At 42.1% G+C, this 230686-nt stretch carries 219 protein-coding genes and 4 tRNA genes (1 of these 223 cut by a window edge); 120 read left to right on the forward strand and 103 right to left on the reverse strand.

Annotated features, from left to right (window positions below):
* From VIM89_RS10490 to VIM89_RS10505, 4 genes are all read left to right on the forward strand, one after another.
* The coding region (locus tag VIM89_RS10490; RefSeq protein WP_488156100.1) for a DNA polymerase III subunit at window positions 1-715 on the forward strand (715 nt) is incomplete at its 5' end.
* A 3-nt stretch (window positions 716-718) separates the two neighbouring features.
* Complete coding sequence (locus VIM89_RS10495) at window positions 719-2038, forward strand: PSP1 domain-containing protein (protein ID WP_488156101.1); 1320 nt, start codon at window positions 719-721, stop codon at window positions 2036-2038.
* Window positions 2022-2501: a gliding motility lipoprotein GldH gene (locus VIM89_RS10500; protein WP_488156102.1), complete on the forward strand. Its 480-nt coding sequence runs from the start codon at window positions 2022-2024 to the stop codon at window positions 2499-2501. Before VIM89_RS10495 ends, VIM89_RS10500 begins: the two co-directional genes overlap by 17 nt.
* A 52-nt stretch (window positions 2502-2553) precedes the next feature.
* Window positions 2554-2814 (forward strand): hypothetical protein, encoded by a 261-nt coding sequence (locus VIM89_RS10505; RefSeq protein WP_488156103.1) that lies wholly within the window; start codon window positions 2554-2556, stop codon window positions 2812-2814.
* 58 nt (window positions 2815-2872) lie between these two features.
* Here VIM89_RS10505 and VIM89_RS10510 read toward each other — a convergent pair whose 3' ends face one another.
* The 4 genes from VIM89_RS10510 to nadA form a co-directional block, all read right to left on the reverse strand.
* On the reverse strand, window positions 2873-4333 hold the full coding sequence (locus VIM89_RS10510; RefSeq protein ID WP_488156104.1) for a hypothetical protein: 1461 nt from the start codon (window positions 4331-4333) through the stop codon (window positions 2873-2875).
* 139 nt (window positions 4334-4472) lie between these two features.
* Window positions 4473-5327, reverse strand: a complete 855-nt coding sequence (locus VIM89_RS10515) for a hypothetical protein (RefSeq protein ID WP_488156105.1) — start codon at window positions 5325-5327, stop codon at window positions 4473-4475.
* 46 nt (window positions 5328-5373) lie between these two features.
* Window positions 5374-6414 carry a thiamine-phosphate kinase gene (gene thiL / locus VIM89_RS10520; protein ID WP_488156106.1) on the reverse strand — a complete coding sequence of 347 codons (1041 nt, stop codon included), beginning with the start codon at window positions 6412-6414 and terminating at the stop codon, window positions 5374-5376.
* A gap of 52 nt (window positions 6415-6466) precedes the next feature.
* Complete coding sequence (nadA, locus tag VIM89_RS10525) at window positions 6467-7459, reverse strand: quinolinate synthase NadA (protein WP_488156107.1); 993 nt, start codon at window positions 7457-7459, stop codon at window positions 6467-6469.
* A 408-nt stretch (window positions 7460-7867) separates the two neighbouring features.
* On the opposite strand from nadA, the gene nadB reads away from it, so the two are divergent.
* The 3 genes from nadB to VIM89_RS10540 are packed head-to-tail and all read left to right on the forward strand — an operon-like array spanning window position 7868 to window position 10548.
* Window positions 7868-9460: an L-aspartate oxidase gene (gene nadB, locus VIM89_RS10530; RefSeq protein ID WP_488156108.1), complete on the forward strand. Its 1593-nt coding sequence runs from the start codon at window positions 7868-7870 to the stop codon at window positions 9458-9460.
* Window positions 9461-9518: 58 nt separating this feature from the next.
* Window positions 9519-10010: a hypothetical protein gene (locus VIM89_RS10535; RefSeq protein ID WP_488156109.1), complete on the forward strand. Its 492-nt coding sequence runs from the start codon at window positions 9519-9521 to the stop codon at window positions 10008-10010.
* A 58-nt stretch (window positions 10011-10068) separates the two neighbouring features.
* On the forward strand, window positions 10069-10548 hold the full coding sequence (locus VIM89_RS10540; RefSeq protein WP_488156110.1) for a hypothetical protein: 480 nt from the start codon (window positions 10069-10071) through the stop codon (window positions 10546-10548).
* A 6-nt stretch (window positions 10549-10554) separates the two neighbouring features.
* On the opposite strand, the gene VIM89_RS10545 is transcribed toward VIM89_RS10540, so the two are convergent.
* A tRNA-Gly gene (locus VIM89_RS10545) sits at window positions 10555-10627 on the reverse strand.
* 87 nt (window positions 10628-10714) lie between these two features.
* Between VIM89_RS10545 and VIM89_RS10550 the strand changes: the two genes are divergently transcribed.
* Window positions 10715-11239 carry a gamma carbonic anhydrase family protein gene (locus VIM89_RS10550; RefSeq protein ID WP_488156111.1) on the forward strand — a complete coding sequence of 175 codons (525 nt, stop codon included), beginning with the start codon at window positions 10715-10717 and terminating at the stop codon, window positions 11237-11239.
* On the opposite strand, the gene VIM89_RS10555 is transcribed toward VIM89_RS10550, so the two are convergent.
* The 5 genes from VIM89_RS10555 to VIM89_RS10575 form a co-directional block, all read right to left on the reverse strand.
* The gene (locus VIM89_RS10555; protein ID WP_488156112.1) at window positions 11217-12860 is read right to left on the reverse strand and encodes an Ig-like domain-containing domain; all 1644 of its coding nucleotides are present in this window, start codon (window positions 12858-12860) and stop codon (window positions 11217-11219) included. The genes VIM89_RS10550 and VIM89_RS10555 overlap by 23 nt on opposite strands.
* A gap of 121 nt (window positions 12861-12981) precedes the next feature.
* A complete protein-coding gene (mnmG, locus tag VIM89_RS10560) occupies window positions 12982-14844 on the reverse strand; it encodes a tRNA uridine-5-carboxymethylaminomethyl(34) synthesis enzyme MnmG (protein WP_488156113.1) in 1863 nt (620 codons plus the stop codon).
* 39 nt (window positions 14845-14883) lie between these two features.
* On the reverse strand, window positions 14884-15132 hold the full coding sequence (locus tag VIM89_RS10565; protein ID WP_488156114.1) for a CBU_0592 family membrane protein: 249 nt from the start codon (window positions 15130-15132) through the stop codon (window positions 14884-14886).
* 1 nt (window position 15133) lies between these two features.
* Window positions 15134-16999: an ABC-F family ATP-binding cassette domain-containing protein gene (locus VIM89_RS10570; protein ID WP_488156115.1), complete on the reverse strand. Its 1866-nt coding sequence runs from the start codon at window positions 16997-16999 to the stop codon at window positions 15134-15136.
* On the reverse strand, window positions 16996-17601 hold the full coding sequence (locus VIM89_RS10575) for a Rossmann-fold NAD(P)-binding domain-containing protein (RefSeq protein ID WP_488156116.1): 606 nt from the start codon (window positions 17599-17601) through the stop codon (window positions 16996-16998). The genes VIM89_RS10570 and VIM89_RS10575 overlap by 4 nt, the downstream gene beginning before the upstream one ends.
* A 146-nt stretch (window positions 17602-17747) precedes the next feature.
* Here VIM89_RS10575 and VIM89_RS10580 point away from each other — a divergent pair, with 146 nt between their 5' ends.
* The 4 genes from VIM89_RS10580 (at window position 17748) to VIM89_RS10595 (ending at window position 20899) form a co-directional block, all read left to right on the forward strand.
* Entirely contained in the window at window positions 17748-18458 is a 711-nt protein-coding gene (locus tag VIM89_RS10580) for a pirin family protein (RefSeq protein WP_488156117.1), read from the forward strand.
* Between the two features lie 83 nt (window positions 18459-18541).
* Window positions 18542-19315: an MlaE family ABC transporter permease gene (locus VIM89_RS10585; RefSeq protein ID WP_488156118.1), complete on the forward strand. Its 774-nt coding sequence runs from the start codon at window positions 18542-18544 to the stop codon at window positions 19313-19315.
* Window position 19316: 1 nt separating this feature from the next.
* Complete coding sequence (locus VIM89_RS10590; protein WP_488156119.1) at window positions 19317-20108, forward strand: ABC transporter ATP-binding protein; 792 nt, start codon at window positions 19317-19319, stop codon at window positions 20106-20108.
* Window positions 20105-20899: an MlaD family protein gene (locus VIM89_RS10595; protein WP_488156120.1), complete on the forward strand. Its 795-nt coding sequence runs from the start codon at window positions 20105-20107 to the stop codon at window positions 20897-20899. The genes VIM89_RS10590 and VIM89_RS10595 overlap by 4 nt, the downstream gene beginning before the upstream one ends.
* 54 nt (window positions 20900-20953) lie before the next feature.
* Here the strand turns inward: VIM89_RS10595 and VIM89_RS10600 are convergent, their stop codons facing one another.
* On the reverse strand, window positions 20954-21463 hold the full coding sequence (locus VIM89_RS10600; RefSeq protein WP_488156121.1) for a glutathione peroxidase: 510 nt from the start codon (window positions 21461-21463) through the stop codon (window positions 20954-20956).
* A gap of 197 nt (window positions 21464-21660) precedes the next feature.
* Between VIM89_RS10600 and VIM89_RS10605 the strand changes: the two genes are divergently transcribed.
* The gene (locus tag VIM89_RS10605) at window positions 21661-22143 is read left to right on the forward strand and encodes a hypothetical protein (RefSeq protein WP_488156122.1); all 483 of its coding nucleotides are present in this window, start codon (window positions 21661-21663) and stop codon (window positions 22141-22143) included.
* On the opposite strand, the gene ybeY is transcribed toward VIM89_RS10605, so the two are convergent.
* From ybeY to VIM89_RS10620, 3 genes are read right to left on the reverse strand one after another with little or no spacing between them, the layout of a single operon-like run.
* The gene (ybeY, locus tag VIM89_RS10610) at window positions 22140-22577 is read right to left on the reverse strand and encodes an rRNA maturation RNase YbeY (protein ID WP_488156123.1); all 438 of its coding nucleotides are present in this window, start codon (window positions 22575-22577) and stop codon (window positions 22140-22142) included. The genes VIM89_RS10605 and ybeY overlap by 4 nt on opposite strands.
* The gene (locus tag VIM89_RS10615; protein WP_488156124.1) at window positions 22577-22999 is read right to left on the reverse strand and encodes an ATP-binding protein; all 423 of its coding nucleotides are present in this window, start codon (window positions 22997-22999) and stop codon (window positions 22577-22579) included. Before VIM89_RS10615 ends, ybeY begins: the two co-directional genes overlap by 1 nt.
* A gap of 1 nt (window position 23000) precedes the next feature.
* Entirely contained in the window at window positions 23001-26330 is a 3330-nt protein-coding gene (locus VIM89_RS10620; protein ID WP_488156125.1) for a DUF4175 family protein, read from the reverse strand.
* 149 nt (window positions 26331-26479) lie between these two features.
* Here VIM89_RS10620 and VIM89_RS10625 point away from each other — a divergent pair, with 149 nt between their 5' ends.
* The 3 genes from VIM89_RS10625 (at window position 26480) to VIM89_RS10635 (ending at window position 29581) form a co-directional block, all read left to right on the forward strand.
* A complete protein-coding gene (locus VIM89_RS10625) occupies window positions 26480-26917 on the forward strand; it encodes a MarR family winged helix-turn-helix transcriptional regulator (RefSeq protein WP_488156126.1) in 438 nt (145 codons plus the stop codon).
* 37 nt (window positions 26918-26954) lie between these two features.
* Window positions 26955-28214, forward strand: a complete 1260-nt coding sequence (locus tag VIM89_RS10630; RefSeq protein WP_488156127.1) for an MFS transporter — start codon at window positions 26955-26957, stop codon at window positions 28212-28214.
* A 176-nt stretch (window positions 28215-28390) separates the two neighbouring features.
* Window positions 28391-29581, forward strand: coding sequence for an alpha-hydroxy acid oxidase (locus tag VIM89_RS10635; protein ID WP_488156128.1), 1191 nt, complete (start codon window positions 28391-28393; stop codon window positions 29579-29581).
* Here VIM89_RS10635 and VIM89_RS10640 read toward each other — a convergent pair.
* Window positions 29578-30231, reverse strand: coding sequence for a PAS domain S-box protein (locus tag VIM89_RS10640; protein ID WP_488156129.1), 654 nt, complete (start codon window positions 30229-30231; stop codon window positions 29578-29580). The two genes, VIM89_RS10635 and VIM89_RS10640, sit on opposite strands and share 4 nt — an antisense overlap.
* 404 nt (window positions 30232-30635) lie before the next feature.
* Between VIM89_RS10640 and VIM89_RS10645 the strand changes: the two genes are divergently transcribed.
* The 3 genes from VIM89_RS10645 to VIM89_RS10655 all read left to right on the forward strand — a co-directional run bounded on the left by VIM89_RS10645 (window position 30636) and on the right by VIM89_RS10655 (window position 39406).
* Complete coding sequence (locus VIM89_RS10645) at window positions 30636-34349, forward strand: RHS repeat domain-containing protein (protein WP_488156130.1); 3714 nt, start codon at window positions 30636-30638, stop codon at window positions 34347-34349.
* A 67-nt stretch (window positions 34350-34416) separates the two neighbouring features.
* On the forward strand, window positions 34417-39072 hold the full coding sequence (locus VIM89_RS10650; RefSeq protein ID WP_488156131.1) for a DUF6443 domain-containing protein: 4656 nt from the start codon (window positions 34417-34419) through the stop codon (window positions 39070-39072).
* The gene (locus VIM89_RS10655) at window positions 39062-39406 is read left to right on the forward strand and encodes an immunity protein Imm33 domain-containing protein (RefSeq protein WP_488156132.1); all 345 of its coding nucleotides are present in this window, start codon (window positions 39062-39064) and stop codon (window positions 39404-39406) included. The genes VIM89_RS10650 and VIM89_RS10655 overlap by 11 nt, the downstream gene beginning before the upstream one ends.
* Window positions 39407-39443: 37 nt before the next feature.
* Here the strand turns inward: VIM89_RS10655 and VIM89_RS10660 are convergent, their stop codons facing one another.
* Window positions 39444-39815 (reverse strand): helix-turn-helix domain-containing protein, encoded by a 372-nt coding sequence (locus VIM89_RS10660; RefSeq protein ID WP_488156133.1) that lies wholly within the window; start codon window positions 39813-39815, stop codon window positions 39444-39446.
* A 304-nt stretch (window positions 39816-40119) separates the two neighbouring features.
* Here VIM89_RS10660 and VIM89_RS10665 point away from each other — a divergent pair, with 304 nt between their 5' ends.
* The 10 genes from VIM89_RS10665 to VIM89_RS10710 all read left to right on the forward strand — a co-directional run bounded on the left by VIM89_RS10665 (window position 40120) and on the right by VIM89_RS10710 (window position 49092).
* Window positions 40120-42081 carry an RHS repeat-associated core domain-containing protein gene (locus tag VIM89_RS10665; protein WP_488156134.1) on the forward strand — a complete coding sequence of 654 codons (1962 nt, stop codon included), beginning with the start codon at window positions 40120-40122 and terminating at the stop codon, window positions 42079-42081.
* A gap of 155 nt (window positions 42082-42236) precedes the next feature.
* On the forward strand, window positions 42237-42755 hold the full coding sequence (locus VIM89_RS10670; protein ID WP_488156135.1) for a hypothetical protein: 519 nt from the start codon (window positions 42237-42239) through the stop codon (window positions 42753-42755).
* A gap of 7 nt (window positions 42756-42762) precedes the next feature.
* The gene (locus VIM89_RS10675; protein WP_488156136.1) at window positions 42763-43185 is read left to right on the forward strand and encodes a hypothetical protein; all 423 of its coding nucleotides are present in this window, start codon (window positions 42763-42765) and stop codon (window positions 43183-43185) included.
* 120 nt (window positions 43186-43305) lie between these two features.
* On the forward strand, window positions 43306-43587 hold the full coding sequence (locus VIM89_RS10680) for a transposase (protein WP_488156137.1): 282 nt from the start codon (window positions 43306-43308) through the stop codon (window positions 43585-43587).
* 4 nt (window positions 43588-43591) lie between these two features.
* Window positions 43592-43966 (forward strand): hypothetical protein, encoded by a 375-nt coding sequence (locus VIM89_RS10685; protein WP_488156138.1) that lies wholly within the window; start codon window positions 43592-43594, stop codon window positions 43964-43966.
* Between the two features lie 3 nt (window positions 43967-43969).
* A complete protein-coding gene (locus VIM89_RS10690) occupies window positions 43970-44665 on the forward strand; it encodes a suppressor of fused domain protein (protein WP_488156139.1) in 696 nt (231 codons plus the stop codon).
* A gap of 142 nt (window positions 44666-44807) precedes the next feature.
* Complete coding sequence (locus VIM89_RS10695; RefSeq protein ID WP_488156140.1) at window positions 44808-45368, forward strand: REP-associated tyrosine transposase; 561 nt, start codon at window positions 44808-44810, stop codon at window positions 45366-45368.
* A 457-nt stretch (window positions 45369-45825) separates the two neighbouring features.
* Window positions 45826-45899: transfer RNA gene (locus VIM89_RS10700), tRNA-Pro, on the forward strand.
* Window positions 45900-46195: 296 nt separating this feature from the next.
* Window positions 46196-47614 (forward strand): DNA/RNA non-specific endonuclease, encoded by a 1419-nt coding sequence (locus VIM89_RS10705; RefSeq protein ID WP_488156141.1) that lies wholly within the window; start codon window positions 46196-46198, stop codon window positions 47612-47614.
* Window positions 47615-47964: 350 nt separating this feature from the next.
* Entirely contained in the window at window positions 47965-49092 is a 1128-nt protein-coding gene (locus VIM89_RS10710; protein WP_488156142.1) for an alpha-hydroxy acid oxidase, read from the forward strand.
* Here the strand turns inward: VIM89_RS10710 and VIM89_RS10715 are convergent, their stop codons facing one another.
* Entirely contained in the window at window positions 49093-50001 is a 909-nt protein-coding gene (locus VIM89_RS10715; protein WP_488156143.1) for a metallophosphoesterase family protein, read from the reverse strand. It abuts the gene before it with no gap.
* A gap of 99 nt (window positions 50002-50100) precedes the next feature.
* Here VIM89_RS10715 and VIM89_RS10720 point away from each other — a divergent pair, with 99 nt between their 5' ends.
* Window positions 50101-52188, forward strand: coding sequence for a hypothetical protein (locus VIM89_RS10720; RefSeq protein ID WP_488156144.1), 2088 nt, complete (start codon window positions 50101-50103; stop codon window positions 52186-52188).
* A 5-nt stretch (window positions 52189-52193) separates the two neighbouring features.
* Here VIM89_RS10720 and VIM89_RS10725 read toward each other — a convergent pair whose 3' ends face one another.
* Window positions 52194-52724 carry a DinB family protein gene (locus VIM89_RS10725; protein ID WP_488156145.1) on the reverse strand — a complete coding sequence of 177 codons (531 nt, stop codon included), beginning with the start codon at window positions 52722-52724 and terminating at the stop codon, window positions 52194-52196.
* Between the two features lie 223 nt (window positions 52725-52947).
* Between VIM89_RS10725 and VIM89_RS10730 the strand changes: the two genes are divergently transcribed.
* A complete protein-coding gene (locus VIM89_RS10730; protein ID WP_488156146.1) occupies window positions 52948-54432 on the forward strand; it encodes a TonB-dependent receptor in 1485 nt (494 codons plus the stop codon).
* A 93-nt stretch (window positions 54433-54525) separates the two neighbouring features.
* On the forward strand, window positions 54526-55374 hold the full coding sequence (locus VIM89_RS10735; RefSeq protein WP_488156147.1) for a 3-keto-disaccharide hydrolase: 849 nt from the start codon (window positions 54526-54528) through the stop codon (window positions 55372-55374).
* Window positions 55375-55442: 68 nt separating this feature from the next.
* Here the strand turns inward: VIM89_RS10735 and apaG are convergent, their stop codons facing one another.
* Together apaG and dusB are read right to left on the reverse strand one after the other, a co-directional pair.
* Window positions 55443-55829 (reverse strand): Co2+/Mg2+ efflux protein ApaG, encoded by a 387-nt coding sequence (gene apaG, locus VIM89_RS10740; RefSeq protein ID WP_488156148.1) that lies wholly within the window; start codon window positions 55827-55829, stop codon window positions 55443-55445.
* Between the two features lie 47 nt (window positions 55830-55876).
* Window positions 55877-56869 (reverse strand): tRNA dihydrouridine synthase DusB, encoded by a 993-nt coding sequence (gene dusB / locus VIM89_RS10745; protein ID WP_488156149.1) that lies wholly within the window; start codon window positions 56867-56869, stop codon window positions 55877-55879.
* 44 nt (window positions 56870-56913) lie between these two features.
* Here dusB and VIM89_RS10750 point away from each other — a divergent pair, with 44 nt between their 5' ends.
* From VIM89_RS10750 to VIM89_RS10765, 4 genes are read left to right on the forward strand one after another with little or no spacing between them, the layout of a single operon-like run.
* A complete protein-coding gene (locus VIM89_RS10750; protein WP_488156150.1) occupies window positions 56914-57867 on the forward strand; it encodes a CPBP family intramembrane glutamic endopeptidase in 954 nt (317 codons plus the stop codon).
* A complete protein-coding gene (locus VIM89_RS10755) occupies window positions 57848-58060 on the forward strand; it encodes a putative signal transducing protein (RefSeq protein ID WP_488156151.1) in 213 nt (70 codons plus the stop codon). The genes VIM89_RS10750 and VIM89_RS10755 overlap by 20 nt, the downstream gene beginning before the upstream one ends.
* Entirely contained in the window at window positions 58057-58866 is an 810-nt protein-coding gene (locus VIM89_RS10760; protein WP_488156152.1) for a phosphatidate cytidylyltransferase, read from the forward strand. Before VIM89_RS10755 ends, VIM89_RS10760 begins: the two co-directional genes overlap by 4 nt.
* 21 nt (window positions 58867-58887) lie before the next feature.
* On the forward strand, window positions 58888-59628 hold the full coding sequence (locus VIM89_RS10765; RefSeq protein ID WP_488156153.1) for a phosphatidylserine decarboxylase family protein: 741 nt from the start codon (window positions 58888-58890) through the stop codon (window positions 59626-59628).
* Between the two features lie 206 nt (window positions 59629-59834).
* Here the strand turns inward: VIM89_RS10765 and rplS are convergent, their stop codons facing one another.
* From rplS to VIM89_RS10795, 6 genes are all read right to left on the reverse strand, one after another.
* Window positions 59835-60182, reverse strand: a complete 348-nt coding sequence (gene rplS / locus VIM89_RS10770) for a 50S ribosomal protein L19 (RefSeq protein WP_302902842.1) — start codon at window positions 60180-60182, stop codon at window positions 59835-59837.
* Window positions 60183-60344: 162 nt separating this feature from the next.
* Entirely contained in the window at window positions 60345-61019 is a 675-nt protein-coding gene (gene trmD, locus VIM89_RS10775; protein WP_488156154.1) for a tRNA (guanosine(37)-N1)-methyltransferase TrmD, read from the reverse strand.
* Window positions 61020-61083: 64 nt separating this feature from the next.
* Window positions 61084-62271, reverse strand: a complete 1188-nt coding sequence (locus VIM89_RS10780; protein ID WP_488156155.1) for a VOC family protein — start codon at window positions 62269-62271, stop codon at window positions 61084-61086.
* 54 nt (window positions 62272-62325) lie between these two features.
* Window positions 62326-62526 carry a helix-turn-helix transcriptional regulator gene (locus VIM89_RS10785; protein WP_488156156.1) on the reverse strand — a complete coding sequence of 67 codons (201 nt, stop codon included), beginning with the start codon at window positions 62524-62526 and terminating at the stop codon, window positions 62326-62328.
* 3 nt (window positions 62527-62529) lie between these two features.
* The gene (locus VIM89_RS10790) at window positions 62530-62964 is read right to left on the reverse strand and encodes a hypothetical protein (RefSeq protein ID WP_488156157.1); all 435 of its coding nucleotides are present in this window, start codon (window positions 62962-62964) and stop codon (window positions 62530-62532) included.
* 423 nt (window positions 62965-63387) lie between these two features.
* The gene (locus VIM89_RS10795) at window positions 63388-64020 is read right to left on the reverse strand and encodes a hypothetical protein (RefSeq protein WP_488156158.1); all 633 of its coding nucleotides are present in this window, start codon (window positions 64018-64020) and stop codon (window positions 63388-63390) included.
* Window positions 64021-64439: 419 nt separating this feature from the next.
* On the opposite strand from VIM89_RS10795, the gene VIM89_RS10800 reads away from it, so the two are divergent.
* Both VIM89_RS10800 and VIM89_RS10805 read left to right on the forward strand, forming a co-directional pair.
* Window positions 64440-64994, forward strand: a complete 555-nt coding sequence (locus tag VIM89_RS10800; protein ID WP_488156159.1) for a YceI family protein — start codon at window positions 64440-64442, stop codon at window positions 64992-64994.
* Window positions 64995-65007: 13 nt separating this feature from the next.
* Window positions 65008-65925, forward strand: coding sequence for a DUF5777 family beta-barrel protein (locus tag VIM89_RS10805; RefSeq protein ID WP_488156160.1), 918 nt, complete (start codon window positions 65008-65010; stop codon window positions 65923-65925).
* A gap of 7 nt (window positions 65926-65932) precedes the next feature.
* On the opposite strand, the gene VIM89_RS10810 is transcribed toward VIM89_RS10805, so the two are convergent.
* On the reverse strand, window positions 65933-66754 hold the full coding sequence (locus VIM89_RS10810) for a PAS domain S-box protein (protein ID WP_488156161.1): 822 nt from the start codon (window positions 66752-66754) through the stop codon (window positions 65933-65935).
* Window positions 66755-67015: 261 nt separating this feature from the next.
* Here VIM89_RS10810 and VIM89_RS10815 point away from each other — a divergent pair, with 261 nt between their 5' ends.
* Complete coding sequence (locus tag VIM89_RS10815; RefSeq protein ID WP_488156162.1) at window positions 67016-68095, forward strand: NHL repeat-containing protein; 1080 nt, start codon at window positions 67016-67018, stop codon at window positions 68093-68095.
* 61 nt (window positions 68096-68156) lie between these two features.
* Here the strand turns inward: VIM89_RS10815 and rimM are convergent, their stop codons facing one another.
* Entirely contained in the window at window positions 68157-68672 is a 516-nt protein-coding gene (gene rimM, locus VIM89_RS10820) for a ribosome maturation factor RimM (RefSeq protein ID WP_488156163.1), read from the reverse strand.
* A gap of 226 nt (window positions 68673-68898) precedes the next feature.
* Window positions 68899-69456 (reverse strand): 30S ribosomal protein S16, encoded by a 558-nt coding sequence (locus tag VIM89_RS10825; protein WP_488156164.1) that lies wholly within the window; start codon window positions 69454-69456, stop codon window positions 68899-68901.
* Window positions 69457-69606: 150 nt separating this feature from the next.
* On the opposite strand from VIM89_RS10825, the gene VIM89_RS10830 reads away from it, so the two are divergent.
* Together VIM89_RS10830 and VIM89_RS10835 are read left to right on the forward strand one after the other, a co-directional pair.
* A complete protein-coding gene (locus tag VIM89_RS10830; protein ID WP_488156165.1) occupies window positions 69607-70137 on the forward strand; it encodes a 5' nucleotidase, NT5C type in 531 nt (176 codons plus the stop codon).
* 63 nt (window positions 70138-70200) lie between these two features.
* Window positions 70201-72312 (forward strand): PAS domain-containing protein, encoded by a 2112-nt coding sequence (locus VIM89_RS10835; RefSeq protein WP_488156166.1) that lies wholly within the window; start codon window positions 70201-70203, stop codon window positions 72310-72312.
* Here VIM89_RS10835 and pfkA read toward each other — a convergent pair.
* From pfkA to VIM89_RS10855, 4 genes are all read right to left on the reverse strand, one after another.
* Entirely contained in the window at window positions 72307-73287 is a 981-nt protein-coding gene (gene pfkA, locus VIM89_RS10840) for a 6-phosphofructokinase (protein WP_488156167.1), read from the reverse strand. The genes VIM89_RS10835 and pfkA overlap by 6 nt on opposite strands.
* Before the next feature lie 130 nt (window positions 73288-73417).
* Window positions 73418-75148, reverse strand: a complete 1731-nt coding sequence (locus tag VIM89_RS10845) for a protein-disulfide reductase DsbD family protein (RefSeq protein WP_488156354.1) — start codon at window positions 75146-75148, stop codon at window positions 73418-73420.
* Between the two features lie 14 nt (window positions 75149-75162).
* Window positions 75163-75612, reverse strand: coding sequence for a protein-disulfide reductase DsbD N-terminal domain-containing protein (locus tag VIM89_RS10850; RefSeq protein WP_488156168.1), 450 nt, complete (start codon window positions 75610-75612; stop codon window positions 75163-75165).
* 57 nt (window positions 75613-75669) lie between these two features.
* On the reverse strand, window positions 75670-76440 hold the full coding sequence (locus tag VIM89_RS10855; RefSeq protein WP_488156169.1) for a biotin--[acetyl-CoA-carboxylase] ligase: 771 nt from the start codon (window positions 76438-76440) through the stop codon (window positions 75670-75672).
* Between the two features lie 44 nt (window positions 76441-76484).
* Here VIM89_RS10855 and rsfS point away from each other — a divergent pair, with 44 nt between their 5' ends.
* The 8 genes from rsfS to VIM89_RS10895 all read left to right on the forward strand — a co-directional run bounded on the left by rsfS (window position 76485) and on the right by VIM89_RS10895 (window position 83476).
* Window positions 76485-76859: a ribosome silencing factor gene (gene rsfS / locus VIM89_RS10860; RefSeq protein ID WP_488156170.1), complete on the forward strand. Its 375-nt coding sequence runs from the start codon at window positions 76485-76487 to the stop codon at window positions 76857-76859.
* 98 nt (window positions 76860-76957) lie between these two features.
* A complete protein-coding gene (gene ftsH / locus VIM89_RS10865; RefSeq protein WP_488156171.1) occupies window positions 76958-79072 on the forward strand; it encodes an ATP-dependent zinc metalloprotease FtsH in 2115 nt (704 codons plus the stop codon).
* Window positions 79073-79164: 92 nt separating this feature from the next.
* The gene (locus tag VIM89_RS10870; RefSeq protein ID WP_488156172.1) at window positions 79165-79803 is read left to right on the forward strand and encodes a LutC/YkgG family protein; all 639 of its coding nucleotides are present in this window, start codon (window positions 79165-79167) and stop codon (window positions 79801-79803) included.
* A 150-nt stretch (window positions 79804-79953) separates the two neighbouring features.
* The gene (locus VIM89_RS10875; RefSeq protein ID WP_488156173.1) at window positions 79954-80283 is read left to right on the forward strand and encodes a hypothetical protein; all 330 of its coding nucleotides are present in this window, start codon (window positions 79954-79956) and stop codon (window positions 80281-80283) included.
* 341 nt (window positions 80284-80624) lie between these two features.
* Complete coding sequence (locus VIM89_RS10880; protein ID WP_488156174.1) at window positions 80625-80951, forward strand: hypothetical protein; 327 nt, start codon at window positions 80625-80627, stop codon at window positions 80949-80951.
* A complete protein-coding gene (locus VIM89_RS10885; protein ID WP_488156175.1) occupies window positions 80944-81738 on the forward strand; it encodes a sensor histidine kinase in 795 nt (264 codons plus the stop codon). Before VIM89_RS10880 ends, VIM89_RS10885 begins: the two co-directional genes overlap by 8 nt.
* Complete coding sequence (locus VIM89_RS10890; RefSeq protein WP_488156176.1) at window positions 81738-82376, forward strand: response regulator; 639 nt, start codon at window positions 81738-81740, stop codon at window positions 82374-82376. The genes VIM89_RS10885 and VIM89_RS10890 overlap by 1 nt, the downstream gene beginning before the upstream one ends.
* A gap of 29 nt (window positions 82377-82405) precedes the next feature.
* The gene (locus VIM89_RS10895; RefSeq protein ID WP_488156177.1) at window positions 82406-83476 is read left to right on the forward strand and encodes a PA0069 family radical SAM protein; all 1071 of its coding nucleotides are present in this window, start codon (window positions 82406-82408) and stop codon (window positions 83474-83476) included.
* A gap of 127 nt (window positions 83477-83603) precedes the next feature.
* Here VIM89_RS10895 and VIM89_RS10900 read toward each other — a convergent pair whose 3' ends face one another.
* The 8 genes from VIM89_RS10900 to VIM89_RS10935 form a co-directional block, all read right to left on the reverse strand.
* Window positions 83604-83981, reverse strand: a complete 378-nt coding sequence (locus VIM89_RS10900; protein ID WP_488156178.1) for a ribosomal maturation YjgA family protein — start codon at window positions 83979-83981, stop codon at window positions 83604-83606.
* A 124-nt stretch (window positions 83982-84105) separates the two neighbouring features.
* Window positions 84106-84849: a zinc ribbon domain-containing protein gene (locus VIM89_RS10905; RefSeq protein ID WP_488156179.1), complete on the reverse strand. Its 744-nt coding sequence runs from the start codon at window positions 84847-84849 to the stop codon at window positions 84106-84108.
* The gene (locus VIM89_RS10910) at window positions 84849-85946 is read right to left on the reverse strand and encodes a Nif3-like dinuclear metal center hexameric protein (RefSeq protein WP_488156180.1); all 1098 of its coding nucleotides are present in this window, start codon (window positions 85944-85946) and stop codon (window positions 84849-84851) included. Before VIM89_RS10910 ends, VIM89_RS10905 begins: the two co-directional genes overlap by 1 nt.
* A gap of 104 nt (window positions 85947-86050) precedes the next feature.
* Entirely contained in the window at window positions 86051-86995 is a 945-nt protein-coding gene (locus VIM89_RS10915) for a nitrilase family protein (RefSeq protein ID WP_488156181.1), read from the reverse strand.
* A 19-nt stretch (window positions 86996-87014) separates the two neighbouring features.
* Window positions 87015-87239 (reverse strand): DUF2905 domain-containing protein, encoded by a 225-nt coding sequence (locus VIM89_RS10920; protein ID WP_488156182.1) that lies wholly within the window; start codon window positions 87237-87239, stop codon window positions 87015-87017.
* Window positions 87240-87244: 5 nt separating this feature from the next.
* Window positions 87245-87610, reverse strand: a complete 366-nt coding sequence (locus VIM89_RS10925) for a TM2 domain-containing protein (RefSeq protein WP_488156183.1) — start codon at window positions 87608-87610, stop codon at window positions 87245-87247.
* A gap of 100 nt (window positions 87611-87710) precedes the next feature.
* A complete protein-coding gene (locus tag VIM89_RS10930) occupies window positions 87711-88019 on the reverse strand; it encodes a DUF2752 domain-containing protein (protein WP_488156184.1) in 309 nt (102 codons plus the stop codon).
* Window positions 88012-88425: a DUF4199 domain-containing protein gene (locus tag VIM89_RS10935; RefSeq protein WP_488156185.1), complete on the reverse strand. Its 414-nt coding sequence runs from the start codon at window positions 88423-88425 to the stop codon at window positions 88012-88014. The genes VIM89_RS10930 and VIM89_RS10935 overlap by 8 nt, the downstream gene beginning before the upstream one ends.
* 225 nt (window positions 88426-88650) lie before the next feature.
* On the opposite strand from VIM89_RS10935, the gene mfd reads away from it, so the two are divergent.
* On the forward strand, window positions 88651-92004 hold the full coding sequence (gene mfd, locus VIM89_RS10940; protein WP_488156186.1) for a transcription-repair coupling factor: 3354 nt from the start codon (window positions 88651-88653) through the stop codon (window positions 92002-92004).
* Between the two features lie 26 nt (window positions 92005-92030).
* On the opposite strand, the gene VIM89_RS10945 is transcribed toward mfd, so the two are convergent.
* The 7 genes from VIM89_RS10945 to VIM89_RS10975 all read right to left on the reverse strand — a co-directional run bounded on the left by VIM89_RS10945 (window position 92031) and on the right by VIM89_RS10975 (window position 96545).
* On the reverse strand, window positions 92031-93188 hold the full coding sequence (locus VIM89_RS10945; RefSeq protein ID WP_488156187.1) for a glycerate kinase family protein: 1158 nt from the start codon (window positions 93186-93188) through the stop codon (window positions 92031-92033).
* Window position 93189: 1 nt separating this feature from the next.
* On the reverse strand, window positions 93190-94515 hold the full coding sequence (locus VIM89_RS10950) for a GntP family permease (protein WP_488156188.1): 1326 nt from the start codon (window positions 94513-94515) through the stop codon (window positions 93190-93192).
* Window positions 94516-94573: 58 nt separating this feature from the next.
* The gene (locus tag VIM89_RS10955; protein WP_488156189.1) at window positions 94574-94981 is read right to left on the reverse strand and encodes a type II toxin-antitoxin system VapC family toxin; all 408 of its coding nucleotides are present in this window, start codon (window positions 94979-94981) and stop codon (window positions 94574-94576) included.
* Window positions 94981-95193 (reverse strand): DUF2281 domain-containing protein, encoded by a 213-nt coding sequence (locus VIM89_RS10960; RefSeq protein ID WP_488156190.1) that lies wholly within the window; start codon window positions 95191-95193, stop codon window positions 94981-94983. Before VIM89_RS10960 ends, VIM89_RS10955 begins: the two co-directional genes overlap by 1 nt.
* A 42-nt stretch (window positions 95194-95235) precedes the next feature.
* A complete protein-coding gene (gene hpt, locus VIM89_RS10965; RefSeq protein WP_488156191.1) occupies window positions 95236-95772 on the reverse strand; it encodes a hypoxanthine phosphoribosyltransferase in 537 nt (178 codons plus the stop codon).
* A 90-nt stretch (window positions 95773-95862) separates the two neighbouring features.
* Window positions 95863-96312, reverse strand: coding sequence for a PIN domain-containing protein (locus VIM89_RS10970; protein ID WP_488156192.1), 450 nt, complete (start codon window positions 96310-96312; stop codon window positions 95863-95865).
* Complete coding sequence (locus VIM89_RS10975; protein WP_488156193.1) at window positions 96309-96545, reverse strand: hypothetical protein; 237 nt, start codon at window positions 96543-96545, stop codon at window positions 96309-96311. Before VIM89_RS10975 ends, VIM89_RS10970 begins: the two co-directional genes overlap by 4 nt.
* Window positions 96546-96622: 77 nt before the next feature.
* Between VIM89_RS10975 and VIM89_RS10980 the strand changes: the two genes are divergently transcribed.
* A complete protein-coding gene (locus VIM89_RS10980) occupies window positions 96623-97849 on the forward strand; it encodes a M16 family metallopeptidase (protein ID WP_488156355.1) in 1227 nt (408 codons plus the stop codon).
* A 17-nt stretch (window positions 97850-97866) separates the two neighbouring features.
* A complete protein-coding gene (gene def, locus VIM89_RS10985; RefSeq protein ID WP_488156194.1) occupies window positions 97867-98439 on the forward strand; it encodes a peptide deformylase in 573 nt (190 codons plus the stop codon).
* 78 nt (window positions 98440-98517) lie between these two features.
* Here the strand turns inward: def and VIM89_RS10990 are convergent, their stop codons facing one another.
* The 3 genes from VIM89_RS10990 to VIM89_RS11000 form a co-directional block, all read right to left on the reverse strand.
* Window positions 98518-99156: a hypothetical protein gene (locus tag VIM89_RS10990; protein ID WP_488156195.1), complete on the reverse strand. Its 639-nt coding sequence runs from the start codon at window positions 99154-99156 to the stop codon at window positions 98518-98520.
* A 114-nt stretch (window positions 99157-99270) separates the two neighbouring features.
* The gene (locus VIM89_RS10995; RefSeq protein ID WP_302902803.1) at window positions 99271-99549 is read right to left on the reverse strand and encodes a NifU family protein; all 279 of its coding nucleotides are present in this window, start codon (window positions 99547-99549) and stop codon (window positions 99271-99273) included.
* A gap of 30 nt (window positions 99550-99579) precedes the next feature.
* Complete coding sequence (locus VIM89_RS11000; protein WP_488156196.1) at window positions 99580-100665, reverse strand: Mrp/NBP35 family ATP-binding protein; 1086 nt, start codon at window positions 100663-100665, stop codon at window positions 99580-99582.
* A 176-nt stretch (window positions 100666-100841) separates the two neighbouring features.
* Between VIM89_RS11000 and VIM89_RS11005 the strand changes: the two genes are divergently transcribed.
* The 6 genes from VIM89_RS11005 (at window position 100842) to VIM89_RS11030 (ending at window position 107361) form a co-directional block, all read left to right on the forward strand.
* Window positions 100842-103031: a transglycosylase domain-containing protein gene (locus VIM89_RS11005; protein WP_488156197.1), complete on the forward strand. Its 2190-nt coding sequence runs from the start codon at window positions 100842-100844 to the stop codon at window positions 103029-103031.
* Between the two features lie 72 nt (window positions 103032-103103).
* Window positions 103104-103733: a nitroreductase family protein gene (locus tag VIM89_RS11010; RefSeq protein WP_488156198.1), complete on the forward strand. Its 630-nt coding sequence runs from the start codon at window positions 103104-103106 to the stop codon at window positions 103731-103733.
* Window positions 103734-104003: 270 nt separating this feature from the next.
* Entirely contained in the window at window positions 104004-104486 is a 483-nt protein-coding gene (locus tag VIM89_RS11015; protein ID WP_488156199.1) for a hypothetical protein, read from the forward strand.
* A 1-nt stretch (window position 104487) separates the two neighbouring features.
* Window positions 104488-104946 carry an RrF2 family transcriptional regulator gene (locus VIM89_RS11020; protein ID WP_488156200.1) on the forward strand — a complete coding sequence of 153 codons (459 nt, stop codon included), beginning with the start codon at window positions 104488-104490 and terminating at the stop codon, window positions 104944-104946.
* A gap of 210 nt (window positions 104947-105156) precedes the next feature.
* Window positions 105157-106401 carry a zinc dependent phospholipase C family protein gene (locus tag VIM89_RS11025; RefSeq protein WP_488156201.1) on the forward strand — a complete coding sequence of 415 codons (1245 nt, stop codon included), beginning with the start codon at window positions 105157-105159 and terminating at the stop codon, window positions 106399-106401.
* A 63-nt stretch (window positions 106402-106464) separates the two neighbouring features.
* A complete protein-coding gene (locus VIM89_RS11030) occupies window positions 106465-107361 on the forward strand; it encodes a hypothetical protein (RefSeq protein WP_488156202.1) in 897 nt (298 codons plus the stop codon).
* Here VIM89_RS11030 and VIM89_RS11035 read toward each other — a convergent pair.
* The 4 genes from VIM89_RS11035 to VIM89_RS11050 form a co-directional block, all read right to left on the reverse strand.
* Entirely contained in the window at window positions 107358-109112 is a 1755-nt protein-coding gene (locus VIM89_RS11035) for an ATP-binding protein (RefSeq protein ID WP_488156203.1), read from the reverse strand. The two genes, VIM89_RS11030 and VIM89_RS11035, sit on opposite strands and share 4 nt — an antisense overlap.
* A gap of 176 nt (window positions 109113-109288) precedes the next feature.
* The gene (locus tag VIM89_RS11040) at window positions 109289-110101 is read right to left on the reverse strand and encodes a class I SAM-dependent methyltransferase (protein ID WP_488156204.1); all 813 of its coding nucleotides are present in this window, start codon (window positions 110099-110101) and stop codon (window positions 109289-109291) included.
* Between the two features lie 99 nt (window positions 110102-110200).
* Window positions 110201-110683, reverse strand: a complete 483-nt coding sequence (locus VIM89_RS11045) for a hypothetical protein (protein ID WP_488156205.1) — start codon at window positions 110681-110683, stop codon at window positions 110201-110203.
* 86 nt (window positions 110684-110769) lie between these two features.
* Window positions 110770-111987, reverse strand: coding sequence for an aminotransferase class V-fold PLP-dependent enzyme (locus VIM89_RS11050; RefSeq protein WP_488156206.1), 1218 nt, complete (start codon window positions 111985-111987; stop codon window positions 110770-110772).
* 95 nt (window positions 111988-112082) lie between these two features.
* Between VIM89_RS11050 and VIM89_RS11055 the strand changes: the two genes are divergently transcribed.
* The gene (locus VIM89_RS11055; protein ID WP_488156207.1) at window positions 112083-113534 is read left to right on the forward strand and encodes an aminotransferase-like domain-containing protein; all 1452 of its coding nucleotides are present in this window, start codon (window positions 112083-112085) and stop codon (window positions 113532-113534) included.
* On the opposite strand, the gene VIM89_RS11060 is transcribed toward VIM89_RS11055, so the two are convergent.
* Window positions 113535-113771 carry a hypothetical protein gene (locus VIM89_RS11060; protein WP_488156208.1) on the reverse strand — a complete coding sequence of 79 codons (237 nt, stop codon included), beginning with the start codon at window positions 113769-113771 and terminating at the stop codon, window positions 113535-113537.
* A 126-nt stretch (window positions 113772-113897) separates the two neighbouring features.
* Window positions 113898-114617, reverse strand: coding sequence for a zinc metallopeptidase (locus VIM89_RS11065; RefSeq protein WP_488156209.1), 720 nt, complete (start codon window positions 114615-114617; stop codon window positions 113898-113900).
* Between the two features lie 61 nt (window positions 114618-114678).
* Between VIM89_RS11065 and VIM89_RS11070 the strand changes: the two genes are divergently transcribed.
* On the forward strand, window positions 114679-115818 hold the full coding sequence (locus VIM89_RS11070) for an NAD(P)/FAD-dependent oxidoreductase (protein ID WP_488156210.1): 1140 nt from the start codon (window positions 114679-114681) through the stop codon (window positions 115816-115818).
* Between the two features lie 109 nt (window positions 115819-115927).
* On the opposite strand, the gene VIM89_RS11075 is transcribed toward VIM89_RS11070, so the two are convergent.
* The 3 genes from VIM89_RS11075 to recQ form a co-directional block, all read right to left on the reverse strand.
* Window positions 115928-116275: an MmcQ/YjbR family DNA-binding protein gene (locus VIM89_RS11075; RefSeq protein ID WP_488156211.1), complete on the reverse strand. Its 348-nt coding sequence runs from the start codon at window positions 116273-116275 to the stop codon at window positions 115928-115930.
* A 4-nt stretch (window positions 116276-116279) separates the two neighbouring features.
* Window positions 116280-117602, reverse strand: coding sequence for a UDP-N-acetylmuramoyl-tripeptide--D-alanyl-D-alanine ligase (locus tag VIM89_RS11080; protein ID WP_488156212.1), 1323 nt, complete (start codon window positions 117600-117602; stop codon window positions 116280-116282).
* 107 nt (window positions 117603-117709) lie between these two features.
* Window positions 117710-119881 (reverse strand): DNA helicase RecQ, encoded by a 2172-nt coding sequence (recQ, locus tag VIM89_RS11085; RefSeq protein WP_488156213.1) that lies wholly within the window; start codon window positions 119879-119881, stop codon window positions 117710-117712.
* Window positions 119882-119998: 117 nt separating this feature from the next.
* Here recQ and VIM89_RS11090 point away from each other — a divergent pair, with 117 nt between their 5' ends.
* Window positions 119999-122500, forward strand: coding sequence for a M14 family metallopeptidase (locus tag VIM89_RS11090; protein ID WP_488156214.1), 2502 nt, complete (start codon window positions 119999-120001; stop codon window positions 122498-122500).
* 186 nt (window positions 122501-122686) lie between these two features.
* Here VIM89_RS11090 and VIM89_RS11095 read toward each other — a convergent pair whose 3' ends face one another.
* The 4 genes from VIM89_RS11095 to VIM89_RS11110 all read right to left on the reverse strand — a co-directional run bounded on the left by VIM89_RS11095 (window position 122687) and on the right by VIM89_RS11110 (window position 127757).
* On the reverse strand, window positions 122687-125137 hold the full coding sequence (locus tag VIM89_RS11095; protein WP_488156215.1) for a TonB-dependent receptor domain-containing protein: 2451 nt from the start codon (window positions 125135-125137) through the stop codon (window positions 122687-122689).
* A 378-nt stretch (window positions 125138-125515) separates the two neighbouring features.
* A complete protein-coding gene (locus VIM89_RS11100; RefSeq protein WP_488156216.1) occupies window positions 125516-125743 on the reverse strand; it encodes a hypothetical protein in 228 nt (75 codons plus the stop codon).
* Window positions 125740-127401 carry a PspC domain-containing protein gene (locus VIM89_RS11105; RefSeq protein ID WP_488156217.1) on the reverse strand — a complete coding sequence of 554 codons (1662 nt, stop codon included), beginning with the start codon at window positions 127399-127401 and terminating at the stop codon, window positions 125740-125742. The genes VIM89_RS11100 and VIM89_RS11105 overlap by 4 nt, the downstream gene beginning before the upstream one ends.
* 17 nt (window positions 127402-127418) lie before the next feature.
* Window positions 127419-127757 (reverse strand): PadR family transcriptional regulator, encoded by a 339-nt coding sequence (locus tag VIM89_RS11110; RefSeq protein ID WP_488156218.1) that lies wholly within the window; start codon window positions 127755-127757, stop codon window positions 127419-127421.
* Between the two features lie 184 nt (window positions 127758-127941).
* Here VIM89_RS11110 and VIM89_RS11115 point away from each other — a divergent pair, with 184 nt between their 5' ends.
* The 4 genes from VIM89_RS11115 (at window position 127942) to VIM89_RS11130 (ending at window position 134777) form a co-directional block, all read left to right on the forward strand.
* A complete protein-coding gene (locus VIM89_RS11115; RefSeq protein ID WP_488156219.1) occupies window positions 127942-131202 on the forward strand; it encodes a SusC/RagA family TonB-linked outer membrane protein in 3261 nt (1086 codons plus the stop codon).
* A gap of 18 nt (window positions 131203-131220) precedes the next feature.
* A complete protein-coding gene (locus tag VIM89_RS11120) occupies window positions 131221-132732 on the forward strand; it encodes a SusD/RagB family nutrient-binding outer membrane lipoprotein (RefSeq protein ID WP_488156220.1) in 1512 nt (503 codons plus the stop codon).
* Between the two features lie 18 nt (window positions 132733-132750).
* A complete protein-coding gene (locus tag VIM89_RS11125) occupies window positions 132751-133662 on the forward strand; it encodes a BT_3987 domain-containing protein (protein ID WP_488156221.1) in 912 nt (303 codons plus the stop codon).
* A gap of 158 nt (window positions 133663-133820) precedes the next feature.
* A complete protein-coding gene (locus VIM89_RS11130; protein WP_488156222.1) occupies window positions 133821-134777 on the forward strand; it encodes a carboxypeptidase-like regulatory domain-containing protein in 957 nt (318 codons plus the stop codon).
* A 61-nt stretch (window positions 134778-134838) separates the two neighbouring features.
* On the opposite strand, the gene VIM89_RS11135 is transcribed toward VIM89_RS11130, so the two are convergent.
* Both VIM89_RS11135 and VIM89_RS11140 read right to left on the reverse strand, forming a co-directional pair.
* Entirely contained in the window at window positions 134839-135243 is a 405-nt protein-coding gene (locus tag VIM89_RS11135) for a DoxX family protein (RefSeq protein WP_488156223.1), read from the reverse strand.
* A 94-nt stretch (window positions 135244-135337) separates the two neighbouring features.
* Entirely contained in the window at window positions 135338-136288 is a 951-nt protein-coding gene (locus tag VIM89_RS11140) for a S66 peptidase family protein (protein WP_488156224.1), read from the reverse strand.
* A gap of 138 nt (window positions 136289-136426) precedes the next feature.
* Here VIM89_RS11140 and metG point away from each other — a divergent pair, with 138 nt between their 5' ends.
* From metG to VIM89_RS11220, 16 genes are all read left to right on the forward strand, one after another.
* Entirely contained in the window at window positions 136427-138499 is a 2073-nt protein-coding gene (gene metG, locus VIM89_RS11145; protein ID WP_488156225.1) for a methionine--tRNA ligase, read from the forward strand.
* Window positions 138500-138581: 82 nt separating this feature from the next.
* A tRNA-Arg gene (locus VIM89_RS11150) sits at window positions 138582-138653 on the forward strand.
* 112 nt (window positions 138654-138765) lie between these two features.
* Complete coding sequence (locus tag VIM89_RS11155; RefSeq protein ID WP_488156226.1) at window positions 138766-139107, forward strand: TfoX/Sxy family protein; 342 nt, start codon at window positions 138766-138768, stop codon at window positions 139105-139107.
* A 155-nt stretch (window positions 139108-139262) separates the two neighbouring features.
* A complete protein-coding gene (gene map / locus VIM89_RS11160) occupies window positions 139263-140027 on the forward strand; it encodes a type I methionyl aminopeptidase (protein ID WP_488156227.1) in 765 nt (254 codons plus the stop codon).
* Between the two features lie 88 nt (window positions 140028-140115).
* A complete protein-coding gene (locus VIM89_RS11165; RefSeq protein WP_488156228.1) occupies window positions 140116-140709 on the forward strand; it encodes an RNA polymerase sigma factor in 594 nt (197 codons plus the stop codon).
* 74 nt (window positions 140710-140783) lie between these two features.
* The gene (locus VIM89_RS11170; protein ID WP_488156229.1) at window positions 140784-141719 is read left to right on the forward strand and encodes a FecR family protein; all 936 of its coding nucleotides are present in this window, start codon (window positions 140784-140786) and stop codon (window positions 141717-141719) included.
* A 160-nt stretch (window positions 141720-141879) separates the two neighbouring features.
* Window positions 141880-145203: a SusC/RagA family TonB-linked outer membrane protein gene (locus tag VIM89_RS11175; RefSeq protein WP_488156230.1), complete on the forward strand. Its 3324-nt coding sequence runs from the start codon at window positions 141880-141882 to the stop codon at window positions 145201-145203.
* 23 nt (window positions 145204-145226) lie between these two features.
* A complete protein-coding gene (locus VIM89_RS11180) occupies window positions 145227-146789 on the forward strand; it encodes a RagB/SusD family nutrient uptake outer membrane protein (protein ID WP_488156231.1) in 1563 nt (520 codons plus the stop codon).
* 68 nt (window positions 146790-146857) lie between these two features.
* Complete coding sequence (locus tag VIM89_RS11185) at window positions 146858-147910, forward strand: metallophosphoesterase (protein WP_488156232.1); 1053 nt, start codon at window positions 146858-146860, stop codon at window positions 147908-147910.
* Between the two features lie 179 nt (window positions 147911-148089).
* Window positions 148090-148683 (forward strand): DUF308 domain-containing protein, encoded by a 594-nt coding sequence (locus VIM89_RS11190; protein WP_488156233.1) that lies wholly within the window; start codon window positions 148090-148092, stop codon window positions 148681-148683.
* A 35-nt stretch (window positions 148684-148718) separates the two neighbouring features.
* Window positions 148719-149306, forward strand: coding sequence for a Crp/Fnr family transcriptional regulator (locus VIM89_RS11195; protein ID WP_488156234.1), 588 nt, complete (start codon window positions 148719-148721; stop codon window positions 149304-149306).
* A 64-nt stretch (window positions 149307-149370) separates the two neighbouring features.
* Window positions 149371-149745, forward strand: coding sequence for a VOC family protein (locus VIM89_RS11200; RefSeq protein ID WP_488156235.1), 375 nt, complete (start codon window positions 149371-149373; stop codon window positions 149743-149745).
* 229 nt (window positions 149746-149974) lie between these two features.
* Entirely contained in the window at window positions 149975-150343 is a 369-nt protein-coding gene (locus VIM89_RS11205; protein WP_488156236.1) for a response regulator, read from the forward strand.
* Window positions 150344-150413: 70 nt separating this feature from the next.
* Window positions 150414-151262 carry an NAD(P)-dependent oxidoreductase gene (locus VIM89_RS11210; protein ID WP_488156237.1) on the forward strand — a complete coding sequence of 283 codons (849 nt, stop codon included), beginning with the start codon at window positions 150414-150416 and terminating at the stop codon, window positions 151260-151262.
* Window positions 151263-151482: 220 nt separating this feature from the next.
* A complete protein-coding gene (locus VIM89_RS11215; protein ID WP_488156238.1) occupies window positions 151483-152016 on the forward strand; it encodes an MFS transporter in 534 nt (177 codons plus the stop codon).
* Window positions 151932-152753, forward strand: coding sequence for an MFS transporter (locus tag VIM89_RS11220; protein WP_488156239.1), 822 nt, complete (start codon window positions 151932-151934; stop codon window positions 152751-152753). The genes VIM89_RS11215 and VIM89_RS11220 overlap by 85 nt, the downstream gene beginning before the upstream one ends.
* A gap of 3 nt (window positions 152754-152756) precedes the next feature.
* On the opposite strand, the gene VIM89_RS11225 is transcribed toward VIM89_RS11220, so the two are convergent.
* Window positions 152757-153839 (reverse strand): acyltransferase family protein, encoded by a 1083-nt coding sequence (locus tag VIM89_RS11225; protein ID WP_488156240.1) that lies wholly within the window; start codon window positions 153837-153839, stop codon window positions 152757-152759.
* Window positions 153840-154068: 229 nt separating this feature from the next.
* Between VIM89_RS11225 and VIM89_RS11230 the strand changes: the two genes are divergently transcribed.
* The 3 genes from VIM89_RS11230 to VIM89_RS11240 all read left to right on the forward strand — a co-directional run bounded on the left by VIM89_RS11230 (window position 154069) and on the right by VIM89_RS11240 (window position 155629).
* Window positions 154069-154347 carry a hypothetical protein gene (locus VIM89_RS11230; RefSeq protein WP_488156241.1) on the forward strand — a complete coding sequence of 93 codons (279 nt, stop codon included), beginning with the start codon at window positions 154069-154071 and terminating at the stop codon, window positions 154345-154347.
* A complete protein-coding gene (locus VIM89_RS11235) occupies window positions 154308-154994 on the forward strand; it encodes a class I SAM-dependent methyltransferase (protein ID WP_488156242.1) in 687 nt (228 codons plus the stop codon). Before VIM89_RS11230 ends, VIM89_RS11235 begins: the two co-directional genes overlap by 40 nt.
* 206 nt (window positions 154995-155200) lie before the next feature.
* Window positions 155201-155629, forward strand: coding sequence for a hypothetical protein (locus VIM89_RS11240; protein WP_488156243.1), 429 nt, complete (start codon window positions 155201-155203; stop codon window positions 155627-155629).
* A gap of 10 nt (window positions 155630-155639) precedes the next feature.
* Here VIM89_RS11240 and VIM89_RS11245 read toward each other — a convergent pair whose 3' ends face one another.
* From VIM89_RS11245 to VIM89_RS11260, 4 genes are all read right to left on the reverse strand, one after another.
* Complete coding sequence (locus VIM89_RS11245; RefSeq protein ID WP_488156244.1) at window positions 155640-155873, reverse strand: KTSC domain-containing protein; 234 nt, start codon at window positions 155871-155873, stop codon at window positions 155640-155642.
* Window positions 155851-156027 (reverse strand): DUF2188 domain-containing protein, encoded by a 177-nt coding sequence (locus VIM89_RS11250; protein ID WP_488156245.1) that lies wholly within the window; start codon window positions 156025-156027, stop codon window positions 155851-155853. The genes VIM89_RS11245 and VIM89_RS11250 overlap by 23 nt, the downstream gene beginning before the upstream one ends.
* Before the next feature lie 2 nt (window positions 156028-156029).
* Window positions 156030-156206: a DUF3606 domain-containing protein gene (locus VIM89_RS11255; RefSeq protein WP_488156246.1), complete on the reverse strand. Its 177-nt coding sequence runs from the start codon at window positions 156204-156206 to the stop codon at window positions 156030-156032.
* A gap of 151 nt (window positions 156207-156357) precedes the next feature.
* Entirely contained in the window at window positions 156358-156768 is a 411-nt protein-coding gene (locus VIM89_RS11260) for a hypothetical protein (protein WP_488156247.1), read from the reverse strand.
* Between the two features lie 217 nt (window positions 156769-156985).
* On the opposite strand from VIM89_RS11260, the gene VIM89_RS11265 reads away from it, so the two are divergent.
* Complete coding sequence (locus tag VIM89_RS11265; RefSeq protein ID WP_488156248.1) at window positions 156986-158587, forward strand: IPT/TIG domain-containing protein; 1602 nt, start codon at window positions 156986-156988, stop codon at window positions 158585-158587.
* A 387-nt stretch (window positions 158588-158974) separates the two neighbouring features.
* On the opposite strand, the gene VIM89_RS11270 is transcribed toward VIM89_RS11265, so the two are convergent.
* The 3 genes from VIM89_RS11270 to VIM89_RS11280 form a co-directional block, all read right to left on the reverse strand.
* Window positions 158975-159721 (reverse strand): hypothetical protein, encoded by a 747-nt coding sequence (locus tag VIM89_RS11270; protein WP_488156249.1) that lies wholly within the window; start codon window positions 159719-159721, stop codon window positions 158975-158977.
* A gap of 256 nt (window positions 159722-159977) precedes the next feature.
* Window positions 159978-160679, reverse strand: coding sequence for a PspA/IM30 family protein (locus VIM89_RS11275; protein ID WP_488156250.1), 702 nt, complete (start codon window positions 160677-160679; stop codon window positions 159978-159980).
* A gap of 45 nt (window positions 160680-160724) precedes the next feature.
* The gene (locus VIM89_RS11280) at window positions 160725-161465 is read right to left on the reverse strand and encodes a hypothetical protein (RefSeq protein WP_488156251.1); all 741 of its coding nucleotides are present in this window, start codon (window positions 161463-161465) and stop codon (window positions 160725-160727) included.
* A 453-nt stretch (window positions 161466-161918) separates the two neighbouring features.
* Here VIM89_RS11280 and VIM89_RS11285 point away from each other — a divergent pair, with 453 nt between their 5' ends.
* The 4 genes from VIM89_RS11285 to VIM89_RS11300 all read left to right on the forward strand — a co-directional run bounded on the left by VIM89_RS11285 (window position 161919) and on the right by VIM89_RS11300 (window position 164562).
* A complete protein-coding gene (locus VIM89_RS11285; protein WP_488156252.1) occupies window positions 161919-162761 on the forward strand; it encodes a hypothetical protein in 843 nt (280 codons plus the stop codon).
* A 210-nt stretch (window positions 162762-162971) separates the two neighbouring features.
* Complete coding sequence (locus tag VIM89_RS11290; RefSeq protein WP_488156253.1) at window positions 162972-163931, forward strand: hypothetical protein; 960 nt, start codon at window positions 162972-162974, stop codon at window positions 163929-163931.
* A gap of 167 nt (window positions 163932-164098) precedes the next feature.
* Window positions 164099-164374 carry a nuclear transport factor 2 family protein gene (locus VIM89_RS11295; protein WP_488156254.1) on the forward strand — a complete coding sequence of 92 codons (276 nt, stop codon included), beginning with the start codon at window positions 164099-164101 and terminating at the stop codon, window positions 164372-164374.
* Entirely contained in the window at window positions 164374-164562 is a 189-nt protein-coding gene (locus VIM89_RS11300) for a hypothetical protein (protein ID WP_488156255.1), read from the forward strand. The genes VIM89_RS11295 and VIM89_RS11300 overlap by 1 nt, the downstream gene beginning before the upstream one ends.
* Window positions 164563-164648: 86 nt before the next feature.
* Here the strand turns inward: VIM89_RS11300 and VIM89_RS11305 are convergent, their stop codons facing one another.
* Window positions 164649-165428, reverse strand: a complete 780-nt coding sequence (locus VIM89_RS11305) for a DoxX family protein (protein ID WP_488156256.1) — start codon at window positions 165426-165428, stop codon at window positions 164649-164651.
* 295 nt (window positions 165429-165723) lie between these two features.
* Complete coding sequence (locus VIM89_RS11310) at window positions 165724-167268, reverse strand: lipase maturation factor family protein (protein WP_488156257.1); 1545 nt, start codon at window positions 167266-167268, stop codon at window positions 165724-165726.
* Window positions 167269-167509: 241 nt separating this feature from the next.
* Between VIM89_RS11310 and VIM89_RS11315 the strand changes: the two genes are divergently transcribed.
* From VIM89_RS11315 to VIM89_RS11340, 6 genes are all read left to right on the forward strand, one after another.
* Window positions 167510-167839, forward strand: a complete 330-nt coding sequence (locus VIM89_RS11315) for a hypothetical protein (RefSeq protein WP_488156258.1) — start codon at window positions 167510-167512, stop codon at window positions 167837-167839.
* A gap of 54 nt (window positions 167840-167893) precedes the next feature.
* On the forward strand, window positions 167894-168268 hold the full coding sequence (locus VIM89_RS11320) for a hypothetical protein (RefSeq protein WP_488156259.1): 375 nt from the start codon (window positions 167894-167896) through the stop codon (window positions 168266-168268).
* A gap of 36 nt (window positions 168269-168304) precedes the next feature.
* The gene (locus VIM89_RS11325) at window positions 168305-169276 is read left to right on the forward strand and encodes a 3-keto-disaccharide hydrolase (RefSeq protein ID WP_488156260.1); all 972 of its coding nucleotides are present in this window, start codon (window positions 168305-168307) and stop codon (window positions 169274-169276) included.
* A 241-nt stretch (window positions 169277-169517) separates the two neighbouring features.
* Complete coding sequence (locus VIM89_RS11330; RefSeq protein WP_488156261.1) at window positions 169518-169958, forward strand: Hsp20/alpha crystallin family protein; 441 nt, start codon at window positions 169518-169520, stop codon at window positions 169956-169958.
* Window positions 169959-170018: 60 nt separating this feature from the next.
* Complete coding sequence (locus VIM89_RS11335; protein ID WP_488156262.1) at window positions 170019-170315, forward strand: hypothetical protein; 297 nt, start codon at window positions 170019-170021, stop codon at window positions 170313-170315.
* Between the two features lie 114 nt (window positions 170316-170429).
* Window positions 170430-170939, forward strand: a complete 510-nt coding sequence (locus tag VIM89_RS11340; RefSeq protein ID WP_488156263.1) for a DinB family protein — start codon at window positions 170430-170432, stop codon at window positions 170937-170939.
* A 4-nt stretch (window positions 170940-170943) separates the two neighbouring features.
* On the opposite strand, the gene VIM89_RS11345 is transcribed toward VIM89_RS11340, so the two are convergent.
* A complete protein-coding gene (locus VIM89_RS11345; protein ID WP_488156264.1) occupies window positions 170944-171315 on the reverse strand; it encodes a response regulator in 372 nt (123 codons plus the stop codon).
* A 223-nt stretch (window positions 171316-171538) separates the two neighbouring features.
* Between VIM89_RS11345 and VIM89_RS11350 the strand changes: the two genes are divergently transcribed.
* Entirely contained in the window at window positions 171539-171955 is a 417-nt protein-coding gene (locus tag VIM89_RS11350; RefSeq protein ID WP_488156265.1) for a hypothetical protein, read from the forward strand.
* A 167-nt stretch (window positions 171956-172122) separates the two neighbouring features.
* Here the strand turns inward: VIM89_RS11350 and xth are convergent, their stop codons facing one another.
* Both xth and VIM89_RS11360 read right to left on the reverse strand, forming a co-directional pair.
* Window positions 172123-172893 carry an exodeoxyribonuclease III gene (gene xth / locus VIM89_RS11355; RefSeq protein ID WP_488156266.1) on the reverse strand — a complete coding sequence of 257 codons (771 nt, stop codon included), beginning with the start codon at window positions 172891-172893 and terminating at the stop codon, window positions 172123-172125.
* 57 nt (window positions 172894-172950) lie between these two features.
* Window positions 172951-173634: a GNAT family N-acetyltransferase gene (locus tag VIM89_RS11360; RefSeq protein ID WP_488156267.1), complete on the reverse strand. Its 684-nt coding sequence runs from the start codon at window positions 173632-173634 to the stop codon at window positions 172951-172953.
* 301 nt (window positions 173635-173935) lie between these two features.
* Here VIM89_RS11360 and VIM89_RS11365 point away from each other — a divergent pair, with 301 nt between their 5' ends.
* Window positions 173936-174994, forward strand: coding sequence for a sensor histidine kinase (locus VIM89_RS11365; protein WP_488156268.1), 1059 nt, complete (start codon window positions 173936-173938; stop codon window positions 174992-174994).
* Window positions 174987-175697, forward strand: a complete 711-nt coding sequence (locus VIM89_RS11370) for a LytR/AlgR family response regulator transcription factor (protein ID WP_488156269.1) — start codon at window positions 174987-174989, stop codon at window positions 175695-175697. The genes VIM89_RS11365 and VIM89_RS11370 overlap by 8 nt, the downstream gene beginning before the upstream one ends.
* 2 nt (window positions 175698-175699) lie before the next feature.
* Here the strand turns inward: VIM89_RS11370 and VIM89_RS11375 are convergent, their stop codons facing one another.
* Entirely contained in the window at window positions 175700-176602 is a 903-nt protein-coding gene (locus VIM89_RS11375; protein ID WP_488156270.1) for a metallophosphoesterase family protein, read from the reverse strand.
* A gap of 142 nt (window positions 176603-176744) precedes the next feature.
* Between VIM89_RS11375 and VIM89_RS11380 the strand changes: the two genes are divergently transcribed.
* Window positions 176745-177314, forward strand: a complete 570-nt coding sequence (locus VIM89_RS11380) for a hypothetical protein (RefSeq protein ID WP_488156271.1) — start codon at window positions 176745-176747, stop codon at window positions 177312-177314.
* Between the two features lie 379 nt (window positions 177315-177693).
* On the opposite strand, the gene VIM89_RS11385 is transcribed toward VIM89_RS11380, so the two are convergent.
* Both VIM89_RS11385 and VIM89_RS11390 read right to left on the reverse strand, forming a co-directional pair.
* Window positions 177694-178776: a hypothetical protein gene (locus VIM89_RS11385; protein ID WP_488156272.1), complete on the reverse strand. Its 1083-nt coding sequence runs from the start codon at window positions 178774-178776 to the stop codon at window positions 177694-177696.
* 114 nt (window positions 178777-178890) lie between these two features.
* Window positions 178891-180282 (reverse strand): PAS domain S-box protein, encoded by a 1392-nt coding sequence (locus VIM89_RS11390; protein ID WP_488156273.1) that lies wholly within the window; start codon window positions 180280-180282, stop codon window positions 178891-178893.
* 192 nt (window positions 180283-180474) lie between these two features.
* Between VIM89_RS11390 and VIM89_RS11395 the strand changes: the two genes are divergently transcribed.
* The 11 genes from VIM89_RS11395 (at window position 180475) to VIM89_RS11445 (ending at window position 187719) form a co-directional block, all read left to right on the forward strand.
* Entirely contained in the window at window positions 180475-181347 is an 873-nt protein-coding gene (locus tag VIM89_RS11395; RefSeq protein ID WP_488156274.1) for a glycoside hydrolase family 25 protein, read from the forward strand.
* Between the two features lie 384 nt (window positions 181348-181731).
* Window positions 181732-182070, forward strand: a complete 339-nt coding sequence (locus VIM89_RS11400) for an ArsR/SmtB family transcription factor (protein WP_488156275.1) — start codon at window positions 181732-181734, stop codon at window positions 182068-182070.
* A complete protein-coding gene (locus tag VIM89_RS11405) occupies window positions 182054-182551 on the forward strand; it encodes an SRPBCC family protein (protein WP_488156276.1) in 498 nt (165 codons plus the stop codon). Before VIM89_RS11400 ends, VIM89_RS11405 begins: the two co-directional genes overlap by 17 nt.
* A gap of 63 nt (window positions 182552-182614) precedes the next feature.
* The gene (locus VIM89_RS11410) at window positions 182615-182986 is read left to right on the forward strand and encodes a DoxX family protein (protein ID WP_488156277.1); all 372 of its coding nucleotides are present in this window, start codon (window positions 182615-182617) and stop codon (window positions 182984-182986) included.
* Window positions 182983-183210 (forward strand): hypothetical protein, encoded by a 228-nt coding sequence (locus VIM89_RS11415; RefSeq protein WP_488156278.1) that lies wholly within the window; start codon window positions 182983-182985, stop codon window positions 183208-183210. The genes VIM89_RS11410 and VIM89_RS11415 overlap by 4 nt, the downstream gene beginning before the upstream one ends.
* Before the next feature lie 158 nt (window positions 183211-183368).
* Complete coding sequence (locus tag VIM89_RS11420; protein WP_488156279.1) at window positions 183369-184154, forward strand: alpha/beta fold hydrolase; 786 nt, start codon at window positions 183369-183371, stop codon at window positions 184152-184154.
* Between the two features lie 89 nt (window positions 184155-184243).
* Complete coding sequence (locus tag VIM89_RS11425; protein WP_488156280.1) at window positions 184244-184936, forward strand: TapB family protein; 693 nt, start codon at window positions 184244-184246, stop codon at window positions 184934-184936.
* Between the two features lie 97 nt (window positions 184937-185033).
* Window positions 185034-185405 (forward strand): response regulator, encoded by a 372-nt coding sequence (locus VIM89_RS11430; RefSeq protein ID WP_488156281.1) that lies wholly within the window; start codon window positions 185034-185036, stop codon window positions 185403-185405.
* Window positions 185406-185663: 258 nt separating this feature from the next.
* Window positions 185664-186614 carry an ATP-grasp domain-containing protein gene (locus VIM89_RS11435; protein ID WP_488156282.1) on the forward strand — a complete coding sequence of 317 codons (951 nt, stop codon included), beginning with the start codon at window positions 185664-185666 and terminating at the stop codon, window positions 186612-186614.
* A 129-nt stretch (window positions 186615-186743) separates the two neighbouring features.
* Window positions 186744-187073 (forward strand): hypothetical protein, encoded by a 330-nt coding sequence (locus VIM89_RS11440; RefSeq protein ID WP_488156283.1) that lies wholly within the window; start codon window positions 186744-186746, stop codon window positions 187071-187073.
* Between the two features lie 115 nt (window positions 187074-187188).
* Window positions 187189-187719, forward strand: a complete 531-nt coding sequence (locus tag VIM89_RS11445) for an OmpA family protein (RefSeq protein WP_488156284.1) — start codon at window positions 187189-187191, stop codon at window positions 187717-187719.
* Window positions 187720-187805: 86 nt separating this feature from the next.
* Here VIM89_RS11445 and VIM89_RS11450 read toward each other — a convergent pair whose 3' ends face one another.
* Window positions 187806-188582 (reverse strand): hypothetical protein, encoded by a 777-nt coding sequence (locus VIM89_RS11450; protein WP_488156285.1) that lies wholly within the window; start codon window positions 188580-188582, stop codon window positions 187806-187808.
* Window positions 188583-189186: 604 nt separating this feature from the next.
* On the opposite strand from VIM89_RS11450, the gene VIM89_RS11455 reads away from it, so the two are divergent.
* The 3 genes from VIM89_RS11455 (at window position 189187) to VIM89_RS11465 (ending at window position 190528) form a co-directional block, all read left to right on the forward strand.
* Window positions 189187-189582, forward strand: coding sequence for a (R)-mandelonitrile lyase (locus VIM89_RS11455; RefSeq protein WP_488156286.1), 396 nt, complete (start codon window positions 189187-189189; stop codon window positions 189580-189582).
* 73 nt (window positions 189583-189655) lie between these two features.
* Window positions 189656-190018 carry a putative quinol monooxygenase gene (locus tag VIM89_RS11460; protein WP_488156287.1) on the forward strand — a complete coding sequence of 121 codons (363 nt, stop codon included), beginning with the start codon at window positions 189656-189658 and terminating at the stop codon, window positions 190016-190018.
* 66 nt (window positions 190019-190084) lie between these two features.
* On the forward strand, window positions 190085-190528 hold the full coding sequence (locus tag VIM89_RS11465) for a response regulator (RefSeq protein ID WP_488156288.1): 444 nt from the start codon (window positions 190085-190087) through the stop codon (window positions 190526-190528).
* Here the strand turns inward: VIM89_RS11465 and VIM89_RS11470 are convergent, their stop codons facing one another.
* The 6 genes from VIM89_RS11470 to VIM89_RS11495 form a co-directional block, all read right to left on the reverse strand.
* Complete coding sequence (locus VIM89_RS11470; protein ID WP_488156289.1) at window positions 190529-190948, reverse strand: response regulator; 420 nt, start codon at window positions 190946-190948, stop codon at window positions 190529-190531.
* Window position 190949: 1 nt separating this feature from the next.
* Window positions 190950-192035, reverse strand: a complete 1086-nt coding sequence (locus tag VIM89_RS11475; protein ID WP_488156290.1) for a hybrid sensor histidine kinase/response regulator — start codon at window positions 192033-192035, stop codon at window positions 190950-190952.
* Between the two features lie 13 nt (window positions 192036-192048).
* A complete protein-coding gene (locus tag VIM89_RS11480) occupies window positions 192049-194175 on the reverse strand; it encodes a sensor histidine kinase (protein ID WP_488156291.1) in 2127 nt (708 codons plus the stop codon).
* A gap of 45 nt (window positions 194176-194220) precedes the next feature.
* On the reverse strand, window positions 194221-196524 hold the full coding sequence (locus VIM89_RS11485) for an Rv1355c family protein (RefSeq protein WP_488156292.1): 2304 nt from the start codon (window positions 196522-196524) through the stop codon (window positions 194221-194223).
* Window positions 196525-196587: 63 nt separating this feature from the next.
* Window positions 196588-197397 carry a hypothetical protein gene (locus VIM89_RS11490; RefSeq protein ID WP_488156293.1) on the reverse strand — a complete coding sequence of 270 codons (810 nt, stop codon included), beginning with the start codon at window positions 197395-197397 and terminating at the stop codon, window positions 196588-196590.
* Between the two features lie 399 nt (window positions 197398-197796).
* The gene (locus VIM89_RS11495) at window positions 197797-198186 is read right to left on the reverse strand and encodes a hypothetical protein (RefSeq protein ID WP_488156294.1); all 390 of its coding nucleotides are present in this window, start codon (window positions 198184-198186) and stop codon (window positions 197797-197799) included.
* A gap of 110 nt (window positions 198187-198296) precedes the next feature.
* Here VIM89_RS11495 and VIM89_RS11500 point away from each other — a divergent pair, with 110 nt between their 5' ends.
* Window positions 198297-198893, forward strand: a complete 597-nt coding sequence (locus VIM89_RS11500; RefSeq protein WP_488156295.1) for a TMEM175 family protein — start codon at window positions 198297-198299, stop codon at window positions 198891-198893.
* A gap of 11 nt (window positions 198894-198904) precedes the next feature.
* On the opposite strand, the gene VIM89_RS11505 is transcribed toward VIM89_RS11500, so the two are convergent.
* Entirely contained in the window at window positions 198905-199558 is a 654-nt protein-coding gene (locus VIM89_RS11505) for a hypothetical protein (RefSeq protein ID WP_488156296.1), read from the reverse strand.
* Window positions 199559-199637: 79 nt separating this feature from the next.
* Window positions 199638-200675 (reverse strand): LacI family DNA-binding transcriptional regulator, encoded by a 1038-nt coding sequence (locus tag VIM89_RS11510; protein ID WP_488156297.1) that lies wholly within the window; start codon window positions 200673-200675, stop codon window positions 199638-199640.
* Window positions 200676-201015: 340 nt separating this feature from the next.
* Between VIM89_RS11510 and VIM89_RS11515 the strand changes: the two genes are divergently transcribed.
* Window positions 201016-201882, forward strand: a complete 867-nt coding sequence (locus tag VIM89_RS11515) for an inositol oxygenase family protein (protein ID WP_488156298.1) — start codon at window positions 201016-201018, stop codon at window positions 201880-201882.
* Between the two features lie 79 nt (window positions 201883-201961).
* On the opposite strand, the gene VIM89_RS11520 is transcribed toward VIM89_RS11515, so the two are convergent.
* Window positions 201962-203329 (reverse strand): glycoside hydrolase family 27 protein, encoded by a 1368-nt coding sequence (locus tag VIM89_RS11520; RefSeq protein ID WP_488156299.1) that lies wholly within the window; start codon window positions 203327-203329, stop codon window positions 201962-201964.
* A gap of 154 nt (window positions 203330-203483) precedes the next feature.
* Here VIM89_RS11520 and VIM89_RS11525 point away from each other — a divergent pair, with 154 nt between their 5' ends.
* Window positions 203484-205034, forward strand: a complete 1551-nt coding sequence (locus VIM89_RS11525) for an alpha-N-arabinofuranosidase (protein WP_488156300.1) — start codon at window positions 203484-203486, stop codon at window positions 205032-205034.
* A 25-nt stretch (window positions 205035-205059) separates the two neighbouring features.
* Here VIM89_RS11525 and VIM89_RS11530 read toward each other — a convergent pair whose 3' ends face one another.
* From VIM89_RS11530 to VIM89_RS11560, 7 genes are all read right to left on the reverse strand, one after another.
* Window positions 205060-206220: a galactokinase gene (locus VIM89_RS11530; RefSeq protein ID WP_488156301.1), complete on the reverse strand. Its 1161-nt coding sequence runs from the start codon at window positions 206218-206220 to the stop codon at window positions 205060-205062.
* Window positions 206221-206238: 18 nt separating this feature from the next.
* Window positions 206239-208059, reverse strand: a complete 1821-nt coding sequence (locus VIM89_RS11535; RefSeq protein ID WP_488156302.1) for a glycoside hydrolase family 35 protein — start codon at window positions 208057-208059, stop codon at window positions 206239-206241.
* Window positions 208060-208086: 27 nt separating this feature from the next.
* Window positions 208087-210519 carry a glycoside hydrolase family 2 TIM barrel-domain containing protein gene (locus VIM89_RS11540; RefSeq protein WP_488156303.1) on the reverse strand — a complete coding sequence of 811 codons (2433 nt, stop codon included), beginning with the start codon at window positions 210517-210519 and terminating at the stop codon, window positions 208087-208089.
* 33 nt (window positions 210520-210552) lie between these two features.
* On the reverse strand, window positions 210553-212076 hold the full coding sequence (locus VIM89_RS11545; protein ID WP_488156304.1) for an RICIN domain-containing protein: 1524 nt from the start codon (window positions 212074-212076) through the stop codon (window positions 210553-210555).
* Between the two features lie 93 nt (window positions 212077-212169).
* Window positions 212170-213855 (reverse strand): RagB/SusD family nutrient uptake outer membrane protein, encoded by a 1686-nt coding sequence (locus tag VIM89_RS11550; RefSeq protein ID WP_488156305.1) that lies wholly within the window; start codon window positions 213853-213855, stop codon window positions 212170-212172.
* A 7-nt stretch (window positions 213856-213862) separates the two neighbouring features.
* Window positions 213863-217090: a SusC/RagA family TonB-linked outer membrane protein gene (locus VIM89_RS11555; protein ID WP_488156306.1), complete on the reverse strand. Its 3228-nt coding sequence runs from the start codon at window positions 217088-217090 to the stop codon at window positions 213863-213865.
* Between the two features lie 215 nt (window positions 217091-217305).
* Complete coding sequence (locus tag VIM89_RS11560; protein WP_488156307.1) at window positions 217306-221352, reverse strand: hybrid sensor histidine kinase/response regulator transcription factor; 4047 nt, start codon at window positions 221350-221352, stop codon at window positions 217306-217308.
* Between the two features lie 290 nt (window positions 221353-221642).
* On the opposite strand from VIM89_RS11560, the gene VIM89_RS11565 reads away from it, so the two are divergent.
* Window positions 221643-222530: a dienelactone hydrolase family protein gene (locus VIM89_RS11565; protein ID WP_488156308.1), complete on the forward strand. Its 888-nt coding sequence runs from the start codon at window positions 221643-221645 to the stop codon at window positions 222528-222530.
* A gap of 92 nt (window positions 222531-222622) precedes the next feature.
* On the opposite strand, the gene VIM89_RS11570 is transcribed toward VIM89_RS11565, so the two are convergent.
* Both VIM89_RS11570 and ppk1 read right to left on the reverse strand, forming a co-directional pair.
* A complete protein-coding gene (locus tag VIM89_RS11570; RefSeq protein WP_488156309.1) occupies window positions 222623-222973 on the reverse strand; it encodes a hypothetical protein in 351 nt (116 codons plus the stop codon).
* Between the two features lie 263 nt (window positions 222974-223236).
* Window positions 223237-225291, reverse strand: a complete 2055-nt coding sequence (gene ppk1 / locus VIM89_RS11575; RefSeq protein WP_488156310.1) for a polyphosphate kinase 1 — start codon at window positions 225289-225291, stop codon at window positions 223237-223239.
* Window positions 225292-225542: 251 nt separating this feature from the next.
* Between ppk1 and VIM89_RS11580 the strand changes: the two genes are divergently transcribed.
* Window positions 225543-225836 carry a hypothetical protein gene (locus VIM89_RS11580; protein WP_488156311.1) on the forward strand — a complete coding sequence of 98 codons (294 nt, stop codon included), beginning with the start codon at window positions 225543-225545 and terminating at the stop codon, window positions 225834-225836.
* Window positions 225837-226154: 318 nt separating this feature from the next.
* Window positions 226155-228725 carry a glycosyl hydrolase gene (locus tag VIM89_RS11585; protein ID WP_488156312.1) on the forward strand — a complete coding sequence of 857 codons (2571 nt, stop codon included), beginning with the start codon at window positions 226155-226157 and terminating at the stop codon, window positions 228723-228725.
* A gap of 197 nt (window positions 228726-228922) precedes the next feature.
* Here the strand turns inward: VIM89_RS11585 and VIM89_RS11590 are convergent, their stop codons facing one another.
* Window positions 228923-229213 (reverse strand): hypothetical protein, encoded by a 291-nt coding sequence (locus VIM89_RS11590; RefSeq protein ID WP_488156313.1) that lies wholly within the window; start codon window positions 229211-229213, stop codon window positions 228923-228925.
* 399 nt (window positions 229214-229612) lie between these two features.
* Window positions 229613-229685 (reverse strand) — tRNA-Met (locus VIM89_RS11595).
* A gap of 153 nt (window positions 229686-229838) precedes the next feature.
* Here VIM89_RS11595 and era point away from each other — a divergent pair.
* Window positions 229839-230686, forward strand: partial view of a GTPase Era gene (era, locus tag VIM89_RS11600; RefSeq protein ID WP_488156314.1) — the 5' portion only. 31 nt of this gene lie beyond the right edge of the window; the window shows 848 of its 879 coding nt (coding positions 1-848); it begins with the start codon at window positions 229839-229841; its stop codon lies beyond the right edge, outside the window.

Consider the following 230686-nt stretch of genomic DNA (forward strand, 5'->3'; position numbering starts at 1 on the left):
GTTCGAATCAGCTTATAAGATCCTGATCCTTTGGTTGCCGGAGTATCTGGATAAAACGGGCAATGCGTTGCTTAAGATCATCGAGGAACCACAGCCTAACACGCTGTTCCTGCTGGTGGCGCAAAACCAGGATCAGATACTGAATACCATTTTATCGCGTACGCAACTGGTTAAAATTCCTGCTTTGACTCATGACGAGATCAAAGAGGAACTGATGCAAAATCATCATCAGACCGAGTTCGCGGCAGCGGAAATTGCCTATTTAAGCAATGGTAACCTGACCGAAGCGCTTTCGATGCTGCAGCAGGAAAACAAAAGTTACCATACTTTATTTGTACAATGGCTGCGTTTGTGTTTCGGCAATAAAGGATCGGAAGTAATGGATTTTGTAGATCAGGCGTCGAAAATGGGACGTGAGAACCAGAAGAACTTTTTGCGATACGGCATCAGCTTTATTCGCGAATGCTGTTTGCTGATGGCAGGTGCAGGAAATCTTGTCCATTTACCGGCAAACGAATTGGAAACTGCACAAAAGATGACAAACGTGATGAATACCGCCATGGCCCAGGCCATCAGCACCGAGCTGGAAAAGGCACATTATCATGTAGAGCGAAATGCTAATCCGAAAATCTTATTTTTAGATGTATCTTTACAAATTATTAAAATTTTAAATTTTAAAACGCTCCCTGCGGGGACTCACTATATACCAAACTAAACTATGGGATGTGGAAGTTGCTCATCAGGCGGATGTACCCCCGCCGGCTGTAAAAGTAATGGCGCGTGCCTTACTAACGGCTGCAGCAAATTAGATGTTTACGACTGGCTGTCTAACATGGACATGCCGGCAAATTATAGGCCTTTTTCTATTATCGAAGTGAAATTTAAAGGTTCGCGCAAGGACTTTTATGTTAATACCGATAATATTTATCTTGAGGCGGGTGAGCTGGTGGTGGTTGAAACACCAACCGGCGGGTTCGACGTGGGCCACGTTTCGGTAACCGGCGAATTAGTCCGCATGCAGATGGTAAAACACCGCGTTAACGAGGCTGATATCACCAAAAAAATCTACCGTAAAGCCACTCCGGCTGATGTGGACAAATGGAAAGCCGCCAAGGAACTGGAATGGGAAACCATGCACAAAACGCGTAAGCTGGCTTTAGAGCTTGGCTTGTCGATGAAGATAAGTGATGTGGATTACCAGGGCGATAAAACCAAAGCAACATTTTATTATACGGCCGAAGGCCGCGTCGATTTTCGCGAGCTGATCAAAAAGATGGCCGAGGCCTTCAGGATCAGGATCGAGATGCGGCAGATCGGGATGCGGCAGGAAGCTAGTCGTTTGGGTGGCATTGGTTCGTGCGGGCGCGAACTTTGCTGTTCAACCTGGCTGACGGATTTCAAAACAGTTTCGACCTCTGCTGCACGCTATCAGAATCTTTCGCTAAATACTTTAAAGCTGGCCGGACAGTGTGGTAAATTAAAATGCTGTCTCAATTATGAGCTGGACACTTATATGGATGCGCTGAAATATATTCCGGATAATGTGAATATATTAAAGACCGAAAAAGGCGACGCGCGTTTACAAAAAACCGATATCTTTAAACGGTTGATGTGGTTCAGCTATCCGATGGAAGATAGCTGGATACCTCTGGAAATTGACCGGGTTAAAGAGATACAACAACAAAACAGGGACGGCATTATACCTCCGGACCTTGGCGAAATTGTTGAAATAGAGAGCAAACCGGCTAAAGTTCTGGATTACGAGAATGTGGTTGGGCAGGATAGCCTTACCCGCCTGGATGAGCGTAACCGCAACAAGAAAAAAAATAAGAACAAGAATAAAAACAAAGCCCAGGACAACAGGCAGCCGCAAAACGCAGCTGTTCAGCAGCCACAACAACAGCCAAAAGAGCAGAAACCGCCAGCAGAAGCTAACAAAAACAATGGCCAGAATAACAAGAACCGTAACAACCGCCGTTTTAAACCGAACAGGAATAACCGGAACGACCAGAATAAAGGGAATGAAAGCGGCTCGTAACTTATTTTTTGCTGCATTGCCTGTTTTGGCCATGCTTTTTCTGAATAGCTGTACTGACCCGGGCATGGTCATTGATAACAACACGCCCATTGATAACCATAACTGGTCATACGCAAATACTGTAAAGAACGAGGTTAAAATCGATGACCCTTCTATACCTTATAATATCTACATTAACCTACGGGTAACCGGCGAATATAAATACTCCAACATATTTGTGCTGTTGCATAAAAGCGGCCCGAAACTGAAAGGTACCACCCGTTTCGAAATAAAACTGGCTGACCTGGATGGCGAATGGTTAGGGCAGGGATCAGGCAATTTGTATAGCTACCAGGTGCCCATCATGACCAACTTTAAATTCCCCGAAAAAGGCACTTATACTTTCAGCATTGAACAAAACATGCGCGATAACCCATTGCACGAAGTGAATGATGTGGGCATGCGCGTGGAAAAGACCAAATAAATCCCAGATCATTTATTAAAAACCATACCTGATAACCGCTGTTCTATTTATAATGGGAAAGTGGCTTTTGAGGTTTGGCTTGTTTATTTTAATCGCGGCAATGGCCTGCGTCAGGGGGCCTGATAATGCCGAAAGCGATTCTTCCTCGGCCGATGCAAAACTAGGTGGTGGCTCGCTGCATATTGATAGCTTTAGAGCAACAAGCGCCGGCGTTACCGGAAGCACAGCTTCTAAATACAGTACGGTAGATACGCCTAAAAACAATCTCTCATCACCCTATATTGCTGATTCGTTGAACAAGAAAAAGCAGTGATGATAAAATAATTTCTCAATCGCTATTCTGAAATGTGAATTGATCTAACTTTCAATATTTAATTTTCAGGGTCTTTATAAAGTGGCAGCTCATTCAAAAGGTTTGAAATATTTTCATCTTGAATCAAAATGCCTCTTATTCCTGCTTCTTGATTAATTTTTTTACTTTCAATTTCTATGTCAGCTAAAGGAATAGCTTTGGCTCGCTTCTCTAGCGGAGGATTGAGTTTTTCAGATCTTTCAAACTCGACAACTGATTTAAGAATATCTGGTTGTAAATCAGCTTCGCATTTGTAAGCTAATTCAATGAATTGTTTAGCAAAAAAACTATCAACCTGTATTCGCCTTTTCGATAAATGAGCGAATCGTCCTAATATTCTACAAATGCTCTCTCTATCTTCTGGGCTTAATTGGTCTGCAAATTCATACTCTTCTATTTTCTTTAAACTTAAAATAACCGGTTCAAGGGCATCATTAGAAATTATGTATACATTATGATCACCGTGACGATAGACAAATGTTGATATATAATCTAAAGTGTTAGATGGTACCACAAAAAAAATGTCCGTCTTTACATCAGCTTGCTTTGCATACTTTTTCGCTTTTTCAGCTTGATCTTTAAGATAGTTAGAAAAGTTTCCTAATACATCACTACCGGGGCTTTTTGCATCAAATACTACATACTCATCGCATATTAATAATGTATTATCTGGATCTCCTTTGAACGGGACCGTGTCTAAATATTCTATTGTGTGCCTTTGACAAATAGTCTTTATTATGCTTTTCGCATTATCTTCATGTTTTTTCCAAGTTTCCTTAAGATTCTTTATCCTTTCAATTTCCTCGTTATTTCTATCCTCTATTTCTTTGGATCTTTCCGCTTGGATTTGGTTTTGAATTTTTTCCAAAGATGACACTGAATTGGAATGCTCTTGTTTCCTAAAATCTTCTTCTTTAATTAATTGAGCATTTAGTTTATTTTTTTCATTCAATTCATTTTGGGTCATTTGGAGCTCTTTCTTTACTTCCGCTAAACTATTTTCCAATTCCGCTTTTCTATTAGTCAAAGAAGAAATAGTTTCAATATTTGTTGCGGCGTCCTCCGCAAGCTTTTTATTTTGCGCAGTTAAATTTGTATTCCGATCTGAAAACAGCCTATTGTCTCCTGTCAAGGTTCCAATTTGGTTTCTTTGAGCATCTATAGTTGCAAGATATCCTGAGTTATCCCCGGTTAGCTTTTCTATTCTTGAATTATTTTCTTTTATAGATATCTCTAAATTTTTTATTATACCATCATATCTAACAACAGTCTCATTAGATATTTTTAGGTCTTTTGCTAAAGAAGTATTTTCGTTTTCTAAAGTAGCTATAGCTTCCTTTTGAAACTCTACATTGGAATTTAACCTTTGCAACTCGCCTACAGAATCTATGAGTAGATTTTTTACTCGGTTCCAATAAAATAATCTGCCAAAAAAACCTATTGTCTTAATATAGTCGAAGAGACGATTTAAATTTTCCATATCGCTTTTAAAAAAACAAATGCAAGTTAATCATTATAGCAATTAAAATACTAAAAAAATTGGCAAAATATAAATTAGTAGATAAAACAAAAGGGTAGCGTAATACACTGACCCCTTCAGAAATCGTTTTTCAGCAGCCCTAATTTATCACACAATCATACTTCGAAGTAGCCACCGCTGTGCCGTCGACATTTATCTTAGGTGAAGTTACCTTAAGTTTTATATTGACTGTACCTACTTTTGATATCGGGAAGCTGTCCTTTATACTGTAAACCATATTACCGGTACCTGTGCCGCTCATAACAGCTGAAACTTTTCCGATTTGCAGATTCATGTTGAAGTTTGGTATCATATCAAAGTAGGCTTTACCATCTGCGATTCTTGTCAGTTTGTAGGTTATTCCCATGTCAACTTTTACACTGTTGCCTTCTTTGCCGACAGGTATATTCATTGGTCCGCCCTGGGTAAAAGAATCGCCCGGCTTCAGTGGTTTATCCGGAAACTGTATCTGTTTCTGCATCATATTCATCATTTGCTCCATTTTCTGTTGCGCACTGTCAGCTACAGCTTTGCCGTCTGCAGAATCAATTTTTATCTTCCAGTCCTGTGTTACATGACCAGACATTTTAATGTCTTTTTCAGTAGCCTTTGGTGGAATAGGCACCTGGTTGCCATTTGCGGAAACCGAAAGATTGGTGATCTTATAATCCATATTTATCGGGACCGACTGATCTGCGCCAAGCGCCCCTGTTTTCATTACCCCTACCAGGGCAATCGACACATTAGCATTCACAGGTTGAGTTATACCTTGCTCTTTCAATTTATTGATTATCAACGAGTCGCCGGTTACAGTTGCCGTTGCCTTCATCTCCATGCTCACGTTGGTTTGATAATTGTGATTGGGCAGGTACTTTAACTTAAATACAACTCCCTGCTGGGCCCAAAGCTGTGTGAAGCCCAGGCACATACATGCAAGCAAAAAAATCTTTTTCATAAGGTTGGTTTTTACTGTTTTTATATTATTAAATATTTAAAAATAATCAACTTTTAAAAGCATTCCACCCCTGGGCGGTTATGGTGTGAACTAATCCGGATTTCGTAACCAGGTTACATCCAGCGGAAGGCTCAGTAATATGACCGATCACCGAAATATCCATCATTAGCTTTATTTTCTCATAATCCGCTTGTTTTATGGTGAATAATAATTCGTAATCTTCTCCTCCGCTTAATGCACAAACTGTCGGATCTAAATTAAATTCCCGGGCAGTTTCATAAGTCATCGGATCAAGCGGAATTTTATCTTCATAAATATTACAGCCCTTATTACTCTGCTTACAAATATGTAATACTTCCGATGCCAAACCGTCTGAAATGTCGATCATTGCCGTCGGTTTTATATTCAGGTCCTTCAGTAATTCAACAATATCTTTTCGAGCCTCTGGCTTAAGCTGACGTTCTATGATATAATCTTTCCCCTCCAGATCAGGCTGAATATTTGGATTCTCGATATAAACCAGTTTTTCACGTTCCAGTAATTGCAGACCGACGTATGCTCCTCCCAAATCTCCGGAAACACAGATCAAATCCCCTTCGCGGGCGGTATTTCTGTAAGCTATATCTTGCTCATCTGCATAACCAATTGAAGTAACGCTGATCACCAAACCTTGTCTTGATGAAGTTGTATCTCCACCTACCAGATCCACATTGTATTTTTCGCAGGCCAGGTAAATCCCTTCGTAAAGTTCTTCAATCGCTTCGAGAGGAAATTTGCTCGAAATTCCTATTGAAACCGTAACCTGTGTCGCGGTCCCATTCATCGCATAAATATCACTCAGGTTTACCTGGATAGATTTATAGCCCAAATGCTTTAACGGCGTATAAGCTAAATCGAAATGAATCCCTTCAAGCAACATGTCGGTTGATATCAATGCCTTTTTACCTTCAAAATCTATTACCGCTGCATCATCACCGATACCTTTTTTTGTGCCGGGCTGCTTGATTTTGATCATATTGGTCAAATGCTCGATCAACCCAAATTCGCCCAAAGACTCTATACTTGTTCTTTCGCTATTTTCGAACATAATTTTTTCTTCTCTGCTATATACCGCCGAAGGCGGAAAAAATTTTTGATTTTTACAGACCTAACTGAGCTGATATGTCCAGCATCCTTTCAATCGGTTTTACAGCTCTTTTTATAATTTCTGCCGGAACAGTTACCTCTGGCATTTCATTTTTCATACACAGATACAACTTTTCCAGTGTATTTCTTTTCATGTGCGGGCAATCGTTACAAGCACAATTGTTATTTGGCGGCGCCGGAATAAATACTTTATCCGGGTTTTCCTTTTGCATCTGATGTATAATGCCCGATTCTGTTGCTACTATAAATTCCTTTTCAGGACTTTTGGTAGCATATTTCAACAAACCAGTTGTCGAACCTATATAATCGGCCATTTTCAATATCACATCCTCACATTCCGGATGCGCCAGCAATTTTGCATTCGGGTGGCGTTCTTTTAGTTTGGTGATCTTCTCTCTCGAGAATATCTCGTGTACCATACAGGCACCGTTCCACAACACCAGGTCACGTCCTGTTTTTTTCGCCACATAAGCTCCCAGGTTCTTATCCGGTCCGAAAATGATCTTCTGATCTTTCGGCAAGCTTTCCACTATCGCCACTGCATTGCTCGATGTACAAACTATATCGCTCAATGCTTTCAGTTCAGCTGTACAATTCACGTAAGTGATCACCAAATGATCAGGATAATTTTCCTTAAACTTCCTGAACAAATGCGGCGGACAACTGTCTGCTAATGAACAACCTGCCTTCAAGTCGGGTAAAAGGACCTTCTTCTGCGGCGATAATATTTTAGCGGTTTCGGCCATGAAGTGCACACCGGCAAATACAATGATATCGGCGTCTGTTTTAGCGGCCTGCTGAGATAATCCCAGGCTGTCGCCAATGTAGTCAGCAATATCCTGTATGTCGGGCTCCTGGTAATAGTGGGCCAAAACAACTGCATTCTTTTGTTTTTTTAATTTTTCGATTTCTTCAAAAAGGTCAAGCGTCGGATCGATCTGTTCCTCCACAAATCCTTTCAGGTTTATTTCTGCTAAGGTATCCATTTCAACAATTCAAATAATAACAACACTTTTTAATTAAAGAAAAAAGCTATTGTTATTGGTGTGTTAATTCTGTTTAAAAGTAATGATACAACGTATATGAATAGTAAGTTTTACATTTTTATTAACAAAAAAACTATGTCTTTTGCATGATATACTTTTGATTTTAAGACGTGTATATTTCGCTTAATTTTATTTTAAAACATATTTGTTAATAAGTTAACGGGGTGTAAAATGTTGATTAATGACTTTATTAGTCTCAAAATTACTGTAAAGAATATTTAGAATTGGACCGAAAAATGTCATTATCCACCGCTTAATAATTTATTATTTTTTTACTTACACAAAATTAACATGTTTTAAAGGGCTTTCTAACAGAAGCACTATTTTTGCACAATATTATACATCTATATGACTAGAAAGGCAGATTTTTTGGTGATTGGTTCGGGTATTGCCGGATTGAGTTTTGCACTAAAAGCGGCAAAGCATGGTAAAGTTCTGATAGTTACAAAATCAAATGAAGATGAGTCTAACACTAAGTACGCCCAGGGAGGTGTTGCGGTGGTTGTGGATAAAAAAGATGATTCTTTTGAAAAACACATTGAAGACACTTTGATTGCAGGTGATGGACTTTGTGATAAGGAAACAGTAGAAATAGTTGTTGAAGAAGGTCCGGAGAGAATTCGTGAAATTATTGACTACGGAACCAACTTTGATAAGACTAACGAGGGTATGTATGACCTGGCAAAAGAGGGTGGTCACTCCGAATTTAGGGTTTTACACTATAAGGATATTACGGGTTGGGAAATAGAAAGAGCTTTGTTAGACCAGATCCATCAAAACCCTAATATTACCATTTTGACCCATTATTTCGCTGTCGATCTGATCACGCAACACCATTTAGGAAAGTTTGTAGATAAATCAAGTGATGACATAACTTGTTATGGCGTATATGTATTAAATACGCTGAATGGCCATGTGGAGAAGATATTATCTAAGGTAACTGTAATGGCATCTGGTGGCGCGGGACATATATATTCTATTACTACTAATCCAACTATAGCTACCGGTGATGGTGTTGCTATGGTTTATCGTGCTAAAGGCAAAGTAAGGAATATGGAGTTTATTCAGTTCCATCCAACAGCTCTTTATAATCCGGGTGAATATCCTTCATTTTTGATATCTGAAGCTGTACGTGGTTTCGGCGGAATATTAAAACGTACCAATGGCCAGGAATTTATGCAGGAATATGATGAACGTAAATCATTGGCTCCCAGGGATATTGTAGCAAGAGCAATAGATGCTGAAATAAAGAAATCAGGTGAAGATTATGTTTACCTGGATATACGTCACAGAAGCAAACAAGATATACTGGCGCATTTTCCAAATATTTATGCCAAATGTTTAGACATAGGTATTGATATGACTAAAGATATGATCCCAGTAGCACCGGCTTGTCATTATATGTGCGGTGGTATTATGGTTGATCATATCGGCAGATCATCAATATTGAATTTATATGCCTGCGGTGAATGTTCATCAACAGGGCTTCATGGTGCTAACCGTCTGGCTTCCAATTCATTATTAGAGGCTTTGGTATTTGCAGACCGTATTTATAAAGATGCTGTTGAACAATTCAATAGAAGTATAATACCTGAAGGTATTCCTGATTGGAATGAACATGGTGTTCAATTATCTAACGAAGATATCCTGGTAACTCATAATATCCGCGAAATGCAGAAAATGATGAGCGATTATGTGGGTATTGTAAGATCTGATTTCAGGTTAGAAAGAGCTATGCGCCGATTGCATTTATTATATGAAGAAACAGAAGAGTTTTATAAAAAGACAAAACTGTCAGTAAAGCTTTGTGAGCTGCGTAACCTGATACAAGTTTCTTATATTGTGATTAAATCGGCCATGTTGAGAAAAGAAAGCAGGGGATTGCATTATACTACAGATTATGCTGTTCATGCAGAACCGGTTCATGATACGGTATTTTAATAAATTTATTCACGCCGGGTCTTATAATTGCGTCTAGTAAAGGAACTATAAGTATTTAATGACATTTTTTTCACGTTTTAAAAAGAAGCCTGAACCTGAAGTTATCCCAACTGATAGTGTTAAAGCAATTGTTGACGGTGTATTATTTGAAGACGCATTTTTCATAAAGTGGGGCTCAGATATTGAAAGTGATAAGAAATATACTAAGAAAGAATATCGTGCAGACCGGGTAATCTATCACTGGGGTGAGCGCTCAATACTGAATGGTTTAATCTTATATTTTAAAACCATTTGCTGGAATCATAAGCAACATGGGGATACTAAGTCATTTGAGTCTATAGATTTTGTATCAGAGGAGAATGATGCTGAAGAAATTTTTAAACGAACTGAAAAATACTTGATCGGAATTTTCGGGGAACCGAAGTTAGAGGAAGATGTTAAGCAAGGTGATATTGCTCTAGAATGGAAGGTAAAAGCTATTAAAATCTCTCTAAATCTTTTTTATAAGGACCGGAAGAAGGTGCATTTGGAGATTGGGTGGTGGCTGTGAAGTTCTAATATCAGGTTTTTATCGTATTATTAAGCAGTTTTACCTTTAACCTTAATTCATGGGAACTTTAAAACAAGATATTAAGCATCATTCAGACTGGCTCGTAAAGGCATTTAGAGAAGATCGTATAAATCTTGATTATAGTATAAAAAGTCTGATAGAGATAGATCGATTTTTTAATAAACATGCTGTAAAAGGACAGGCCGTAAAGGGCGGTCGACTGTCTAAAAATCTTGGGCCGGTTTTGTTTTCGATTGCTTCTTATGCTGGCGATTGTTTAATAAAAGCTGTTCCGGGTTCAGATTGGGTCACTGATGATAAAGATCCTGAGGGTGAGATTAATATTTCTGTGGTATTTCCGAACGGTGGCACAGTTTGGCCTATGCAAAGGGTTATGAAAAGGTTTAAATTGGGAAATGAGGAATCAATATATGTATATGGGCATATGTTGACAAAGGAATTTACAGAAGACGAATTTGATAGCAGTTATTGGGAATTGAAAGAGGAGTCGGGAAAGTGGTGGAAGTTTTGGAAATAATAAAAGAGCGGAAAACGGGATTCGAACCCGCGGCCTTCAGTTTGGGAAACTGATGCTCTACCGACTGAGCTATTTCCGCTAAATTTGTATCCAAACATAAATAAAAATATTACCCTATCCAATAATCACTCATTCACTCAATCGCTAATTCACTAATTAAATAAATATGCCTGTTATATTGCCTGTAAAAGACAAAAACCCAACCTGGGGAAACAATTGTTTTATTGCTGAGAACGCCACTATTGTTGGTGACGTTACCATGGGCGATCACTGCTCTGTTTGGTTCAATGCAGTGATCAGGGGAGATGTGCATTATATCAAAATTGGTAACAATACCAATATCCAGGATGGTGCTGTAATCCATGCTACGTATCTGAAAGCTTACACTGAGATAGGTAATAATGTATCAATCGGACACAATGCATTGGTGCATGGTTGTATATTAAAAGATAATGTATTGGTAGGCATGGGGGCTATTGTGATGGATCATGCGGTTGTTGAAGAATTTGTGATCATAGGAGCAGGCTCAGTAGTATTAGAAAAAACAGTTTGCGAGTCAGGATATCTTTATGCCGGCACACCTGCCAAAAAGATAAAGCCGCTCACCCAGGAACAAAAAGATATGCTGCGGCAATTACCGCATAACTATATTATGTATTCCGGTTGGTTTAATGGGTCGACGGCTCTTTAGGAATATCGATTGGTTCTTCAGCTTCCCAATTTGAGCGTAATGTAATTTGCTTTGAGTAGATCCATACATTTTCCGGCTGGATGCGTTTCTTTATGTTCCCGCTATCCCATTTGCCGTTTTTGTTGTCATCATAAATCACCCTGACATAATATTTACCAATAGGATAATTCTTGTAAACCACATTGCCGTTCTTAGTTATCGGATCCCGATGAACAACATTTTTTTGGTTGTCCATTAACTCGATCACATAGCCTTTTGATGTATCGGGTACAGTTACTTTCAATGTCAGAGGGCCGTAGTTATCCGGCTTGTCCAGCTGGAATTGTTTTAAGAATTTCTTGTTTCTGTCCCCATATATGTTCGTTAATGCGCCCTCATTAAATATCAGGTCATAATGACTGTTCGGCTTCCATTTGTAATTAAACGTGAGTCTTCTCATTGTTGCCGTGTCCTTGGTTATCGTATAATTAGCAACATTGATTGAATCCTCATTTAATGTTACCAGGGAGTTATCAATAGCTTGGATCGGGGTGCTGGTAGTTACTATAAGGGTGGTACCAGCCTTAATCTTATTATCGCTGGTGGTATTATATTGTAAAACGATATTATGGTCAAAAGCTTCTTTGCGGCCTTTGCGTAAAGCGATAGTATCTATCGGAATTTTGTTTTGTATGAACTCAACCTTGATAGAGTCGAAATCCATATTTTTCATGAAGACATAAGCTGTATCCCTGGTTTTATTAAAATCGACTATTTTCTCTTTGTCGAAGCCTGGGGGATAGAGGATTCGGGCTGATGGATTTTCTACAGGTTTATTAAATGCAAAAAACATTTTGCCATCAGCATCGAAACGCTTTTCTACCCTGAATTTCTCAGGTTCCTGTTTGAATAAATTCAGGTGAATATTTGCGGTGTCTTTTTTCAGATGGATAGGAGCGGTCAGGAAGGCGACTAACTCATCATCTTTATCGTAAATTCTGTTTGGCGATTTTTCCTTAAGTGCATAAATACGGTAATCGCCGTCATGAAGATTATTTAAGGTGAAGTTCCCCGATGTATCTGTAGTTGCAAAAATGGTTGGTTTCTTCTTTGCCCAAAGCGTGTCTTTATTCAAGGGGAACAACATTACGGTTACTTGTTTTTCCTTTTCCTGAGTCATCAAGTTTTGCACGTTCCCGGCAACACTTAAAGAGTCGATATGCGGACCGGTAGAAAAAACATACGTGAAATTGTCGAGCACGTTTCCTTCGTTCAAATCAGCAATTGATTTTCCGAAGTTGATGACGTAAGTTGTATTTTTTAAAAGGGTGTCCTTCTTAAAATCAATTACGATCGATTTTTGAACTACCTTGATGTTAGGCGTTCTGTCCAATGCCGGGCTTATAGTAATTTCCTGGGCTTGATTGTTCAGTTTAAAATATTCGTCAAAATCCATTCGGATTTGCGTGGCCGAAAAATTCCGGGTCATGTTTGGCGGAGTTGCCTTTAACAATTTCGGTGGTGTGCGATCTTTTGGGCCTCCCTGCGGCTTTTGCATGCTGGCGCAGCCAAACAGTACCAATGCAGTAATAAAAACAAGTAGTTTTCCAGGTAAAAAAGCACTCCTTTTGTTTAGCCTCATTTTTAAGCCTTATAAACGATTTTTATGTTTTCATGAAGATTACCATTCGGAACTTAAAATAATCGTTTGTAAGCCCTCTAATAACTTCAGTTTAAATAATTGATTTTCAGTTATTTAACACTTATCTTGAGATGTGTACCATCAAGACTGAAATATCCGATGGTGATACCCCCGAAATGCGTGATGCCTGTCCCAAAGTACGCGGTTTTATTTTCATCAGCTTTTCACGAGCCTCCTTCGACAAAGAGACAAGACTGTGATAGTTGAATTCAGGATTGATCTCCTTGTCTTCCATCTTCCGCATCTTTTCTACGATGTCCAGTTCCTTCTCAAAATAACTCTCATATTTGATTTTTATTTCAGCTTGCTCAATAGTTTCTTTATCGTATTTTGAAAGTAACTCGTCAATCGATTGGTTTGCCTTTCTCAGGTCGTCGAACGAAATTTGCGGACGACTTAACAAATTGAAAAATCTCACATTTTGAGAAAGAGGAGCAGTGCCCAATTCTTCCAACAATGGGTTAATCGACGCTGCCTCGACAGATACATTTTTTGTATACGCTACAATATCATCTGAGTCTTTCACTTTGTTATTTACCTTGTTCATCCGGTCATCACTGATCAGACCCAACTCATAACCGATAGGGGTAAGCCTGATGTCGGCGTTGTCCTGACGTAATAACAGGCGGTGTTCAGCGCGTGAAGTGAACATACGATAAGGTTCTTCAGTTCCCTTGGTTACCAGGTCATCGATCAATACCCCGATGTATGATTCAGAACGCTTCATGATCAGCTCATGTTTATCCTTCACTTTTTGATGTGCATTGATGCCGGCAATGAATCCCTGAGATGCTGCTTCTTCATAACCAGTAGTTCCATTGATCTGTCCTGCGAAGAAAAGATTCTTTACTAGTTTGGTTTCCAATGTAAGGTCTAACTGGGTAGGCGGGAAGTAATCATATTCGATAGCGTAACCAGGCCTGAACATTTTGGCTTTTTCAAAACCTGGTATTTGGGTGAGCGCTTTATATTGTACATCTTCCGGGAGAGATGTTGAGAATCCATTTACGTAGATCTCAACTGTGTTGAATCCTTCCGGTTCGACGAATATCTGATGACGCTCACGTTCTGCAAAGCGGTTGATCTTATCTTCAATGGAAGGACAGTATCGTGGGCCAAGACCTTTGATGCGACCGGTAAACATTGGAGATTTTTCAAAGCCTTCCTTTAGTGTCTCATGTACACTAGTATTGGTATAGGTGATCCAGCAGCAACGTTGTTCGGTCGGTCGTTCCACATCTGTGAAGGAAAAACGGCCGGCATTTTCGTCGCCCCATTGTTCTTCCATCACGCTATAATTTAATGTACGGCCGTCTACACGGGGTGGGGTACCTGTTTTCATTCTGCCCGACTCGAAACCTAATTCAACCAATTGCTCGGTTAATCCTGTGGCTGCTTTTTCTGCTGTGCGGCCACCACCAAATTTCTTTTCGCCAATATGAATTACACCATTCAGGAAGGTGCCATTGGTTAATACTACCGCATCACATTCTATCTCTACACCCAATGATGTACGGACACCTTTGACAGTATTTCCTTTTACAATTAAGGAGTTTGCCATGTCTTGCCACATATCAACGTTCGGTGTTCTTTCCAAAGCCAAACGCCATTCTTCAGCAAAACGCATGCGATCATTTTGTGTACGCGGGCTCCACATCGCGGGACCTTTAGAAAGGTTCAGCATGCGGAATTGTATAGTTGTTTTATCAGCTATTATACCAGAGTATCCACCCATAGCATCTATCTCACGCACTATTTGTCCTTTGGCCACGCCACCCATTGCAGGATTGCAACTCATCTGTGCTATTGTTCCCATATTCATAGTGATCAATAAAACAGAGGAGCCAAGGTTAGCCGCCGCGGCAGCCGCCTCACATCCGGAATGGCCGGCACCCACAACTATTACATCATACTTCTTAAACATTTTACCTCCATGTTCCACGTGGAACGTACAAAATTACATTCAATTACCCGATGTTCCACGTGGAACTTTAAATAATGATACTAATGCAACAAAGCCCCATACTCCTTCAAGTATCACAAAAGGGTAGAAGCTAACCATCCACGAAGCAAAGCAGCAGATGCCTGCACCGATTAAGTTCAATAAGCTGTATGTTTTGCTTTCCGCAGAGAGCTTTTTATATAGATTCAATAGGAAAGCAATCAATAAAATGATAACCCCAATAGATGCTATGATATCTGAAAGCTTCATATTATACTTCGTTTAGTTCAGTTAATTCCATCCAGCGCAGGCTTTTCTCGTCCACCTGATTAGTTAAAATCTGTATTTGTTGAGCCAGGTTGCTTAGCTTTTCATGGTCTGCTATGCCCGAATTCATTTCTTCAGACAGTGATTTGATCTTGTTTTCAGTGTCTGCAATTTCTTTTTCCAAGACCACCAACTCCTTTTGTTCTTTAAAGCTAAGCTTGCTCTTTTTAGGTTGACTCTTTACTTCGGCCTTTTCTATAATAGCAGCTTTGGCTTGCTGTTTTGAGATCTCCAGCTCATATCTGTAGGATGAATAATTCCCATTAAATATCCTCACATTCCCATCGCCTTCCATAATGAATAGCTGATCGGTGAGCTTGTCCAATAAGTAACGGTCGTGCGATACCAACATCAATATCCCTGTATAATTGGTCAGAAATTCCTCCAATACATTTAAGGTGTCAATGTCCAGATCGTTAGTGGGCTCATCAAGTATCAGGAAGTTCGGATTCTTCATCAATATTTGGAGTAGCTGCAAACGCTTTTTCTCGCCACCACTTAGGTTGGATATAAACCCATGCTGTTTTTTAGGTGGGAATAAGAATAGCGTCAATAGGGCTGAAGCAGAAATCGTCTTTCCATCAGCCATCGTTATGAACTCAGCAACGTTCTTTACCACATCAATTACCCGGTCATCTTCTTTAAAGCTCATCCCCGATTGATGGAAATAGCCCATCACTGTAGTTTCACCCAGGACGATCTCACCTTTATCCGGCTGCAAATTGCCCGTGATCATATTTAATAAGGTCGACTTACCACTGCCATTCTTGCCAGCAAGACCAATCCGATCACCTTTTTTAAATACATAGTTAAAATCAGCGATCAACTGATGATTGTTAAACGCCTTATATAAATGATGAAGCTCTAAAATCTTATTCCCCTGGCGGAAAGTTTTCACGCTCAACTCGACCTTAGCTTTTGAGCCTGCATTCTTAGTCTTTTCTTCTAAATCATAGTAGGCATCTATACGAGCCTTTGATTTAGTGCCACGAGCTTGGGGTTGCCTGCGCATCCATTCTAGCTCTTTGCGAAGTAAGTTCGAGTTCTTTTGAAACTGTGCTTCTGATTCTGCTTCACGCTCTGCTTTCTTTTCCAGGTAATGGGCATAGTTGCCATTGTATGGGATCACCTTGCTATTATCAAGCTCCAGTATCTCGTTACACACATTATCCAGGAAATATCGGTCGTGTGTTACCATTACAATAGTGTTGGCACCTTCGGTCAATAGCTTTTCCAGCCACTCAATGGTATCAATGTCCAAATGGTTAGTGGGCTCGTCCAGCAAGTATACATCTGGTTCTTCTATCAGTAAACGCGCTAAAGCAAGACGCTTACGCTGACCACCTGATAAGGTGTCTATTTTTTGGTTGAGGTGATGAATATCCAATCTACCTAAAATGGTCTTGATCTTATATTCATATTCCCATGCATTGCTATTACTGATCTCTTCGGTGACCTTATCTATAGCTTTAGTATTATTTGGATCATTCTCCAGCAGGTTCTCATACTCCCGGATGAGTTGTTGCTGCTTGTTGTCCGAATGAAAGATATAGTCGCTGATGGTATATGCCTTATCAAAAGTAGGGTCCTGTTCCAGGTAGCCCATACGCAAGTCACGGGCTTGTACAACTTTTCCTTCAACCGGCAAAAACTGTCCGGCCAGTAATTTCAATAGGGTAGACTTTCCCGCACCATTCACACCCACCAGCGCTACCCTTCGTCCACGGTTGATGCCGATGGTCAGGTTTTTAAACAGCCAGTGGTCATGAAATGAATGACCTAAATTTTCAGCAGATAGATATGTACTCACGCTAATAACTTTATTTTGTCGGAAGCATGCACAAATACACCTTCCTGTTTCTTTATCGATTCATTGAACATTGCCCTGGCGACGGTACCGGCGGAGATGCTCCTGTATTTCTTCAAGCCTCCGACTAACAATGGATCAACCACTTTCATCAATCCGATGATAAACCGCTCCATAGGTCGGGATTCTTTCCTGCCGCCTGTCAGCACCGATGGCTGATAGATATGCAAACAATTCAGACCAACCTTTTCAATGGCTTCTTCAACCTCGCCTTTCATCTTCGTATAAAAGTTAGATGATTGGCTATTTGCCCCAATTGATGATACCAAATGGTATTGTTCAACGTCATTTTGCCGGGCTAATTGTGCCAGTATCAACGGATAATCATGGTCGATCTTGCGATATACTGCCAGATCCGGTGTCTTTTTAACCGTCGAACCTAAACAGCAGAATACAGCATGACCAGTAATCGCAGCAGCATGATCATCCAGCTTATCAAAATCAATCACCAGTTGGACCAGCTTTTTATGGCTGACCGGCAATTCCTTTCGCACTAAAATCAGAACTTCATCATAGTAAGACTCGTTCAGCAGTATATTCAGCAATTACTGCCAATTAGTCCGCTTGCGCCTGCTATGACCGCCTTGTTTGACATAAGAAGTTCATAATTTTATGCAAAAATAAGCAATCTGAAATTGTGGAATAAATATTGTGTGTTTAAACATATAATTTGAAGGAAATTATTAAAATCATGAAGAAAACAATTCACCCTGCTAACGAACGCGGGCATAACGACATCGGTTGGTTAAAAGCTAATTTCTCATTCAGCTTTGGCCCTTATTACAATCCTGCTAAAGTGCATTTCGGTGCATTACGTGTATTAAACGACGATATCATTGCAGGAGGCACCGGTTTCGGCACGCACCCGCATGATAACATGGAGATCATCACTATCCCTATTTCCGGCGCTTTGGAGCACCGCGACAGTATGGGCAATACCGGTGTGATCACCGCAGGAGAAGTGCAGGTAATGTCGGCAGGAACCGGTATACAGCACTCGGAATATAATCATTCAAAAACTGAAGATGCCAATACCCTGCAAATATGGCTTTTCCCAAAGGAAATGAACATAAAGCCAAGATATGATCAGAAAAGCTTTATCGAAGACTTAAAGCCTAACCAGTTTACTACGTTGGTCTCTCCGGTAAAGGGTGGCGAGGCTTTATGGATCAACCAGGATGCTATATTTTCTATGGGTGATTTTGAGCCGGGACAGAAAATAAAATACGACATCCAGATACCCGGAAACGGCGCTTATATCTTCCTGATGGAGGGCCAAATAGCTGTGGAAGGCACCGAATTAAACAAAAGGGACGCTTTAGGTGTTGAAGATGTAAGTTCATTTACCATTGAAACCCTAAAACAGTCACGCATTTTAATCATGGAAGTTCCTATGAGATAAAATAGGCCTGACCGGGCCAAAGGTTTTTGAACTGCCCGAAACGATTTGAAATGCAATCGTTTACGACAATAAACCAATTACCTATGGCAGAACAGGCATTACCAGGATGGAAAAAGTGGCTTGAAGGAAGCGGCGACCAGGTCATATTTTTAAAAGGATTTTTTAGAAATATGTTTCGCGGTGGTTTCGAATGGTCGGAATTTGTGCGTCAATGCTACGAAATTGGGTATAAGTCGTTTACCCTGGTAAGTATAACAGCATTTATAATGGGGTTGGTTTTAGCGTTACAGCTGAGGCCAACCCTTGTTAGTTTTGGGGCCGAGAGTATGCTACCGCGAACGCTTGCGATAGCCATTATACGGGAGATAGGTCCCGTAATAACCGCCCTGATCTGCGCAGGCAAGATCGCATCAGGCATAGGCGCCGAGCTCGGCAGTATGAAGGTGACCGAACAGATAGACGCCATGGATGTATCCGGGGCCAACCCTATGCAGTATCTGGTAGTAACGCGCATACTGGCCACTACTTTGATGGTGCCTTTACTTACCTTATTGGGCGATGTTATAGGTCTGATCGGTGGTTTCCTGGCTATCAATATCTCGAGCAAAGTTACTATGACGCTTTATTTCAACAAGTGTCTCGATTCTATCAATTTTTCCGATCTGCTGCCGGCATTTATCAAGACGATCTTCTTTGGCTTTGTAATAGGCTTTATAGGTTGTTACAAAGGCTACAATTCAAATAAAGGCACCGAGAGTGTTGGTTTATCGGCAAATTCAGCTGTAGTGGCTGCATCGCTCTGGATATTTGTTATAGACGCTATTGTGGTACAGATCAGCAACATCATTATCTATTGATATGGAAGACAAGGAAACGATAGAAGAGCAAAAGCACTCATCTTCCAAAAAGAAAGAGCTGGTGATCCACATCAAAGGGTTAAAGAAGTCATTTGGTGATCATCATGTTCTAAAACACGTTGATTTGGATGTGCATCGCGGCGAGAATGTGGTTATCCTAGGTAAATCAGGCACGGGTAAATCGGTTACAATCGAATGTATTGTTGGTATGCTAATACCTGATGAAGGCGAAGTTAAAGTGTTTGGAGACGATGTCCCTGAAATGAACGAAAAGCAACTAAAAGAATTACGTACTAAGATTGGTTTCCTGTTTCAAAGCGGGGCATTATATGATTCGATGACGGTACGAGAAAACCTTGAATTTCCGCTTACAAGAGTGCTGAAGATAAGGGATCAGGCTGAAATAGATCAGCGGGTGGAAGAAGCGTTAGAAGGTGTGGGTTTGGCGGATGCAATCGATAAAATGCCTTCAGAGCTCTCCGGAGGTATGCGAAAACGGTTGGGCTTGGCTCGAACACTGATCGTTAAGCCGGAGATCATGCTTTATGATGAACCGACAACCGGGCTAGATCCGATCACCTCGCGGGAGATAAGTCAGCTGATACTGAAAATGCAGAAAAAATATAAAACCACCTCGATCATTATCACACATGATATGGAATGTGCTGAAATTACAGCCGACCGCGTGGTAGTGATGAACGATGGCGAATATGTGGCAGAAGGCTCGTTTGATGATATCAAAAAATCAAAGGACGAGTTTGTATGCTCGTTTTTTTTAAAACCTATGCTATGAAAACAACATCCGGACAGAAAATAAAAATAGGAGGCTTTGTGCTCGCCGGGCTGGCGGTGCTGATTGCCGGTATATTCCTTATAGGGAATAAGAAAGGACTGTTTACAAAAACGTTCAACGTACATGGTATGTTTAAGAATGTCAATGGGTTGCAGGTTGGTAATAATGCCCGTTTTGCGGGGATAAATGTTGGCGTTGTGAAGGATATCGTGATTGTTAACGATACGACTGTAAAAGTGATTCTTACCCTGAATGAAGATGTCCGAAAATTTATTAAAAAGGACGCTAAACTAAGTATCAGTAGCGATGGGCTGATGGGCGATAAGCTGATCGTAATATCATCAGGAGGGACGAATAGTAACCAGGGAGTTGTAAATGGCGATGAATTAACGGGGGTAAACCCTTTTGATGTAGACAGGCTCGTTAATAAGTTTAGCAAGATAGCCGACGATGCCGATGAACTTGTGGGCGGACTTGCAGAAATTATAGATAAAGTAAACCATGGTAAGGGAAGTATAGGCCGATTACTTAACAACGATAAAATGGCCAAAGATCTGGAAGGGACAGTGAATCAGGCTAAAAGCACCATTGCCAATGTCCACAAAACAACAGGTACTTTAAATGAGGACCTGAAAGCTGCACAAAGCAATTTCTTACTGCGAGGCTTCTTTAAAAAGAAGAAAAAATTGGAAAAAGCACGCCAGGATTCTATAAAGAAAGCGCAGGAACAGCAAAATGATCAGCAAAAGAAGGACGATCAACAGAAAAAAGATGATCAGCCCAAGCCATAAAAAAGGCCCCCCGATATAATCGGGGAGCCTGGTAGAATATCCCGGTGGAATTTGTTATAAATACTTAGTCAGTTCAGGAGAAAGCGGAGTAACCTGTGAGCGGAAACGGTGGATTAATTTACCATTTTCGTCGATCAGGAATTTTTCAAAGTTCCATTTGATCTCTCCGGTAAAATCGGGGTTTGGTGCTTCTGTCAGATATTTGAACAATGGATCGATGTCATCACCTTTAACACTTATTTTTTGGCTTAAAGGGAAGGTAACGCCATAGTTTTTCTGGCAGAAAGATTTGATCTCTAACGCATTTCCTGGCTCCTGTTGCCCGAAGTTGTTTGCAGGGAAGCCTACAACAACTACTTTGTCTTTATACTGATCAGCTAGTTTTTGCAACTCAGCATATTGTGGGGTAAAACCGCATTTTGAAGCTGTATTAACGATCAGTACTTTTTTGCCTTTGTATTTGGCTAATGAGAAAGCTTCACCATCAATGTTTTTTAGTTTAAAATCATAGACAGAAGCAGGAGCAACGAATAAAAGCGTTAGGAAGATTGCTAATATTTTCATGTTATTGAATTTTGGTTTCGTTTTAAAGTGCTGAGTAAAATTACACTAATAAAACCGCAATTACCTGAAAATATAAATCGGAATTATGTAAAATTTTGTAGCCGGTTACTGAGGATAAAACCCAAGCTACAATAAAAAAGCAAAGTATTATTAACTTCACTGTAAATACTAACTCTTATCACGTAGATAATTCTTATATGGCGCATTCATTTATATATGTCAAAAATAACAGAAACACGGAAAGAACAGTCGGAGTTTGGGATTCAGTGCTTCGAACTTTTATGATTTTTTTTAATGATATTTCAAAGCGAAACGCTACACCCAATGGTATCGAAACTGAAATTTGCGGACATTATCATATGGAATTACTTGAATGGCATACTTCCTTCATGGAAGCGATGCTTCAGGAAGTGTACGATGACTCCGAATTGAAGTCGTGGTATTTATCAATACTTTTGCTAATGGAGTCCAAGCTTGACGATTTAAATGAATATATTGATAATAATTATTTAAATCAATTGATTCAATCTCAAGGACTCGACGATAATTACCCTCAGCCTGTAAAAGTTTTTTTTATAAAAACCCTTATATATGACATCTATTGGGTATTGGCTGAAAGAGAAACTCCTTCCAACTACTACAAATGGTTTGAAGATAATATTCCTAATGAATCGGATTAATTACTTTTATCGGAAGTTCTCTTAGCCAAGTAATAATCCTCTTTACCTGTCATTACCTTCTTTTTTTCTGCCGTTTTGTCTTGATAACCAAGTAAATGCAGAACGCCGTGGATGATTACCCTATGTAATTCATTCACCTCTCCTGAGTTGAATTTTAAGGCGTTTTCGCGGATGCGGTCAATAGAAATAAAAATATCACCTTCAATAACGCTCTCTTTTTCAGAGTTATCAAAGGTGACAATGTCAGTATAAGTGTCATGATCTAAATACTGCTGATTGATCTTCAGCAGGTATTCGTCTGAGCAGAAAATATAGTTGAGTTCTTTTAGCTTGTAACCCTCGGCTTCAATGGTGGCTTTTACCCATTGTTTTACCGCTGTTTTATTCTTTAGTTTAAAGCTGATATCCTCTTCAAAGAAATTTATTGAGGGCATTATATTTTAAAATGAAGTTCAACTTCATTTCCTTTTTGGTTGAATATGCATTGATCTGCCAGCTGTTTTACGATGAAAACACCGCGTCCGGTTAAGGCCTCAAGGTTTTCTTCGGCAGTTGGGTCAGGCAGGTGATCGTAGTCAAAACCTTCGCCTTCGTCAGTTACTGTCCAAACAACACGCTTAGAATCAACTTCTGCGTTGATGATCACCTTCTTATTCTCATCCAGTTTATTGCCATGTACAATCGCATTTATAGCAATCTCATTCAGGCAAGTCATCATATTAGCAAAGGTATCTTCGCTAACCTGGTGTTTGTCTGCTATTTGCTCTATCAAAAGCTCCAGCTGCGTTATGCTTTCCGGTTTGGAAGGGAGCTGTAAAGTATAAAGCTCGCTGGTTTGTACATTCGCTTCTTGCATGTTATTTGGCATTAAGTTGATCAAAGTAAGATTTTATTTTTTGTTTATAGTACAAATTAAGTGCCGGAGATACTGTCTTAATTTGTTCGGTCTGTTTTTCTTTCGATTTTTGGTAGTCCTGCAACGCCTTAATGTATCCTGGAGGCATATCCTTTCCCGCATTACTTTCCCGCTTCTGATCCTGATCCCTTTGTTGCTGAGCTTTTTCTGCTTCAAGCATCCGGGTTTGGATCTGCTGCTGCCTCTTTAGCACTTCATCAGTTATTCGCCTGTTTACGATATCGTTTTCAGTTTGTTCCATTTCTTTTGAAATTTTATCCAAATTGCCGATACCTCCGGTGCCGTTTTTGTTCTCGTCTTTATTAATTTCCTGCAGCGCCTGCCTTATCATTTCCTGCTGCCTGACCATTTTTGCCAGTTGCTCGCTCATGCCCGCGCGCTGACTTTGTGACATATTTCCACCCTGTTTTTGCAACTGATCGCGCATCTGCTGCATGTTCTGGTTCAACTGCTGCTGCATCTTGTTCAGCTGCGATAGCGAGGGCTGTTTGCCTTTTCCACTGCCACTTTTGCCGTTCTTCATCGAGTTCTGCAACTGCTCCAGCGCCTCATTCAGCATCAGTGCCAGGTTGTTCATTGATGTCATGGCATATTGTTGATTTCTTGAAGCTTCTGCCGTGCGGCGATCGCCCAGATTTTCCAACGACTCATCAATGTGACTATTTATGCTTGCTATCTCCTGGTTTACAGTTGTTTGTATCTGCGGAACCCGTCGACTTAAGGCATATAGGCTGTCTTCTGCCGTTTTTAAGTTGTCTTTTATGTCCTTTTGTTTTTGTGCTAATATAGCATAATTTGGATCAGTTGGATTAGTATTTTTCAACGTTTCCATAACTTTTTCCTGATCGAATGAGCTATTAACGAGATTTTTTAACAATTCGCGTAGCTGTGCCGCATCAACATTGTTTTGCGTATCCTCGCCCTCCTGGTTTTTGTCCTCCATTTGCTTAGCCATCTGCTGCATTTGCTTGGCTGCATTTTGCTGTGACTGAGCGGCTTTCTGCTTGTCATTCTTCTGCAATTGATCAGAACTTTGACTCATTTGCTGATCAATTTTTTGTTCGTCACTTTTCGGATTTTCGAAATTGTTTTTTTGTTCAGCACTGTCGTTTTGCTTTTGCAGGTCATCCAGCGAGTTCTTGACATCCTGGAAATCCTGTTTAAGTTTTTCCTGTTCCTGCTGCAATTGTTTGGCATCTGAACCCTGCTGTTTTGTCTGTTCAGAAAGTTTTTGTTGCTTGTCTGCCAGTTGGTTAAGCGTATTGATATTCTGGTTCAATTTCTGGTCAAATTCCAGTTTTTTATACAGCTGCAGTATACGGTCAAGCTCTTTTCTTAGTGATTTGTTGTCCATCTGCATTTTGGATAACTGGTCGCGTGTCATGTCCTTTTGCTCCTGATCCATTAGTGCCTGAAGTTTCTTCAACAGATCCTGAGTTTTAGGGTCGAGCACATTATTAAACAGGTTTTCAATCTCCTTCTGCTTTTCTAAAATTTCCTTATTCTGCTGTTCGTTTTCCTGGCGGTTAACCATGTTCTTTTTGTTCTCGGCCTGTATGTCTTTCACCAAGTTGTCCAGGTCTTTTTTCTTTTGCAGCAGATCGTCTATCTCTTTCTTTTCATCAAAAGATAAGGTGTTTTTATCCAGTAACTTTTGATTCAGCTTTTGAGCGTCGCGCTCTATCTGGCTGGCCAATTTAATGGCCGACTGCATTTTGTCCTTCACCGCCTGCGTGCCTTTTTCCAGTTCTTCATTCAGCTGTTTCTGGTCTGGTACATTCAGTGTACGCTGAGGCGAGCGCACTTTTTTAGGACCGCTAACGCCATCATTATCTGCAACTTCAAAATAATAAATTACCTGGTCACCGGGTTTGGCTCCCAATTGCTTCATATCCCAGAAGTAAAAGAAATCAGCCTGGGTTTTGCTCAGATCAGCCTTGACGGAACGGGTAATAGTATGTTCAGAGTTCTTATCGCCAGGAGCTCCGATCTTATAGTTAAAAGTCAAAGACGAAAAACCATGATCATCCTGAATTTTACCATTAAAATAAAGCGCCTTACTGCTGATCGAATCTGATTTTTCCTCAACGGTTATGGCCGGCATTTCATCAGCGATTACATTAATTCGATAGGCTGCTGAATCACCGCGGTTTACATTTTCATTCTGCGGACTGATCTTATAGAATGAATTTTTATAAACCCTTTCAGTATGCTCAAAAGCATCATCACCCGACTTAACCGCATTGGTGCGATTATTATTTATATCGAATTGAATGCCTGTAGCATTTTGCGTATGGAACTGCCATTTTACGGTTGTTCCGGCAGGAAGAGTAAGATCGCCGGCGTTGAGTAACTGTTCCGGTTTTTTATTCAGATAGGTAGGATAATTCAGCTGAACATCAAAATGTAGTAAAGACGGTTTCAGGTTTACTTTAATCTCGTATGGTAGAGATGTAAACCCGTTGGCCGTTAACCTGAAAGTGGTATTCTTTTGCAGATTTCTGAACTGATAATGAAAATGGCTGATGTTATCTTTATCCAGTTTAAAAGTATTGTTAGCGGTTTCTATATAAACATCCGATGGCAGTTTGTCACCATTCAGCTTTAGATTCAATTTCAGATCATCGCCTTGAACAACAGATAATGATTGGTTTAAAACCACAAATTTAAAAGGAGCAACAGGTGCAAAATATTCATTATGCCTGATGATCCTTTTGGTGCTTTCTGTCAGGATAGATGGCGCCGCCAGTGCAATGATGCAGATGACAGCTGCGGGGAATACTACCCATTTCAGGTATTTGGTATTCTCTTTTATATTGATCGCTGATGGAAAACTAACCGGCTTTAGTGTCTCAATTTTTTGGTCGATACTGGCTTCTATCAGTTCGCGTTGCTGCTGGTTGCCGTCGGCCAGTTTTTTAAGCTGAAGCGTGTTCAGTAGCTTGTCGCTTACATCGGTAAAATGTTTACCAATGATCTCGGCCGCCTGGTCGTGCGTAATGGTTTTGCCAAGTCTAAGCCATGCTAAAAATGAGGGAAGGATGAGCCAGGCGATCAGTCCTAAATTCAGCAGGATAAAAAAGTAAAAAAGGAAGGTCCGGAAGCCGGAATTAAAGTTGCCGTAGTACTCGCTGACGGTGATAATGATGTAGGCTGAAAATATTCCTGCGCCAAGAAATATCAATCCCCGCAGCAAATTGTTGAAATAATACTTGCGGATGAAAGTATCGATCTTGCTGATTAACAACTCGTAGTTTTCCGATGACCGCATAATCTATTTCAGACAAATACGCTAATTATAGTTTTAACGCAACATAAATATCAAAATTATAACTTTTAAATGATAATCGTGCATTTCAAAAAAGGGATAGTCGCCGTATATTTGTAAGGCAAACTGATAAGTTTAACTAACTAATTTTTATGACTCAACATTCCGACCTGGAACTGGCATCTGAACTAAGAACATTGTTCACCCGTTTGATCAAAAAACTGCGTAAAGAATCAGTTACGGGGCAACATTTGTCGCTTACTGAGCGATCGACCATGTCGCTGCTGTATCAGAATAAGCAACTATTACCGAGTGAGCTGGCTGCCTCTGAAAAGATCACCAATCAATCCATGTCGCAGATATTGAACCATCTGTTAGAGTTGGGATATATTAACCGGACAGCGTCAGATATCGATAAGCGCAAGGTGCTGATCTCTCTGACTAAAACGGGAGAAGAAACACTTTTAAGAGTTCGTGCTGAGCGGGATGAATGGTTGGCAAAGGCGATCAGTGGCAGCTGTAATGAAGAGGAAATAAGCCTGCTGAAAAAAATGATGGGTCCGCTGAATAGGATCATCGATCACGAATAAAGGCAGAAAATAAAAACACAATCTACCAAACGAATAAATGAATATTACCACTTTTAAAGCATTCGGAAGCCGCAATTACCGGCTATATTTTACAGGGCAATCCGTTTCTCTTATCGGGACATGGATGCAGAAAACCGCAGTAAGCTGGGTGATCTACTCGCTTACGCATTCCACTTTTATGCTAGGGTTGACCTTGTTTGCAAGCCAGTTCCCATCCTTTTTATTTTCATTGTTAGGTGGTGTAATTTCCGACAGGTATGACCGCTTTAAGGTATTGTTAGTTACCCAGGTCGCATCTATGGTACAGGCTGCTATCCTGGCCATATTGATCTTAATGGGTCATTATGAAGTTTGGGAGATACTGGCGCTCAGCGTAATGCTGGGAATTATCAACGCTTTTGACGTACCGGCGCGGCAGGCATTGGTGTATGAGATGATCGATGATAAAAAAGATTTGCCTAATGCATTGGCACTCAATTCATCTATGGTTAATTTGTCAAGATTGATAGGGCCGGCTATTGCAGGTTTCATACTTGAGAAACTGGGCGATGGGACCTGTTTCGCACTGAATGCCTTAAGCTTCCTGGCAGTTATCGGCTCATTATTGCTTATGCGCCTGCCAAAATATATTAAACAGGTGCATACCAAAAATGCCTTCGGCGAGATGAAGGAAGGATTCGAGTACCTGAAACAAACACCATCAATTGCTTTTATTATTATCATGCTGGCGCTGATCAGTTTGTTGGTGATGCCATTCAGCACCCTATTGCCTGTATATGCAAGGGATATTTTTAAGGGAACCGCGTCAACATTCGGCATTATAGATAGCGTGATAGGCTTAGGAGCATTCAGCTGTGCCATATTCCTGGCATCATTAAAGCCAGGCACGAACTTGAAAAGAATATTGGCTGTTAATACGCTGATATTCGGCGCCGGATTGATACTGTTTTCGCATGAAGATAATTACCCGTTGGCGCTGGTGTTTTCAGCAGTTACCGGTTTTGGTATGATGTCGCAGGTTACGGTGAGTAATACATTGATACAAACTACTGTCGACGCCAATATGCGCGGCCGTGTGATCAGCTTTTATGCGATGGCGGTTTTCGGTATGCAACCATTGGGCGGCCTGGTGATCGGTTCTGTATCCAAATGGATCGGAACGCCAAATACCCTACTTGGCGAGGGCATAATAGCCGGACTAATAGGTTTGCTGCACATGCGTTTCTTAAGGAAAGAAAAGCTCAAAAAACAACAGCCTATGCCTGCTTTGGGGCAACAAACCGTGCAAACGGTTTAAGAAAGCACAGATTTGCGTGATTCTTAGATAATATTATATTTGTATCTGATAGGTTTGTGTTAATAATCAATTACTAACATACCTGACCTTTCACTCTGCTTAATTAATTTTCGCTAAACAATAGTCGAGCCTGCTTGTATTTAACCTTAAAGAAACCAACAAAGTGCCCTGAATTTATGAGCAACGTATACAAGTATCCCTCGGTAGATGATCTTATAAAAAAAGCAAAATCCAGAATTCCCAATTTCGTATTTGAATATCTAAGCGGCGGCTGTAATGATAATATTGCCGTTGACAGGAATACGCGCGATATCAGAAATATTGAATTGAGACCGTATTATATTACAGACCATAAAGAAGCAGATTTAAAAACAGAACTATTTGGTCATACTTATGACCTGCCGTTCGGTATTTCTCCAGTGGGACTGCAGGGATTGATGTGGCCGAATTCTCCCGAGATATTAGCCAGGGCATCGTTAAAGCATAATATCCCGTTTGTAATAAGTACGTTGACAACAAGTACCATCGAAAGACTATCGGAGCTTACGGAGGGTCGTGCCTGGTTTCAGTTATATCACCCCAAAGAAACCGATCTGCGCGATAAAATTTTAAAACGGGTTGAAGACGCAGGTTGCCCGGTACTTGTATTAATAAGCGACATGCCAACCAATGCTTACAGGCCTTGCGATATGCGTAACGGCCTGGGCCTACCGCTCAAAATGAGCCTTAAAAATATACTCCAAATTTTGGCCAGACCAGAGTGGCTGCTTAAGACCTTGAAATATGGCCAGCCAAAATTTGCTATTATGGAGCCTTATCTGAAGAGTTTAAATAACCATCTCAACTTTGATAATCAATTGACCGGGGAAAAAATAGCGGCCATAAGGGATAGATGGAAAGGGAAATTGGTCATCAAAGGAATAGCTTCGGAAGAAGATGCAGAGGCGGCTATCCGGCTGGGTGCAGACGGCATTATTGTTTCTAATCATGGCGGACGACAACTGGATGCGGGCCCATCATCGATAAAAACGCTTGGTCCTATCGTAGAAAATTATCATGACCAAATCAAGATCATGATGGATAGCGGATTGCGGAGCGGACCGGACATTGCAAGGACCCTGGCCACCGGTGCGGAGTTCACTTTTATGGGCCGGAATTTTATGTATGCGGTTGCAGCACTTGGGGATGAAGGCGCTGATCATATCATCGAATGCCTGAAAATTCAGTTGAAACAGGTAATGGAACAGATTTCCTGCACTTCAGTAGGTGATTTGAAGAATCATTTAATGAAACCTGTTTATCAACCGGTGCAACATGCTGTTAGGCAGATTCAGTCAGAGCTGGTCATAAATGACCTTTCCGCTTAAGCAAAATGCGGGATCGGAGTATTTTTGATCTCAGACTTTATATTTTCCGGTTCGGGCTGCTTTTCTTTTAGTGCCAATTCTGCTTTCACCTTTTCATCAATATTGATGATCATTGCTTGTTTGGCAGGCTTCCTGTTAAACACGGTATCGCAAGTGTAAACACAAACATAAAACGAGTTGCCAAACTTATCCTCGTGCAGCCAGCAGGCAGATTGAAAATTTTTTGTTGTGAATTGCTCATTAACATCATGCAGTGATTTTAATTCACCCTTTACACGCATATTGGCAGGAGTAAGCGCCAGGAATTCCTCTTTGGTATAACCATATTGCAATTCGGCAGCCTTATTGGTCGCCAGGAATTTGAAAGTGTCAGCATCATATATAAACATGGGCGCAGGAATGTTCTCAAAAAGCCGCCCATAGTGTTCACCTGCAGCCTTTAAGCGTTTTCGCTGCTTTCTGATAAGCATATACATTGTTGTGAATACAAGTGTTACTACAAGACTGCTATTTAGTATGCGAAACAGATTGATGTGTTCCGGTTCAAAATCGTCTGCAAGAGAGTTGATTGTACGGTTAGCAAGTATAGCCCAGCCAAAGGCTGCGATAAGAATCAGCCCGGTTATTATAATAGTATTATTACGGTTCATTTAAGAAAAAGCGTGCAATTTTAATTATTAAACAATCAAAAAGGCAAATTGTTTTACTCAATGATAAATATTGTTAATTAGAATGATGTATAATCGTTTAAAAAGCAATTTCTCTGATTCGAAATAAACTCATTAACGTAGAGTTAAATTTTATTTGGAAGATAAATTATAATCTCTCACCTTTGGTTCTTTAATCCTTACCAAAACTAAATCACAAATATGAACCAACAAAACGACCCTGTAGACGGTCTTCACACAATTTTTAAAAATATCAGCAATTAGATATTCGACTACGTTGAGGCAGAATAGTACTGACCTGAATATAACGTAGATATCTGGCTTTTATACTAGAGAAAACATTTCGTTTCACGACGATATTACATCACCCAATTTTACCTTATCACATGTATATACGTAAAATCTACATCTTATTATTTGTACTTTTTTCCGCCCGACTCTTTGCACAAACAGTTGAAAAAAGTGCCCAAACCGCCCAGGCATCACAACCAGGTTCACCATTGCCTGATGAAGGGACAGTTATTTCTAATCCCGCTCCGGCATCTCCCGATGCCGCCTCATTGGGTAAATATGGCAATATACCGGTCAGTCTTTATACCGGTGTGCCAAATATATCTATTCCATTATATACGATTAAAAGTGGCGATTTGAATATGCCCGTTTCCTTAAGTTATCATTCCGGGGGTAATAAGGTCGAGGAAATGGCTTCTTCAGTAGGACTTGGATGGTCTTTGAATGCAGGCGGTGTTATTACACGAACAATCAGAGGAAAGCCAGATGAAGAACTCAATGGTTTTTTGAACCAACCCAGTGCTACACAGATTAATAGCATGATTGGTCACTGGACAACGTTAAGCAGTACACAACAGGGCCAATTAGATTATTATTTGAATGCGACTGCCGACGGGACACTGGACTCTGAACCTGATATCTATAATTTTAATTTTTGTGGCTACTCCGGGCAGTTTGTTATGAATTCTTCGGGACAGATCACAATGCTTCCGTTGCAAAATATCACTTTCACTTTCTATGTTTTCGGCGGACAAACCACCTATATACAATCTTTCACAGCAAAAACACCAGATGGTGTCACCTATTATTTCGGCACCGACAATGCGATCGAATTCTCGAATTCTTCAGGCAGCAATGTCCGTCATGCCATTTCCTGGTACTTGTACAAGATCGTTAGTCCTTCGATGCATGAGATCGATTTGACCTATACGCCAGAATCTTACAATTTCTCAACTTCCGCGCAGCAAACACTTTATTATTTTACTGCAGCAACGGGAGGTACCGGCGATGGATCCAATACCCCATCTAATGTTCCGGTAGACAATACAACGCCATCGGTGACCAATGTATTCACATCTGTAAAATTGAATAAAATTAGTTTTGAAAACGGAAGCTTACAGATTTTTGCAAACAACTTCCGCTATGATATCAATGGGTTTGACAAGTCAAACGGCGCCAAAACCATTGACACTGTTGCTATTACCTCAGGTAATTTTTCAAAGCTATACAAATTCTATTACCTGAACACGACGAATAAACGTTTGCGATTGGATTCATTGGTAGGGCAGCTTGACCCGATCGACGGGACCGGTAGCTATAGGAAAGAGAAGTATAGTTTTTCTTATTTGGCAGATTCCTGGTCACCTAATGTATCAACCTTGTATGCACAGGATTGGTGGGGATATTACAATGGTAAAACCAATTCGGTATTGGTACCGGCCTCCAGCCTGGGAGATGGTACGAGTGCAATATCATTGCCCGGGGCTAACAGGACGCCGGACGAGAGCTCAATTCTGGCAGGTATGCTTAAAAGTATAACTTATCCTACCGGAGGTTCAACAACGTTTACATTTGAAGCTAATACGGAAAGTAATAAAAACCTCGGCGCGACTTCTAATCGCTATCCAAAAACTCACTATATGTATGGTATCTCTAATGATCCCGTGAGTTCTTACTATAATGGTACAGGTAATTATATTGACAAGCCTGCTCTGGCATTCTCGATTAGCAATGTCGACAATACGCCTGTGGCAGTTAACGTAGCTGCTTATGGCCTCGGATCAGCTAATCCGCCAGCCTCGCCGCCAAGTCCGGTTGATAAGATAGAGGCAATGATTTGTGATTCGGTAAATAATTTTACGCATGTTATTTACTCTTTTCCTACCCCTGGTGCAGTAATTAGTCTTCCTCCTGGATTTTATGTTATCCGGGTAAATGATAACACGGATCAAGGGAATCCCAATAACGGTCCAAATTATATCAAATATCAAGTATCGGTGACTTACGATGGTTATACCCCTGCCGAAATCCAGGCAATGAAAAACAATTATATAGCGAGCGGCGTACGCATCCGGGAGATTGACGATTACGACGGAATCAATACGAATCCGGTCAATGTTAAAACCTACCAGTATTTTCAGCCGGGGACTACTTATTCCAGCGGATGGTTAACTTACCAGCCGGTTTACAGCTATAACCTGGACATTGAGTCGCAGGAGAATGGGACGATCGGCCCGATAGGATCATGGATCGATTCATATTTTACACGGACCAGCACCTCTAATTATCCGCTGACCACAACGAAAGGGTCGGTTGTCGGTTACTCTCACGTCGAGGAGTTTTTAGGTGCAAATGGCGAAAACGGGAAAAATGAATATTTTTATACGAATGCCCAATCCTATCCGGACTCAGGCGGAGATGGGGTGTTCCCTTTTGCACCTCCGGAAGACTATGATGCTTACAGGGGCCTGTTACTTAAACAAACTACATGGAAAAACACCGGTTCGGGTAATTTTGCAAAAGTCACCGAAAAGGTAAATGATTACTCATTTATTAAGTTTAACATCAGCAACTTCGGTATAAAGGTTGGCTTTAATCCCAAGCCTTATAGTTATAGTGCCTACAATTCCTATTTTACTAATCCGGGGGCATTAGAATTGGGCAGGGCTCTGGAAACTACTTATTACGTTAATACGGGTTATAATTATGTATCAACGGATACTACACGGGTATATGATCAGAACGACCAGAGTAAATATTTGCAGACTATCAATAATTACCAGATCGATTCCTCGACTTACCAAATTACCCAAATCCAGTCTACCAACAGTAAGAACGAGAAGATTATTCAAACAGTGACTTATCCATACCAGTATAATCCATTCGGAAGTACCGGGGTAGCTAACCTGATCACAGCCGGGATAACCACCTATCCAATAGAAGAAGTTACTCAGAAATCGAACCCGGATGGCTCGAACCTCAGGACAGTTAAAGCTGTTTATTCCACTTACAAGTTAAACGGACCATATCGCGACTCGGTCTATGAGATGAGGTCCGTGACAGGAATTCCGAATTTTCGTATGAGCACGACTGGTCCTATCGATAGTCATTATCAACCAGTGGTATCGTTTGATAAGTATGATTCATATGGTAATATTATCCAGGAGAAAAAGATAGGGGATGCCGTGCATACGTATATATGGGGCTATAATAACTTAAATGCGCCGTACAACTATACGTATCCGATAGCTGAGGTGATCAATGCGGATAGCGTTAGTGTAGCCTATACTAATTTTGAACAGTTGCGCAACTCGGGCGCAAGCTGGGGCAACTGGACATTCAATTATGCGGGAATTACCACCGATGCGACAGCGCCTATGGGTGCATCATGCTATTCTATTTCGGGGACCAACACTTTAACAAGAAGCGGGTTGAGCTCATCGAATAAGTACGTGGTTTCTTTCTGGTCTAAATCAGGAGCGGCCATTACAGTGACTGGCGGAACAGTTACTAACGTGGCGACGGGAAATGCTAAAAACGGATGGATATATCATGAATACAGCGTTACAGGCGCAAGTTCGGTTACAATTGGCGGTACAGGATCGATAGATGAAGTAAGACTGTACCCTTCAACCGCACAGATGAGCACCTATACCTACATTCCGCTTGTTGGTATGGCGAGTAAGTGCGATACGAAGAATGATATCACATATTATGTGTATGATAATGTTGGCAGATTGATCCAGGTGCTTGATCAGAATCAGAATGTGGTGAAGCAATATCAGTATAACTATACCAATACCAGGTAGTGATGTGATGGCTATGGCCGGATTAAGGAATCAATTACCTGGTACAAAACATTTAAACCTTAACATAATGAAAAGACAATACAGGAACTACCTGTTATCACTTATACTATTACTTGCGGCGATAAAAGGTTACGCCCAGGTCCCTGGTATTAGTTATACAAACACGCAGACAATAGTAGCGGGAACCACGATCACACCAATCGCTCCAACAAATTCCGGCGGGGCAGTTGCAGTAAATGGGCAAACTGCCTTGCTCGCTGGTTCGGTGGGACTTGCAGGCTCACAGGATGGTTCTGGCGGCACAGCCAGATTCAGCAACCCGATAGGCATGGCGGTGGATTCGGTTGGTAATATCTACGTTACCGATGAAGGAAACTATAAAATCAGGAAGATCACCCCGGCGGGTGTTGTAACAACTTTTGCCGGTACAGGTGGGGCCGGGGCTAATAACGGCCTTGCGGCTCAGGCAACTTTCAACGGACCCTTTGGGCTTTGTTTTGATAGAGCAGGGAACATGTATGTGGCGGATTATTTTAATAATATGATCCGTAAAATAACACCGTCCGGAATAGTGAGCACGTTAGCAGGGAGTGGTACAAAGGGTTATGTAAACGGCCCATCCGGTACGGCACAATTCAACAATCCTACAGGAGTAGCGGCAGATGCCTTAGGGAATGTGTATGTAGCCGATTATGGTAACCGGATGATCAGAAAGATCACCCCTGATGGCACGGTTTCGCTTGTTGCGGGGCAGACAACGGCCGGTTATAACGATGCCCAGGGAGCATTAGCACAATTTAACGGGCCGCAGACCCTGGCTTTTGATCCGCAGGGGAATCTTATTGTAGTGGATAAGGCAAATAATATGATCCGCAAGATCACGCCGAATGCCACAGTTTCAACCCTGGCGGGCCAGCTTACAGCAGGGTATAGCAATGGTACAGGAGGTGCAGCTCAGTTTAGCTATCCTGCTGGAATCGCGATTGATCCAGCGGGTAATATTTATGTTCCTGACTATAATAATAACTGCATCCGTGTAATCTCGCCTTTGGGTGTCGTAACTACATTGTCGGGAACCACCGTAGCCGGATCAAATAATGCAGCAGGTAGTACCACTACATTCAACAATCCATACGGTATTGCAATTGACAAATCAGGCAGTCTGTACGTAAGTGATTTCACCAATGAGACCATTCGTAAGGTATTAAGCACCCCATATACAATCAGCCCGGCTTTACCTGTAGGATTGAATTTCAATACTACAACGGGTGTGATCAGCGGAGCGGCTATTTCATCTTCTCCGTCAACTACCTATACTATCACAGCCTATAACCTGAGTGGAAGCGGTACTGCTACGTTGACCTTTGCGGTCAATGCCGCTTCAGTTGCCCCAAGCCAGAACATGAACTATATCATGACGTATGTGCCGCGCGTGTCGGGATTAACAACTTCAACTGCAGTCGTGAATGCCAGCACCGACAAAACCCGGGTACAGGCATCGATACAGTATTTGGATGGGCTGGACAGACCCCTACAAACTGTACAGGTAAAAGGCTCGCCTAATGGAAGGGATGTGGTTCAGCCCTTTATATATGACAGCCAGGGAAGGGACTCGGTAAAATATTTGCCTTATGCGGTAACAGGTTCAGCCGGCAGTGATGGCAGTTATAAAACCGATGCGCTGACAGCCGGTACAGGCGTGTTTAGCTTTTATAATCCGACAGGAACAGGCACAAGCGGTAACCAGCAAAATAATGGGATTGTTGTGAACCCTAATCCTTACTCGCAAACCATATTTGAGCCATCATCCCTTAACCGGGTGACAGAGCAGGGTGCGCCGGGAACCCCATGGCAGCCTGTACCCAACAGTACTACCGGGCATACGGTGAAAATGGTATACACACTAAATAACTCCTACGCTTTTTCGGCTGACTCAGTTAACGGCCGGCAGGTAGCCTGGTATAATGCGACTATCAATGCCGACGGCAGCCGCAGCTTAGTTGCTAACGGATTTTATCCGGCAAATACCATCACGGTTACTGTAACAGAAGATGAAAACTGGACAAGCAAACGTGCCGGTACCACAGAAGAGTATAAAGATATTGAAGGGCATGTTTTATTAAAGAGGCAATATAATTATACCACTTCGTTGCAGGTATTGTCTACTTATTATGTGTATGATGACTTCGATAAACTGGCATTTGTGTTACCGCCGATGTCTGGAGCAGATGCTGGAACAACCATCAGCCAAACTACACTGAATAACCTGTGTTACCAGTACCGTTATGACGAACGGGGACGACTGACGCAAAAGAAACTGCCGGGCAAAGGCTGGGAATATACGGTGTATAACTACATCGATCAGCCGGTGGCGACACAGGATAGTTTGCAGCGCGCAGCAAATAACTGGATAATTACTAAATATGATGGTATAGGCAGGGCGATAGAAACGGGAATATGGAATGCATCGCTCAGCCGTTCGTCATTGCAGGGTACGCTGACTGGTATAATCACCAACCTTTGGGAGTCGCCGGTAGCAACAGGTAATGGCTATACCAATGTGGCCTGGCCAACCACCGCTTTGGCGGCAACACTGGACCTGAACTATTATGACAGCTATGCGAATATTCCCGGTTTACCTGCAACTTACAGTTCGCCTACCGGAGCCAGCGTGCAAACCAGAGGTCTTGCTGTAGCAAAAAAGACAGCAGTATTAAACACCCCAACCGACCAACTTTGGAGTGTAACCTACTACGATGACCTGGGCAGGGCGATAAAAAGCTACGCGCAGCATTATTTGGGCGGAACAGCCAACACCGGCAATTATGATGCTATCAGCACCAGTTACAACTTCACCAATGTGGCAACAGCAACTACCCGCCAGCACTTTACCACGGGAAGTACGACGGTACCATTGCTGACTGCAACCAATACCTATATGTATGATCATATGGGCAGAAAGGTAAAAACCTGGGAGCAGCTAACCTATGGCAGCTATCTGCCTACAGGCAACACCTTAATAAGCCAGGCGGATTATAATGAAATAGGCCAGGTAATGACCAAGCACCTGCACAGCACAGATAGCGTGAGCTTTTTGCAAAACATATCCTATAGCTATAATGAGCGGGGCTGGATGCTGGGTAGTATTTCGCCATTGTTTGCCATGTCGTTATACTACAATACCAGTGCAGGCAATAAAATGTGGAACGGCAACATCATGTACCAGTACTGGGGTACGCAGGGCAACCAGAATTCACATTATGCTTATGCCTATGACAAGCTGAACAGGCTGATTGCGGGCAGTTCCACAGCCAATAACAATGAATACCCGGCATATGACCAGCATGGTAACATCATAGCATTGAACAGGGGAACAGGCACAACGTATGCAGCTTTTGACCAGCTGACCTACAATTACACCCTAAGCGGCAACCCGACCAACCAGGTGCAAAGCATAGCAGATGCTAATACTAGCAACACAGGTTTAGTGAGCGGTACCACCAGCTATACCTATGACGGTAATGGCAATATGCTGATCCAAAATAACGGTACCAATAATCAGCAGAACAAAACGTTTACCTATAACCTGCTAAACCTGCCACAGACGGTAGTGGCCCATACAGGCATTACCACAACCAGTACGTTAACCTATACCTATGACGCTGCAGGAAATAAACTAAGACGAACCAGCACCGGCCTGAGCAATACGACTGATTACATTACAGGTATACAATATGACGGAACAACCACGCCAGCCCTTAATTTTATACAGACCGAGGAAGGCAAAGCAGTATACCAGGCTTCAACAGGCGGCTTTGAATATGAATACTATTTAGGCGACAACCTGGGCAACACCCGTGTAACCTTCGGCACCAAGACCGGAACAGCGGCCGTGTACCAAACAGACGACTATTACCCGTTTGGGATGGAGGTGAACAGCTACACCAATTATCCCAAGAATGAATACCTTTACAATAAAAAAGAGCTGCAGGAGGAGCTTGGGCAATACGATTACGGCGCAAGGTTTTATGATCCGGTGATAGGGAGATGGAATGTAGTGGATGCTTATGCAGAGCATCCAGATCAGATTGACCTTTCGCCTTATGCATATGTTGGGAATAATCCGATAACCAGAACAGACCCTGATGGCAATTGCCCGCCTTGTGAAGTTCCAGATGAAGAGAATGATTTTCTACGATATTCTAACCAGGCTGATAAGAATCAAGATTATACAAAAGCTATAATCCACGATGCGAGTGTCGGTATTTTGGATGTTATTGGCGTAAGAGACCTTGTTCGTGCGGTTGAACATCTTGGAGATAAAAACGTTTCCACCACGCAGAAAGTAACGCGCGTTGTAGTTGCTGCTGTAAATGTAATGCCAATTGATGGTGAAGGAGAAAGGACAGGGCAGGGGCCAAAAATAAAACTAGAAGAGCCTAAAATAGATGTTGCTTACAAAAGACCAAACAATGCCACCACTCCTGAACAAAGAGCTTCTGTACAAGATAAGCCCTGTGCAACTTGTGGAGCAACAGGAGGGAAAAGAATAGCAGATCATAAAAAGCCACTCGTTCAGGAGCATTACGAAACAGGTAAGATAGACAAGAAAAAGATGCATGACGTAAATTCTGTGCAACCTCAATGTCCTACCTGCTCAGCTAAACAAGGCGCTGAAATGAGCAAATATTCTAAGAAACAAAAGAGAGCAAATGGATTATAGTAAAGAACAGAAAATAGTATGTGAGCAATATGGCTCACCGTTTTATGAGTCACCAGCATTTATGAAAGTAGGCGTGTCTAGGAACGTTAAAGATGGAGTTTGGCCAATAAATGGTTTGAGGCATCCACTAGAAGGCGATACAACGGGTTGGTATATATGGGCCGGAGAGTATTCATCCGATCCTGATTTCTTTGTGCCGCTACACGTCGAACATCTTAACGAATGGTGCCCAGAAATTTTAAAGTATCTAGCGTTGGCACCTGGATGGAGATTCCTTATCGCGCCGAATTATGAGGACGTTTGGAAGGATGCTTCCTTACTTGATGTTGATTAATTAATCACAATACCAAGCCCAGTCCAAAGCTGGACTTTTACTTTTTATAAGCCTGTCTGGTCTTAGCATGTTGGATAAGGCCATCTATAGAGTATAGGATGTGCTCACGATCTTCTTCAGGAAGTTGTTGGATGGTGAGGAGTTTGTCCAATAAAGCGTGATCCACAGTCGGATCGGACTTACCAAGTACGAGATAGTCCAATGACACTTTTAAAGCTTCAGCCAGCTTGCCTGCGATCTCAATTGAGGGCGTAGCTTCCCCTAACTCTGGCGCAAGAATGAGGGGCAGGGCAGTGTGTGAAAAGCTTCTTGTGCTTATTTTGCAGCAACGATTTTTTGCTGTACTTTGATGCGGCATGAGCAGGAAATATGGTAATGTATCAAAGTTGTTGTTGATTAGATAAAACATTGATAATCAGAACCAATTAAAAACAGCTAAATAAAGATAAGAACGAAGTGGATGGTACTAAGATATCATCCGCTTATTTTTTGTAGTTTAAACATCATCTAAATGCCTGAACCTTTATGCCGTGTATCAAAGTTGTTGTTGTTGCAAATGCAAAAACCCGCACCAGGGATTGAAATGGATACAGGCTCGCGCCTAATGCCTTGCAGGCGTATGAATGTAAAGCCCGCCCGGGTGCCCAAAAAGTAAACAAAAGCTTCTCTAAATTCATTATACCACTTCGCTGCAGGTATTATCTACCTATTATGTGTATGACGACTTCGATAAGCTGGCATTTGTGTTGCCGCCGATGTCTGGAGCAGATGCTGGAACGACCATCAGCCAAACCACACTGAATAACCTGTGCTACCAGTACCGTTATGACGAACGGGGACGACTGACGCAAAAGAAACTGCCGGGCAAAGGCTGGGAATATATCGTTTACAATAAGCTGGACCAGCCCGTACTGACACGGGACTCAGTCCAACGGGCAAATAATCAGTGGTCCGTCACCAAATACGATGCCTTCGGCCGGGTAACAATGACGGGCTTGTTAAACAGCAGTGCAACGGCTGATATACAGAAGACGAATGTTTATACCTACAGCCAGTGGGATATACGGGATTATACCAATACGAGTACAGGGTACCTGATGAACAGTTACCCGGGGCCCAGTACGGTACTGACCATCAACTACTATGATGATTACAACTTTAGTAATGTAACAGGAGCACCAACAAATTATACCGCACCAGGTAATTCCAGCACGATGACCAAAGGACTTCTGACAGGTAAGAAAACAGCGGTACTCAATACCCCGGCAGACATGCTTTGGGAGGTCAATTATTATGACGAGTTAGGCAGAACTGTAAAAAGCTATGCAGAGCATTACGGTGGTACCGCTAACGTGAACAATTACGACGCCGTAACTACGACTTATAACTTCACCAATGCGCCAACAAGTGTAACACGCCAGCACTTTACCACCGGCAGCGCAGCCATTCCTATGCTGATAGCAACGAACACTTATATTTATGATCACATGGGAAGAAAGCTAAAAACCTGGGAACAACTGACCTATAGCGGTAATCTGCCTACGGGCAATACACTGGTAAGCCAGATAGATTATAACGAAGTAGGGCAGATACTGACCAAACACCTGCATAGCACCGACAGCCTGAACTTTTTGCAGAACATCGCTTATACCTATAACGAAAGGGGCTGGCTGCTGAGCAGCAGCGCACCGCTGTTCGCCATGAACCTGTATTATAACACGAGTACAGGCAACAAAGCATGGAATGGCAACATCATGTATCAGTACTGGGGCACTCCGGGTAGCCTGAACTCGCATTATGCATACGCCTATGACGGGCTGAACCGGTTGATTGCAGGGAGTTCGACAAGCAACAATAATGAATATCCGATATACGACCTAAATGGCAACATAACGGCGTTCAATAGGGGTGTAGGGCCGACGACGTATGTCAATACAGATCAACTGGTCTATAGCTACCTTGATGCGAACAGCAACTATACCAACCAGGTGCAGAGTATTAACGAGTTGAATACAACCAGTACAGTGGGTATGCTTGGAGGGCTTACCAAATACACTTATGATGGTAACGGCAATATGCTCACGCAGGCCAATACCAATACTGCGAATAATCTACGGGACAAAACGTATAACTACAACCTGCTGAACCTTCCACAAACGGTAGTGGCCCATACAGGCATCACCACAACCAGTACGCTAACCTATACCTATGACGCAGCCGGAAACAAACTAAGACGGATAAGCACCGGCTTAAGCAACACGACCGACTACATAACCGGTATACAATATGACGGAGCGACCACACCGGCCTTAAACTTTATACAGACCGAAGAAGGTAAAGCAGTATACCAGGCCTCAACAGGTGGTTTTGAATACGAATACTATTTAGGCGACAACCTGGGTAATACCCGTGTAACCTTTGGCACCAAAACCGGAACAGCAGTTACCTACCAAACAGACGACTATTACCCGTTTGGCATGGAGATCAACAGCCTCACCAATTATCCGAAGAATGAATACCTTTACAATAAAAAAGAGCTGCAGGAGGAGCTCGGGGAATACGATTATGGCGCAAGGTTCTATGATCCGGTGATAGGGAGGTGGAATGTGGTGGATGCCTATGCCGAGCATCCTGACATCCTGATCAGATTGATCTTTCGCCTTATGCATATGTAGGCAATAACCCTATTACAAGAACAGACCCTGACGGCAACTGCCCACCTTGCGATGTTCCAGATGATGATGAGAATGATTTCCTACGATATTCTAATCAGGCCGATAGGAATCAAGACTATACGAAAGCTTTAATTCACGACGCAGCTGTCAGTATTTTGGATGGAATTGGTGTAAGAGACCTTGTTCGTTCGATTGAGCATCTTGGAGATAAGAATGTATCTACGACTCAGAAAGTAACCCGCGTTGTCGTGGCTACTGTCAACTTAGCACCAATTGATGGTGAAGGAGAAAGGGAGCCTAGCTCAGGTATGAAAGAGCCAACTTTAAAAGAGCCTGAGCCGATACTTGATAACAGCACTCACAAAAACTCTAATGATTATACTGGTCATCAAGGAGTGTATGATATTAAGGTCGACGGTGAACTTTACAAATATGGGAAAGCTGATATGACTAAAACAAGCAAGACCACCGGCGAACCCAAACGATTACAATCGCAACTAAATAAACTACAAAAGGAAAACCCTCTCGCTGATATTCAAGGTAAAATATTACATCAGGATAAAAATATTACTACTAAAGAAATAAAGAAGGTTGAAACACAGAAGATCCAAGAGTATAAAAATAAGAATGGCAAGAACCCTCCTGGGAATCAGAATCATCCAGGGATTAATTAGATAATAAATGGTATTAGCAATAGGAAGTTGGTTCAATGAACCTGGCATCGAATTTAGAGTGTCCTTTAAGGTACGTAAATTAATCAGACAAATTATGGTCGAAGACATTATGATGCCTTTTGGGCTAGAAGAAAGAGACCCTTATACGTTCATGAGACTCGTTATATCTACTTCAATTGGTACTAGCAAATTGGAGGTAAGAGGGCCAGAATATGACAAGAGAAACAAGACAATAAACTATGGATTATGGTTGCCTTATAAGAAAATAAACGAATCAAGTAGTTATTTGAATGAATATTTAAATAACCTTTTTGATGCTTTAGTGATTCTGTTTAAAAAATATGACGTTCCAGAGGATCCAGTTCGTTCCGTTCAAAAAAAGGTAGAGAAGGAAGTTTTAAACAATGCTGAGTATGAATATAACGAATAGATAAGCCCCAACTCTGGCGCAAGTATGAAGAAGGGGCAAGCGGGCAAAAGCTACTTGTGCCCATCTTAGTACCCAAATGTTGTTTTGGACTAATGATTTTTTGCTGTACTTTGATGCGGCATGAGCTGGAAATATAAATTCGGGGATCAGGACAAGCTTTACTTTGTAAGCTTTGCTGTTATTAACTGGATAGACCTTTTCATCAGGAATGAATACAAGCAAATCATGCTGGATAGCTGGAAACATTGCCAGCTAAACAAAGGCTTAGAAGTATATGGCTGGTGTATAATGACCAGCCATATTCATATGATAATCGGAAGCAACCAAAATAAGCTGGAGGATATTATGCGTGATATGAAAAGGCATACTTCCGAAAAGTTAAAAGAAGCTATAAAACCCTGATGGAATGCAGTGTGATGGCTGTAGAACAGCAGAGGCAATTGCTGGTGGAGGACTGGTAGCCGGAGGATATATGATAGCTGCTGCAGCCCCAACGGGTGTCGGTGAGATTTTTGCAATCCCGGCGGCAGCGGCAACCGTTGTTGCTACAACTACAGCGGCAGGTACAGTCCTATTGTATCATGCAATCTTTGGTAGTCATGGTAGTGATAAGCCGCTTGAACCATATGATAGAAAAAAGCATTACGGGAACACGCCAACTAAAGCTGACAGAAAGCAGTTGGAAGCCAAGCCCGGTGAAGTGGTAGATCATGATCCTGAATTAGTTAAAAGATATTATGAAGGCGATAAAAAACTGGTGAAAAGCCTGGTTATCAAATGACAGATGAGGAAAGAAGGGCAAGCGCCAAAGATCGATCTAGACACCGAAAACAAACAAAAAAAGAATCCGATTCACAAGGAGGAAAAGCGTCTCAATACTCAAAGGAGCAAAAGAAAAAACATGGCTTATAATAAGAACCAACTTTACAAAGATTTACTGATAAAACATTACTCAAATATCTGGGGCAAGAAGTTTAGGGAAAGAACTTGGGATAGAGGTCCAATGAAGGGTTTATCTAGCGACTTTTCAATTCTAGAATTTGAACCAAGTTTAAATAGAAACATGTGGACATATAGCACATGTGGTATGTCTACATTTACCCATATTCGCCCTATTGAATTACACGTTTTTTCATCCATACAAGATGATAGTATCTTAGAATTATTAACATCGGTAAGTTATTATCACAACGTTGATGATAATCTTGATTTGGGGCATACAGTCAATTTTGGTCGGTCTTGGCAAGATTCTTCAACATGCTCGTATGGTTTGATATCTTTACCATATCTAGATGGCCCAGATTTAGAAATATTTAATCCCAGTAAAGAAGGGTTGAAGATAGTCCATTGTTACTGGCTTATTCCGATAACAGAAGCCGAGTTAGAATTTAAAAAGCAATTTGGATTGGAAACATTGGAAGAGAGATTTGATGAAACTCAATTCAATTACGTTAACCCGCAAAGAGAAAGTGTTGTTTAATAGATCAATGTTGATAGTGTATTACCCCCCCCAACCTGGCGCAAGTATGAGGCATAGGCAGGCGGGCAAACGCTACTTGTGCCTATCTTAATACCCAAATTTGGTTTTGCAGCAATGATTTTTTGCTGTACTTTGATGCGGCATGAGCAGGAAATATAAATTCGGGGATCAGGACAAGCTTTATTTTGTAAGCTTTGCTGTTATTAACTGGATAGACCTTTTTATCAGGAACGAGTACAAGCAGATCATGCTAGATAGCTGGAAACATTGCCAGCTAAACAAAGGCTTAGAAGTATATGGCTGGTGTATAATGACCAGCCATATTCATATGATAATTGGAAGCAACCAAAATAAGCTGGAAGATATTATGCGCGATATGAAAAGACATACTTCTGAAAGATTAAAAGAAGCTATAAAGTCAAACCCTCAAGAAAGCCGCAGAGAATGGTTGCTTTGGATGATGGAGCGGGCTGGGCGAAAAAACAGCAATAACCAAAGTTTTCAATTATGGCAACAGGATAATCATCCGATAGCGCTTTATGACAATAAAGTATTACACCAAAAACTGGATTATATTCATTCTAATCCGGTAGAGGCTGGTTTTGTCGAGAAACCTGAAGATTATTTGTATAGCAATGCACGGGATTATTACGGGTTGTCGGGGTTCATAGATATATTATTGGTTGATCCTCTGGTAGCTTGAAACTTACCGGTCCGAAAGGAGAGGCACAAGTACCCTAACCCGCTTTTCCAGCCCGGATACTTGCGCCAGGATTTGGGGAGTATACATTAAATCACGAAGCGACGGCACTAACCTTCCATCGGGTATTAAAATGTAAAATTCTGATTGACAGGTGTTCGTATGGATGTGAACGCATAGGACCGGGCAGAGGCACTTCTTTACATCTTATCCTTTACGTTTAATAGCCGATACATTATATTTGTAACCCCACGGGATGTAGCGTAGCCCGGTATCGCGTCCCGACAGATGTCGGGAAGGTCGGAGAACGGGTTAAGAAACTACATAGGTGATGTGTTTGTAATTTTGAAAAATTACGGGATGTAGCGTAGCCCGGTATCGCGTCCCGACTTGGTCGGGAAGGTCGAGGAGTAGGGTTAGAAAACTACATGAGTGATATATTTGTAGTTCTGAAAAAGTTCGGGATGTAGCGTAGCCCGGTATCGCGCCAGCATGGGGTGCTGGAGGTCGTGGGTTCGAATCCCGCCATCCCGACATTTTTTAGAAAGTCTTTAATCGAAAGGTTGAAGACTTTTTTTGTGGAATCGCGTCCCGATAGGATCGGGAAGGTCGTGGGTTCGAATCCCGCCATCCCGACTCGTTAGAAAGTCTTTGATCGAAAGGTTAAGGACTTTTTTTATGATATCGTGTCCCGATAGGATCACCTCAAAATCATGCTAGGCCGAGAACAGCGGTTATGTAACAAACTTATAGAATTAGGTAAAGAAATATTTTCTTAACAGTTAATTTACATCTGAGCCGTCTATTCGCCCGGTTAAATAACTTAATTCATGAATAAATTAAAACTAAAACACGTATTAGTGGGCCTGACTATTCTATTGGCCGCATGTTCAAAAAAAGATGACAGTCCTATAGTGCCTGCCGGTGGCGGTACGACACCAGGAAAAACACCAACACAAGACAGCCTCTATCAAGTTACAGAAGACTTTGAGAAGGGCACCAAAGGTGCTTATGCCATTGCAAACGTCGCCCTTAAAACCGGAAGCTGGTCCCTGGATGACGCACTGATCGGCAACACCGGTTCTGACACCCGTATCGACACATGGTCTATTCGCCTTCGCACGGGTAACATCACTACCAATTTTAAAGTGAACGGGTTAACAATGGTATACGTTTCTTCTGCTACTTATGGAAACGATGGCGCGTCTACCTGGCAATTTCAAACCAGTACCGACGGAACAACTTTTACTACAGTTGGCAGTCCGGTTACGGATAACTCCAAAACTTTCCGTGTTGATTCTTTTGCTGTAAAGTCGGCAGTACCGGTGGCTATCCGCATTGTTAAAACAGGCACTACCCGTATTAACCTTGACAATATAGTTTTTAAAGGCACAGGAAATTCAGGTATCAAGATTGATACTACAACTTCAACCGGTACCGGCAGCACTGGTACCGGCAGTACCGGCGATAATAGCAGCCGTAACGTAACAGTAGGTACCGATGCTCCCCCCTCAAGCGGAGACAACTCGAACCTGTTATTGGGCAATCCATCAAACGCGACAACTGATGTGAGCAACAAGGATAATTACCTTATCGATCAGCATTATTATATAGAATCATACTCATCAACGCGCGGCACACCAAACTGGACGGCATGGCACCTTGATCAGTCAAACCTGGGCAATACAGACAGGCTGGATAATTTTGCTGAATGGGCCGGTATGCCTGCAGGCTGGTTCCAGGTAAGCTCCGGCGCCTTCAGCGGCACTGAATATAACCGTGGCCATAACTGCCCGAGCGCCGACCGTACCAGCAGTACCGATGCCAACAGCTCAACTTTTCTGATGACAAATATGATCCCGCAAACATCAGCTAATAACGGTGGTACATGGGGCGCTTTTGAGGAGTATGTACGCAGCTTTGTGCAAAACAACAACATGGAAGCTTACATTATAATGGGCAGCTACGGCAACAAGGAAACTATCGATGGCGGCCACGTAACCGTGCCTACCAATGTTTGGAAGGTGGTGGTATTATTACCGGTTGGCGATAATGATATTAGCCGCATCACCTCATCCACCCGCGTTATCGCGATCAATACACCGAACACAGATGATGTATCACCGGACTGGACCAAATACATCACCACAGTAAAAGACATTGAAACAGCCACCGGCTATAATTTGCTTACAGCTTTGAACAGCCAATTGCGAAGCACATTGGAAAGCGAAAAAGATGCCGGACAGTAAGCCGCATAACAGTTTAGCAATCAAAGCAAACTGTAGGTAAACTTTCAAATCCGATAAAAATGTTTTGGAAAACGGTCATTTAAGCAGGCAAAAGAACAAGCCCTTAGTATTAAAACTGAGGGCTTGTTCTTTTGTTAAATCTATGAATTAAGGACCAAGGAAAACAGCAATTTATATGTTTAAACAAAAATTCAGAAAAAATCCAAAATCTTTGGGTTAGTACCTTGGTTTTTATATTTTTATAACGTGGTCATATCTACCTGGTTGACTAAGGATTACTTTTCGGTTTCCCCTGCATCCGATCATACATCTATTTTTCAAATCACGCAACGTAACGCCAAAATAATAGTATGAAGACATCTTACAAAAACGATTACATTCCTACGGAAGAGCTCAGGAAACGGGCAAAATCTAAAATACCTAAATTCATCTTTGAATACCTGGAAGGCGGCTGCAATGAAAATATCAACCTGTATAAAAACTCAAAAGATGTTCGTGACGTAGAATTAAAACCAATTTATATCACAGAACATAAGGAAGCGGATTTAAAAACCGAGCTATTTGGTCACACGTACAATGCGCCGTTTGGTATTGCACCGATGGGTTTACAGGGATTTATGTGGCCCAATGCACCTGAAATAATGGCCAGGGCTGCTGGAGAGCACAATATTCCTTTTTTGATCAGCACGTTAACAACAGCAACGGTTGAGCGGTTGAATGAGTTGGCAGGCGGGGCATGGTTTCAGTTATACCATCCCAAGGGGGCCGAGTTACGCGATAAACTGATAAAAAAAGTTGACGCTGCCGGGTGCCCGGTTTTGGTATTGATAATAGATATGCCGACTAAAGCATATAAGTCATGGGATATACGTAATGGTTTTGATATGCCGCCCGAAATGTCGGTCAGAAATATCCTTCAGATGATGGCTAGGCCAGAGTGGGTACTTAGAACCCTGTATCACGGCAAACCATCATTTTCCATTATGAAGCCCTTTGAAGACCCTGCCAACCGGCAGTTTCATTTTGATCATAAGCTGGATGAAAGAAAAATATCTGAAATAAGGGATATGTGGAAGGGCAAATTGGTTATTAAAGGAGTTTCATGTGAGGAAGATACCGAGACCGCCATTAAACTGGGAGCTGATGGCATTATTGTTTCCAATCACGGGGGCAGACAATTGGATGCCGGCCAGTCATCTATCGCCACGCTGGGACCGATCGTAAAGAAATACGAGGGTAAGATCAAGATCATGATGGATAGCGGGCTGAGAAGCGGTCCGGATATAGCCCGGACGCTGGCTTCGGGAGCAGAGTTTACTTTTTTAGGCCGGAATTTTATGTATGCCGTAGCAGCACTCGGAGCTGAAGGCGCGAACCATATGATCCGCAGCCTGACGATCCAGTTAAAGCAGGTAATGGAACAAATTGCCTGTGTAAAGGTGAGCGATTTAAAAAATCACCTGGTAAAAAAGGATTGATCACTTTTGCCGTACCACAAAAGAGACACCGTTTTCAAACCCCGAAAAATCGGTCTTCAACCTGCGGGATACCACTTGCAAACTATCATTAAACCGCCGGATGACCAGGTAATGAAATGCAGGCTTGTAGGTGGCAGCAAGATCGTGGCTGAGTTCTTTGGTATAAAGCGGTTGATGAAGACCACCGCCTCCGCCAATAACCAGGAAGTGTTTGCCGTTCTCTACAAAATGCTCGTAATTATGTGAATGCCCTGAGATAAAAAGCACGCATTTTTTAGAGTTGATAAAGGCAGGAAGAAAGTTCTGCCGGACTGCCATAGATGGCTTTACGATCTTGCTGTTTGTATAGGGCGAATGGTGACAACCGACAATGATAAACTTAACGGAATCGTCTTTGTCCAGTTTCTTGATCATCTTATTATACCAATTATCCTGTGCTAGTATCTCGGCAGCGGTCATTTTGTTGAAGTTTGAATTTAGCAAAATGATCGCTGTGGAGTCAATAATCTCCGTGTATCCCGATGCTTTATACATCGGGAACCTGGTTTGAAAGTTTTTGACGCCTCTTTTCGGCCTGAACAATACTTCATGGTTGCCGAGTGTGGCATAAACCGGTATAGTGTCGTGCGAAAACTCCTTCAGGTATTCATCAATCGCGGTCCATTTGCTAACCCGGTAACCTACGGAAACCACATCACCTAAAATGAAAAATCCGGAAGGATGCAGGCTCAGCACATCCTTAAAGATCATTTTGGTCGCCTGCTGATTATGATTTGACTTGAGCAAGATCTTTTCCACCCACATTGGTTCCTGCGTGTCGCTTGTAAATGCAATTACCGGGCGCTTTTCCTGTGAGAAAGCCGCGCAGGCCAGGAGGCTAAGAATGAGTGCGCAAATAATTTTACTCATGTTGATCAATAACGCGGATAACATAAATTATGTTCATGGTTTATAAGCTAAAGAATTAAATATCGTATTAGTATATTCCACATCAAATAATCACGTCACATGCTTCGCCAATTTATTACGTTAATTATTGCCTTTTTTTATTCGGCTTTTATTTATGGCCAGGTACCGCCAATAAAACTAAAATTTGAAAAAGGGCATGTAACCGCCAGGTTTTTAGTCCAAAATCAGGAAAGGAGATTTACGCTGGACTCAAATTTACCATCAACGGCCACAAATGATACAACCGCACTTGTCTCTGCGGATAGTGGGAGAATAGTCACAAAAAAGAAAATCACCTACTTCGATCATCAATGCGTTATAACCAGCGAAATAAAAAAGACCGGTTACGGACTGCTGTGGGATACCTATATAGAAGGATTAGATAGTGATTTTACCATACCGATCGAAACAGCGTTGCAATGGGATAATCCTGCGCCGTTACAATTTTGGACAACATGGTCGGATAATCACTTAAATATAAAATCCAATGATTGGCAGGACCCTTTTATACCTGCTTCATTCCAGGATTTGAAACTTGTTTATGGCGGCGAGAGCCATACCTCGCGTGATGCTTTTGTTATTCCGATTGCCAGCAGCTTTTTTAAGGACGGTAATGTTGGTGTAAGTTTTATTGAATCATTAAATGATACCATATTAAACCTTAATATTAATACTACGGCTGATGGAAGAATAGCCTATCAGCATATTAATCACAGGATCGGGAAAGGCCGTAAAATTCACATCAGGCATCAAATTGTTTTTCATGAAGCAGATTGGAGGGCGGGGATATCCTGGCTGAAAGATAACTACAAGGATTATTTTGTGCCTGAAGCGCCGGAAGTAAATAGTATTGCAGGCTGTGGCGCCTACTCCTCATTCGAAGGCGAATTAGATACGGCTAAGTATCATAATATGGGCTTTAGCATTAATTGGAAAGCATCTCTTGATTTTCCTTATATGGGTCTTTTTATACCTCCGGTAAAAAACGATGATGAAAAGTGGACGAAATATAAACAAGGGGGAGTAATTGTGGGGGATGGGTATGCTTCCATAAGCCGGCTCAATGAATATTCCAAACACTTGAACAAAATGGGCTTTTATACGCTAAGCTATTTCAATGTATATGAATTTGGCAATGCTATAGTATATCCATATAAAATATCACAAACAGTAAACAGCAATGATTGGGAAAACCCCAACGATTTTCTTTATAAAAAGCTTAAAAGCGCAATGCTGAAACCGGCTGGTCAGTTACCTGATTGGGAGGACAGGCCGCTATACTCAAATTGGGAGGGCAGTGTGGTTTTAGACCCGGCAGTTCCATCTTATCATACATTGTTGTTAAACCAAGCTGAACTTCATATTGAAAAAATATCCGCTTCGTCCGGAATTTGTATTGATCGGCTTGACTGGACACGGTATTACAATGGTAATGGAGATGATAGCATAAGTATGATCGGGCAACAAAAAACACGTTCAATGCTGACATCCTGGAAAAGTATTATTACACCCGTAGCCCAAATGATGCATGCAGCACACAAGGCAATATTTTGCAACCCTTTAAATCGCAGAATTGATCTTCTGCAGCATATCGATGGCATTTATGATGAATTTGGCTATTTACCCTACAGCCTTAATTTGTGTTCGCAAATGGCTTTTTTTAAACCAATAATAGCCTGGACGTTTTCTAAAGAGAACCTGCAGCCAGACCCGGATGCTTATTTTCAGCATCATATCTATATGGGGGCTTTTCTCACTGTGCCCTTTCCTGGTAATGATCATTGCATCACGCCAGATAAGTGGGCTGATAAATATTATGCTGATTATGGCATGCTTCTTAGGGCATTGAAAGGGCGTGAGTGGATACTATCACCTCACGTAGTGGAAGTAGAAAATAATGCGGCCAAAGCCAATGTTTTTAAAACGAACGCAGGGGTTATTGTACCCGTAGTACTTGGAGGAAAAACTCAAAAGGCTTCGGTGCTGCTAAGGTTGCCTTATTCTGTTTTAGAGAAAAAAGACCTTGAAATAAAAGTATTGTATCCGGGTGAAAAGACCTGGAAAGTATTGAAAAAAGTAAAGTTCAGCAAAGTGATTAAAACCGAGGTGCAGCTGGAAAGAGGCTGCGCTTTACTTTGCATCAGCTAATGCTACTACTTTTGAAAACAGGCCTTATCGATCCTGTCTTTTTGCCTTAAATGATGCCGCAGATGCATTTCAGCAAACTGGAGCCAGTCTAAAGTATTGAAATAAAGTAAGCCGGGATGCCGGGTTTTTCCGATAGCTTTTGATGGATCAAATGATGCATACAGATTATTTACAGCTGTTTTTATAGCTAATAATTTTTGTTTTACTTCATCCTTGCTTTCAGGTTGTTTTATGTAGATCCCGGTGGCTGGCCCCTGGATCATCATATCAGGAAAGCTATTATTCCGGAGCATTATGCGTGCATTTTCATGCATTTCTTTTTCGCTGTCTGCATTAGTTTGTATAGCAGCAGCCATTTGTTCCGCAAACCAGGCGGTGTCATCAGTAATATGGGTATACACCTGTCCCAGCGACCAGGAATTATCATCAGGTTTTTGGCAAAGCATTTCTAAAGTGTAGTCATCCAGAAAATCGATCCATTTTTGGATGGTTTCGTTAAATGAATTGAGCAATGTTATTTCCCTTTGATTTTCCATGGTGCAGTACCGAAGATAGCTAAAAGTAGCAAAGTGTTCATAGCGTTCATGAGCGTTCACGGGCGTGTGAACGTGAACACCTTCATTAAAGATAACTGTTGTATACAGTTGTGAAGATTTACTTTCTCAACTTTCTGGTTAGTCATTCCATTTAATTCAGTAATTTTGCAGTGTCTTACCAGATCATAACAATGCTATTACTAAAAAGCAAGCAACTCCCTGTATGACTGCCACTTACAATAAGGATTTAGGAACAAAACAAAAGGCCCTGGCTATTAACCTGGACCCCAAAATATATGGCTCATTTGCCGAAATAGGCGCCGGACAAGATGTTGCGGCCAACTTTTTCAAAGCTGGCGGCTCTTCCGGAACGATAGCCAAAACTATGTCGGCTTATGACATGACCTTTTCTGACGCCATTTATGGCGTTCAGCAAGTAAAGCGTTATGTAAGCGAAGCCCGGTTGATTTCCATGCTGGAGCATGAGTATGGTCTGCTGATCGAGCGTTTGGCTGCTCAGCGTGGCGATACAACAACCTTCTTTGCGTTTTCGGATACCATGTCGGCCCTAAATTTCCATAAGACCAACGAAGGTCATGGATGGATGGGCGTACGGTTCCAACTAGAACCTAATGGTGCATATAATGATGTGATCCTTCACGTAAAGCTGCTGGATAACGATAACAATCTGCAACAGCAGGCGGTAGGTATATTGGGTGTAAACCTGATGTATGCCTGCTTTTATTATCATGAAGTTGCGCCGGTTTTCCTGCTGTCGTTGATGGACGATCTTTCAAAAGACCGTATCCAGATCGATATGATCCGTTTTGAAGGACCGAATTTCACCAATGTAGATAACAGGCTGATGAGCTTGCTCCTGGTAAAATACGGGTTTTCGGATGCCGCGGTGTTTGGTCCGGATGGCAAGAATCAGCAGCCTTCGGAAGTATTGTACAAAAAGCACATTGTTGTAGTGAGGGGCCGTTTCCGCCCGGTGATCAACGTTCATATGGATATGCTGCATACCGGTGTAAAACAGTTTTTGCAGGAGCCCGATGTAGACCATTCACAAGTTGTGGTAATCACTGAGCTCACTTTAACGGCGTTGAAGGAAAGAAATGCTGATGATAGTTCAGAGATTGATGAAAAGGATTTTCTTGATCGTGTGGACATTCTATGTTCACTTGGACAAACGGTATTGATATCAAATTTCCATGAATATTATAAATTGGTGTCCTACCTGTCAAAGATCACCAAACTGAAAATGGGCGTTGTATTAGGTTATCCTAACCTGGAATACATTTTCTCTGAAGAGCACTATAAAGATCTGCCAGGAGGTATCCTCGAGTCGTTTGCTACACTTTTCAGTCGCAAGGTAAAACTGTTTATCTATCCAACCCTGCGCGATGGCATGATCATGAACTGCCTGCGTTTTTATCCGCCTCCACATCTTATCGATTTGTATCGCTATCTGATAGCCAACAACAAAATTGAAGACATCAGGAACTATAATGAAAGTAATCTTAACGTGCAGACTGATAATGTTTTGGAGCTTATCAAATCAGGCGCCGATGGATGGGAAGAACTTGTACCCGCCGAGGTAGCAGCAGTAATAAAAGACCGCTGTCTTTTCGGTTACCCGTGTAAAACTGAAACCGCAAAAGAGGAAGTTAAGGCTGACGAACCATCGGAGCATACCGGAGTGTAAATCGGCGGCCAAAGGCTCTTTAGATTTATTGTCTTAAAGATTTTACGGGACTGAAAAAACATAATTCATAACTTAGCTATAAGCCAAAGAATTATGAAACCTGTAAAACTAATCCTGTGGATGCTGCTTTGCGTAGTTGCCGTTGCATTTGCTCCTTTTTTACCCAAAGAACATTGGAAGTTCTTATTTAACGGAAAAGACCTTTCCGGATGGGATACCTATATCGGACCGGATTTAGACGATAACGGCAAACCAATCACCAGCACGCCTATAGGGCTAAATAATGATCCGCGCCATGTGTTTACTGTTGTGCAGGATAATGGCGAAAATGTTATCCGCGTATCGGGCCAAAATTGGGGTGCGATCATTACAAAAAGTGAATTCGAAAATTATCATTTGCAACTGCAATTCAAATGGGGCGACCTTTCCTGGGGACAGAAGAAAGGTAAGAAAAAAGACAGCGGTTTGCTGTACCATTCTGTAGGGAAATATGGAGCAGATTATGGTGCCTGGATGCGCGCACAGGAATTCCAGATAGAAGAGGGGAATACCGGGGATTATTGGGGCTGTGCAGGCGGCGAGGCGGATATACCTGCTGACAAGAAATCAGAAACCGATTATGTATATGATCCACGTGGAACATTGCTGCGGTTTAGCCAGCAAAGCAAACAAAGCCGTCATTGCATCAAGCAAGGTGATGCGGAAAATCCTTCAGGTCAATGGAATACACTTGATTTGTATTGCCATGGTGATACCAGCATTCATGTAGTAAATGGAAAGGTAATGATGGTGTTGTATCATAACCAGCAATCAGAAAACGGCCAGGATTTAACGTTGACTAAAGGCCGGATTCAATTGCAATCGGAAGGGGCAGAGTTATTTTATAGAAATATAAGGATACAGTCCATCAATATCCTGCCCCAAGAGTTGATTAAGCAATAAGGAATGTGACATAAACTAAAAAGGCCCCGTTCGGAGCCCTTTTAATATGTTATAGTAAGATTTTTCTATTAATTCATCCGGTAAGGCGCGATCAGATAAAACTCAGGAATTTGTACGTTAAAGGTGCCATTATCCACCATACGCACCATCTGGTATTCACCTTTCATACTGCCCATGTCTGTTTTCAGGTTGCAGCCCGATACATACTCATGAGTGCTTCCTGGTTCAATAACAGGCTGCTGGCCAACCACACCTTCGCCTTCTACTTCACGTTTTGCCCCATTTGAGTCGAAAATTTCCCAATGCCTGCGTAATAATTGCACAGAACTATGTCCTACATTTTCGATGCTTATTTTATAAGCAAACATATAATGATCATTTGCCGGATTAGAATATTCTGGCTGGTAAATAGTCTCTACTGAAACTTTAACACCGTCGGTAATGGTTGTGATCATGAGCTTATCGTGAATGAATTTCAAATATATGTTTATCAAAACAAATATTACGCCATTTCTTCAGAGTAACGTTCGGCCACCTCAAATAATATTTCCAGCACCTCTTCCACACTGGCTGCAGTGACTAATTTCATGCGGAACTCTTTAAAATGATCAACTCCCTTAAAATAATTGGAATAGTGTCTGCGCATCTCAAAAAGGCCTGTTTTCGGTCCTTTCCATTCAATCGATTTCTCTAAGTGAGTCTTGCAAACCGCTATGCGTTCGGCAATTGTGGGTTTGTCAAGATATTGTCCTGTTTTAAAAAAATGTTTTATTTCGCGGAAGATCCAGGGGTATCCAATGGCTGCACGACCGATCATCATGCCATCAACTTCATATTCTAAGCGCCAATCGGCAGCTTTTAGCGGTGAGTCGATATCGCCGTTTCCGAAAATGGGGATTTTTATCCTCGGATTTTTCTTTATATCGCGGATTAACGCCCAATCGGCTTCTCCCTTATACATCTGCGAACGGGTGCGACCGTGAATAGTGAGGGCTTGTATGCCCACATCCTGCAAACGCTCGGCAACTTCGTACACATTTTTAGTATTGTCATCCCAACCCAGGCGGGTTTTCACAGTTACCGGCAAGTGAGTAGCTTCTACAACGGCTTTGGTCATCGCCACCATTTTGGGAATGTCCTGCAATAAACTTGCACCGGCGCCACGACAGGCCACTTGCTTTACAGGGCAGCCATAATTAATGTCCATCAGATCGGGATTAACCTCAGTAGCGATCTCGGTTGCTTCGCGCATGTGCTCGATGTCACTGCCAAATATTTGTATCCCTATCGGGCGTTCGTATTCAAAAATGTCGAGCTTCTGTCTGCTTTTTGCTGCATCACGTATCAATCCTTCCGATGAAATGAACTCGGTATACATCATATCCGCACCGTTCTGCTTGCAGACGTAACGGAAGGGCGGATCGCTCACATCCTCCATCGGCGCCAGCAGCAGCGGAAATTCCCCGAGATCAATATTTCCAATTTTTACAGACATCTTTATCTTTATCCGCTGCAAAAATACGAATTTAGCGCCAAAATATGTCAGACGTTCCTCACAACCCCATCCCGCATAGGCACATACACCCAGGTTACCAGTTTCTGGCCGTTGTTGGTTTATTATTATTGGCGCTTATCGTCGGCAGTTTTATCGGGATGATCTTTATAGCGGCGAAGTATGGATCTCAAACACTGACAGATATTTTACAGGCAAATCTTACAGCCCCGAATGTGTCTGTATCGCTATGGATACTACAGTTTTCAGGAACAACCTTGCCAATATTGGCAACGCCGCTTATATTTTCCTACTTTATTGTGCAGGAACCGGATGCGTACCTGAAAACTAACTTCCACTTTCCGTGGTTGCTCATCGCCATTGTTTTTGTGACGATGATGCTTTCCAATCCGCTCATTGAATTCCTGAGTAACCTGAACGAGAAAATGGTGTTACCAAAGTTCCTGAAAGGTGTACAAGATTGGATGCGAGAAAGCGAGGACCAGACCAAAAAGCTATCAGATGCCATGATGGCAATGAATTCATTCTCTGCAATGATATTCAACTTGTTGTTTATTGGTTTGCTGACGGCTATTGTTGAGGAAGTATTATTCCGCGGATGCCTGCAAACCATATTCGTCCGGTGGACAAAGAGTAAACATGCTGCCGTTTGGATCGTGGCCATATTATTCAGCGCTTTCCACATGGAGTTCTTTGGATTTTTACCAAGACTGTTTTTGGGGGTACTTTTTGGATATTTTACCGCCTGGAGCGGCAGCGTTTGGCCATCCGTTTGGGCGCATTTTGTAAATAACGGAACCATTGTGGTGATCACCTACCTGGCAAGTCAAAAAATGGTAAATGTGGATGTGAATGACGAGCATATGTTTAGTAATGTCATTTATGCAGTGAGCCTCGTGATAACGATCGCATTGCTGTATTTTTATCATTATATTGCAGTAAAAAGGAAGATTTCAGATCATGGAGAAGAACTGGGTTAGAATTTTTACAACCTTTAATTATTACCAGGCCGAAATTGTGAAGCAGGTGCTTACTGAAAATGAAATCGATACCGTTTTATTAAACAAACAAGACTCTTCCCATCGTACCTTTGGTGACATCGAAGTATATATTCATCAGCAGGATTTTAGTAATGCCATCGAAATTATGATCCTGAACCAAATCAATTTATGAAAACACGCGCCATAACCGGCTTTTTCTTTGTTATTGTAATGCTTGGCTCCATGTTATTGGGGCAATATGTGTTCGGCGTATTTTATTTGTTGCTGAGCGCTTTTGCCTTGTACGAGTTTTATGGATTGGTAAAGCAAAGCGGCATTCAACCAAATATCCTAAGTGGGATATTAAATGGCGTATTGATCTATACTGCATTTTCACTCGTTCACACACTGCTGCCTGATGCGTTTAAATATGTATTCATACTTGCGCTTACTTTGAGTTTGATCTTCTTCCAGGAATTATATAAAAAGTCAGAAACACCATTCACCAATATCGCCTATACCATAATGGGCATTGTTTACGCGATCATCCCTTTTACATTTTTCCATGCTTTAGGATTTTTGGGGACTTCGTTCAATTTTCATGTTCCGCTGACATTTCTCGTTATGCTTTGGGCTAATGATACCGGCGCTTACCTGAGCGGTTATTTTTTCGGGCGCACAAAGCTGTTCGAGCGTCATTCGCCTAAAAAAACATGGGAAGGATTTATTGGTGGTGTATTGGTCGCAGCTGTTGCGGGATATATTTTAAGTAATTTCTATCATGAATTCTCCTGGGACAAATGGGTGATCATGGCTGTACTAATAGGTTGCTTCGGTACGCTGGGTGACCTGGTGGAATCGATGTTTAAGCGCAGTATCAATATTAAAGACTCAGGCGGCATATTACCAGGGCATGGCGGACTGCTTGACAGGTTCGACGGCCTTTTACTTTCGGCACCAATTGTTTATGCGTACCTCTACTTAATTTCAAATTCTTAATTTTGCAGAAAATCTGATAAAATGACTATCCACAAAGAAGGTTATACCTCCATTGCGCTGTGTGTGCTGTTTATATTCGTAGTAAACGCCGTCATCCAGTTTTACTACCCTGACGCACATACACTGAGATGGATCGTATATATATTATCGTTCGCATTGTTTATCATCATCCTGCAGTTTTTCCGCAGCCCACATTTTCATATCAACTTGGATGAAACACAGGTGCTTTGTCCTGCAGATGGTAAAGTAGTGGTGATTGAAGAAACTGAAGAATCAGAGGTATTAAAGGACCGTCGTATACAGATATCGGTATTTATGTCACCTATCAATGTGCATGTAAACCGTAATCCAATAGCAGGTGTGGTAAAATACTTCAAATATCACCCGGGCAAATATTTGGTAGCCTGGCACCCGAAATCATCCACTGAAAACGAGCGTACAACCATTGTGATCGAAAACAGCAAAGGCGTATCAGTTCTGTTCAGGCAAATTGCCGGTGCAATGGCCCGACGCATTGTATGGTATGTAAAAGAAGGTGATAAAGTAGACCAGGGCGCACAGTTCGGATTTATTAAATTTGGTTCGAGAGTGGATGTTTTCCTGCCTTTGGGAACCAAGATCAATGTAGGTTTAGGCGAAGTAGTAAAAGGCGGTCGTACCGTGTTGGCTACGTTGGCAGAACCAGTGAAAGTAAAGGAAGAATCAGTGGCTGTGGAAGAGGTTGCAGCCCCCAAAGCTAAGACAACCAAGAAAAAAGTATAAACCCGTCTTTGCGAGGAACGAAGCAATCTCTACATAGGACATTCAATGGAACGTAATTTTGTAATTGAACGTTCATTAAGAGATTCTTGCTCCCTGATTTGCATAGTATAGAGATTGCTTCGTTCCTCGCAAAGACGTTAAAAGATATCACGAAAAAAGCCCCGATGAATTTCATCGGGGCTTTAATATTTTCAGTACACTTAAGATTATACTCTTTTTGATTTGATACGGGCTGCTTTACCGGTCAGATCGCGCAGGTAGAACAATTTAGCACGACGAACTTTACCGTAGCTGTTAACCTCAACCTTGTCAATATTTGGCGAGTTGATTGGGAAAATACGTTCAACACCGATACCGTTTGAAACTTTACGTACAGTAAAAGTTTCGTTGTTACCTACGCTGTTGCGTTGGATAACCACACCCTGGTAAACCTGAATACGTTCTTTGTTACCTTCTCTGATTTTATAGTGTACGCTAACAGTATCACCCGCTTTGAACGCAGGAAGTTGCTTTTTTTCTACTGATTGCTCTTCAACAAATTTTACTAAATCCATGATTTTAAGCTCTTAAAAGCGATTTTTAGCCCGTAAAAATCGGATTGCAATAATAGGGATTTTATTTCTAAATAAAAAACGGAATTGAAAAATTTCCACAAATCGTTTTTCTATCCACAATTTACGGAAAAGAGGGATGGTCCCAAACACGTATCTGACGATTTACTTTAATAAATCCGGTCTTCTCGTTTTGGTCCGCTCCACAGCCTGTTCAAAACGCCATTTTTCTATTTCGGGAGTATTGCCGCTTAAAAGGATATCTGGCACCTTATGACCATTCCAATCGGCGGGGCGGGTGTAAACCGGGGCATCTAACAGATCATCCTGAAAAGAATCAGACAGGGCAGAAGTTTCATCAGACAATACACCCGGTATCAGCCTAATTACTGCATCCACCAAAACAGCTGCAGGCAATTCACCACCGGAGAGAACATAATCACCAATAGAAATCTCACGGGTTACGAAAATATCGCGGATGCGCTGGTCGATGCCTTTATAATGGCCACAAAGAATAATGACGTTCTTTTTTATGGATAATTGATTGGCGATCTGCTGGTTCAGCGTTTCTCCATCCGGCGACATGAAAATGATCTCGTCGTATTCTCTCTCAGACCTAAGTTGTTCGATGCACCGGGCAAATGGCTCGATGGTCATGACCATGCCACTACCGCCGCCATAAGGGTAATCGTCAACACTTTTTTGCTTGTTAGTGGCATAGTCGCGCAGGTTGTGCACATGTATTTCGGCAATGCCTTTTTTCTGCGCCCGCTGCAAAATAGAATGAGCAAAAGGGCTTTCGAGTAAAGAAGGCAATACCGTGATCAGATCAAAGCGCATGGCGCAAAGATAATGTGCAGATGTGCGGATTTCAAATGTGCAGATTATCTATATAATCTAATCTTTAAGCGGGTTCTTGATATAAGCCAAACACATTCCCAAACGGATCGCTGAAACGGGCAGTAATCTCAGGTGCATCCATACCGATAGGTTGAACGATTTTTCCGCCATTGGCAATTACTGCGTCTATGGTTTCTTCTACGCTATCCATCATTACATAAACCATTAAGCCCGGTTCGGTAGAGGGTTTATATTGATTGGTCCACATGCCGCTTACTACGCCCACACCGTCATCAAAGGCTGCATTTCCATGATTATCGCTGCGGATTGGCCAACCGAATACAGCTTCGTAAAAGTTAGCTGACTTTGGAATATCATCAGCCGGGATCTCGACATAACATATTTTGCCATTGCCTCCGCCGGGATGCTGATATAAACCAAGCAAATTCCCGAAAGGATCATTAAACCAGGCGATGACCTCGTGTTCAGTCAGATTCATCTGTTTGATGATGAGGCAGCCGCGGTCAGTGATCTTTTTCACTGTATCGGCTACATCATCTACCATAATGGAAACAATAAACCCGGCTTCGCTATGCTTTTTGCGACCGGTTACCCAGGTGCCGCTCACTTCATTAATACCGTCATCAAAAGCGAGGTGGCCGTCTCCGCGTTTACGGGTTTTCCATCCGAATACTTTGCTATAAAATGCGGCTGATTTTGCAATATCATCGGCAGGAATTTCTACATAGCATATTTTACCGTTGCCCAAGGTTGGGCCATTTTCATTTTCCATATTTTCAGGTTGAATTTTAGCAGCAAGATCAATACTTACACCTTGCACGAGTTCGATGCAATTCTGAGCCGCCAGTCCGCGTGCCAGCTCAGAGGTTTGCGGCGGATAAAGCCATATGACTTTTGCATTTAATGGCAGGACATGATTTTCTATAATGCCGGGCAATTCCGCTTCAGGACGATAAATGTGAACAATATCTACTTTTTCGGGCGAATCATCTAATTTTTCGAATGAAACATAAGCCTCATCATTAACCGGTAAAATGCTCAGCCCTTTGGTATTATTCGGCTCCTCCGTCAAAAGGATAGCCTCAGAATATCCATCAGGACTGTAGCTAAATACAATAAACCCTGTCTTCAGCAAAACATAGGGCAGATCAATATTTGGCCAATCGATCAAAAGAATGCTTTTTGATTCACTGAGCAATTGTTGTGCTTTGGTATTTTGTGACTCTGCCATATGCTTTAATTAAAACTTAGTAAAATCCTGATTCTTGGCTCTTGATTCTTGCGTCTAATCCCCTTCTTCTAAAATAAAGATTTCTTCCAGCGGTTTGTTGAACACTTTTGCAATTTTTAGCGCCAGCACTGTTGAGGGCACGTATTTGTTGCTTTCAATAGTATTAATGGTTTGTCGCGATACACCCACAGCCTCGGCCAGATCGGCTTGTGTCATGTCTTTTATGGCGCGTTCTATACGTATGGTATTTTTCATAGCCTATCCCTCGTTGCTTAATGAACGGTTGAGCCGCCAGATCATCCACCGGAACCGTACTATGAAAAATAACAAAGGCACCCAGAAGTCGAGTTCAAGGATATGTCCTATATCTTCAATGAATACCAGGCTGGCGATCAGTATGATATAATTGATAAAGATGGCCCAGCGCAATGAGTCGAGCCGGATATGCCATATCTGTTCGTCCTCGATCTTCTCTTTCGCAAAAGCTACCAAAAACAGCCCCGAAGACATTACCAGGGTGGTACAAATAAAAAACAGGTGTTCGCCGGAAAAAGGGCCACCGTTGGTTGGTTGCGCATCCATAATATTGACCATGCCATGCGACTTGCCAAGCATGCTAAGCGGCACATGCAGTATAACAAGTCCCCAGCCTAAGTAGCGGCACCAGTATGGAAAAAGGAAACGGGATTTCATTTTTGTAAAGTTTGATTTACCAAATGTAAAACAAATTGGACAAATGTCCAGTGTGTTTGACAAAATATTTTATATACTTAATAGGAGTTACTATTGAGGTAATAACATACAGGGATAAAAGAATAATTGTAACCGAAAAGAGAAATACTATGAAAGAGTAAGCCTTACAAAAGGACTTGAGTAGATAATTAGGATCGCCAAGAAAAAGATAGGAATAACTCAATTGGTTAGCCAAAAAATTACCCTATACTGGTGAGTATAGGGCAAATATCACATTGATGATAAAAATCATCAATTTTAATATACTATAAACTCTTTACTTTAAAGAATTTACTATTTAACTATAATATCCATGTTTATAGGGAGTTATGGTGCAAATATAAAATTAAATTTAACAGAAATTGTTTTTTTAATTTGAACTTATTATTGATCTACTGATATAATTTCTTCTATTTTGAACGTATTTCCACTCAGAAAGTTGCCTTTCTTGATTTCATTAATATGTTTATATGACTTGGTTCTGACGACCGAAAAACCAGTCAATGAATGCTTTGCTATTACCTCGAATGTAATAAACTTTTTATCGCTTATATGATGTTTTAAATTATCAAAGGTTGAAAACTGCGCAGCATAATCAGTACGACTATTAAGTCTTTCTTCTTTTATAAATATATCTTGCCATAAATGCTTTAAATTCAATTTGTGCAAGACCCATTGATAATTTTTGCGCAAGGTGACTTCTTCATGGGTAATATCTTCTCCATTTTGTGAAGATACATTCTCACACATGAATACTCTGACCTGTACATCATATATTCTATATACCCAAGATCTGTTAATTATTTTAAATGAGTATAACTGTTTATTTATCCCATTTACCTTACTATAAGTACATGCGATTTTATCAGCAATCTTAATACTTGGTTTAAACCTGCTTATAATTAGCAAAAAAAGTGCCGATGCAATAACTCCGATTATTAATGCAATTAAAGAGTTTTCTAATGAAATAGCAGTCAATTTTAATTGAATTGGTTTTAAGGTTGCGGCAATATACAAACATTATTAAAATAAAAATACCGTGAAAACACCCAATTTTCAAAGAACTAAATATTATAATTAGACGCGTTTCGCGATGATGTGTTACAAACCTAAGGCTAAAATTAACCAATAAGAAACATCAAGTTACTTACACTTGTTAGAAAATCAATAAGATATTCAAATATACGAAGCAGTACGGATAATCGTGATGACACCATTATGTCAGTCCAGCTAAAAATTCTTATCCATTTATTAGATAGTGTCCAATGTATTGACCAAATATTTTGGTAACAGAAAAAATACGCCCACTACCCAATTGCGCGGCTTATCCCTTATATTAGTAGAGTAATTTGCTTACTGGCTCTACCTTAAGCAAATACCCTTTATAGCCGTACCGACAGACATTTATTTATTCAGCCACATCAGATGCTTCATAAATGATAAGATATATCGGCATTATTTTATTAACCTTATTCAATATCACTAAACCTGATCAGGAGCTTTATACTTCTAAAAACGTACATATAACCCTCTTTTCCAAGGCCCTTATAGAAGATATAAAAGCCGTAACACAGTCAGGTGTATCCGTATTCAACGCCACCACGGGCGAACTGGATTTTAGCGTAAACATATCCACCTTTCAATTCGAGAAGGCTTTTATGCAGCAGCATTTTAACTCGGATTATATGGAGAGCGACAAGTATCCGAGGGCCATTTTCAAAGGAAAAATACAGGAGCATATTGATGTGGCAAGGGAAGGCACCTACCCGGTAAATGTCACCGGCGACTTAACTGTGCACGGAATCACTCAAAAAAGAACCATCCAGGGCAACGTGACCATAAAAAATGGCATTGTAAGCATGGCATCAGAATTTATGGTGAAATGCGCCGATCATAACATCGATATACCCCAGATTTTATTTTATCATATTGCCGAGAGTATTAAAGTGACGGTTTCGGCTACTTACAATCCTTATAAAAACATTCCATAAATAGATTTGACAGATGAAGAGCTTATTTACATTATTATTCTTTCTAACGATCAGTACCGGGTTGATGGCACAGGTCACCACTACCGACTCTCTTTTCAACTCCATGAGCAGTGATAAACAGCATGGGCCGGTTACCATTTTTGAATCGCCGAGACTTATTTTGACGCAGTCGACTGAAGTGCTCAAAAAGAAAAACTTAAGCGGGGTGTTTGTACACCGCTTTGGTGATATTGCAGGTGATTTGGGTGGTGGCAGAACACTATTCGGGCTCGATGCCATAGCCGATGTCTATATTGGACTTGACTATGGACTAACCAATGACCTGAATGTTGGCTTTGGACGAAGCACGATACCCAACGGCGGCGGTTTGGTAAGTGCAGAATTAAAATATGCCTTGCTGCGCCAGACAGCTGATGATAGCTCGCCGCTGGCCATATCGGTGTTAGGCCAGGCAGGCGTTAGACCGTACAATTCTTATAATTCTTTGGGCGACCGGATGTCCTATTTTGCGCAGGCGCTCTTTGCACGTAAGTTTTCGCATTCCTTTTCCTTCCAACTAGCGCCATCCATTTTGTATGAAAATCAGCCGGAACCTAATGTGCCCGGGAATGAGAATACGATCTTCTCGGTTTCGGCCACAGCAAAATTAAAAGTGACCAAGCTGATGAGCGTCGTGGTTGATTATGTCCATCCGTTTTCTTCTTTCAGGAATAATAATGTCGGCTATAGTGATCCTTTGGGTGTCGGTATACAGTTGGTGACCGGCGGACACGTATTTACGGTTAACGTATCAAATGCCAGGGCAATCAGCGAGATGAATTATTTAACCAATTCGGGATCAGATTTTGCAAGGGGGCAATATCGCTTAGGTTTTACGATTACCAGGACGTTTGATTTCAATCACAAGGAAAAGTATAACCCGAAGCGATAGTAAAACTTTATGCAGATTGCTCGATTACGCCGATTTCATCGACTTTTTCGTTGTTTTGTCTTAGAACCATATCCAGCTCAACGGAGGATATTTCCAGCAGGCGCAGGAATTCTTCTCTTTCGCTGTCACTGGCTTCTTTAAGTAAGGATACCAGGCCCATGATAGAACACAGTGGTTTGCGAAGCTCGTGAGAGTTTGACCAGGCAATCTGCATCAACGCTTCGTTGGATGTTTTGATGCGCTGATATGCTTCCTGCAGTTTTCTTTCTTTTTCGATCAGCTCGGTAATGTCCGTTGCCATTACCAGGTTGCAGTTTTGATCCTGGAACAATACCGGGTACGAAACGATGGATACCATAAAGGTCTCACCGTTCGACTTCACATGCTCTTTTATACTGGACAAGCGTGCTTCGCTTTGAAAATCTTTTAAATATTCGCTAAGTATGTTATCACCTTCAACAGAATGGATCTTATCAGCAGTAATTTTCAGAAATTTTTTACGGCTGTATCCATACTTCTCAATGGCAGCGTCATTTACTTTAACAAATTCCAGCTTCTCATTATATATCCAAAGAGGGTTGGGGTTTGACTCAAATAACTGACGGTATTCTTCTTCCGATTTAGTCAACTTCAACTGCTGCTTTTTGATCTTCACATATAACACGTAACACATGATAATTACGAAGATCAGGTCATTCAAGCTCCGATACGAATCCTGTACATGTGGCGCAAGATGGCGGTAAAATAAGGTAATGATAGGGTTGCTAAATAAAGCCCAGCAGATACCGATCACCAAAAAGGACAAAGGAATACGTGCTGATTTGAGCATTTTTAGTATGAATTATAAAATTTTTATAAACCATTTTACGCAGATCATTTTATTTGGTTTAGTTTTTTATTTATTACGATAATAACCGCCAACCTACAGAATGACAATTGATTAAATTGTGTATTTTTAGGCAAAACCTTAAACCATAAAAAAGCTATTATTGCCTTCTTGTTAGCGGTAACATCCAATGTTTATTCTATAAAAAAATGTAACTTTGAGAAGCTAACTAACCCTTATGTTATACCTAAATCTTAAATTCCAATGAGATCCGTTAAGCACTTAATTTCTGCTTTTTTTATCATTACTCTTGCTGTAAACTTTTCTGGCTGTAAAAAAGATAGTAAAGTAAAGTCACCAAAAATCGACACGATAACAACTTATACAGTTACAACATTTGCGGGTAACGGAACGGAGGGATTTGTTAATGGGCCTGCAGGTTCGGCAAGTTTCAATCTTGCAAATGATGTGGCAGTAGATAAAAGTGGGAATGTATACGTTGCGGACGTAGGCAATTTTGTGGTAAGAAAGATTTCTACTGACAGCATAGTCAGCACATTCGCCGGTAGCGGTCAAACAGGTTATAATGATGTTCAGGCGGGTTCCGCGCATTTCGATGGTCCTTCAGGCTTAACAATTGACAACGCGGGCAATATTTACGTGGCAGACGCTGTCGGCGGTACGATAAGAAAGATAACACCGGATGGATATGTTTCTACTATAGCCGGCGGGGATGGTATTTACATTTTTTATATTCCCAAGAGCCTTACTGTAACAGCCACCGGGGATATTTATGTTGCGGATACTTTTCATCATCTTATTCAAAAAGTTAGTCCGGGCGGTTCGGTAACTGTATTTGCCGGTTCCGGAAATCCCGGTTCGGCAGACGGTTTAAAAACGGCGGCTAGTTTTAACTATCCAAGCGCCATCGTAAGCGATAAGGATCAAAATTTATATGTTGCTGATGCCGGTAATAATACCATAAGAAAAATCACCCCTGATGGTATGGTAACAACATTAGCAGGAAATGGAATCGCGGGTTTTGCTGATGGAAAAGGTTCGGCCGCGCTTTTCAAATACCCGCAGGGTATAACAATTGATGGGGATAATAATTTGTATGTTGCAGATGGTCAAAATAATATGATAAGAAAGGTTGATCTGAATGGTAATGTAACAACGATCGCTGGTTCAGGAAGCCCGGGGCATCAGGACGGTGTGGGAAGACAAGCAACATTTAATTACCCTCTTGGACTTTCGACTGATGCGTCCGGAAATATCTATGTTGCAGATGATAATGGCAGGATCCGCAAAATAACTGTCACCAAAAAGGTTGTTGTAAACTAATAAAGAGGTTTTATTTATAAATCAGATGATCTGACCGGTCTTTGTTGATATGAATTGCCAACTAACTCAGGTAAATATCAAGCAACCCTTCCGGCAGATCAACATAAACCTCACCGCCTTCCAGGTCGATGCCTTTGATGATAGTCTCATTTAGCGGGAACAGTACTTCTTTATTTTGATAGTGAACAGTAGCGATATATTGATGCGGCAATTCCTGCACCTTGAGTATTTCGCCCAGTTCGCCTTCGTTCTCATCAATTGCTATAAAACCTTTCAGATCTTTTAGGGTAAACTCGTTCTTTTTCTTTTTTGGCTTGAGTTTGTTGGACAGGTAAACGTCTTTTTTTACCAGTTTGGATGCTTTTTCAATGGTATCCACATCTTCCAGGAAAAGCCAGGCGGTGTTTTTCTGGTATTTAACCGATTGTATAAAATAAGGCACCAGTTTACCGGCTATGTCAAAAAACACAGCGGTGAAGTTGATATCCTGCAGGTGCTCAAAGTCGACAAATAGTTGCAGTTCGCCTTTTAACCCCCGGGTTTTAATGATGGTCCCTATTTTGAAATGGTCTTTCATATGTGTAATTTCTTACTCTTGTCGCTCGTATATTGACTCACCCGATCATTGCTTCGCTCGACCACCCTCTCTTTGCTGCGCAAAAAGAGGGAATTATTATTTGGCTCCCCTCTTTGCGCCGTAGGCGGAGAGAGGGGCAGGGGTGAGTCAACTCTACGCCATGCTAACAAACAAAAATAGCGAAGCGTTTTTGACCACTTCGCTATTCGTTAAGCTTTTTATAAGATTACTCTGCGCTTTCAGCTTCTGCTGATGCATCAGCTTCGGTTTCAGCAGCAGGTGCCTCAACTTCTTCTTCTGCAGGAGCTTCAACTTCCTCAACAGGAGGAGCGTTTTTAGCAGCAATTGCAGCAGCTTTTTCTTCTTTCTTTTTAGCTTCAGCAGCAAGTGCAGCTTTACGTGCGTCTTGTTTTGCTGTAGACAGGCTTTCTTTTTTACCGGTGATCTTGCCTTCTTTCTGATCAAGCCATGCCTGGAATTTAGACTCAACTTGCTCTTCGGTCAAAGCACCTTTTTTAAGGCCGCCCTGTAAGTGTTTTTTGTACAAAACGCCTTTGTATGAAAGGATAGCACGGCAGGTGTCGGTAGGCTGAGCACCATTGTTTACCCAATCAAGAGTTTTGTCAAAATTAATGTCAATTGTAGCAGGGTTGGTGTTTGGGTTGTATGAACCTAAACGCTCAATGAAGCGGCCATCTCTTGGAGCACGCGCATCTGCCACTACGATATAGTAAAAAGGTTTTCCTTTTTTACCATGTCTTTGCAGTCTGATTTTAGTTGCCATTTTAAAGTTTTATGTGTTCAACATTATCCCCGGAGTCTCCTTCTGCGGGGATGCAAAGGTAGAAAAATTTATTTTAATTCCTAAATCTTATAATCAATTAAATAATAGGCGGTTTTCTAAAAAAATTTATCAATTTGTGGGCATATAATTATGACAAACAAAATACGCATCGCCATAGATATGGACGAGGTGATAGCCGATACCATCGACAAGTTCATTGAGTTGTATAAACTTCGCCACGATACGGTTATCCGCCTCGATGAGATGGATGGAAAAGAGTTTAACGAAGTACTGCCCGAAGACATAAAGGCAACCCTTAAAGCCTACATCCATGAGCCAGGTTTCTTCCGCGACCTGAAGGTAATGCCTGGTGCCCGTGAGGTGGTGAAAGAATTGTGCGATAAGTATGATGTTTATATCGTTTCAGCCGCTATGGAGTTTCCTAACTCGCTGATCGACAAATACAACTGGCTGGCCGAGCATTTTCCTTTCATCAGCTGGAAGAATATTATTTTCTGCGGAAATAAGATCGTTGATACACAGATTATGATCGATGACCGTATCCGCAATTTTGTTGGATTTAAAGGGCGCACTTTATTGTTTTCATCGCCGCATAATCATTTTGTCACCGAATACGAGCGGGTAAATACCTGGAAAGAAGTTGCTGATAAATTATTATGAGATTGATAGCCAGACAAAAAATAGATACCTTTATAAAGCTGCCAAAACATTGTAACAATACATATGCTGAATAGTATTCTTGCGGCGTTGAACGATTGCGTTTGGGCTTTTGATGCAGACACACAGAAATACCTGTTCATTAGTCCGAGTATTTATACTGTTACAGGTTACCAGGCAAAAGATTTTCAGAAAAACATAAACCTCTGGGACGAGATTATCGATCCCCGCGACCACGACGACCTATCGGCGCCAAGCCGGAAAATGGACAGCAAAGAACTGACCGAGCGCACTTACCGCATCATTGATAAAGGCGGAAAGGTAAAATGGATTCAGCACAGAAAGCAGCACATTACCGATGAGCAAACCAATCACCAGGTTATCCTCAGTGTAATAGTTGACGTTTCCTATCAAAAACAGATCAGCTTTAACCTGAAGGAATCACTGGGCGATTTTAGCATGTTGTTCCACAACAACCCCACTCCCATGTGGATTTACGAGCTGCCCACGCTTCGTATTTTGAAGGTGAATGATGCTGCGCTAAAGCATTATGGATATAGTGAAGAAGAATTTTTGTCGATGACTATACGCGATGTCCGTCCGCGCTTTGATCTGGCTAAGTTTAATAATTACCTGTATCAAAAAGCCATTCCCGAAAGCAGTTTGCACGGATTTAATAACGCAGGTGTTTGGCGGCATGTGAATAAAAAAGGCGAGATTGTTTATGCTGAAATAACGGGCCACGAGATAAAATATGATAATCACAGCTGCCGTATCATTATTGCTACCGATGTGACTGAGAAGGTATTGCAGCAGGAGGCTTTGAAGCGCCGTGAGCAGTTCCTGACTTCACTGGTTGATTCGCAAACTAATTTCCTGGTGCGTATTGATGCGGATTACAATTTCACCTTTGCCAATAGATGGTTTTTCAAAACACTGGGATATAAGGAAAAAGAAATTATCGGCGCTCCTTTTTCAAAAACGGTTTTGCCGGATGAATATGAACTGTGTGAACAGGCGTTCAAAGCTTGTATCAAAAATCCGGGCAAGGTGATCAGCCTGAAACATAGAAAGATCGATACAGAAGGCAACAGCCATTGGATGAAGTGGGAGTTTATTGCCATCCTGGATGAAAACGGCGAAGTATCCGAACTGCAGGGCGTGGGACAGGATGTGACGCAAAATGTTGAGATTGAAAAAGAGGTGAAGAAAGCATCCGAAAAACTTAACAGCTTTGTCGAGAGCATTACCGATGCATTTTTTATAGTAAACAACGACTGGAAGTTTATACGTGTAAATACTGCTTTTGAGAAAATAACCGGTAAGTCTCGCGAGGAAATACTGGGTTCAGTAATATGGGATATTTTCCCGGACATCATTGCTACCGAATTTGAAGATGCTTACCGCAAAGCGATGAACGGGGAGATAAGCGTTCAGTTTACAGAATATTTTAAGCCGCTGAGCAAATGGTTTAATACGACGGTATACCCTGCAAGCGAGGGCCTCACTGTGTTTATGCGTGACATCACTTATGAAATGCATGTGCAGGAAGAAATCCTTTGGACTAAAAATAACCTGGAGGCGCTGATCAACAATACTGAAGATCTTACCTGGTCCATAGACCGTGAAGGCAAGTATGTTTATATGAACAGCGCTTATCGAAAACGGATAATGGATGCTATTGGCGTAGTTCCGGAAGACGGTGATAATGCTTACCTGCATTCTGGACCTACTGATGAGATCAATTCCGAATGGCGGTCATATTACCAACGGGCTTTCGATGGCGAAAGATATGTGATCAGGCATGAAAGCATCAACCCTAAAACCCAGGAGACCGAGCATTTCGAAGTAAGCTTTAACCCGATTTATAAAGGCAAAAAGGATAAAATTATAGGTGTTGGCTGTTTTGCACGTAATATTACCGAAAGGCTGAAGACCGAAGAAGCCCTGATAGATCAGAACGAGCGCCTGAAAAATATTGCCTCGCTAAGCTCTCATGAATTGCGCAGACCAGTTGCCAGTATGATAGGACTACTGAATATTCTGGATAGGGAAAACTTCAGTAACCCGGAGAACAAACAGATCATGGATCACCTGCATACGGTAACGCAGGAAATAGATGAAGTGATACGCGTGATCGTCAATAAAACTTTTATCGATTCGCGCTTTAACTTATAAGGATAGCATTTCTACTATTCTTATCACATTAGGATCGATATCTGTGTGGTGTTTTATAGCGTGTTCAAACGGCGTGAACATGACCTCGTTATTGATCAATCCAACCATTTCTCCCCGATAACCCATTTTTAATGCTTCAACAGCAGCAACGCCTGTGCGGCTTGCCAATACCCTGTCCATGCAGGTTGGTTTACCTCCGCGCTGAATGTGACCAAGGATAGAAACACGTGTATCTAAATGAGGAAATTTCTCTTTTACCTTGCGGCCGATCTCAAAAGCACCGCCTTCTTCGTTCTCACCTTCGGCAACTATAACAATACGCGAAGTTTTGTCTTTACGGCCATTTTCCAACCTGTCGAACAGACTGGCAAGGCCGGCTTTTCTTTCGGGGATCAAAATATGTTCAGCGCCTGATGCGATACCGGTGCGAAGAGCGATCATGCCGGAATCGCGGCCCATTACTTCAACAATAAAGAGGCGGTCGTGCGATTCAGCAGTATCTCTGATCTTGTCTACTGCGTTAATAACCGTATTGATAGCCGTATCATAACCGATGGTAAAATCGGTGCCGGTCATGTCATTATCGATGGTGCCCGGTAAACCGATGATCGGAATATCAAATTCTTCACCAAATACAGTGGCCCCTCTGAAAGTACCATCACCGCCGATGCCTATCAAAGCATCCACACCGAAACTTTTTAAATTTTCATAAGCAGTTTGGCGGCCTTCTTTGGTGCGAAATTGCTCGCTGCGGGCAGTTTTAAGAATAGTACCACCCTTTTGAATAATATTTGAAACCGATCTGCGGTCCATCGGGAACAGATCGCCTGTGATCATTCCTTCATAACCCCTGCGGATGCCGGTAACTTTAATGTTGTAGAATAAAGCTGTACGTACAACTGCCCGTATGGCAGCATTCATGCCCGGCGCATCACCGCCCGAAGTATAAAGCCCGATATTTGTTATGTCAGCCATTTTTGGTAGTATGGCGGATTAGAGCCCGCCCTGCAAATAGTAAACGCAAAAAATCTCATCGAAATATGATTCGTGTTACAATGACACTATCATTTTTCAGCGCGAATTTACATTTATTTTTGGCTCTGCGCTATTTTTTGTAAGCATTGATGCCGCTTTCAAGGAATTTTATGTAGCTGGGGATGACATAATCTGCCGGCGAAGGCTGTATATCATTACCCTGATTATCCTTCAGCAGGTTACCATTACTATCCAGCATTACATACAATGGTTGAGCGTTTGCGTTAAATCTTGACAATTCTAAATCAGTCCACTTACCACCCATCGTTGTAATTTTTTTGCCGCTGTAACTTGATACAAACTGTTCTTTAGGGTCTAAATCACTTTTGTCATCAACCACTAATTGCAATAACACAAAGTCATCACGTAAGTGCTTAAACACAACAGGATCTGTCCACACTGTATTTTCCATTTTACGGCAATTCACACAAGCAAAACCTGTGAAATCGATCAAAATAGGTTTATGTAACTCTTTAGACACCTGGAGTGCCTGATCATAATCATACCAGGCATCAAGCCCTTTCACTCTTAACCGTGTATAACGGTCTGCGTATTTTCTTTCTTTGATGGTTGTTGCCTGGGTAGAAGAAGGTGCACTGCCAACGTCAGGAGTTCGTGATAAATCAAAATCCTGAGTAGCCGGTGGTGGTAAGAAAGCGCTTATTGATTTTAATGGTGCTCCCCATAAGCCGGGTATCATATAGATGACGAAAGCGAAAACTACGATGCCCATAAACAAACGAGGTATCGATAGATAAGGAGTGTCGCTGTCATGCGCAAATCGGATTTTGCCAATAAGATAAAGCCCCATCAAAAATCCGATCGCAATCCACAATGACAAAAAGACTTCACGATCAAGCCAATTCCAATGATATGCGAGGTCAACATTTGAAAGGAATTTTAGCGCAAATGCGAGTTCAAGAAATCCTAAAATAACTTTTACGCTGTTCAGCCATCCGCCAGATTTAGGGAGGCCTTGCATTATTGAAGGGAATAGGGCCGAAACGGCAAATGGTAACCCCAATGCTGTCGAGAACCCAAGAAGGCTTACCATCGGCGCCAGTCGATCTCCATCGCGAAATGCACTTGCTAAGTCTCCGGCTACAACACCTGCTGTACATGAAAACGATACAACAACCAACGTGAGAGCCATAAAAAATATTCCGATGATGCCGCCTTTATCAGACAGGGTATCAACCTTATTTACAAGAGAACTTGGTAATACAATTTCAAATGCACCGAGAAATGATATACCAAATACGACCAGCAATGTAAATATGATGATATTAAATGCGCCGTTCGTTGCAATATTATTTAAAGTATCGGGGCCGAAAATGATGCTGAGCACCATTCCAAGTGATACATAAATTATTATGATCGAAAGCATATAAAACAATGCAAACCCTGCTGCCTTTAGTCGGGTGCCACCTATTTTTAGAAAGAAACTTACCGTTAAAGGCAATAGCGGATAAATGCAAGGCATAAGAAAAGCTGCAAATCCTAGGGCTAATCCAATCAAAAACGTCTGCCAAAGTGTTTTGGGGGGCTCAGGCTTTGCAACAGCCTTATTTTGTGTAGCAGGCTTTGCCTTTGCTGCCTCAGCAGCAGCTTTTTTTCGCATGGCAATACTGTCTGCCGCAGTGGGAATATCCGTAAACTGCACATCACTGGTAGAAACTGTGTCAGCCTGCTTTTTTTGAAAGGCATGTACCTGGTTAGTTCCAGCAAACGATAAAACAATTACCGCAACAAGGGCTAACCATATGGTTTTTATATAGCTTTTTGAGATCGAAGATGTCATTTTCAATAAGGCTTTTATTTACCTAATGGAATTGAAAAGTCTACATCTTCCGGTGGAAGGCATTTTTTGTCGTTACAGGTCATGTATTCCAGCTGACCTTTTATTGCTGACACATTGCCTTTTAATTTTATTTTTTGCTGAAATGTAACCGTTTTTTCAAAATAGGTTACATTCATTTTGAAGGCTTCTTCGTATTTTTTTATGGGAGTGGGTTCAGAAACTGTTCCCGCTAGAGCGTATTCTTTCGATGGGGTAAATTTAAATGACGTTTTTATCGGACCGCCATCGCCAACATTTAATGAATAAATGTGCCAGCCGTCCTGTATAGTGGCTCGTAAAAACACTACGGCTTCCTTGTCATTCAGTTTCTTTGCCGCATATGACCATTTCACCGGCGACTCTATTTGTGCATATGAGGCCGCACTGATCAGCAATACGGTCATCAAAAGCAATAGTTTTTTCATTTCTTGTTTAGTTTATTAGTTCACTTGTTCATTAGTTCATTGGTGATCGAACTAAATTTATTTGTTTAAAAATTCAATTTCTTTCTGGGTGTATTTTGAAGTGCCTGAGCTGCTGTTCACCAAAAGAACGCCATCGTCCCTCACATTCTCAATTATTCCTTTAAATATCTGTCCATCGGCTTTGAACATTTTCTGCTCATTTAGCCAATATAGTCGGGCAAGATAATCTTTCCTTACAACATCAAAATGACCCGCCTTAAGTTTAAGATAGACCACTTCAATATTTTTGCAAATGTCCGACAATATTAACTTTAATTCGTAATCCCTGAGTAAGATTTGTTTTAACGACACTGCATTAGGTACTTCTAACGGAAATTTCTCCTGGTTAATATTCAGGCCGATACCAATTACAGAATTTTTAATTTTTCCGCCCTGCACCATATTTTCTATTAGTATACCACCAAGTTTGCCATCAGCATAATAAATATCATTTGGCCATTTTATTTTCAGCTGATCGCCCAAAAGCGGTGATAATGCATTAATAACACCTAAACTTACAGCACGGGTCAGATCAAATTGCTGGCTGAGAGGTAGAAAAACCGGGTTGAGCAAGATACTAAAAGTCAGGTTTTTACCGTCTTCACTATGCCACCGGTTCTGCTGCTGACCTCTTCCCGCATACTGGCTTTCTGCCATAATGACCGTTCCTTCGGTAAATGGCTTGGAATTTGACAGTGAATTCTTAAGGAAATTGTTGGTTGAATCAATTTGTTTAATTGTGATTAAATTTTGTCCAACAAATAATCCCGAAAATATGTTATTTTGCAATGTATTATAATATAAACTAGATTGTTCAAAACTAATTCTTTTTGATGGTAAAAAACAAAGTGCTAAGTGAGTCCGCTTATCTTTCTGAACTGGCTATATACGGTATACAGGAAAAAAAGGGAAATGATATTGTTAGGTTAGACCTTCGAAATATATTTAGTTCGGTATCTGATTACTTTGTGATTTGCCATGCCGATTCGTCCACACAAGTAAAAGCTATAGCTAACAGCGTAGAAGAAGAAATTTTTAAAGCAACACAACAGGAGCCGTGGCGCAAAGAAGGCCTTGAGTACGGAGAGTGGATACTGCTGGATTATATAGATGTAGTAGTACACATTTTCAGAACCGACAAGCGCGAATTTTATGGCGTAGAGGACCTGTGGGGCGACGCTGAAATCAATTTTTATAAAAGCGCCTGAAAAAACTCAGTCACAGAATGGTAAAGACATGCGTCTTGTACCCGGTTCCCCTAACAATTTTTAAATTAATGATCGTAAGTTTGATCTAATAAATAGAGATGAAAGATAATAAATCAGAGAGTCCGAAACCTATTCGGAAGATACCTAATAAAAAAATGGCCCCCAAGCCACCAAAATTTAATATTATGTGGCTTTACGCCATAGTTATTTTGGTGCTGCTGGGTGTTGGATATTTGTCAAGCAACCCTGTTATAAAAACTATAAGCTATCAGCAGTTTGAATCACAGATACTTAAAAATCATGATGCCGAAAAACTGGTTGCCTATAAAAACGGCGACCTGGTTATTGTAGAAGTTTATATTAAGAAAGAAGCGCTTAATAAACCCCAGTATAATGATGTGCGCGATCAAAAGTCGTTCACAGGCAGCCCAAGTAATGGTCCGCAGTACCAGTTTACCGATGCTTCATACGAAAGCTTAAAGCAAACGGTAGCTGCTGCTGAAAAAGACCTTCCGGACGCGCAAAAAACACCTATCGAGTTTACTCAGCACGAAAGCCTTTTAGGGAACTGGTTGGTGCAGGGTATTATTATGGTGGTATTATTTGCAGCCGTATGGATATTTATTATGCGCCGTATGTCGGGTGGTAGCGGAGGCGGTCCGGGTGGCCAGATATTTAATATCGGTAAATCAAAAGCTACCCTGTTTGATAAAGAAGCTCAAGTATCCGTTACTTTTAACGATGTAGCCGGTTTGGAAGAAGCTAAACAGGAGGTAATGGAAATTGTCGATTTCCTTAAAAATCCTAAAAAATACACTAACCTGGGTGGTAAAATACCTAAAGGTGCATTGCTGATAGGTTCGCCGGGTACAGGTAAAACATTGCTGGCAAAAGCAGTAGCCGGAGAAGCACAAGTGCCTTTCTTCTCGCTATCGGGTTCCGATTTCGTGGAAATGTTTGTGGGTGTTGGTGCATCACGTGTGCGCGATTTGTTCCGCCAGGCAAAAGATAAAGCGCCATGTATCATATTTATCGATGAAATTGATGCTATTGGTCGTGCCCGGGGTAAAAACAATATCGTAGGCGGTAACGACGAACGCGAAAATACACTGAACCAATTGCTGGTTGAGATGGATGGTTTCGGTACCGATTCGGGTATTATCATCCTGGCAGCAACTAACCGTCCTGATGTATTGGATTCGGCTTTATTGCGCCCGGGTCGCTTCGACAGACAGGTATCTATCGATAAACCCGACCTGCTTGGCCGCGAACAGATATTTAAAGTGCACTTGAAGCCGGTTAAACTAGCCGAAGGTGTTGACGCCAAAAAATTATCTGCTCAAACACCAGGTTTTGCAGGCGCGGAAATTGCCAACGTTTGTAACGAGGCTGCCCTGATAGCTGCCCGTAAAAATAAAGAGGCCGTTGATATGCAGGATTTCCAGGATGCTATCGACCGTGTGATTGGTGGTTTGGAGAAAAAGAACAAGATCATATCACCTGAGGAAAAACGTATCGTTGCTTATCACGAGGCTGGTCACGCTATTGCAGGCTGGTTCCTAGAGCATGCTGATCCACTGGTTAAAGTTTCTATTGTTCCGCGTGGTGTAGCTGCCTTGGGTTATGCCCAGTATCTGCCTAAAGAACAATTCTTATATACTACCGAGCAATTGGAAGACGGCATGTGTATGACATTGGGCGGAAGAGTGGCCGAAGATATTACATTTGGCAAGATCTCAACCGGTGCACAGAATGACCTTGAAAGGATCACAAAATTGGCTTATGCCATGGTGACCATTTATGGTATGAACGACAAGGTGGGAAATATATCCTTTAACGATACACAAGGAGAATATCAGTTTAACAAGCCATATTCAGAAAAGACTTCTGAGCTGATTGATGCCGAGGTACGTAACCAGATCACGCTGATGTACGATCGTACCAAAAAGCTGCTTACCGATAAGCACGAAGGCCTTGAAAAACTGGCAAACAAGCTGTTGGAAAAAGAAATTCTATTCCAATCGGATTTAGAAGAAATATTAGGCAAGCGCCCATTCGACCATCGTACTACTTATGACGAATTTGTAAATGGTCCGGAAGGTGGCAACCAGGATGCTGCCGCAGGAAACCTGGTACACGAAGGCGTCGCCGATCATTCAGGAACATTCAACAGAAATCCTGAAGAAAAGGAAGCGAAAAGCGATAAAGCGTAATTTTAGTTCTAAGTCGAAAGTCTTAAGTCAAATTGTCTTTTTGAGGGGATAATTGACTTAAGACTTTTAACTTTAGACTCCAGACTTCAAAAATGAGGGATAGCACATCATCAAAGGAAAAGCTGCTGAAAAAGATCCGCAAGGCTTTGCTGGAGAAACGGGATAACCCTTACCCTAGCCTGGAAGACCTTCCACATTATCCTCCCACAGATGAGTTACTCGAAGTGGTTTTTGCAAAAGAATTTACTGCTGTATCAGGTCAGTTTGTTTTTTGTGAAGACGAAGTACAACTGATCGAAAACCTGCTCAATCTGGCCGATCAGCATAAATGGCATAAAATATATTGCTGGGAACAGGCTTTACAGGATATATTGACCCGCTTTGACTTTCCATATTTTGAAACAGATAAAGATTTTGAACAAGCTGAAGTAGGTATTACTTTGTGCGAAGCATTAGTAGCGCGTAATGGCAGTATCATGCTCTCAAACTCAGGTGTGGCGGGCCGTAGGTTGAGTATTTATCCTCCTGTACATATTGTATTAGCTTATTCATCACAATTGGTTACAGATTTGAAAGACGGCTTTAAGCTGATCAAAGAAAAATATAAAAATCAAATACCCTCGATGATCACTACAGTTACAGGCCCAAGCCGTACTGCTGATATCGAAAAGACTTTGGTATTAGGTGCCCATGGCCCTAAAGAACTTTTTGTGTTCTTGCTTGATGGTTAAGCGATTAACCATCAATTATTCTTTTATGTAGGGTTTTTCCACATGACTTTTCTTGGTTTTCAACATAAAATACCGTGAAAACACGGTGTATCTTTTTGTCGCAATGCTCGTATATTGTGGCAGGTAATAATTAACCCTAACTTAAACACTATGGCATCAACTTCTGACATTCAAAGCCTGATCGCGGAATACAGGCAACAAAACACAGCAGAAGGAGGACCCGGATTAAAGACTCCGGATGGATCTTTCCTTAATGGTTTTTACATCGACCGAAAAACCATAAATGACATTCTTGATAGTGATCCTAATATCTCAGGTATTAGTGTTCAAATAGCCAAGGACCCTTCGGCTACCGGAAAACCAGACAACATTTTTACAATTTTCTTAATTGGCGCGATAGGTGATCAGCCTCCATTTACTGCTAACGATGGTGGTCCAATAGGCGCCCCCCCTCCATGCCCGCCATGGTGCACTAAATAAGTCTTATATTATAAATGAATATCCAGGAAATAATAAGTTTCTTACTACTATTTATAGTTCTATGTATTGGAGTGGTTTGCTATTCAAAGCTGACCACTCCTTTCAGGCTTTTGGCCCTTTCCATTCCAGCAACTCTAATACTAGACTCGCTATCAAAAGTTTCAGCCCATCTATACAAAACCAACGCCTGGGTTTTGCACCTGGAATGTTTGGTTTTGTATGTGTTTTACTCGTCTGTATATTACCATCTTTTTCAGCGTCGGACAACGAAGAAGGTTGTTTTGGTATTAACACTCGCTGTCGTTGTTTTTGCTATTGTAAATGCGCTATTTTTACAGCCAGTGGAAAAAAAGACATTCCCTTCGTACTTGTACCTGGTTACTAATACGATGCTGGTTATATATTCATTGCTTTTATTTAAGCAAATGCTGCTTTACCCGGTTAGTATAAGAATCACCAGCCAGGGTGTTTTTTGGTTTAATACCTCCATGCTGTTCTTTTCAACAACAATGTTCCTAAATTTGGGGCTTATTAACTATTACGCCAAACTTACAAAAGGCGACGACGCTATTTATTATTTTTGGTACGGTAGTTATTATATATTATATATTTTAACAGGAATAGCCATCCTGTGCAATTACAAAGAAAAAGGATCCAAGTATGCCTGATGAAAACGTGCGAATAGTTGTATTTTCAAGTGCAGCCCTGTTCGCGTTTATTGCTTTTTTCATTATATACTTTGTGATATTATACCGCAACAGGCAGCTAAAAAATAAAAAAGAACAAGAAAGACTGCAGGCCACTTTTAAACAGGAGTTGCTTAAAACGCAACTGGAAGTACAAGAACAAACATTAAATTATATCAGTACTGAGATACATGATAATATAACACAAGTACTTTCATTCGTTAAACTGACGCTTGGGAATATAGCTGGGGGCGTTGAGGAAGAAAAGAAGGGCAAGGTACTTGAAACACGCGAACTGGTTGCTCAAAGTATTACCGACCTGCGCGATCTTTCTAAAAGCTTAAGTTTTGAGCACATTGCTTCACAGGGACTGATAAGGACGATTGAAAAAGAAGCAGAACGTATAAATAAAAGTGGTCTTATTGAAGTCGCGCTGGGACAGGAGGGTAACTCTTATTCGCTGGGCGAACAACGGGAGTTAGTGCTTTTCAGAATATTCCAGGAATCGCTGAATAATACGCTTAAGTATGCAGAAGCGAAGCATTTGAAAATCATGTTGCAATACGATGCTGATTTGTTTACTTTAACGCTCGAAGACGATGGTTCTGGTTTCTCAACCGAAACTCTTGAGAATAAAAGTGGTTCGGGATTGAGAAACATTGAAAACAGGGCGGCCATGATAGGCGGTGCTGCGACTATTAACAGTTCGCCAGGTAATGGCTGTAAAATAAAAGTTATCCTAAATCCTTTAAAACAACAATTATACTGATGGAGGAACCCATCCGCATCGCACTCGTAGATGATCACCGCTTGTTCAGAAGCGGCATAGCCTCTCTTGTCGAGGATTTCGACAGGTATACCATCATATTTGAAGCTGGTGACGGCGAGGAAATGATACGCAAGATCAATCCTAAAAAGAAGCCGAATATCATCCTGCTGGATATCAGTATGCCTAAAATGAACGGCATAGTTACCGCTAAATGGCTTAGGGATAATCACCCTGATATCAATATCATCGTTTTATCCATGTTTGAAGACGCCGAAAAGGTATTGACCATGGTAAGGATGGGTGTTAAAGGGTATTTATTAAAAGATTCGGAGCCGCATGAATTTGAAGATGCGCTTACCAGGGTTTCGCGCAGTGAAGTTTATTATCCCGAATTTGTAACCCGTCATTTAGTTGACAGCATTAATATTGATTATAACCTGATCAAGCTAAACAGTCGTGAAGTGGAATTTCTAAAACTTGCTGCCACCGAACTCACCTACAAAGAAATCGCCGACCACATGTGCATCAGCTCGCGCACAGTGGATGGTTACCGCGACCAGCTTTTTGAAAAACTTCAGATAAAAAGCCGAATAGGCCTGGTACTTTACGCAATAAAACATAAGCTGATAGACTTGTAATTTGCTAAAAATATTAGCAAATTTGCTCTATGTCACACGAGGAGAATGAAGAGTTTTTTAAGGGCAGGGGCGCACAGGTTAACACCCACAACAAGTTTCTGAAAAACAAATATGTGCTGGAGCATATCGAGGGATTGGATGAACAATTCCTTGAAAATACAGCCACGCAGATATTTGAAGAAACACCGAAAAAGATCGTAAGCGAATCTAATAGCCCCGATCTGAGCCATATGTTTTCAATCAATCCCTACCAGGGTTGTGAGCATGGCTGTATTTACTGTTACGCACGGAACACGCATGAGTATTTTGGTTTCAGCGCCGGGTTGGATTTTGAGCGTAAGATCATCGTCAAACGTAACGCGGCAGAATTGCTGGAACAGTACTTTAATAAAAAAAATTATCAACCTGTATGCATGCTTCTGTCAGGCAATACGGACTGTTATCAGCCTCTTGAACGAAAATTGAAGATTACACGCTCACTTCTCCGGGTATTTTTGCAATACCGTAACCCGGTAAGTATTATTACCAAAAACAATGTTATCCTTCGAGACCTCGATATTCTGGGAGAATTGGGTAAAATGAACCTGGTGCATGTGAATATATCCATCACTTCACTAAATGAGCAGCTGAGGCAAAAGCTGGAACCCAGAACCGTTACCGCAAGCGGAAGGTTAGGGGTAATCCAGAAACTGACGGAAATTGGCATACCCGTACGTGTAATGGCCGCACCGATCATCCCTGGATTAAACAGCAGCGAGATACCCGCCATTATTAAAGCAGCGGCTGATCGTGGTGCGTTAGCAGCGGGCTTCACCATAGTAAGGCTGAACGGCAGCATTGCCGAGATATTTTCCGACTGGATACACAAAGCATTTCCGGACAGTGCCGAAAAGGTATTGAATATGATAAAAGCCTGCCACGATGGTAAGTTAAATGACAGCGATTTTGGAAGGCGAATGAGTGGTGATGGTAATATTGCGCAATCCATTCACCAGATGTTCCGTATGTCTGTAAATCGCTTCATGGGCGACAGGGTAATGCCGGAATTTGATTATACTTTGTTTGTGCCGAAGGGTGGGAGGCAAACCAGCCTCTTCTAAGCAATAATAAAAAGGATGTCATGCTGAGCTGAGTCGAAGCATGGTGGGGAGGTCTCACGCGCCGCACTTCGACAGGTTCAGTGTGACGCCCAACGCAAAATATTCCCGGATAAGACTTGCGAAGTTTTTAAAACTTCGTAAGTCGCTTTTCCATTATTAACTTTTCAATAAGTATTCCAAGACCTATCCCAACAGTGTAGCATAAAAGATCGCTCCACAAAAATGTGTCACCCAATACTAATCTGCCAAATAATGTATGCCGCAAATTATTAATCCATGGCGCTTTATAAAGCTGGCTAAACTCGATACCAAAGCAAAATAGCAAACTGATCAGCACAACGAATTTTGTCTTTTTACCAATAAATAGAAATCGAACTATGAAATAAACCATCGTAGCCCACAAAATATCGCCGATAAATAGAGGGATAAAAGTAAAATGCCGGGAGAGAAGGCCTATGATTATTGTGATAATGATTAAGATAAAGTAGGTTAATCTCTTATGCATTTCCTATCAAAATAAATCTGCGCGATTACTAATCAAATCACGCAATCAACCCAATCAGTCCACATCAACGGCACATAAAAAAAGCGCCTTTAAGGCGCTTTCTCATTCGTATATCGTATTGCAATCAGGCAGTTTCTGCTTCCAGTGCCATTTGCTCGTCAACCAAAATACGGCCGCAGTGTTCGCAAACAATGATCTTTTTGCGCTGGCGGATGTCCGACTGGCGTTGAGGCGGGATCTGGTTAAAGCATCCTGAACATGAATCACGTTGAATAGTTACTACAGCTAAACCATTCTTAGCGTTTCCGCGAAGACGGCTGTAAGCAATCAGTAAACGCTCTTCGATATTTTTTGAAGCTTTTTCAGCTTCAGCGTTCAGTTCGTTTTCTTCTTTTTCTGTTTCAGCAGTAATAGTGCCTAATTCTGCTTTTTTAGCATCCAGGTCAGCACGACGGCCTTCCAGGTCAGCTAATGCTTTTTCGTAGATCTGGGTTTTGGTAGTGATCTCGTAACCATATTCCTTGATCTTCTTTTCGCTCACTTGTATATCCAGGCCCTGTATTTCAACCTCTTTAGAGATGGCTTCATACTCGCGGTTGTTTTTTACTTCGTTAAGCTGCCCTTCGTATTTTTTGATATTGGCCTGTGCTTCCTTGATCAGGTTTTTGCGGGTTACAATATCATCTTCCAGGTCGTCCAGCTCGTTTTTTATTTTCTGAATACGGGTTTCCAATCCTTCAACATCATCTTCCAGATCAGCAACTTCCATAGGCAGTTCACCTCTTACCTGGCGTATCTTATCAATCTTGGTGTGGATGGTTTGTAGTTCGTATAAAGCTTTCAGCTTTTGTTCTACGGTTTGTTCCATTAAATAAAATATTTGACGGGGTTTGTATTAATTTCTGTTAAACGGACGGCAAAGTTAGCAAATTTTTTTCTAATTATTTCATACAATAATTGTTGCGTAAATTGCTCACTCTCAAAATGTCCGATATCTGCAATTACCAGCTTTCCTTCAGCATCAAAAAACTCGTGATATTTATAGTCGGCAGTTACAAAAAAATCCGCTCCGGCGGCAATGGCATGTTTCAATAAAAAGCTTCCTGATCCACCACAAACAGCTACTGTTTTAACGTTTTTTCCGGTCAATGTAGTATGCCGGATCACATGGGCATGCATTTTTTCCTTTAATTCGAACAGAAATTCCTCTTCATCCAATGGCTCATCAAACTCCCCTATCATCCCCGAACCTACTTCCTGGTGCTGATTTGTCAAATGGTATAGATCATAAGCGACTTCCTCATAAGGATGCGCCAGGAACAATGCCATCAGCAATTTACTTTCAAGTGTAGCCGGATAAATAGTCTCAATTCTTACTTCATTTTCATGATGACGAACGCCCGGCTCACCAACATATGGGTTTGTATCATCTCCGCCTTTGAATGTGCCGGTTCCTTCAGCGTTAAAGCTGCATTCGCTATAATTGCCAATATTACCTGCCCCGGCATGGAATAATGCATTTCGAACTTGCTCGGCTTTGTCTTCCGGTACATAAGTCACCAGCTTTTTAAGCAGGCCATTTTTAGGAGATAATATCCTGAGATTCTTCAATCCCAAAGTTTCACAAATGCGTTCATTCACGCCATTCATCACATTATCCAGGTTGGTATGTATGGCATAAATGGCAATATGATTGCGAATGGCTTTTTCTACCACACGCTCCACGTAAGTCTTACCATTCAATTTCTTTAATCCACGGAAAACAATAGGGTGATGCGATATGATCACCTGGCAGCCTTTGGCAATGGCTTCATCAACAATAGCCTCAGTACAATCCAGTGATATCAGCGCCTGCGACACCTCCTGGTCTGGATGACCGACGATTAAGCCTGAATTATCATAATCTTCCTGGTAAGCCAGCGGAGCGAGACTTTCGAGGTAAGAAGTAAGGATGGATAATTTCATAATAATAAACACTAATTACACGAATTGGAACGAATTGAATAAACACGAATTACTCGAATTTAATTAGTGCAATTCGCATTCGTTCGTGAAATTAGTGCATATTCTTATTTCATCCAAACCACTTTCTGCTCCGATTCATGCTGCTGCGCGATAATATCACCATATAAGTCAGGCCTGCGGGCTTTAATGTAACGGTAGCCTCCTGCATCAGTTAATTTATCCGGCGTTATTGTTGCAATTACGATTTCGTTATCAAAGCTTCGGCATTCCGCAATCACATCACCAAACGGATCAATGATCATCGAGCAGCCGTTTTTCAGCTGGTCATCATCCATGCCGATCGGGTTGGAGAATATAGCATAAAGGGCATTGTCATAAGCACGTGCCGGCAGCCATTTCATCAACCATGCGCGGCCTTTTAGTCCGTCAAATTCTTGACGTAATGTAGTTGGATCGGCTTCCCTATTCTCCCATAATTTCGGATCAACAAAACCTGCTCCCGGTCTTGTAGACGGCGTGCACATGGTGACATGCGGCATAAACACAATGTCGGCCCCAAGAAGCTTCACCGCTCTAACGTTCTCGATAATGTTATTATCATAGCAGATCAGGATGCTGCATTTCCAGCCAAACAGATCGAAGATCACATACCGGTCACCGGGTGTAAGGTGCGGATTGATGAACGGGTGCAGTTTATGGTAATTTGCGATCAATCCGTTTTTATCAACGCATACCTGTGTTTTATAAAGTTTGTCATCGGCATCTTTTTCAAAAAGCCCGGCCAGGATCACTATATCATATTCTTTGGCAATGGCTATTAGTTGCGTTACGCTTGGTCCGTCAGGAACAAACTCGGCAAGATCCAGCATTTGCTCTTTTGAAAGATGCCTGGCAAAGCTGTACCCGTTGATAGAGCATTCGTGAAAAGCAACCACATCGGCACCCTTGTGTGCGGCCTGAGCAGTAAGCTGCCGTATCATCTCCAGGTTATAGGATTTATCACCGCTGCGGTTCTCAAATTGGGCGGTGGCAATTTTTATGTTTTTCATTTGATTTTGGTTGAGCCCGTTAGTGTAGCCATTGGACAATTTTGATGATCAAATATATAACGAGGTTGATCAGAATTAGTGTAGTGACCGGGAAATAAAATCGAAAATTATCCCGCTCTATGCGGATATCGCCGGGCAAGTGCCCGAACCATTTAAGGCTTCCTCCAAAAAAATAAATAAAAACACCTGATACCAATATGACCGCGCCTATCAGTATCAGGTATTTGCCCAACTGGTTGTCCATTGTTACTATTGTGCACCCATCTTAGCCATCTGGTGGCTTTCATATGCCATTTTGCGGTTGTAATCTAATGCCATGTCTTTATGGTTTACCAGGTCTACAATTGTTCCTACCAAACACAGGCCGCCGGTGAAAAGATAAAGAAGACCCATACCAATTTGACCCAATAAAAACCTTTGTATGCCTGCAACGCAAAAGAACCCCAAAATTGTAAAAAGTAAAACATCCTGCGGGCTTTTTCTTTTAGTTGCATATGACATGTAAAAATATTTCTGCTGATTTTCATTCAGATCAGCAGTAGCTTGCTGAATGTAAGCCAGCTCTTCGGTTGTCATTCCTGATAGCCCCATATATGGGCTTTGATTCATATCCATGGTGATTTGTTTTTAAGTTCAGTCAAAACTAATATAGAACTAAAAGTTTTGAAACACAAAATTGGCAGGGAGTACAGCCTCGTCGGTAAATGGCGGAATCTTATCGGTATATCGGGTATGATTTATAATGAATAATTCTTTGATTAAAAAGCGTATATATCCTGTAAAGAATGATGCCCAGCGCGGGTATCCCAAACCAATGTGCATGCCATGATTTACTGATATTACCGCGAAACAGCCATGATATAGAATGTCCCAAACCACAACCGGGACACCACGTGAAGCCTAAAGCTTTAAACGGGCAAAGGCTGAAATGTGCCGGTCCGGAAGGTTCAGTAAATGCCAAAGCTGTGAGTGCAGCAATCCAGAATATAAGTTCGAAATATCTTGAAAAAAGGAGCTTAACCAACTTTTTTTGATTTGCTTATCAATAACAAAGTTACTGCAAGTGAAGATAAAACACCTATAAGCAAGGCTGCAAAAATACGTCCGGAAAAGTCACTCCAGTTAGATTTTTGCGCATTAGATACCCAGTTGATGTAAACGATACCTATAAAAACGACGAAGATGCCTGCTACGATCAATATCTTAAAAGCTTGTATTAATCCCTCAAGAAAATTCATCTTTCCCCCGAGGTCATTATCCCGGTGTCGCTTTACGCCAATGTACAAACCAACAATAGGAATTAAAACAGAAACAAACTCAATTGGGTTGACTTTGTCGTTCGAGAATTGAAGACCCATCTTAAGCATAATAAACAACCACAGTCCGCTCAATACTCCAATAATTAATCCGGGAAACAAAGCATTTTTCATAATAGTTGTGTTTAAAAGGTCATGGCATCGGGTTAACAAGTTTATTAAAGCGGTGCGATCGATTAGGTGATTTAATGGTTATATAAATATACGTGATATAAAAGTATTTTCAACTTTACTTAAAAAGTAATTTTCATGTCAATTGTTTTTAACTGCTACCGGTTTTCAGCATAAAAAGTTGTCTGTGTGCAACAAAAAATACCTTTTTGTTATATTTGCGCCAGTTTGAACATCCGTGATATTTTAGAGCTTTATAAGACTGATGAGCGGGTTGAAGCGTTGGCGAAAGCGCTGAACGCTGGCAAAGACACCCGGATTCAGTTGCGTGGTTTGGTCGGATCAGGAGATGCGACCGTGGCGGTAGCTTTGTATTTTTTGCAGCACCCCAATATGATATTTGTGCTGCCCGACCGCGAGGAAGCCGCTTATTTCCAGGCCGATCTGGAAAACCTGACCGGGAAAGATGTACTGCTTTTCCCATCATCCTATCGTAAAGCATTTGAATTTACACAACCCGACAGCAGCAATGTGCTTGCCCGCGCCGAGGTATTAAATGAGCTTAACCATTCTTCAGAGTTTGGCCGACTGATAGTTACTTACCCGGAAGCTCTGGCTGAAAAGGTAATAGATCGCGACTCGCTAGCTAAAAATACACTGGAGATAGCCGTAAATAATAAGCTTAGCATTGATTTTATTAACGAATTCCTGATCGAATATGATTTTGAACGCGTTGATTTTGTGTACGAACCGGGACAATTCTCTATTCGTGGTGGTATTGTCGATATCTTTTCTTTCTCGCATGACCTACCTTACCGGGTAGAATTCTTCGGTGATTTTATTGAGTCCATCCGCACCTTTGAAGTAGAAAGTCAACTATCGGTTGAGCAGGTAAAAACTATCACTATCGTTCCGAATGTGCAATCCAAATTCCTTACAGAGCATAATATCTCCCTTCTGGAATATGTAGACACAGGCTCGCAACTTTGGATAAAGGATATTCAGCTCACATTGGATGTGATCAAATCAGGCTATAAGAAAGCCATTGAGCTTTGGAAAGCCTTATCATCCGACGAAAAGGAGAAAAACCCGGAGTGGATCGACCCGAAATTTGGCTTTACAGATGAAAAGCTAATCGGCGATCAACTGCATGATTTCCCGGTTGTAGAGTTTGGCAAACAATTCTTTTACCAGGATGCGCAGGCAATTAACTTTGATATGCGTCCGCAGCCATCTTTTAACAAAGATTTCAGCCTGCTGATCCATAACTTTAAAAATAACGAGGCTGAACATATCCAAAATTATATCCTGACCGATTCTGCGCGTCAGGTAGAACGTTTATATGCGATCCTGGAAGATCTGGACAAAACGGTAAAATTTACTCCAATCAATATATCGATACGCGAAGGATTTGTAGACCGTGAACAAAAACTGGCCTGCTATACCGATCACCAGATATTTGACCGTTACTATAAATACAAACTTCGCAAAGGATACCAGCGTACGCAAGCCATTACCCTGAAAGAATTGCGTGAGTTAAAACCGGGTGATTTTGTAACACATATTGATCATGGGATCGGCAAGTATGCGGGCCTGGAAAAGGTAGAAGTGAACGGCAAAATGCAGGAAATGATCCGCCTGATCTATGCGGATAATGACCTTTTGTACGTCAATATCAACTCGCTTAATCGTATCTCTAAATACAGTGGTAAAGAGGGAACCGTCCCCAAAATGAATAAACTGGGTACCGATACCTGGGAGCGTTTAAAAAAAACCACAAAAAAAAAAGTTAAGGACCTAGCCCGCGACCTCATAAAGCTCTACGCTTTACGTAAAGCTAAAGAGGGAAAGGCTTTTTCTCCCGATACTTATCTTCAAACAGAACTAGAAGCATCCTTTATTTACGAGGATACCCCAGACCAGGAAAAAGCCACCGCCGATCTGAAAAAGGATATGGAATCACCACACCCGATGGACCGGCTGATTTGTGGTGACGTAGGTTTTGGTAAAACTGAAGTCGCCATCCGCGCTGCTTTTAAAGCTGTTGCTGATAGTAAACAGGTGGCTATCCTGGTGCCGACTACCATCCTGGCAGCACAACACTATAAAACATTTTCCGATCGCTTGAAAGGTTTCCCATGTAACATCGATTATGTGAATCGTTTTAAATCAACCAGGCAGATCAAGGAAACTTTAGAGAAACTGAAGGAAGGCAAGATCGATATAATTATCGGCACGCATCGCCTGGTAAGCAAGGATGTAAAGTTTAAGGACCTGGGCCTGATGATCATCGACGAGGAGCAGAAATTCGGTGTATCCACCAAAGAAAAGCTAAAACAAATGCGGGCCAACGTAGATACATTGACATTGACCGCAACCCCGATACCGCGTACACTGCATTTCTCTTTAATGGGCGCTCGTGACCTTTCCATCATTTCCACTCCACCGCCAAACCGCCAGCCGGTGGTAACGGAATTACATGTATTTAATGATAAGCTGATAAAAGAAGCTGTTGAATATGAGATCGGTCGTGGTGGGCAGGTGTTTTTTATCCATAATCGTGTAGCCGACCTGATGCAGTTAGGCGGATTGATCCATAAACTAGTTCCTAAGGCACGGGTGAGTATTGCGCACGGACAACTGGAAGGCGATGACCTGGAAGATGTAATGCTCAAGTTTGTGAATGCAGAATATGATGTGCTGGTAGCAACCACCATCATCGAAGCCGGTTTGGATATTCCGAATGCGAATACGATCATTATCAATCATGCGCATATGTTTGGTTTGAGTGACTTGCACCAGATGCGTGGGCGTGTGGGAAGAAGTAACAAAAAGGCATTTTGCTATTTGCTGAGTCCGCCCTTATCAACGCTGACTTCAGAAGCCCGCAAACGCCTGAGTGCTATCGAAGAATTCTCAGATCTGGGCAGCGGCTTTAATGTGGCTATGCGCGATTTGGACATCCGCGGCAGCGGTAACCTACTGGGTGCCGAGCAAAGTGGTTTTATAGCGGAGATAGGCTTTGAGATGTATCACAAAATTCTGGATGAAGCCATACAGGAATTGAAGGAAGATGAATTTAAAGGCCTGTTCCAGGAAGAAAAGCCAAAACCATATATTTCCTTTACGCAGATCGATACTGATATGGAAATACTCATTCCAGATGAGTATGTAACCAACATTGCCGAACGCTATAACCTGTATACCGAACTTTCCAAACTGGAAAACGAAGTGGAATTGCAGGCATTTGAAAAACAACTAAACGACAGGTTTGGCCCGGTGCCACCGCAGGTAAGCGATATGCTGAACACCATGCGCCTGCAATGGCTGGGTAAGGCTATTGGGTTTGAGAAGATATCACTGAAAAAGAATGTGCTTCGGGGGTATTTTATAGCGAGTCAGCAATCGCAGTATTTTGAAAGCGATATGTTTAAGCAAGTATTGCAGTTTGTTCAATCTAATCCCCGCCGCACTAATTTAAAGGAAGTAAAGAACTCACTTCGGATTAGTATTGATGGGGTGAATAGTATTGATGAGGCAGTTCAGTTGCTGGAAGAGATTGCGGAACCGGTTGGAGTTTAATTTGTCTGAACCATGATTTGTCGGATTCAGCGATTATCATGATTAAAGCCCAGTTCACCAGAGGCTATCAAATCGCCTATACTATGCGCCGTTTCTATCAAATTCCTTTCTGTGTTGGCAATTGCGGTTGGCATATCGATAAATTCCCGGTTGATCGATAATAATACATCAAAGTGTTTTTGAAGTCCCGCATCTGGTTTAGTTGGTATCCGACCCGCCAGACCAACAACAGGGATATGTCTTTTCTTTGCCTCAAAAGCAACTCCATAAGGCCCTTTTCCCTGTAGCGTTTGTGTATCGATGCTACCTTCACCCGTAACAACTAGGTCCACATTTTTTAAGGCTTGGTCAAAGCCTGTCAGCGATAAAAAATATTCAATACCATTTACCAGTTTAGCATTGAGCCAGGTATATAATCCGGCTGTTGCACCGCCCGCTGCGCCGCCATGTTTTATGGCGGTCATATCTGTACCGAGCTGTTCTTTTGAAACAGCGGCGAACTTGGTAAGGAACTCATCCAATAACTTCACATCAGAAGGCGAGGCCCCTTTTTGCGGGCCGAAGATCGCTGCGGCTCCTTCCGGACCTAAAAGTTTATTGTTGACATCGCAAAGAATAACAATTTCTGTATCATGTATTCGCCGGTCAAGCCCTGCATCATCGATCTTAACCATTTTCAGTAACTCATCCGGAATTGCTTTTAAACGCTTTCCGTCTTTATCCAGAAAATCAATGCCCAGCGCTTTCAATATACCACATCCACCGTCTACTGTAGCTGAGCCACCCATTGCAATGATGATCTTGTTTATCCCTTTATCTAATGCAGCGTTGATGAGCTCGCCTGTTCCATAGGAGGAGGTTTGCATGGGATTAAGCTCTTCCTTTTTCAGCAAGCGCAGACCTGACGCATCGGCCATTTCAATAACGGCTGTTTTTCCATTATCGATCAATCCGAAACGGGAATCTATCTTTCGCCCTAGCGGGTCGTGAACTTGTTGAGATACGATAACACCTTTGCAACGTTCTATAATGAGGCTGCCTGTACCATCGCCACCGTCGGCAATGGGAAAACATTCGGTAGTACATTCCAAGCGGCTTTCCTTTAATCCCTGCTCAATTGCCTTTGCCACTTGTATGGCATCAAGGCTATTCTTAAAAGCATTCGGAGCGATGAGGATATGCATGTCACCAGATTTTAGATAAAATATAAACGGTCGCCAGCGTGATGATTCCCATGAATAAGGTTGATACGGTATAAACTTTAAGCATGGTTTTCATGTTGATACCGGAGAACCGCGAGATCACCCAAAAATAAGCATCATTAGCATGCGAAACCGTCATTGATCCGGCACCCATTGCCATTACGCAGAACAATTTACCATTTTCAGTGTCCAGACCCAATGCCGACAGCAAGGGCAATACCAACGACGAAGCCGTAATAATAGCAACAGTCGACGAACCCTGCGCAGTTTTCAAAACGGCTGTAAGCAGGAACGGGAAGAATAATCCCATTGTCGCCAAAGACATAGATTGGCTCAGGTGATCGCCTAGTTTGGTGGCTGTTAAAATTGCCCCAAAAGCACCACCCATGCCTATCACCACCAATATACTTCCGGCTTTTTCAACAGAATCCTGAAGGATTTTGCTTAACTCGTTTTTATGCCAGCCGTGTTTACAATTGAGGGCCAGTAAGACACCAATCAATAATGCGATAACCGGATCGCCCAAAGCAAATACTGCTTTTACCCAACCTGGATATACTGCAATGCCTTTGGTTAAAAAAGAGCGGATAGCAATAAGGATGATTGGTACAAACACCGGGAGGCATGCTTTTAATAAAGATGGCCCATGACCGGATTCATCTTCTTCAATATCCTCAACGATCTTATCAGGTGCATTTCGTCCGGCATAATTTGCCCACCAGTTGCCAATGAGCATGGCAGGTATAGCAGCTATTGCACCGATCAGAATGAGTTTACCAAAATCAACCCCAATAGTTGCGGCGGCGGCTGAGGCCCCCGGATGCGGCGGCACCATGCAATGAACGGACAATAAGCCAGTCGCCAGTGATACCGACATTGTCGCGATGGATATACCTGTTCGTTTGGCCATCGAACGGTTCAGTCCGCTTAAAACTATATAACCCGAATCACAAAATATAGGCAGCCCAACAATGAATCCCGTAATGCTCATTGCAAGCGGCGCGAAGCGTTTACCCATTCGTTTTAAAAGGAAATTGGCCATTACGGTTGTGCTTCCGGTATACTCCAGTAACAAACCCAAAGTGGTGCCCAAAACGATGATTAGTCCTAAATTTTTGAGGATATTTCCGAAACCGTCTTTAACCGTGCCGAGCACATCAGAAACAGACATTCCTACCCCCAAACCAACCAGCATACATGCCAGGAACAACGAGAAGAAGGCAGGAATTTTATAACGGGTAGAAAGGATAACAATAAGCGCAATGCCAGCTACCAGCAAAGTAAGGATGTAGGCCAGTGAGTGGGTCATTGGTTAGCGGGCTTTCCAGATTGAAACTGTGACAGCAAATTATTTTCTTAATCAAAAATTACCAAATCACTTTTATCATATCGCCATACAACTTGAACTTATCATCAGCGGATAAAATAATTGCTTCTTCTGTGATAGCTGTTGCAATTAATAATCTATCGAAAGGGTCCCGGTGATTTTCTAATAAAGGTATTGTAGCGTAGATATAAATATGAGAATTCTGAATGTTTAAGAACGAAAAACTGTCTCTTAAAGCCTGATTGTAAACATCTTCCATGCTTGCTGAGAAACCAGGAAGTTTACCGATCTTTTGTTTTATCGCTAGCTCAAATAAACTAACTTGACTAAATAAAATCGAGTTTTTGGGATCTGCAATCAGATCTAATATCTTTCCGGGAATTTTTGAGTAATCATCCTGAAACCAAATCAGGCAATGAGTATCTAAAAGATAACGGTTTGTTGCCATTACATATAATCTTTCAGATCGTCCAGTGGCTCATTGAAGTCGTCCGGCAAAACCATTTTACCCTTCAGGCCGCCTGGAATTCTTTTTTCTGACTTTATTTCGTTAGTGTCGGTAAGGAAAGTAATGATCACATCCGTTTTGGATTGAACCGGTGCAGCCTCATTTAACACGATGCGCCCTTTTTCATAATATCCTTTAATAGCTGTAAGCATAATCAAATATAAAAAAATCCTGCGACTTGATTATTCCTTAAATCACACTTTCTTAAATATGCCCTTCAAATTACGCCCCAACTCTTTATAATCCAAGCCATAACCCACCACAAACTCATTGGCTATTTCGAAGCCGGTATATTTTAATTCGGGTATGGTTCTTTCTAAGGCATCGGGCTTTAGCAATAGGGTGCAAACGGTAATCGAAGCCGGCTCGCGGACTTTGAGTTTTTCAATCAGGTAATGAATGGTGTTTCCAGTGTCCACAATATCTTCCACCAGGATAATATCGCGGCCTTTTATATCAATGGTCAGGTCAAAATCGTCCCTGATCTTGCGGGTGGTGGATGTACCGCCATAGTAGGAAGCCAGTTTAGCAAAGGTTACTTCAATGGGTATTTCGATCTGTTTTACCAGGTCGGCCACAAACAGGAAGCTGCCGCTCAGGATGCCTACCATTACAGGAATGCGTCCGGAATAATCGCTGCTGATCTGTCCGGCAATTTCGCCTACTCGTTTTTCGATTGATGCATAAGGAATGGATAATTCGAAAGTGAGATCGGCTACCTGGGTTTTCATTTGTTAAAAGTAGAGAATAGTATTTGAAAACTGCAATGCTAATCTTCACATAAGGTGGAATGAAAACACGGACAGTGGGAATATAAAATATTAAAAACTGGAACGTTGTGACCGATATAATTTCAAATCTTCTGTATTGAAAATTTTAGTAAATCCTTTTTCTTTAAGTCCATTGTAAAGCTCTTTGTCTCCGGTCCATAAATGACCTTTAAGGTGAATGGTTAATGCGACGAAATCTGTATCGTCGATATCAATGTCGAAAGTGTAATTTTTTGCTTTCGACCATGTTTGAGCCGGAATCAGGGATTCGTTTATAAAATGTATTCTTGCAAATAAGCGATCACGGGAGTCACTTAATTGTTCGTCGGATAATTTGGAGATACTTTTTAATTTCTTCCAGTGTTTTTGAATTTCGTAACGCATATAATCGCAGCTATAAAATTCGATTTTTTTTTTTGAATTGAGCAGTAGATCACCTATTGAATTGTTAGTATTCAACAGGCTGCTAAAAATAATATTGGTATCAATAATTATTTTCACTTAACCAATTTACTGCCTGTTTTGGCCCAGCGACCTTTTTTTATCTCCTTGGCTAATTTATCAACATCTTCTTGGGTCGCCTGTGATTTTGCTGTCGCTTCCTTATAACTCAGATAGTCGATGAGCTTTTGTAGTCCATCTGTGTTTATATAAGACGGAAGCCTTATAATCACCTCATCCTTTGTGCGCTCAATTACCATTTTTTGTGATTTTACTAATTCAAATATAATCAAAAATATTGGCGAGATAAAATGTGCATATAACAGCGGCTTATCATTTCGGACATAAAATCCTATCTTTGCGCCTCATGATTGACTACCAGGTTCATACCTTAACCAACGGTATCCGTATTTTACTAAAGCACTCGCCTTCAACTATTACGCATTGCTGTTTTGTGGTGAATGCCGGTTCGCGCGATGAGCCGGATGATAAGGCCGGACTGGCTCACTTTATAGAGCACCTGCTGTTTAAAGAAACCGAGACCCGCAACACCAACCAGATATTGAACCGCCTGGAGTTGGTAGGCGCCGATCTGAACGCTTATACCACCAAAGAATATACCTGTATCCATGCTTCACTGCTGAAACAGCACCTGGAACGCACGGTCGACCTGTTCCAGGATATTTTATTTCATTCCACTTTTCCTAAGGATGAGTTGGAAAAGGAGCGGGGTGTGATTTTGGATGAGATTGCGTCTTACCTCGATCAGCCGGAAGAAGCTATCCAGGATGATTTTGAGGAATTACTGTTTAAGGATCATGTTTTAGGGAAGAACATTCTCGGGACACCGGAGACGGTTTCTTCAATGAATAAGAAGGACATCCAGCATTTCATGACGGCCAATTACAATACCGAGGAAATGGTGTTTGCTGTCTTTGGCGATCATGACCTGAAAAAACTAGTAAAACTGGCTGAAAAATATTTTGGCGACATCAAGCCAAATCATAATAAAAAACACCGCCATAAACCTGCTGAAAGCGTGGGTCAAAAACTGAGTGTTTTTCGACCTATTGCTCAAACACATTGCATTATTGGTAACCAGGCTTATCCATCGGCGCATCAGCATAAAACCGGATTGTTATTGCTGAATAACCTGCTTGGCGGTATGGGCATGAGCAACCGCCTGAACCTGGAGATACGGGAGAAATATGGAATAGCCTACACTATCGAGTCGAATTATACACCGCTTTCAGATACTGGCATATTCTCGATTTACTTTGGTACCGACGTGGAAAAAGCAGACAAAGCATCACGATTGGTCCATAAAGAACTAAAAAAACTTCGCGATCAAAAGTTGGGTACCTTGCAACTGCACCAGGCTAAACAAAAGTTTATCGGACAGATTGCATTGGCAGAGGAGAACCGTATAGGACTAATTATATCTATGGCTAAAAGTCTGCTTGATTTCGGTTATGTGGACACTTTAGACCAAGTATTCGCCAAAATAAATGCCTGTACAGCAGAGCAATTGCTTGAGATAAGCAACGAAATTTTTGATAATAGGCTGACTACTTTGCTGTTTGTGCCGAAAGAGTAAAGGTGTATCTTTGTAAGATGAAGATGCCTATAATTGCCTATGGAGACCCGGTTTTAAGAAAAAAAGCTGTCGCTGTTGAACCGGATGAATACCCCAACATTAAACAACTGGTGGAAGATATGTTCGAGACCATGTATGGTGCACGCGGGGTTGGTTTGGCTGCTCCGCAGGTAGGTATCTCTATGCGTTTGTTCGTAGTTGATGCTACGCCATTTGATGATGACGAACCCGAACTGGCAAACTTCAAAAAAGTATTCCTGAATGCCCAAATACTGGATGAAAACGGTGATGAGTGGTCGTTTAATGAAGGCTGCTTAAGTATCCCTGATATTCGTGAGGATGTATCGCGCAAGCCTGTTATCCGTATCTCTTATTACGATGAGGACTGGAAACATCACGAAGAAACTTATAAAGGCATGGCCGCCCGCATCATTCAGCATGAATATGACCACATAGAAGGCAAGCTCTTTACCGATAAGTTGAGTCCGCTACGCAAACGCCTGATCGAAAAAAAGCTCAATGATATTTCGAGAGGGGTGGTAGATGTGGATTATAAAATGAAATTCCCTGCTGCTAAGAAAGGACGTTGATTTGAAGTCGGAAGTCTTGAGTCTGAAGTCGTAAGTAAAAATCGATTTGATAAGGACTTAAGACTATTGACTTAAGACTTAATTCCCCGAAGCACGGGCTTTATCCCCCGCTGCTATCTGGTTCATTAAAGCTCCCCAGGCTACAGGGTTCAACAATGGATTGGGTTGAAGCGAATGCTGGTTTAAGATAGCATTATGCTCATTCTGCGCCCATGAGGATGATATTTCCTGTCCGTCTCGTGGTAAGTTATTGCCCGCGGCTCTGTTGACAGCGCGCTCAAGGTTTTTGCGGGCTATTTCCAGGTCGTCATCAGCCAGCTTCATGGCCAGAAAATCCTTTCTGAATTCATCTGTAGTGGCCCAAGGGAACACCCGGAAGGTGGGCAGGTTGATTATACGCGGTTTTATATAAACTTGAGTAGTATAGGCTTTATTCAGAACATTGGCGGGTATAACAACCTGTATGTTGCCATAGCCGATGCTGGTAAATACCAGGGTATCTTGCTCATGCGCCACGAAGGAGAAGTAGCCCTCGTAATTGCTCATATAAACCTGGTTATGATTGCTGATGTTGGTGATGGTTACATAAGGCACGATCACTTTTACACTGTCGGCATTATGGATAACACCCGAGAACTGAACCAATGGCTTCTCCTTTTGCTGCGCGAAGGCTGCGGCAGCGATAAAGAATAAAAATATGCCTAATATATATTTCACCTGGTAAGGTTCTTCCTTGTTTTATACCTGACTTTTAAGAAATAGTTTCAAAAAATGTCAGACAAAAATAGTGCATTGCATTAAACCCCAATGCAATTTAACAATACTTAACAATTATCTCAAATTTGCCGGAAGCACCGCATTCGGGTCATCAATGTCGGTTAAATTGATGGCTTCTACACCCTTTACCTCTGGAACGGCCTTTTTTATAGCCTCTTCAATACCGGCTTTGAGGGTCATGATGCTCATCGGGCACGAGCCGCAGGCACCAAGTAACTTTAATTTTACAATATGGTCAGGAGTTATTTCCTCCACCGAGACATTCCCGCCGTCAGTCTCCAAATACGGACGAATCGTATTCAAAGCCTCTTCCACCTGATCTAATAAACTCATTTTAACTTATTTATATTAAACGTAAAGTTATTAATTATTTACCAAATTTCTATTATTAGCCTCGGCATTATAAATGGCCACCTGCTGGGCTACTTTTTGCGCCATTTCGGTAAACGCTTTGCTCATTGGGCTTTGCTCATCCAAAACTACCGGTTTACCTGCGTCGCCTGAATCGCTGATTCCTTTTACCAGCGGTATTTCACCCAAAAACGGTACTTCCAACTGGTTCGCTAATTTCTGACCGCCGCTGTGACCGAATATGTAATATTTATTCTCCGGTAACTCAGCAGGGGTAAAGTACGACATGTTTTCAACAATGCCAAGCAACGGCACATTGATGGCACTCATCAGAAACATACCTATTCCTTTTTTGGCATCGGCTAAAGCTACGTTCTGAGGAGTAGTAACAATAACTGCGCCAGTAACCGGGAAAGTTTGAGCTACGGTGATATGCACATCACCTGTTCCTGGTGGCAGGTCGACTACAAGGTAATCCAGTTCGCCCCAATCAGCATCATTAAATAATTGCTTTACAGCTGTCGACACCATTGGTCCGCGCCAAGGCACGGGTTGGTTTGGATCTGTAAAGAAACCGATGGACAATAGCTTAATGCCATATTTTTCAATTGGCTCAATACGCGTTTTACCATCAGCCTGGCTGGCTTTTGGCCGTGCGCCTTCCAAACCAAACATGATAGGGATGGATGGCCCATAAATATCAGCATCTATCAAACCTACTTTAGCGCCTGCTTGTGCAAGGCCCAAAGCCAGGTTCACTGCAACGGTTGATTTGCCCACACCGCCTTTACCTGATGCTACGGCAATAATATTTTTTACACCGGGTACACCGGTATTCTTTTGCGTGGTAACGCGCGAAGTCATATTAATGCTCAACTCTATATCCTTGCTGATAAAGTGTGCTATCGCATTGCGGCAGGCATTTTCTATCAATCCTTTAAGCGGACAGGCAGGCGTGGTGAGAATAACCGAAAAGCTGAGACGGTTGCCATCTATCTTGATATCCTGGATCATGTTTAGGGTTACCAGGTCTTTTTTCAGATCTGGTTCTTCCACATGGCCGAGGGCGTATAAAACTTGTTCCTGAGTTATATTCATTGCAACTACAAAGCTACTAAACCGGGCCTAAAGCTATGTCATGTTAATGATAAAAAGCCGTTATCAAGAGCCGTTAAAAAAATCTTTTTGCGGAGTTAACTATACTGAGAAACATTTTGTTGATGCTTGCGTTTGTATCGCATAAGAATTAGATTAGTTTTGGATAAATTTTTTTGATGCATCGTCCTACCTCCAAATATATCCGCATAGCCGGAATCGTAGCTATTTCCCTGATTATCCTTTTATTAATAGGCGGCTATATCGCCTATAACAAACGTGAGGCTATACTCCAAAAAGAGATCGCGAAAGCAAAAGAAAAAGCAAAAAAGGATTACAACTTAAACGTAAATATCGGTTCTGCCCATTTCACCGGGCTCGCCACCGTTTCCCTTTCTGATATTACTGTAGTGCCGGACCAGCGCGATAGCTTACTAAGCATTAAGAAGTTTGATGTCAGCATAAAGATCATTCCGCTCATATTCGGAAATGTAAAACTGGCTGATGTGGTATTGGATAACGGGCATCTGAACCTGACAGATGTTAAGGGTGTAAAGAACTTTGATTTCCTGTTCAAGAAGAAAAAGGATACCACCGAAAAGAAAGAGCGGGCCGATCTATCAGTATTGGCGAATAACCTGGTGAAGCAGGTTTTATATAAAATCCCTGATGACCTGGACCTGAGAAATTTCCTGATAACATTTAAAAAGGATAGCGCAGGGATAAAGTTGCTTGCTCAAACGGCTGTGATCAAAGACGGTAAGCTTAGTTCAACTATTAAGGTAAATGACACACTGGCTACCTGGCATTTTGCCGGGAAGATGCACCCGTCTGATAAAGATATTGATCTGCATTTATATGCTGATGGAAAAAAAGTGGAAATACCCTACGTGGGTGAACGATACCATTTGAAAGTGAATTTTGACACAATTTCCACCCGCCTGGAGAAAGTGGAGAATAGCGACGGTGTTACCAAAATATATGGTTCGTGGTCGGTGAAGAATTTGCTGATCAACCATCCGGCTTTATCCTCATCTGATATCATTGTTCCCGATGGTTCTATTGATGCCAATGTGTTTGTTGGTAAGAATTATGTATCGCTGGATAGCTCGTCGGTGATCAAGCTAAAAAAGATCGCGGTAAAAACTTACCTCAAATACCAACTGTATCCTGTCAAGATGTACACAATAAAAGTGAACAGCGACTGGATGAATGCGCAGGATGTATTTGATTCTTTCCCCCAAGGAATGTTTGATTCGTTTGATGGTATACAGGTTACCGGTAAAGTAAAATATCACCTGCATGTGTTTCTGGATTCATCCAATCCCGACCAGGTACAGTTTGAATCGGCGCTGGCGAAGGATAATCTGAACATAGTTAAATACGGTAAAACGGATTTGGGCAGATTGAACAGGCCGTTTACTTATACACCTTATGAAAAAGGTAAGCCGATGCCGTCGAGGATCATTGGCCCCCAAAACCCGGATTATACTCCGTTACAGGATATTTCGCCAAACGTGAAATATGCTGTAATGACTTCGGAAGATCCATCGTTTTACACCAATCATGGTTTTGTGGAAGAGTCAATACGGCGCTCTATCGCTACCGACATCAAGCAAAAAAAATTTAAGCGGGGTGGTAGTACGATATCCATGCAGCTGATCAAGAATGCTTTCCTGAGCCGCGAGAAAACATTGTCGAGAAAGATTGAAGAGATACTGATCGTATGGATGATCGAGAATAATAATGTGATGTCGAAAGACCGCATGCTAGAGGTTTATTTCAATATTGTGGAATGGGGCCGGAACATTTATGGTATTGGCGAAGCATCGCGCTATTATTTCGGTAAATCACCATCAAGCCTTACCCTGGGCGAAGGTATCTACCTTGCCAGTATTCTTCCTCACCCTAAAACAGGATTATATTCGTTTCAACCAGACGGTTCGTTACGGCCAAGCCTGATCAACTATTATAACCTGATCGGAAAAATGATGGCAGCCCGAAATTGGACCGAGCCAGATAGCTCTGGTTATGGTTATTATTCAGTACGATTGAAGGAAAGTCTTCGCGAGAATATCGCCCCTGTATCAACAGCAGTTGCTGACAGCCTGATGAAACAAACTAATGATGATGACGATGCGGTGGATGTTCAGCCGGTAATGAATACCCCAACAGTTCCTGAGAAAAAACCTAATTTCTTCCAGCGCTTATTTGGAAAGAAGGATACTACTGTACACAAACAGATAGAAAAAGAGTATCCAATTGATACCGTAGGTAAAACCAAAAAAGAAATACGGCAGGAAAAGCGCGCCCAACGCCGGCTGGAAAAACAACGGGAAAAAGAGCTTCGTGACAAAGGCCTGATGTAGTGTTTACTGTGAGATGACCTTATTAAATGTTTAAACATGTTTTTTTGTATAAACATTTAGAAAGAAACAATCATGTCACTCATAGAAAAACTAAACTGGCGCTACGCCACCAAAAAATTCGATAAAGCTAAGAAGTTAAGCCAGCATCAATTAGAAGAATTGCTGCATGCGGTTCATCTGTCACCCTCATCTGCTGGTGTTCAATCTTATAAAATAATTGTTGTTCAGGATGCTGCTGTACGCGAAAAATTGCAACAGGCAGCTTATGGACAGGCTCAAATTGCTGATGCTTCACAACTGATCGTTTTTGCAGCTGAGACTAATCTGGATGCTCAGTATGTAAAGAATTATATTGATCACGTGGCTAAGTCACGCAGCATTGATCGCTCTAATCTGGAAGGTTATGAGCAAATGATCAATGGCAATGTAAGCGGGATGACTGAAGAGCAACGGATTACCTGGGCTAAAAAACAAGCTTATATCGCGTTAGGCGTATTGCTTACTTCAGCAGCCGAACTGGGTATTGATGCCTGTCCGATGGAAGGTTTCAGTGCACCTCAGTTTGATGAAGTATTAGGTTTAAAAGAAAAAGGCTTAACAACTGCTGTTATAGCTGCGATTGGTTTCCGTGCAGAAGATGATGCTTACAGCAAATTAAATAAAGTGCGTAAACCTGAAGAAGAAATGTTCATTCATATATAATAAGTGTCTTTGGTTTTTAACGTTCATTGTTAAGTTTGAAAGGCCCCGGGAAACCGGGGCTTTTTTATGCCTGTCTGAACTTGAATTTACAGAATTAACGAATTTCCGGAATTCAGGCAATTCTTAAATTAAAAAAATTCCGGTTCAGATAATCAGTCTTTGGCAAAGCTGATATTCAGCAGTAAAATAATTCTAATAATTGCTTGGAAGTTGAATACAAAAGACATATCTTTATAATCTATTAAATCTATAGATATTATATACATTAGTATGGATGCAATTAACTCTGAATCGTTTCATAAAAAGGATTATGAATCTGCCGCTAAAGAAAGGGAAATATTAAGGTCGAGCGACCTTGATAAACTGGTGTCTGCATTGCTGATCTGCATGGAAAACTATAGGCAATTGGCTGCTTCAGCGCCGTTTAAAGAGTTAAAAGCTATCTATAAACAATTGGCAGATGAAAGAGCTGATTATGCGGCAATTTTATATTTCAGGCTTGGCCAGAATGATCAATTGTCGGTAGATGTTGAGGGTGGTGTGATCGGACAAATAAAGCCCGCATGGGCCAATACATCGTTTATTGGTAATGAAGCAAATGATGACACCTTGCTAAACAGCATTATTAATAATGAATTGTCAGCCATAAAAAAATACGATGATTACTTGCGTAACCATATACCGGTGATAAAAGATCTGAACTTATTGGTGTGGCAGCAAAATTCTATTAAACAGATTTTAAAGGGACTTTAATATGCTATCAAAAAAGACCAAATATGCTATCAAGGCGCTTGTATTACTGGGGAAAAATCAAGCCGATGTGCCTATGCATATCGCAGAGATTGCAGAAATAGAAAATATTCCGAGGAAATACCTGGAAGGGATTTTAGGTGAATTGCGTAAAGCAGGCTTTCTGTACAGCCGGAAAGGCAGCGGCGGTGGCTATGTACTGGGCAAAAGGCCGGAAGATATTTTGTTAGTTCATGTGTTGCGGCTTACAGATGGTCCGATAGCAATGGTTTCATGTGCCAGTTTAAACTATTATCACCGGTGCGATGAATGCCTGGATGAAGCGACTTGTGGTATACGTCAGGTGTTTATTAATATACGTGATGCCAGTTTAAAGATACTGACTGAAACAAGCATTGCTGACCTGATCAGGAATGAGAAGTTTTTAAAAGATACCCTACCTTACCTTACTGCAGTTAGTTGATTAAAATTGTTCATTTGATACTTGGCGAAAGTAGATTTTATATATAAATCTCTTGATGCTTTGAAACAATTTGGTGGTTTCTGCTATTAAGCATTACAGAATTCAGCCAATCCAGTGAACCGACCAGTTTTCAAGAGCGCCCTGCTAATAACGGTTTTTGTTATTTTCTTTTGCCCGCTTTCGTCAAAAGCGTTCTCCGTTTTTGCGCATATGGCCATTATAGATGCCAGCTGGAAGAAGTCTATTGTTCCCTTGCTAAAAGAAAAATATCCCAATGCTACTGATGAGGAACTGCGCGTTGCCCATTCCTATGCTTATGGCGGTAGTTTGATGCCAGATATGGGTTATTTCCCTTTTGGCAGTGTATATTTTACTAACCTGGTGCATTATGTGCGCAGCGGAGATTTTATGGAAAATCTGGTTTCTCAAGCCCAAAATATTAATGAATATGCCTTCGCGCTGGGAGCGGTCTCGCATTATCTGACCGATGAGTATGGCCACTCCCTGGCAACCAATATCGCAGAGCCTATTGTGTACCCTAAAGTCGCTAAAAAATTCGGGAGAATAGTTACTTACGAGGAATATCCTATTTACCACAGCCGGATGGAATTTGGCTTTGATGTATTGCAAACCGCCCGTGGCAATTATGCATCGCAGGAGTATCATGATTTTATCGGTTTTAATGTAGCCAAACCGGTATTGGAAAGGGCATTTATGCTGACTTACGGTCAGAACATGAACGATGTTTTCAACGGTAAACTGGATCTGGCTATTTCAACTTTTAGGTGGGCTGTGAGGAGTCTGCTGCCTGGTTTGACACGGGATGCCTGGGCCTTGAAAAAAAGCGATATTCAAAAGCTGAACCAGGGAATGACCAGCCGTAAATTTCACTACCATATCAAAAGAAGAGAATATTTTCACACCTATGGCCGGGAGCGCGATAAACCCAAATTGGGCAACCGGATAGTAGCTTTTATAATCAGCATTTTACCAAAGGTTGGTCCGCTTAAAGCGCTTAAATTTTCACCGCCCGGACCTGTTGCCGAAAAGCTGTTTATCAAGAGTTTTGATACCACGCTGGTTTGTTATAATCAACTTCTGACAGGATTGCAAAACGGGCAGCAGCTTCAATTGCCTGATATGGATTTTGATACAGGAAAACCTACTACCCAGGGCGAATATGGTCTGGCAGACTTGACCTATAGTCAGTTATTGCTTTATTTACAGGACAAAAAATTCAATAATGTTACGCCACCGCTGCAGGAAAACATACTTTCATTTTATGGCAAAGGGGATACCACCAGTAAAGTAACTGAATACAAAAAGTATAAGGTAGACTGGAAAAAAACCTATGTCGCCTTGCAGCAGTTACGAACAGCAAGACCTGTCCCGATAGATAGTTTAAAGCTTCCTGTCGATACCCTGTCGAAAGCTACGGCGGTAAAAACTAAATAATTGCATTCGGTGCAATAAAAGAAACACTTTGTGTTCTCATCCTAATCTCTTTATCTTCATATAATGAAACCAAGCCTTTTTAAATCAATACTGATCGTATCTTGCTTACTCTGGTGTGGCGTTTCCTATGCACAGGACACTACCAATGCGGTGATATTCCATATTCATTCTTCGCATACTGCCTTTCCGGATACCGGTCGCGAAAAGGGGCATCTGTATGATAAGGTATTGTATACTGCTGCCGAGCATTATCATGACAGCACGATACTAATAATTGCACCAAAGAAGCTGGATGCAAAAAAGACAGTCGATATGGTATTCTGGTTTCATGGCTGGCGGAATAATGTAGATAATGCTGCCAGCTTTTATGAACTCACTAAACAATTTCTAGCCTCCGACCTGAATGCCGTACTCGTTTTAGCAGAGACTGCTAAGGACTCACCCGATAGTTATGGCGGTAAACTAGAGAACCCCGGTGTTTTTAAAGCATTAACTACTGATGTATTAAGTGGACTAAAGGCTCAGCATTTGATCTCCAAAGGATGCAAGCCGGGGCATATTTTACTGGCAGGTCATAGTGGCGCTTACCGCGTAATGGCCCGGATCATTAAAAACGGTCAGATGCCTATAGACGAGGCTATTTTGTTTGATGCTTTATACGCCGAAACCCCAATATTCCTGGACTGGATAAAGGCTGATCAAAATCACCGTTTTATTGATTTGTATACTGACCATGGCGGTACTGACGAAGAAACCCATAACCTGGTAAAGCTGATCGCCCAGGAAAAACTACCTTATTTAGAATCAGAGGAAGGTAATGTCAATTTTCAGTCTGTGAAAGATAACCGGATATTAATTATCCATAGTCTGCATGAGCACAATAATGTGATCAATAAGCCGGATAATTTTGAATTGTTCCTGGAAAATAGTCCTTTTTTAAAATCTTTGACACAGAATTAAGCCACCGGTTGTAACGGCTTGCTGAGATGTTTTTTGATGTCTGACAGTAATTGCAGCGGTTGGAAAGGTTTCAGCATACAATCCACAAAGCCGCTGGCAATCAGATCCGACAACATCTTTTTGTCAACCAATGAAGCAGTAAATGCAATCACCGGTATTTCCGGATAAAGCCTTTTTACTTCGTGAATGGCGGTAAAGCCATCCATTACCGGCATTTCCAAATCCATCAGGATAATATCAAAATCAGAGTTTTTTAGTAATGCAGCCAGTGCTTCGGAACCATCAAATGCTATAGTGACCTCAGCCTTAAACCCGGTTAGGATTTTTTTAGCTACCATCATGTTGATCTGGTTATCCTCAACCAGCAGCAGTTTTATACCTTCAAGATTATCTTTTTCAGCAGCCTTGTTTTTAGGGAGTTGTTTGTGATTATATGCGGCATACTCTAATTTCAGGTCGAAACTGAATTTGCTTCCCTTTCCTTTTTCACTGGCAAGTACCAGGTTGCTGCCCATCATTTTTAACAAGCGGACGCATATGGTAAGCCCCAGTCCGGTACCAATAAATTTCTTGGTATCCTCATCATACACCTGCCAGAAGCTTTCGAATATTTTTTTCTGGTCCTTTTCAGCTATGCCTATCCCGGTATCTTCGATGCTGAAACTAACCTCGATAAACTTATTTTCTTTCCGTTTGCAGAATACATCGAGCTTTACAAAACCTTTATCTGTAAACTTTAGGGCATTTGATAGCAAATTATTAAATATCTGTACCAGTCGAACATCATCAGCCAATACGTTTACATCCAGTTCAGGATCGATGTTGATCTTCAGCTCAAGGCCTTTTTCCTGGAATAAGGTGGTGAACGGCATACCCACGTTCATCATAAAAAGCTTTAAGTTCAGCTCGGCAGGATGTATTTCTAGCTTATCGGCCTCAATTTTGTTGAAGTCGAGAATATTATTCACTTGCTGTAACATATGATCCGAGCAGTATTTGAGTATCTGGTAATATTCGTCCTGCTGGGCGTCCATTTTTTGCTGTTTCATCAGGTTGATGACACCGATGATGCCGTTTAAAGGCGTCCGCAGCTCGTGGCCCATTGTAGCGAGGAATTGCGTACGGGAATCAATCACCTTCTGATTTTGCTCTTTAAGCTGATGGATATATTTCTTTTCAAAGAAAATATAAGCTACCGCGAAAATGATCGTTGATGAAATAGCGATCACATTGTTCACAAACGAAAGCTTGCCTAACTGGCTGGGCGTAAAAGGCTCGAGCGGTTTTACATTATGCCCGATCAGTATACAAGCCAGGAACGAGACAATGATAATGCCGATATAAATAAAGGTATCCTTGTATTGCGCTTGCTTCAGGTCGACAATAATGGGTATGGATACCATCAGTGGGAAAAAGTAAAGATATTGGCTCGATTGCAAACCCTCTATCGCAGCCGTCGACACGAGCATGGCGCAAACGATGGTAACAATAAAAATAGTAAGGTTCTCAATATCGCCATTATACTTTAACAGGATCACCATCAGAATAGCGAAACAAAAACAGGCGCTTACAAAAGATGAGACGTAAAGTCCTATAAACGAGGTGTAAATAGACAGGGCTATGCCTGTGAACAATGTAGCCAGACCAAGCTGGTAAGTCCTCTTAGATACATCTTTTATATCGAAATGTATATTAAGCGGGCGATCGTCAACTTTATTTATTCTATGGTATTTACTGGTAATATCCTTCATTACGGGCAATTGGGGTATCTATCCCTTCTACTCAAGCGCACAAAATGCCATTGTAGTACCTATTTAAACGTATACAAACGGATAATCGTTCGGTTTATGCGCGAAAAAAATAAAATATTGTTTTACAATGACTTGTAAAGGCGCAACTGCGCCTTTTTGCTATAGGGTATTTTGGGTTATTTTACACCTGTTGTCAGCAAGGCAGATAAAGGGAAAGATGTATTTTCTGCGCCGAATTCTTCCGTGATCCCTTCTGCGAATTTCAAAGCAACAGGCTCAAATGCATCAGGATCCTTAGTCATTATTTCCTTGCCTAATGGATGTTTGGAGAACAAACCGGTAACTATCAGTTCGGAGGTAGAAGTGCCTGATGGCAATGATATTTTAGTAGATTCAGCTTCTTTAAATCCTGAGTTCTTCAACCATTTATTTAGCGTTTTATCATCGTGTAAAGAGAACGGAACTTTAAAGCGTGTGGTATCTTCGCCGCTGAAATAAGGAAGGATCAGATCATCTATCAGCAGTTTGAACAAAGGCATATTCAGCGTGTCATCCCAGGTAAATATCATTAGCTTTCCACCCGGTTTTAATACCCTGTAGATCTCATCAAATCCCTTTTGCTTATCCGGCAAAAACATCATCCCGAATTGGCAGATTACCAGGTCAAAAGTATTATCAGTAAATGATAGCTTTTGAACATCTTCGGTCTGAAAGATAATCCCATTATTGTTGAGCTCACGTTGTGCTATATGGAGCATATCGGGGCTAATATCGGTAGCGAAGAGCCTTACATGAGATGGAAGTACCTTCCGCAGGTGCCGGGTAAGCCGGCCGCTTCCGCAGGCTACTTCAAGTACAGACGATACATCCGATGCACTAATCCGCGAAGCCATATATTGCCCGTAAGGCTCAAATAAGATCGGGCCGATGTAACGGTCGTAGTTTTCAGCATCCTCGCTTGTAAACTTGTAAGCTTCTTTCTTTTTCATGCAAATGAAATTACGGAACTTAATTATATTACTCATTAACCAAAATCGGCGAGCTTATAGAAACTACCATAAGCTCGCCAATTGACGGAGCGGAATGACTTATTCTGCTTTTAATCGGATATATTTTTCTACGTTAACACGATCTACCTTCAGGCTGTCGATCTTTTCGATGCCCTGCTGTATAAGTGTATCATTCTTTATAGTGACGGTGAAATCAAACTTGTTGTTTTCCCACTCGCGCTCGTTGCAATAATCCAGGTATTCGGTGTATTTATCGCCATTTAAAGTATATCTGCCGCCGCCTGAGCTGTACATTGGTTTTGACTGTTTCCCTTTAGTCAGGTCATGGTTCATGAACGCAAAATGATCACCATTGATGATTTTGATAAACTTTTGATCTTTGGTGTAATCGGTCACCACAGGCGCTTTACCTTTTTCGGTTAAAGTACCCTGGAGCAATTGCCAGGTACCCTGTATAGGTAAGCCTTGTTCTTTTGATGCATTTGCAGTGGTGCCCGGATTATTGTTGCAGGAAGCCAGTATAGCAGCGGCTATAACAAAAAAAGTGAGTTTGATTTTCATTAGATTTTTTTAGGTTAAGTTGGAAGCTAAAAATAATAATCTTTTGGAATATATTTTTAGCCCCAACCTACCTTTCGCTGTCATTATCAGACAGCTTTGGCTATAACTGATCTTATTATGGCTTCTAATGATTTGCAGAGAACTTGTATCTCTTCCTCCGTATTGTAATAATGAATAGACGCCCGGACAACGCTTTTCAAATGGTTTTTCTCCATAAATATTAATGCTGATACCGCTTTCGCGACAGTTACATTGATACGATCTTCGGCGAGGCGTAACTTTATAGTCGCAGCATCAAAGCCTTCTACAGAGAAAGTCACTATCCCGCATTGCCTGTCTCCAAAATCATGTACGATTACTCCATCAATTTGCGCAAGCTGCGCACGAAGTAATGCTGATAAATATTGGATCCGATCCCAAATCCTGTCCAAACCGATATTCAAGGCATATTCAATAGCTTTTCCTAAACCGAATGTAAGTGCGCGGTTCTTTTCATACAACTCGTATCTCCTGGCATCACTTCTTAGCTGATAGTCATCCAAGCCAACCCAATCGGTAGCATGGTTATCCATAAATATCGGTTTGATCTGGTCCTGAACCTCTTTCCGCACATATAAAAATCCGGTGCCCCGTGGTGCCCTCAGGTATTTACGCCCGGTTACCGACAGCATGTCGCACCCAATCTGCTTTACGTCGATCGGTACATGCCCGGCGCTCTGGCAGGCATCTACCAGGTATAGTATGTTATGCCTGCGGGCTATTTTGCCGATCTCAATTATTGGTATCGTCCCGCCTGTTGTCGAGGCAATTTCAGTAACAGCGATCAATTTGGTTTGAGGAGTTATAGCTTCTTCCAATGCCTGAAGCGAAAAATTACCCTTTTCATCGTTCGGGATTACTTTTACTTCGACACCAAATCGTTTTTGTGCATTTAAAAATCCAAGCAGATTGGTCACATATTCCATTTCAGAAGTGATAACCACATCGCCCTTTTTAAAATCGATCCCGTTAAAAGCGATGTGCCAGCCGGTGCTCGCATTTTCAACTATGGCTACCTCATCGGCATCAGCATTGATCAGTTGGGCAATCAGCGCATAAGTGTTTTCTAACTGTGCGTGATATTTGGCCTCAGTTTCATAACCACCAAAAGTTGCCTCTTCGTTTAAATAATCGGTCATGGTTTGCACCACAACATCAGGTGGCAGCGATGCGCCTGCGTTATTAAAGTGGATTCGTTGCGCCGTGCCTTTGGTCTCAGCCCGGAATTGCTGTATTTCCAGATCTGTTATTCTCAATGATTCCATGTTCATGTCCCGGTTTTAAATTATTAATACAAAGTAAAAACATAAATCAATGACAAAACAGATACAGAATTATTATTTTTGGCCATAACAGATTGATGAAAAAGATAACAACGGAGGCTGATAATGTGTTTCTATACGACCAGATTGTCGGGCGCATTGAAAAACAGATCAAACAAAACCTGTTGAAAACAGGCGATAAGCTGCCCTCTGTGCGATCATTAAGTCGACAGCAGGGTATCAGCATAAGCACGGCCTATAAAGCCTACGCCGAACTGGAAAATATGGGCATGATTGAAGCTCGCACTAAGTCTGGCTATTATGTGAAATTCTCGCCATCAAGGTTTGTAAAAGTGCCGGAGGTCAATCCACCCCTGAAAAAAATAGAGCAAGCCAGCGTGAGCCAGATGATCGCGATGGTAAATGCGAACATGTCTAAAGAAAATGTGCTGCGTCTATCGGCTTCATCACCTTCGGTAAATTTAATACCGCTCGCAAGACTCAATAAATCTATGACGGAGGCGATGCGCGAGAGCCCGTACGGAAATGTGAACTATGAGAATGTGCAGGGCAATATTTCGCTGCGCAGGCAGGTGGCAAAAAATGCATTTAACTGGGGCGGACAGATCACCGAAGATGATGTGGTAACTACGCAGGGCTGTTTAGAGGCGTTGGTATTTTGCCTGCGGGCACTTACTAAACCCGGCGATACTGTGGCGATTGAAAGCCCTACTTACTTCGGTATTTTTAATGTGATGCTTAGCCTCGACCTGAATGTGCTGGAAATACCTGTTCATCCTGAAACTGGTGTCGATATCGATTACCTGGAACGGGCGATGGATAAGGTAAATATCAAAGCATGTTTGTTCGTGACCAATTTCAGTAACCCGGTAGGCAGTTGCATGCCTGATGATCGCAAAAAGCAGTTGGTCGATCTGATTACCAAACGACAGACACCTTTAATTGAGGACGATATTTATGGCGAGATCTATTTCGGTAAAAGCCGGCCCCGCACCTGTAAAAGTTATGACAAAGAAGGCTGGGTGATGTTGTGTTCATCGGTTTCCAAATCCCTGGCGCCGGGCTACAGAGTGGGATGGTGTATACCGGGAAGGTTTAAAGAACAGATCATCAATATAAAAATGATGCATACCATCAGCTCGGCTACACCTACACAGGCAGCTATTGCACATTTTTTCGAAACGGGTAGATACGATCTTCATATGCGCAATCTTCGCAAGGCATTGCACACGCAAAGCTTACGTTATATGCAGGCTATTGCAACGCATTTTCCGGCTGATACTAAGATCAGCAGGCCGCAGGGCGGTTACGCGCTATGGATAGAGCTGAATAAAAAGATAAACGCTTTTGAGCTTTACCAGTCGGCAATAGAGCAAAACATCAGCATTGCGCCGGGGCAGATATTCAGCACCGATTCGCGCTTTACCAATTTTATGCGAATAAGCTTCGGCCTAACCTACGACGAACGCATGGAACAAAGCATCCGTCTTTTAGGGCAGCTGATAAAAGACCTGGAGGATAAACCCTGATCAGCCTTTCTTCTCTTTTGACTTAGGAGCATAACCTCTGTCGACATCCAGAGTAAACGATGCTTCAGAAGCATCACCTGCCTGGCGTAACAGGTCAATAGGCGGCGCACTATCCTCGTTCGCAGAGTCAAACTCTTCATTAAGGCCATTGGAATGTACATCCTGCTGGCTCAGTTGGTCATCTGTTTCCGAATTATCAAAATCGTCAACAGGTAATTTATCATCGGGATTGATCATAGTCGTAGTATTTTTGTTCAAAATAAAATTACAACACTTTCGGCAACATACTGTTTATTTTTTCTCATAAATAAAAAAGCCTCTTCTGTTTTAGAAAAGGCTCAAAACTTCGGACTGACGATTCAATTAGTTTCTCCTGTTGAACAGAAAAGAAGCATAATAAAGCAACGTTGCCAGCGAGCTTAACGCAGCAACCACGTAAGTCATGGCTGCCCACCAAAGAGCATCTTTGGCTTGATCGTGCTCCTCGCGGGTTTGCATCACGTTATAGTTATTATTCAGCCACAACAAGGCCCGCCTGCTGGCATCAAATTCCACCGGCAGAGTAATGAAACTGAACAGTGTTACCAATGCCAATGCAGCAACACCAATAGCCAAAACAAATGGATTATGGGTAAAGAAAAGCAACATCACGCCGATGAACAAAGTCCACTGAGTTAAGGTAGATGCGATATTAATTACAGGCACCAATGCAGAACGCAAACTTAACCAGGCATATGCTTTTGCATGTTGAACAGCGTGCCCGCACTCGTGGGCTGCAACGGCTGCTGCGGCAACACTACGACTGTAATATACATCAGGGCTAAGATTAACGGTTTTATCTGCCGGGTTATAGTGGTCGGTTAGCTGCCCTTCGACAGAGATTACCTGCACATCGTAAATATTATTATCCTTCAGCATGCGCTCGGCAACTTCTTGTCCGGTCATGCCGGATAGCAGGCCGATCTCGGCATACTGATTAAACTTGCTCTTAAAACGCCACTGCACTATAAAGCTGACCACGGCCACAATGATCATGAGCAGCCACGCCGAGTTGTATCCTATTATAAATGATAAATGATTCATGTTCGTGTTATTTACAAAGGGTATTTCAAAAAGTATTCCACTTGAATTTTTAAATTTGAGCGTGGAACCATCATTTTCGTACTGGGAGCGGACGGCTTTTGTAGATCATGCGGATGTGATCATCATCGGTAGCGGCATAGTGGGTTTGAGTGCAGCATTGCATCTAAAGAGGCAGCAGCCGAACCTAAAGGTTACTGTTTTAGAGCGTGGTTTCCTACCCAGCGGTGCAAGTACCAAAAATGCCGGTTTTGCCTGTTTTGGCTCACTTTCTGAGCAGCTTTCTTACTTAAAACGATCATCAGAAGAAGAAGTGCTGCGCCTGGTAGACTACAAGTGGCGGGGCCTGCAGCGATTACGTGAAAACCTGGGGGATAAAAATATCGATTACCTGCAATATGGCGGCTCTGAATTGTTTATGGAGCATGAAGAGAACCTGGCACAAGAGAGCCTCGACCATTTAACATACTTTAACAATTTGCTGAAGCAGGTGATTGGCCATGCTGACATTTATTCAGTGGCCGATGTCAAAATAGCGGAGTTCGGGTTTAATAAAGTGCACAGGATGATCTATAATCCCTACGAAGGGCAGATTCATACCGGCAAAATGATGCGCACGCTGCTCAGTAAGGTGTATGATCAGGGAGTTTTGGTGTTGAACCAATGCAATGTGGAAGCCATTGAACATGAAGATGGCTATGTAAGATTGAAAACGTCAAATGGCGACCTGAAAACCGATAAAGTAATACTGGCGACTAATGCTTTTGCGGCACAGCTGTTTCCTAATTTGGATGTTGTTCCTGGCAGGGGACAGGTACTGGTAACTAAACCCATTTCGGGGTTGAAGATAAAAGGCACTTTTCATTTTGATGAAGGCTACTATTATTTCCGCAATATCGATGGCCGTGTCCTGTTCGGTGGCGGCCGGAATATCGATTTCAAAAAAGAGCGGACCTGGGATTTTGGGCATACCCAACGAGTGAAAGACCAATTGATGGCCTACCTGAATGAGGTGATATTACCTGGCCAAAATACTGAAGTAGATTACTGGTGGAGTGGTATCATGGGTTTTGGCGAAGATATTAACCCGATCATACAGGAAGTACAGCCTAATGTTTTCTGCGCGGTAAGGTGCAATGGTATGGGTGTGGCTATGGGTAGTTTGGTGGGAGAGGAAGTGGCGAGTTTAGCATTAAAAAAATAATTACCTTTTTGTCATCCCGATTGCGCAGCGAGGGATCTTCTGCGATTAGCAAGTCGAAGAGCATGGCGAAGAAGACGTTTCACTATCGTTCAACATGACAAATTAGGGATTAACCCCGACTCCGATATTCCTTCACCAACGTCTTCGACGCCCGCTGCAGCCAGGAATCAGTCAGCAGTTTTTTCAATTCTTCAGGATCGACTTTATCGAGCTTAACAAGCACATAAGGATAATTACGGTAATGATCTGTAATAAAATAGATTTCCGGATCAGTATGCATCCATTTATCCCGGTCTTCGGTGTGAACGACTAACACCATACCATTTTCCCATAAGCGGGCCAGCAGTTTTTTCTGAACATAAAAGCCTGGCGTTCCATAACATATCCCTTCCGATGTTCCCGGCAAAGTTGCCATGAACTGGCGGATAAATTGCAGGTATATGAAAGGATCGGACATAGGCCTAAAATAATTCCACCAATCGTTCTAAAGCCATTCCACGTGAGCCTTTGATCAGCACGGTTGCGTTTCTTATGGGATTAGCTTTCAACCCTTCAATTGCATCTTCAGCCGTTTTATAAAATATTACTCCCGACTTCTGACTTTCGACTGCTGACTTCTGACCAGCGAACCCCCCGCCAATAAAAATGCGTTCATTCACAGGCGCTTCCATCGCTTTTTTAATAATGGCTGCATGCTCGGCAGCTGATTCCTGTCCCATCTCGAACATATCGCCTAAAACCAGTACTTTATGCTTGGCTTCGATTTTTCCCAGGTTCTCGATAGCTACAGCCATGCTGCTCGGGTTGGCATTGTAATAGTCGCATATCAGCGTATTGGTAGCTGTTTGGGTGATCTGTGACCGGTTGTTTTTAGGCTGATAACCGCTGATGCCCTCATTGATCACTTCTGCACTTAACTTAAAATAGACGCCAATACAGATCGCTGCCAGAATATTATCCAGGTTATATGCGCCGGTTAATTGTGATTTTACTACATAGTTTTCACCTGTTGCGTTGTTGGTCCACTGCAAAGTGAGATAAGGTGAATTTTCTATCAGCTCACCGCTGACTAAAGCCTTAGGATTATTTATTCCATACAAAACCACATTTTGTAACGCCCTTGCCTGTTGCATAGCCATCAAGTCGTCGCTATCTCCATTGACAAAGGTTATGCCACCAGATGTTTTCAGATAATCGTATAATTCGCCTTTGCCTTTTTTTACCCCCTCCACTCCACCAAAACCTTCTAAATGAGCTTTGCCGACATTGGTAATCAACCCATGAGAAGGTTGAGAGATAGTACACAACAATTCAATCTCCTTCTGATGATTGGCCCCCATTTCGATCACTGCTGCCTCATGCGAGGCATTGATTGAAAGTATGGTAAGTGGCACCCCAATATGATTATTCAAATTGCCTTGTGTAGCATAGGTATTAAAGTACTGTGATAAAACTGCGTTGATCAGCTCTTTGGTGGTGGTTTTACCGTTGGTGCCTGTTAGGCCGATCACTGGAATGGTTAGTTGGTGGCGATGATATCTTGCCAAGTCTTGCAGTGCAGCTAAAACATCCTCAACCAATAAATATTGATCACCCTTCTGATACTCCGGGTTATCGATCACCGCATAAGCCGCACCTGACGCAATGGCCTGTTCGGCAAAAGTATTGGCATCAAATTTTTCACCTTTCAAAGCAAAAAACAAGCTTCCGGGAGCTATTTTACGGGTGTCTGTGCTGATGACAGGGTGTTTCTGAAAGATTTTATATAGATCTGCAGTAGTCATAATTCGGCATTACGTATTATTTGTGCGCAGTGTCATGCTGAGGCACTCGAAGCATACGGCTAAGGCCTTTACGCTCACACTTCGAGTGCCTCAGTGTGACACCCTTTTTAATTAGTGTTCCTGTTCATCCATCCAATCACTGCTCTGATCTCACCATAGCTATAATTATCACCTAGTACCTCTTTAAGAGGCGACAATCTTTCATATCCATAGCTTTCAACCGCGTCTTTAATAGCTGGTATTTTTTCTTCCTTTACAAATTCCAGTACGTTGATCTCGCCTGTTTGAACAAAATAACTCAAATGCCCTTCAATTGTTGTAGTCGCAAGTCCGCGTTCTGCGGCGATCTCCTGTATAGTTTTACCTGAACGATACAAAGTAAATGTTTCTATTTTAGTATCAGAAGAACGCAGCCTGTTATTTGTTCTTTCGTGTCCGGCTTTCTGTACGCGTTTGGTGGATTTTTGCTTAATCCGCGATGCCAGTCCATTCTTAACGCAATAGTTCTTAACAGGAACCAGGAACTCCCGCCCATACCTTGCCAGTTTTATGTCGCCAAAACCGGATATCAACCGTAATTCATCCAATGTCTGTGGCAGATAAGTGGCCATTTCGATTAAAGCAACGTCCGAAAGGATCATATATGGCGGAACATTTTGACTTGCAGCAATATCTCTGCGTGTCATTTTTAATTCTTGCAATAAGCCGCCTTCATATGGAATAACTTCTGCTGTTCTTTCTTCGGTAGTTTGTGAGGCAATCAATTCAACTTTTTGCTGTCCTTTTAAAACAGCCTCGCTTTTATCGGTTAGCTTTAACACAGGATATGCATCGGCGGTAACCTGCAGATATCCTAAAGCAACCAACTCACGCAGGTAGCGGAACCAATCGGTGCGGCTGATATCAGCACCAATGCCGTAAGTTTTTAGCTGTTTATGCTCTTCCCAAATCTTTTCTCTTTTGGAGCCTCTCAGGAAATCAATCACATAGGTATTGCCAAAGCGCTCTTTTAACCGCGCAACTGCCGAAAGCGCTTTCTGAGCGATTAATGTTGCATCAAATTTTTGATATTCGCTCAGGCAGATATCACAGGAGCCGCAATTATCCGGAAAAGACTCATCAAAATAGTGCATCAAGTATTGCCGGCGACAAGTTTGCAACTGGCAATATTTCACCATATCATCCAGCTTTTTCAGCATGATTGCGCTTTGTTCCTCGTTCCCTTCTACGCGGGCAAAACGCTGCAGTTTATTAGCGTCTCCGTAAGAGTATAATAATAGCGCATCAGATGGCAACCCGTCACGCCCTGCTCTGCCGGTTTCCTGGTAATAGCCTTCTATGTTTTTAGGCAGATCCACATGCACCACATACCGAACGTTCGATTTATTGATACCCATGCCGAAGGCGATGGTCGCCACGATGATCTTTACTTCATCCTTCAAAAAAGCTTCTTGATTACGTGCCTTGTCGGCATTGTCCATACCTGCGTGGTAGGCTTCTGCTGCAAATCCCTCATTTTTCAGATCGGCAGCGAGCTCTTCCGTTGATTTTCTTGAAAGGCAGTATATAATACCGGAGTCCTCTTTCCTTTCATCCAAAAAAGCAAGCAGCTGATTAAAGCTATTCTTCTTTGGTACGATCCGATAGGTGATATTGGCCCGGTTGAACGATGATACGAATTCGGCAGGATTCCTCAGGTTTAATTTTTCAAGAATATCCTTGCGGGTCAGCTTATCGGCAGTAGCAGTGAGTGCGATGACCGGTATTTTAGGAAATTCATTTTTCAGTCCGGCCAGCATCAAATATTCGGGTCTAAAATCGTGACCCCAGTGTGAAATACAGTGTGCTTCATCAATGGCAATCAGGCAAACCGGCAATGATTTCAGGAAACTGATCAGGTTGCTTCCCTGCCCAAACAAACGCTCCGGTGCAAGATAAAGCAGTTTTATATTGCCTTTTTTAAGCTGATCTGTTATCCGTTGCTGTTCATCGGGCGATTGTGTCGAATTCAGAAAAGCGGCTGGTATGCCGTTTAGGTTCAGGCTGTCTACCTGGTCCTTCATCAGTGCGATCAAGGGCGAGATCACTATGGTAAGGCCGTCCATTAATACAGCCGGCAACTGGTAACATAAGGATTTTCCTCCACCCGTAGGCATTAGCGCTAAAACATCCTGATCGTTTAATATATGTTGAATGATGGCCTCCTGCTGATGTCTGAACTCACTATAACCGAAATATTTTTGCAGTGCCTGTGTAGGTGTCATTGTTGTGCTGTGCATGCAAAGTTGCAGATTTAATGTGAAAAGGATTAGGTTAATTAATTGCTAAGATAATTAGCAAAATTGATATAACAAATAATAAATTGATTTTTTATTTTTAGCTTAGTCTTTCTCAATATGTTAAAAAAGATTTCTTTATCACTGCTTTGCCTTTGCCTCGGTTGTATTGCTTTTGCACAGGAGCTGCAATCACCATCTGAATTTTTAGGATATAAGCTGGGTTCCCAGTTCACACCCCATTTTCGCATTGCCGAATATTTCAGATATGTGGCTTCGGTTTCCCAAAATGTAAAACTGCAGCAATACGGAACAACCAACGAAGGACGCCCATTATTAGCAATGTTCATCGCTTCGGATGAAAACATAGGAAGGCTGGAAGAAATCCGGCAGCATAATTTATCACTTGCAGGGCTTAGCAGCAGCAACACTTCTTTAAGTAATGCACCGGTAATCGTTTGGCTGAGTTATAATGTGCATGGTAACGAGCCCAGCTCGAGCGAAGCGGCAATGCAAGCGCTTTATGAACTGGCTAATCCGGCTAATAAACGTACCCAGCCCTGGTTTAAAAATACAGTAGTGGTGATCGACCCTTGTCTTAACCCGGATGGCCGCGAACGATACATTAATTATTATAACTCGGTAAAGGGCGCTACTCCAAATGCCGACCCAACTTCGCGCGAGCATTCCGAACCATGGCCGGGCGGTAGGGTAAATCATTATTATTTTGACCTGAACCGTGACTGGGCATGGCAAACGCAAAAAGAAACCAAAGCCCGGGTAGCACTTTATAACGAATGGCTGCCACAAGTGCATGTAGATTTTCATGAACAAGGTTACAATGCGCCATATTATTTCGCGCCGGCAGCCGAGCCTTTTCATAAAGATATTACTCCATGGCAAAGGGAATTTCAGACCATCATAGGGAAGAACAATGCTAAGTATTTTGACCAGAATGGCTGGATGTATTTTACCAAGGAGGAATTCGACCTGCTTTACCCTTCCTATGGTGATACTTATCCTATATATAATGGTTCCATCGGTATGACCTATGAGCAGGGCGGTATCGGGGCTGGTTTGGCTATAGCTACCAGAAGCGGAGATACTTTGACATTAGCTGACCGCATTACGCACCATCTTTCAAACAGTTTGAGTACGGTTGAAATCGTTTCGGCTAATGCATCAAGAGCGTTGACGGAGTTCAGGAAATATTACGATAACAATCGGGCGAACCCGCCGGGTGAGTATAAAACTTATATCATCAAAAATGATAATGCGGACAACCTGGCTATGCTGGCCGAGTTGTTACATAATAATGGTATCAAATACGGGCATACCAATAAACATTCGGCAGTAGGGTTTGATTATCTGAATGGTAAGATGGTGGAGTTGTCTATTGACCCGCATGACCTGGTGATCAATGCTTATCAACCCAAAGCGGTATTATTAAATGTATTGCTTGAGCCAAGGACCTTCTTAGCCGACTCCAATACCTATGATATCACGGCATGGTCGTTACCTTATGCTTATGGCTTAAAAGCGTATGGGTTGAAAGAATCTATAAAACCCGAAGAATCAAAATCTGCAGCAGAAGCAACAGCCCCGGGTGTTACTAAAGGAGAGGCCTATGCTTATGTTGCGCCATGGCAGTCGGTTTACGAGGTAAAGTTTTTGGCTGAACTGTATAAGAAAGGTATAAAAGTTCGTTGTTCACAAGCACAGTTTGAAGCCAGTGGACAAAAATTTACGCCAGGTTCATTAATAATTTCAAGAGCGGGAAATAATGTGGGTGATTTTGATGATAAGGTGATTGCTTCAGCCAAAAATTGCCATGTGACTTTATCAGTATTAAAATCAGGCTTTGTAGATAAAGGTGCCGATCTGGGCTCGAGTGTTATCAAATCGCTACACCCGCCAAAAGTGTTGCTGATATCAGGGGAAGGAAGTTCATCGGAAGCAATGGGTGAGATATGGCATTTTTTTGATCAGCAAATTAATTACCCTCTCACAGTTGTAAAATATCACGACTTGAACCGCGAACGCATCAATGATTTTGATGTGATCATATTTCCTGATGGCTATTATGATGACCTGCCGGTTGAAAGGCTGCAAAGCTGGGTGCACGATGGCGGTAAGCTCATCGCGATGGAAAATACTGTTTCGATGCTTGCCGATAAAAAAGGGTTTTCAATAAAAAGCATAATCGATAAGCATGATACCAGCTCAAAGAACAAAGATAACCTGGTAAAAGTTTATGCCGACAGGGATCATGATGCGATCAAATCAAATGTGCCGGGAGCTATATATAAGGTTGACATGGATAACACCCATCCGCTTGGATTCGGGCTGCAGAAATATTATTTCACACTAAAACTGAATGATGTATTGTATAACTACCTGGGCGATGACGGTTGGAATGTAGGCACCATTAAGAAGAATGCTTATGTGGAAGGCTTTGTCGGTCAAAAAGCTAAGGCGAAGTTGAAAGATGGACTATTATTCGGGGTTCAATCAAACGGACGCGGTTCAGTAGTTTACCTGGTGGATGATCCGCTTTTCCGCAGCTTTTGGCAAAACGGTAAGCTATTATTTAGTAATGCGGTATTTATGGTAGGACAGTGATCAGTTTGCAGTTGACAGTTTGCAGATAGCAGTCGAGGAAGTTTGCAGTTATTAGTTAGCAGTGTGCAGTTGAGTGAGTTTGTCATTTGTAATGATGCCAACCGCCCACTGCAAACTTGATTAGTTGGCGTTTGCAGTCGGCTGTATTTAGAAACGGGTGCCAACTGCAAACTGTAAACTGCCAACTTAATTATTCCCCTTCACTCTTCCGTTAAGATCATCTGCACCGCTCTGGTGTTCGCGGGCTCTTATTTTGGTGCTGCCGAAGTTGTAAGTAAATGTTAGTCGGGTTATTCTCGATTCGCGTTTCTGACGGATATCCAAATCATTTGAACCATAGTTGCTGGTTACATCATTACGGCGTGTATTAAATATATCGCTGGTAGAAAGTTTGATGTTAGCTTTCTTGTTGGCGAACGAGTGGCTTATACCCGCGTCAACAGAATATTGCGGTTTTACATAGAATAACCCGTAAGTCAATGCTGATTGGTAATTCCCTGTTATTTCCAATTTATATCCAGCCAGTGGTGTAAATGTTTCTGTAGCCCTCACCTGGTAAGCTGTCTGGCCTTTGTCCAGGTTGCTTCCTTCCAGGTTGTTTGATTTAAAGCCCAGGTAAAAAGCTGTTGCATTCAGATTGCCTTCCCACCATTTGGTGATGGTATATGGTGCATACAGATTTGCGCTGTAGTTATTTTGCACCTGCAGGTTTTGCTGTGTTACAAATGCAATTTTTGTAGCTGGATCAGTTCCGGGTACTTCGGTTATTACATCGGTTGTGCGGCTATATCCTAATGTTAAAGTAATGCTCTTATTATAGGTATAGTTCAACTCAAAATTGTTGGTATACTGCGGTCTCAGGTATGGATTACCTTTCTGATAGGTATATGGATCCAAATGATAGGTAAATGGATTCAGGTTATCATATTGCGGACGATCGATACGACGGCTGTATGACAGGCTGAACTCATTCTTATCATTAATGGTATGGTTAATAAATACACTTGGGAAGAAATTAAGATAATTTCTTGGGATACGCTGTACAACATTCATCGAATCGCCAACCGCATTTGACTGTGTATATTCAGCACGTAAACCAGCCTGAATAGAAGTATTTTTAAATTGCTTGTTTAAATTCAAATATCCTGCTGTTATTTTTTCGTCATATACAAAGTGATTAACGCTGGTGTCCTGTGCGCCCTGAACAGTAGTTTGCTGCAGGTTATTATCTGTTTTTACATCACTGTATTTAAAGCCTGCTTCCAGCTTTACTGATTTGGTAAGAGGCTTAGCATAATCCACCTTGGCAGTATGGATATCGATATTTGATGGTGTCAGGTTACCCAAAAATGCTTGTGGATGCTGTAAACTACCATCGGCCAGATAGAAATCGGTTACATATTGTGCGTTTGAATTATTTCTGAACCTTGAATAATCCAGGTCGGCACTGATCTGCTGACCGGCGGTATCTATTTTATAGGTATCATTCAGGTTAACAGCAAAGTTGTTATAAGTTTGATGAATACCTGTAAGTGTACGCAATGATGAATCGACAGTGGTAAAGTTCTTACCTATATATGTACGGTTATTATTACTATCATCTTCGTTATCAAAATAACCATTGATCACAAAGCCGATGGTGTTTTTGGACGACAGATCGTAATCAACACCAAAACGATAGCTATTGTTATGATTATTGCTGATCAACGGGCTGAACTGATTAAAGTAGGTTTGTTTTCCTGTAGTATCCGTAATAATACGTTTAATGTCGATGTTCTGCAGGCGTTTGTTATCGTTATGACTAAATGTGCCGAATACATTCAAATTCCCTTCTTTGTGATTTAACTGCAAAGTTTCGTTATCCTTCCAGTAAGCGCCATAAGCTGTTCCGAGGGTAAGGCTACCGTTAGTTCCGGTTTGTTTGTTCTTTTTTAGTTTGATATTGATAATACCTGAATTACCGGCAGCATCGTATTTTGCAGATGGATTGGTAATGATCTCTATCGACTCAATCGTATTGCCATCGGTAGAACGTAAAAGGGTGGCTAATTGTGCTGCTGTTAAATAAGTCAGCTTATCATTGATCATTACAGTTACACCTTGCTTGCCTTTAAGGCTGATGTTATCGTCCTTGTCAATACTAACCCCGGGCGCTCTTTCCAAAATATCCATAGCCGAGTTGCCTGCAGCAAGCGGACTGTTGGCTACGTTCACTACAGTACGATCTATTTTCCTTTCTATTAAAGGTTTTGCGGCTGTTACATTAACCGTATTCAAACTGTGTGCGCTGGGCTGCATTTTTAGCTCCGGTACGGTAACCGATCCGTTAGCCGCCACAGTGATAGGTTGGCTAATAGCTTTCTGATACCCAACGGTTGTGGCTTTAATAACATAACGGCCTTGTTTAATATGATCGAAAGTATATACGCCCTGTTCATTACTGATGGCGCCTTTTACTATAGTTGAGTCCTGTGCATTTAATAGGCTTGCAGTGGCATACATCATTGGTTTGCCCTGCTCATCTGATAATGACCCGCTGACATTTGCCGATGGTCCCGAACTTTGTGCAAGCGCGGCTCCCATCGTTGCTATCAGGAGCACCAGGGTAAGATATATTTTATGGATAAGTGTTTTCATGATATTGTGTTTTGTAAAAGTTGGGGCAAATAATTTCCAGTAGAGGGTTACCCCTCTTTTTTAAAAGGTTAATAAATTTTAGTTTCAGCTTACCGGTTATCTAACCGAAATTTTGGGCAGGTAACAGGGTGTTAATAGTTCATTTGCATAGATGGTGTGTTTTGTAGTTCTAAATTTCAGGCAATACCTATCCCATTAAAGAGCATTCCTCTTTTTTTGAAAATCCTCAAAAAATGGGTTCTGGCTGGTAGTCGCCCGTGTTTTGTTTATTTTTATAGTAAGATGCAACAACCCCCGCGAAGGTTACATGCAATTTTAGCTTTTTCCGTGAAAGGTGATATTAGCATAGGTGAACAGCCTGTTTTCGTCGGTGAACGGTCACTTAAAGTTTTTTAGAATAGGTGCGATATTGGATATAATGTCTTTAAAGAAGGAGAAGCCGCCCCGGTTAGCTTCGCAATCCGATTCCTTTATCGATTGTATTTTTTCCTGGCACACAGGTGCATTATTTTTTGTACCTACATTATTATAGGTATACTTATCACATAAAGGCAACATAAGCCCGCATATCAATAGCAGGCTTATGTATCTGTTTACCGGTTTCATTTTTTTAGCTTATTAATGCTATCGGTCGAAAGATGTTTATTTATAACAGTATCGGTTATTAATGTATCCACCTTGCATTGTAGTCCGTTGTCGGTCATTATAAAGGTAGCATCGTTCAACCTGTTTCCGTCGCGCTTGTTGAGCTCGTTGCAGTCATAAACATTTATATTAGCTATGTTGCTCAACTCACGGTCTATAATGATTTTAGCATTCATAGGAAGCTTTAATGTGAGTGAAACTTCCTCATCGTGCCACAGGTCCTCATTCTTTGGATAAAAGCGTTCATCAAACTTTATTAAACTATCCTGCTGCATATATATGTATTTAATGTTGCGCGAATTGCTTAAAGCTGCTTCATAAGTTCTTCCCCTTGCATGATACGATTCTACCAGTACCGGTTGATCGATGTCACTTTTTTCAATATTCAAATTCACACGCTGATGATAATGGTCAAAATCATTATTATCGTCATCAGTAATCGTCATATTAGGCGCCAGGCCTTTTATGTTTAATCGCGCGCTGTCCTCGGCAGTAAAATATTTAAGATCGTTCAGCTTTAGATAATAAGTATTGTTTTTAACTGGTTTCAAATTAATGGTCTCACTGTAACTTGCGGAAGTGCTAAAGTCGGCGGCAATCCTTGTAATATCATATACGAATACAGCAATGGCAAATAACCAGATAACCAATATGGTTGTGCCTGCAGATTTGCTGATTGAACCAGTGTTGAATATACCTTTTAATGTAAGGAGTATAATACTCACCAATGGTACGGTAATAACAATAAAACCGGCTGTATAAATGTATTCAGCGTGATGGTGTCTCAATAAGCCATAAGGCATATCATGAAATGGAGCAAACTCACCAAATCCAAGCAACGCTACAAATGCTACTATAAAGAATACTAATGCACTGAAACAGCATAGCAGGATAAATAAACCGATCAATTTTAGAAGGACTTTACCTGCACCATTGAAGAAAGTACCCAGGTGATAAAAGAAGTCACCTATAAAATCGCGTGTTTTGTAAACAAATGGTTTGGCTTCGTGCTTGAAGTTTGAAAAGTTGTGGCGCATCGAGCCCATTTCCTCTTCAAAGTTTTTTTTGAAACCCTGCAGGTTGAGCTTTTCACCTTTCATCACCATCCTGTCGGCGCGGGTAACGGCTTTAGGGATTACTATCCATAATATAATATATAGTATAATACCTGTTCCACCGGCCAATACGATCAACGCAAAAGCCAAACGGATCCAAACCACATCCATGTCAAAGTAATTGGCTATGCCTGAGCATACCCCGGCTATCAGATGGTCGTCCGGATCGCGGAACAAACGGCGGGTTGTGCCACTATTATAATAGGTGCTGGTAAATGATGGCTCAGTATCCTGTTCCGATTTTTCGAAATCAGCAACGGTACCCATTTGTTCAATGACCGATTTCACATCCTGCTCAACAATAACCTGTTTGTTCTCATTGGCCAGTAGCTCATTAAACATCTCGGCTATGCGGTTTTCGATATCGGTAGTGATCTCCAGGCTGTCGTCCGAATTCATAAAATGACGTTTTACATCCGTCATGTAATTCTTTAATACTTCGTATGCATCTTCTTCTATATGAAAAACGATGCCATTTATATTGATGATAATTGTTTTGTTCATGATCTTGGTTTGCTTAATTATTTTACTTTCCTGTCTCCGATAGATGTTTGTACCGCGTAGGCCAGTTCCTGCCAGGTTTTATCGAGCTGTTCCAGCACTTTTCTGCCTTCGTCTGATAAGACGTAATATTTTCTCGGCGGTCCGGATGTCGACTCGACCCAGTTGTAGCTGAGGAGTCCATTATTCTTTAAACGGGTTAGGAGAGGATACAAAGTCCCCTCAACTACGAGCAACTGGGCTTTCTTTAATTCGGCTATGATATCCGAAGCATATATTTCGCCCTTTGCTATGGTGGAAAGAATGCAATATTCCAAAACACCCTTCCTCATCTGGGTTTGTGTATTTTCAACAATCATACAACAAAGATATATGTTTTAAATTGTATTATGCAATACATAGTACTAAAATTATTAAAAACTTTCTCAAAAACTCGCTTTTTTAAAAAATTTTCAGGTTTTTGAAATAAATTATTTGACTTTTTAATAATCTAATACTACTTTTAGCTTTAATTAACTATTAACTGATCTTATTATTAACGAAATGAAAAAACTTCTACTAGTAAGTTTGTGCTTTCTGGTGTTATGCGTAACGCAAGTTTTTGCACAAAACCGTACGATTACTGGTACGGTTACGGCCAAAGAGGATGGCCTGCCCGTTCCGGGAGCAACAGTAAAGGTGAAGGGAACCCAGATAGGTACCCAGACCAACACAGCCGGTAAATTTACCTTAAGCGTACCGAGCGGAGCCACTCTGGTGATTTCCTTTGTGGGATACACCACTCAACAAGTTCCTGTTGGCTCACAGGCAACAATTAATGTATCCTTAACAGCGGCGAGTGCAACATTAGGTGAGGTTGTTGTAACAACATCCCTTGGTATCAGGCACTCTAAATCTGAACTGGGTTATGCGGTATCTCAGGTTACATCTAAAGACCTGACCCAAACCAACGTAACTAACGTTGCAAACGGTTTGACCGCCAAAGTTGCAGGTTTGGCTGTGTACTCACTGGATAACGGTATCGACCCGACTATCCAGGTTCAGCTGCGTGGTAACCGCTCACTTGAGGGTAATAACAACGCCCTGATTGTTGTGGACGGTGTGCCGGTTCCCGGTGGTACTTTATCAGCTATCAACCCGAATGACATTGCTGATGTAACCATTCTGAAAGGTGCGGGTTCTGCTGCACTTTATGGTTCTGAAGCTTCTAACGGTGCGATCCTGATCACAACCAAAAGAGGAACAAGCAATGGTAAACCGGTAATTACTTACCAAAACTCAGTACAGGCTGAAAGTGTTAACTTCTATCCAAAACTGCAAACCACTTACGGTCCTTACGGTGGTGAGCCGGTTTCAACTGGTTATTTGGATCCGATCACTAACTTTTCAAAGTATACACCTTACGAGAACCAGCAATACGGACCTGCTTATGATGGTTCAATAGTTCCATTGGGCGCACCACTTGACAGCGCCGGTGGTACTCAGCTGATGGTTCCCTACAAAGCTTACCCGGTAAGCCCTATTAAAGCATTCTTTAAAACAGGTATAACTGAACAGAATGATATTTCGATCCAGTCGGGTGATGCTAACAACTCATTCTTCTTCTCTGCACAAAATGCATACAGAACTACAGTAGTTCCTCTTGATAAGAGCTTTAAAAATGCATTCAGCGCACGCGGTAAAAGAACTTTTGGTATGTTCTCTATTGATTACTCTATCGGATATACCAGGACTACCTTCAGTACTTACGTTAACACTGACAACCCATTCGGTTTCGGTGGTAGCTACGTAACCAACGCAGGTTATGCAGACTTATATGCTTCTATATTGCAGTTGCCCGCATTCCTGAACATTAAAGCTTACTCTGACCCGAATTCAGATATCGCTAACGTAAATAACTATTACAGTGCTTACTCTATTAACCCGTATTGGATCATTAACAATGCGAGAAGAAATGTAACGCGCGATCAGTTATTGTCTTCAGTAAACCTGAAATTATCTCCTGCTAAATGGATTGACATCAGCTATCGTTTATCAGATAACTTTGGTATCGACCAGGAACGTTACACTCGTGCAGAAGCTGACTTCTCACAATATGCTGCAGATGACCCGCTGGGTGCTGGTAACGTACCTTCAGGATTTGCAACCACGCTTCGTGCACCAGGTGCTGTATTGGATTATTACCAATATGGTGACGGTACTTCAAATGGCGGTGGTGCCGGTGGTTACGGTCGTATCCAGGGAGATGCGATCATCGATTTACACCATACTTTCTTTAAAGATTTCAAAACCAGTTTGATAGTAGGTAATACCATCTGGCAGGAAAATCAAAAGAATATGGAAACCTATGCGAACAACCTGTTGATCAAAGATTTCTATAACATCAATTCTGCAGGTGGTAGCGTTACTTCCAGCGAGGCTTCTTACATGATCCGCCAGATATCTTACTTTGGCGATCTGAGCATCAGCTATAAAGACTTCCTTACTTTAGAAGGTACCCTAAGAAATGAGCATGACTCAAGGCTTTCAGAAGCTCAGCGTTCATTTAGCTATCCTTCAGGAAAAATCTCCTTTATCCCGACTCAGTTATTTTCTGCTTTAAAGGATAATAAAATATTAAGCTATGCCAAGTTCTACGGTTCATTAAGCCGTGTAGGTAACATCGACATCGCTCCATATGAGATCAATAATATATACACGGTAGGTACCGGCTTCCCTTATGGTACACTTGGTGGTTACCAATTGAGCACAGGATTATATAGCCCGGGTTTAAAACCAGAGTTAACAACTGAGCTTGAGTTGGGTACTGAGTTGGCCTTCCTGGACAACCGTATCAACGTTGGCTTTACTTACTATAACCAGAATGACCGTAACCAAACTGTACCGGTAAGTATTTCGGCAGCTACTGGTTATCAAACAGACTTAACTAACATTGGCCAGGTTCAGTCTCAGGGTTATGAAATGTCATTGACTTTACAACCTTTAACCCAGGCTAAAAATAAAGTTGGCTTAACTCTCGGTGGTAACTTATCCATCAACAACTCTAAAGTAGTTTCATTGGCTCCGGGTGTTAATTCATTCCAGTTACCAGGTGGTTCAGGATTATTGTATGCTGAGGTTGGTAAACCTTTCCCAATGTTGAGAGGAACCGACTTTGTACGCGATCCGCAAGGACATGTAGTAGTTGATGCAAACACTGGTTATCCATCAACCAATAGCTCTACACTGGTAGACTACGGCAGAACTTCACCTAAATATAACTTAGGTTTAAATGCTACTGTTAGCTATAAATTCGTAAGCTTAAGCGCTGTAGCTGAATATCGCGGTGGCGACGTAGTATATAACAGCATTGGCCAGACCTTGACTTTTGCAGGCTCAAGTGCTTACTCTGCATCAGCAGGCCGTCAGTCGTTTATATTCCCGAACTCAGTTATTCAAACTTCGCCGGGTGTATATGTTAAAAATACTAATGTGAATGTTCAGAACGGTAACTACGGTTTCTGGCAGACATCTGCTTTCAGCGGAACCAACTATCCGTTTGTAACAAGCGGCGCATTCTGGAAACTGAGAGAAGTTGACCTGAACTTCAACCTGAATCAGTTCATCAAAAACAGCAAGTTTGTTAAAGGCTTAGCAGTTGGGTTAACCGGTCGTAACTTGTTTATGTGGCTTCCAAAAACTAACCAGTATACTGACCCTGAGTTCTCTAATGCAGGTGCAAACAGCAACTCAAGAGGTGTGAACGATAATGGGCAGTTGCCAGGCACACGTATATTTGGTGGTAACCTGAAGGTAACATTCTAATTAAATTAAAAAATAGCAATGAAAAGATATATTTCACTTATAACAGCGCTTTTGACAGTCGGAATAGCCGGTTGTAAAAAAGACTACCTGAGCCTGGAAAATAACCCCAACCAGCCTTCGGTAACGGTGCCTTCACTGGCGCTACCTTCGGCGGAAAAAACGGCCGCAGCAGTTTACGCAACTGATTATCCGGAATACGGTGTTTGGGCAGGTTATTGGACTACATCCGGTAACTATGTGCCGAATCCTGCAATTAACGAGTACCAGCTTACTACAGGAAGCTATACAGGTGTGTGGACAGACTTGTATGCTAACTTAGCTAACTGGAACAACTTACAGCAAATTAGCTCTGACCCAAGTAATGCTAATTATCGTGCGATTGCGATGATCATGAAGGTATATGATTTCCAGCAATTGGTTGATAATTTTAACGATGTGCCATATAGCCAGGCGTTTAATATCAAAAATCTGACCCCTGCTTACGATAAAGGTTCAGATATTTACGAAGATTTGGGTAAACAATTGGATGCTGCAATAACTTTGATCGGCCCTAATGGTGGTGCCAGTGCAGCAAGCCCTGCGGCTTATGACATTGTTTTTGGTGCATACGGAGATAACGAAATGGTAGCGTGGGCAGCTTTTGCTAATACCTTAAAATTACGCCTTGCTCTTCGTGTTTATTTAAAAAGTGCAAGTGATCCTTTGGTTACAGCTCTTGCAGCGACTACTTCTACGGGTTATCTTGGCGGAGGAACAGGAGCGATGGCGAACCCTGGTTATGTTCAAACCAATTCAACAGCAGGATTTAGCCAGGAAAGCCCTTTCTATGGTTCTTTTGGATTTGACATCAATGGCAACCCTACAGGTAATAATAACTACTACAGAGCAAATGCTTACGGGGTGGCTTTCTACAAAAACACAAATGATCCGCGTTTAACTGCATTTTATGCACCCACTACTGCAACTAAACAGGTGCAAGGAAACGTATTTGGCGATATATTGCACAACGCGCAAAACCCTGGCACCAGTGCTATTGGCCCTGGCTTATTGCAAAGCGCTACACAGGACGCAGTATTGATGACGGCATCAGAAGCTGACTTTTTATTAGCAGAAGCTATACAAAGAGGTATTTTAACTCCTGCCCAGGCTGGATTTGCTTCTGCAGAGGCAGCTTACAATGCGGGTATCGAAGATTCATTTACTTCGTTGGGCCTTACTGTTGCTCAGGCACAGGCTTACTATGGACAGTCAATTGACAATGTAAACTTCGCTGTATCTGGTAATAAGATTACTGCCATACTTACACAAAAATGGGCTGCTTTAAATGGTTGGTCAAACTTTGAAGCTTATAACGATTACAGAAGAACAGGCATTCCTAATTTGCCAACATCTGTAGACCCTGCTGCTATAGGAACCAATTTGCCTACAAGGTTATTATACCCGACAAGCGAACTGAGTACCAATGCCGGGGCTGTAGCCAAAGAAGGTGCTATCAATCCTTTAAGTTCAAAAATATTTTGGGCCAAATAATTTTAAATTAAAAGAGACATGAAAAAGAGAATATATTTAATAACGACACTGGTCCTTTCGGCAGTTATGCTCTCGTTGAGCTCATGCCTGAAAGACAATACTCATGGTATTGATGTGGGAAACTCAGCGCCTGTGACCTATTTTAACCTGGGCGGACAGTCTTTCTTCGGGCCGGATGCATTCACTGATCCAGTGGATACCATTACACGGCAATTTGCCGTTACGGTGGCTTCAAAAACCCCACCTACAACAGAAACAAAAATTACACTTGCTTTAGATAACACAATTATTGACAAGTATAATGCAAACGGTGGTTTGGTAACATACCTGCCGTTCCCTGCGGACGCTTTTTCGTTCACTCAAACAAGCGTAACTATTCCTGCAGGGCAGACTACTGCTATTGTATCGGTTACTATTTATAAAAGCAAGCTTGACCCTACCAAGAGTTATATGCTGCCTATAAAAATTGCCAGCTCACCTTACACAATCAGCGGCAATATGGGTATCCACTATTTCCACGTAATTGGTAACGACTTCTCTGGTAATTATACACATGACTTTATCAGAACTCCATCCGGAGGTGATTTTACAGGACAAACTGCGACTTTCTTCCCTGATTCGCCTACGCAGTTTGAGGTAGCCGGTGGTTATTATACAGGAGACATCAGGTATGTAGTTAGTTACACTGAAAGCGGTACATATCCAAATGCACATTACTCTGATTTGCAGATATCGATCAATTCTGATGATGTAACCAAACTTGGCAATGCCGGTATACAGGTAACAGTTCCACCGTCTATTGTAGGATATACACCTGGACAAAGTTATACCTATGCGGAGATGCTTACCCTATTCCAAAACGGTTTAACCTATGGAGTTTTAGGTGGAAGCGGGGCAAGGATAAACCTTGATAAATACACCAAGCAATAATTTGCATTTAATGATTTATATCAAAGCCGTCCGCTAGCCAGCGGATGGCTTTTTTTATGCCCGCCTTATTTAGTGTAACATCATTGTTAGTTGCACATGGTAAATTAAGTTGTTGGGTTTTTTGTAAAAAGCTATATTAGTTATCCAAATCCAATCACATGAAAAAAGTAACAATGATAAGCATGCTGTTGATGACGGCTTCCGTTTTTGTAAAAGCACAAAGTAGCACAATATCAGGCAATGTAAAGGATGACAAAGGCAATCCCTTGCATTATGTGTACATTACTGATGATGCGGCTAAGGTTGCCACATTTACAGACTCTTTGGGAAGTTTTAATATCGGCGTAAGCGCTGGTGCTAAACTCAAACTCCAGCGTTCCGGGTACAAAGTAGGCGAGGCAACAGCAGCGCCAAATGTGCAAATAGTACTAGCGGGTGATGGCTCAAAGGATGTAGACAATGTAACATTGAATACAAAGGGCTCTGGAACTGATAAAACAGATAATTCCACCATGGGCACGGGTGGTGTAATTGCACCCGGACATATGCAGGGAAATGTTCACGGCAACCGGTATTTGCTGGATAATTTTGCCCACGGGTTTTTGATCGACGCAGATGGTAATTTGATCCATACGCCTGGAACAATTTATGATTACGATAAAATGTCAGCAATTGTATTGTCCACTGCTGATGGAAATAATGTTGCACAATTAAGTTTTGATAAGATCAAATCATTTACCTTATATAGTGATAAAGATGTGCAATATGTGTTTGGTAAAGAGCCGTCTATCGACCCGGCGCACTATGTGCAGGTATTAGCTTCAGGTAAAAAATATAAGATACTGAAGGTTATAAAGACAAAATTCATTAAATCGGACTTTGTAAATAACGGTGTGGTATCACATGGAAACGATTATGATGAGTACGTTGACGATGCCGATTACTATGTAATGGATGTGGCATCAAACCAAACGAAGAAGTTTGCATTGAAGAAAAAAGGTATAAAAGATGCGTTTCCGCAGGATGCCGATAAAGTGAATAAGTTTATTTCGTCAAATTCAGGTGATATAAATGATGCTTACCTGGGTAAATTAGGTGAAACTTTGAATCAATAATAAGGCAAATCAGTAAGACGGAAGGCTTGAGCGACTAATGCCCAAGCCTTTTATGTTAATTCTACTTTTTATCTGCGCTATATCTTCCTGGTCCCACAAATAATAACCCGGCAAACATGATAGCGTCTTCAATGGCATGTGATGCATCCATCAGGCCGCCGTGATGATAGCCGGACAACGCAGCAACAATAAGATTGATTAACAGTAATAAACAAACTGGTCTGAAAGCAAGACCGATAATCAGTAAAAATCCACCTACAGTTTCAGTTAACGCACATAAGAGGCCCCATACTACGGGCCAGAAGTGTATTCCTACCTCACTGGTAGCCCCGCCGACCATTTCCCATGTTTTTACGCCACCCTGCAGTTTGGGAAAACCATGATAAATGAACATAATACCCAGACCCAGGCGGATGATTAATAGGCCAAAATTTCTGTAATTACCTAAATTGCTGAAAAGTGCCATTCGTTTTTAATTATAGAATGAGTGATTTAGTGAATTGTTGAATACTTACCAGATCAAATCTAATAATCAGTGTTGATAGATACTTAATTAATATTTAACTATAATTTGCGGCAACATACTTCTCGTTTACTGATAAGTTAAGCACTTTTCCAAATATGAGGGACTGATTGTCGGGAATATGGCCTGCCGGGAAATCAAAGCACACAGGATAATTGTAATCTTTTACAACTTCCATGATAATTTCAGGTGCGTTTTGGCCGAAAGGTATATCATTATCTTTCAAATCTGTAAAGCCTCCAACTATTAAGCCTGCCAGGTTTTTCAGTTTACCTGCACGGTCAAGGGCGCGGATCATCCTGTCGACAGAATACAAATACTCGCCTACGTCTTCTATAAAAAGTATCTTGCCGTCGTAACTATAATCAGATACCGAATTCAAAATGGCAACCAGCAAGCTCAGGTTACCGCCGATCAGAATGCCTGTTGTTTCACCAGCCCGATTCAGATTGTGGGAATTGAATTGATAGCTTAGCTCTTCTCCAAATAAAGCTTTTCGGAGCGTTTCCAACGAATATTTAGATGCGTCGGGAATATTTACCGGCATTTGTCCATGTATCGTTGGAGCCTGGTAATTGGCAAATAAATGTGCGTGCAATACAGTTATATCGCTAAACCCGACAATCCATTTAGGGTTAACAGCGAACCTGCTGAAGTCAATTTTATCAATTATCCGTACCGTACCATATCCTCCGCGGGCTGCTATGATTGCTTTTATGCTATCATCATCAATAAACCGCTGCAGATCTCTGGCTCTCAGGTTGTCATCACCTGCAAACTGGTGATAGGATGCATTCAGTGTTTCACCGATAACTACCTTCAATCCCCAGGATTTTAATAAGGCAACAGCATTATCCATTGGGTTAGGCAATTTTTTAGCAGGACAAGTGATGGCAATTTGGTCGCCTTTTTTCAGATAGGGGATTTCCTTTAGTCCGAAAGTCCGAAAGTCGGCAAGTCCGGAAGAAGATTCAGATTGATTCGTCATAGAAATAAAAACCTTTTATGGCTTGTAAAAGACAGAAATTCTTTCGGACCTTCGGTCTGCCCGTCTTTCCGACTAAAATAAATTATCTTTGCACTCCCGTCCGCCAGCTGGCAGACGGAACGCATGCAATTTAATACAATGTCACAACTTAATAAATTTAAAAGATATACGATCACTTCTGCATTGCCTTATGCCAATGGCCCGCTGCATATTGGCCATTTGGCAGGAGCCTACCTGCCTGCGGATATTTTTGTGAGGTATCTGCGGCTAAAGAAGAAGGACGTGGTATACATATGCGGCTCGGACGAACATGGCGCAGCCATCACCATAAAAGCAAAAAAAGAAGGTACTACGCCGCAGGCTATTATCGATAAGTATCACGCGCAGATCAAACAAAGCTTTGAAGAGTTTGGGATTTCATTTGATATTTATCACCGCACATCCTCAGCAATTCATCATGATCTGTCGAAAGAGTTCTTTTTGAATTTATATGAGAAGGGTGAATTTGTAGAAAAATATTCCGAACAGTATTTTGATGAGGATTTTCAGCAGTTTTTAGCTGACCGTTATATCATAGGCACTTGCCCTAACTGCAGTAATCCCAATGCATATGGCGATCAATGCGAGAACTGTGGCACTTCACTAAATCCGACTGATCTCATTAACCCAATATCTACCTTAAGTGGCAAACCTCCGGTGCTAAAACCAACAAAGCACTGGTACTTGCCTTTGGATAAATATCAACCATGGCTGGAAAAGTGGATCGACACTAAAGAGAACGAGTGGAAGGTAAATGTATTCGGGCAGTGTAAATCATGGCTCAAATCAGGCCTGCAGCCACGTTCTATGACCCGTGATTTAGATTGGGGTATCGATGTGCCATTGGAAGAAGCAAAAGGTAAGAAATTATACGTGTGGATGGATGCGCCGATAGGTTATATCTCTGCTACCAAGCAATGGGCTATCGATCACGGTAAAGATTGGAAGCTGTACTGGAAAAAACAGGAAAGGGAAGAAGACGATACTTGCCTGATCCACTTTATTGGTAAAGACAACATCGTTTTCCATTGCATTATTTTCCCTGCTATCTTGTGTGCTCATGGTGAATATGTTTTACCTCAGAATGTACCGGCCAACGAGTTTTTGAACCTGGAAGGCGATAAGCTTTCTACCTCACGTAATCATGCCGTTTGGCTTCACGAGTATTTGGAAGAATTTCCGGGTAAGCAGGATGAATTGCGTTATGTGCTAACCTCGATCCTGCCTGAAACCAGCGACAGCGAGTTTACCTGGAAAGACTACCAGGCGCGTGTGAACAATGAGCTGGTTGCCATCCTCGGAAATTTTGTGAACCGGGTGATGATATTGATGCATAAATTTTTTGATGGAAAGATTGAATGTGAAGACAGAGTAGTGGCCCTAAAAGATGAAGGCATCAATACTGAGCTTGGCCGTTTCTATGATGAATTGGAGCGCAGTCTGGAGACTTACAAGTTCCGCCAGGGTATGCAAACAGTAATGGACATAGCCCGCCTGGGTAACCGTTACCTGACCGAAAAAGAGCCGTGGAAAACAATAAAAACCAATCCGGATGATGCTAAGCTTGCCTTGCACAACTGTTTGGTGCTGATCGGTCATCTTGCAGCCTGTTTGCAACCATTTTTACCTGCCACCGCGAAGAGAATATTGACTATGCTTAACTGGCCATCTGACCAGATCGGTTTTGAAGAGGAAGTGGTATTTAAAAGCGGTCACCAGCTAAATGAGCCGTCATTATTATTTGAAAAAGTAGAAGACGCCACGATAGATACGCAAATAGAAAAGCTGAATGCGAAAAAGCAGACAGCGGCACCGGCGCAATCCGCACAAGTACAACCTGCTAAAGCCAATATCAATTATGAGGCTTTTGCTACAATGGATATCCGTGTAGGAACCATATTGACTGCAGAAAAGGTAGCTAAAACCAAAAAATTGCTTAAGCTGACAATTGATACAGGCATCGATCAGCGCACAGTAGTCTCAGGCTTAGCCGAACAATATGAGCCGGAAACAATTATTGGTCGCAAGGTGAGTATACTGGCAAATCTGGAGCCACGCGAAATAAAGGGCATCCTTTCCCAGGGTATGATCCTGATGGCAGAAGATAATGAAGGTAAGTTAAGCTTTGTTTCAACGGTGGATGACCTGCATAATGGTTCGGTAATTCGTTAGATGTGCAGATGTGCAAATGTTTTTGATGAACTCATGTATAATTTGCACATTTGCACATCAAAAAATTTGCACATCCGCAACCGGCCTCGTAGTTCAATGGATAGAATAGAAGTTTCCTAAACTTTAGATATGAGTTCGATTCTCGTCGGGGCTACAAAGCCGCTTTAGTTTTCTAAAGCGGCTTTTTCTTTTGATAGGGTAAGCTAATAACATCGACTATTACTTGTAGTCTTTTATACTTATTCAAGAAATCTATACATTAGTGTATGGCTTACAATGAAACATTAAATAATCGCATAAGGGAGGCGTTGGAAAATGTACCCGGCGTCGAAGAAAAATACATGTTTGGTGGTGTTTGTTATATGGTAAATGGAAAAATGTGTGTGGGTATTGTTAAGGAGGAAATGATGTGCCGTATTGGTGAGGCTGCTCAGGAAGAAGCACTAAAAAGGATAGGTTGCCGCGAAATGGATTTTGCTGGCAAACCAATGAAAGGATACGTTTACGTGAGTGATGAAGGAATGAGAAGCCAAACCGATTTCAATTACTGGATAGGTCTTTGCCTTGCCCATAACCCTCAGGCTAAAGCCGCAAAAAAAAAGAAATAACTATAAGATTAAATAAAGAACTCAACTAATCCCCTTTTAGGTTTTTGAATAACCTTTTTTTTGATATTACCTACGCCGGAAGCCTAATAAACTGACATTTAGCAAACGGGGCCAACTCCAATAATGCTTAATTTTGCATCAAACAGACTTCAAAAATGTCCATATCCACCGAAAATGAAAGAATTGGCATGCAGCAAGCCAGTGATGCTGTAGCCATCACGCTTAAGAAGATGCGCGAGTATGCCAAGCCTGGTATGTCCGCAAAAGAACTTGACGAATATGGAGGAAAATTGCTTGCTGAAGCGGGTGCACGTTCTGCACCTAAGTTAACCTATGATTTTCCGGGATATACTTGTATCAGCGTTAACGAAGAGACACCACACGGCATACCATCGGCCGATAAAATTCTTAAAGAGGGTGACCTGGTAAATATCGACGTATCGGCAGAGCTGAAGGGCTATTGGGCCGATAACGGTGGCTCTTTTGTGTTAGGAGAAGATATCCATGGCCATGGTAAACTGATAGAGGCATCCAAGGAGATATTGAAGAAAGCGATCAGCAACATCAAAGGTGGTGTCAGGATATCGGAGATTGGCAGGCTGATAGAAACTGAGGCCAAAAAAGCCGGTTACACAGTAATAAAAAACCTGACGGGGCATGGCGTTGGTCGCAGTCTGCATGAGGAGCCGCACGAGATTGCCAACTACTGCGACAGGTTAAATACTGCACGTTTTAAAAAGAATTCGGTAGTAGCGATAGAGACATTCATTTCCACCCGTTCAACAATTGCCGAAACCCAGGCCGACGGTTGGACATTGCACGGTAATAAAGGTGGCTTTGTTGCCCAACATGAGCATACCATTATGGTTACCGGCGGTGAGCCGGTGATATTTACAGCGCAGAACGGTATTTGGGATTAATGCTCCAAAAGTCCTTGAATAACGAAATTGTTACAAAATCAATGTTAAAATTAAATTAACAATCGGCTCTTAATTTTGCAGCCACGTGATGGTGCATTATTCAGATAAGGAGCTACTCGATCAAATCAGCCTGCATGATCAACAGGCGTTCAATACCCTGTTCGACCGTTATTGGGATAAGTTATACCGCATCGCAAGGGCTCGCCTTGATGATGAGACTGAAGCGCAGGATATTGTGCAGGAGATATTTATTAAACTCTGGCAGCGCCGCGAAACCATTGAAATAAACACTTCCGTTGAGAATTACCTGCAGGGTGCTGTTCGCCTAAGTGTTATTGGCCATTACCGTTCGCTCAAGGCCGATCAAGCAAAATTACAGAATGCACTTGAACGCATTAATATTCTCGAAAATTCCATCCATTCCCTTACTGATTATCTTGAATTAGAACAAACGCTTGAAGAAGCGCTGAACCTAATGCCCGATATGCTAAAAAAGGTTTACCAGCTGCGCAGCGAAAACCATTCGGTAAAGGCCATAGCCGGAGAGCTTGGGCTGGCAGACCAAACAGTAAAAAATTACATTGCCGAAGTTACCCGTCGTTTGCGCAGTATTATTATCGAGAAGTATCCTGAGCGGCATCTCACTTATATGGCTATTATCATTGCCATGCTTCACAAATAATTAACACAAACATGATGTAAATTAAAAGTACCAAAGGGCACTTTCTGCAACTTATAGGGTGAAAAACATTGTTAATGGACATCCATAAATTCAGAAAGAAGTTAAAACGGTATCAACAGGGTAAATCCAACGAAACAGAGAACGCCCTGATTGATGCCTGGTACAAATCATATTCTGCAGGCGAGGCTCATATCGACGAGGCCGAGGTAGAACGCTCGCGCATAGCCGCCCGCGAAAAACTAGGCCTGGTGACCAAACAGGCAAAAATCTACCGCTTCCCGGTGATGCGTGTGGCTGCAGCTATAGCTTTCCTGGCATGCGGCGCCCTGGCAATCTGGAAATTGGCCGGCAGCAGGCAAAGCGCACCTCAGTACTACACTGTAAGCACCGGGGTAAATAGTATTAAACAACTGACCCTACCCGATGGTACCCAGGTTTGGTTGAATTCGGCCACTTCATTGCAGGTCCCGCAAAATTTTGATGGAAAAGTCCGCCAGCTTATTCTCAATGAAGGCGAAGCTTTTTTTGATGTTCATCATGATGCCAACCGACCTTTTATTGTCCGGGCCTCAGCGCTTAACGTGCAAGTTTTAGGCACTTCGTTCAATATAAAAACATTTAAAAGCCTGAAGGATATTAAAATCAGTGTAGTGAGCGGTATGGTGGGTGTTGTTCGCAACGGAAAAACGCTGGCTATGCTTACTCCTTCTAAACAGTTGGTTTTTAATAAAATTAAGACCGATTTCAATATTAATACCATTGACCCTGAACAGTTGCAGGGCTGGAAGACAGGCTCGACCTATCTTAAAGATGCGAGTTTTGAGGAACTGGCACTGGCAATGAAGAATACATACGGCGTCACACTGAAAGCTACCAGTAAAAGGATAAGCGATTACCGCTTCACCTTCATTCTAAGGCACGGAATATCTGTTGCTGATGCGCTGAAATTAATCACACAAATACACAATACACATTTCAAAAAGGAGGGGAATGAGGTAATGATTTATTAAAAATAAAAATCGGCCCTGCGGCAACAGGACCGATCTATAGTACTTTTTGCATATCACGCGGACGGCAATCCTCATGATCATGCGCGCTCAGTAATTTTTATTCACTATCACTTAAGCATTCAAAAATATGAATTTCTATACACAGTTATGCAAGCAATTTATGCGTATAACTTTTTTGTCTTTTAGCATCCTTTTAACAGTAGGGCTGCTGTCTGTACAGGCTGCGAGTGTAAAGGCTCAAAGCCTCGACAAACGTTTCGATATCACTTTTGACCGTGAGGACCTCTACACGGCGATAAAGCAGCTCGAGCAAAAAACCGACCTGGCATTTGCCTATGATGCCGGTTACCTTGGACTAAAGCAGGATAATATCCAGCCGGAGGTTTTTCATGGTGAGCGCCTGGAAGTCATTCTCGATCACTTATTTAAAGGCACGCACATTGGCTATAAAGAAGAGGCCGGTAATATTTTATTATTCAGGCAGGAATATGGCAAAATTACCGGTCATGTTGCCGATGAGAATGGCGAATCGCTGCCTGGTGCGACCGTGGCTATTGCAGGCACAACAATCGGTGTAATGAGCGACCCCAAGGGTGATTTTAGTCTTACTGTTCCCGAGGGCACTTATACCATTGCGGTAAGCTTCGTGGGTTATAAACGCATGGAATATCCCGGCGTAGTAGTCAGTTCTAAAAAACCGGTATCATTAAACGTAACCATGTCTGGCGTTGGTCAGCTGAAAGAGGTTACTATATCTTATGGTAAACAACGTCGTAACGAGATCACCGGCTCGCTGGCAGAGATTTCGGGTACCGATCTGACTGATAAGCCAGATAACCAGTTTGCCCAGGTTTTGCAAGGCAAGGTGGCAGGCGTGCAGATCACACAAAACAATGGCGCGCCTGGCCGTGGCTTCCAGTTTCGTATACGCGGAGCGGCATCATTTACGCTAAGCAACCAACCGTTGTTTGTAATAGATGGTATGCCGATAACAGGTAGCATTAACAACATCAACCCGGCTGAGATTGAGTCGTTCACCGTGTTAAAAGATGCAGCGGCTACTGCGCTTTACGGATCAAGGGCCTCGAATGGTGTTGTTTTGATCACTACCAAGCATGCCAATCCGGGTGATGCCAAAGTTTCTTTTGATGGCTATTTCGGTATACAGGCCATACCGCAAAAGGGGCGTTATCAGCTGATGAACGCGCAGCAATGGGCCCAGTTTGAGAACGAATATTACCAGGACAAACTTACTTACGAACCGGCAACCAAACCTGTGCTCGATCCTGTATATCAAAACCCAGGTCGTTATGGCGAAGGTACCAACTGGTTTAACCTGGTTACACGCAAGGCGCCGACAGAATCATACAATGTAACGGTATCGTCAGCAACCGATCATTCCCATTCGACGGTAGTGGCGGGGTATATCAACCAACAAGGTGTGGTGGTGAACCAGGGTATAGAGCAATTCTCTCTGCGCCTTAACCAGGACCTGACTTTTGCAAACAACCGCGCCAAAATAGGTTTTAATCTGGCACCGAGCTATCACATCGACCATAACAACCGCATTGCGACGGAGGGTGTGAACAACATTATCGAAAAGGTATCTGAGGGCAGCCCGCTGGTTTCACCATATAATGCAGATGGTAGTTATACCTACAGTGCTGCAAGTCCTGGCCAGGTTGCCAACATCAATCCGCTGGCCCAGCTGATGGAAATGAAGGACGATTATAAGACCACGCGTATACTGGGTAATGGCTATTTCAACTACGACATTTGGGATGGGCTTTCTCTGAAAACCAACTTTGGGATAGATAAGGGTGCTGAGTCGCATAACAACTTTGTACCTTCTACCATCACCACAAATAAGATTGCTACCGGCTCGAGCGGTTATGTCGACAATTATTCTTATACCGCTGAAGGTTATCTGAACTATGATAAAACCTTTAAAAATCATCATATCCAGGCATTGGCGGGTTATTCAATTCAGAAATTCAGCCAGATCAGCAATAGTGTGAGCGGATCGACCTGGGCTACCGATGAGATCCCTTACCTGAGTGAAGCTACCCTTATCACCGGCGGCACAAGTAATACTACAGCTTACTCGCTGCTGTCGACAATTGGCCGGTTAAACTATGATTATAAGGGAACTTACCTACTATCTTTTTCGGCCCGCAGCGACGGTTCATCGCGTTTTGGCTCGGATAGAAAGTATGGATTTTTCCCGTCAGGCTCTGTCGGCTGGGTGATCAGCAACGAGCATTTTATGGAAAATGTTAAGCCCATCAATTACCTGAAAATACGGGCAAGCTACGGTATAACCGGCAACAATACGCTGGGCAACTACGCATCTATCTCGCAGATCGGCAGCGGCCAGGCTTACAATTATACTTACAACGACGTATTACAGGCAGGCGCAGCCAACAGCACACTTGGTAACGATCAGTTGCGTTGGGAGCGTAACAAGCAATTGGATATTGGTTTAGATGTGTCATTGCTAAAAGACAGGATAACATTTACCTATGATTATTATCACCGCAATACCGATGGTTTGATCCAGGATCGTCCGATCCCTTATAATTCTGGTTTTACTACCATTACTTATAACGTAGGCGCTATCAAATTCTGGGGTCATGAGTTTACCCTGAGCACCAATAACCTGGTTGGAAAATTCAAGTGGACCAGCAATTTCAACATTTCGTTCGACAGGAATCTGGTAACCAACCTTGTTTCTCCGGGATATATTATCAGGAACAATACCATTTCATCCGATTATGACCGCACGCAGATCGGTCAGCCGCTGGGAATGTTTTATGGATTTGTTTTCGACGGTTTGTATAAAGATGCCGCCGATCTGGCTAATTCACCGAAAGAGACATTGGCTAAATCTGATATCGGTACTATCAAATTCAAAGATGTTAACGGCGACGGCGTGATCGATGCCAAAGACCGCACATTTATTGGTAACCCTAACCCGAAGTTTATTTATGGGTTTACCAACAACTTTACCTATAAGCAGTTTAATTTAAACATCACCCTGGCAGGTTCCTACGGCAACCAGATACTGAATGCTGATAAATGGGCCTACTTAACCAATATGGACGGCGCACGCGGTGGTTTGCTTGCCGCGGTAGCCGACAGATGGCGCTCACCGTCGCAGCCTGGCTCAGGTATTTACCCGCGAACAGAAACGGGAACCACGTCCCTTGGCCGTGATGTTGAATCGCAATGGGTTGAAGATGGTTCGTATCTGGCCATCAAAAACGTGAACCTGGGTTATAATGTTCCGCTGGGCGAAAATTCTGTGTTCAAAAAGCTGCATGTGTATTTATCTGTCGATAATGCATGGTTCTTTACCAAATACTCCGGTCTGAATCCTGAAGTGAGCCTGAACGGTTTGAACGGAACGGGTGAAGGTATCGACGAAAACTCATACCCTATTTACCGGACCTTCTCGATTGGTGTTTCAACAAGTCTTAAATAAGCCCCAAAAATGATTTCATCCATATGAAAAAGATATATTTAGCAGTATTGGTGTTACTCGTAGCAGTATCATCATGCAAAAAAGAATTTCTTGATCTTACCCCGCAGGATCAGATATCGGAAGCAAATTTTTACCAGACCGAAGCGCAGTTTCGCCAGGCGCTGGCCTCAGCTTATGTTACATTGCGCGCAGTATTTAACCAGGATTTTTACCTGACCGAAATGCGCTCGGACAATACGGATTATGATTATTTTCCGCAGGACGTTGGTACCGCAAATGTACACCGCGACCAGATACACGACTGGATGGACGACGCCAATAACTCCTACGAGGACAATGCCTATCGTTATGCTTACGTCGGTATCTCGCGCTGCAATACCATTCTGGATAGATTGCAAAATTCAACCCAGGTAAGCGCTGACGCCAAAAGTGAAATACAAGGCGAAGCGGAGTTTCTGAGAGCATTTTATTATTTCAGGCTGGTAAGGTTTTTTGGTGGGGTGCCGCTGTCGTTGCACGAGGTTTCTACGGCCGATGAGGCCTTTATACCGCGTGCCTCAGCTGGTGACGTTTATAAACAGCTCATTGCCGATGCTTCTGATGCTGTTAAAAAACTGCCGGAAGCAGCTTTCACAAAAGGACAGCAAACAGGCGCCGCCACAAAAGGCGCTGCCACCATGCTGCTGGCTGATATCTATATGACCCAGAAGAATTACAGCGCCGCTGAGCCTTTGCTGCAAAGTCTGCAAACAATGGGTTATAGCCTGTTGCCTAATTATGCTGATGTATTTTCAACCACCAATAAGAATAGTGTTGAGTCAATATTTGAAGTGCAGTATATGGCAGGGGCGACCAACGGGCAACAGAGCAATTTTATTTACCTGTTTTTGCCGCGTACCACAGATACCAAGCTGATCACCAGCGGCGTTACTACGAATAACACCTCAACCGGGGGCTGGAACGTGCCGACACAAGATCTGATCGATGCCTACGAACCTGGCGATACCCGCCTGGACGCCTCGATTGGTATGGCAGAAGGCACTTACAATAGCAGCGGGTACATGACCATTTCGGCTTATAAAAGTATTGTGGGCTATACTCCGGCGGCAGGCAAAGTAGGCAGGGCTTTCGATAAAAAAGTGCTGAACCCGGTTTCTATAGCCAATAATACCGAAGATGATTGGATGGTTTACCGTTATGCCGATGCTTTACTGATGTATGCAGAAGCGGAGAATGAACTGGGTAACAGCAATGCTGCTTTAACTGCATTAAACACCGTACGTGCGAGAGCATTTGGTGATGCGCTGCATAATATTACCACTGCCGACCAGGCGTCGTTACGCATAGCTATCGCACATGAAAGAAGGGTGGAGCTGGCTTTTGAAAATCATCGCTGGTTTGATCTGCTGCGCACCGGCACCGCAATAAGCACCATGCAGACCTTTTCGACCCAGCTGAAACAACTGCACCCTTACCTGCCGACGGGGGCTTATAATATACAGGATTATCGCCTGTTGTATCCTATCCCTTTTTCGCAGATAGGCCTCAACCCGCAGTTAAAGCAGAATCCCGGGTATACATTCTAAATTAAATTTCAATCCGCAGCGCCGTTGCTTAAGCACGGCGCTGTTTTCTAAGACTTCACACTAACAAAATGACGATGAATAACGGTATCAATAAGCTGAAAAATCATATTACAGCTTTATCATTGGTTGCTATCAATCTCCTATTTTCTTCAACTATAACGTTCGCAGCTACGGCTCCCGGCGATACGGTCTTAAATACGCCCGGGAAACAGGCTGTGGTAAAACCCGGTACGTTTTCCATAGCAGTAATACCCGATTCGCAATATTACCTTGCACAGGCGCAGCTGGGAGGAACGTTTGATATGTTTAAAGCGCAAATAGACTGGATACAAAAAAACCAGGTGAAAGAAAATATTGCCTACGTAGCACACATGGGTGATATCACCGAGCATGGCGATAATCCGGTAACGGCCCGCTCTGAATGGTATCTTGCTCAAAAAGCCCTTTACGGCCTCGAAAACCCGGTAAGTATACCTTATGGTTTGGCTGTGGGTAATCATGATCAATTCCCGAGCCAGTACCCGGTAACCGGTACCACTAATTTTTATAATAAATATTTTGGCGTGCCTCATTTTGAAGGTCGTCCGTACTATGGTAGTCATTACGGCAATAATAACGATAGCCATTATGATCTTTTTACAGCAGGCGGTGTGGATTTCATCGTGGTTTTTCTTGAGTTCGATTCTCATAACGAAGACCAGCAGCATCTTTACGGCTGGGCCAATGAGATATTAAAAAAATATGCTGCAAGAAAGGCTATTGTTGTGAGCCATTCCATTTTACATTTTAACCCTGTAAAAGGAACCAATACCCCGCAGGCGCCTTTCAATGCAGAAGGAAAAGCCATTTATAAAAGCCTTAAGGCAAACCCTAATTTATTTATGATGCTTTGCGGTCATGTGGGCGATAACGGAGAAGGATACCGTGAAGAAACTTATAACGGGCACACCATTCGTACCTTTTTGTCGGATTACCAGAGCAGACCAAACGGCGGGCATGGACTTATGCGCTTGTACACTTTTTCTGTAAAGGAGAATAAAATCAGTGTACGCACTTTTTCGCCATATACGAACGAAATCGAAACGGACGGCGATAGCCAGTTTACGGTTCCGCTGTTTTAATGCAATCGGACTAAAAGATGTTTGAAGAGTCTTATTAGGAAAGCCTTTGGATGAAAATCTGAAGGCTTTTTTAATAGATGGTTTTATTGCGCAGCATAGTATGCTATTCGTTTTAACTTAAGTGAAAAACAGCCAGGTTGTTAGCGCCTACATTTGCTTCAAAAAAATAGAATAACGTCATGAACTCATCAATTGAATCAATAAACACAACAAATTCAGCAACCACTGTTCAAACAGCCAGATCACTGCGCCGCCTCTACTTTACACGCACTGTATTTTCTGTCATTTGGATTATCCTGATTTCGGTTTTCGTTAAAACAAATAATAGTATTGCCGACATCCTTTTTATTATTTATCCGGCCTGGGACGTTATTGCTACTTTTTTAGACATTAAGGCAAATCCGCCATCCGTATCAAAAACACCGCAATATGTAAATGCGGTTATCGGAACCCTCACAACCATTGGCGTAGTGTTGGCTTTGCAAAAGGGTGTTTCCGTAGCGCTAATGGTTTTCGGTGCCTGGGCTATCATTACCGGTCTTATACAGCTTATACTTGGCCTGCGCCGCCGGAAGGAAATGGGCGGACAATGGCCAATGATCATTAGTGGCGGTCAATCTATGCTGGCGGGTATTGCATTTATTGCTATGGCAAAGTCGCCAACCATGGGCATCAGCAGTTTGGCCGGGTATTCGGCGTTTGGCGCTTTTTATTTTCTGCTCGCTGCTATCAGATTGTCAAAATCTATAAAAGGCCTTGAAAAGGCTGCCTGATCTTTTATATACTTGCTAAAGTAAATCCTGATGCTATGAGTGAATATCATGAAATACTGAAAGCGCACCTGGCAAATTTTGCCGGGTTAACTGAAAAAGATATTGCCGACAGCAGGTCTTTATGGAAGCCCCGTAAAATTAAAAAGGGCGACTTTTTCAATATGCAATACGTGGTTTGTAACGACCTGGGATTGGTAGTCAAAGGGATTTTCCGGATCTACTACAGTAATCCTGATACGGGCGCGGAAACCAATATCTTTTTCTTTTCCGAAAATCAGTTCATCGTCTCATTCCGAAGTTTCATTACCCGTAACGCATGTCATTATTTCATCCAGGCCATGGAGGATTGTGAATTAATTTATATTACCTATCACGATCTCATTAGCTTATATCAAACCCATCCAAACTGGGCCAAATTTGGCCGGTTGCTGGCAGAACTATTCTTTACTTATTCACAGACGCGGGCTGAGGAATTATTGTTTTTCACGCATGAGCAACGGTATATCAGATTGCTGGACGAACATCCCAATATTATTAATCGTATCCCGGCATATCATATTTCTTCATACCTGGGAATTAAGAATCCGTCTTTGAGCCGGATCAGGAAAAGAATTCAACGCTAAGGTCAATTGCCTTTCATTTGTCCGTTTAAATATGTATTCTTGAATATATAAAAACCATTTGATCATGAAAAAAGTAACCGGCCTCGGTGGCGTATTTTTTAAGTGTAATGACCCTAAGGGAATGAACGACTGGTATGCAAAAAACCTTGGATTACCTACCGGTCCATACGGAACAACTTTTGAATGGCGGGAGAAAGATGACCCTGAACAAATTGGTGTTACAGCCTGGAATACTTTTCCGGCAACTACGAAATATTTTGATCCTTCAAAAAAGGAATTTATGATCAATTACCGCGTGGCCGACCTGGTAGCATTGGTGGAACAATTAAAGCAAGATGGCGTGACCATTATTGACGAGATAGCCACTTATGATTACGGCAAGTTCGTGCATATCCTCGACCCGGAAGGCAACGCCATAGAGCTTTGGGAACCGGCTTAAATGCAGCACCAGGAATAGCGAAAGCGCATTGAGCACTGCCTTGATACGCCCTGACGGAATTATCGCCCGGCATCTGATAACCATCCGGATTACAGCGAAATTCAAAAGACTGTCGCCCGTTGGTTTGCATGTAAGAAAATAGTTCAGATACAGGTTTGTTAAAGCAAACAATAGCAAACCGATAGCTGTTGTTATTTGCAGGAAAACATTGCTATTTAGCTATTTAATCATGCAAAAACGTTTATTAATCATTGATGATGACGAAGACATCCGGGACATGCTCAAAGCGTTTTTTGAATCAAGTGATTATATAGTATCCACCCTGGGCAAAGCCAACAATATATTTGATGCATACAACAAATATCAACCAGACCTGATATTGCTGGACTATAAAATGCCCGAAGAAAACGGCGACAAGATTTGTCTTCAACTGAAAAGCAATCCGGGTACTTTTCATATCCCAATTATTATGATCTCAGGTTATCCTAAATCGACACTGGAAAGAGATTATCATGGCTGGAACGGCATCGTATCCAAGCCTTTCGATCTGTCGACCCTGGAGGCGATGGTTCAAAAGTTTTTAAACAAGCCCAGATAGACCGTTATCCACTTTACTTTTAGTCAGAAATCTTTAGTCATAAAGCGCTTAAAATTTTGTTATTTGCAATATGAAAGCATTTTTAGGAATGGGCCTGCTGGGCTCGAATTTCGTAAAGGCCATGCGTAAAAAAGGCGATGATGTGCAGGTCTGGAACCGCACAGCATCAAGGGCGCAGGCATTGGAATCAGAAGGCGCTAAAGCATTTGAAAACGTAGCAGATGCGGTAAAAGGCGCTGATATTGTTCATATCACCGTACGGGATGATGAAAGCGTGGATGAAGTTTTGAAAAATGCAGAAGCCGGATTGAAACCGGGCGCATTAGTTATAGATCATACCACAACTTCCGTTGAGGGCGCCATAGCACGCACTAAAGCGTGGAAGGCAAAAGGATTTACCTATCTGCATGCTCCTGTTTTCATGGGACCACCGAATGCTTTGGAAAGCACGGGCTATATGCTGGTTTCGGGAGACCAGGATGTTATCAAAAAAGCCGAACCTGAATTGAGCAAAATGACCGGCAAACTGCTTAACCTGGGTGCTACCGAAGGTAAAGCTGCTGGCATGAAACTAGCCGGAAACTTGTTTTTACAGGTAATGACGGTTGGCATTTCTGATATGCTGGCATTAGCTAAAGGAGTTGGAATTTCAGGCGACGAAGTTCAAGGTCTATTCAGTGAGTGGAACCCTGCGGCAGCAATGCCCGCGCGCCTGAAGCGGATATTGATCGGCAATTTTGAGCAACCGTCGTGGGAACTGGTTATGGCCAGGAAGGATTCTGGTTTGATGATGGCAGAAGCAGAAAAACACGGTGCTCACCTCGCAGCCATCCCTGCTATCGCCGCCGAAATGGATAAATGGATAGAAAAAGGCTACGGAAGCCAGGACTGGAGTGTTATTGCGAAGGATAATATTTAATTACGCAAAAATAATTAAACTATGTCATTTCGATGAGCCCGCTGGGGGTGGTGCTGCTTTGGGGCGAAGAGAAATCTTCTACGCGAGACATAATCCGTTTTGCAAGGCGCAGAAGATTTCTCCTCACCCGTTAACCAATCCCACCACGTTCGTCGAAATGACATAGTATTTTATTTTTACTAAGAATCATTCTGATATATTTGGGTTTTGCATAACCCCAATGAGCCAAAGCCATACCACAAATTCTGTACGCCGCATACTTATTGCCAGCCTGATCGGTACAACCATCGAGTATTTCGATTTTTACATTTATGCAGCTGCTGCAGTGCTGGTATTTCCTAAGCTTTTTTTCCCGGCTGCTGACCCGACTACTTCCACACTGCAATCCCTGGCAACATTCGCTTTAGCCTTTTTCGCGCGACCATTAGGTGCAGCCCTGTTTGGCCATTTTGGCGATCGTAAGGGGCGTAAAGCTACCCTGGTAGCTGCTTTGATGACAATGGGGCCTTCAACGGTTGCTATAGGGCTATTGCCCGGTTATCAAACCATCGGTATCATGGCTCCGGCGCTTTTGTGTTTATTCCGTTTTGGGCAAGGCTTAGGGCTTGGTGGCGAGTGGGGTGGTGCAGTCTTGCTGGCTACTGAAAATGCCCCGGAAGGCAAAAAAGCATGGTATGGCATGTTCCCGCAATTGGGTGCACCCGTTGGTTTCCTGCTCTCGAGCGGAACATTCCTCGTTTTAACCAATGGTTAAATGATCAGCAGTTTTTAAGCTTTGGCTGGCGCATCCCTTTTATAGCGAGCGCCCTGTTGGTTTTTGTGGGATTGTATGTACGTTTAAAGATTGCCGAAACCCCCGATTTTGTAAACGTGATCGAAAAAAATGAACGCGTGAAAGTACCGGCAAAGGATGTATTCATGAAGCACACCAAAGCTATCATATTAGGCACATTCGTATCGGTAACCAACTTCCTGTTGTTTTACCTGATGGCAGTATTCACCTTAAGCTGGGGTACGTCGGCTCTGCACTATTCCAAAGCGAGCTTCGAGGTAGCGCAGATGATATCGGCAGTATTCTTTGGCATCGGTATACCTATCTCATCAATTCTGGCCGATCGTTATGGCCGTGCCAATATGCTTATCGTGTCTACAGTATGCATTTTTCTGTTCGGACTGGCTTTTTCCCCATTGTTTAGTACAGGCAGTTGGGCAATTACTGTAGGTTTCCTGGTGTTGGGCATGTTACTGATGGGGTTAACATATGGTCCGCTTGGTACAGCGCTTGCAGGAATTTTCCCGGCGGCTGTCAGGTATACAGGGGCATCATTGGCATTCACTCTAGCCGGTATACTGGGGGCCTCACTCACTCCGGCAATAGCTACTAAGTTGGCTACGCTTTACGGTCTCAATTATGTGGGCTATTATTTATCATTTTCTGCCGCCATTACTTTTTTGGCATTGATTGCTGCCCGGTCGTCAATGAAAGAATAGGGTTCAGCCTTTTTGCCTTTTCCTGTTTAAGTAATTACGCACAGGTGTATCATACCATATCATCACCAGGTAGGCAAATGCCGGTAATAGGATCAATCCGGCTATGATAATAAATGTAAGCTGACCGGTTGCTGGTTTGTGCGTTGCCAAATAATTGCCAAACATCCACATTACGGCATAATGGGTCATGTATAACGGGTATGACAACTTTCCGGATAGCACACAAACTTTTTTCACTCCCGGCACTAATGTCGCGCCTGCTCCAAGCGCCACCAGCAGCGGGAAATAAAATATAACGATCAATGGCTCGCTCAGCCAATTCCATTTATTTGAAAAAGGAAATAAGAAAGCCAGTGCCAGTAAAATAGATATGCCGATAAAGCCCAGCTTGTTTTTGATGATCAGATTGAGACGATAGACCAGCATTCCCGCTAAAAAAGAATAGGACACACGGGCGCAGCCGTCCCAAAAATTTCCTTTTCCCCAACCACCCATCAAATTACCTGAACTATGTGCAATATAGAATATAAAACCTGCCGCAATGATTGTCAGTGCGATCAAAAATGATTTGCGAAGCCGGCAAAGGATAAACGCATAAAAAATATTGGCGATATACTCCCAAAACAGCGACCATGCGGGCGCATTGAAACTGAACTGGTTGAATGCCCTGTCTGCCACTACCGGAAACGGTATGAGCAAAAGAGATAAAACAAATACCAGTATAATTCTGCCTGCGCTATACAATTCCAGGTGACCACCGAATGGGTCGAACAGAAAAGCCAGCAAGCCTAATACCGAGCCGAATATTACCAGCGGGTGCAGGCGTATCAGCCTCGATTTAAAGAATTCCAGCATGCCCATTTTTCCAATGCGGTCGTCATAAGCATAAGCAATAACGAAACCCGACAGGCAGAAAAAGAAGTCGACTGCCAGGAAGCCATGTCCGATAAAGTTCTTACTATAATCAGAAAAGACGATCTCCATAAAATGAAAAGTGACCACGGCCAGGGCCGCTATTCCGCGTAATCCATCAAGAATTTCAAAGTGCTGTTTTGTTTTTAAAATGCCAGTATTCAATTTTTCCACGGGCTCAAAATAGGAATTTTATTCGTCACCGAAAGGCATATGGGGTACTGGTTGGTGTTCAAGTGTTCACGTTCACAGCTCGTGAACGCTCGTGAACACTTGCTTGTTATTGATTTTCAGTTTAATAAACTTTAGCAGATGGTGACAATATCGCGTCACCATTTTAATGGCCAATTTTAGTTAATTTAGTGCTTAGACAGCGGAAAGGCTAATAACCTAAAATCCCGAAATGAAATTTATTGCTTTCATAGTCTTTATTATCGTACAAATTATTTTTATCCCCTTTGCTATAATCGGCGTTATACTGTTAACCATCAGGCAGATATCGGTCAGCAAAAAATTAGGGGTGTCCAGTACTGCTTTATCCGTTCTCAGCGGACGGTGGATCATGAATTTCTATGGCGTCAGAAAGGATGAAAATGTCGCCCGGTTGTACCGCGCCCTTCCTAACGCCTCAGAACTAGGAATATGGCTTCTTCTTTTTCCTGGTTATCTGCGTTTAAAATAAACCCCGTATTACCTAAAAACGATAAAGTAAGTGTTTTCAATGTTGTATCTGCCAGGACTGTTCATTTTGACCACCTCATCAATAAATCGCTGGATCAGGTGGAACAATTCGTCATCATGGGAGCGGGTTATGATACAAGGGCTTATGGTTTTATACCAAGCAAAACGATCAGATTTTTTGAATTGGATCAGCCCAACACCCAACGCTTAAAAATTGCCAGCCTGAAAAAAGCAGGCATCAATTCCAGCCATGTCATTTTTGTTGAAGTAAATTTTTCCGCCGAGAAATGGTACGAGAAGCTGGAACAGGATGGCTATGATCCTGATAAAAAATCCATTTTCTTATGGGAGGGGGTAACGCTCTACCTTTCTGAAGCGGATGTAAGGAAAACGATCAGCGAGATCAATGCCCACTCAGCTCCCGGCAGTATATTGATCGCTGATTTCTATGGCGATCGCATACTTTCGATGAAAGGTGTAAAGAGCACCAACGAATTGTTCAATTTCGGTTTAGACTTTTCGGCAGACTATGAAAATTCATTAAAATCATTTCTTGAAAGCATCCCTGTGAAATTGGGCGATTTTTATTTTCTCGGTAGTAAGCATAAAAAAGGCCCAATGGCTGTAGTGGCCGAGATTTGCTTATAGGTTCGGTGTAGCGTTCACGCGATGAATATTAAAAAAAATGTTTAATTGCTGATTATTAACAAGTTGTGATTTTATCAATGACTGGGATTGGTGAGCAGTAACGACATTTTACCTTAAATTTTACCGTTTTTTTACCCTGTCATTAGTCTCAAGTAGCAAATAGTTTTGATTAATTCATTAATCATTAACAGTGCTAAACTTAAAAAATGAAAACTTTTATCGTATTGGCTTTTTGCTTGATTATAGGCATGAGCTCATTTCAGCACCCCACGACAGGCATTAGTTCAATGCCAAAAGGAACTATTTTAGGATGGGGATCTAAAGGAAATATCCCTTATGGCTGGGTAGTTTGCAACGGTGCAAACGGCACTCCCGACTTGGTAGGCAGGTTTCCATACGGAACATCCAATAGTTCCGAAATAGGTGATAAATTAGGTAAACCAGATCATTCACATAGCGTAAGTGGGACTACGGATATACCTGATGACCTTGTAAATTATAATGGTGATAATCGCGCATTGGAAAAAAATGGAGGCTCACGAGTGCATCATACTCACCATTTTAGTGCTAAGACTTCAACAGAATCGTTGATACCACCTGCAACTAAAATAATTTTCATTATGAAGATTAGATAACCACGAATATTTATATATCGCCCACCTTTTCAAATGCATATTTATCCTTTACAAAGAATCGGAGGTAACGTCCTTTAACCCTCGAGGCTTTCAATTCCTTATAAACCGTTTCAGGAACATCCTTATACACATAAGTTTGCCCGGAAACATAGGCGATTGTTAAAGTCTGTGTTTCCGGGTCATACTCCATTGTGCTGATCACGGTTGAAGGCATGCTTCCCTTACTTTTTTTGCTCTTTGGCAAAATGTTCTCTTGCCTGCTTCAGACCGGTAGCAATAGCCTCGCCTTCATTGTCGGTGCTTTCCAATACTTTATTGGCAATTTCAGTTGCCATATCCCGTATTTTTTTAGGCTGATTTTTATAAGATGGCGGATAGTCGCCGTTGTGCCATGGCATAGTTACTCTCCCTTCCCTCCGTTAAGTTTCTTTTCAATATCGGTGCGCTGGTTGCCTGCGGTCTTTTTAGTCTCTTTTATTTTGGCAGCGCTGGTGCCTTCCTTACGTGCCTCATATTTGATCTCATGCGGCTGATTAGAAACCGAATGACGTTCCACTTTTGATCCCCTTGTGCTCATAGTTCAATTTGTTAATGTTATTGCTATTTTAACAAATGATGCAGACTTGGGTTTTGGAAAATAGCAGTAAGATGGTAGACAGCACTTTGTCTAATCAGGATTAACAGAATTCTGGTAATTCTTAAATTCTATAAATTCCGGTTCAGACAATTTATTGGAACGGATATTCAAACACCTTCAATTTCTCATTGGTGCTAACCGTATCAAATTTCGACCCAACGCCAAACCTGGTGTAATAAATAAATCCGGCTTCCAACAGAGTACCGTCATCCGGGACAGTCTTTGAGAAAACCAGTTTATTTGACGGCCCGGGGATATCCTTAATTTTCATTAGCATTAATGTAGTATCAAAAATTGAACGCGACTTTATCGTACCTGCATTGTTCCGTATGGTCAATGCAAAGCGGATCGTATCCTCATCGGTTGAAAAATCTTCATTGGTATACAAAACGAATTTGATTGTTTTTGAAGAAGCAGCAGCAGGTTGGGACTTTTCTTTTTTACAAGATATTATAAAGGATATAGCAGCTAAAACCAACAAAGTACCGGCGAATCTTTTCATTTTATAATTTTTACCAGCAGGTACGAAACATCTTTTTCGCTGGTTGCCTGTAACTTGCGGATTAAAAAAATGAGTGTCTCCTTGCCTTTGTTGGCATTGTCACCAACAAAGGCGGAAAATTTGAATATCTTTAGCACGGGATTTTCAATGAACTTAAACCTTTACTACCAAAAAATGAAAGACCTTTAATATTGACCTTTAAACCTTAACAAACATCATGATACAATCGCTGAAAAAAATCCGGGTATTGGGTGCCCTGATTTTATGTATAACCGCAACCTGTTACGTGGCATGCACCAAGACAGATAGTAAACCCCCGGTAACTAAAACACCGGTTACCATAACGTCCATCAATGTCGACTCCGGAACTTACAATACGGTGGTGGTGATAACCGGTACCGGTTTCGATGCCACACCTGCAAACGATAAAGTATTTTTTAACGGCAAGGCGGCAACCGTATCCGCAGCTACTGCTACTCAATTAACCGTAGCTGTACCTTTGGATGCAGGTACCGGCAATATTACGCTATCGGTTAATAATGCGGCCCAGGTCTCGGGGCCGTTGTTTACCTATATTAAGGCTACTACAGCAGCTACCATATCGTCCATCAGCTTAAATTCAGGACCTTATAATACCACCGTGATCATCACAGGCACCGGTTTCGATACTACGCCTGCAAATGATAAAGTATTTTTTAACGGTAAGGCGGCTACTGTATCCGCAGCTACTGCCACTCAACTCACCGTGGCTGTACCATTGGGCGCAGGCAGCGGCAATATCACCCTTTCGGTCAACAATGCCGCTGCCATTTCGGGGCCGGTGTTTACTTATCAATATAGTGTTACGGTGAGCACCTTTGCCGGCGACGGCTCACAAGGATTTGCCAATGGTACAGGCACTTCAGCTTCTTTTAATTACCCGTATGGCATCGCACTAGATGCGGCAGGCAATATCTACGTTGCAGATGAGGGCAATAGCGCTATACGAAAAATAACACCCGCAGGCGTGGTAACTACCCTTGCAGGTAATGGCACTGTCGGATCAGCCGATGGCGCCGGCACTGCGGCTTCTTTTTTTAATCCAAGCGGCATTGCAGTAGATGCTGCGGGCAATGTGTTTGTTGCAGATTCGTATAATAACACGATACGCAAGATAACTACCACCGGGGTAGTAAGTACGTTTGCAGGTAAAGCGCTAAATGCCGGATCAACTAATGGCACCGGACCTGCAGCATTCTTTTCCGGCCCGAGCACATTGGTATTTGATGCAGCAGGCAATTTGTTCGTTGCAGATGCTGATAACGACTTAATACGCAAGATAACGCCGGCAGCCGTTGTAACTACCTTTGCAGGTACCGGTAGTGACGGCGGTATGAACGGCACCGGCACAGCAGCCTCTTTTCATTGGCCATATGGCATCACGATAGATGCAACAGGCAATTTTTATATTGTAGATACCGGCAACGAATTAATACGCAAGATCACCCCGGCGGGCGTGGTAACTACCATTGCCGGTAATGGCAAAATTGGATTTACCAATGGCAACGCAGCTTCGGCTTCATTTTCTTATCCGATCGGCGACGCTGTAGATGCAGCAGGTAATATCTATGTTGCCGATGCTAACAATCACTCCATACGACAGATAAGTCCGACAGGTGTAGTAACCACCCTCGCCGGTACCGGTGTTAGAGGTTTTGCTAATGGCCCCGGAGCTTCAGCTGCTTTTAACAATCCAACCGGTGTTGCGGTAGATGCAGCAGGCAATGTGTATGTTGCAGATCCGGGTAATAACCTGATACGCAAAATAACCTTACAGTAAAACAGCCACACCTTTGCCGCCGGCTTTTTACTGTTTGCATAGCTGCACTGTAAAATTATCCCCACCAGTTCAAGCAAAAAATATTTGAATTGGTGGGGTTTTTTTGCTCAATTATCAGGGAAATATGCTGAGCGAGGCAATGACCGGGTGAGTCAATAGGCGACTGCTACCACAAAGGCGGAGAGATGATATAAGAGCGTTGTCACCCTGAGCCGGTCGAAGGGTACGTGGGCAAGGCCTTTACGCACCGCACTTCGACAAGCTCAGCGTGACACCCAATGCAAACATGTCATGGGTAGGCTCTGTTAACTCCAAAATTCTTGGATTCCGGTTCAGACAAGCAACGATTGCTGCAAACTGCCAACTTAAAACTGCCAACTGAATAGCCTACCACAAAAACAAAGGCAGCAACCATACCGGCGAAACATAATACGGGTCATAATAAGGTTGGTAATACTCAACCGTCTCTTCTTCAACAACCGTTTCAGTGCCACCGCCGGTGTTATTATTTTGTTCCTGTTCCTTTTCTTCCTGCAGCAATCTGATCATCAGTTCAGAACCCTGGCTGATCATGTCGAGCATGGCATCCTCGCCAACTTCTTCGGGTTTTATTGCTGTGCTGCAGATATCCTCAATTTCCTTCCATGAATTGTCCGAAACCAGGTCTATTTGCCAGCCCGCTGCGGTGGTATCAAAGCGATTTTCATTGATGAAAGACATAAAAACGATCTCTGCCGGGTCGATCTTCTTGAACATAGCCACGGCTATCCGCAGGTCGTCAAAACGCTCGTCATTCGTAAAATTGACCCAGGCATCATCGCTGTCGAAATCAAAATAGCTTTCAAAAGCAAACTCCCCTTTTTCAAGGTCAACAAAAGAAAAGATATCATACACCTTCAGGTACTCGGTATATCGTTTCATAAAAACATTATATACATCCTGCCCTTTGGCCGTTACCTGGTAATTAAGGCCAGAAGTCTGGACATAACCCTTTGACATCAGGTCAATAAACAAAGGCTCCAGCACTTTATCATCTCCATTATCAACAGTCTTAAACTGATGACTGCTATTGATCATTTCATCCAAAAGAATGATCGCCTTAAAGGTCTTTTTATTATCGTCTGTTATAAACATGAATAATTTCAAATAATGAACGTAAAAAACTACCGTCATGCTGAACGCTATAAGAATAAAAATAAGAACTATGTCATTTCGATGAGCTGCTTGGGCTGAGTAGTGGAGCGAAGAGAAATCTTATACACCCTGCAAAGTCTGCGAGCCGCTCGTATAAGTTTTCTCCGAACGCTAAGCTCAATCCGGTCCTGGTTCGTTCGAAATGACATATTTTATAAATAGCTTTTAAGGCCGTTCGGCATGACGGTTTGTATTATTAATTCAGCAACTTAGTACGCTTAGCCTTTATAGCCTCCAACGCATTCGAGGTCGATCCCTGGCCCAGCACTTTGTTGATCTCCTGCTCGGTTGACATTGTCGAATCCTCAATCTGTGCATAGGCTGCGGCTCTATACTCCTGGGCCGAGGCTTTCTGATCCATGCGGTTTAAAGTGGCCATCAACCCGTCAGTATCTACATTGGATAAAGTCTTGCTTATTTTTTCTGATACTTCTGCAGTTTTAGCACGTGCGCTGATCATTTGTGCACGGCTTTCTGTTTCGGCAATCTGGTCTTTTATTTGTTTGATCTTAAGGTCCATCACGTTCACGGCGCCTTCTTCCTTTTCAGCCATTTTAGCAAACTGATCGGCTTCTGCCTGGGCCGATTGGTACGCTTCGGCTGCTTTGTTAGCCAGGTCGGTGCCGTGGGCTTCGTCCAGTTGTTTGGTTTCTATGCGGTCCAATAATTCATTGGCCTTCTTTTCCCATTCGGCGGCTTTTTCGCGGGCGCTTTGTTCGCTTGCGCGGTGCTGCAGGGCAATCGCTTTAATTTCAGCCTCGCCCTGTATAGCCTGCTGATAGTTTGATCGTAATTCACGCAGGATCTGATCGGCCATTTTAGCCGGGTCTTCCAGGTGATCAATTGCGGCATTTGCCTCAGCTTTGCCGATACGGAATAATCTGTCGAATATGCTCATTGTATTGTTTTTAAATTAGTTAACAAAATTTGTGATTAGTAAAAATTATCTTCTGCGACCAAAGCCACCGCGGCTTCGGCCAAAACCTGACGACCTGTGATAACTGCTGCCGCCCGAAGAATGCCCAAAACCCCCGCTGCGCACAGTTCTGCCCGAACTCCGTGTGCTGAATGACCGTTGCGAACGGTTAGGCGAACTCAAACTGCTGCGGTAACTTCTTGACGACATCGCCGAAGAAGTAGTCGGCCTGAAATTAGTTACCGTACGCACCCGGGTATAATATGACGGATAGTACCCATAATGATACATTGGCATATAATAAGGGTGCGGGCGCAAAAAGTAGCTCAGCAACAGGAAATCGGTGAATGTAAACGACGAATGATAATAATTATCATACCCCACATAAGCAGGATTGCCATATACATTAAGGTTAGCCGTGTTATTGGCCTGGTCGGGTTGAATGTGTATCCGGGCTACAGTTACCGAATCGGCATCGCTTACATCATCTACCACGTTCAACTGGTTCTGACCGGGTTCTTCTACCTTCAGGTAATCAATATTACCATCCTTATCCAGGTCGAGATTATTGATATGGTTGTTGGGGTTGTTGATTGCCTTTTCAAGTGTCTGCGGATCAGTGCTTGTTTTTACCAGCTGGGCTAGCTTGTTCACATCAAAGCCGGCAGGAGCGCTGCTCTGTATGGTCACATTGTTTTGTTGCGGCGGATTCTGCGAACAGCTCGCAGCAACAACCACTAAACCAAGGCCTATTAATATCTTTTTCATGATGATTTGTATTGATTTGTTGTATAAAGGGCTACGACTATATCAGGATATGGGCCCCATTATTCGAAGTTCTATTTTTTTGGTATTTGGACTAATATCCAAATCTGATGTTACAAAAATGTTCAGGAAAAATTAAACCGTTGATTTGTGTAATTATGGTGATCTCGTTGATTGATCTATACTGCTACTACCAACTGCCACTGCAACTAAAAAAACGGGTGTCATGCTTCATGCCCTTGTTGGTATTGTCACCAACAAGCCCGGGAATTTGTTAAAGCCCACAGGTTATGTAGTGGTTTTGTTGGTGACAACACCAACAAAGGCGAAGAGGGGCAGGGGTGTGTCTCTACGCCATGCTTATTTAAAGCCAGAATCTTTATTTAATCTCAAAACCACCCGCCTCATTCCCTTGTTGTTAAATAGCAAGCCTAAACCCTGAAAGGAGTAGAGAAAATGGAAAAGATAGTGGTGGTTAATGATGATTCGAAAGAAGCATTGCAGGCAGCCAAATATGCCTTTCAACTGGCATGCTTTTATAATAAAGATATTGTATTGGCAAATATGGTCTCTGCCGAACGGTCAATGCTAAACCAGGTTGCCCGTTCGAGGGCGGTACCGGCAGGTTTTGAAGTAGTTTTAGGTGACGATGAAAAGCCCGAAACCGTTAGCGACCACCTGAATTGTTTAAATTCAGGAACCGATTTTCACCCCGGTATCCAAAGCATGGACGCCTCCGGTTTCGGAGAACGTGAGATGATCGCTTATGTCAATTTCCATAAACCATGCCTGATCATTCACGGAATGGCAGCCGACGCTGAAAACCAGGATAATGGCTACCGCATCAACATGAAGTCGGTACTAAACCGGATACAGTGTCCTATCCTGCTTGTTCCTGAATCAGCGCCAGTTAAAAAGATCGAAAGAATAGTTTACCTGGCCGATTTGAGATATGCGCAAACCCCTGTTATCAATTACCTTGCAAAATGGCGCGTTGAAAACGAAAGCGTGATCGTAGCACACCTCTGTACAAAGGGCTTGTCTGAGCTGGACAAGTCATACGCAGACCACCTTTTCAGCAATGAGCTGATGAAGAAAGTGGTTTGTAAAAATTTATTTTTTTCAAACTTATGCGCAAAAAGTTTCTCCGACAGAATTGATGAAGTTATTCATGGGATGGAAGCAGATATGCTTGTCTGTTTAAATCACAGTTATCATTTTACCCAAATATTCGGCAGTTTAGCTGAGTTAAAAACTCCCGGATATATTTCAATTCCTGTGCTGGTATTCCCATCCTAACCGCTGATTTAACCACCGTGTCATTGCGATGAACGGCCTGTGGGGTGAAGAAGCAATCGCATGCTATGCAGAACGGACATGCAAGATGTACATATTTTCCGAACCATGATTTGTTTGATGAAGGATTGTGATGATTACCGAAACGCTGAAGAATTATATTAACTTGCAAGTATCAAAACAGAAACCTTCCTAAATCTACCCATTCATAAGATGAACAAAACTGCCAATTGTCTTATCCTTTTTGTTTTTATAACATCTTTACTGTCGGTTGCATGTCATCACGTCACGCCGGAAGAAAAAGCTAAAAAAGATCTGGAAGAGCAAGCAAAAAAATCAAAACTGCTTTTAAAATCGATACAAGGTGTCAGATATACCGAAGTCAAACGTGTATTTGACAATGGCTTATCGTTTAACAAAGACGGTTATCGGTTGAAACCATCATGGAGATTGTCGTTTTCTTCATCGGATTCAGTAAATATATTTAACCCGAAGCGTAATATTTTTAATAACGCCCCGGTGATGTTCGATCATGACTCTATTTTCAATATTGCCTGGGCATGGCTGAAATTGAAGTGCTTGAATAAAGACAGTTTGAAGTTTCAAGTGCTCAAGGTGAAAGATCGCATTATCGTTGATCGAAAACCTAATGTATTCATCACACTTTATTCTGACAGATACATACGCGATGTACTTCATACCGATACCGTTAAGCTTTGGCGGCCGACGAAGAACGATACACTGTATATAAAACACAAGGCTGCACAGGCGAACATCAATTTAGACAGCGCTTTTGCAGCATTGCAACCGGTAATCCTCGAATCTAAGCGGCCCGACCTGGTTGGTGTTAAGAAGAAGGAAGTAAATAACAGTATTTTGGATGAGATGATGCCAGACGATCAATATCTTTCTCCTGAATATGATATCTTTATTAAAAATGCTTATGCCGATTTCTCGTATTCATTCAGCGTTTGGGTTGACGAACACGGCAAACTAATCTTTCGAAAATCAATTATATTTCTATATCCGGAGTTCAGAAAAACAATCCCTGATGAATTGAAGGGTATAGTGAATGGTTATCTTAAATTTTATGTCAAAGCGATTCCTGGCAAAACGCTGGGCATTACCCATTCCAGCGTTATTATTTTGAATGTCAAAGGAACCAAGGGGTAGACAATATTATATTGTTCAAAAGAAAATGCCTATAGGTTGTAAAAAGATCAATGCCTCTCGCCTGTTCAAGAGCGTTTATTTGATTACGCTACCCTGTACAAAAATTTAAAAGACCATGTCACAAAACCAAAGGGTTCAACGACTTAGATATACAGTAGGTAAACCCCATGAAAAAGAAACAACTCTTATTCGGCTTGCTCCTTTTTGCAAGCTCAACTGTATTTGCGCAAAGTCAGAAATCCATGTTGTATAGCAAGGACCCCGCGCTGGCTAAAAACAAAAAGTTTGTGTACGATTTCTGGCGCTCGGTACTGGAGGGCGGTCATTTGGAAATGGCGCCTCAGTTTATGATGGAGAGCTATATCCAGCACAACCCGAACGTGCCAACAGGCAGACAGGGCTTTCTCGATTTCTTTTCAAAATTTGCAAACCCCGTCCTATAGTGGATACCATCCAGGGACCGCTTATTGCCATCATCGCAGAAGGCGACCGCGTGATCCTCGCTTTCAAAGCCGTGCATCGCGACCCCAGTGACACATCTAAACGCTATACTACTACTTCCTTTGAAATGCTCCGGCTTGAAAATGGAAAAATTGCAGAACATTGGGATTCAGCGCTAAAGGGCCGCTGATTCATTTTGTTTCGCGGATTTTGCAGATAAATAACTCGCCTGCTTACGAGTTTACCAAAGATGTTGCAACGGGAAGCAACCAGTTTTTAGGCTTCCTTTTTAGCAACTCTGGCAATGACCAAAGCAATTCCGCTATAGGCAAGTGCTAAAAATGCGCTGGTTACTTCATCTTTCATATCAGCAAAAGAAGAAACGACCACCCTGGGGACGTGCAGAGAAACAAACCAAATAAAGATCATTGTCCCCAAAAGAGTAGCAATTACCCTGGTTTTGATTTTAAAAATAATCGCAATGCCCGATCCTATTAATGCTGTGCCGCAAAAATAAATCCAGAACAGATGGCCGGGTATCCATGACGGGACATAGTTTGCCGCATCTTTTGCATACAGAAAATGACTGATGCCATAATCGATCATTGTTATGGCAAACAGAATAGCCCCAAAAGGAATTAACTTCCCGAGGAACCGGGTAAGGCGATTTTCATTTTTTTCAGGAAAACAACCGGCAATAACCAGCGCGCCGCCTGCTAATGTCAGGTCTTTCATTGCATTTTCCCATTCTCCCAAATGCATATAATTTGACGTAGCTATAAATTCATACGGGATATAGTAAAAACAAACTATCAATAGCAGCACAAACCCGAGCAGGAGAGAAATTTGCCGGGGCCTTTTCTCAAAAATGAGGCATGCCCCTGCCAAAACAAAAAGGATCCCCGAAATAATGGCGAGCACTGCAAAACCTGGTATAAGGGAATGATTTGGCGGTAACAGCATATAAGGAAAATCATGATAATAGATCATCTCAACCCCAAACCCGGCTATGGCTATGCTATAGAAGACGGGGCCTATATTAGATAGTTTTCCCATAAGATTAAATGGCGTTGATTTGTTGGTTTGAATAAGACAGGTACTCGAATTTAAGAAGATAAAGACAAATGTGATCAAGGAAGCTTATAAAAAATGCTCATCCTGGTGCAAGTATGTGCGCCCTAATTGGTGTTGTCACCACAGGTGTTTGGAAGATCAAAAAAAGGTGTCATGCTGAGGCACTCGAAGTATGGTGCGCAAAGGCCTATACTGCATATTGTCTGAACCGGAATTTTTTCGTTAGTCCGGATTTACAATCCCGGACTAAAAAACCAGCGGATTTGCAATCCGCTAATCACTTCCACCCCTCATACCCCAAAAACTTCACCAACTCCGGATTATCAACCGATAACACCGGCATCCAAAGCCCAAGAGGTTCACGCGTCCACCAAAGATGCTGCGGATTGCCGGGTTCGGCAAATTTGTAGCGGTAGATGGTTGCACGGATAAATCGCGGAGGCTTTCCGGGGAAAGGGTTTTCAGCAAAGAGTCCTACAGCGTCAGGGTCGTTATGCAGCAGCTTCCAGACAAGGTGGTAGGTCCATGGGTATTGGTCGGCGGTAGACATAGAGGCGAACCACATCTGCCAGTCCAGGTGTGGCTGGTAGGGCGCTATCTGTGGCGGTTGCTTATCCAGTCGAACGGGCAGCCCTTTGTAGATATAAGATTTCCAAACGGCTTTATTGTTGGTGGTATCATCCATTGTCCCTTCAAACACCACGTTCAGGCGTTCCTGACCCACACTCCCGAACGCGCCATAAGTATTTACCAGGTCGAAGGGGTCATAAGAGGTGTTCATAATCTGCTCGGCGGATATAAGATTAAACGTCGGTTGAAGACTGAGCAAGGCCAGCAATCCGGCAATGATATAAGAGGTAGTCAGCATCGGTTTAGATTCCTCTGCACCATCCGCAGCAGCCTGCGCTTTGCGGACAAGCACTTTTGGCAACAATTTCGCCCAATAGCCATCATCAAAACAAGCCAGCGCCGGGATAATGGTGAGCCAGTTTAAAAATGAGAGGTTACCACTAAGTATAATACTCAACTGGAACAATACAATAATCGACCCCGCAATATGTCTCCCTACTCTTGGCCAGAACACAAACCAGGGCGCCACCAGTTCGCCGATCCAGTTGAACCATACACCCACCTTCAACCAAAAATGCGGCAAAAAATGAAACCACCGGCTCAGCGGACCAGGTATAGGCTGCGTTTCAAAATGGTAAAACAAAACGGTACCACTTCGCCAGGCCGCATCGCCCCGGAATTTTATCAATCCTGAACCCACCATAATGCGGAATATGAGCCAGCGGAATAGAATGATAATCGCCATTGGCGGCGGTCGTTTGGAGAATGGCCGCATATCTACCAGTGGGCACAAGAAAATAGCGAGGAAACCCGTTTCGCCAAGCTGTATCTCCCATCCGTAACCATACCAATCCTGTCCCACATGCACAATGGATAGATACAAAAACCAGATCACCCCAAGCATGGGCGCATTGGCATAACCTGCAACTACTACGCATGAGAGGATGAACCCTATCCAAGCTACAGCCAGCAATGCCCCATCTGAATGCCATAACCAGAAGATAGACGGCAACCGGACAAAACCGGCAAAGTCTGATCCCAATGAATGACTTACAAGGTTGAGATAATTCCCGAGAGGGAGCAAACCGTTAGAGCCTATTAAAGGAACAAGCTGATTAATAGCCACCAGGAATGCTACAGCATACACCACACCCAGTAACCGCAGGATCATAAACCGGGTAAGCCAGTAGGTTGGCGGTTTATCCTGTTCGAGCGTGATGGCCTGTTGATCGGTTAAAGCATCTGAGAGCATTCAATTGCTTTTATTACCTGGAAAACAAATCTAACTAAAAAGGTTCAACGCGTTTTTGAAAATGGCAATTTGTAAATATTGCCCAATCATTTGTGGAAAATTTCAAAAACACATTTTTCCCGCAAACAAACCTGTTTTATAAAATGTTTATTATATTTGATTACCAAGTCATTAAACCAGGTTCTATTTACAGCTATCGTTGGCTGTTCATAATTTAAACATCATTTAAAAAACTACTACAATGAAAAATTTACTCTTATCATTAGCCATTGTACTTACAGTCGGCATTGGAATGGCATTTACCGGTAACGACACTGAACACCTGAAAGGCTATATCGGCGATTCGCACTGCGCGGAGGCAAAATCAGATATGGGCTCACAGGAGGCACGTATTAAATGCGTCAATAAATGCATGGCAGGCGGTGCAGCGGCTGTACTTGTTTCAGGAGATAAAGTGTACAAAATATCCAATCAGCAAAAGGTGAAAAAATATGCCGGCAAAGATGTAGAGGTAGACGCTAACGTTAACAACGATACCATCGAAGTTACCAAAATATCTGAAGCTAAATAAAGAGATCAAAACCTAAAACGGGGCCCGGGATTAGAATCTGCGGGCCTTTTTTATATGAAATTATTCAGAAAAATCGTGGGTTTGGGATTATGTGCTGTAATACCTGTTTGCGCTCTGTCTTGTAATGAATATCATGCCAAATTTAATAGATTGCGATGGAACACTAAAGAGGATTGGGACTACCCTTACAGGGACGAAATGATAAATGACTTAACTACTCATCATCAGCTTAGAGGTCTATCCTATAAGCAACTGATCGATTCACTGGGTAACCCGGAAAATCTGGAAAATACGGACGGCGTATATTACCAAATAACAATGGACTTTGGATCGGATATCGACCCCGTTCATACCAAATATTTGGTATTCAAACTGAATAAAGATTCGGTAGTGAATGATTTCACTGTGAAAGAATGGAAAAAGGAGTAGAAAAGTTGTAGTTTTAAAAATTATAAACCTACGAACATGAAAAAACTTCCACCATTCATCCGCCTGTTGGTGCAGGCACAATTCATTTTAAGCTTATTGGCTTTCTCATCCCTTAAATCATCTGCGCAAGGCACGATGGTGAAAGATCCTGACGTGATAGGCAGATGGGATTTGAATTTAGAAAAAGACGGCAAAACTTTACCATCCTGGTTAGAGGTGCAGAAATCGGGTACTCATACGTTGATCGGGCGTTTTGTATATGCTTTTGGCAGCGCGCGGCCAATTTCAGAAGTAAAAGTAAACGGAACCAAATACAGCTTCTCCATTCCTCCGCAATGGGAACCCGGAAACCGGAATATGGATTTTGAATTCGAGGTGAATGGCGATGCGATAAAAGGCACCATGGTATATACCGATGGTCAAACTTATAACTTCAGCGGGGTGCGTGCACCATTAATGGCCCGTACCAAAACACCGGCCTGGGGCACACCTATTAAAATATTTAACGGTAAAGATCTGAAAGGCTGGCATACCGATGGCAAAAACCAATGGGTGGTTGAGAATGGCATGCTGCGCAGCAAACACTCCGGCGCCAACTTGATGACCGACAAAACCTTTACTGATTTTAAACTGCATATCGAGTTCCGCTATCAGCAGGGTAGCAACAGCGGCGTTTACCTGCGCGGACGTTATGAAACGCAGATCATTGATACCAAAAGCGGTGAGCCGGAGCCGATCAATAACCAGTTTAGCTCCATCTATGGTTTCCTGCCGCCAAACGTGATGATGGCAAAAAATCCGAATGAATGGCAAACCTATGATATCACTCTTGTAGGCCGTATGGTAACTGTGGTAGCCAATGGCCGTACGGTGATCAGCAACCAGATCATCCCGGGTATAACCGGCGGTGCTATCAACAGTAAGGAGGAAGAGCCTGGACCGATCTTATTACAGGGCGACCATGGTCCAATCGATTACCGGAATATTGTTTTGACTCCGGCAAAATAAATTAAAATAAGCCTGCTAATAGTAAGTCCTGAATGACTATTCAGGGCTTTTTTTTGTCATTAATATTGAAATTTTGACAGATTTGACTGTAAAAATTTCACTTTCCATGCAAATTTTTCATCTATACGCAACGGAAATATCATTGGCATTTTCCTTGTAGAATGTTTTGTGAGAATACGAGATTCTCTGGTTTAATTAATAAATAAGTTCAATCATTAAATCTAGTTAAGGAGGAAGACCTATGACATTGGTTAAATTTAGTCCCGAAAAAAAGAATAATTCATTAATGCCAGGCTTTAATGATATTTTCGAATCATTCTTCAACGACTCTTTTTTGTCTGACCGCATGACCACCCGTGTGCCGGCCGCAAACATCAGCGAAACGCCCGATCATTTCCACATAGAGCTTGCCGCTCCGGGCCTTAAAAAGGAAGACTTTAAGCTGAACCTTGAACAAAACGTTTTAACTATTTCTGTTGAACAGCGTCAGGAAAACAGTGGCGAAGACAAGAACTATAGCAAGCGTGAATATAGCTATTCTTCGTTTGTGCGGTCATTCACACTGCCCGAAAGTGCTGACGACTCAGGCATTGAAGCAGAATATTTGGATGGCATTCTTAAAATAGATATTGCAAAAAGAGAAGAAGCTAAAACCGTTCGTCGCCAGATAGAGGTTAAATAATCTGATTTTTCATATCGTTAAGTTATTAAGGCGTCTATAATCCTTAATGCATTAATTGCTATGGAAACCAAAAGTAAGTATTACCTGATGCTGAGCCTGAAGTATCCCGGAGGATATAAATGTTTTGGCGAGTACTATCTGGGTAACGACAGCAAGCGTGCTGATGAAATTTTTGCTGGCTTAAAAGGAAGAAATTCGGCTTATGAAGACCAGGCGCTAAATATAGATATGATAGTAATTGCGAATGATGTTCCTGAAACAGCAAAAACCGTGGCGTGCAGCCTCGATGAATTTGCCATTAATTGCAAGTATATCGCAAAGGAGATTTTCAGGATGAATAATCTTGAATTATCATAAATCTGCTCAGTTATATTGCTAAGTCGCGAAGTCCCGGGCCGAAAGGCCTGGGGCTTTTTGTTTTAAAACCATTCGCCCATAAATCTGTTATTCGTGACAATAAACAACCAAGCCATGAATGATCAATTATTTGCCGCCGAATTTGCTAAAGAGCTCGAATCAGAAACCACCTCCACTTTAAAATGTCTCGAACGTATCCCGCCTGAATTATTTGGCTGGAAACCACATGAAAAATCAATGGAGTTGGGCTATCTAGCCTTACTTGTAGCCGAAATACCGATGTGGATCACACACATCATCAAAAAATCAGAGATCGATTTTGCGACATTTCAGCATATGAAAGCCGAAACCACATTGGATCTGGTGAATCATTTTAAGCAAAACGTTACCGAAGCTAAAGACGCTTTGCGTGGAATTAAAGAAGGTGAACTGGGAGAGACGTTCTTCCTGAAAGCCAATGGCAATGTTTTATTCACTTCGCCAAAGAGGGAACAGGTAGAATCGACCATCAACCATATGGTACATCATCGCGGGCAGTTGACGGTTTATATGCGGTTAAATGACATAGCTGTTCCATCTATTTACGGACCGTCAGCAGATGATAAAAGCTTTACGGGGGAGTGATAGATCAGTGATGTATCAGTTCCGAATTTTTGATCACTAAAGAAACTATCTGCAGCATGTTATAGGGCTGAAAAGGCGTTTTCAGGATCAGGTCAGCTTCACAGCGGTTCTCAAGCGGCTCATCATTGCCGGATATCAAAATTACGGGTGTACTTTTGGTTTGTTCCTGTGCTTTGAGCATAAGGCACACGGCATGCCCGCATATTTCAGGGAGCCATTCGTCAATAATAAAGCAGTTTGGACGCAGGATAGCAAGCTCCTGTATTGATGAAAAAGAAGTTAAGGCACTAACTACATAACCAGAATGTTCAAGTAATTCAGCAATAGCTTCAAGGTTCGATTCGTCATTCGCAATGACTACAATGTGTTTCCGCATAATAATTGTAGGTTGAAAACAGGTCAGGGGAACCTTCAGTAACGTTTAAATTATACGGAGTAATGACAACTAAGTTGCAGTTTTTTTTCTGAAAAATTGAGGGGTTATTTCACATTTACTTATCGTTAACTTTTTACTTAACATATAATGATTAGTTAATCTAAAGTTTAATGTAGACTAATAGCAGAGCGGTATCATTGTGTATAAATAAATGTCATTTTAAATGCGTTTATCCTGTACCAAAATATCACTTCTTCATTTTTTCCTGATCACTTTCCTGGCCCTTTTTCTGAAGCCTGATGTCAAAGCTCAAACAATGCTCGCAGTGAATTTTACAAACCATCATTTTGAGCACAACCGGCCTTTGATTGATATAGGTGATAATGATCTTACTTATTCAGAACCTGGTCCGGAAAAACCTGGCAAAGTTTTAATTAATGAAGGATACCCGTCCACAGTAAATTTTCCGCATACCCCGATATTATTATTACCAATCAAAAACACCAGCAGGATGTATGCTGGATATCACCCCTTGCGAGTACGGATATACAGTGCCAGCATACCGCATAGCATGCGCATAACTGTTAAACTTTTTAAGGTGGTTATTGTGCCGTTGTGGCATATACGAGACAGTAAATAAATAAACATTAAAACCATGTCATTTCGACGAACGGGATGGGACTCGTAGTCGGGTGAGGAGAAATCTTCTACATCCTGCAAAGTGCGCTATGCAAATTGTAGAAGATTTCTCATTCGCACCCACTGCATAAGCCGTCCAGCGAATTCGAAATGACACATTTTTTTGACTCAATCTAATTCTATCCAAACCGGCCCATGATCACTTGATTTCTCCCAGCCGCGCACATGGCGGTCTACCCCCGCTGATTTTAGGCGGCCATCCAATTGCGGGCTTAACAGAAAGTGATCAATACGCAAACCAGCATTTCGTCCATAAGCATCTCGGAAGTAATCCCAAAAAGTATAAATAGTTTCCTGAGGATGTAATTTGCGAATTGCGTCGGTCCATCCCTGGTCGAGTAAGCGTTTAAATGCTGCACGGGTTTCCGGGCGGAACAGGGCATCTTCAACCCAGCGCTCAGGTTTATAAGCATCGATTTCGGTTGGTATTACGTTGTAGTCGCCTGTCAATACCACTGGCAAGCCAGAAGCCATCAGGTCACCTGCATGGATAATAAAGCGCTCCATCCAGCTTAGTTTATAATCAAATTTTGGTCCGGGAGCAGGATTGCCATTGGGTAAGTAAAGGCCACCTACAATAATACCATCAACATCAGCCTCAATATAACGACTGTGCAGATCTTCCGGATCGCCGGGAAGTACACGTCTGCGTTCTTTTATTTCAAGGCCGCGGGTTAAAATGGCAACACCGTTCCAGCTTTTTTGCCCATGCCATATTACATTGTAACCGGCATCTTTTATAGGCTGTTCAGGAAAATTTTCCTGGGGAGCTTTTAATTCCTGCAGACAAACGATATCCGGTTGGGTTTCGCCCAACCAGCGAAGTAATACAGGCAGCCTGCTGTTTATGCCGTTAACGTTGTAGGTTGCAATTCTCATAGCAGATGGTTTTGATTTGAAATCAAACTTAATGAAAACAGGACGAGTATTGAACTTTTATTTCGCTTTCTGAATCGGCGAAAACCACACATTGCAGCGGGTAACAAAGCCCAGGCTTTCATAAACCTTTATAGCGCGGTCATTATCCGAACGCACATGCAAATAAGGTATTTCTCCGGCAGCCATAATGCGGTTGATTTGATGAATAAGCAGTTGCCGGGCATAACCTTTACCGGTATGATCCGGATGTGTACAAACGGCGCTTATCTCCGCATAGTTAAAGGCATGCAGGCGTTGGCCGGCCATTGCAGCCAATTTACCGTTCTCAAAAATGCCGTGATAGTGCCCGAAATTAATCGTCCATTCAGCAAATGGTCCGGGATTAGTCAGTTTTGTAAGCGAAAGCATTTGCGGAACGTATTTCTGCGTTAACGGGATGAGTTCGGCTGTTGGTTCACCAAGTTTAACACCCGGCTCATAAATCATCTGGTTACCTTTAACACGGTCCAGCTCTTTCCAGGGAGCCGGTATTTCCATTTCATTTGGCCTTACAAACAGGAATACCCTGCCTTCGGGTACCATATCGTAGAGTTCCTGGAAGTGTTCTTCGGTATTTTCCTTAAATCCCACAAATGGCGATACATCACGGTCAAAGTACCGGATATGGTCGTTGCCGTAGTAAAGATTTTCATTGCCCGATATCAAAGCATTCCATGCCGGATTATCCAATAAGTGTTCCATCGGGGCAAACCTATGAAAAAAGCTTTGCCTTAAGGTATGGTTTTATCTACTCTGATATCTTTTGAAACCCGGATTACAAAAAAATACCGGCCCTGCCCGACCGGTATTCAACCCAACTAACCAAACTTTCCCAAATACAATCAGATATTGTATATTTAAAAATAGCATTGCCGCAATTCTCTTTCTGCCTCATTATATCTTATGCCATAAATACTTGACGATGAGCACAAAATACTTGACGTAAGAGAACGTATGCCTCCTGTATTGATCGTAAATTGCATTATGTTAAATTGGATGTATAATGGCTAAGGGCGTAGTATACTGGCTCAGCAAATACAAGGTATTCTACCTATTGACGTGGATGGTGGCATCATTCATCATCATGCTCATCAACTACAATCCGAGTACCCCCTGGATACCACAGTGGTTTGGGCACATGATCATATTAGGGACGGCTGTACCTGTTTGCTATTATACCGCATATAGACTTACTCCACGATATCTGTACACCCGGAAAATCGGCGCCTTTATTTCTTATTTACTGCTGCTGGCTTTTTTAAATGCGGTGGTTACCTTCTTGCTGGCGCTATACATTTATCAGCTGATCACCGGGATACGGGTCTTCGGTTCAGTCTTCCGGCTCGTTGCCTTGTTTCCGGAAACACTGCTGATCGATATCAGCCTTATTTCAATCAGCTGCATTATCAAAATAATGATCGACCGCTATTTTATGGAGCAGCAGATACTTGAGATAGAAAAAGAACGGGTGACATCCGAGCTTAATTTTTTGCGTTCGCAGGTAAACCCACATTTTTTGTTCAATGTGATGAATACCATCTATTTCCAGATAGATAAGGCTAATACGGACGCCCGGCTAACGGTAGAGAAATTTTCGGAAATGCTGCGATACCAGCTTTACGAATGCAATACCGATAAGATCCCGATACAAAAGGAATTGCATTACATCAAAAACTATGTGGCTATTCAGACGCTAAGGGTCGAGAAAGAATCAGACATCAACTTATCCATCGAGGGCGAAATGGATGATTTTTCTATAGCACCTTTGCTAATACTACCGATCATAGAGAATGCATTTAAACATATTTCTAACTTTAAAGAAGCCGGGAAAAATAAAATACAGATCACCATAAAAAAGCAGGATGGCGATATGCTGATCATCGATACGATAAACACCTATGACCAGGCAACCGGGCAAAAGCATTTGTTACAAACAGGTGGATTGGGCATACAAAATTTACAAAGGCGATTAGAGTTGCTTTACCCTGATAAGCATGAGCTGAACATTAATAAGGAAGAGAACATTTTTCAAACCGTACTCAAACTGCAGTATAATGATTAATTGTTTGATCGTCGACGATGAGCCCATAGCCCGCCAGGGAATACTGGAATATATTGACCAGGTGGAATTTCTGCATGCTGCTGCGGTATGCAAAAACGCTATCGAAGCGAGTTCAGCACTTCAGAATAATCATATCGACCTGGTTTTCCTGGATATACAAATGCCGAAGATTACCGGCATCGATTTCCTGAAGAATTTAAGCAATCCGCCTCTCGTAATTTTTACTACCGCCTTCCCTGAATATGCTATCGAAGGCTATGAACTGAATGTGATGGACTATTTATTGAAACCAATAAGTTTTGAGCGGTTCTTTAAAGCCGTACTAAAAGTGCAGGCTTATCTGAGTTTGAGATTACGACATGAAGTGACGCAGGTAGAAAATTACTTCTTCATCAAATCAAACCAGAAAATAGAGAAGGTTTTGATAGAGGACATTCTGTATGTCGAAGCCCTATCTAACTATGTTATCCTGTATACCAAAAACAAGAAGCACATTGTTTACATGAGCTTTAAGGGAATGGAGAGCCAGTTGCCTGAAGGACTTTTCATCAAGATACATAAATCCTACATTGTGGCGGTGAATGCTATTCAAACCATTGACAATAACGAGGTGATTTTAGCCGATCATATCCTGCCCATCAGCAAAAGCTACCGCACGCAGGTAATGCAGCGGATAGAAAGAAATCTTTTTAAAAGACTCTAATACTAATAATTCACGTAAGCTTCATCAAAGCTGCCGTCATCATACAGATCGATCAGCCCATATCCCGGGGCAGTTTCTCGCTTATTTCCTTCCCACCAGGCCCCGCTCACAGCGCCATTGCATATATAGGTAACGTTGTTATAAACCACCTTATCACGCAAATGGATATGTCCACTCAGGCATAATTTCACATTGGGGTGTTTGTAGAAAAGCTTAATGATCTTTGAAGTATCGGTGTGCATGTCGCCGCCCAGCATTTCCCATTTGTTGACGATATCATCCTCGATCATTAAGGTAGCCGTAAGGATTGGAATGTGCGACATTACCAATACCGGAGTTTTAGCATCGGTGGCATTCAACTCATTTTCGAGCCACGTAAATTGTCCATCACCCAGTTTGCCAATGTACCACGTGCCATCAATATCAAGGTGAACGCTATCGAGGATGATGAATTTCCAGCCGCTGTTTTCAAAACTGTAATAAGCCTTTGAAAGCTGCAATTGGTCCATCGAATATTTCTTGCCGTATAGTGCCTGACCTTTGTCGTTCTCATTCCACCAGATATCATGATTGCCTAAACAATAATGAACCGGCAGGCTGCATTCGGCTTTCATGACATTATGAGAAAGCGTCCATTGCTTGTTGATGGTATCGATATTTTCTTTATTCATATCGAAAACAATATCGCCGCCATTGAGAATCAGATCAACCTTAGGGTTTTGCTGCTGAACATGGTGTAAACATTTGGTCAATTTAGCAGGCGCACCGAATTGATCTTTTAAGTGAATATCAGTTAAGTGTGCCACCCTTAAAATTTTTCTTTTTTCAGTGCTGATATTCAGCTTGGTTAAGGCAGGGGTCAACAGGTATAACCCGGACATTTTGAGCGCAGTTCTTCTTTTCATAGCGAGCAGCTTACAAATCCGGTATAAAAGTATTGTAAGTTGGCCATTTGGAGAAATTGGATTGATTATTTAATAGTGGGGTAATGGTAGATAAGAAGCCGATATTTTTTATCTTTAACTATATACCCAACCAATAAAATTTATGAATGAAATAATTACTTCTATTCTTAGGCAATTAGAAAATATTGAAGAGGCGGTTGAAGAGGGTGACTGTTATGATATTAGAGCAGAAATTCATTTACTTGGACGAATAATAGAACGTTTCTTCAAGAAATCATCGTATGAGGGAGTCCTTAATGATGCAGATGAAGATAATGAGGATTTAATAGATAAAGAAGGAAGAGACAAAGACCTTGAAAAGCATGTTAAACATCTTGTTTTCATGATTATAGAAAATATGCGAGAAGAATTAAAAGTATTTGGTTTACCAGGAAATAATGATCTCAAAATCGATAAGTCTATCACAATTAACAATCAGCATACACTCTCTCAAAATCAGACTTTAAATATTAGTTTATTAAAAGAAGTTTTGCAAGATTCACTTACGGGTAAGCAGTATAAAGAACTTACAGAAATTGTGAAAGAAGAAAAGGATACCAAAAAAGCTTCGTCTAAAATAGTTGAGAAATTAAAAAGTTTTGGCAGCGATGTCGCAAGTAATATTGTTGCTAGCCTTATTACTAATCCGCATTTGATCATAGGCTTGTTTTAGAACACGTGATGTCAAGTAGTTTTGTAAATTTTATGGAAATAAAGGAGTCCGATTATTGGCAATTGCTAATAGGGGTTCAATCATTAACAATTTCTAATTATGAAATTAATAGCATTGTCAAAATTTTAAAAAACCGCATAAACTTTAATTATAGCACATCAGTCCTTAATAAGAACATTACAAACATAAAACGAGGAACTCATGAGCACTACACTATGATTGAAAAATTACATGGTGATTGGTTTCTTGTTTACTATTATAAAAGAGCTCCAAAAAGCATTAAATTTTATCAATGCTATCAATTATTCGGGCTGATAGAATGCCTTGAGAAGATACCTGTTTAATCTGATTTAATTATTGAACAATTTCAATTTGATATTCAATCATTCTTCAACCCGATCTGATGATGCATATAATCGGTCAAATATTCATTGTTCATGAAAAAATCGATGCCAAATATGGTGCGGTAATCGCCCGTCACATTTGGGTTTTGAACCTGGGTTAAATTAGTCGCCGTAGTAGTGGTATACGTATAGGTGAAACCCATATTAGTCGTAACAGTTACCTGCGTGCTTGCCGGAAGCGGCCCGGTGCTCATTAAAGCAAGTTTATTTTCAATAGTAGAAAAAAGTGGCGTGCCTGTATCGAATAAAACATTTCCACTTATTGTCTGATTACCATATTTAATAGTAGCCGGTATATTCGCTGAATACCCGCCAACGCTTCCGTAAGTAAGCGGGTGCATGATGAACCCATTTGAGGTAATATCCGCTGAGCTTAGACCAACCGTCAATAGTTTAGATACATAAGTTCCTGAACTGCTGAACATAGTTGGTGGCAGCACAGCCAGTTTGAACCCGTTTACTACACTGGCAGTATTATTAAAATATATCAACGGACTTACTATTGCCGAATTGGCATAACTTGAACCCGGTCCAACACCAAAGATATCCAGCGCGTGATTAACGGTCTCTGTTTTACCCGATGTCTCGTCAACTACTTTATAGTATAAAAATATCGGAACCCGTTTTGCGCTCATGCTTCCGTTTGCGTCACCTATTGTAAGGGGGGCATAGGCCAGGTAGCCATACTCTTTGGTTAAGCCGGTTTTGTTGCCATAGCTAAGGGTATATTGGCCTGCAATAATGGTAATGCCATTTACAGTAGTGGAATCTCCGGTAAACGATATGCCTGTACTGGTAATCATGGCATCGGGTATAATGCCGTGTGCATCGATGGTCATGCCGGATGACCCGGTGTCGAATACGCTATAATAATTAACAGTTTGATTGCCTATTTTAGAAACGGGAATAAACGCACGCTTGCCGCTGTCTACGCCGTACTCGTATAAACCCAGCGTATTGGTGGTGGTGGTTATTGGCTTGGCATTATCTTTTGAGCAGGAACTAACGAAGATGATCAATCCAACTCCATAGAAGAACCAAAGTATATTTGTTTTCATTTTGAGCTTAGTGGGATATTAAATTCGGTTTAAATACGTAATAACGCAAAAACACTAAATGTTTTATCCGGGGACGAAAATTTGTTTAGCACATTTTACAAATATATACGTGTTTTAGCCCTGCGAGGTTGGCTTTCTTCGGGGCATATTTGTTTTATCCGTTATGGTGCGGATCACATCATCCAGTTCATGGGCCGAAGTAAGAAGGTAATTAAGTGTATTTTGCTTTTCAGCTATATCCTGGGTAGGATCAGTAATTAATTGGATTAGCCCCATAATGCGGGCAAGCGGTGCACGTATCACATGCGATTGCAGCCATGAAATTTCCTTCAGGTTTTCGTTCTGCTCTTCGATGGCTTTTATATAGTCCAGCCGCTCGGTAATATCTTTAAAATATACAGATAGTCCGTTATCTGATGGAAAGGCGCTGACATCAAACCATGCTTCTCTTTCCGGAAAATAGTCCTCAAAACGTACTACGCTATTGGTTTCTAAAGCTAAATGATATTTCCTGTACGACTCGGTGTCAATATAGGCAGCGTACACATCCCACACATTGCGGCCAATAATATCAGCCTTAGGCATACCCAGCATCTTCTCAGCCATGCGGTTCCAATAGGTCACTATCCAATTTTTGTCGACTGCAAAAAAAGCGTCGCCGATACTTTCCAGTATGGTATTCCGTTCTCCCAGTGCCTTTGTTTCGGCTATTTCAGCCCTTTTGCGTTCGTCAATATCCTGGAGCGAGCCATAAACCCGTGTGCATTTACCATTGAAAAATTCGGGCTCAACAATTACACGTACCCATTTCTCATTGCCTTTGGCGGTTACAAGTTGAAGTTCCACGTCGGCGTGGACGCAATTTTTAAAGGCGTCTTTCATTACCCTCGCCATTGTATCGCGGTGCTCGCCTTCCTTATAAAAATTTATGGATTCTTCTATGGTAGGCTCATAGCTCAACCTGGCTTCATGTATTTGCCGGGTTATATCCGACCAGTACATGGTCATGCTGGCTGCGTCTATTTCCCAGCCGCCGATTTTTGACAGTTTATTTGCCTCATAAAGCAGATCTTCAAGCCCGCGTTTCTCCGTAATATCCCTGAAGTTGCATAAAATCGCGTTAATATCAGGATCGTGAAGCAAATTGGTGAAAATACCCTCGAGCCAAATAAAATGGCCCTGCCGGTGTTTAACCCTGTAAATACAGGGAACAGGTAATTCAGCGTTCTTCAATGATCGGTTCAGGCAGGACCATACTTTTTTCCGGTCGTCGGGGTGAATAATGGTATTGAATTCTTCCCCTTCCCTGGCCTCTGCCGTCCACCCGGTTAATTTCTCGGCCGATTTGCTGCGATAAACAACCTCCAGCTCCTTATTAAACAAGGCAATGCCGTCATAGCTGTTTTCGACAAGCTTTCTAAAACGTATATCTTCAGAGACTTGCCCTGATTTTAGCCGTTCGCTTATTGTTTTATTATGTTCTCCTGCACCAGAATTAGTTGGCATAGATGGTCTATAAATTAGAATAAGGGACATTATGAGTAACGATGTTCCTTATTATGATTGTTTACAGCTCAGGGGTATTCAAATTTTGTTGTTTAACACTTAAAAATCAACCCGTGTTTTAACGGTATTTGCACTTTTTCAACACAGCAGTAATCACCCATTATTTAATACGGTCATTTTGTACTTTTGTTCGTGCCCGCTACTAAAAAAACTGTCGTACCTAAAAAAGCACCTGTAAGAAAAAAGGCCCCTGCTAAAAAGAAAAAAAGCAAGGGCTGGCCCATTCAATTAAAAGTTGGTATTGCGGGACTGCTATTAATATTACTATCCCCATTCTATTATGGTTACGTGGTAAAATTATTTACTTCAACCTGGCGATGGATACGCGATATAGGTGAGGAGCCGCACTACCGCACCTACAAGAGTTTCAATATCCGGATACCTGATAAATATGCGATACATGGCATCGATGTATCCTATGCGCAGGGCAAAATTGACTGGCCAAAAGTAAAGAGCATGGAGGAAGACAGCGTGCACATCAGCTTTGCCTTTATCAAAGCCACCGAAGGCATAACGCTGGTCGATCCTTATTTTCAGCGTAACTGGCGCGAGGCGCCTAAAGTCGGGATCATTTGCGGGGCTTATCATTATTTTAAACCATCGAAAAACGGTAAATGGCAGGCAAAATTTTTTCTGCAAATCGTCAAAATTGAAAAAGGCGATTTCCCTCCGGTTGTAGATATTGAAGAGTTAAATGGCGCCAATCCCAATAAAATGCGCCAGGAGCTGAAGGAATTTTTGACCTACGTTCAAACTAGAACCGGCGTAAAACCGATCATTTATTCTGGCATTAGTTTCTACCAGGATTACCTCGACGGATACTTTGACGGATACCCGCTATGGATAGCGCATTATCATAAGCCGCAGCTCAATATAAACCCCAAAACCCAATGGCTTTTTTGGCAGCATTCGGATAGAGCGACTATAAATGGCATCAACCATGTGGTCGATTTTGATGCTTTCAGGGGTGATAGCCTGGCTTTTAGGAAGTTACTTATTCAATAAATCCTGTCGCAATTCGCCCTCCGTATTGCCGCATTCAACTGTTTTATAGCCCTTATTTTGCCACTAAGTTTGTATTGTTGGTTGGTAACCTGAGTCTGGCGAAGATAGGAGGCTCCTAATGGAGCCTCGCGTCTGTTTAGATTTTTTCTATAAACAGGTAGTCCCTATGGGACTCTTGCAGCTATTGGACTCCATAGGAGTCACCTGTTTATAGAAAAAAATAACAAAGAGATCAGACTCCGTAGGAGTATCATGAATAGCCGCTGTTCATCTACGCCATATTCATAATTATCTGCAACCAGCTGTACTTTGAAAAAATTTGCAGAAAAATTTGGGAAACCGAAAGGTTGCATTTATATTTGAAACCAAAAGGTTTCATATTATATGAGAAGAGATGTGTTTCAGGCGATTGCCGATCCGACGAGGAGAGAGATTTTAGGGATGATAGCGCACAAGTCGCTCAATATAAATTCGGTGTCGGAGAATTTTGATGTGAGCAGGGCGGCCATCTATAAACACATGAAAATTTTGGCCGAATGTGGTTTGCTGGAGATTAAACAACAGGGCCGCGAGCGTTTTTGTGAGGGCCGTTTGGAAAGATTAAATGAAGTGTCAGACTGGGTGGAACAATACCGGCAGTTTTGGGAAGCGCGGTTTGATTCACTGGATAATTACCTAAAAGAGTTACAATCTAAAGAAAAGAAAAATGGCAAAAAGAAATGATCTGGAGATTACCCGCGTGTTTGATGCACCGCGTAAACTGGTATTTAAAGTTTGGAGCGAGGCAAAGCACCTTGCTCAATGGTGGGGGCCAAAAGGTTCCGAAATTGAAGTGAAGACATTGGAGTTCCGCCCGGGAGGGATATTTCATTACAGTATGTCTTTTGGCGGTGGTAAGATGTGGGGTAAGTTTGTTTACCGCGAAATAGTTGAGCCCGAAAAGATCGTATTTGCCAGCTCCTTTGCCGATGAAGCGGGTAACAGTATCAAGACATCATTTATTAATCCGTGGCCTTTAGAGATATTAAATACGATAACGCTTACAGAAAGTGCCGGCAAAACCACACTTACTATAAAAGGTGCGCCGATTAACGCTACTGAGGAAGAATACAACAAGTTTGAAGAAATGCAGCAATCAATGCAGCAAGGCTTTGGTGGCACATTTGATCAGCTGGCTGAGTACCTGCAAAAAATTAACGAATAATATATTGATCACGTAGAACAGGAACTAAAACAGATGTAAATCAACACTAAATCACTTAAAACAATGAAAGCAACAAAGATTCTTTACTGGGTATTTACCGTCCTGCTTGTCGCACTGATGCTCTTTTCAGCATATGGCACTTTTAGAAATGATCCACAAGGCGCTGAAATCGCCAAACACATCGGGTATCCGCTGTATATATTTAAATTTTTAGCAGTGGCCAAGATATTAGGTGTTATTGCCATTCTTGTTCCGGGCTTTTCACGGCTGAAGGAGTGGGCATATGCCGGCCTTTTCTTTGATATGTTAGGAGCAGCATATTCGTTCTTCGCTGTAGGCGATCCGGTATCAGCTTGGGCTCCGATATTCATATTTATCGGGATCCTATTCGGTTCATATATCTGCTATCACAAATTAAAAGCACAAAAAGTATGACAATGGTACTGAACATGGTAGAAGTGTATAAAACAAATGTGAGACACAAAAGACAGGCAAAAAGGATACTGGATGTGCTGTTGAAGCAATTCCCCATGTTCAGTATCAATTTTGACCTTGAAGATTGCGATAAAATACTTCGCGTTGAGGGACGAAATATCCCGCAGAAAAAAATTGCTGAGCTGGTGACTGAAAATGGTTACCAGTGCAGCGTATTGGAATAGGAGATGTCGTGCCGAATTTATTTCGGCATCCCATCTGAAAGGTATGAGATAGACAAGTCGCCTCTTGCAAATCGTAGACTAAGCAAGCGCGAATGTCCTGTGGGGTGCCGAAATAAATTCGGCATGACGTTTTTTTTAATCTCTTAAATCAAGACATTATGGAAGCTATATCAAAAGATGGCACCCGGATAGCTTATGACAAATCGGGTAGTGGCCCGCTATTGATCCTGGTAGACGGTGCTTTATGCAGCCGCGCGTTCGGGCCGATGCCAAAACTTGCCCAGTTGCTAACAGGCAACTTTACGGTGATTACGTATGACCGCCGCGGCAGGAATGAAAGTTCTGACACGCAGCCTTATGCTCCGGAGCGCGAAATAGAGGATATCGAAGCGCTGATCAATGCAAACGGTGGTTCGTCATATGTTACCGGTTTTTCGTCGGGTGCAGGTCTTGCTTTGGCAGCAGCTGCGCATGGGTTGAATATTACCAAACTGGCGTTATATGAACCGCCTTTTATGGTAGATGATGAAGGGCATCACCCACCAGCCGATTCGCTCCGTCAACTGCAAGGAATGATAGCAGAAAACAGGCGCGGTGACGCGGTGAAATTTTTCATGAAAGATATGGTAGGTCTGCCAGGTATATTTATGTTCATTATGAAACTGACGCCGGTATGGTCAAAGCTAAAAGGCGTTGCTCATACGTTGCCTTATGATGTGGCTGTAATGGGCGATTATTCATTGCCTGAGAAGAAAGCTGAATCTGTCAAAATTCCAACACTCATCGCCGGCGGGGATAAAAGCCAGGTTACGCTACAGCATGCCGTAAAAAAATTATCGCAGGTGATGCCTAACAGCGAACTTAAAATATTAAAAGGACAAACCCATAACGTAGCGGCGAAGGCCATTGCTCCTGTTTTGACCGGTTTTTTTAAAACTAATTAACGATATCAATCTAACTTGCTGATTACCCGGTAATTTCATATCTTGTAGCGACCCTGCGTTAATTCATTCACACCTCAATTTTAGTCGCTATGAAAAAACTTTTTGCTGCAGCAATAGCTGTAACTCTGCTTATGCCTTTGGCCAAAGCGCAAAGCTGTTCAGATTTTATCAACGCCTCAAACGGGGAAAAGCTGGTTTACAGCAATATGGATGCAAAGGGGAAAGAGATAGGGCAAATCACCTACACCTCAACAAAAAAAGATAACTCGACCGTTGGCTATCATACCGAGATGACCGATAAAAACGGGAAATCAATGGGCGCTTCCGATTCTGAGATCAAATGCAGCGGTGATGCGCTCCGAATCGACATGAAATCATTTGTGCCTCCTTCCTCTGCCAAACAATTAGAAAAAATGCAGGTAAGCGGAGAGGCTAAATACCTGGTTTATCCGTTAAATGTAAAAGTAGGGCAGACGCTTGAAGATGGCACAATGACCATGAATATTACTAATAATGGAAGCCCGATGGGCGACATGCAAATGGATATCACCAACCGGAAGGTGGAACAGGCAGAAACTTTATCCATTCCGGCGGGTAGTTTTGATTGTTTCCGCATCAGCTATGATGCAATGGTAAGAGTTAAGATGATGGGTATAGGCTTCCCTATACACATGCACGTGGTCGAATGGTTCTCGCCAAAAGTTGCACGTCCTGTAAAATCTGAGACTTATACGAAGAACGGAAAATTGGCCGGAACGATGCAACTTGTATCCATTAACTAATAATTAACGTATAAGCTATAGGTTTAGAATTTTGAAGGCAGAGTAAAAACAATTTTAGTATAATTGGGTTTTTCACACATAGCTTATCACGAATACTATGGCAAAGCGGATTTTGATAATTGAAGATGACGAAGATATACTGCAGGTACTGGAGACAGTGCTCGAATATAACGATTTTACCGTCAAGGGCTTAAGCCGGACAGATGATATACTGAAATCGGTAAGCGAATACAATCCCGACCTGGTGCTGACGGATTATTTATTATCGGGTACCAATGGCGGAAAGATTTGTCAGCAGATAAAAAGTAACAAGGATACCTGTCACATCCCTGTAATTTTGATATCTGCTTACCCTGAGCTGGCATCATCACTGGGAAATTTCGGCTTTGATGCATTTATCACCAAGCCTTTCGATATCAATATGCTCGTACGAAAAATTAATCAGTTACTCGGGCATCATCAGCATTAGTATCTAAAACATTTATTTCAACGCCATTGTATTATAATATATGATGGCGTTTTTATTTGTCTTATCCTTCTCAGAATCCGGCTTAAGTTCTATGATTATGATATTATTTGGGATATATTATATAGCATGAATAGACAAAAAATAAAGACTCCACAAATTAAATGATGTAACCTTTTAATACATAGCGCGTTATAAATATCTAAAAAACGGAGCTTTAATACTTTTTTAACTATAATAATGCTATATTTTAGGCAGATAATGAACGGTAACAACAGGTTAAGCTTTTTCGTTAAAGGCTCTGCTTATAGCTCAAAATTTTTACAGAATCCTTCTTTATATTTCAGCCGGATGCCCGATAAACCTACTAATAAAATAGTCGCTAAATTTTTACGATGGGAGACTATAGCAAATAAAGCCCTGTATTATGCTTATGAGATTGCCCGGGCGCGCCTTACCAAACGCAAATACAAAATACTCTTTTCCCTTAAAGCTGAACGTGAAGGGGACATAAAAAAGAGCTTCCGTAGTTTAAATCACGAGATACATTTTGATGAGTTTACCCCGGAAAACTTTGTGAAGTATGACATCATAATGCCGCTTAATATGCCTAACCTGCGCAGGCTGATCCCGCATAGCGATTTGGTTGATAACAGCATAGTACCTACCCCTACGATGGAGGCAATAGATATTTGCGACGATAAATACCTGTTTTATACTACTCTGGTTGAAAAAGGCTTTGAAAATGATATGCCACGTGTCGGCAAGAATTTAAAAATACCATACATAGTAAAAAGAAAAGTTGCCCACATGGGCATGGATTGCTATGTGATTGATACGCCGGAAAAAGAAAAAGCGCACTGGAATGAAATTAATCATCCGGATTTCTTTTGCCAGGAAATAATACCCGGTAAGAAAGAATATGCAACACACCTGATTTTCAGAGATGGGAAGATGGTATGTGCATTAAATGTTGTTTATATTTTTTCGACCTCCTTTTATGTCAAAGGCGTAGATAAGTTCATTGGCAATAAGCTGGGAAAATGCCCGCATTTGGACCTTTTTGCCGATATGCTTAAATCGATCAATTTTGAAGGGATCTGCTGCTTTAACTACAAGGAGATCGATGGGAAACCATACGTATTTGAGATCAACCCGCGCTTTGGCGGCAGCTTAAGTATGTTCTTCTTTTCTTTCCTGAGACAGTTATAATTAGTGGTATTTTTTTCAGATAAATATGGTATAAGCTCTTGTACAAATTGATACAATATGTAATATTTGTGCATTCCCCTAATTACTGTGTTTTACTTAAAAAAGGAACCCCTGATAAACAAGTCGACTATGCTGCTGATAGTATTGTTTATTATTATAAAGGCCAATCCATATTACTATATCTGTCAGAATATGCCTGCAACCGGCAGAGCAATTAAAAAGGGTATTAGTATCAGCAAGCACAATAATCAGCAGGCTTTCCTTATCAAATTTGATAAATCCATCACCGAAAGCATCGACGATCAAAATGTCCCGGATATCAAATTTACAGGGATACCATTTATTTTATTCTTCTGCAGTCTTTTTCTAACGTTTTCTACCTTAAAAACAGGTTTATCTGTTAAGTACCCGGTTTTCAAAAACGAGGGATGCATAAGGTTGTGCATTTTGCGCTTATGATGGCGTGCTGAACCCCTTTCTTTTATCTCATTTAATTAATTGTTTCAATGTAATGCGCTGCTGCATTTAAGGCATGCCGCGTAATCAATAATTTTTATTTAACACAAATCAAAACATGAAATCTTTTAAAGTATATATAGCTGTTATCGCTTTTGCATGTCTGGCTATTACCATGCAATCCTGTAAACCCAAAAAAGTAATTGCAAAAACACCGCCGGCTGAAACGGAAGAAAAGCCTGTTACCAAAGCTACTCCTCCGCCACCTGCACCTGTTAAATCTCAACCCGCTGTTGTAAAAACCGCACCTGCCGACTTTAATTTTAAAAACATCCAGTTTGATTATAACTCGGCTGTATTGCGCACAGATGGTATCCAGTATCTTGATCATATTGCTGATGAAATGAAGAAGGATCAGTCAGCCAGGTTTATTTTGAACGGTCATGCTTCGTCAGAAGGTACAGAGAGCCATAATATGCAATTATCTATTGACAGGGCCAATGCTGTTAAACAGTACCTGGTTAATGCAGGGATAGATGTTTCACATTTGCAAACCAAAGGGTATGGCGCAAAGAAACCGGTCGCCTCAAATAAAACCGACAAAGGAAGACAACGCAACCGCCGTGTAGAGGTTAAATTGATCAAATAACCTGATTTTCTCTAATAACAAAAAGCCCCTAGATCATTCGATCTAAGGGCTTCATTTTTTATGGGTTTAGGTTAAGCTTTGCTGTTTTAGAAAGTTAAGGTAACGTGGGTTGTTACACCGTTTGAAGTAAAGTCAGCCTGGTGATTGCCAAGGAACACGATAGTTCCTTTAGTATTCCAGTTGCTGCCATAGGCTGCAAAGGTTGCTGTACCGCTTAAAATGTCTTTGTTAACAACGTCGATCTTTAAGTTTGACAGTTCGTAAAAAGCGCCGCCGATTTCAGAAGCGTTACCATTAGTGTAAGTTATTGAAGTGTGCAGGTCATTAGTACCATTTACACCGATAAAGTTCTTAGCTGAGTCAAGTGCTACAATAGTATAGTACTGTTGTACCTTGTAGGTAGATACAGATGCTGGTGTAGTTTTAACAGTATTCAATGAATCGTAAGCAGTATAACCTGATAATTTACCGTTTACACAGTTAAAGTAGAATTTAAGGTCACCACCGGTGTGGATAGTAGTATCACCAATAGTTGCGTTGTAATTTACCAGTGAGTCAGTAACGAATCCGCAAAGTGGGTTGTTAGTACAGCCGCAATCATGGTGAGGGCCAAGGTGGTCAGCCACAGATACGTTAACACCATCCTGAAGATTAACACCGCCAAAAGTACCGGCAAGTGATTTAGATAGATTTAATGCGATTTGTTTGTTCAAAGCAGCGCTGTTAGTTGTCTGGGTTGAAGGTGCAGTTGTGCTGTCTTTGCGACATGACGTGTACACTAACAGTATACAAAGCATAATTGGTAATATACCTTTTATGTAGCGTTCCACAACAGTTCCGGTTTTGTAAGGTTTCAGTTCCATAGTTTTAATAATTAATTAGTAATTTTTTTTGAGTTTTTTTAGAGCGTTTAAATAATTCAATAGATAAATCTGGTATGGATATAGCCAATTATTGTACCATTTGCCAATTTTTGGCCTAACAATATCATTTTCAGGCAAATTAAGGCAATTGATCCTTATTTAGTCAACTTGTAATAAATGCCGAAAAACCAGCAACTTATGAAATATTTGCTAAAGAGTGAAATTTTACGTCTGCTTTAAGCGAAATAATTTTTGCGGCAAAAAATTAATCTTAAGACATAATATTTTCTTTCTGTTTAAATTGGGGAATTGGTAGAATAAATTCCCCAAAATATCCCCAATGTATTCAAAAAAGTGGTCTAATCAGCTAGTTAAGTAAAGGGCCCTAAGCCGCAAATGAATGATAAATCAGTATTAACTCCATGTTGAATTTACTTTAACTACAAAAATTTGTAACTCATAGATAATACAAAAGGCATATCGTTGGTCATTTTTGCTGTTTTTTATTTAAAATTCTTAAATATTGGTTTGATAATCATTACCAGGGTCAAATAAAACAGGGATACCTTTGCAGTGTTTTTAATAAACATTAAAAGAAATAGCAATGGAAATCAAAAGAGCCGGCTCACAGCCTTCGGGCAAAGGACTTGCAGCATACTTTACCGGTACAGTAAGAATCGATCCACTTAATAACCCGCCTGAGCCTGCCCGTGTAGCGATGGCATTGGTAACCTTCGAGCCAGGGGCACGTACCGCATGGCACACCCACCCGCTCGGGCAAACTTTAATAATTACCACAGGCTGCGGCTGGGTACAACGCGAAGGCGGCCCGAGGGAAGAGATCAGGCCCGGAGATGTAGTTTATTTTGAACCGGGCGAAAAGCACTGGCATGGCGCTAGTTCTACTACAGCCATGAGCCATATCGCCATACAGGAAAAACTGAACGGCTCGCCGGTTGACTGGATGGAGCACGTGACAGATGCTCAATATAATGGATAGTCATTATATTAGATAAGATAAAATCATAGCAATGAAAAATATTTTATATAGACTGGTTTTAATTTTTACCACAATGGCAGCAACTCTGTTTTTCGCGGAGCAGGCAAATGCTCAGCAGCAGGATCATCGTATAATTAGGATAGCCAGGATACAGGTGGACCCTGCTCAACTCGACAGTTATAACACAGCGCTTAAAGCGCAAATGGCAACAGCTGTTAAAGTTGAGCCGGGCGTATTAACCTATTATGCTGTTGCTGATAAAGCTAACCCATCACATATTACTATTCTGGAGATTTATGCCGATACGGCCGCGTATCAATCACACATACAAACTGCTCATTTCAAAAAATATAAGGCAACTGTTCAGAATATGGTGAAATCACTTGAGTTGGAGGATGTTAATTTGATAAGTGTGGCTAAGAAGCCGGGAATGTAATTCTTTTGTATAGTTATTATATGTACTATATTAATTATCTTTGATATTGAATAATAAACTATTGATATGGCGGCGGATAAAATAGTGGTACTTTATGTAGATGATGAGCCGGATAACCTGTTTTCTTTCCAGGCTACTTTTCGTCTTACTTTTAAAGTATTCACGGCGTCAAGCGGGGAAGAGGCATTGGGCTTGCTGGAGAAAAGGGGCTTTCATGTGATCATCTCAGATCAGCGTATGCCGCAGATGACAGGGGTAGAGCTTTTTGAAAAAATACAAGAAAAATATCCGGACCCGATCCGTGTATTACTAACCGGCTTTGCCGATATGAATGCTGTTATTGATGCAGTGAATAAAGGCAGGATATTCCACTATCTGACCAAACCCTGGAACGAAGAAGAATTAACAATGACCATACAAAGGGCCTACAAAGCATGGCAGGATAAGCAGGCTTTAAAGGACTCTAATGAACAGCTTGAATTTTTGCTGCGTCAAAAGCTGCTTTCCTGATCACATTTCTTTTCCGCCTGTATCTATCTGAATTTGCTCCAGAACAGCCTTAAATTTTTCTTGTGTAAGTGGCTTAGCGATTACATTCTCCACATTCTTTTTCTTGCCAAGCCTGCTTAGCTCCGCTTTGTTCATTGATGAGGTGACGATAACGATCTGGTAGTGACCAGTTATTTTTTCAGGCAATGCCTCAAACAAACTGATAAAATCGGCGCCATTTAACCGTGGCATCATCAGGTCAAGCAATATAATGGTGCGATCAGCCTTTTTTACTTTTGTAGCTGCGATATGATCTAATGCATCTTCGGCACTTGTAAATGTTTCGATTAAAACATCATCACCCACCGTCATTTTGATCAGTTTATGCGCTATATACAGATCGATCTCTAAATTTTCAATAAGAATAAATGACAACCCCATGTTATTTGCTTGGAATAATTAATTTAAAAACGGTGCCTTCACCCAAAACAGAATTCACATCTATACTGCCGCCCAGCTTAAGCAAGCCACCCTTTACATTATAAAGACCTATGCCCGAACCAGCCCGGTGAGATGTAGCCCTCGAAAAAAGGTTAAAGATCTCATCAAAATGGGTTTCAGGTATGCCAATCCCCGTATCGCTGATCAGGATGGTTGCCAATCCATCATAAACAGAAATATTCAGTTCGATCTTTTTATTCTCAAAGTTCTTCTTTTGGTATTTTATGGCGTTAGTGATGAGGTTGTTCAGTACCATTTTGATCACCAGCTCATCGCTCCGGAATGATTCAGGCTGATTTATTTTGGTTTCAAAAAAGATCTTATTGGTGGTGGTGTATATCCTGTATACATCCTTTAACTCTTCGGCTACTTCGTTAAAATCGATATCGACAATCTTAAGCTCGCCGCGCCTTGAGCTATAATAATCATGCATGCTGGATATGTAATCCTCCAGCTTAAACACCGATTTTTCCATCAGCACCAGTAACTCTTTAAGCTCTTTAATGTCAGACATTTCTTTCGCTACATCAATGGCGCCCAAAATACCTGTCAGCGGTCCTCTAAGATCATGACTTACGCTATAAGCAAATTTATCCAGCTCGGTATAAGCCTGCTGCAACTCTTCATTTTTGATTGCCAGCATCGAATTAGCGATGTAAAATTTATTACCCTCTTCAATTGCCGAAATAATGTCATGCTGTATCCAGGGTTTGCGGATATACCTGAAGATATTACCGCGGTTAATAGCCGAAATAGTTGCCTCAATATCAGTAAAAGCAGTGATCAGTATTCTTATCGGGTGAGGAAAAACGGTTCTGATATCCTCAAAAAACTCAACCCCCGTCTTTCCCGGCATGCGCTGGTCGCAAAAAATTACTCTTATGTCAGGATGCTTTTGCAGGTGCTCAATAGCCAGTACTGTATTTTCGGCTATAAAGACCCGGTATTCCGTTCGGAAGTTGGCCTTGAACCCGGTAAGGTTATCCGGTTCATCGTCTATATACAGTATTTTGATTTTCTCTGACATGAAGTTTCGGCTTTTAATTTATCTTGACTGTATGTTGTATCGGCAGTGTAATTATAAATTCTGCACCATTGCCCTGTGAGGAGTTTATTTTAATTGAACCGTTATGTTTTTTGATGGTATTATAGGCAATTGACATCCCCAGGCCTGTACCTTCACCCACGTCCTTAGTGGTAAAGAATGGGTCAAATATTTTTCTCTGCGTTTCTTCATCTATACCTACACCATTATCTTTAAACCTGATCTGGACATGATCGTTTTCTGCACTCGTGATTATCTTTATCTCACCGCCGCTGTTCTCTCCAAACTGCTTATGAACAGCATAAATACCATTGGATAAAATATTAAGAAAAACCTGGTTAAGTTTTCCCGGATAACATTCCACCAGCGGCAGATCGCCATATTCCTTTATAACATGTATGCTACCCAATTGATTATTCAGAATGATCATAGACGAATCGATCCCTTCATTAAGATCAGCCCGTTTAAGATCGTCCTCATCCAACCGTGAGAATATCCTGAGGCCTTTTACAATTTCGGCAGTACGTGAGGCGCCATTGTATATACCATTTAATAGGTGCTTGATCTCTGTTTGTAAATAGTCCAGTTCCTGCTCTTCTTTGTATTCATCCAGCTGCGACCTTTTATCCTCTGCGCTCGCATCTGATAATGCAACCTCTTCTATAAAATCAATCGCGCTAAATATCATATCAATATCTCGTCGTAACGGCGAAACATTTGAGGTGACGAAATTGATAGGGTTATTGATCTCGTGTGCAATACCTGCCGTAAGCTGACCAAGTGAAGCCATTTTTTCCTGTTCGATCAATTGAGATTGAGCTTGTTTCAGATCTTCCAGCGCGGTATTCAATTCCGAAGTGCGCTCTTTAACACGTACTTCAAGTAATGTATTTTGCTCTCGTATGATCCTTTCATTTTCCTGTGCTGCCCTCAATGCTTCTGCTTGCGAAAGCTCTTTTTCTCTTTTCAGGACGTTGATACGGTCGGCAAGTGCTATGGAAAGCAGGGTAACCTCAACGGTAATGCCCGATTCCATCGTATAGTTGGTAAAATCGTTGTAAGGTAACACGCCAAGATTGCGTAAGGTAAACATCAGGATTCCCGCAAAGAAGATGGTCCAGGCAAACAGGAAATACCGGGCAGGCTTATAACCCTGAAGGGATATTTTTACTGCAACCGCATAAATAAGAAACGTGGTACAGATTGCCGAAATATCGATCATCCGATAGCTTACCTGGTCAACACCTGCCAGCCGCAGAACAATTGCACTGCTGTATAAAAGGATGGCTATCGGGAAGATCTTATGTAATATAGGTGTCCTATGCCTGGTGTCCAGAAATTCCCTTACAAATAGCATTGCCAGTATCCCCGCCAGCGCAGGGAAAATGATAATGCTCTTATGGAAAAGTAAAGGCGTTTCGGGGAATAAGAACTGATAAGTATAACCACTCAGCGTAGTTTGCGTAAGTCCTATAAATGACACATAAAGTACATAATAGATATAGCTGCGGTCCCTGGTGAAAAGGTAAATGAAGAAATTGTAGGCTGCCATCACCACAATGATGCCGATAAAAATCCCCCATAAAACATTTTTTATTGATACAGACTGGGCAATATGTGCCGGATCGCCCACAATGAGGGGCAGCACCATTTGCTCAGTGCTTTTTACACGCAGATAATAGGTGGCTGTGCTGTCTTTAGGTAATTTAAAGTCGAACAAAAAGTTCTGATGCTGATATTTCCTGTGACTGAACGGCAAAGTATCAGAAAGCTTTTGCACCAGGTAATGTCCGTTTTCTGGGTAATAAAAATCACAAACAGAGAGAGTAGGATAATCAAGCGCCAGCATGAGGCGGTCAGATGACGAGGTATTGCGGATCGAAAACTTTAGCCAGAATGCAGATTTGCTTAGCTGCATATTAGGCGTTTCTATTGTCGATGGTATAAAAGCAGTCGATTTACTGACGGTTTGCAGACCAAGATTGTTAGTACTGTCTTTTAATATCGATATATATTTACCGATGATGGTATTCTCACCATTGAAAACTACCGGGGATTGCGCCGCCAGTTTTGCAGCAAATGGTAGTTGTAAAAGCAGTAATAAAAATAGGATCCTTTTCATGCAAATCAGATTCTGCCAGCAGTCTGACAGGTATAGGTATTTGTTTTATTCTATTATAAGCGTTTTCTCTAACGGCAATCTGAAACTCTTTAACTCCGGCTCAGGGGCAATAGCAATCTTAGCAAGGAACACTTCGGCACGGTCATCGCCCATGCTTGTAAGCTCACAGAAATTTTTACGTAAATCTCGTAAAAGAGGTACAAATTTTGGATCAATACCTTCACCATTTCCATAAACAATTCTTGGAAACAAATATAGCGGCGATATAAGCGGATGAACAGCCAGTCCAAGATCGGTGGCAGCCAGCCAAAAACGCTCCATTGCACGGCCGCCTTCAAAAAAGCTGTTCAATTCGTATTTAGGTAGAGTTAACAGGCATAGTGCCGATGCCGCCGATACAGTACGTTTGGCCAGCATATCTAATGCCTTGCCACCACCCAGGTCATTAATGGTGCTGATCACCTGCTCGCTTTTGATCACACCCAAAGCAGCCATTTGCGAATTGCTGAGTCCAAGTGTTTTGATATCGATACCGTCGCGTGTCTTTTCTGCCTCTTCACTGGTCCACCGCATTTCATGATGAACAAAATCATGGTGACCTTCTTTGCTCAGCAATCGTACACGGTCACAAAAGCCGATGATCTCTGCGAACTGACCAAGTGTAGTTTCATCTGTAAATATTTGGAGTTTTGTACCAGGTATTGACTCTGCAAAAAACGTCAATTGCTGATAAACATCAGCCTGTATGTTTGCTTTTGGCGCCTGGTTACGATTGGTCAAACGTTTATATATTGCCTTATCCAATGGCTCAAGCTGTTGCGCCAATGATTTATTTTCAATTGGCCTGAAACGTATTGCAGCAACCAATTTCTGATCGGGGCCGCCAACATATTTATAGTAAGGCTCCAGACCTTGTTTTAATGCGTGAATATTCAAATTCTCGTAAGCTGCACCAAAGGAGATGTAGGAAGCGATCTTCCTGAAATCACCGAACGAGAAGGAACGGTATTCATCATGAAACAGGTAAAGTGTACCCTGGTGGTAAAACCATTTCCATGGCTGATCGTTCCCTGTTGAAGGTGCAGCGCAAGCCGCATTCACCAAATCTTGAATAACCTGGTCTGTAGGAATAATATCTGAAATTCCTGCGTCAACAGTTACCTGTTTAGCCAGCGTTTGCATTTCATCTTTTGAAAGCGGTTGAAATGGATTGCTACGGTCAATTTTTGGAGAAGGCCCTGTTTGCTCACTAACGATCTCATCAAAATCAATATAATATCTGCCCGATCCGCGGAACTGGTCAAGCAAAATACGCCGGCACGCATCTGCACCTGCTGCGCCACCCAATGCTACCGAGCTGGCCAGCTGCGGCCAGGTATTGATGCTCTGCTGTACTTCAACCATCGATGCTTTTGCGCGGGATGAAATATTATCTACCCCAAGCATTTGCAAAATAACAGGCACTTTATCTTCATTGGATAGCTCCTTTATATTTTGCGGATTGATACCGGTAACAGTCCCATGCAGCAAAGGCCGGTCAGGCTCCAGGTCAAAACGTTCTATGTCCAGCATGCCGCGGTCGCTGGTATCCATTACAACCGGTATGCGTAAGTCGCGGGCTTTATAGCGAGCCAGTATTTTGATATCCAGGCCATCGCATTCATCCACCAATACATCCAGTTTTCCCCCGCCGGTGAAGAACTCTTCCATATTGACATCAGTCAACCCATCAAAAAAGCAGGTTACTTTTAGGAATGGATCTATCTCCGCTATCTCACGTGCAGCAATAACTACTTTAGGCACACCAAGATTATGCAACCCTGTGCGAATGCGATTAAGATTGCTTAATTCAAGCAGATCAAAATCAGCTAAGCGTAACTCGCCATATCCACGCTCCATAGATAAAGTTAAGGCTATGGATTGTCCTACCGAAAGACCAATAATCCCAATCTTTTTTGTTGCCAGCGTATCTCTTTCCTGTCGGGTTATTTTATATTGATTACGATTGGTGCGCACTTCTATAAATTCCCCTTCATCCAATAAATGAACCAGTCTGCGGCTCCACGGATAATAAACCCAAACCCCATAATCCCGGATATCAATGCCATTAAGGTGCGTTTTGATTAGCCCGTCATACTCTTCCGGCTTTATCATCACCCAGGGTCTTTGGCTTTTTACAAGCTCTTTCAATTGGCCCTCTATTTCGTCTGAGATAAACAGCGCGATCTTTTCAGACAAGAGTTTATCGTATGTTTTCTTATCCTCGGGGTTGCTGAGTCTCAGAATAATGGGTGTAAAAATGTTGCCTGATTTTTCAGGATTTGCAATATGTTCTTCTATAGGGTTCATAAATTATAAGCAAATATAATTTAATTGTCAGGAAAAAAATCAGCACAAAAAACCAATGTTTGACTACAATAAATTGAGCCGCGCCTCGGTCCAGTCTGTCTCATGAAAAGTCTTTTTAGCGTTAGCGATCGTGGCCTTAAGATCCCAGTTTTTAAGATTAGGTATTTCCAATTCGTAGTGTATCTCGATCGACTTTCTTCGCAGCACTTCCGTGCGGACAAGGTTCAGGCTTTCCCTGAGCTTTAAGATCGCGCTGCGGTCGTCTTCGTTTGCGGTGCTCAGCGTATCAATATTTTCGTGAACCATTGATGTCGCCACCAGGTCCATCTTGGGGTAGTAAAATGTGCCGCTGTTACCTATGCTTGTTTCACGGTGATAGCCCACACTCTCGGCCATGGCAACGGTATATTGGGCACATAGTGCAAAAAGCGATGTTAAGCCGATCTGGGTAGAAATAGCTACCGCTGCGCGTGTTAAAAAGATGCTGCCTATACCATAACCCGCTATCTCCCGCGAGTTCCATAAACCGCATATTTCACCGGTGCCATGCTGTGCATACTTCCATACCAGGTTAATAACGGATGGGTCCAAACCTATGGTAGCTTGTTCAATGGGCAAAGCCTCGGTGCCGCCGGCTACGTGTACACGCGCGCCTCCATACACCTTCTTTCCGTCAAGAGATTCAACAATGATGACGAATGCAGCCGGATTCCTGGTCCATTCGTGCCTGGACGAGGTGACTTTGGTTACCCCTATACTGGTCAATACATGCGTATGTCCTTCGATAAAAAGTTCACAGGCAACGGGGTCATCAATTGCCCGGAACGCTCGTAACCTTACTACAGGCCGTTCCCTATTCAAACCTTTATCCATATGTAGTACTAATCAGCCAATTCTTCAATTGGAAACTTTATATAATGCTGTAAGCAATGAGGGGCCATTGCGCTCATATTATCTGTTAAAGATACAATTATTGAAATGGCTGAAATTTTCCCACGTAATTCATTTAATCCGAATTATTCTGACACGCACTGCACCGTACCTATCCATTCAATAAGTAAAATTAATTTCTAAATAAAATTTTGATGATGACAATAAACCGTAGTTTATGATCGACGAGGCTGAGGTAGCACAAATATAGCTACTTTTTACACAAGCTGTAGATAGCAGTTTCGTTTAAAGCAAAATTTACACTCCGATTGGATTGGCAGGGATCTTAAAACAAAAAGCCTCTTCAATCGAGGCCCTTTCTGTTCGTTTAAAAATTGGAATTCAATAAGTAATATCAAATTTTCCCGCTGCATTCTTTGCCTTCAGCGTGAATTGAACCGGGTTGTGATTTGGATTGTCAAAAGTCACAGAGTCACGTATAGAACCAGTTACGTCGCGGATTAAAACCGGTGTGCCATTGCATTTTACCTCCAGCGCCATAGTGCCTGCGGTGATATCGGTTAAATATTTAACTTTCATTTTAGTGCCGGAAAATGACATGGCATTAAAGTCCTGGTGGCCGTTAAAGCCATCAAAAGATGCATAAATGTGCCCCGGATTATCGCTTCCATGCCAGTTTTTGGTATAGTTGCCTCTTAAAACCGAACATGAAGTGATCGCGATAGCAAAAGAAAAAAGTAATAAGGAAAAACGGATTTTAATTTTTTTCATGATGGAAGTCATTAATTAAACGAAAGACGAACTCAAAATAAAAATGGTGTCACAGATTTTAAAATATATTAATAACCGGCTGCATTATTAAAATATCTAACTTAACAGTTATGAAGGAAAATACCCATAAGTCGACGCCCGAACGTGTTATTGCTTTCTCGGATGGCGTATTCGCCATTATCATTACCATCATGATACTGGAATTGAAGCGCCCGGCTGCACCAACATTTGCGGCCTTATTTGCAGAATGGCCCACCTGGGTCAGCTATATCGTTAGTTATGTATTTATTGCAATTGTATGGATACAGCATCATTTTCTGATGCGTCATGCAGCAGTTGCTACACTGCGGTTAATGTGGACAAACTTTGCGCACTTATTTTCGACCTCACTGATACCTTTCCTGACTGATTGGATGGCAGATACACGCCTGGCACCAGTGCCGGTGATGTGTTATGCTTTCGCCTTCCTGATGGTGAATGTAACTTACCTTGCCTTGATCTGGCAAACTATCAGCGCCCATAAAAAAATGGGACTTGCCGATAATGGTCACCGACTATTTCATCTGCGCTCAATAAGCACATTGGTGATTTTCCTATCGGCAATGATCGTTGCTTTTTGGTATCCGTATGTAGGTTTTGGGCTGATCTGCCTTTCTTTATTATTTTATCTGCGGCCTGACACATCGGGAATGCGCATTAATAAGTGAAGCTTTTGGAACTAATTCGTTGCGAGGCCCGCCGGAGTCTTGTCCAAAAATACCGTGGCTTCCACATTTTCTGCAGCTAACGCACTGCCAGTGCCGTCGGTTGGATATAATATACAACTAAAGGATAGCTTAATTTTAAAGCCTGAATCGGCGTTATAAACACTACCGGATACCGGGGTTGCCGATTGGACAGTAAGGCTGCTTCCGTTTTGTAATCCTATGCTCGAGTACGTTTTACCTGTATTGTCAGTGTAAGAAATCACTATTGATTTAGTGTCGGCTGCATAAGTAAGATCGCTTGCATAACTCCATGTGCCGGTAGTAAAGAAGTTATCAAAAGCTGTTGTCCCATCGCTACCAATCGGTAAACTGATCGTTTTAAATTCAATCCCCAATTGCGGTTTAAAGGAGTGACTATTATCTGATACCAGTGCAGTGAAGCCTCCGGTCATCGTACCCTGGTCATTTGACAAAGAGGAACTTGTTCCAACAATAAAGCCATTCCAGTCAGCGGGTACCTGCCAGTTCCATTTCTGCCCATTTAAAGTACCCTGAACATAATATTCGGTGTTGGAAACTGTTGAGTCATTTTTAGAGTCCTTTTTACACATCGAAAAAAGACTTGCTACCAGGAATAGTGCGACGGCGATCTTTGCGGCTCTCATATTATAATAATAAGGTTTGGTCAAATATAAGTTTTTTTTAACTCGTAAGAACGCATCTTAAAATTGGTGAATTTTGAATTTAAACCCAGTTGTCGCTAACCAGCGAAGAGTTTCTTACATCCAGTCTTGACGGGCAGATGATCTTTTCGTTTTTCAGGGACTGGTTATTGGCAATCGCGCTGCAAATTAAGCTTGCCGCCTGCTCTCCGATCTCAAACGCAGGCTGGGTAATGGTAGTCAATGGCGGTGATAAAAGCGATGCATACCGGAGATTGGAAAAGCATATCACTTTTAAATCTTCGGGGATACTGATATTGAGCTTTTTGCAGATTATATAAATCGGGATGGTTAGCAACTCAACCGAAATCACTACACCATCCGGACGCAAATCAGGATCGGATAGCAGTGAGGTAATGGTTTCCAGGCATTTATTCTCATCGGTTGATATCTGGTATACATTATTGCCGGCCTCAATAATATCATTTTCAAACAATGCCCGCTTAAAACCCTCCACCCGCTTTTGCAGGATCGAGAGATTTTCTGAAATAGAGAAAAAATAAACCCTTTTGCATCCCTGCTCAATCAGATGCTGGGCGGCATTATAACCACTTTTAAAATCATCGGTTACCACTTTGCCTGTTTCGATATCTTCCACGGCCCTGTCGAAGAAAACCAGCGGCATACCAATGTCCATCAGTTCCTTTATGTGGTCGCTGCATGTAGCATCGCGGCAAATGGAAATCAAAACGCCATCAACCCTTCCGTCCGACAAAAGCTTAAATATCTCTTTTTCCTTACTGATCAGATCGTTGGTGATATAAATGTTGATATGATACCCTTTTTTTTGCGTTACCGTTTCGATACCCTTGATCGCTAAAGAAAAAAAGCTGTCGACAATTTCAGGAACAATAACAGCAATGGCTTTACTTTTTCTGCTTTTTAACCCGCTTGCAAAGTGATTGGGCTTATAATGCAATTCATTTGCGGCCTCCAATACTTTATTCTTAGTCGCGATGCTGATCTCGTGGCTATCCTGCAGCGCTTTTGAAACGGTACCCTTTGAGATGCCGAGTTTTGCTGCTATGGTTTTAATCGTAGTATGGTTTTGACTGATCATTAAGATCGTATATGGTATCAAGAACACTACAAGATATCAAAATTCTACTGAAAATAGATTAAGCTTTTAATGATTTTTTAAGAGATGCCGGCATTTTTAGACTTGGTGTTATTATAACACGCAACCGGTTTCGTAAATAAATCGCAATGTAAATCCATTTTTCAGGGCTTTAAAAATTAGATTGGATATAAGTTTAAGGCTTCCATTATTATGCTGAATCCGAACTATTAATATGAGGTTATATTTTTTATTTGAGATCAGTTGTTAATGGGCGAACCGTTGTCTGGCGGTTCCCCATTATTTCTTAAACCATTTAAATTGACAACAAACAGAAATAGCTATGGGAAATAAAGATGAAAGATCGCCTTTGTCCTCACTGGAGGATTGGGACGATGACGTGCTGAAAAGATACCCTGAGCCTGGTCAGCCAGCCAAAACAAAAGAAGAATTCAGGAATTATGATAGCCCTGAGATAGATGGCGTACGCGAGTTTTACAGGCTCAATCACAAATATCAAACCTATGATAATGTCCTGGCTAAAAAGGCCAACTTCCTGAAGTTTGATAAGAAGGAAATGCCCTGGTGGGCCGCAATGGAGTACCTGAATACGTTGATCGATGATTCAGATCCCGATCTGCAGCTCGACCAATTGCAGCATTTACTACAAACTGCCGAAGCCATCCGTGCCGATGGCCATCCCGACTGGTTCGTATTAACCGGCTTTATACATGACCTGGGAAAAGTGCTTTGTTTATTCGGTGAACCGCAATGGAATGTAGTAGGAGATACCTTCCCGGTAGGCTGTAAGTTTTCGGACAAGATCGTTTACCCGGAATTCTTTTCTGATAACCCGGATACTTATGATGAACGCTTTAATACCAAATATGGCGTTTATTCACAGAATTGTGGATTGGATAATGTAAACATGTCATGGGGGCACGATGAGTATTTGTATCAGATTACTAAAGATTACTTGCCCGAGCCTGCGTTATATATGATCCGTTATCACTCGTTCTATTCACAACACCGCGAGCATGAGTACGATCATATACTCAGTGACCATGACCAGGAAATGTTTAAATGGGTCGACAAATTCAATCCGTACGACCTGTATTCAAAGAACCCTAAGCCACCGGTTGTATCCGAGTTGAAGCCATATTATGAAGATCTGATCGCTAAATATTTGCCCCTGACAGTTAAACTCTAATTACAATCTTCGCACGCTGCTATGCAGCCCCTTACGGGTGTTACCAATTTGGTGGCACCCGGATAAGGGTTAAAGAAATTTACATACCCGATACCAGGAACAATCCTGCTCCATGTTTATTAATAGTCTTTGCAAAAGAACCCTGATGAGCTCCAAGATTTTGGTGTTTCCAGAGATCCCTGATCTGGGCTTTTCCTTTGAAGCCTAAGTCTGATAGGTCAACTGAGACGTCCTGCGTATTGTCGCTGATATTGAAAAGAGCTACATAAATCCCTTTATGATTTGGTGCAATGGAATACCACACCATGCTCTTATCATCCTTATATAATTGCTTTGGCGATTGCCCGGTTTGATTGACAGCAATTACCTCATCGTTGGTTAGCAGCTTACGTTCAATTTCCCTGTTTTCGGGCAAGTTACAGCCGATCATTAACGGCGATCTGTAAATGCTCCAGAAGGTGATGTGTGTATAAAGCTCATCTTCTGTAAACCTGCTGTAGCGCTCTTCTCCCACTGGTCCGCGTTTAGATAGTTTGCCGATTTGCAGCATGTCGCAATCCGGCCAGTGACCGGGACCGCCTTGCCCTTCCCAGGTTTTGGCGTAGCTGAACATATGCAGTACCTCCTTCCAGTTATCCCAAAAGTCGTCGGCCATGCGCCACATATTGGCATTTTGCTTCACATGCTCTGCCTCATTGATGGGTGTTTCACCCGGCGAGATGCTTAAAACGATCGGTCTTTTACAATGCGCGATAGCTTTGCGGTAACCTTCGATTTCTTCTTTGTGGTATGGCCTCGAGATATCGTCTACCTTAATAAAATCAACACCCCATGATGCATACAGATCGAGCAATGAATTAAGATAAGTCTGCGCACCAGGCTTACTCATATCCAATCCATACATGTGGTTCATCCATTCACATTTGGAATTGGTATCGGCAATCATATCAGCAGTAATACCCTTTGCACCCAATACCGGCGATTTTGCCCAAACGGCTTGTCGCGGGATGCCGCGCATTACATGTATCCCGAATTTCAATCCTAATTGATGAACATAAGCTGCCAGCGGTTTAAATCCTTTCCCTCCAAAAGCAGACGGGAATTTGGTAGGCTGAGGGAGCAAACGCCCCCATTTATCCATCGTAAGCCATGGAATATAAGAACCATCCTGCAGCCGTTTTTGATAAGGATTGCCTATATGGCTGGCTGGAGGATTATCGTATGACCAAAGAAAATCCACCACCACATATTGCCAGCCGTGTTGTTTCAGGTTTTTTGCCATATAATCGGCATTGGCCTTAACCTCATCTTCATGTACTGCGGAGCCGAAGCAGTTGTAGCTATTCCATCCCATCGGTGGGGTAGTTGCAACTTTTGCTGTTTGGGCATGTGTATTCAGATACATAATAAAAATCAAAATGATAACCGCAAGAACTTTTTTGCTCATGAAGGATGCTATTTATGGTTTATAATTAGTGTAAAAATAACAATTATTATCGAGCACGAGAGCTTCTTTTTTTGCTTAAAATAATTTACTTTTATTTTTAAGTGTTAATTTGACAATAATTATTTATCTTGGCTCATCAATTATATTAAACCTGATGAAGCACAAAGCATTAATCGCTGCCTGCATTTTTTTTATTGCAGTCACAAACGCCGGAAAGGCACAAACAAGCATCAACCTTGATGTTAACCCGGGCCCGTCAAACCCGGTGATCAGTAAATACATTTATAGTCATTTTGCCGAACATCTGGGTCATGGCATTTACGGCGGATTTTTTGTTGGCGATACCTCCAAAATCGCAAATACCAATGGTGTGCGTAATGATGTGATCGCCGCACTTAAAAAAATGAAAATCCCCGCTCTTCGCTGGCCGGGAGGCTGTTTTGCGGATACCTACCATTGGAAAGACGGCATCGGTCCGAAGGATAAAAGACCTTCTATCGTCAACAGGTGGTGGGGCGACGTTACGGAAGACAACAGCTTCGGCACCCACGATTTTTTAAATATGTGCGAATTGCTGGGCGCTGATCCTTATGTGTCAGGTAATGTTGGCAGCGGAACCGTTCAGGAACTGGCTGATTGGGTGCAGTATACTAATTCGGACAATAAAAACCCGATGTCGGATCTTCGTAAAGCAAACGGTCGTGAAAAACCATGGGATGTAAAGTTTTGGGGTGTAGGTAACGAAGCCTGGGGATGCGGAGGAAATATGACCGCCGAATATTATGCCAACGAGTTCAGGAAATACTCAACATTTATGGCTAATTCATGGGGTAAGTCAGGACTGTTTCGTGTTGCTTCTGGCGCCAACTCGGCAGACTATAACTGGACTGAAGTGCTGATGAAAAACATCCCGAAAGATTTGATCGAAGGATTGGCCCTGCATCATTATGCGGTGATTGACTGGGGGCACAAAAGCTCAGCAACTGCTTTCACAAAAGACGAATACTTTGAAACAATGCAGCGTGCACTATTGATGGATACGTTAGTGACCAAGCACTCTGCCATTATGGATAAGTACGATCCTAAAAAGAAGATCGCCCTGGTGGTTGACGAATGGGGTGGCTGGTACGATGTTGAGCCGGGAACAAATCCGGGATTTTTATACCAGCAAAACACTTTGCGCGACGCTATGATTGCAGGTGCGACGCTCAATATCTTTAATAATCACAGCGACCGTGTGAGGATGGCGAACCTGGCACAATGCATCAATGTTTTGCAGGCTGTTATATTAACCAATGGTCCGCAATTGATATTAACGCCAACTTACCACGTAATGGAAATGTACAATGTTCACCAGGATGCTACCTTGTTGCCATTATCAATTAATAGCGAATGGTATGAACATAAAGGCCAAAAACTGCCGGCTATTTCGGCATCGGCATCCAAAGCTAAGGACGGCGTAGTACATGTTTCATTGGTGAATATTGACCCCGATCATCAGCATACCGTGTCTGTAAATATGCACGGCGCCAAATTCAAAGAAATTAGCGGAAGAATATTATCGTCAGCAAAAATTAATGATTATAACTCAGCTGCCAATCCGGATAAAATACAGCCAAAAGCATTTAAAGGTGCGACTATGAAAGGTGAAAACCTGAGCGTGGTATTGCCGCCTGGTTCGGTTGTGGTATTGTCGCTTAATTAAAAAGATGAATCAGAATAATCAGCTGTTAGCATGGCAGCCAGCTAACGCCATCGCTAACAGCTGATTGATAGATGGATGGTTTATAACCGATACGGTCCTCGTAAAAATCAACCAAAGCATTGGAGTAAGCCGGGAACGCATCTTTCTCTACGAGTGCAATCGCACAACCACCAAAGCCTGCGCCTGTCATTCGCGCGCCGATCACGCCTTCCCAGCCTTCGCTAAACTCCACAATGGTATCCAATTCTATCCCGCTTACCTCGTACAATTCTTTTAACGAATAATGCGATTGGTACATCAGTTCTCCAAATGCGCAAATATTGTTTGCCTCCAGAAATGCTGCAGCCTTGATCACCCGTTCATTTTCCTCAACTACATGTAGAGCGCGTTTATAGATAGTAATATCCGAAATGAGATATTGATGCCCATGAAGCTCATAGGGAGTAACCTGGCAAAGATTCTCTACCGGCAAAAGCTGGTTCAGCAAAGCCAGGGCGACACCACATTCCCTTACCCGCTCATTATATTTTGATTCGGCCAGGTTGTGCGGCTTGTGAGTATTGATAATAGCCAGGATATGATCCTTTAGTTGAAAGCCCACTGGTTTATAGGTCAGGCTTTGACAATTGAGTATCATCGCGGTATCCTTAGCACCGAATACGACAGCAAAGGGGTCCATCACGCCGCTGTTGACACCGATAAAATGATTCTCGGCTTCCTTGGCGAGTCTCACCAATCCGAGACGGTCGTAACCTAGTTCAAAGTGATCGTTCAAGGCAAATGCTGTTAGTATCTCTATGGATGCTGACGAGGAAAGCCCTGAACCTATAGGAAGGTTACCAAAGTACAACAGATCTAACCCACCAAAGCGATGCCCGGCAAATGCCAGGCGATCAATTACACCAAGAGGATAGTTATACCAAAAACCGCCTGTTTTATTGTACCTATCAGTTACCGGAATTTCAAGATGATCTTCAAAATTGAGGCTACGAATACGGATTTTGCTTGATTCATTCGGCGCCATCACCAGGTAAGTTCCCATATTGATGGCGCAGGGCATTACCAGTCCGCCGTTGTAATCGATATGCTCGCCGATCAGGTTCACACGTCCAGGACAGAAATAAATCCCTGCCGGTTTTCGGTTATAAAATCGTTCAAATTCGTGCTTTAGTAATTCCGGGAACATAACAAATTAAGTCTGATCTCACTGAAGCTTATCCAATATTGGTCTCGAAATGGCTGATATGGTTTTATGGGGATTCAATAACTCTAATATGACTATTTCATTGTCCTTTTTCTTCAGCCATTCTACTGGTACATACAGCGTTTGCTGCGGGCCTACTTTCCAGTAACGGCCAAGATTATGTCCGTTTACCCAAACCACACCTTTACCCCAGTTTTGCATATCCAAATAGGTATCGCCAACCGTTTTCAGGTCGAATTTTCCTTTTAAGATGACCGGTTGATTTGCAGATGCATTAGCGGTATATTTTATAGTATTAACATTATCTAAAGGCAGCCCATACATGCTCCAATGCTGTACTTTTTTGCCGGCAAATGAAACTTCGCCTGTTAGTCCCTTTTTGTTTTGCAACAGATATTTCCCAAAGTTGATACGCCCCAGATTTTCGACGAGGATATCAAGGGTGATTGGCCCCTTTGGTAAAGTCAGATTTAAACTATCCTGGTTTAAGCGACGGTCTAACGTACCAACACGTTTGCCGTTTATCATTACAACAGCATAATCTCTTAACCCTGACAAACGAAGCGTGCCTGTTTTGCCACCCTGAATTCTGGTTCGGTATAAAACAAAACCATAAGGCTGGTGTAGGTCCTCAAAAGTAAGCGGCTCCAAACTGTTTTTCGGCACGGGTAGATTGCTTAACAGTGCTGATGAGCTTGTTAGCTTAATATCCGGAATATTGATAGCCGGCTTTTTTGCAGATACTTCAGGCAAAGTTTGTCCTGCAGGTAAATGCTTTTTGATGACATCGCGGAAAGCAAAATATTTGGCGGTTGGATTACCGGCCTCGTCAAGCGGAGCATCGTAATCATAGCTGCTGATCTGGGGCTCATAAGGTGTGTTATCTTTAAAATTCGCACCATTCATAAAACCCCGCGTAGTGCCGCCGTGAAACATGTACATATTGATGGAAATCCCTGCCCCAAGCACAGAATCCAGGCGACCGGTATACTGTGCTGCTGGAATGGTATGATGCGCTGTTCCCCACCAGTCAAACCAGGCCGGGTACCATTCGGCTATAAAAAACGGACCTTTTCCATCTTGATTTTCGCGGATAATCTGTTTTACTTTAGCCGGGTTGTCCAAACTATTAACGGCAGGCAGTAACCCCGGCAAATGCCCTTTTACCAGGTCGGCTGGCGGATCGCAGGTATACAGCAAACCATCAAAACCGGCTTCTTTAAATAGCTTTTGATTAATGGCCAGGTATTCCTTATCGCTGCCATATGAGCCATATTCATTCTCGATTTGCACCATCAGAATATTACCGCCATGATTTACCTGTAGAGGTGCTAATCTTTTGCCGATTTCCTTAATATAAGTGGCATATTCCTGCAAATAACGGGCTTCTTTGCTGCGCACGATCAGTCCTTTTTCGTTCTGCAGCCAGTACGGATAGCCGCCAAACTCCCATTCGGCACAGATGTAGGGGCTTGGACGCAATATCACCCAAAGACCTTCTTCCTTCGCTATCTTCACAAACTCTGCAACATCATTATTGCCAGAAAAATCAAATTTTCCTTTTTGCGGTTCATGTACGTTCCAAAAAACATAGGTGCCGATGGTATTCAGCCCCATAGCCTTAGCCATTTTCATTCTCGCCCGCCATGCTTCGCGCGGTATGCGCGGATAGTGCATTTCTCCGCTGATCATTTGCAAAGGCTTGCCGTCGAGCATAAAAACTGAATCAGCCAGTTCAAATGAATGTTTGCTTCCCTGCGCCTTAACCACAATTACTGACAGTATCAACAGGAAGGCGATGAAATATTTTAATTTTTGCATATAAAGTTTGAAGGATTTTCTCTGTGATTATTTTACTGATAAGGTGATGGACGCCGCTTTAAGATCCTTTGAATTAAAAGATATATTGACATTACCAGGGTTGTCGTTGGTTTGAATATAGGCGATCAACCTGCCGTGCAATGCCTGGCGGTGGTCAGCCTTGTAGCTTTCGTGACTGGTAGTGCTGCCGCTTTCAAGTCCCAACAGTTTTGCGTCGCCGGACACATTTACACTGATCTCATTGTCGGCAGTATAAACCGGGTTGCCATTTTCATCGGCAATTTGCAGTTCGACCTGGCATAATCCTTTTTTTGATTTGGTGAAGATCGTCTGATCAGGGGTTGCCTTGATTTGAGCCGCATTTCCAAAAGTTTTTATGGCGTAGGTTGCTACCAGCTTTCCGTCGTTATATCCTTTTACCGATAATTCGCCGGATTGATAATCGACGCTCCATGCCGGAACTTGTCCTTTGCTGGTGTCTCTAAACACTTTTCCTAAAGATTTACCATTCAGAAAAAGCTCTGCTTCCTTGCAATTGGTAAAACATTCCACCCTGAGTTTACTGCCTTCCGGCCAGTTCCAGATCGATTGTACATTCCGATGGCTCCAGATACCGTTATCCTCGCGTTTGGTAATTTCCTTTACACCGAGATAAACCATCGGTTTGGCAGCCCATAGGCTTTGACGATAATAGTATTCCGGTTTTTTAAACCCTGCAAGATCCATGATGCCCGCACCGTTGCTTCTTTGCGGCCATCTGCCAGCCTCCCCCAGGTAATCGATCCCCGTCCATAAAAACTGACCAGAGATATATTGATTGGTATCCACAGCATCCCAAGCCTGACGAGCCATACCATTCTCGCTTCCGTAAATTATCCGGTTAGGATATTTTTTGTGATCCTCCGCATAACGGTATTCCTGGTAATTATATCCTACAATATCAAGCACTTCGGGATAACCAACCTTGTTTGACATCACTACACCCGCCAAAGCAGCAGTAACCGACCTGGTAGTGTCTATTGCCTTTACTGTTTTAACCAAATCAGTGGCAATAATTGTCATCTCACTTGCCGGAGGATTTTTTGCAGAGTAACCCCTGCCATATATTTGCGGATTTCTGCCGCTGTCCAACACCGGATCAGAATAAGGATCATTGGGGTAATCAATTTCATTGCCGATGCTCCAAAGAATGATTGAGGGATGATTGCGGTCCCTTTTGATCATCGATTCGATATCGCGATGCGCCCATTCTTTGAAATATTCATGATAGCCATCTTTTGAAGGTGTACCCACGTTCCAGCCTTTTACCCATTTATTTTTACCGAGTTCCCACTCATCAGAAAACTCATCCATCACCAGTAAACCCATTCTATCGCACAGATCATATAAATAAGAAGCATGCGGGTTATGGCTCAATCGCAGGGAATTCACGCCTGCCTCTTTCAGGGCTTTTAATCGTCTTACCCATACCTCTTCAGGCACAGCCACGCCAAGCGCTCCGGCATCGTCATGAATGCAAACACCCTTTAGTTTGAGGTTTTTATCATTCAGGAAAAATCCCTTATTTGCATCAAAATGGATACTTCTGATACCCACTGCCTGTGTTACTTCATCAGTTAATTTTCCCTCGCGGATAACAGATAATTTCAGTTGATACAGATTAGGTGCATCAACGCTCCACAACGAAGGATTTGAAAGCGACTGTTTGAAATGAACAGAATTTGCACCAGTCTTTGCTAAAAGTTTTTGTTCCTCCTGTGCTGCAACTCTTCCTTTAGGATCAACCAAAACCATTTTTAATGTGATGATTGAAGCTTTTGCAGTGCTATTGCTGATATCAGCATTGACTTGTACGTTAGCTGATTGTGCCGAAACCTCAGATGTAGAAAATGCGACGTTTTCAGGCCGCAAATAAACCGGATCTTTAACAATCAGGTGAACATCCCGGTAAATACCAGAGCCCGTATACCAGCGCGAATCAGCAAACTCTGAATGATCTGCTTTTACAGCGATAAGGTTTTTCTCGCCGAATTTGAGATAGGATGAAAGATCATACTCAAAAGCAACAAAGCCGTTTGGCCTTTTACCCAGGTAATGTCCGTTGATCCAAACTTCACTATTCTTATAAACGCCATCAAAATTGATGAACACTTTTTTGCCTTTCCAACTAGCCGGTGCTGTAAACGATTTTTTATACCAGCCTATGCCGCCCGGCAGATAGGCTGTAGCGCTTGCCCAGTCATCACTGAATGGTCCTTCTATGCTCCAGTCATGTGGTATTTGTACATTTCGCCATTTTGTGCCCGGCGCACCGCCTTTTTCACCATTGGAGATTTCTCCCTTGTGAAAAAGCCATCCGTCATCAAATAATAAAGATCCCTTATTTTGCTGCGCATACAAGCCGTCAGTAAATGCCAGCGAAGACATCAAACAAAGCAAGGGCAGTAGTTTAGTTCTCATATAAATATATTAGTAATATTCATTGGCATAACGTCATTCCTGGATGATCTGCCATTGTTGATTTGACCCACCATTCCATGTCCACTGTATAACCGAAGCGCCGTTTGTTTTAGATGCACTGCTCACATCCACCACATCGCCGCTGTTTCGGTTGATCACTTTATAAATCCCGGTGCCTGTTGATGTCAGCTGCCATTGCTGGTTATTACCGCCATTCCACGGCCATTGGATAATAGTTGCTCCTGCTGTTGTAGAAGCGCCATTAACATCAAGCGCCTGGCCGCTGTTGCGGTTAGTTATTTTGTAGTAGCCATTTCCATTATCGGTGATGACCCATTGTTGATTGTTGCCACCATTCTGCGGCCACTGGATAATGCTTGCACCGTTTGTAGTAGAGGCGCCGTTTACATCCATCGCCTGTCCGCTGTTCATGTTGAGGAAGCGGTAGTAAGCTCCTGAATAGAAAACATCGGTTCCGCCTGTTCCAACGCCCCAGCCGTATTTTAACCGGTTTAGCCCCGAAGTATTATTGTTTGATAATGTCAGGCTAGTTCCCGAGCCCTGTATAGTTTCCATCGCGTAGCTGTCACCTGTGCGGATACCAGGCCAATAAACGCTACCCATACCTGAAGAACGAACCTGGTTAGTAAATCCTTGTATATAGGCTACATCTTCATTCCCGCCAATTGCTCCTGTAAAGTTTTCACCGCTATTCATCGTCACACCGAACTCTGTCAATACAGTTCTGCTTGCATAGCTGCCAACATTAGTCGCCAGTCGGGTCTCCCATGAGTAGGCAGTGGTAAGCGATGAACTGGTAAAAAAAGTATAATCGTGGATAGATAACAAGCAATTGGTAAAACGGCTATCAGCACCTACACCGGTAACATCCTGGGCATAACTGGTACCATCAATCAAAATACGGCCTTGCGGGACACTCGGATAATTGCTAAGCCATTGTGCGCAAATGTTTGTCCAGTCAGTAAGCGAATAACCGTGTGGTTCATTAAATATCTCGAAATAAACCTTAGAGTTATTAGCATATTTATTGACCACTGTTTGCCACATTGCCCAAAACTGCGTCGTATTGTCAATTTTACCATCTTCCGATGATTTGCCTTCCCAGCAACCGATGATCACATTCAACCCTTTGGTTGTTGCTGCATCGATAACCGCTGTATAGGAATTCCACCATGATTGTGAAGTGGTAGCATAATTAACCGGGATTCGGATAGTATTTGCGCCCGTGTTGCTTTGTAATGATGTAAGTATTGAATTGGTTTTTGCAGTAACTGTAGCATAACTATCAGCCGAAGTCAGCCCGCTTAGCACCAAAATAGTATCCGCAAAATTATCGCCCTGGCAGGCCCAGTTTACGCCTTGCAATGCATTGGCAGGCGTTGAAGCAAGTGCTTTGATAGCACCTGCAGAGGCGGAGCCGCTTGTGTTATCATTGCTTGTAGTAGTAGTGGTCGTCGTTGTTTGTTTAACTGCAACTTCCTTTTTACAGCCGTATATCACAAATACGGCAGCAAAAATTAGTATCAATTTCTTCATAGCAATACCTTGTTTTATCTGTGATCGGCTTAAAACGAATGGGATAATTACGAAGTGGGAAGGTTTTTTTTCCCACTTCGTAAAGCTTATAAATTAATAACCGGGGTTCTGAGTAAGTTGCCCGTTAGATGCCTGGATTTCAGTCAATGGAATTGGCAGCCAGTAATGTTTTGCCTGGAATGAACGACCGGTAAGCGCCACTTTCTGTGTATAAGTATAGCCCGATGGAGCAGATGCGTTGACCGTAACAGACATACCATAAGCAGGTACGTTTTCGGTTTGTTCAGCTATTTTCCAACGGCGCACATCATAAAAACGGTGTTCCTCGAAAGCTAATTCAATCTGGCGTTCGTTTTGAATAGCGGTACGCATTTGTGCTTGTGTCAATCCTGCCGGAAGTGCAGGCATATTCACAGATGCTCTTGCACGGATACTGTTGATAGCAGCGTAAACCGTTGCATCCGGGCCTGAAGCCTCGTTTTGTGCTTCGGCGTAGTTCAACAAAATCTCAGCATATCGGAAATAGATCCATGGCTGTGCACCGGCAACGCTCCATGGGTTGTCTATCGGGTAAGCATCGTTCATGAATTTGCGCAGGTAATAGCCGGTTAAACTGGTGTTCCAGTTTGACGGGCCCTGGTTACTATCCTTACCACCCGGTAAAAACACATCTACAGTGCTTCCGCGGTAAGGGGCTTTATTATAAAGAATAGACGCATAAAACCTCGGATCGCGGTTAACATATGGATTTTGAGGATCATAACCAGATGTTGGATCGGTGATCGCCTTACCGTTGTTCATTTCATAAGCATCCACCAGGTTTTGCAGCGGTGTATTACCACCCCAACCGTCATAACCGTTTGGCCCGTTAGCCAGTTCGAGACGGGTGTGAGGCGCAGTATTTGGATAATAAAGGCGCTCGAAAATGATTTCGTCACTTGATGGGGTTAAAAACAACTGCGAGTAGCCGTTTTGATCAAGCTGGTATTTGTTCAGATCCATTACAGCTTTTGCAGCCGCTGCTGCATCGGCCCAGGTACCTGCATTATAAAGCGGGCTTGCAGCGTATAATAACAATCTTGATTTTAACGCAAGGGCAGCGCCTTTTGTAGCGCGGCCAAGCGCCCAGGTACCGTCATTGTTTAATGGCAGTTTTGAAGCTGCATCATCCAATTGGGCGGTAACATATGCAAAGCACTCGGTAAGTGATGCACGTTTAAACAGGCTTGGATCCTGTAAATTGCTGTTCAGATCGGTCACTTTATCGCCCATCAATACAACACCGCCATAGTTGCGGATCAAATCCTGGTAGCGGAAAGCACGGATGAACTCCAACTCACCGATCAGCCTGGTTTTATGTGTAGCGCTAAGATTCAAACCATTGATCAGGCTTAAAGCATAGTTACATTCGCGGATGCTGCGGTAGCTTCTTCCCCATAATGTACCGGCTATACCCAGGTTATCCGGTGCTAATTGTCCTTGCTGTAATACCCAGCTGCCATCGTTATTGGTATAAAGTGATTCATCAGTAACCGAGCTCCACAAAGCGTATTCAAAACCACGGCCAAATCCCGGAGGCGAGCTGTCGCCCTCTTTGGACTGCAGTGTAACGCCCAGGTAGCGGTTAAGTACATAAGATTCAAAAAGCGAGGTGTCTGTTGTTATCGACGACGCTGAAAGCCTGTCGGTAGGCGTGGTTTGCAGGAAATCTTTCTTACATGCGGTCAGGGCCATCCCTAAAAGCGCCGCAAAGCAGATTCTATATTTTAATGTTTTCATGATATTTTTAGAATTTGACATTAGCACCAATGTTAATTATGCGCTGTTCAGGATAGAACTGGCCGCTCCCATATTGCGCTCCACCATATTGACCGCTTGCGTTGGTTCCTTCAGGGTCGTAGTCTTTAACTTTAGTAATTGTGAACAGGTTGAACGCGCTTACATAGAGACGAATTCCCGAAATATGCAATTTTGATATTGTTGAAGAAGGGAGTGTGTAACCCAACTGCACATTCTTTAATCTAATGAACGAAGCGTCATTCAGCCAGAAGGTGCTGTTATACAAACCACCGCTAACTGCACTGGATGCACGGGTTGAAACCTTTGGATATGTGCCGTTTGGATTGGTAGGGCTCCAGGCATTATCGGCCCATGAGCTGTAATAGTTACCTATAGTTCCTGATTCAGGCAACACATATTGGCTTACTTCAGCCTGTCCGGCGAATAAAACTGACAGGTCAAAGCCTTTATAACCAGCATTCAAATTAAGACCGTATACAATTTGCGGGATATTCCCATATTTTGACCTGATTTGGTCAGCTGCAGTGATTTGTCCGTCGTGGTTGATATCAGCATAGATAAGGTCTCCCACAGTCGCACCTGCAACGTGCGGAGTGCCATCGATCTGAGCTTGAGAGCGGTAAATTCCGGTTGCCTGATACAACAGATAAGTATTAAGCGGGTGACCGGTTTGTGCCTGGTAAGGTATAGTTCCGGCCGCTTCATCCATGTAGATGATCTTGCTCTTTGCGAATGTGAAGTTTCCGGATACACCCCAACTGAATTTACCCGGATGGTTGTAACCTAAAGTACCTTCAAACCCGCTACTGTTTACTTTGCCAATGTTCTCGGCTGGTACTAATGGCGTTCCTCCGTAAGGGCTGCCTGAATAAGGGTTTACGATGCCCGAAGTGCCAGGTAAAGAGCCATTACGGTAAGCCAGGATATTTGAACGTTTTTGAGAGAAGTAGATAGCTTCGAGGGTGAAGTTTTTTAGGAACGTAGCGTTGATACCAATATCAGTTTTCTTGGCTGTTTCCCAGGTTACCTGCGCGTTAGCCAGTTTTGTTAGGTCAATGCCTGGTTGTACTGCTGCGCCTGATCCATTATCCAATACCACCCAGTTGTTAAATGTATAGTTGTCGATATATTGATATGCACTGGTAATATCATCACCAAGTACACCATAAGAAGCGCGTATTTTCAGATCATCGATAAAGCTAAAACTTTTGCTGAACCAATCTTCTTTCGAAATGCGGTAGCCTGCAGAAATTGACGGAAAGTAACCCCAGCGACCTGCAAAGATTGATGATGCATCTGCACGCATCTGGCCTTCCAGCAAATATTTTTCATCAAAATTATAAGCAAGCCTGCTGATAATGCTTCGGCGGTGATAGTCAAAATTACCGTTGTTATCGCTGCTGCTGCCACCATTCAAGGCATCGCTTGCAGCCGTACCACCTTGTGACAATTCAGGTGTAGTTGCTGTTGGGAAATTGTTTCGCTGAGCCCAGAAGTAATCGTAATCTGTTTTGCTTTGCTCATAAGCCACAAATGCGTTGACATTATGCTTTCCAAATTGATGCTCAAAATTCAATTTAATGTTTGTAGTGATCAGCGACTGGTTCAACTGCGATTCGTATAAGTATGCTTTTCCGTTGGCTCCGCCTTCGATGCTTGGCGTATAGGTATTGGTTGAGCTATTATAAGTATAAACAGTATAAGGGGTATAGAATGCTTTATCAAAAGCCCCAGATTTATCAGCAGATAAGAAACCATCCAAAGTCAGGCCTGTAATACCCGGAATTTCATAGCTGCCCTTCAATATACCATTGAACACCTGTTTAGGGTTTCTGTTCAAGCCGCCAATTGCGGTTGGAACTAAGCCGGGGTTAACCTGGTCGATACCCGCTGTAGGCAAGCCGTTTGGATAAAAAGGCGCAGTGGTAGGATATGAACGATAAATAGAACGGAAGATATCACCGGCGCCGGTAGTAGGGTATTGACGGTCTTCTTCGCGGCCTGAAAGTGATAAACCTACTTTAAAACGTTTGGTAACGTTTGCGTCAAGGTTGGTCCTGAAATTATACTGATGATAATTAGTAGCTCCGTTTTTATAAATACCGTCCTGGTAAATAGTACCGATAGATGAGAAATATTTTATATCGTCATTACCACCGGTCAGTGTCAGGCTTTGCTGGTTTTGCAAAGCGTCACTTTTAAGGATAGCCTTTTCCCAGTTGGTATTAGGATAATTGAGCGGATCTGAGCCGTCTTTGAATTTTTGGATCTGGTCAGCAGAGTATACCTGGTTAAAACCGCCCCCCGCATTATTGTAGTAGCTGATATCATTTACAATAGTAGCATAAGTTGCTGCATCAGCCAGCTTAGGTAAACGGGTAGGTGAGCTGAAACCCTGGTTAAAGCTGTAAGAAATGGATGGTTTACCCGCTTTACCATGTTTGGTGGTGATCAGGATTACGCCATTTGCAGCGCGGTTACCATAAACCGCGGCTGAACCATCTTTCAATACAGATACGCTTTCAATGTCATTCGGATCAAGACGCTCTAAACCACCAATTTGACCTGGTACACCATCTACTACAACAAGCACACTGCTGCTGTTCATTGTTTGTAAACCACGGATCACAATGTTTGAACCGTCATAACCGGGTTCACCTGTTCCGTTATTGGCAATTACGCCCGATACCCTGCCCGCAAATGAGTTGGATACGTTTGGTTGCGGGCTCTTTACCAAATCTCCGCCTTTAACTACAGATATTGATCCGGTAAGGGTAGCCTTTTTCTGGGTACCGTAACCAACAACCACAATCTCGTTCAACGATTTGCCGTCAGGACTTAATTGTATATTGATGACATGGCTGGCAGGAACCGTACGCTCTTGAGTACCATAGCCAACCATACTGAAAACCAGGATGGCGTTTTGATCAGGAACGTTTATTTTGAAATGCCCGTTGGCATCAGCCATTGTACCTTGTGAGGTACCTTTAACCAAAATGCTTGCGCCAGGCAATACAGCGCCTTTCTCGTCTATAACAGTACCGGTTATAGTAATATCCTGCACATCAACAGCAGGTTTTGGAACCCGGTGATTGCTGCGTTCAGCAGAGGCGTATAACTTACCGCTTGTTGATAATAGTGCGACTACCGCGAGGCAGAGCAGCCGCTTTTTCCCCCGGGGCGGGGAAAAACCCTTTAGTAAATTTTTTCTCATGTTTTTAAATATTAATAAATAATTGGTCGTTCAATCCCTGCCGGTTACAGCTTAGTGTGCGGATTGCAGATTGCTAATCTCACTGAAAATGTCAAAACCGGAGAGGGGGTAGACCGCAAAATAGAAGGGGTAAATCCGTAATTTTAGTATAAAAAAGCATTATTCAGGCTAGATTAGATACTTTGTGGTTTTGGGGGTGATGTAAATTGCAAAGTCTATACTAGTGTATTGCTTTCGTGATTGACCATGCTGTTCTTAAATGTTCGCCTGTATTTTTTAATGTACTGAGATGGGTTCATGTCAAACAGCTTCTTGAATTGCTCACGGAAGTATTTAATGTCATTAATGCCAACCATATAGGCGGTTTCGAGGATGTTATAATCGGTATGAATAAACAGGTTGGCGGCTTTCCTTAGCCTGATGGATCGGATAAAATTACTGGCCGATTGCCCTGAAATAAATTTGATTTTTTTATACAGGCCCGAATGGGAGATATTAAGCTCTGACGCTAATACCTGCAAATTAAAAGACGGATCGGTAAGGTGCTTTTCGACAACGGCAATACAGTTTTCCAGGAAGGACTTGTACTCAATAGATATCTTATGCGGATTACGATTAAGCGTGATCTCGTTATAAAAATATTTCTGCAGGTTGTTTTTACTTTTCAGTAAGCCGGCTACCCGCGCTTTTAAAATTTCCTTATCGAACGGTTTACTGATATAATCATCGGCGCCACCTTCCACACCTTTTAACTTAATTTCTGATGAGGAGCTCGATGTAAGCAGAATAAACGGTATATGGCTGATCTCCATATCCTCCCGAACCGCCGCACACAATTCAATGCCGCTCATGCCTTCCATCATCACATCGCTGATAATGATCTCAGGCAGGATTTCCCTGATCATTTTTAAGCCTGTTTTTCCGTCTGAAGCGTCGTATACGCGATAATCGATCTTAAACAACTGCTTTAGATACTCCCTGAAATCTTTATTGTCATCGATGATAAGGATCGATTGCAACTCGGCATTCAGATCCGATTCTGCTAGAAGCTCATTGGCATCCTCTGCAAACGTGTTAGCCATTGTTTCATCTTCGATCAGTTCTTTCAGCACCGTCGAATCAATGGTTTGCCTTATCGCCATTTCATCATCCGGAAAATGAGCAGAACCTTTTAAAAGTTGGACAGAGAATTCAGTTCCTACATTTGGAGTGCTTTTATAGTCGATGGCGCCTTTATGTCGTTCAACAAAGTTCTTTACTAAAAATAAACCAATACCAAAACCACCCTCGGCTTGTTTGTTCATCTGCTTCTCCTGGTAAAAACGGTTATATAGTTTATCCCCTGTTGCTTCGTCGATGCCACAACCGGTATCCTTTACACGGATAATCACGTCATTATCTTCTTCCGTAATACTAAAAATGATCTCACCACCTTGAGAAGTAAACTTCATGGCGTTGGATATCAGATTGAATAAGACGATCTCAATTTTTTCGCGGTCGACAAAAAGTTCGATGTAGTCCGAATCGCTGATGAAATCAAAGTGTATACCCCTAAGCTTTGCCTGATGCGAAAAGCAAAGAAAAACTTCCTTGCACAGGTCGATGATATTCAATTGTTCCACCTTCAGCTTCTCAGCCCCCGCTTCTGCTTTGCGGAACAAGAGTAGCTGATCAACCAAACTCAAAAGTCTTTTTGCGTTCCGGTACACAATGCTTAAGCCGGCAGCATCAACTTCGCCGTCTTTGTAAAGAAGCTCTTTAAGCGGATTAATAATAAGGGTCAACGGTGTACGGAACTCATGAGAAACATTAGTGAAGAATGACAGCTTGCGTTCATTCAGTTCCTTTTCTTGTTCGCCCCGTAAGTTGGCAAGCTTTATCTCATAACGCATCGAGGCTTCGTGTTCACGGTATTTTATATAGGCGGCAACAAGGAAAACGCCTGTAAGAACATAAATACAATACGCCAGCCAGGTTTTATACCAGGGTGGAGTTATAACTATAGTAATCGATTTACCCGTGTTGTTCCAAACGCCATCATTATTGGATGCTTTAACTCTGAAAGTATAAGTGCCTGGATCAAGATTGGTATAAGTCGCCTTTCGCTGGCTGCCCACGTAATTCCATTTCTTGTCGAAGCCTTCCAGCATGTAGGCATATTGATTTTTGCCGGGAAGGGTGTAATTCAAAGCCACAAAACCAATTGAGAAGACACTTTGGTTATATTTCAGTGTGATTTGTTTCGCAATGTTTAAGTTTTCCTTCAATGGTCCTTGTGGTGAAGGAGAGACCGATTTATTGAGCACCTGGAAATCCGTAAGGTATACCGGCGGGACGGTAAGATTACGCACCAGTTTGGATGGGTTCAAAAATCCAAAACCTGTTTCGCCAGCCAGGTATATATTCCCGGCGTTATCGGTGCTGATGGCGCTATTGCCAAAAACCCCATCTGCTTCGTCAAAATTATCGATCTTTCCGGTTTGGGGGTTAAAGCGCGAAACTCCTTTTTCGGTAGTTAGCCACAAATTTCCGAGTTTGTCTTCGGTCGCTTCGTTAAATACATTTCCTGAAAAACCATCATCCTGTGTGTAAGCGATAAAGGAGTCCCTGCGCTTATCATACCTGTCGAGACCCTGCGGTGTACAAACCCACATATTCCCTTTTGAATCGAGAAATAACGAATTAATCGCATTGTCGCTTATCCCGCCTTTTTCTTTATCGTTGCTTAGGTATACTTTAAACTTCCGGGTCTTCAGGTCGAACCGGTTCAGCCCTCCGCCGATGGTGCCTATCCAGATGTTATTATCGCGATCTTTTAATAAGCAATTCAAGTGGTTATTGCTAAGGCCTGATTTATCACCGTCGTTATTGTAATAGTGAGTAAAGGTGCCCGTGTTATTATTAAAAATTTTAAACCCTGCATCAGTAGCAAGTCCATAAATTCCCGGTTCAATTTGTATGATATCCCTAAACACATCCTCGTTAAACAAATGCCCGAGATTGGAATGATGATAATGATGTTTGAATTTGCCTGCAACCTCATCAAATTCATCAAACCCGTATTCGGTTAAAACCCACATTTTGCCCGTGGCATCGCTATAGATTTTCCTGATCTGATCATTTCCGAGGCTCGAAGGGTCGGAAGTATGCCTGAAAGTTTTGACGGTTTTGTTTTTCAGATCAAACCTTGTCAATCCTTTATCAGCGCCAAGCCAGATCATGGAATCACGGATCAACATACCGGTTATGACCCGGTATTTTTTATCGAATGGGTAAAAATCAAACTTGTTCTGCCGGTGATCTATCTTGCTTAAGCCATTTTTGGCACTTATCCACACCAGACCGGATTCATCCAAATAAGCATGACCATGTGGGTCATTATCTGCTCCTGTAACTTTTTCCCAGGTTTTTGAGCCGATATTAAACCACCAGAAACTCTCGCTATCACCAACCAGTAGCTTATTATCTTTTAAGTTTAATAAAGTAAAAACAGGCTTCTGTGGATTTAATGGATTATCAAAATGAACGAATGCCTTTGTAAGAGGGTCAAACTCGTATAATCCTTTCCAATAAGAACCTACCCATATCTTGCCATCATCAGTTTCAACCGCTGCCCATAAGTCATTTGGATTCTTTTCAGAAGGAAGGAAAGCTTGTTTATAGTTGTAGAACCGGTTCGCGGCGACATCATATTTATTTAATCCTTCGCCCCAGTTTGCCAGCCAGAGATACTTACCGTCTTCAATAATGGCATTTACCGATTTGCCCTTCATCGCAAACGGATTACCTGCATCCGGCAGATAGTTTTTGAAAGAATGCGTTTTCTCGATGAAGAGGTTAAATCCATTATCTGTCCCAATCCAAACACGACCGTAACTATCAGCCAGCAAGCTCCATATTTTATCATTGCTTACCGATGCGTGGTTAGCATCCTTATGGTAAAAGCGGGTAAACTTTTCTGTATTCGGGTCAAAAAGATTAAGTCCGTCCATTGTCCCAACCCAAATCCTGCCTTTATTATCTTCTGCAAGGGCATTAATGTAATTATTTGAAATGCTGGTGCTGTCGCCTTTTTTATTGGTGAATGTTTTAAAAGCATAGCCATCAAATTTACAAAGGCCGTTTTCTGTGCCTATCCACATAAACCCGCTCCGGCTTTTGATCACCGTTGTGGCATTTCTTGATGGTAATCCATCCTGTATCGTATACCGGGAGATAACGAGATTTGCAGTCTCCTGGTAACCCGATTCCGTATTTTGCATCTGCGCAAAAGCCGGAATCCAGCACAATAGGAAAACAACAGTCGTTTTTAGCTTAGTAAACACGCTCGCTCTTAATTGGTTAACACTCGCCAGGCTAAAGTAACATTTTTATTATAATTGTTAAAATTACAATTAAAATTAAGTTAATTTTAAGAACTTATTTAGATGTTTCATCAAAAATATTACTGTTCTTAAAGAGATTTATTTCCCTTCTGAGAAACACCTGATTACAGTTCGAATGTTATGCTATTCAGTATATTTGAATTAAGCATCCAATAAAACATTCACCTATGAGCCAGATAAAGAAAGAAGACGTAAGCCAGGAAGTTTTCGACCTGTATGATGATTATGCACACAGCCGCATAGACCGCCGCACCTTTGTTCAGAAATTGTCTATTTATGCCGTTGGTGGATTAACTGTTTCTTCACTGATGAGTTTCCTGATGCCGGATTATCAAAACAGTATCCAGGTAAAGCAGGACGATCCCCGACTGGATTCAGGCTATATTACTTATTCATCACCCAAAGGCGGTGGCAATATTAAGGCCTTGCTATCAAAACCTAAAGATGCCAAAGGCAAATTGGGCGGCATTGTGGTGGTGCACGAGAACCGGGGACTGAACCCTTACATAGAAGATGTTGCGCGGCGGGCAGCTGTAGCCGGTTTTATCACTATTGCACCTGATGCGTTAACACCACTGGGCGGTTACCCCGGCAATGACGACAAGGGCCGCGAAATGCAGTCACAAAGAAAACCAGCCGAAATGCTGGAAGATTTTATCGCCGCATTTGAGTACCTGAAACAGAACCAATATTGCAACGGCAAAGTGGGTGTTGTTGGCTTTTGCTTTGGAGGCGGTATAGCTAATCAAATGGCGGTTCGCTTACCCGACCTTGCCGCAGCAGTGCCATTTTATGGTGCCCAACCGCCTGCGGAAGATGTACCTAAGATACATGCACCTCTGCTATTACATTATGCTTCACTAGATACAAGGATTACCGGCGGTTGGCCCGCCTATGAGGAAGCTTTAAAGGCCAATGGTAAAAAATACCAGGCTTATATTTATGAAAACGCCAACCATGGTTTTCATAACGATACAACGCCACGCTACGATAAGGCAGCGGCAGAACTGGCCTGGAAACGAACCATTGACTTTTTTAATACATATCTGAAATAAGGCACTTCGGGTAATTTGTTAAATCCCGTTAAATAAAAAGTCTTTAGCTAATACTAAAGACTTTAACGTTTTAAGATGAGATGCTCTGACTATTAACGCAGTATAAACGTCAAAATCATCACCACATGTGCTACAACATTAAGCGCTACAAGAGAAATTAAAACGCTGGTTTTTGAACCGCCCATACCGGCAATAATATTGGCAAAGAAAAGCGTAAGCGTAACGGCTAACACTGATTCAGACGCATTGTAATAATAGATCAGGGCTGGGGGGATAGGTAAGATCAATACAGCTTGCGCCAGTAACGAGATCATGAACCACGCTAAACGTTTATCCTTCTGACTTTCAATAAATGCCCTGAGCCGGTTTGAAATTGTATAATTTTTTTCGGGTGCTTCAATGCTAGTCTCGTCGATTGATGGTTGCAATTTTAAAGTATTCATGATGTGTATTTATTTGATTTGTTATAAAAATATATTAATACCTTTTTATCTTTTATTGGAGTAAATTTTTTAATCAAGTTTCCTGTTTAGATCAATAGCTGCTATTTGATTAAATGCTCTCATTGTTCAGTACAAAGATATAACTTCTAATAATAAAAGACAAAAATATCTTTTATTATTAGAATTAAGACCAAGCCCAATCAGACAAAAACCTGAATTGACCTGATGGATTTCTATAAAATTTTATCAGCTGTTGATCTGAATCATTTTTTAGTCATCAATTGATAGAAAGCTTCCTGGGTATCATATCCGCATTCTGTTCCCGGCTCAATCGGTATTGATTTAAGATTTTGATCAATCAAGCTCGATTTGCGATATGGCGCTAACTGAAGGTTTATAAAGCTGAATATCTCTTCTTTGCAGGCTTCGTCATATACAGGAAATACTACCTCCACCCTTGATCGTAGGTTTCGTTCCATCCAGTCCGAAGATCCCAGGAAAATCTTTGGCTCGTTGTTATTGTTGAAAATAAATACCCTTGAATGTTCCAAATACCTTCCTATAACACGGGTCAATGAAATATTTTCACTAAGGCCTGGTACTCCTGGTCTTAAACGGCAAATACTGCGAACGATCAGGTCTATTTTTACTCCGGCATTAGAAGCTTCGTAAAGTGAATCGATCATCTCGCTATCTTCGAGATTGTTCAACTTAATAATGATCTTCCCCTCGCCACCACTTTTGGCAATTTCTATTTCATCATTTATCAATTCTTTAAACCTGTCGATTATATTAAATTGAGAGACAAGTAAATGATTAAATGGAGCAGGCTGCTTACCGGTGTACAAGTAAAGAAATACCTCTCTTAATTCTTCATTCATTGCCTTGTTGGAGGTGAGCAGACCGATATCAGAATAAATCCCTGCCGTTCTTTCGTTAAAATTTCCGGTACCATAAAACCCATAAGTTTTGGTTTCACCATCTTTCACGCGGGTAATCAAAGCCGTTTTAGCATGAACCTTTATATCGGGAAGGCTGTACGAAATTTCTATTCCCGCCTTTTCCATTTTCTCTGCCCATAGCAGGTTATTAGCTTCATCAAACCGGGCCTTTACTTCTACAAATGCCCTGACTTTTTTACCATTTTTAGAAGCACTGATAAGCGCATTTACAATATGGGAGTCGGATGCAACCCGGTAAAAAGTAGCCATGATCTCGGTTACGTAAGGATCGAGTACCGCCTGGTTAAAGAATATCAATACATGGTCATAAGACTGATAAGGAAAATGCAATAAAAAGTCCTTCTCGTCCAACGCCTTAAAATAATGCTTGTAAGATGCCAGTTCGTGGTGTTTTAATGGCTTCCATTTAGCCAGGGCCGGCAATGAATCAGGCGGAATCGGGAAAGAAAAGAAGTCACTCATTTGCTGGTATCTCCCGGTAGCGGTCAATTCATCGCTTTCTATATTGAACAGATCTACGCAAAGTGATACCAGTTCATTTGGCATGGCCGTATCATACTGAAACCGGGATGGCGCTCCCAAAGACCGTTGCGCCAACCTACTCTTCATTTGGCTGGCGATAGACCCTAAATGTTCATCAATACTAAGCTCAGCATCCCTGTTCAATTTAATCGAGAAGCAGCCTTTTACGGTATAATTTTCCAGTAATCTTTCTCCCCCTATCCGTACAATGTCATCCAAATAAATTACATAGTGTTTATCTTCTATCTTCGGCAAAGCTATAAACCTGGGGAGATGCTGGGTTGGCAAGTTTAACAAGATGAGCTGTTCAGCACTACCATTATGCAATACCTGCCATACCAAATAGAGTTGACGATCCTCAAGAAAAGGGGTTGTTTTATCTGTTAACCAGATCGGTTGCAAATAGGAAGCAACCTGGGTATTAAAGTATTCGTAGATAAATTCAAGATGTTCCTCGTGCACTTCTTTGTGATCCTGGTAAAGAATAATATTGTTTGCCGTTAAATCCGGGATCACGACGGTTGCCAAAATAGAACGCAGGTAATTGGTCTGATAACTTGCTTCCTTACGTACTGCGGCCAATATGTCGTGATAAGAGCTGTTCTCCTCATCATTAAAATCTCCTAATTTGCTAAGGGATTCCAAATGTGCGACCCTGACTCTATAAAATTCATCCAGGTTAGATGCATGGATGGCAATAAATTTTATTTTTTCAACAAGGGGCAATTGCGGATCCAGGCTTTCTTCCAGCACGCGGAGATTGAAGCCCAGCCAACTCAGGTCCCGGTTGAAGTATTTCGTTGTTTCAACAGTGGGTTCACTTAAATTTTCCATAGTAGTTTTTTTCTATTGGATGAAGGGCTGGCTAGTATACTTTCGTATATGGAAAGCCAACAAAAACATAGCAGAGGAATTTCTGCATCTTCCGAAAATAACTACCTCATGTTATGGGAATATTAAATTATGATGAATTCCGGCAAGGGGTAAATGAGCACGCAATCGGGCAACCAATTAATGCAGATATACAGCAAAGAAGTGTGGGTTGATACCCGTGTCTTTATTGAACTTTTTATACTTTTAATCCAATGAAAACTTTAACCGAATTTAAAGAATCATTGGATTTAGAACAGCCTGCCAGCGGGCTATCCGCACAATTAACAAGCCTTTGGTATGATGGCAAAGGCGATTGGAATAAAGCGCACGCCCGGGTTGATCAGCTGACAGACCGGGCATCAGCATGGGTACATGCCTATCTGCACCGTAAAGAGGGAGATATTTGGAATGCCGATTATTGGTATAACAGAGCAGGGCAAACACGCCCGAACCTCTCTTTGGAAGAAGAATGGGAACAGTTGGTATCGCATTTTCTCCGAGGCTAATGAGTATTAAATTATCTAAAAGAGATTAAGAAACTTTTTCCGTAGCCCCAATCGGACTAAAACTGAACCTTTTAATCGAATCAATTAAGATTTCATCGTCGATTTGATGACTTGTTTTCTGGCATTCTGGACAGTTATAGCATCAACAAAGTCAAAATGTACACCTATGAAAACTATTTAATTTCACTCGTTCAAAACTGCCTGAACTTGTATAAAGCCTGCTGATAAATGAATAAGCTTGTTACATCATCTTATCCGCTATGCTAAAAATTATTGATAGCTTAGGGCAACCTCATTATTTTTATTATTCCTCCATAAATGACAAACCCTATCAAGTCAGAATTCATTGTACTAAAAATAACAAACAGTTTTTTTGCTATCCGAAATGATCGCCTCGGCGCAATCCTTACGCTCCTGCTGACTTTTTTCACTACAGTTGCTTTTGCACAGGAAAAACTGGCCACTACAATACACACTTCCGATCCGGAAGAGTTATTCCATCATCCGCCTGAGTCTGCAAAGCCAGGCGTGCTTTGGATGTGGATGGGTTCGAACGTGACAAAAGCAGGCATCACCAAAGACCTTGAAGCGCTGAAACAGGAAGGCTTTAACCTTGCTGTCATGTCGACTTTGGCTGATATTACCATACCGCCGCCAGCGGTCATCGGCAAATCGCCTACACCAGAGATCATTGGTTGGACGGAGCCATGGTGGAAGCTGGTGGCTTTTGCAATGTCGGAAGCGAAGCGGTTAAACATGAAGATAGCGCTATTTAATTGTCCGGGTTATGAGGCCAGCGGCGGCCCATGGATAACACCCCAGCAATCGATGCAGGAAGTATGCTGGAGCAGCACTAAGGCGGATGGAAATACCGATGTAAAGGTCAAGCTGGCCAAACCAACGGTAAATCCGCACTCGAATATGCGTTTTCCGGTATACAACCAGGCAACGGGTTTAGTGGAGTTCCCGATCATCGATGCGCGAAGCAAATATTACAAGGACATATCGGTACTTGCTATGCCTGCTACCGGCATTGTAAGCAAAGACAGTATCATTGACCTGAGCGCCAAAATGGATACCGCCGGGAACCTCAACTGGAACGCACCTGCAGGTAAATGGATCATTTACCGTTTTGGGCATACCACTACAGGCGCGCTCATACAGCCCGCGCAGCCACAGGCCACAGGTTTGGAGTGTGATAAGATGAACTATGAAGCAGTTAGCTTTCATATGGATCACATGATCAGCGAGATCAAAAGGCATGTGGGTCAATATGTGGGCAATACCTTAATGGGCATTTATTTCGATAGTTATGAGATCGATCCGGTAACCTGGACGCCAAAGATGAAAGAGGAGTTTTTGAAACGTGAGGGATATGATATTACACCTTATATAGCAACGTTCGCCGGCAGGACGATCGGTAGCAGGGCGGATTCAACCAAGTTCAGGTATGATTTCTCTAACCTGACTTTGGAGCTGTTCAGGGACGTTTACTTTAAAACAATAGCTCAAAAATTAAAAGCGGCAAACCTCGAATTTTTGAGCGAGGCTTACGGTGGCCCATGGCGCTTTGATGATGTGACGCCGCAGGTTGGAGACCCAATGTGCGAGTTTTGGACGGACAATGGACGCTTGACGAGTTATATGACCGAACCCGCCCTGGCAGCTATTCGCAAAACCGGCAAAAATTTGATCCTTGCCGAAGCCTTTACCGGCCAGCCGGCCAACAGCAAATGGGATGAATACCCAGCATGGCTTAAACCTATTGGGGATATGGCATTTTGCATGGGCGTGAACCGTTTTGTGATCCACCGTTTTGCACACCAGCCGTGGGACGATAAATATCTGCCAGGCGCAACTATGGGCCAATGGGGCACGCACTTCGACAGGACCCAAACCTGGTGGAAGCCGGCTGCAGCAAGCGTGCAATACTGGCAACGCTGCGAGGCATTATTACAATGGGGGCATTACGTAAAGCCTGATAGTGATATGGTGGCGGTTGATTACCCTGATGGAGTGAATATCAATTACACCCATCGTCAGCAGGAACATGCCGATATTTTTTTTGTGGCGAATACCACGCACAATGGTGGCTATGCTTATTGCCAGTTTAAAATAAGCGGCATGCAGCCTGAGCTTTGGGACCCGGTAACTGGCGAAATACGCGACCTGCAGCAGTTTGACGATGATAAAAAATACACGCGTATAGCCCTGAATTTTGATGATGCACAGAGCTTCTTTGTGGTCTTCAGGAAAAAATATGTGAAGCCGGGAGGCGTAGTCAAAGCAAACTTTCCGGAACTGAAACGTTTGCAGGTAATAAAAGGACAATGGCAGGTGCAATTCGACCCTAAATGGGGTGGCCCCGATAAGCCTGTGCCTTTTGATACGTTGAAAGACTGGACAAAGAATGTTAACCCGGGCATCAAGTATTTTAGCGGTACTGCTGTATATAAAATAAATTTTGATGCGCCGGGTGCTAAAACGCATCATGAAATTTATTTAGATCTGGGCCTTGTAAAACACATAGCGCATGTGTACCTGAACAATAAAGACCTCGGCGTGATATGGACCGCGCCATGGAGCGTAATGATACCCACCAATCTGCTGAAGACCACAGGCAATAGCCTTACCATTGAAGTGACCAACGTATGGGCAAACCGGCTGATTGGCGATGAACAAGAGCCGGACGATTGCGAATGGATGCCTCACTCATACTTTTATAATAGCGGCAAATATCTGAAAGAGTTCCCTGACTGGTTTTTACATAACCAGCCACGGCCATCCAAAGGCAGATACTGTTTTACCACATGGAACTACTTCAGCAAAGAGTCGCCGCTGGTGCCATCGGGCTTGATGGGGCCGGTACAATTGCTTGTTGGAGATTAAATGATCCTTGGAAATGTTGCTGTTTTAGTGCCAGATATCGGACCAACCAACAACGGAAAGGAATAACAAAGCCCCGAGTTTTCACTCGAGGCTTTTCAGGTAGCCTCAATCGGACTAAAATCCGAACCGCTTCGCGGAAAACATCAAAGTACTGGCAGCAATAATTTAGCGGTGATAACACAAACCACAGACTAAAATCAGTCAGCTGGTACTATATATCCATTGGAGATTATATTGGCATCTGGGAAATTGGTATTACTTTCTGTTACGACGACATTGCCATTATATTCGACGTTAAAGCTAAGTGGTGCATTCTTAGGTCCAGCTAAATAGTATTCTAACACATTACCCGGAGCGACATGAAAAGAATAATCGTAATTGTCTGTGTTCAATTTTATACTATCCAATGTTTTTCGAACAAAGCCATTATCGGCCAGTTGTGTAATTATAAAGGTCATTGGTGCTTTCCCTATGACGTGTACACTCATGTTAGGAGGTATTGGCGTTTCCTTTTTGGAACATGCAACCAAGGACAGCAAAAGTGATAAGAGGGTTAGATATTTCATTATCGATACAAATTATAAATTAACAAATTATGATTGCCGGGTTATTTTCTTGAGACAATTGACAAAGTTCAAGTCATTTATAAAGAAACCAAACCGACTTCAAATCTTAATTCCTTCAGTCCATATCTTCGAAACTTATTAGGGGTCAAAATACGTATTTTTCATTAATGTATGATTATGGGATTAGATTCCCATAAGGGCTTCTCACAAAACCCTCGTGCTGTCCGAAATTTATAACTTCGGACGAATATGCTGGTAGTCTCCGGCTACCGAATATTAAACAAAAAGCCTCAAATCTTTCGACTTGAGGCTTTTAACTTGTAGCGGGAGCAGGACTCGAACCTACGACCTTCGGGTTATGAGCCCGACGAGCTACCAACTGCTCCATCCCGCACTCTATTGGTGGATTTCACCGATTCTTTTATGATTACCCAGATTGAAATCAGTGTAATCTTGTACCCAATCTGTGAAATCTCTATTTTTAATTGGGACTGCAAAGATATAATTCGTTTCTTTGCAGTCCAAATAATATTTTAATTATTTTTCTATGAGTCATAAGGCAGGTTTTGTAAGCATAATTGGTAAGCCCAACGCAGGCAAGAGCACCCTTATGAATGCACTTGTAGGCGAAAAGATGTCTATCATCACCCCTAAAGCGCAAACCACACGGCATCGGATACTAGGCATCGTGAATGGCGAGGATTACCAGATTGTGTTTTCAGATACACCGGGCATAATGAAACCACACTATGCCTTGCAGGAAACCATGATGCACCAGGTAAATGGTTCGCTGGTGGATGCCGATCTGGTTTTGCTGGTCACTGATATTAACGAAAAACACGACGAAAGCGATATCCTGGAAAAATTGCAGGGATCATTTGCACCGTTATGCGTGATCATCAATAAGATCGATAAATCAGACGAGGAAACTGTAAAGCAAAAGATAGTCTACTGGCAGGAAAAACTAAACCCCAAGGCTATTTTTGCTGTTTCGGCATTAAAGGAGCATAACGTAATTGCAGTGATGAACTTTGTAATGGAGCATTTGCCCGAACATCCGGCTTATTACGAAAAGGACTTTCTTACTGACCGAAATGATCGCTTTTTTGCATCGGAGATCATCCGCGAAAAGATATTTAAGATGTATGAAAAGGAAATCCCTTATAGTACTGAAGTAATTATAACGGCCTTTAAAGAAGGCGACGAGCTATACCGTATCAGTTCAGAAATTATTGTTGAGCGCGAGTCGCAAAAGAATATCCTGATCGGTAAAGGCGGTGAAAGTTTAAAGAAAGTTGGTACCTATGCACGCAAGGATATGGAAGAATTTTTCCAAAGAAAGATCTTCCTGGAAATGTTCGTAAAGGTGATCCCCGACTGGCGCAGCAAGAAAAA

Origin of the sequence: Mucilaginibacter sp. (genome assembly GCF_036568825.1) — a bacterium.
Classification (GTDB): domain Bacteria; phylum Bacteroidota; class Bacteroidia; order Sphingobacteriales; family Sphingobacteriaceae; genus Mucilaginibacter.

Coding starts and splice junctions, on each gene's coding strand:
- VIM89_RS10495 (WP_488156101.1), top strand. CDS start 719: ATGGGATGTGGAAGTTGCTCATCAGGCGGATGTACCCCCGCCGGCTGT.
- VIM89_RS10500 (WP_488156102.1), top strand. CDS start 2,022: ATGAAAGCGGCTCGTAACTTATTTTTTGCTGCATTGCCTGTTTTGGCC.
- VIM89_RS10505 (WP_488156103.1), top strand. CDS start 2,554: ATGGGAAAGTGGCTTTTGAGGTTTGGCTTGTTTATTTTAATCGCGGCA.
- VIM89_RS10510 (WP_488156104.1), bottom strand. CDS start 4,333: ATGGAAAATTTAAATCGTCTCTTCGACTATATTAAGACAATAGGTTTT.
- VIM89_RS10515 (WP_488156105.1), bottom strand. CDS start 5,327: ATGAAAAAGATTTTTTTGCTTGCATGTATGTGCCTGGGCTTCACACAG.
- thiL (WP_488156106.1), bottom strand. CDS start 6,414: ATGTTCGAAAATAGCGAAAGAACAAGTATAGAGTCTTTGGGCGAATTT.
- nadA (WP_488156107.1), bottom strand. CDS start 7,459: ATGGATACCTTAGCAGAAATAAACCTGAAAGGATTTGTGGAGGAACAG.
- nadB (WP_488156108.1), top strand. CDS start 7,868: ATGACTAGAAAGGCAGATTTTTTGGTGATTGGTTCGGGTATTGCCGGA.
- VIM89_RS10535 (WP_488156109.1), top strand. CDS start 9,519: ATGACATTTTTTTCACGTTTTAAAAAGAAGCCTGAACCTGAAGTTATC.
- VIM89_RS10540 (WP_488156110.1), top strand. CDS start 10,069: ATGGGAACTTTAAAACAAGATATTAAGCATCATTCAGACTGGCTCGTA.
- VIM89_RS10550 (WP_488156111.1), top strand. CDS start 10,715: ATGCCTGTTATATTGCCTGTAAAAGACAAAAACCCAACCTGGGGAAAC.
- VIM89_RS10555 (WP_488156112.1), bottom strand. CDS start 12,860: ATGAGGCTAAACAAAAGGAGTGCTTTTTTACCTGGAAAACTACTTGTT.
- mnmG (WP_488156113.1), bottom strand. CDS start 14,844: ATGTTTAAGAAGTATGATGTAATAGTTGTGGGTGCCGGCCATTCCGGA.
- VIM89_RS10565 (WP_488156114.1), bottom strand. CDS start 15,132: ATGAAGCTTTCAGATATCATAGCATCTATTGGGGTTATCATTTTATTG.
- VIM89_RS10580 (WP_488156117.1), top strand. CDS start 17,748: ATGAAGAAAACAATTCACCCTGCTAACGAACGCGGGCATAACGACATC.
- VIM89_RS10585 (WP_488156118.1), top strand. CDS start 18,542: ATGGCAGAACAGGCATTACCAGGATGGAAAAAGTGGCTTGAAGGAAGC.
- VIM89_RS10590 (WP_488156119.1), top strand. CDS start 19,317: ATGGAAGACAAGGAAACGATAGAAGAGCAAAAGCACTCATCTTCCAAA.
- VIM89_RS10595 (WP_488156120.1), top strand. CDS start 20,105: ATGAAAACAACATCCGGACAGAAAATAAAAATAGGAGGCTTTGTGCTC.
- VIM89_RS10600 (WP_488156121.1), bottom strand. CDS start 21,463: ATGAAAATATTAGCAATCTTCCTAACGCTTTTATTCGTTGCTCCTGCT.
- VIM89_RS10605 (WP_488156122.1), top strand. CDS start 21,661: ATGGCGCATTCATTTATATATGTCAAAAATAACAGAAACACGGAAAGA.
- ybeY (WP_488156123.1), bottom strand. CDS start 22,577: ATGCCCTCAATAAATTTCTTTGAAGAGGATATCAGCTTTAAACTAAAG.
- VIM89_RS10615 (WP_488156124.1), bottom strand. CDS start 22,999: ATGCAAGAAGCGAATGTACAAACCAGCGAGCTTTATACTTTACAGCTC.
- VIM89_RS10620 (WP_488156125.1), bottom strand. CDS start 26,330: ATGCGGTCATCGGAAAACTACGAGTTGTTAATCAGCAAGATCGATACT.
- VIM89_RS10625 (WP_488156126.1), top strand. CDS start 26,480: ATGACTCAACATTCCGACCTGGAACTGGCATCTGAACTAAGAACATTG.
- VIM89_RS10630 (WP_488156127.1), top strand. CDS start 26,955: ATGAATATTACCACTTTTAAAGCATTCGGAAGCCGCAATTACCGGCTA.
- VIM89_RS10635 (WP_488156128.1), top strand. CDS start 28,391: ATGAGCAACGTATACAAGTATCCCTCGGTAGATGATCTTATAAAAAAA.
- VIM89_RS10640 (WP_488156129.1), bottom strand. CDS start 30,231: ATGAACCGTAATAATACTATTATAATAACCGGGCTGATTCTTATCGCA.
- VIM89_RS10645 (WP_488156130.1), top strand. CDS start 30,636: ATGTATATACGTAAAATCTACATCTTATTATTTGTACTTTTTTCCGCC.
- VIM89_RS10650 (WP_488156131.1), top strand. CDS start 34,417: ATGAAAAGACAATACAGGAACTACCTGTTATCACTTATACTATTACTT.
- VIM89_RS10655 (WP_488156132.1), top strand. CDS start 39,062: ATGGATTATAGTAAAGAACAGAAAATAGTATGTGAGCAATATGGCTCA.
- VIM89_RS10660 (WP_488156133.1), bottom strand. CDS start 39,815: ATGTTTTATCTAATCAACAACAACTTTGATACATTACCATATTTCCTG.
- VIM89_RS10675 (WP_488156136.1), top strand. CDS start 42,763: ATGGTATTAGCAATAGGAAGTTGGTTCAATGAACCTGGCATCGAATTT.
- VIM89_RS10680 (WP_488156137.1), top strand. CDS start 43,306: ATGAGCTGGAAATATAAATTCGGGGATCAGGACAAGCTTTACTTTGTA.
- VIM89_RS10685 (WP_488156138.1), top strand. CDS start 43,592: ATGCAGTGTGATGGCTGTAGAACAGCAGAGGCAATTGCTGGTGGAGGA.
- VIM89_RS10690 (WP_488156139.1), top strand. CDS start 43,970: ATGAGGAAAGAAGGGCAAGCGCCAAAGATCGATCTAGACACCGAAAAC.
- VIM89_RS10695 (WP_488156140.1), top strand. CDS start 44,808: ATGAGCAGGAAATATAAATTCGGGGATCAGGACAAGCTTTATTTTGTA.
- VIM89_RS10705 (WP_488156141.1), top strand. CDS start 46,196: ATGAATAAATTAAAACTAAAACACGTATTAGTGGGCCTGACTATTCTA.
- VIM89_RS10710 (WP_488156142.1), top strand. CDS start 47,965: ATGAAGACATCTTACAAAAACGATTACATTCCTACGGAAGAGCTCAGG.
- VIM89_RS10715 (WP_488156143.1), bottom strand. CDS start 50,001: ATGAGTAAAATTATTTGCGCACTCATTCTTAGCCTCCTGGCCTGCGCG.
- VIM89_RS10720 (WP_488156144.1), top strand. CDS start 50,101: ATGCTTCGCCAATTTATTACGTTAATTATTGCCTTTTTTTATTCGGCT.
- VIM89_RS10725 (WP_488156145.1), bottom strand. CDS start 52,724: ATGGAAAATCAAAGGGAAATAACATTGCTCAATTCATTTAACGAAACC.
- VIM89_RS10730 (WP_488156146.1), top strand. CDS start 52,948: ATGACTGCCACTTACAATAAGGATTTAGGAACAAAACAAAAGGCCCTG.
- VIM89_RS10735 (WP_488156147.1), top strand. CDS start 54,526: ATGAAACCTGTAAAACTAATCCTGTGGATGCTGCTTTGCGTAGTTGCC.
- apaG (WP_488156148.1), bottom strand. CDS start 55,829: ATGATCACAACCATTACCGACGGTGTTAAAGTTTCAGTAGAGACTATT.
- dusB (WP_488156149.1), bottom strand. CDS start 56,869: ATGTCTGTAAAAATTGGAAATATTGATCTCGGGGAATTTCCGCTGCTG.
- VIM89_RS10750 (WP_488156150.1), top strand. CDS start 56,914: ATGTCAGACGTTCCTCACAACCCCATCCCGCATAGGCACATACACCCA.
- VIM89_RS10755 (WP_488156151.1), top strand. CDS start 57,848: ATGGAGAAGAACTGGGTTAGAATTTTTACAACCTTTAATTATTACCAG.
- VIM89_RS10760 (WP_488156152.1), top strand. CDS start 58,057: ATGAAAACACGCGCCATAACCGGCTTTTTCTTTGTTATTGTAATGCTT.
- VIM89_RS10765 (WP_488156153.1), top strand. CDS start 58,888: ATGACTATCCACAAAGAAGGTTATACCTCCATTGCGCTGTGTGTGCTG.
- rplS (WP_302902842.1), bottom strand. CDS start 60,182: ATGGATTTAGTAAAATTTGTTGAAGAGCAATCAGTAGAAAAAAAGCAA.
- trmD (WP_488156154.1), bottom strand. CDS start 61,019: ATGCGCTTTGATCTGATCACGGTATTGCCTTCTTTACTCGAAAGCCCT.
- VIM89_RS10780 (WP_488156155.1), bottom strand. CDS start 62,271: ATGGCAGAGTCACAAAATACCAAAGCACAACAATTGCTCAGTGAATCA.
- VIM89_RS10785 (WP_488156156.1), bottom strand. CDS start 62,526: ATGAAAAATACCATACGTATAGAACGCGCCATAAAAGACATGACACAA.
- VIM89_RS10790 (WP_488156157.1), bottom strand. CDS start 62,964: ATGAAATCCCGTTTCCTTTTTCCATACTGGTGCCGCTACTTAGGCTGG.
- VIM89_RS10800 (WP_488156159.1), top strand. CDS start 64,440: ATGATAAGATATATCGGCATTATTTTATTAACCTTATTCAATATCACT.
- VIM89_RS10805 (WP_488156160.1), top strand. CDS start 65,008: ATGAAGAGCTTATTTACATTATTATTCTTTCTAACGATCAGTACCGGG.
- VIM89_RS10810 (WP_488156161.1), bottom strand. CDS start 66,754: ATGCTCAAATCAGCACGTATTCCTTTGTCCTTTTTGGTGATCGGTATC.
- VIM89_RS10815 (WP_488156162.1), top strand. CDS start 67,016: ATGAGATCCGTTAAGCACTTAATTTCTGCTTTTTTTATCATTACTCTT.
- rimM (WP_488156163.1), bottom strand. CDS start 68,672: ATGAAAGACCATTTCAAAATAGGGACCATCATTAAAACCCGGGGGTTA.
- VIM89_RS10825 (WP_488156164.1), bottom strand. CDS start 69,456: ATGGCAACTAAAATCAGACTGCAAAGACATGGTAAAAAAGGAAAACCT.
- VIM89_RS10830 (WP_488156165.1), top strand. CDS start 69,607: ATGACAAACAAAATACGCATCGCCATAGATATGGACGAGGTGATAGCC.
- VIM89_RS10835 (WP_488156166.1), top strand. CDS start 70,201: ATGCTGAATAGTATTCTTGCGGCGTTGAACGATTGCGTTTGGGCTTTT.
- pfkA (WP_488156167.1), bottom strand. CDS start 73,287: ATGGCTGACATAACAAATATCGGGCTTTATACTTCGGGCGGTGATGCG.
- VIM89_RS10845 (WP_488156354.1), bottom strand. CDS start 75,148: ATGACATCTTCGATCTCAAAAAGCTATATAAAAACCATATGGTTAGCC.
- VIM89_RS10850 (WP_488156168.1), bottom strand. CDS start 75,612: ATGAAAAAACTATTGCTTTTGATGACCGTATTGCTGATCAGTGCGGCC.
- rsfS (WP_488156170.1), top strand. CDS start 76,485: ATGGTAAAAAACAAAGTGCTAAGTGAGTCCGCTTATCTTTCTGAACTG.
- ftsH (WP_488156171.1), top strand. CDS start 76,958: ATGAAAGATAATAAATCAGAGAGTCCGAAACCTATTCGGAAGATACCT.
- VIM89_RS10870 (WP_488156172.1), top strand. CDS start 79,165: ATGAGGGATAGCACATCATCAAAGGAAAAGCTGCTGAAAAAGATCCGC.
- VIM89_RS10875 (WP_488156173.1), top strand. CDS start 79,954: ATGGCATCAACTTCTGACATTCAAAGCCTGATCGCGGAATACAGGCAA.
- VIM89_RS10885 (WP_488156175.1), top strand. CDS start 80,944: ATGCCTGATGAAAACGTGCGAATAGTTGTATTTTCAAGTGCAGCCCTG.
- VIM89_RS10890 (WP_488156176.1), top strand. CDS start 81,738: ATGGAGGAACCCATCCGCATCGCACTCGTAGATGATCACCGCTTGTTC.
- VIM89_RS10895 (WP_488156177.1), top strand. CDS start 82,406: ATGTCACACGAGGAGAATGAAGAGTTTTTTAAGGGCAGGGGCGCACAG.
- VIM89_RS10900 (WP_488156178.1), bottom strand. CDS start 83,981: ATGCATAAGAGATTAACCTACTTTATCTTAATCATTATCACAATAATC.
- VIM89_RS10905 (WP_488156179.1), bottom strand. CDS start 84,849: ATGGAACAAACCGTAGAACAAAAGCTGAAAGCTTTATACGAACTACAA.
- VIM89_RS10910 (WP_488156180.1), bottom strand. CDS start 85,946: ATGAAATTATCCATCCTTACTTCTTACCTCGAAAGTCTCGCTCCGCTG.
- VIM89_RS10915 (WP_488156181.1), bottom strand. CDS start 86,995: ATGAAAAACATAAAAATTGCCACCGCCCAATTTGAGAACCGCAGCGGT.
- VIM89_RS10920 (WP_488156182.1), bottom strand. CDS start 87,239: ATGGACAACCAGTTGGGCAAATACCTGATACTGATAGGCGCGGTCATA.
- VIM89_RS10925 (WP_488156183.1), bottom strand. CDS start 87,610: ATGGATATGAATCAAAGCCCATATATGGGGCTATCAGGAATGACAACC.
- VIM89_RS10935 (WP_488156185.1), bottom strand. CDS start 88,425: ATGAAAAATGCTTTGTTTCCCGGATTAATTATTGGAGTATTGAGCGGA.
- VIM89_RS10945 (WP_488156187.1), bottom strand. CDS start 93,188: ATGCATATCCTCATCGCTCCGAATGCTTTTAAGAATAGCCTTGATGCC.
- VIM89_RS10950 (WP_488156188.1), bottom strand. CDS start 94,515: ATGACCCACTCACTGGCCTACATCCTTACTTTGCTGGTAGCTGGCATT.
- VIM89_RS10955 (WP_488156189.1), bottom strand. CDS start 94,981: ATGGCAACAAACCGTTATCTTTTAGATACTCATTGCCTGATTTGGTTT.
- VIM89_RS10960 (WP_488156190.1), bottom strand. CDS start 95,193: ATGCTTACAGCTATTAAAGGATATTATGAAAAAGGGCGCATCGTGTTA.
- hpt (WP_488156191.1), bottom strand. CDS start 95,772: ATGAAAACCCAGGTAGCCGATCTCACTTTCGAATTATCCATTCCTTAT.
- def (WP_488156194.1), top strand. CDS start 97,867: ATGAAGATGCCTATAATTGCCTATGGAGACCCGGTTTTAAGAAAAAAA.
- VIM89_RS10995 (WP_302902803.1), bottom strand. CDS start 99,549: ATGAGTTTATTAGATCAGGTGGAAGAGGCTTTGAATACGATTCGTCCG.
- VIM89_RS11000 (WP_488156196.1), bottom strand. CDS start 100,665: ATGAATATAACTCAGGAACAAGTTTTATACGCCCTCGGCCATGTGGAA.
- VIM89_RS11005 (WP_488156197.1), top strand. CDS start 100,842: ATGCATCGTCCTACCTCCAAATATATCCGCATAGCCGGAATCGTAGCT.
- VIM89_RS11010 (WP_488156198.1), top strand. CDS start 103,104: ATGTCACTCATAGAAAAACTAAACTGGCGCTACGCCACCAAAAAATTC.
- VIM89_RS11015 (WP_488156199.1), top strand. CDS start 104,004: ATGGATGCAATTAACTCTGAATCGTTTCATAAAAAGGATTATGAATCT.
- VIM89_RS11020 (WP_488156200.1), top strand. CDS start 104,488: ATGCTATCAAAAAAGACCAAATATGCTATCAAGGCGCTTGTATTACTG.
- VIM89_RS11025 (WP_488156201.1), top strand. CDS start 105,157: ATGGCCATTATAGATGCCAGCTGGAAGAAGTCTATTGTTCCCTTGCTA.
- VIM89_RS11030 (WP_488156202.1), top strand. CDS start 106,465: ATGAAACCAAGCCTTTTTAAATCAATACTGATCGTATCTTGCTTACTC.
- VIM89_RS11035 (WP_488156203.1), bottom strand. CDS start 109,112: ATGAAGGATATTACCAGTAAATACCATAGAATAAATAAAGTTGACGAT.
- VIM89_RS11040 (WP_488156204.1), bottom strand. CDS start 110,101: ATGAAAAAGAAAGAAGCTTACAAGTTTACAAGCGAGGATGCTGAAAAC.
- VIM89_RS11045 (WP_488156205.1), bottom strand. CDS start 110,683: ATGAAAATCAAACTCACTTTTTTTGTTATAGCCGCTGCTATACTGGCT.
- VIM89_RS11050 (WP_488156206.1), bottom strand. CDS start 111,987: ATGGAATCATTGAGAATAACAGATCTGGAAATACAGCAATTCCGGGCT.
- VIM89_RS11055 (WP_488156207.1), top strand. CDS start 112,083: ATGAAAAAGATAACAACGGAGGCTGATAATGTGTTTCTATACGACCAG.
- VIM89_RS11060 (WP_488156208.1), bottom strand. CDS start 113,771: ATGATCAATCCCGATGATAAATTACCTGTTGACGATTTTGATAATTCG.
- VIM89_RS11065 (WP_488156209.1), bottom strand. CDS start 114,617: ATGAATCATTTATCATTTATAATAGGATACAACTCGGCGTGGCTGCTC.
- VIM89_RS11075 (WP_488156211.1), bottom strand. CDS start 116,275: ATGTCCGATCCTTTCATATACCTGCAATTTATCCGCCAGTTCATGGCA.
- VIM89_RS11080 (WP_488156212.1), bottom strand. CDS start 117,602: ATGACTACTGCAGATCTATATAAAATCTTTCAGAAACACCCTGTCATC.
- recQ (WP_488156213.1), bottom strand. CDS start 119,881: ATGCACAGCACAACAATGACACCTACACAGGCACTGCAAAAATATTTC.
- VIM89_RS11090 (WP_488156214.1), top strand. CDS start 119,999: ATGTTAAAAAAGATTTCTTTATCACTGCTTTGCCTTTGCCTCGGTTGT.
- VIM89_RS11095 (WP_488156215.1), bottom strand. CDS start 125,137: ATGAAAACACTTATCCATAAAATATATCTTACCCTGGTGCTCCTGATA.
- VIM89_RS11100 (WP_488156216.1), bottom strand. CDS start 125,743: ATGAAACCGGTAAACAGATACATAAGCCTGCTATTGATATGCGGGCTT.
- VIM89_RS11105 (WP_488156217.1), bottom strand. CDS start 127,401: ATGAACAAAACAATTATCATCAATATAAATGGCATCGTTTTTCATATA.
- VIM89_RS11110 (WP_488156218.1), bottom strand. CDS start 127,757: ATGATTGTTGAAAATACACAAACCCAGATGAGGAAGGGTGTTTTGGAA.
- VIM89_RS11115 (WP_488156219.1), top strand. CDS start 127,942: ATGAAAAAACTTCTACTAGTAAGTTTGTGCTTTCTGGTGTTATGCGTA.
- VIM89_RS11120 (WP_488156220.1), top strand. CDS start 131,221: ATGAAAAGATATATTTCACTTATAACAGCGCTTTTGACAGTCGGAATA.
- VIM89_RS11125 (WP_488156221.1), top strand. CDS start 132,751: ATGAAAAAGAGAATATATTTAATAACGACACTGGTCCTTTCGGCAGTT.
- VIM89_RS11130 (WP_488156222.1), top strand. CDS start 133,821: ATGAAAAAAGTAACAATGATAAGCATGCTGTTGATGACGGCTTCCGTT.
- VIM89_RS11135 (WP_488156223.1), bottom strand. CDS start 135,243: ATGGCACTTTTCAGCAATTTAGGTAATTACAGAAATTTTGGCCTATTA.
- VIM89_RS11140 (WP_488156224.1), bottom strand. CDS start 136,288: ATGACGAATCAATCTGAATCTTCTTCCGGACTTGCCGACTTTCGGACT.
- metG (WP_488156225.1), top strand. CDS start 136,427: ATGTCACAACTTAATAAATTTAAAAGATATACGATCACTTCTGCATTG.
- VIM89_RS11155 (WP_488156226.1), top strand. CDS start 138,766: ATGGCTTACAATGAAACATTAAATAATCGCATAAGGGAGGCGTTGGAA.
- map (WP_488156227.1), top strand. CDS start 139,263: ATGTCCATATCCACCGAAAATGAAAGAATTGGCATGCAGCAAGCCAGT.
- VIM89_RS11165 (WP_488156228.1), top strand. CDS start 140,116: ATGGTGCATTATTCAGATAAGGAGCTACTCGATCAAATCAGCCTGCAT.
- VIM89_RS11170 (WP_488156229.1), top strand. CDS start 140,784: ATGGACATCCATAAATTCAGAAAGAAGTTAAAACGGTATCAACAGGGT.
- VIM89_RS11175 (WP_488156230.1), top strand. CDS start 141,880: ATGCGTATAACTTTTTTGTCTTTTAGCATCCTTTTAACAGTAGGGCTG.
- VIM89_RS11180 (WP_488156231.1), top strand. CDS start 145,227: ATGAAAAAGATATATTTAGCAGTATTGGTGTTACTCGTAGCAGTATCA.
- VIM89_RS11185 (WP_488156232.1), top strand. CDS start 146,858: ATGACGATGAATAACGGTATCAATAAGCTGAAAAATCATATTACAGCT.
- VIM89_RS11190 (WP_488156233.1), top strand. CDS start 148,090: ATGAACTCATCAATTGAATCAATAAACACAACAAATTCAGCAACCACT.
- VIM89_RS11195 (WP_488156234.1), top strand. CDS start 148,719: ATGAGTGAATATCATGAAATACTGAAAGCGCACCTGGCAAATTTTGCC.
- VIM89_RS11200 (WP_488156235.1), top strand. CDS start 149,371: ATGAAAAAAGTAACCGGCCTCGGTGGCGTATTTTTTAAGTGTAATGAC.
- VIM89_RS11205 (WP_488156236.1), top strand. CDS start 149,975: ATGCAAAAACGTTTATTAATCATTGATGATGACGAAGACATCCGGGAC.
- VIM89_RS11210 (WP_488156237.1), top strand. CDS start 150,414: ATGAAAGCATTTTTAGGAATGGGCCTGCTGGGCTCGAATTTCGTAAAG.
- VIM89_RS11215 (WP_488156238.1), top strand. CDS start 151,483: ATGAGCCAAAGCCATACCACAAATTCTGTACGCCGCATACTTATTGCC.
- VIM89_RS11220 (WP_488156239.1), top strand. CDS start 151,932: ATGGTATGGCATGTTCCCGCAATTGGGTGCACCCGTTGGTTTCCTGCT.
- VIM89_RS11230 (WP_488156241.1), top strand. CDS start 154,069: ATGAAATTTATTGCTTTCATAGTCTTTATTATCGTACAAATTATTTTT.
- VIM89_RS11235 (WP_488156242.1), top strand. CDS start 154,308: ATGGCTTCTTCTTTTTCCTGGTTATCTGCGTTTAAAATAAACCCCGTA.
- VIM89_RS11240 (WP_488156243.1), top strand. CDS start 155,201: ATGAAAACTTTTATCGTATTGGCTTTTTGCTTGATTATAGGCATGAGC.
- VIM89_RS11250 (WP_488156245.1), bottom strand. CDS start 156,027: ATGCCATGGCACAACGGCGACTATCCGCCATCTTATAAAAATCAGCCT.
- VIM89_RS11255 (WP_488156246.1), bottom strand. CDS start 156,206: ATGAGCACAAGGGGATCAAAAGTGGAACGTCATTCGGTTTCTAATCAG.
- VIM89_RS11260 (WP_488156247.1), bottom strand. CDS start 156,768: ATGAAAAGATTCGCCGGTACTTTGTTGGTTTTAGCTGCTATATCCTTT.
- VIM89_RS11265 (WP_488156248.1), top strand. CDS start 156,986: ATGATACAATCGCTGAAAAAAATCCGGGTATTGGGTGCCCTGATTTTA.
- VIM89_RS11270 (WP_488156249.1), bottom strand. CDS start 159,721: ATGTTTATAACAGACGATAATAAAAAGACCTTTAAGGCGATCATTCTT.
- VIM89_RS11275 (WP_488156250.1), bottom strand. CDS start 160,679: ATGAGCATATTCGACAGATTATTCCGTATCGGCAAAGCTGAGGCAAAT.
- VIM89_RS11280 (WP_488156251.1), bottom strand. CDS start 161,465: ATGAAAAAGATATTAATAGGCCTTGGTTTAGTGGTTGTTGCTGCGAGC.
- VIM89_RS11285 (WP_488156252.1), top strand. CDS start 161,919: ATGGAAAAGATAGTGGTGGTTAATGATGATTCGAAAGAAGCATTGCAG.
- VIM89_RS11290 (WP_488156253.1), top strand. CDS start 162,972: ATGAACAAAACTGCCAATTGTCTTATCCTTTTTGTTTTTATAACATCT.
- VIM89_RS11295 (WP_488156254.1), top strand. CDS start 164,099: ATGAAAAAGAAACAACTCTTATTCGGCTTGCTCCTTTTTGCAAGCTCA.
- VIM89_RS11305 (WP_488156256.1), bottom strand. CDS start 165,428: ATGGGAAAACTATCTAATATAGGCCCCGTCTTCTATAGCATAGCCATA.
- VIM89_RS11310 (WP_488156257.1), bottom strand. CDS start 167,268: ATGCTCTCAGATGCTTTAACCGATCAACAGGCCATCACGCTCGAACAG.
- VIM89_RS11315 (WP_488156258.1), top strand. CDS start 167,510: ATGAAAAATTTACTCTTATCATTAGCCATTGTACTTACAGTCGGCATT.
- VIM89_RS11320 (WP_488156259.1), top strand. CDS start 167,894: ATGAAATTATTCAGAAAAATCGTGGGTTTGGGATTATGTGCTGTAATA.
- VIM89_RS11325 (WP_488156260.1), top strand. CDS start 168,305: ATGAAAAAACTTCCACCATTCATCCGCCTGTTGGTGCAGGCACAATTC.
- VIM89_RS11330 (WP_488156261.1), top strand. CDS start 169,518: ATGACATTGGTTAAATTTAGTCCCGAAAAAAAGAATAATTCATTAATG.
- VIM89_RS11335 (WP_488156262.1), top strand. CDS start 170,019: ATGGAAACCAAAAGTAAGTATTACCTGATGCTGAGCCTGAAGTATCCC.
- VIM89_RS11340 (WP_488156263.1), top strand. CDS start 170,430: ATGAATGATCAATTATTTGCCGCCGAATTTGCTAAAGAGCTCGAATCA.
- VIM89_RS11345 (WP_488156264.1), bottom strand. CDS start 171,315: ATGCGGAAACACATTGTAGTCATTGCGAATGACGAATCGAACCTTGAA.
- VIM89_RS11350 (WP_488156265.1), top strand. CDS start 171,539: ATGCGTTTATCCTGTACCAAAATATCACTTCTTCATTTTTTCCTGATC.
- xth (WP_488156266.1), bottom strand. CDS start 172,893: ATGAGAATTGCAACCTACAACGTTAACGGCATAAACAGCAGGCTGCCT.
- VIM89_RS11360 (WP_488156267.1), bottom strand. CDS start 173,634: ATGGAACACTTATTGGATAATCCGGCATGGAATGCTTTGATATCGGGC.
- VIM89_RS11365 (WP_488156268.1), top strand. CDS start 173,936: ATGGCTAAGGGCGTAGTATACTGGCTCAGCAAATACAAGGTATTCTAC.
- VIM89_RS11370 (WP_488156269.1), top strand. CDS start 174,987: ATGATTAATTGTTTGATCGTCGACGATGAGCCCATAGCCCGCCAGGGA.
- VIM89_RS11375 (WP_488156270.1), bottom strand. CDS start 176,602: ATGAAAAGAAGAACTGCGCTCAAAATGTCCGGGTTATACCTGTTGACC.
- VIM89_RS11380 (WP_488156271.1), top strand. CDS start 176,745: ATGAATGAAATAATTACTTCTATTCTTAGGCAATTAGAAAATATTGAA.
- VIM89_RS11385 (WP_488156272.1), bottom strand. CDS start 178,776: ATGAAAACAAATATACTTTGGTTCTTCTATGGAGTTGGATTGATCATC.
- VIM89_RS11390 (WP_488156273.1), bottom strand. CDS start 180,282: ATGCCAACTAATTCTGGTGCAGGAGAACATAATAAAACAATAAGCGAA.
- VIM89_RS11400 (WP_488156275.1), top strand. CDS start 181,732: ATGAGAAGAGATGTGTTTCAGGCGATTGCCGATCCGACGAGGAGAGAG.
- VIM89_RS11405 (WP_488156276.1), top strand. CDS start 182,054: ATGGCAAAAAGAAATGATCTGGAGATTACCCGCGTGTTTGATGCACCG.
- VIM89_RS11410 (WP_488156277.1), top strand. CDS start 182,615: ATGAAAGCAACAAAGATTCTTTACTGGGTATTTACCGTCCTGCTTGTC.
- VIM89_RS11415 (WP_488156278.1), top strand. CDS start 182,983: ATGACAATGGTACTGAACATGGTAGAAGTGTATAAAACAAATGTGAGA.
- VIM89_RS11420 (WP_488156279.1), top strand. CDS start 183,369: ATGGAAGCTATATCAAAAGATGGCACCCGGATAGCTTATGACAAATCG.
- VIM89_RS11425 (WP_488156280.1), top strand. CDS start 184,244: ATGAAAAAACTTTTTGCTGCAGCAATAGCTGTAACTCTGCTTATGCCT.
- VIM89_RS11430 (WP_488156281.1), top strand. CDS start 185,034: ATGGCAAAGCGGATTTTGATAATTGAAGATGACGAAGATATACTGCAG.
- VIM89_RS11435 (WP_488156282.1), top strand. CDS start 185,664: ATGAACGGTAACAACAGGTTAAGCTTTTTCGTTAAAGGCTCTGCTTAT.
- VIM89_RS11440 (WP_488156283.1), top strand. CDS start 186,744: ATGCTGCTGATAGTATTGTTTATTATTATAAAGGCCAATCCATATTAC.
- VIM89_RS11445 (WP_488156284.1), top strand. CDS start 187,189: ATGAAATCTTTTAAAGTATATATAGCTGTTATCGCTTTTGCATGTCTG.
- VIM89_RS11450 (WP_488156285.1), bottom strand. CDS start 188,582: ATGGAACTGAAACCTTACAAAACCGGAACTGTTGTGGAACGCTACATA.
- VIM89_RS11455 (WP_488156286.1), top strand. CDS start 189,187: ATGGAAATCAAAAGAGCCGGCTCACAGCCTTCGGGCAAAGGACTTGCA.
- VIM89_RS11460 (WP_488156287.1), top strand. CDS start 189,656: ATGGCAGCAACTCTGTTTTTCGCGGAGCAGGCAAATGCTCAGCAGCAG.
- VIM89_RS11465 (WP_488156288.1), top strand. CDS start 190,085: ATGGCGGCGGATAAAATAGTGGTACTTTATGTAGATGATGAGCCGGAT.
- VIM89_RS11470 (WP_488156289.1), bottom strand. CDS start 190,948: ATGGGGTTGTCATTTATTCTTATTGAAAATTTAGAGATCGATCTGTAT.
- VIM89_RS11475 (WP_488156290.1), bottom strand. CDS start 192,035: ATGTCAGAGAAAATCAAAATACTGTATATAGACGATGAACCGGATAAC.
- VIM89_RS11480 (WP_488156291.1), bottom strand. CDS start 194,175: ATGAAAAGGATCCTATTTTTATTACTGCTTTTACAACTACCATTTGCT.
- VIM89_RS11485 (WP_488156292.1), bottom strand. CDS start 196,524: ATGAACCCTATAGAAGAACATATTGCAAATCCTGAAAAATCAGGCAAC.
- VIM89_RS11490 (WP_488156293.1), bottom strand. CDS start 197,397: ATGGATAAAGGTTTGAATAGGGAACGGCCTGTAGTAAGGTTACGAGCG.
- VIM89_RS11495 (WP_488156294.1), bottom strand. CDS start 198,186: ATGAAAAAAATTAAAATCCGTTTTTCCTTATTACTTTTTTCTTTTGCT.
- VIM89_RS11500 (WP_488156295.1), top strand. CDS start 198,297: ATGAAGGAAAATACCCATAAGTCGACGCCCGAACGTGTTATTGCTTTC.
- VIM89_RS11505 (WP_488156296.1), bottom strand. CDS start 199,558: ATGAGAGCCGCAAAGATCGCCGTCGCACTATTCCTGGTAGCAAGTCTT.
- VIM89_RS11510 (WP_488156297.1), bottom strand. CDS start 200,675: ATGATCAGTCAAAACCATACTACGATTAAAACCATAGCAGCAAAACTC.
- VIM89_RS11515 (WP_488156298.1), top strand. CDS start 201,016: ATGGGAAATAAAGATGAAAGATCGCCTTTGTCCTCACTGGAGGATTGG.
- VIM89_RS11520 (WP_488156299.1), bottom strand. CDS start 203,329: ATGAGCAAAAAAGTTCTTGCGGTTATCATTTTGATTTTTATTATGTAT.
- VIM89_RS11525 (WP_488156300.1), top strand. CDS start 203,484: ATGAAGCACAAAGCATTAATCGCTGCCTGCATTTTTTTTATTGCAGTC.
- VIM89_RS11530 (WP_488156301.1), bottom strand. CDS start 206,220: ATGTTCCCGGAATTACTAAAGCACGAATTTGAACGATTTTATAACCGA.
- VIM89_RS11535 (WP_488156302.1), bottom strand. CDS start 208,059: ATGCAAAAATTAAAATATTTCATCGCCTTCCTGTTGATACTGTCAGTA.
- VIM89_RS11540 (WP_488156303.1), bottom strand. CDS start 210,519: ATGAGAACTAAACTACTGCCCTTGCTTTGTTTGATGTCTTCGCTGGCA.
- VIM89_RS11545 (WP_488156304.1), bottom strand. CDS start 212,076: ATGAAGAAATTGATACTAATTTTTGCTGCCGTATTTGTGATATACGGC.
- VIM89_RS11550 (WP_488156305.1), bottom strand. CDS start 213,855: ATGAAAACATTAAAATATAGAATCTGCTTTGCGGCGCTTTTAGGGATG.
- VIM89_RS11555 (WP_488156306.1), bottom strand. CDS start 217,090: ATGAGAAAAAATTTACTAAAGGGTTTTTCCCCGCCCCGGGGGAAAAAG.
- VIM89_RS11560 (WP_488156307.1), bottom strand. CDS start 221,352: ATGCAAAATACGGAATCGGGTTACCAGGAGACTGCAAATCTCGTTATC.
- VIM89_RS11565 (WP_488156308.1), top strand. CDS start 221,643: ATGAGCCAGATAAAGAAAGAAGACGTAAGCCAGGAAGTTTTCGACCTG.
- VIM89_RS11570 (WP_488156309.1), bottom strand. CDS start 222,973: ATGAATACTTTAAAATTGCAACCATCAATCGACGAGACTAGCATTGAA.
- ppk1 (WP_488156310.1), bottom strand. CDS start 225,291: ATGGAAAATTTAAGTGAACCCACTGTTGAAACAACGAAATACTTCAAC.
- VIM89_RS11580 (WP_488156311.1), top strand. CDS start 225,543: ATGAAAACTTTAACCGAATTTAAAGAATCATTGGATTTAGAACAGCCT.
- VIM89_RS11585 (WP_488156312.1), top strand. CDS start 226,155: ATGACAAACCCTATCAAGTCAGAATTCATTGTACTAAAAATAACAAAC.
- VIM89_RS11590 (WP_488156313.1), bottom strand. CDS start 229,213: ATGAGTGTACACGTCATAGGGAAAGCACCAATGACCTTTATAATTACA.